At 71.1% G+C, this 228,005-nt stretch carries 223 protein-coding genes and 1 riboswitch (2 of these 224 only partly in view); of the genes, 147 read left to right on the top strand and 76 right to left on the bottom strand.

Going from position 1 to position 228,005, the window contains the following annotated elements; genetic code table 11:
• The 3 genes in view from BM204_RS01360 to BM204_RS01350 are tightly spaced (at most 46 nt apart) and all read right to left on the bottom strand, a layout consistent with a single transcriptional unit that may run on beyond the window.
• On the bottom strand, positions 1-45 hold the 5' end (the start) of the coding sequence (locus BM204_RS01360) for a DNA repair helicase XPB (protein ID WP_091109779.1). Its footprint begins 1,617 nt before the window's first position; the window shows 45 of its 1,662 coding nt (coding positions 1-45); the start codon lies at positions 43-45; its stop codon lies off the left edge, out of view.
• A 46-nt stretch (positions 46-91) separates the two neighbouring features.
• Complete coding sequence (locus tag BM204_RS23100; RefSeq protein WP_091109777.1) at positions 92-622, bottom strand: CGNR zinc finger domain-containing protein; 531 nt, start codon at positions 620-622, stop codon at positions 92-94.
• A gap of 10 nt (positions 623-632) precedes the next feature.
• Complete coding sequence (locus BM204_RS01350; RefSeq protein WP_091110039.1) at positions 633-2,897, bottom strand: helicase-associated domain-containing protein; 2,265 nt, start codon at positions 2,895-2,897, stop codon at positions 633-635.
• Positions 2,898-2,939: 42 nt separating this feature from the next.
• On the opposite strand from BM204_RS01350, the gene BM204_RS01345 reads away from it, so the two are divergent.
• The 4 genes from BM204_RS01345 to BM204_RS01330 are packed head-to-tail and all read left to right on the top strand — an operon-like array spanning position 2,940 to position 6,502.
• A complete protein-coding gene (locus BM204_RS01345) occupies positions 2,940-3,761 on the top strand; it encodes a PP2C family protein-serine/threonine phosphatase (protein WP_246165762.1) in 822 nt (273 codons plus the stop codon).
• Positions 3,758-4,996, top strand: a complete 1,239-nt coding sequence (locus BM204_RS01340) for an FHA domain-containing protein (RefSeq protein ID WP_091109775.1) — start codon at positions 3,758-3,760, stop codon at positions 4,994-4,996. The genes BM204_RS01345 and BM204_RS01340 overlap by 4 nt, the downstream gene beginning before the upstream one ends.
• A 19-nt stretch (positions 4,997-5,015) precedes the next feature.
• Positions 5,016-6,095: an RDD family protein gene (locus BM204_RS01335; RefSeq protein WP_091109773.1), complete on the top strand. Its 1,080-nt coding sequence runs from the start codon at positions 5,016-5,018 to the stop codon at positions 6,093-6,095.
• Positions 6,092-6,502 carry an SRPBCC family protein gene (locus tag BM204_RS01330; protein WP_091109771.1) on the top strand — a complete coding sequence of 137 codons (411 nt, stop codon included), beginning with the start codon at positions 6,092-6,094 and terminating at the stop codon, positions 6,500-6,502. Before BM204_RS01335 ends, BM204_RS01330 begins: the two co-directional genes overlap by 4 nt.
• Before the next feature lie 74 nt (positions 6,503-6,576).
• On the opposite strand, the gene lepB is transcribed toward BM204_RS01330, so the two are convergent.
• Entirely contained in the window at positions 6,577-7,323 is a 747-nt protein-coding gene (gene lepB, locus BM204_RS01325) for a signal peptidase I (RefSeq protein WP_246165764.1), read from the bottom strand.
• An 86-nt stretch (positions 7,324-7,409) separates the two neighbouring features.
• Here lepB and BM204_RS01320 point away from each other — a divergent pair, with 86 nt between their 5' ends.
• On the top strand, positions 7,410-9,029 hold the full coding sequence (locus BM204_RS01320; protein ID WP_091109769.1) for an AMP-binding protein: 1,620 nt from the start codon (positions 7,410-7,412) through the stop codon (positions 9,027-9,029).
• Here BM204_RS01320 and BM204_RS01315 read toward each other — a convergent pair.
• Entirely contained in the window at positions 9,019-11,184 is a 2,166-nt protein-coding gene (locus BM204_RS01315; RefSeq protein ID WP_143099615.1) for a S8 family serine peptidase, read from the bottom strand. The two genes, BM204_RS01320 and BM204_RS01315, sit on opposite strands and share 11 nt — an antisense overlap.
• A gap of 98 nt (positions 11,185-11,282) precedes the next feature.
• On the opposite strand from BM204_RS01315, the gene BM204_RS01310 reads away from it, so the two are divergent.
• Both BM204_RS01310 and BM204_RS23400 read left to right on the top strand, forming a co-directional pair.
• A complete protein-coding gene (locus tag BM204_RS01310) occupies positions 11,283-11,906 on the top strand; it encodes an HAD family hydrolase (RefSeq protein ID WP_218031109.1) in 624 nt (207 codons plus the stop codon).
• Positions 11,907-12,014: 108 nt separating this feature from the next.
• Complete coding sequence (locus BM204_RS23400; RefSeq protein ID WP_091109766.1) at positions 12,015-12,410, top strand: cold-shock protein; 396 nt, start codon at positions 12,015-12,017, stop codon at positions 12,408-12,410.
• Between the two features lie 47 nt (positions 12,411-12,457).
• Here BM204_RS23400 and BM204_RS01300 read toward each other — a convergent pair whose 3' ends face one another.
• Positions 12,458-13,831 carry an MFS transporter gene (locus BM204_RS01300; protein ID WP_246165766.1) on the bottom strand — a complete coding sequence of 458 codons (1,374 nt, stop codon included), beginning with the start codon at positions 13,829-13,831 and terminating at the stop codon, positions 12,458-12,460.
• Between the two features lie 137 nt (positions 13,832-13,968).
• Between BM204_RS01300 and BM204_RS01295 the strand changes: the two genes are divergently transcribed.
• Positions 13,969-14,757: a DUF3027 domain-containing protein gene (locus BM204_RS01295; RefSeq protein WP_091109760.1), complete on the top strand. Its 789-nt coding sequence runs from the start codon at positions 13,969-13,971 to the stop codon at positions 14,755-14,757.
• A gap of 90 nt (positions 14,758-14,847) precedes the next feature.
• Here BM204_RS01295 and BM204_RS01290 read toward each other — a convergent pair whose 3' ends face one another.
• Together BM204_RS01290 and BM204_RS01285 are read right to left on the bottom strand one after the other, a co-directional pair.
• Complete coding sequence (locus BM204_RS01290) at positions 14,848-15,402, bottom strand: Dps family protein (protein WP_091109759.1); 555 nt, start codon at positions 15,400-15,402, stop codon at positions 14,848-14,850.
• A gap of 71 nt (positions 15,403-15,473) precedes the next feature.
• Entirely contained in the window at positions 15,474-15,761 is a 288-nt protein-coding gene (locus BM204_RS01285) for a DUF2530 domain-containing protein (protein ID WP_091110033.1), read from the bottom strand.
• A 96-nt stretch (positions 15,762-15,857) separates the two neighbouring features.
• Here BM204_RS01285 and BM204_RS01280 point away from each other — a divergent pair, with 96 nt between their 5' ends.
• The 8 genes from BM204_RS01280 to trmB all read left to right on the top strand — a co-directional run bounded on the left by BM204_RS01280 (position 15,858) and on the right by trmB (position 23,835).
• Complete coding sequence (locus tag BM204_RS01280) at positions 15,858-16,664, top strand: acyl-CoA thioester hydrolase/BAAT C-terminal domain-containing protein (protein WP_218031110.1); 807 nt, start codon at positions 15,858-15,860, stop codon at positions 16,662-16,664.
• Between the two features lie 56 nt (positions 16,665-16,720).
• The gene (locus tag BM204_RS01275) at positions 16,721-17,170 is read left to right on the top strand and encodes a MarR family winged helix-turn-helix transcriptional regulator (protein WP_246165768.1); all 450 of its coding nucleotides are present in this window, start codon (positions 16,721-16,723) and stop codon (positions 17,168-17,170) included.
• Between the two features lie 7 nt (positions 17,171-17,177).
• Positions 17,178-18,431: an MFS transporter gene (locus tag BM204_RS01270; protein ID WP_091109756.1), complete on the top strand. Its 1,254-nt coding sequence runs from the start codon at positions 17,178-17,180 to the stop codon at positions 18,429-18,431.
• Between the two features lie 162 nt (positions 18,432-18,593).
• Positions 18,594-18,968 carry a 30S ribosomal protein S12 gene (rpsL, locus tag BM204_RS01265; RefSeq protein WP_028644777.1) on the top strand — a complete coding sequence of 125 codons (375 nt, stop codon included), beginning with the start codon at positions 18,594-18,596 and terminating at the stop codon, positions 18,966-18,968.
• Entirely contained in the window at positions 18,968-19,438 is a 471-nt protein-coding gene (gene rpsG / locus BM204_RS01260) for a 30S ribosomal protein S7 (RefSeq protein WP_091109754.1), read from the top strand. Before rpsL ends, rpsG begins: the two co-directional genes overlap by 1 nt.
• Before the next feature lie 74 nt (positions 19,439-19,512).
• On the top strand, positions 19,513-21,624 hold the full coding sequence (gene fusA, locus BM204_RS01255) for an elongation factor G (RefSeq protein ID WP_091109751.1): 2,112 nt from the start codon (positions 19,513-19,515) through the stop codon (positions 21,622-21,624).
• 82 nt (positions 21,625-21,706) lie between these two features.
• Positions 21,707-22,900, top strand: coding sequence for an elongation factor Tu (gene tuf, locus BM204_RS01250; protein ID WP_091109749.1), 1,194 nt, complete (start codon positions 21,707-21,709; stop codon positions 22,898-22,900).
• Positions 22,901-23,109: 209 nt separating this feature from the next.
• Complete coding sequence (gene trmB, locus BM204_RS01245) at positions 23,110-23,835, top strand: tRNA (guanosine(46)-N7)-methyltransferase TrmB (RefSeq protein ID WP_091109748.1); 726 nt, start codon at positions 23,110-23,112, stop codon at positions 23,833-23,835.
• A 4-nt stretch (positions 23,836-23,839) separates the two neighbouring features.
• On the opposite strand, the gene BM204_RS01240 is transcribed toward trmB, so the two are convergent.
• Both BM204_RS01240 and BM204_RS01235 read right to left on the bottom strand, forming a co-directional pair.
• Positions 23,840-24,565 carry a tetratricopeptide repeat protein gene (locus BM204_RS01240; protein WP_091109746.1) on the bottom strand — a complete coding sequence of 242 codons (726 nt, stop codon included), beginning with the start codon at positions 24,563-24,565 and terminating at the stop codon, positions 23,840-23,842.
• 102 nt (positions 24,566-24,667) lie between these two features.
• Positions 24,668-25,474 carry an RDD family protein gene (locus BM204_RS01235; RefSeq protein WP_091109745.1) on the bottom strand — a complete coding sequence of 269 codons (807 nt, stop codon included), beginning with the start codon at positions 25,472-25,474 and terminating at the stop codon, positions 24,668-24,670.
• A gap of 52 nt (positions 25,475-25,526) precedes the next feature.
• Here BM204_RS01235 and BM204_RS01230 point away from each other — a divergent pair, with 52 nt between their 5' ends.
• On the top strand, positions 25,527-26,522 hold the full coding sequence (locus BM204_RS01230; RefSeq protein WP_091109743.1) for a stage II sporulation protein M: 996 nt from the start codon (positions 25,527-25,529) through the stop codon (positions 26,520-26,522).
• 30 nt (positions 26,523-26,552) lie between these two features.
• Here the strand turns inward: BM204_RS01230 and BM204_RS01225 are convergent, their stop codons facing one another.
• The 3 genes from BM204_RS01225 to BM204_RS01215 are packed head-to-tail and all read right to left on the bottom strand — an operon-like array spanning position 26,553 to position 29,154.
• Positions 26,553-26,960 carry a hypothetical protein gene (locus tag BM204_RS01225; RefSeq protein ID WP_091109741.1) on the bottom strand — a complete coding sequence of 136 codons (408 nt, stop codon included), beginning with the start codon at positions 26,958-26,960 and terminating at the stop codon, positions 26,553-26,555.
• Between the two features lie 18 nt (positions 26,961-26,978).
• A complete protein-coding gene (locus BM204_RS01220) occupies positions 26,979-28,262 on the bottom strand; it encodes an NAD(P)/FAD-dependent oxidoreductase (RefSeq protein ID WP_091109739.1) in 1,284 nt (427 codons plus the stop codon).
• Position 28,263: 1 nt separating this feature from the next.
• Complete coding sequence (locus BM204_RS01215) at positions 28,264-29,154, bottom strand: DICT sensory domain-containing protein (protein ID WP_170259044.1); 891 nt, start codon at positions 29,152-29,154, stop codon at positions 28,264-28,266.
• 70 nt (positions 29,155-29,224) lie between these two features.
• Between BM204_RS01215 and BM204_RS01210 the strand changes: the two genes are divergently transcribed.
• Together BM204_RS01210 and BM204_RS01205 are read left to right on the top strand one after the other, a co-directional pair.
• Complete coding sequence (locus BM204_RS01210; RefSeq protein WP_091110030.1) at positions 29,225-29,473, top strand: hypothetical protein; 249 nt, start codon at positions 29,225-29,227, stop codon at positions 29,471-29,473.
• On the top strand, positions 29,470-30,333 hold the full coding sequence (locus BM204_RS01205; protein ID WP_091109736.1) for an FHA domain-containing protein: 864 nt from the start codon (positions 29,470-29,472) through the stop codon (positions 30,331-30,333). The genes BM204_RS01210 and BM204_RS01205 overlap by 4 nt, the downstream gene beginning before the upstream one ends.
• A gap of 9 nt (positions 30,334-30,342) precedes the next feature.
• Here the strand turns inward: BM204_RS01205 and BM204_RS01200 are convergent, their stop codons facing one another.
• The 7 genes from BM204_RS01200 to BM204_RS22470 all read right to left on the bottom strand — a co-directional run bounded on the left by BM204_RS01200 (position 30,343) and on the right by BM204_RS22470 (position 36,231).
• Complete coding sequence (locus BM204_RS01200; protein ID WP_246165770.1) at positions 30,343-31,617, bottom strand: DUF58 domain-containing protein; 1,275 nt, start codon at positions 31,615-31,617, stop codon at positions 30,343-30,345.
• 73 nt (positions 31,618-31,690) lie between these two features.
• Positions 31,691-32,692, bottom strand: coding sequence for an AAA family ATPase (locus BM204_RS01195; protein WP_091109733.1), 1,002 nt, complete (start codon positions 32,690-32,692; stop codon positions 31,691-31,693).
• Positions 32,689-33,801: a DUF4350 domain-containing protein gene (locus BM204_RS01190; protein ID WP_091109731.1), complete on the bottom strand. Its 1,113-nt coding sequence runs from the start codon at positions 33,799-33,801 to the stop codon at positions 32,689-32,691. Before BM204_RS01190 ends, BM204_RS01195 begins: the two co-directional genes overlap by 4 nt.
• Entirely contained in the window at positions 33,798-34,430 is a 633-nt protein-coding gene (locus tag BM204_RS01185) for a DUF4129 domain-containing protein (RefSeq protein WP_091109729.1), read from the bottom strand. The genes BM204_RS01190 and BM204_RS01185 overlap by 4 nt, the downstream gene beginning before the upstream one ends.
• Positions 34,427-35,377: a DUF7847 domain-containing protein gene (locus tag BM204_RS22475; protein ID WP_091109728.1), complete on the bottom strand. Its 951-nt coding sequence runs from the start codon at positions 35,375-35,377 to the stop codon at positions 34,427-34,429. The genes BM204_RS01185 and BM204_RS22475 overlap by 4 nt, the downstream gene beginning before the upstream one ends.
• A gap of 186 nt (positions 35,378-35,563) precedes the next feature.
• Entirely contained in the window at positions 35,564-36,076 is a 513-nt protein-coding gene (locus BM204_RS01175; RefSeq protein ID WP_091109726.1) for a carboxymuconolactone decarboxylase family protein, read from the bottom strand.
• On the bottom strand, positions 36,073-36,231 hold the full coding sequence (locus BM204_RS22470; protein ID WP_170259045.1) for a hypothetical protein: 159 nt from the start codon (positions 36,229-36,231) through the stop codon (positions 36,073-36,075). The genes BM204_RS01175 and BM204_RS22470 overlap by 4 nt, the downstream gene beginning before the upstream one ends.
• Positions 36,232-36,617: 386 nt before the next feature.
• Here BM204_RS22470 and rpsJ point away from each other — a divergent pair, with 386 nt between their 5' ends.
• The 25 genes from rpsJ (at position 36,618) to BM204_RS01050 (ending at position 50,412) form a co-directional block, all read left to right on the top strand.
• Positions 36,618-36,926, top strand: coding sequence for a 30S ribosomal protein S10 (gene rpsJ / locus BM204_RS01170; protein ID WP_008360994.1), 309 nt, complete (start codon positions 36,618-36,620; stop codon positions 36,924-36,926).
• A 16-nt stretch (positions 36,927-36,942) separates the two neighbouring features.
• Entirely contained in the window at positions 36,943-37,602 is a 660-nt protein-coding gene (gene rplC / locus BM204_RS01165; RefSeq protein WP_091109724.1) for a 50S ribosomal protein L3, read from the top strand.
• A gap of 4 nt (positions 37,603-37,606) precedes the next feature.
• Complete coding sequence (gene rplD, locus BM204_RS01160; RefSeq protein ID WP_091109723.1) at positions 37,607-38,230, top strand: 50S ribosomal protein L4; 624 nt, start codon at positions 37,607-37,609, stop codon at positions 38,228-38,230.
• Positions 38,227-38,532: a 50S ribosomal protein L23 gene (gene rplW / locus BM204_RS01155; RefSeq protein WP_091109721.1), complete on the top strand. Its 306-nt coding sequence runs from the start codon at positions 38,227-38,229 to the stop codon at positions 38,530-38,532. Before rplD ends, rplW begins: the two co-directional genes overlap by 4 nt.
• A gap of 29 nt (positions 38,533-38,561) precedes the next feature.
• On the top strand, positions 38,562-39,398 hold the full coding sequence (rplB, locus tag BM204_RS01150) for a 50S ribosomal protein L2 (protein ID WP_091109720.1): 837 nt from the start codon (positions 38,562-38,564) through the stop codon (positions 39,396-39,398).
• 5 nt (positions 39,399-39,403) lie between these two features.
• Complete coding sequence (gene rpsS, locus BM204_RS01145; RefSeq protein WP_091109718.1) at positions 39,404-39,685, top strand: 30S ribosomal protein S19; 282 nt, start codon at positions 39,404-39,406, stop codon at positions 39,683-39,685.
• Positions 39,682-40,128, top strand: coding sequence for a 50S ribosomal protein L22 (rplV, locus tag BM204_RS01140; protein WP_091109715.1), 447 nt, complete (start codon positions 39,682-39,684; stop codon positions 40,126-40,128). Before rpsS ends, rplV begins: the two co-directional genes overlap by 4 nt.
• Positions 40,128-40,958, top strand: coding sequence for a 30S ribosomal protein S3 (gene rpsC / locus BM204_RS01135; protein ID WP_091109713.1), 831 nt, complete (start codon positions 40,128-40,130; stop codon positions 40,956-40,958). Before rplV ends, rpsC begins: the two co-directional genes overlap by 1 nt.
• 3 nt (positions 40,959-40,961) lie before the next feature.
• On the top strand, positions 40,962-41,381 hold the full coding sequence (gene rplP / locus BM204_RS01130) for a 50S ribosomal protein L16 (RefSeq protein WP_091109711.1): 420 nt from the start codon (positions 40,962-40,964) through the stop codon (positions 41,379-41,381).
• A complete protein-coding gene (gene rpmC / locus BM204_RS01125; protein WP_091109710.1) occupies positions 41,381-41,626 on the top strand; it encodes a 50S ribosomal protein L29 in 246 nt (81 codons plus the stop codon). Before rplP ends, rpmC begins: the two co-directional genes overlap by 1 nt.
• Positions 41,623-41,910, top strand: a complete 288-nt coding sequence (gene rpsQ / locus BM204_RS01120) for a 30S ribosomal protein S17 (RefSeq protein WP_091109708.1) — start codon at positions 41,623-41,625, stop codon at positions 41,908-41,910. The genes rpmC and rpsQ overlap by 4 nt, the downstream gene beginning before the upstream one ends.
• An 89-nt stretch (positions 41,911-41,999) precedes the next feature.
• Positions 42,000-42,368 carry a 50S ribosomal protein L14 gene (gene rplN, locus BM204_RS01115; RefSeq protein WP_091109706.1) on the top strand — a complete coding sequence of 123 codons (369 nt, stop codon included), beginning with the start codon at positions 42,000-42,002 and terminating at the stop codon, positions 42,366-42,368.
• 2 nt (positions 42,369-42,370) lie between these two features.
• Positions 42,371-42,742: a 50S ribosomal protein L24 gene (gene rplX / locus BM204_RS01110; RefSeq protein ID WP_091109705.1), complete on the top strand. Its 372-nt coding sequence runs from the start codon at positions 42,371-42,373 to the stop codon at positions 42,740-42,742.
• Positions 42,742-43,332 (top strand): 50S ribosomal protein L5, encoded by a 591-nt coding sequence (gene rplE, locus BM204_RS01105; protein WP_091109703.1) that lies wholly within the window; start codon positions 42,742-42,744, stop codon positions 43,330-43,332. Before rplX ends, rplE begins: the two co-directional genes overlap by 1 nt.
• Position 43,333: 1 nt before the next feature.
• Complete coding sequence (locus BM204_RS01100; protein ID WP_011757321.1) at positions 43,334-43,519, top strand: type Z 30S ribosomal protein S14; 186 nt, start codon at positions 43,334-43,336, stop codon at positions 43,517-43,519.
• A 73-nt stretch (positions 43,520-43,592) separates the two neighbouring features.
• A complete protein-coding gene (gene rpsH / locus BM204_RS01095; RefSeq protein ID WP_091109702.1) occupies positions 43,593-44,000 on the top strand; it encodes a 30S ribosomal protein S8 in 408 nt (135 codons plus the stop codon).
• Between the two features lie 28 nt (positions 44,001-44,028).
• A complete protein-coding gene (rplF, locus tag BM204_RS01090) occupies positions 44,029-44,568 on the top strand; it encodes a 50S ribosomal protein L6 (RefSeq protein WP_091109700.1) in 540 nt (179 codons plus the stop codon).
• A 1-nt stretch (position 44,569) separates the two neighbouring features.
• On the top strand, positions 44,570-44,953 hold the full coding sequence (gene rplR, locus BM204_RS01085; RefSeq protein WP_091109698.1) for a 50S ribosomal protein L18: 384 nt from the start codon (positions 44,570-44,572) through the stop codon (positions 44,951-44,953).
• Positions 44,954-44,987: 34 nt separating this feature from the next.
• The gene (gene rpsE, locus BM204_RS01080; RefSeq protein WP_091109697.1) at positions 44,988-45,620 is read left to right on the top strand and encodes a 30S ribosomal protein S5; all 633 of its coding nucleotides are present in this window, start codon (positions 44,988-44,990) and stop codon (positions 45,618-45,620) included.
• Complete coding sequence (gene rpmD / locus BM204_RS01075; RefSeq protein WP_091109695.1) at positions 45,620-45,811, top strand: 50S ribosomal protein L30; 192 nt, start codon at positions 45,620-45,622, stop codon at positions 45,809-45,811. Before rpsE ends, rpmD begins: the two co-directional genes overlap by 1 nt.
• 4 nt (positions 45,812-45,815) lie before the next feature.
• Positions 45,816-46,256 carry a 50S ribosomal protein L15 gene (gene rplO, locus BM204_RS01070; protein WP_091109693.1) on the top strand — a complete coding sequence of 147 codons (441 nt, stop codon included), beginning with the start codon at positions 45,816-45,818 and terminating at the stop codon, positions 46,254-46,256.
• A 180-nt stretch (positions 46,257-46,436) separates the two neighbouring features.
• Entirely contained in the window at positions 46,437-47,735 is a 1,299-nt protein-coding gene (gene secY, locus BM204_RS01065; RefSeq protein WP_091109691.1) for a preprotein translocase subunit SecY, read from the top strand.
• Between the two features lie 87 nt (positions 47,736-47,822).
• Positions 47,823-48,398, top strand: coding sequence for an adenylate kinase (locus tag BM204_RS01060; RefSeq protein WP_091109689.1), 576 nt, complete (start codon positions 47,823-47,825; stop codon positions 48,396-48,398).
• A 22-nt stretch (positions 48,399-48,420) separates the two neighbouring features.
• Complete coding sequence (gene map / locus BM204_RS01055; RefSeq protein WP_091109687.1) at positions 48,421-49,239, top strand: type I methionyl aminopeptidase; 819 nt, start codon at positions 48,421-48,423, stop codon at positions 49,237-49,239.
• A gap of 186 nt (positions 49,240-49,425) precedes the next feature.
• Entirely contained in the window at positions 49,426-50,412 is a 987-nt protein-coding gene (locus tag BM204_RS01050; protein ID WP_091109686.1) for a TerC family protein, read from the top strand.
• 29 nt (positions 50,413-50,441) lie between these two features.
• Here the strand turns inward: BM204_RS01050 and BM204_RS01045 are convergent, their stop codons facing one another.
• Both BM204_RS01045 and BM204_RS01040 read right to left on the bottom strand, forming a co-directional pair.
• Positions 50,442-51,842: a serine/threonine-protein kinase gene (locus BM204_RS01045; protein WP_170259046.1), complete on the bottom strand. Its 1,401-nt coding sequence runs from the start codon at positions 51,840-51,842 to the stop codon at positions 50,442-50,444.
• Positions 51,839-53,011: an FHA domain-containing protein gene (locus BM204_RS01040; RefSeq protein WP_091109683.1), complete on the bottom strand. Its 1,173-nt coding sequence runs from the start codon at positions 53,009-53,011 to the stop codon at positions 51,839-51,841. Before BM204_RS01040 ends, BM204_RS01045 begins: the two co-directional genes overlap by 4 nt.
• Positions 53,012-53,149: 138 nt before the next feature.
• Between BM204_RS01040 and BM204_RS22465 the strand changes: the two genes are divergently transcribed.
• The 13 genes from BM204_RS22465 (at position 53,150) to BM204_RS00975 (ending at position 70,554) form a co-directional block, all read left to right on the top strand.
• Positions 53,150-59,329: an Ig-like domain-containing protein gene (locus BM204_RS22465; protein WP_091109681.1), complete on the top strand. Its 6,180-nt coding sequence runs from the start codon at positions 53,150-53,152 to the stop codon at positions 59,327-59,329.
• Between the two features lie 8 nt (positions 59,330-59,337).
• Complete coding sequence (locus BM204_RS01030; RefSeq protein WP_091109679.1) at positions 59,338-60,306, top strand: AAA family ATPase; 969 nt, start codon at positions 59,338-59,340, stop codon at positions 60,304-60,306.
• 7 nt (positions 60,307-60,313) lie between these two features.
• Entirely contained in the window at positions 60,314-61,513 is a 1,200-nt protein-coding gene (locus BM204_RS01025) for a DUF58 domain-containing protein (RefSeq protein WP_091109678.1), read from the top strand.
• Positions 61,510-63,762 (top strand): transglutaminase-like domain-containing protein, encoded by a 2,253-nt coding sequence (locus BM204_RS01020; RefSeq protein WP_091109676.1) that lies wholly within the window; start codon positions 61,510-61,512, stop codon positions 63,760-63,762. The genes BM204_RS01025 and BM204_RS01020 overlap by 4 nt, the downstream gene beginning before the upstream one ends.
• 94 nt (positions 63,763-63,856) lie before the next feature.
• Entirely contained in the window at positions 63,857-64,903 is a 1,047-nt protein-coding gene (locus BM204_RS01015; protein ID WP_091110028.1) for an LLM class flavin-dependent oxidoreductase, read from the top strand.
• Positions 64,904-65,155: 252 nt separating this feature from the next.
• Positions 65,156-65,377 carry a translation initiation factor IF-1 gene (infA, locus tag BM204_RS01010; RefSeq protein ID WP_026145687.1) on the top strand — a complete coding sequence of 74 codons (222 nt, stop codon included), beginning with the start codon at positions 65,156-65,158 and terminating at the stop codon, positions 65,375-65,377.
• A 29-nt stretch (positions 65,378-65,406) separates the two neighbouring features.
• Entirely contained in the window at positions 65,407-65,520 is a 114-nt protein-coding gene (gene rpmJ / locus BM204_RS01005; RefSeq protein ID WP_091109674.1) for a 50S ribosomal protein L36, read from the top strand.
• 191 nt (positions 65,521-65,711) lie between these two features.
• Positions 65,712-66,086 carry a 30S ribosomal protein S13 gene (rpsM, locus tag BM204_RS01000; protein ID WP_091109673.1) on the top strand — a complete coding sequence of 125 codons (375 nt, stop codon included), beginning with the start codon at positions 65,712-65,714 and terminating at the stop codon, positions 66,084-66,086.
• 64 nt (positions 66,087-66,150) lie between these two features.
• Positions 66,151-66,555 (top strand): 30S ribosomal protein S11, encoded by a 405-nt coding sequence (gene rpsK / locus BM204_RS00995; protein ID WP_091025736.1) that lies wholly within the window; start codon positions 66,151-66,153, stop codon positions 66,553-66,555.
• A 26-nt stretch (positions 66,556-66,581) separates the two neighbouring features.
• Positions 66,582-67,190 carry a 30S ribosomal protein S4 gene (gene rpsD, locus BM204_RS00990; RefSeq protein ID WP_091109671.1) on the top strand — a complete coding sequence of 203 codons (609 nt, stop codon included), beginning with the start codon at positions 66,582-66,584 and terminating at the stop codon, positions 67,188-67,190.
• Positions 67,191-67,313: 123 nt separating this feature from the next.
• Positions 67,314-68,330 carry a DNA-directed RNA polymerase subunit alpha gene (locus BM204_RS00985; protein WP_091109670.1) on the top strand — a complete coding sequence of 339 codons (1,017 nt, stop codon included), beginning with the start codon at positions 67,314-67,316 and terminating at the stop codon, positions 68,328-68,330.
• 101 nt (positions 68,331-68,431) lie between these two features.
• The gene (gene rplQ / locus BM204_RS00980) at positions 68,432-69,001 is read left to right on the top strand and encodes a 50S ribosomal protein L17 (RefSeq protein ID WP_091109668.1); all 570 of its coding nucleotides are present in this window, start codon (positions 68,432-68,434) and stop codon (positions 68,999-69,001) included.
• Positions 69,002-69,264: 263 nt separating this feature from the next.
• Positions 69,265-70,554 (top strand): HNH endonuclease signature motif containing protein, encoded by a 1,290-nt coding sequence (locus BM204_RS00975; protein WP_091109666.1) that lies wholly within the window; start codon positions 69,265-69,267, stop codon positions 70,552-70,554.
• A 134-nt stretch (positions 70,555-70,688) separates the two neighbouring features.
• Here the strand turns inward: BM204_RS00975 and BM204_RS00970 are convergent, their stop codons facing one another.
• A complete protein-coding gene (locus tag BM204_RS00970) occupies positions 70,689-71,654 on the bottom strand; it encodes a ketopantoate reductase family protein (RefSeq protein WP_091110027.1) in 966 nt (321 codons plus the stop codon).
• A gap of 119 nt (positions 71,655-71,773) precedes the next feature.
• Positions 71,774-72,154 (bottom strand): GntR family transcriptional regulator, encoded by a 381-nt coding sequence (locus tag BM204_RS00965; protein WP_091109664.1) that lies wholly within the window; start codon positions 72,152-72,154, stop codon positions 71,774-71,776.
• A gap of 51 nt (positions 72,155-72,205) precedes the next feature.
• Here BM204_RS00965 and BM204_RS00960 point away from each other — a divergent pair, with 51 nt between their 5' ends.
• From BM204_RS00960 to BM204_RS00950, 3 genes are all read left to right on the top strand, one after another.
• On the top strand, positions 72,206-73,081 hold the full coding sequence (locus BM204_RS00960) for a carbohydrate kinase family protein (RefSeq protein WP_091109663.1): 876 nt from the start codon (positions 72,206-72,208) through the stop codon (positions 73,079-73,081).
• 182 nt (positions 73,082-73,263) lie between these two features.
• Positions 73,264-74,052, top strand: a complete 789-nt coding sequence (truA, locus tag BM204_RS00955) for a tRNA pseudouridine(38-40) synthase TruA (RefSeq protein ID WP_091109661.1) — start codon at positions 73,264-73,266, stop codon at positions 74,050-74,052.
• Positions 74,045-74,641 carry a class I SAM-dependent methyltransferase gene (locus tag BM204_RS00950; protein WP_091109659.1) on the top strand — a complete coding sequence of 199 codons (597 nt, stop codon included), beginning with the start codon at positions 74,045-74,047 and terminating at the stop codon, positions 74,639-74,641. The genes truA and BM204_RS00950 overlap by 8 nt, the downstream gene beginning before the upstream one ends.
• A gap of 194 nt (positions 74,642-74,835) precedes the next feature.
• On the opposite strand, the gene BM204_RS00945 is transcribed toward BM204_RS00950, so the two are convergent.
• Together BM204_RS00945 and BM204_RS00940 are read right to left on the bottom strand one after the other, a co-directional pair.
• Entirely contained in the window at positions 74,836-75,984 is a 1,149-nt protein-coding gene (locus BM204_RS00945) for an acyl-CoA dehydrogenase family protein (RefSeq protein ID WP_091109658.1), read from the bottom strand.
• 16 nt (positions 75,985-76,000) lie between these two features.
• Positions 76,001-77,200 (bottom strand): acyl-CoA dehydrogenase family protein, encoded by a 1,200-nt coding sequence (locus BM204_RS00940; protein ID WP_246165772.1) that lies wholly within the window; start codon positions 77,198-77,200, stop codon positions 76,001-76,003.
• A 116-nt stretch (positions 77,201-77,316) separates the two neighbouring features.
• Here BM204_RS00940 and BM204_RS00935 point away from each other — a divergent pair, with 116 nt between their 5' ends.
• The 5 genes from BM204_RS00935 to BM204_RS00915 all read left to right on the top strand — a co-directional run bounded on the left by BM204_RS00935 (position 77,317) and on the right by BM204_RS00915 (position 81,962).
• Positions 77,317-78,186 carry a DUF559 domain-containing protein gene (locus BM204_RS00935; RefSeq protein ID WP_091109656.1) on the top strand — a complete coding sequence of 290 codons (870 nt, stop codon included), beginning with the start codon at positions 77,317-77,319 and terminating at the stop codon, positions 78,184-78,186.
• Between the two features lie 92 nt (positions 78,187-78,278).
• Positions 78,279-79,979 (top strand): ABC-F family ATP-binding cassette domain-containing protein, encoded by a 1,701-nt coding sequence (locus BM204_RS00930; protein WP_091109655.1) that lies wholly within the window; start codon positions 78,279-78,281, stop codon positions 79,977-79,979.
• On the top strand, positions 79,976-81,001 hold the full coding sequence (locus BM204_RS00925; protein WP_091109653.1) for a GNAT family N-acetyltransferase: 1,026 nt from the start codon (positions 79,976-79,978) through the stop codon (positions 80,999-81,001). Before BM204_RS00930 ends, BM204_RS00925 begins: the two co-directional genes overlap by 4 nt.
• An 86-nt stretch (positions 81,002-81,087) precedes the next feature.
• Positions 81,088-81,300 (top strand): hypothetical protein, encoded by a 213-nt coding sequence (locus BM204_RS00920; RefSeq protein WP_143099614.1) that lies wholly within the window; start codon positions 81,088-81,090, stop codon positions 81,298-81,300.
• Positions 81,297-81,962: a hypothetical protein gene (locus BM204_RS00915; RefSeq protein ID WP_091109651.1), complete on the top strand. Its 666-nt coding sequence runs from the start codon at positions 81,297-81,299 to the stop codon at positions 81,960-81,962. The genes BM204_RS00920 and BM204_RS00915 overlap by 4 nt, the downstream gene beginning before the upstream one ends.
• Before the next feature lie 53 nt (positions 81,963-82,015).
• On the opposite strand, the gene BM204_RS00910 is transcribed toward BM204_RS00915, so the two are convergent.
• A complete protein-coding gene (locus tag BM204_RS00910; protein WP_091109650.1) occupies positions 82,016-83,281 on the bottom strand; it encodes a S1C family serine protease in 1,266 nt (421 codons plus the stop codon).
• A gap of 145 nt (positions 83,282-83,426) precedes the next feature.
• On the opposite strand from BM204_RS00910, the gene BM204_RS00905 reads away from it, so the two are divergent.
• Genes BM204_RS00905 through BM204_RS00890 form a run of 4 tightly spaced genes read left to right on the top strand, consistent with a single transcriptional unit; the run spans position 83,427 to position 90,156 of the window.
• Positions 83,427-84,392: a YihY/virulence factor BrkB family protein gene (locus BM204_RS00905; RefSeq protein WP_091109648.1), complete on the top strand. Its 966-nt coding sequence runs from the start codon at positions 83,427-83,429 to the stop codon at positions 84,390-84,392.
• A gap of 39 nt (positions 84,393-84,431) precedes the next feature.
• Positions 84,432-84,884 carry an EVE domain-containing protein gene (locus BM204_RS00900; RefSeq protein WP_091109646.1) on the top strand — a complete coding sequence of 151 codons (453 nt, stop codon included), beginning with the start codon at positions 84,432-84,434 and terminating at the stop codon, positions 84,882-84,884.
• Between the two features lie 53 nt (positions 84,885-84,937).
• Positions 84,938-88,795, top strand: a complete 3,858-nt coding sequence (locus tag BM204_RS00895) for a Pls/PosA family non-ribosomal peptide synthetase (protein WP_246165774.1) — start codon at positions 84,938-84,940, stop codon at positions 88,793-88,795.
• Entirely contained in the window at positions 88,792-90,156 is a 1,365-nt protein-coding gene (locus BM204_RS00890) for a M1 family metallopeptidase (protein ID WP_246165776.1), read from the top strand. The genes BM204_RS00895 and BM204_RS00890 overlap by 4 nt, the downstream gene beginning before the upstream one ends.
• Here BM204_RS00890 and BM204_RS00885 read toward each other — a convergent pair.
• Together BM204_RS00885 and BM204_RS00880 are read right to left on the bottom strand one after the other, a co-directional pair.
• Entirely contained in the window at positions 90,098-90,601 is a 504-nt protein-coding gene (locus BM204_RS00885; RefSeq protein ID WP_143099613.1) for a 4'-phosphopantetheinyl transferase family protein, read from the bottom strand. The genes BM204_RS00890 and BM204_RS00885 overlap by 59 nt on opposite strands.
• A 126-nt stretch (positions 90,602-90,727) precedes the next feature.
• Positions 90,728-92,017, bottom strand: a complete 1,290-nt coding sequence (locus BM204_RS00880) for a citrate synthase (protein WP_091109643.1) — start codon at positions 92,015-92,017, stop codon at positions 90,728-90,730.
• 280 nt (positions 92,018-92,297) lie between these two features.
• On the opposite strand from BM204_RS00880, the gene rplM reads away from it, so the two are divergent.
• The 4 genes from rplM (at position 92,298) to BM204_RS22460 (ending at position 95,495) form a co-directional block, all read left to right on the top strand.
• The gene (gene rplM, locus BM204_RS00875) at positions 92,298-92,741 is read left to right on the top strand and encodes a 50S ribosomal protein L13 (RefSeq protein WP_091109642.1); all 444 of its coding nucleotides are present in this window, start codon (positions 92,298-92,300) and stop codon (positions 92,739-92,741) included.
• A 33-nt stretch (positions 92,742-92,774) separates the two neighbouring features.
• Positions 92,775-93,275, top strand: a complete 501-nt coding sequence (gene rpsI, locus BM204_RS00870; RefSeq protein ID WP_091109640.1) for a 30S ribosomal protein S9 — start codon at positions 92,775-92,777, stop codon at positions 93,273-93,275.
• Between the two features lie 15 nt (positions 93,276-93,290).
• A complete protein-coding gene (gene glmM / locus BM204_RS00865) occupies positions 93,291-94,637 on the top strand; it encodes a phosphoglucosamine mutase (RefSeq protein WP_091109639.1) in 1,347 nt (448 codons plus the stop codon).
• A gap of 171 nt (positions 94,638-94,808) precedes the next feature.
• Positions 94,809-95,495 (top strand): DUF8017 domain-containing protein, encoded by a 687-nt coding sequence (locus tag BM204_RS22460; protein ID WP_091109637.1) that lies wholly within the window; start codon positions 94,809-94,811, stop codon positions 95,493-95,495.
• Between the two features lie 45 nt (positions 95,496-95,540).
• Here BM204_RS22460 and coaA read toward each other — a convergent pair whose 3' ends face one another.
• The gene (coaA, locus tag BM204_RS00855; protein WP_091109636.1) at positions 95,541-96,527 is read right to left on the bottom strand and encodes a type I pantothenate kinase; all 987 of its coding nucleotides are present in this window, start codon (positions 96,525-96,527) and stop codon (positions 95,541-95,543) included.
• Between the two features lie 66 nt (positions 96,528-96,593).
• On the opposite strand from coaA, the gene glmS reads away from it, so the two are divergent.
• The 9 genes from glmS (at position 96,594) to tsaD (ending at position 105,802) form a co-directional block, all read left to right on the top strand.
• On the top strand, positions 96,594-98,438 hold the full coding sequence (glmS, locus tag BM204_RS00850; protein ID WP_091109634.1) for a glutamine--fructose-6-phosphate transaminase (isomerizing): 1,845 nt from the start codon (positions 96,594-96,596) through the stop codon (positions 98,436-98,438).
• 19 nt (positions 98,439-98,457) lie between these two features.
• The gene (locus tag BM204_RS00845) at positions 98,458-98,811 is read left to right on the top strand and encodes a holo-ACP synthase (protein WP_091109632.1); all 354 of its coding nucleotides are present in this window, start codon (positions 98,458-98,460) and stop codon (positions 98,809-98,811) included.
• 230 nt (positions 98,812-99,041) lie between these two features.
• A complete protein-coding gene (locus BM204_RS00840; protein WP_091109630.1) occupies positions 99,042-100,445 on the top strand; it encodes an NAD(P)H-hydrate dehydratase in 1,404 nt (467 codons plus the stop codon).
• A 36-nt stretch (positions 100,446-100,481) separates the two neighbouring features.
• Positions 100,482-101,663: an alanine racemase gene (alr, locus tag BM204_RS00835; protein WP_218031111.1), complete on the top strand. Its 1,182-nt coding sequence runs from the start codon at positions 100,482-100,484 to the stop codon at positions 101,661-101,663.
• Positions 101,660-102,748: an alpha/beta fold hydrolase gene (locus BM204_RS00830; RefSeq protein WP_091109627.1), complete on the top strand. Its 1,089-nt coding sequence runs from the start codon at positions 101,660-101,662 to the stop codon at positions 102,746-102,748. The genes alr and BM204_RS00830 overlap by 4 nt, the downstream gene beginning before the upstream one ends.
• Entirely contained in the window at positions 102,745-103,638 is an 894-nt protein-coding gene (tsaE, locus tag BM204_RS00825; protein WP_091109625.1) for a tRNA (adenosine(37)-N6)-threonylcarbamoyltransferase complex ATPase subunit type 1 TsaE, read from the top strand. Before BM204_RS00830 ends, tsaE begins: the two co-directional genes overlap by 4 nt.
• Before the next feature lie 22 nt (positions 103,639-103,660).
• Positions 103,661-104,296 (top strand): tRNA (adenosine(37)-N6)-threonylcarbamoyltransferase complex dimerization subunit type 1 TsaB, encoded by a 636-nt coding sequence (gene tsaB, locus BM204_RS00820; protein ID WP_091109624.1) that lies wholly within the window; start codon positions 103,661-103,663, stop codon positions 104,294-104,296.
• Positions 104,293-104,751, top strand: a complete 459-nt coding sequence (locus BM204_RS00815; RefSeq protein ID WP_246165778.1) for a GNAT family N-acetyltransferase — start codon at positions 104,293-104,295, stop codon at positions 104,749-104,751. Before tsaB ends, BM204_RS00815 begins: the two co-directional genes overlap by 4 nt.
• A gap of 4 nt (positions 104,752-104,755) precedes the next feature.
• Entirely contained in the window at positions 104,756-105,802 is a 1,047-nt protein-coding gene (gene tsaD / locus BM204_RS00810) for a tRNA (adenosine(37)-N6)-threonylcarbamoyltransferase complex transferase subunit TsaD (protein ID WP_091109620.1), read from the top strand.
• 75 nt (positions 105,803-105,877) lie between these two features.
• Here the strand turns inward: tsaD and BM204_RS23395 are convergent, their stop codons facing one another.
• On the bottom strand, positions 105,878-107,179 hold the full coding sequence (locus BM204_RS23395) for a hypothetical protein (RefSeq protein WP_091109618.1): 1,302 nt from the start codon (positions 107,177-107,179) through the stop codon (positions 105,878-105,880).
• Positions 107,176-107,655: a hypothetical protein gene (locus BM204_RS00800; RefSeq protein ID WP_091109616.1), complete on the bottom strand. Its 480-nt coding sequence runs from the start codon at positions 107,653-107,655 to the stop codon at positions 107,176-107,178. The genes BM204_RS23395 and BM204_RS00800 overlap by 4 nt, the downstream gene beginning before the upstream one ends.
• A gap of 150 nt (positions 107,656-107,805) precedes the next feature.
• Between BM204_RS00800 and BM204_RS00795 the strand changes: the two genes are divergently transcribed.
• Positions 107,806-108,417 carry a hypothetical protein gene (locus BM204_RS00795; RefSeq protein ID WP_091109615.1) on the top strand — a complete coding sequence of 204 codons (612 nt, stop codon included), beginning with the start codon at positions 107,806-107,808 and terminating at the stop codon, positions 108,415-108,417.
• Between the two features lie 49 nt (positions 108,418-108,466).
• Here BM204_RS00795 and BM204_RS00790 read toward each other — a convergent pair whose 3' ends face one another.
• Together BM204_RS00790 and BM204_RS00785 are read right to left on the bottom strand one after the other, a co-directional pair.
• Complete coding sequence (locus BM204_RS00790) at positions 108,467-109,720, bottom strand: hypothetical protein (RefSeq protein WP_091109612.1); 1,254 nt, start codon at positions 109,718-109,720, stop codon at positions 108,467-108,469.
• Positions 109,717-110,244, bottom strand: a complete 528-nt coding sequence (locus BM204_RS00785; protein WP_091109610.1) for a SigE family RNA polymerase sigma factor — start codon at positions 110,242-110,244, stop codon at positions 109,717-109,719. Before BM204_RS00785 ends, BM204_RS00790 begins: the two co-directional genes overlap by 4 nt.
• Positions 110,245-110,417: 173 nt before the next feature.
• Here BM204_RS00785 and BM204_RS00780 point away from each other — a divergent pair, with 173 nt between their 5' ends.
• Together BM204_RS00780 and BM204_RS00775 are read left to right on the top strand one after the other, a co-directional pair.
• On the top strand, positions 110,418-111,518 hold the full coding sequence (locus BM204_RS00780) for an S-(hydroxymethyl)mycothiol dehydrogenase (protein WP_091109609.1): 1,101 nt from the start codon (positions 110,418-110,420) through the stop codon (positions 111,516-111,518).
• Positions 111,518-112,144 carry an MBL fold metallo-hydrolase gene (locus BM204_RS00775; RefSeq protein ID WP_091109607.1) on the top strand — a complete coding sequence of 209 codons (627 nt, stop codon included), beginning with the start codon at positions 111,518-111,520 and terminating at the stop codon, positions 112,142-112,144. Before BM204_RS00780 ends, BM204_RS00775 begins: the two co-directional genes overlap by 1 nt.
• 7 nt (positions 112,145-112,151) lie before the next feature.
• Here the strand turns inward: BM204_RS00775 and BM204_RS00770 are convergent, their stop codons facing one another.
• Positions 112,152-113,312 carry a class I SAM-dependent methyltransferase gene (locus tag BM204_RS00770; RefSeq protein ID WP_091109605.1) on the bottom strand — a complete coding sequence of 387 codons (1,161 nt, stop codon included), beginning with the start codon at positions 113,310-113,312 and terminating at the stop codon, positions 112,152-112,154.
• A gap of 257 nt (positions 113,313-113,569) precedes the next feature.
• Between BM204_RS00770 and groES the strand changes: the two genes are divergently transcribed.
• The 12 genes from groES to BM204_RS00710 all read left to right on the top strand — a co-directional run bounded on the left by groES (position 113,570) and on the right by BM204_RS00710 (position 126,956).
• Entirely contained in the window at positions 113,570-113,863 is a 294-nt protein-coding gene (gene groES, locus BM204_RS00765) for a co-chaperone GroES (RefSeq protein WP_091110020.1), read from the top strand.
• Positions 113,864-113,941: 78 nt separating this feature from the next.
• Positions 113,942-115,564 (top strand): chaperonin GroEL, encoded by a 1,623-nt coding sequence (gene groL / locus BM204_RS00760; RefSeq protein ID WP_091109604.1) that lies wholly within the window; start codon positions 113,942-113,944, stop codon positions 115,562-115,564.
• Positions 115,565-115,742: 178 nt separating this feature from the next.
• A complete protein-coding gene (locus BM204_RS00755) occupies positions 115,743-116,681 on the top strand; it encodes a GNAT family N-acetyltransferase (protein ID WP_091109602.1) in 939 nt (312 codons plus the stop codon).
• A 103-nt stretch (positions 116,682-116,784) separates the two neighbouring features.
• Entirely contained in the window at positions 116,785-118,290 is a 1,506-nt protein-coding gene (guaB, locus tag BM204_RS00750) for an IMP dehydrogenase (RefSeq protein ID WP_091109600.1), read from the top strand.
• 10 nt (positions 118,291-118,300) lie between these two features.
• The gene (locus tag BM204_RS00745) at positions 118,301-118,981 is read left to right on the top strand and encodes a TetR/AcrR family transcriptional regulator (protein ID WP_091109599.1); all 681 of its coding nucleotides are present in this window, start codon (positions 118,301-118,303) and stop codon (positions 118,979-118,981) included.
• A 12-nt stretch (positions 118,982-118,993) separates the two neighbouring features.
• The gene (locus BM204_RS00740) at positions 118,994-120,100 is read left to right on the top strand and encodes a GuaB3 family IMP dehydrogenase-related protein (RefSeq protein ID WP_091109597.1); all 1,107 of its coding nucleotides are present in this window, start codon (positions 118,994-118,996) and stop codon (positions 120,098-120,100) included.
• Positions 120,100-120,609 (top strand): ribonuclease HI, encoded by a 510-nt coding sequence (gene rnhA, locus BM204_RS00735; protein ID WP_091109596.1) that lies wholly within the window; start codon positions 120,100-120,102, stop codon positions 120,607-120,609. The genes BM204_RS00740 and rnhA overlap by 1 nt, the downstream gene beginning before the upstream one ends.
• Before the next feature lie 26 nt (positions 120,610-120,635).
• Positions 120,636-122,378 carry a glycerol-3-phosphate dehydrogenase/oxidase gene (locus tag BM204_RS00730; RefSeq protein WP_091109594.1) on the top strand — a complete coding sequence of 581 codons (1,743 nt, stop codon included), beginning with the start codon at positions 120,636-120,638 and terminating at the stop codon, positions 122,376-122,378.
• Between the two features lie 113 nt (positions 122,379-122,491).
• A complete protein-coding gene (locus tag BM204_RS00725) occupies positions 122,492-123,625 on the top strand; it encodes a phosphotransferase family protein (RefSeq protein ID WP_091109592.1) in 1,134 nt (377 codons plus the stop codon).
• A gap of 3 nt (positions 123,626-123,628) precedes the next feature.
• Positions 123,629-124,750 (top strand): Rv3169 family protein, encoded by a 1,122-nt coding sequence (locus BM204_RS00720; RefSeq protein ID WP_091109591.1) that lies wholly within the window; start codon positions 123,629-123,631, stop codon positions 124,748-124,750.
• Positions 124,751-124,819: 69 nt separating this feature from the next.
• Positions 124,820-126,265: an aldehyde dehydrogenase gene (locus BM204_RS00715; protein ID WP_091109589.1), complete on the top strand. Its 1,446-nt coding sequence runs from the start codon at positions 124,820-124,822 to the stop codon at positions 126,263-126,265.
• 19 nt (positions 126,266-126,284) lie between these two features.
• Positions 126,285-126,956 (top strand): hypothetical protein, encoded by a 672-nt coding sequence (locus tag BM204_RS00710; protein ID WP_091109587.1) that lies wholly within the window; start codon positions 126,285-126,287, stop codon positions 126,954-126,956.
• 15 nt (positions 126,957-126,971) lie between these two features.
• Here the strand turns inward: BM204_RS00710 and BM204_RS00705 are convergent, their stop codons facing one another.
• Positions 126,972-127,487 (bottom strand): hypothetical protein, encoded by a 516-nt coding sequence (locus BM204_RS00705; protein WP_091109586.1) that lies wholly within the window; start codon positions 127,485-127,487, stop codon positions 126,972-126,974.
• Between the two features lie 119 nt (positions 127,488-127,606).
• Here BM204_RS00705 and BM204_RS00700 point away from each other — a divergent pair, with 119 nt between their 5' ends.
• The 5 genes from BM204_RS00700 to BM204_RS00680 all read left to right on the top strand — a co-directional run bounded on the left by BM204_RS00700 (position 127,607) and on the right by BM204_RS00680 (position 134,364).
• Complete coding sequence (locus tag BM204_RS00700) at positions 127,607-129,235, top strand: succinic semialdehyde dehydrogenase (RefSeq protein WP_091109584.1); 1,629 nt, start codon at positions 127,607-127,609, stop codon at positions 129,233-129,235.
• A complete protein-coding gene (locus tag BM204_RS00695) occupies positions 129,232-130,959 on the top strand; it encodes a GMC oxidoreductase (RefSeq protein ID WP_091109582.1) in 1,728 nt (575 codons plus the stop codon). The genes BM204_RS00700 and BM204_RS00695 overlap by 4 nt, the downstream gene beginning before the upstream one ends.
• A 289-nt stretch (positions 130,960-131,248) precedes the next feature.
• Positions 131,249-132,832 (top strand): glutamine-hydrolyzing GMP synthase, encoded by a 1,584-nt coding sequence (gene guaA / locus BM204_RS00690; RefSeq protein ID WP_091109581.1) that lies wholly within the window; start codon positions 131,249-131,251, stop codon positions 132,830-132,832.
• A 70-nt stretch (positions 132,833-132,902) separates the two neighbouring features.
• Positions 132,903-134,108, top strand: coding sequence for a calcium-binding protein (locus BM204_RS00685; protein WP_091109579.1), 1,206 nt, complete (start codon positions 132,903-132,905; stop codon positions 134,106-134,108).
• A gap of 52 nt (positions 134,109-134,160) precedes the next feature.
• The gene (locus tag BM204_RS00680; RefSeq protein WP_091109578.1) at positions 134,161-134,364 is read left to right on the top strand and encodes a hypothetical protein; all 204 of its coding nucleotides are present in this window, start codon (positions 134,161-134,163) and stop codon (positions 134,362-134,364) included.
• Positions 134,365-134,427: 63 nt separating this feature from the next.
• Here the strand turns inward: BM204_RS00680 and BM204_RS00675 are convergent, their stop codons facing one another.
• Positions 134,428-135,288, bottom strand: coding sequence for a TIGR03619 family F420-dependent LLM class oxidoreductase (locus tag BM204_RS00675; RefSeq protein ID WP_091109576.1), 861 nt, complete (start codon positions 135,286-135,288; stop codon positions 134,428-134,430).
• Between the two features lie 78 nt (positions 135,289-135,366).
• Here BM204_RS00675 and BM204_RS00670 point away from each other — a divergent pair, with 78 nt between their 5' ends.
• On the top strand, positions 135,367-135,753 hold the full coding sequence (locus BM204_RS00670; RefSeq protein ID WP_091109574.1) for a VOC family protein: 387 nt from the start codon (positions 135,367-135,369) through the stop codon (positions 135,751-135,753).
• A gap of 34 nt (positions 135,754-135,787) precedes the next feature.
• On the opposite strand, the gene BM204_RS22455 is transcribed toward BM204_RS00670, so the two are convergent.
• Both BM204_RS22455 and BM204_RS00665 read right to left on the bottom strand, forming a co-directional pair.
• On the bottom strand, positions 135,788-135,931 hold the full coding sequence (locus BM204_RS22455) for a GPGG-motif small membrane protein (protein ID WP_170259047.1): 144 nt from the start codon (positions 135,929-135,931) through the stop codon (positions 135,788-135,790).
• 83 nt (positions 135,932-136,014) lie between these two features.
• On the bottom strand, positions 136,015-136,479 hold the full coding sequence (locus tag BM204_RS00665) for a DUF5709 domain-containing protein (protein WP_091109573.1): 465 nt from the start codon (positions 136,477-136,479) through the stop codon (positions 136,015-136,017).
• Between the two features lie 127 nt (positions 136,480-136,606).
• Between BM204_RS00665 and BM204_RS00660 the strand changes: the two genes are divergently transcribed.
• The 3 genes from BM204_RS00660 to BM204_RS00650 all read left to right on the top strand — a co-directional run bounded on the left by BM204_RS00660 (position 136,607) and on the right by BM204_RS00650 (position 140,465).
• Positions 136,607-138,001, top strand: coding sequence for an FGGY family carbohydrate kinase (locus BM204_RS00660; protein ID WP_091109571.1), 1,395 nt, complete (start codon positions 136,607-136,609; stop codon positions 137,999-138,001).
• Between the two features lie 62 nt (positions 138,002-138,063).
• On the top strand, positions 138,064-139,236 hold the full coding sequence (xylA, locus tag BM204_RS00655; RefSeq protein ID WP_091109570.1) for a xylose isomerase: 1,173 nt from the start codon (positions 138,064-138,066) through the stop codon (positions 139,234-139,236).
• Positions 139,237-139,238: 2 nt separating this feature from the next.
• Positions 139,239-140,465 carry an ROK family protein gene (locus BM204_RS00650; RefSeq protein WP_091109568.1) on the top strand — a complete coding sequence of 409 codons (1,227 nt, stop codon included), beginning with the start codon at positions 139,239-139,241 and terminating at the stop codon, positions 140,463-140,465.
• A gap of 62 nt (positions 140,466-140,527) precedes the next feature.
• On the opposite strand, the gene BM204_RS00645 is transcribed toward BM204_RS00650, so the two are convergent.
• The 8 genes from BM204_RS00645 to BM204_RS00610 form a co-directional block, all read right to left on the bottom strand.
• Positions 140,528-141,751: an ROK family protein gene (locus BM204_RS00645; protein WP_091109567.1), complete on the bottom strand. Its 1,224-nt coding sequence runs from the start codon at positions 141,749-141,751 to the stop codon at positions 140,528-140,530.
• A 9-nt stretch (positions 141,752-141,760) separates the two neighbouring features.
• Positions 141,761-143,035, bottom strand: coding sequence for a sugar ABC transporter permease (locus BM204_RS00640; RefSeq protein WP_091109565.1), 1,275 nt, complete (start codon positions 143,033-143,035; stop codon positions 141,761-141,763).
• 18 nt (positions 143,036-143,053) lie between these two features.
• Positions 143,054-143,830, bottom strand: a complete 777-nt coding sequence (locus BM204_RS00635) for an ATP-binding cassette domain-containing protein (RefSeq protein ID WP_091109564.1) — start codon at positions 143,828-143,830, stop codon at positions 143,054-143,056.
• A 132-nt stretch (positions 143,831-143,962) separates the two neighbouring features.
• Positions 143,963-145,051: a sugar ABC transporter substrate-binding protein gene (locus BM204_RS00630; protein ID WP_091109562.1), complete on the bottom strand. Its 1,089-nt coding sequence runs from the start codon at positions 145,049-145,051 to the stop codon at positions 143,963-143,965.
• A gap of 290 nt (positions 145,052-145,341) precedes the next feature.
• On the bottom strand, positions 145,342-147,876 hold the full coding sequence (locus tag BM204_RS00625) for a bifunctional FO biosynthesis protein CofGH (RefSeq protein ID WP_091109560.1): 2,535 nt from the start codon (positions 147,874-147,876) through the stop codon (positions 145,342-145,344).
• Between the two features lie 76 nt (positions 147,877-147,952).
• The gene (locus tag BM204_RS00620; RefSeq protein ID WP_091109559.1) at positions 147,953-150,160 is read right to left on the bottom strand and encodes an MMPL family transporter; all 2,208 of its coding nucleotides are present in this window, start codon (positions 150,158-150,160) and stop codon (positions 147,953-147,955) included.
• Between the two features lie 145 nt (positions 150,161-150,305).
• The gene (locus tag BM204_RS00615; protein WP_170259048.1) at positions 150,306-152,174 is read right to left on the bottom strand and encodes an AMP-dependent synthetase/ligase; all 1,869 of its coding nucleotides are present in this window, start codon (positions 152,172-152,174) and stop codon (positions 150,306-150,308) included.
• A gap of 124 nt (positions 152,175-152,298) precedes the next feature.
• A complete protein-coding gene (locus tag BM204_RS00610; protein WP_091109557.1) occupies positions 152,299-153,453 on the bottom strand; it encodes an acyl-CoA dehydrogenase family protein in 1,155 nt (384 codons plus the stop codon).
• Between the two features lie 118 nt (positions 153,454-153,571).
• Between BM204_RS00610 and BM204_RS00605 the strand changes: the two genes are divergently transcribed.
• Positions 153,572-154,309 (top strand): MerR family transcriptional regulator, encoded by a 738-nt coding sequence (locus tag BM204_RS00605; RefSeq protein ID WP_091109555.1) that lies wholly within the window; start codon positions 153,572-153,574, stop codon positions 154,307-154,309.
• Between the two features lie 579 nt (positions 154,310-154,888).
• Here the strand turns inward: BM204_RS00605 and BM204_RS00600 are convergent.
• Together BM204_RS00600 and BM204_RS00595 are read right to left on the bottom strand one after the other, a co-directional pair.
• A complete protein-coding gene (locus BM204_RS00600; RefSeq protein WP_091109554.1) occupies positions 154,889-155,917 on the bottom strand; it encodes an LLM class F420-dependent oxidoreductase in 1,029 nt (342 codons plus the stop codon).
• Between the two features lie 120 nt (positions 155,918-156,037).
• Entirely contained in the window at positions 156,038-158,125 is a 2,088-nt protein-coding gene (locus BM204_RS00595) for an acyltransferase family protein (RefSeq protein WP_091109552.1), read from the bottom strand.
• A 111-nt stretch (positions 158,126-158,236) separates the two neighbouring features.
• Between BM204_RS00595 and npdG the strand changes: the two genes are divergently transcribed.
• Positions 158,237-158,917 (top strand): NADPH-dependent F420 reductase, encoded by a 681-nt coding sequence (gene npdG, locus BM204_RS00590; protein WP_091109550.1) that lies wholly within the window; start codon positions 158,237-158,239, stop codon positions 158,915-158,917.
• 27 nt (positions 158,918-158,944) lie between these two features.
• Here the strand turns inward: npdG and BM204_RS00585 are convergent, their stop codons facing one another.
• From BM204_RS00585 to BM204_RS00555, 7 genes are all read right to left on the bottom strand, one after another.
• Positions 158,945-161,056 (bottom strand): acyltransferase family protein, encoded by a 2,112-nt coding sequence (locus BM204_RS00585; RefSeq protein WP_091109549.1) that lies wholly within the window; start codon positions 161,054-161,056, stop codon positions 158,945-158,947.
• Between the two features lie 92 nt (positions 161,057-161,148).
• Positions 161,149-162,894 carry an ABC transporter ATP-binding protein gene (locus BM204_RS00580; protein WP_091109547.1) on the bottom strand — a complete coding sequence of 582 codons (1,746 nt, stop codon included), beginning with the start codon at positions 162,892-162,894 and terminating at the stop codon, positions 161,149-161,151.
• Entirely contained in the window at positions 162,891-164,630 is a 1,740-nt protein-coding gene (locus BM204_RS00575) for an ABC transporter ATP-binding protein (protein WP_246165781.1), read from the bottom strand. The genes BM204_RS00580 and BM204_RS00575 overlap by 4 nt, the downstream gene beginning before the upstream one ends.
• Before the next feature lie 74 nt (positions 164,631-164,704).
• Positions 164,705-165,265 (bottom strand): YbaK/EbsC family protein, encoded by a 561-nt coding sequence (locus tag BM204_RS00570; RefSeq protein WP_091109543.1) that lies wholly within the window; start codon positions 165,263-165,265, stop codon positions 164,705-164,707.
• Positions 165,266-165,281: 16 nt separating this feature from the next.
• Positions 165,282-165,536, bottom strand: a complete 255-nt coding sequence (locus BM204_RS00565; RefSeq protein WP_091109542.1) for a PspC domain-containing protein — start codon at positions 165,534-165,536, stop codon at positions 165,282-165,284.
• The gene (locus BM204_RS00560) at positions 165,533-165,877 is read right to left on the bottom strand and encodes a hypothetical protein (protein WP_091109539.1); all 345 of its coding nucleotides are present in this window, start codon (positions 165,875-165,877) and stop codon (positions 165,533-165,535) included. The genes BM204_RS00565 and BM204_RS00560 overlap by 4 nt, the downstream gene beginning before the upstream one ends.
• On the bottom strand, positions 165,874-167,139 hold the full coding sequence (locus BM204_RS00555) for a PspC domain-containing protein (protein ID WP_091109538.1): 1,266 nt from the start codon (positions 167,137-167,139) through the stop codon (positions 165,874-165,876). The genes BM204_RS00560 and BM204_RS00555 overlap by 4 nt, the downstream gene beginning before the upstream one ends.
• A 144-nt stretch (positions 167,140-167,283) precedes the next feature.
• Here BM204_RS00555 and BM204_RS00550 point away from each other — a divergent pair, with 144 nt between their 5' ends.
• The 5 genes from BM204_RS00550 (at position 167,284) to BM204_RS00530 (ending at position 171,788) form a co-directional block, all read left to right on the top strand.
• Positions 167,284-168,561 carry an ATP-binding protein gene (locus BM204_RS00550; RefSeq protein WP_091109536.1) on the top strand — a complete coding sequence of 426 codons (1,278 nt, stop codon included), beginning with the start codon at positions 167,284-167,286 and terminating at the stop codon, positions 168,559-168,561.
• On the top strand, positions 168,558-169,229 hold the full coding sequence (locus tag BM204_RS00545; protein WP_091109534.1) for a LuxR C-terminal-related transcriptional regulator: 672 nt from the start codon (positions 168,558-168,560) through the stop codon (positions 169,227-169,229). Before BM204_RS00550 ends, BM204_RS00545 begins: the two co-directional genes overlap by 4 nt.
• Positions 169,230-169,311: 82 nt before the next feature.
• On the top strand, positions 169,312-170,742 hold the full coding sequence (locus tag BM204_RS00540) for an APC family permease (RefSeq protein WP_091109533.1): 1,431 nt from the start codon (positions 169,312-169,314) through the stop codon (positions 170,740-170,742).
• Positions 170,743-170,745: 3 nt separating this feature from the next.
• Complete coding sequence (locus BM204_RS00535) at positions 170,746-171,231, top strand: universal stress protein (protein ID WP_091109531.1); 486 nt, start codon at positions 170,746-170,748, stop codon at positions 171,229-171,231.
• A 200-nt stretch (positions 171,232-171,431) separates the two neighbouring features.
• Positions 171,432-171,788 (top strand): hypothetical protein, encoded by a 357-nt coding sequence (locus BM204_RS00530; RefSeq protein WP_091109529.1) that lies wholly within the window; start codon positions 171,432-171,434, stop codon positions 171,786-171,788.
• A 78-nt stretch (positions 171,789-171,866) separates the two neighbouring features.
• Here the strand turns inward: BM204_RS00530 and BM204_RS00525 are convergent, their stop codons facing one another.
• Together BM204_RS00525 and BM204_RS00520 are read right to left on the bottom strand one after the other, a co-directional pair.
• Entirely contained in the window at positions 171,867-172,592 is a 726-nt protein-coding gene (locus BM204_RS00525) for a hypothetical protein (protein ID WP_091109527.1), read from the bottom strand.
• A 5-nt stretch (positions 172,593-172,597) separates the two neighbouring features.
• Entirely contained in the window at positions 172,598-172,882 is a 285-nt protein-coding gene (locus BM204_RS00520) for a type IV toxin-antitoxin system AbiEi family antitoxin domain-containing protein (RefSeq protein WP_256215516.1), read from the bottom strand.
• 253 nt (positions 172,883-173,135) lie between these two features.
• On the opposite strand from BM204_RS00520, the gene pcrA reads away from it, so the two are divergent.
• Positions 173,136-175,559 (top strand): DNA helicase PcrA, encoded by a 2,424-nt coding sequence (gene pcrA / locus BM204_RS00515; protein WP_218031112.1) that lies wholly within the window; start codon positions 173,136-173,138, stop codon positions 175,557-175,559.
• Positions 175,560-175,599: 40 nt separating this feature from the next.
• Here pcrA and BM204_RS00510 read toward each other — a convergent pair whose 3' ends face one another.
• The gene (locus BM204_RS00510) at positions 175,600-176,478 is read right to left on the bottom strand and encodes a M23 family metallopeptidase (RefSeq protein ID WP_218031113.1); all 879 of its coding nucleotides are present in this window, start codon (positions 176,476-176,478) and stop codon (positions 175,600-175,602) included.
• Positions 176,479-176,841: 363 nt separating this feature from the next.
• On the opposite strand from BM204_RS00510, the gene BM204_RS00505 reads away from it, so the two are divergent.
• The 3 genes from BM204_RS00505 to sucD all read left to right on the top strand — a co-directional run bounded on the left by BM204_RS00505 (position 176,842) and on the right by sucD (position 179,399).
• Complete coding sequence (locus BM204_RS00505; protein ID WP_091109521.1) at positions 176,842-177,183, top strand: hypothetical protein; 342 nt, start codon at positions 176,842-176,844, stop codon at positions 177,181-177,183.
• A 150-nt stretch (positions 177,184-177,333) separates the two neighbouring features.
• Positions 177,334-178,494 carry an ADP-forming succinate--CoA ligase subunit beta gene (gene sucC / locus BM204_RS00500; RefSeq protein ID WP_091109519.1) on the top strand — a complete coding sequence of 387 codons (1,161 nt, stop codon included), beginning with the start codon at positions 177,334-177,336 and terminating at the stop codon, positions 178,492-178,494.
• 11 nt (positions 178,495-178,505) lie between these two features.
• A complete protein-coding gene (gene sucD, locus BM204_RS00495; protein WP_091109517.1) occupies positions 178,506-179,399 on the top strand; it encodes a succinate--CoA ligase subunit alpha in 894 nt (297 codons plus the stop codon).
• A gap of 88 nt (positions 179,400-179,487) precedes the next feature.
• Here sucD and BM204_RS00490 read toward each other — a convergent pair whose 3' ends face one another.
• From BM204_RS00490 to BM204_RS00475, 5 genes are all read right to left on the bottom strand, one after another.
• Complete coding sequence (locus tag BM204_RS00490; RefSeq protein WP_091109516.1) at positions 179,488-179,712, bottom strand: hypothetical protein; 225 nt, start codon at positions 179,710-179,712, stop codon at positions 179,488-179,490.
• Positions 179,702-180,715 carry a hypothetical protein gene (locus BM204_RS00485; RefSeq protein WP_091109514.1) on the bottom strand — a complete coding sequence of 338 codons (1,014 nt, stop codon included), beginning with the start codon at positions 180,713-180,715 and terminating at the stop codon, positions 179,702-179,704. The genes BM204_RS00490 and BM204_RS00485 overlap by 11 nt, the downstream gene beginning before the upstream one ends.
• Positions 180,716-180,807: 92 nt before the next feature.
• On the bottom strand, positions 180,808-181,155 hold the full coding sequence (locus BM204_RS00480) for an RNA polymerase sigma factor (RefSeq protein ID WP_246165785.1): 348 nt from the start codon (positions 181,153-181,155) through the stop codon (positions 180,808-180,810).
• 36 nt (positions 181,156-181,191) lie between these two features.
• Positions 181,192-181,329 (bottom strand): SigE family RNA polymerase sigma factor, encoded by a 138-nt coding sequence (locus tag BM204_RS23085; RefSeq protein WP_246165787.1) that lies wholly within the window; start codon positions 181,327-181,329, stop codon positions 181,192-181,194.
• Positions 181,330-181,463: 134 nt separating this feature from the next.
• Positions 181,464-183,329, bottom strand: a complete 1,866-nt coding sequence (locus BM204_RS00475; RefSeq protein ID WP_091109513.1) for a SigE family RNA polymerase sigma factor — start codon at positions 183,327-183,329, stop codon at positions 181,464-181,466.
• Positions 183,330-183,465: 136 nt separating this feature from the next.
• On the opposite strand from BM204_RS00475, the gene BM204_RS00470 reads away from it, so the two are divergent.
• From BM204_RS00470 to BM204_RS00450, 5 genes are all read left to right on the top strand, one after another.
• Entirely contained in the window at positions 183,466-184,746 is a 1,281-nt protein-coding gene (locus BM204_RS00470; protein WP_091109511.1) for a cell division protein PerM, read from the top strand.
• An 87-nt stretch (positions 184,747-184,833) separates the two neighbouring features.
• Complete coding sequence (gene purN / locus BM204_RS00465; RefSeq protein ID WP_091109508.1) at positions 184,834-185,454, top strand: phosphoribosylglycinamide formyltransferase; 621 nt, start codon at positions 184,834-184,836, stop codon at positions 185,452-185,454.
• 18 nt (positions 185,455-185,472) lie between these two features.
• Positions 185,473-185,564: riboswitch (ZMP/ZTP riboswitch) on the top strand.
• Positions 185,565-185,589: 25 nt separating this feature from the next.
• Positions 185,590-187,146, top strand: coding sequence for a bifunctional phosphoribosylaminoimidazolecarboxamide formyltransferase/IMP cyclohydrolase (gene purH / locus BM204_RS00460; protein WP_091109506.1), 1,557 nt, complete (start codon positions 185,590-185,592; stop codon positions 187,144-187,146).
• A gap of 133 nt (positions 187,147-187,279) precedes the next feature.
• The gene (locus tag BM204_RS00455) at positions 187,280-188,128 is read left to right on the top strand and encodes a bifunctional methylenetetrahydrofolate dehydrogenase/methenyltetrahydrofolate cyclohydrolase (RefSeq protein WP_091109505.1); all 849 of its coding nucleotides are present in this window, start codon (positions 187,280-187,282) and stop codon (positions 188,126-188,128) included.
• On the top strand, positions 188,125-188,487 hold the full coding sequence (locus tag BM204_RS00450) for a DUF3017 domain-containing protein (protein WP_246165790.1): 363 nt from the start codon (positions 188,125-188,127) through the stop codon (positions 188,485-188,487). Before BM204_RS00455 ends, BM204_RS00450 begins: the two co-directional genes overlap by 4 nt.
• A gap of 138 nt (positions 188,488-188,625) precedes the next feature.
• Here the strand turns inward: BM204_RS00450 and BM204_RS00445 are convergent, their stop codons facing one another.
• The gene (locus BM204_RS00445) at positions 188,626-189,612 is read right to left on the bottom strand and encodes a malate dehydrogenase (protein ID WP_091109503.1); all 987 of its coding nucleotides are present in this window, start codon (positions 189,610-189,612) and stop codon (positions 188,626-188,628) included.
• A gap of 135 nt (positions 189,613-189,747) precedes the next feature.
• Between BM204_RS00445 and BM204_RS00440 the strand changes: the two genes are divergently transcribed.
• On the top strand, positions 189,748-190,494 hold the full coding sequence (locus BM204_RS00440) for a hypothetical protein (protein WP_091109501.1): 747 nt from the start codon (positions 189,748-189,750) through the stop codon (positions 190,492-190,494).
• Positions 190,495-190,498: 4 nt separating this feature from the next.
• Here the strand turns inward: BM204_RS00440 and BM204_RS00435 are convergent, their stop codons facing one another.
• Positions 190,499-191,581, bottom strand: coding sequence for an MIP family channel protein (locus BM204_RS00435; RefSeq protein ID WP_091109500.1), 1,083 nt, complete (start codon positions 191,579-191,581; stop codon positions 190,499-190,501).
• Between the two features lie 236 nt (positions 191,582-191,817).
• Between BM204_RS00435 and BM204_RS00430 the strand changes: the two genes are divergently transcribed.
• The 3 genes from BM204_RS00430 (at position 191,818) to BM204_RS00420 (ending at position 195,896) form a co-directional block, all read left to right on the top strand.
• Entirely contained in the window at positions 191,818-194,040 is a 2,223-nt protein-coding gene (locus BM204_RS00430) for an NADP-dependent isocitrate dehydrogenase (protein WP_091109498.1), read from the top strand.
• 77 nt (positions 194,041-194,117) lie between these two features.
• On the top strand, positions 194,118-194,525 hold the full coding sequence (locus BM204_RS00425) for a hypothetical protein (RefSeq protein WP_091109496.1): 408 nt from the start codon (positions 194,118-194,120) through the stop codon (positions 194,523-194,525).
• A 150-nt stretch (positions 194,526-194,675) separates the two neighbouring features.
• Positions 194,676-195,896, top strand: coding sequence for an MFS transporter (locus BM204_RS00420; protein ID WP_091109494.1), 1,221 nt, complete (start codon positions 194,676-194,678; stop codon positions 195,894-195,896).
• Here BM204_RS00420 and BM204_RS00415 read toward each other — a convergent pair.
• The gene (locus BM204_RS00415; RefSeq protein WP_091109493.1) at positions 195,886-196,986 is read right to left on the bottom strand and encodes a GNAT family N-acetyltransferase; all 1,101 of its coding nucleotides are present in this window, start codon (positions 196,984-196,986) and stop codon (positions 195,886-195,888) included. The genes BM204_RS00420 and BM204_RS00415 overlap by 11 nt on opposite strands.
• Positions 196,987-197,087: 101 nt before the next feature.
• On the opposite strand from BM204_RS00415, the gene trpS reads away from it, so the two are divergent.
• Genes trpS through BM204_RS00395 form a run of 4 tightly spaced genes read left to right on the top strand, consistent with a single transcriptional unit; the run spans position 197,088 to position 199,986 of the window.
• On the top strand, positions 197,088-198,149 hold the full coding sequence (trpS, locus tag BM204_RS00410) for a tryptophan--tRNA ligase (protein ID WP_091110015.1): 1,062 nt from the start codon (positions 197,088-197,090) through the stop codon (positions 198,147-198,149).
• A 10-nt stretch (positions 198,150-198,159) separates the two neighbouring features.
• Positions 198,160-198,678, top strand: coding sequence for a 2'-5' RNA ligase family protein (locus BM204_RS00405; RefSeq protein WP_091109491.1), 519 nt, complete (start codon positions 198,160-198,162; stop codon positions 198,676-198,678).
• Positions 198,679-198,685: 7 nt separating this feature from the next.
• Positions 198,686-199,768 carry a YihY/virulence factor BrkB family protein gene (locus BM204_RS00400; protein WP_091109490.1) on the top strand — a complete coding sequence of 361 codons (1,083 nt, stop codon included), beginning with the start codon at positions 198,686-198,688 and terminating at the stop codon, positions 199,766-199,768.
• Entirely contained in the window at positions 199,765-199,986 is a 222-nt protein-coding gene (locus BM204_RS00395) for an SCO4848 family membrane protein (RefSeq protein ID WP_091109488.1), read from the top strand. The genes BM204_RS00400 and BM204_RS00395 overlap by 4 nt, the downstream gene beginning before the upstream one ends.
• On the opposite strand, the gene BM204_RS00390 is transcribed toward BM204_RS00395, so the two are convergent.
• From BM204_RS00390 to BM204_RS00355, 8 genes are all read right to left on the bottom strand, one after another.
• Positions 199,970-200,896 carry a lysylphosphatidylglycerol synthase domain-containing protein gene (locus BM204_RS00390; RefSeq protein WP_091109486.1) on the bottom strand — a complete coding sequence of 309 codons (927 nt, stop codon included), beginning with the start codon at positions 200,894-200,896 and terminating at the stop codon, positions 199,970-199,972. The genes BM204_RS00395 and BM204_RS00390 overlap by 17 nt on opposite strands.
• Positions 200,893-201,606 carry an O-methyltransferase gene (locus BM204_RS00385; protein ID WP_091109484.1) on the bottom strand — a complete coding sequence of 238 codons (714 nt, stop codon included), beginning with the start codon at positions 201,604-201,606 and terminating at the stop codon, positions 200,893-200,895. The genes BM204_RS00390 and BM204_RS00385 overlap by 4 nt, the downstream gene beginning before the upstream one ends.
• Positions 201,603-203,591 carry a hypothetical protein gene (locus tag BM204_RS00380; RefSeq protein ID WP_143099610.1) on the bottom strand — a complete coding sequence of 663 codons (1,989 nt, stop codon included), beginning with the start codon at positions 203,589-203,591 and terminating at the stop codon, positions 201,603-201,605. Before BM204_RS00380 ends, BM204_RS00385 begins: the two co-directional genes overlap by 4 nt.
• 14 nt (positions 203,592-203,605) lie before the next feature.
• Positions 203,606-204,526 carry a glycosyltransferase family 2 protein gene (locus tag BM204_RS00375; protein WP_170259049.1) on the bottom strand — a complete coding sequence of 307 codons (921 nt, stop codon included), beginning with the start codon at positions 204,524-204,526 and terminating at the stop codon, positions 203,606-203,608.
• 169 nt (positions 204,527-204,695) lie between these two features.
• On the bottom strand, positions 204,696-205,439 hold the full coding sequence (locus BM204_RS00370; RefSeq protein ID WP_091109480.1) for a succinate dehydrogenase/fumarate reductase iron-sulfur subunit: 744 nt from the start codon (positions 205,437-205,439) through the stop codon (positions 204,696-204,698).
• Positions 205,436-207,460: a fumarate reductase/succinate dehydrogenase flavoprotein subunit gene (locus BM204_RS00365; RefSeq protein WP_091109478.1), complete on the bottom strand. Its 2,025-nt coding sequence runs from the start codon at positions 207,458-207,460 to the stop codon at positions 205,436-205,438. The genes BM204_RS00370 and BM204_RS00365 overlap by 4 nt, the downstream gene beginning before the upstream one ends.
• Before the next feature lie 13 nt (positions 207,461-207,473).
• A complete protein-coding gene (locus BM204_RS00360; RefSeq protein ID WP_091109476.1) occupies positions 207,474-208,187 on the bottom strand; it encodes a succinate dehydrogenase cytochrome b subunit in 714 nt (237 codons plus the stop codon).
• 83 nt (positions 208,188-208,270) lie between these two features.
• Complete coding sequence (locus BM204_RS00355; RefSeq protein WP_091109474.1) at positions 208,271-209,335, bottom strand: glycosyltransferase; 1,065 nt, start codon at positions 209,333-209,335, stop codon at positions 208,271-208,273.
• A gap of 126 nt (positions 209,336-209,461) precedes the next feature.
• Between BM204_RS00355 and BM204_RS00350 the strand changes: the two genes are divergently transcribed.
• The 16 genes from BM204_RS00350 to BM204_RS00275 all read left to right on the top strand — a co-directional run bounded on the left by BM204_RS00350 (position 209,462) and on the right by BM204_RS00275 (position 227,379).
• Positions 209,462-209,812 carry a hypothetical protein gene (locus BM204_RS00350; RefSeq protein ID WP_091109472.1) on the top strand — a complete coding sequence of 117 codons (351 nt, stop codon included), beginning with the start codon at positions 209,462-209,464 and terminating at the stop codon, positions 209,810-209,812.
• Positions 209,809-210,630: a hypothetical protein gene (locus BM204_RS00345; RefSeq protein ID WP_091109470.1), complete on the top strand. Its 822-nt coding sequence runs from the start codon at positions 209,809-209,811 to the stop codon at positions 210,628-210,630. Before BM204_RS00350 ends, BM204_RS00345 begins: the two co-directional genes overlap by 4 nt.
• A gap of 1 nt (position 210,631) precedes the next feature.
• On the top strand, positions 210,632-211,135 hold the full coding sequence (locus BM204_RS00340; protein ID WP_091109469.1) for a hypothetical protein: 504 nt from the start codon (positions 210,632-210,634) through the stop codon (positions 211,133-211,135).
• Positions 211,128-212,075, top strand: a complete 948-nt coding sequence (locus BM204_RS00335; protein ID WP_091109467.1) for a hypothetical protein — start codon at positions 211,128-211,130, stop codon at positions 212,073-212,075. The genes BM204_RS00340 and BM204_RS00335 overlap by 8 nt, the downstream gene beginning before the upstream one ends.
• A 37-nt stretch (positions 212,076-212,112) precedes the next feature.
• Entirely contained in the window at positions 212,113-212,850 is a 738-nt protein-coding gene (locus BM204_RS00330) for a ribbon-helix-helix domain-containing protein (protein ID WP_091109465.1), read from the top strand.
• Positions 212,851-212,910: 60 nt separating this feature from the next.
• Positions 212,911-214,677, top strand: coding sequence for a methylmalonyl-CoA mutase family protein (locus BM204_RS00325; RefSeq protein WP_091109464.1), 1,767 nt, complete (start codon positions 212,911-212,913; stop codon positions 214,675-214,677).
• Positions 214,674-216,872, top strand: a complete 2,199-nt coding sequence (gene scpA, locus BM204_RS00320; RefSeq protein WP_091109462.1) for a methylmalonyl-CoA mutase — start codon at positions 214,674-214,676, stop codon at positions 216,870-216,872. The genes BM204_RS00325 and scpA overlap by 4 nt, the downstream gene beginning before the upstream one ends.
• Before the next feature lie 39 nt (positions 216,873-216,911).
• Complete coding sequence (meaB, locus tag BM204_RS00315) at positions 216,912-217,913, top strand: methylmalonyl Co-A mutase-associated GTPase MeaB (RefSeq protein ID WP_091109461.1); 1,002 nt, start codon at positions 216,912-216,914, stop codon at positions 217,911-217,913.
• Between the two features lie 55 nt (positions 217,914-217,968).
• Entirely contained in the window at positions 217,969-219,159 is a 1,191-nt protein-coding gene (locus BM204_RS00310; RefSeq protein ID WP_091109459.1) for an amidohydrolase, read from the top strand.
• A gap of 103 nt (positions 219,160-219,262) precedes the next feature.
• Positions 219,263-220,312: a BMP family lipoprotein gene (locus BM204_RS00305; protein WP_091109458.1), complete on the top strand. Its 1,050-nt coding sequence runs from the start codon at positions 219,263-219,265 to the stop codon at positions 220,310-220,312.
• Positions 220,313-220,444: 132 nt separating this feature from the next.
• A complete protein-coding gene (locus BM204_RS00300) occupies positions 220,445-222,013 on the top strand; it encodes an ABC transporter ATP-binding protein (protein WP_091109456.1) in 1,569 nt (522 codons plus the stop codon).
• Positions 222,010-223,149 (top strand): ABC transporter permease, encoded by a 1,140-nt coding sequence (locus tag BM204_RS00295; protein WP_091109454.1) that lies wholly within the window; start codon positions 222,010-222,012, stop codon positions 223,147-223,149. The genes BM204_RS00300 and BM204_RS00295 overlap by 4 nt, the downstream gene beginning before the upstream one ends.
• On the top strand, positions 223,146-224,411 hold the full coding sequence (locus BM204_RS00290) for an ABC transporter permease (protein WP_091109453.1): 1,266 nt from the start codon (positions 223,146-223,148) through the stop codon (positions 224,409-224,411). The genes BM204_RS00295 and BM204_RS00290 overlap by 4 nt, the downstream gene beginning before the upstream one ends.
• 12 nt (positions 224,412-224,423) lie before the next feature.
• A complete protein-coding gene (locus BM204_RS00285) occupies positions 224,424-224,828 on the top strand; it encodes a cytidine deaminase (RefSeq protein ID WP_091109451.1) in 405 nt (134 codons plus the stop codon).
• Positions 224,800-225,957: a cytochrome P450 gene (locus BM204_RS00280; RefSeq protein WP_091109450.1), complete on the top strand. Its 1,158-nt coding sequence runs from the start codon at positions 224,800-224,802 to the stop codon at positions 225,955-225,957. Before BM204_RS00285 ends, BM204_RS00280 begins: the two co-directional genes overlap by 29 nt.
• Positions 225,958-226,092: 135 nt before the next feature.
• Positions 226,093-227,379: a thymidine phosphorylase gene (locus BM204_RS00275; protein WP_091109449.1), complete on the top strand. Its 1,287-nt coding sequence runs from the start codon at positions 226,093-226,095 to the stop codon at positions 227,377-227,379.
• An 85-nt stretch (positions 227,380-227,464) separates the two neighbouring features.
• Here BM204_RS00275 and BM204_RS00270 read toward each other — a convergent pair whose 3' ends face one another.
• A complete protein-coding gene (locus tag BM204_RS00270; RefSeq protein ID WP_091109447.1) occupies positions 227,465-227,920 on the bottom strand; it encodes a MaoC family dehydratase in 456 nt (151 codons plus the stop codon).
• Positions 227,921-227,998: 78 nt separating this feature from the next.
• On the opposite strand from BM204_RS00270, the gene BM204_RS00265 reads away from it, so the two are divergent.
• On the top strand, positions 227,999-228,005 hold the 5' portion of the coding sequence (locus BM204_RS00265) for an adenosine deaminase (protein ID WP_091109445.1). The gene runs 1,088 nt beyond the window's last position; only the first 7 of its 1,095 coding nucleotides appear in the window; the start codon lies at positions 227,999-228,001; the stop codon falls past the right edge of the window.

Raw genomic sequence — 228,005 nt, 5'->3', positions numbered from 1 at the left:
CAGGAGGGTCTTGTCCGACTGGACGATGAGGGGGCCGTCGTTCACCTGGCGAGTCTACGGACCCGGTGCCCGGGCGCGCGGGCGGCCGCGATCACACGCTGGCGGACTCGGCCTTCTGCCGTGCGCGGTAGGCAGCGACGTTCGCCCGCGAGGAGCAGCGGTCCGAGCAGTAGCGCCGCGACTGGTTGGGCGAGGTGTCCACGAAGACGTGGGTGCAGGGCGCCGACGAGCAGACACCGAGCCGCGTCGGACCGAGGTCGCAGACCAGCGTGGCCAGTCCGAGCAGCGCCTCGCCGACGAGCAGGTCGGCGACCGACGCGGTCTTGGTCGCGACGTGCAGGTGCAGGTCGCCGGGGGCGTGATCGGAGATCCGTGGCGTGATCGGGTGGCGCACCATCAGCGCGTTGAGGCCCTCGATGACCCCGTGGTGGTCGTCGGCCGCGGAGGCCTCGAAGACCGGGCGCAGCTCGCGCTGGAAGCGCCGCAGCGTCACCAGGTCGCGCCCGGTGCACTGCTCGTGGAGCCAGTCGCGCCCCTCGAGGTGGCCCACCAACGCCTCGACGTCGGCCAGCTCGGTGTTGAGGAGACCGGCCGACCGTTCGGCGTACCTGACGAAGTCCACGGGCCTGAGTCTACGAAGCCGGGTCCAGCGGCCTGACGGCAGTGATGCGGTGGACGGCGAAGGTGCGCACGTCGTCGGAGCGGTGGTCGCGCGCGGTGAGCTGTCCGCCCTCGACGGAGAGGGGGTCGATGATGCGGTCGGAGGCGCTGCCGTGGTTGTCGACATAGCTGATCAGGACGGCGCCGCCGAGCTCGATCGCCTCCCGCAGCGCGGTCAGGGACCCGCTGGGCGACAGGGCAGCGCCCGACGCCGGCCGTGACGAGGCAGCGCGGTCACCGGAGCGGATCGCGGTGATGACCGCCGCGGCCCGGGCGGTCTCGCGCACCTGCGCTGCCGCCGTACGGCGCTCCCGTGGCGGGCGGGCCCGCAGCTGGTCCGGGCGGGTCACCCGCACGGTGCCGTCGGCCGCCTCCACCACGGGCGCGGCGCCGAGGTCGCGCAGCCGGGGGAGCAGCACCTCGATCGGGGTGTCGCTGATCAGCACGGTCGGGGCCAGCCGCCGCAGCCCGAGCGGGCCGGCCTTGGGGTGGTGCAGCAGCTCGGTCAGCGCGGCCTCGTCGTCGGCGCGCAGGAAGGACTCCGCATGCCCGACGCGGACCACGCCGAAGGTGCGCACGGTGTCGTCGACCAGGTAGGTCAGGGGCTGCGGGACCGGGGTGCGCGAGACCGTGCCGAGGAACTCGTGGACCTCGGCGGCGGTCCAGCCGACGTCGAGCGCGCGCCGCACGGACCCGGGGGTGAAGCGGTAGACCGTCGCGCCGCCGCGCGACTCCACGTCGGCCACCAGCTGGAGGCGCCGGGCGAGCGCCGACTCCAGCGGACCGGGGGCGACCGCGGTCAGGTCGGCCTGGATGAGCACGTGGTCGACCGGCTCGGGCAGCAGCGGGGCGATGACGTCGGCAGGGTCCTGGCCCTCGAGCAGCAGCCGGGTGTAGGTGGCGACGCCGCCGAGTCCGGTGAGCCCCAGGACCGCGGCCTCCTCGACGGTCCAGGCGACCTGCTCGGCGCGCGAGCGCGGCCGGCGGGGACGAAGCCAACCGAGCCGGGCGACCAGCGACGGCAGCCCCGTGCCGGTGGCGAGCACCGCTCCGGGGGGCAGCTCGGCCAGCACCCGCAGCGACATCTGGCGGGTCTCGGGCATGCTGCGCGTCGCCAGCTCGGCGGTGAGGGCGTTCCACGGCTTGCCCGCAGCGTCGCGGGTGCCGACCAGCCCCGGCGTCCGCGTGCTCTCGAGCCACGACCGCGCCGCGAGCGCCCAGCGCTGCGGCACGTCCTTGGCCGACCAGTTGTCGAAGACGTCGGTCGGCACCCACACCGGGTTGCCGTCGGCGTCGGCGCGCGACGCCAGCAGGCCCGCGGTCGACGCGGTCTCGATGATCAGCGCCGCGGTCGGCTCGTCGACGTGCAGGAACAGCGCCGCCGCCTTGAGCTCTCGTACGCCGAGCCCGCCGCTGCGCAGTGCGGCCGGCGGGTGGGAGCCCCAGTGGTCGAGCAGCAGCTCGAGGCGTCGTACGAGCTCGAAGGCGGCGCCGGCCGCCACCCGGTCGACGAGGCGCTGCTCGCGGGCGCTGGTGGCCATCGGCGGGATCTCATCGACGGGCTCGGCGGTGGTGTGGCCACCGCGCAGCTCGATGCCGACCTCACCGGGCAGCACGACGGTCCCGCCGCCGCGAGGGACGAGCAGGCGGCGCGAGAGCAGCTCCTCGGCGGGGGTGGCCGCGTCGGCGGGGGAGATCGTGTGCCGGGCGGCGGCGGTGGTCGCCTGGCCGCCCTCGGACAGGACGTGGTCGAGCAGGGCGCGGGCAGCCGGGGACAGCTCGGCCAGACGCCGCGTCACCTCGGCGCGCGTGAGCGGGTCGCCGCTGCGGGGCTGGAGGCCGCTGACGCCGGCCGCTGTGCTTCCGCTCAGCGCCTCGCCGACCCCGCTCAGCGGGCGCAGGCCCGACGTCGACTCCCACACCAGCGCGGTGTCGAGGAGGCGCTCCAGGGCGGCCTCGACCCCTGCCTGGTCGGCGTGGACGGACCGGCAGAGTTCGGACGGTGTGGTTTGACCGCTGACGACCAGGGCATCTAGGACAGAGAGCTCGAGGCGGGTGAGACCGTCGAGCGCACGGACGACCGACGTACGGACTGCTGCTCGCGAGGCGAGCTGGCCGAAATCATGAGGGGCGGGAGTGGCGAGATCGAGACGCTCGGCGAGCAGACGGGACAGCCGTTCGTCCGACCAGCTGCGCAGCTGGTCGGCGAGGGACCGGAACCCAACCGTCGCTGCCATCCTTCCTACGCTATCGGCCCCCTCCACGCCGCGGGTCCCCGCGTGACAGGGGTGGAGCTGCACCACGGCGCCGCGACCGACGTCGGGCTGGTCCGTGAGGTCAACGAGGATGCCTTCCTGGTCGCTCCTCCGGTCTTCGTCGTCGCCGACGGCATGGGCGGTCACGACCGCGGTGACATCGCCTCGGCGATCGTCGTCGAGGAGTTCCGCCGCCTGGCCGACGCGGGCTACGACCCGGCCCGCGGCCCGGCCGTCGTCGCCGCCACCCTCCTGGGCGCCCAGGCCCGGATCGCTGCCTACGACGCCGCTCAGCGCGCCCAGGGAGCCCGCGACTTCCACGCCGGCACGACCGCCGTCGTGGCACTCCTGATCGAGCAGTCCGGCGAGCCCAAGTGGCTGCTGGCCAACCTCGGCGACTCCCGCGTCTACAAGTACAACCACGGCCGGCTCGAGCAGGTCAGCGTCGACCACAGCCTCGTGCAGGATCTGGTCGACGCCGGCACCATCATCGCCTCCGACGCCCTGGTCCACCCCGAGCGCCACGTCATCACCCGGGCGCTCGGTGGCTCGGGCAGCACCGACGCCGACTATTTCGTGCTGCCGCTGTCGGCCGCCGAGCGGTTGGTGCTGTGCTCCGACGGGGTCAGCGGGATGATCGACGACCAGCACATCGAGGGCATCCTGGCCGCCGCGGAGGACCCACGCGACGCGGCCGACCAGATGGTCGCGGCCGCGGTGGCGGCCGGCGGGAAGGACAACGCGACCGCGGTGGTCGTGGATGTGGTGGGATTGGCCGCGGAGACGCCGTACGACTCCGAGCGCCAGCGGGTAAGTCTCGAAGAGAAGCTAGGAGCCCTGCCATGAGCCGGTCCGTCAGCACGTGGTCCTACCGGCCGGGTGAGTGGGTCGCGATCTTCGGAGCCGCGACGACCCTGCTTCTCCCGGACAGCGAGAAGCAGCGGGCCGCCCAGCTCTGGGAGCTCGTCGATGGCGGGGCCGGCTTCGACGCCACCCTCGACCAGGTCCTCGCGCCCGGCCTCAGCGTCCTGCCCGCCTTCGTCCTGATCGGCACCGGCGAGGGCCCGACCAAGGTGATCGTGCGTGGCGCCGGCGTCCGGGCGACCCTCACCACCAACGACGAGAGCGTGGAGCTCGACGGGTCGACGGTCACCACCTGGGTCGAGCGCACCCTCGAGGGCGTCACCGCGCTCACGGTCTCGGTCGGCGGCGCCGGTGCCGACGGCCCCGACTACCTCATCGACGGCGGCCTGGTGCGCGTCGCCCGCATCGACCTCCCGCCCCACGCCGCTCCCGGCGCGGCCGAGGCCGCTCCCGGCGCGGCCGAGGCCGCTCCTGTGGTTGCCGTGGTCGAAGCGGTGCCCGAAGCGGTGCCCGAAGCGGTGCCCGAAGCGGTGACCGGCGCTGACGCCGAGGGGCCGGCCACCGAGGTCTTCTCGATCGACGAGCCCTCGCCGTTGGACGACGAGGCCGACACCAGCAGCGTCTCCCCCCCGGGCTTCGACCCGATGCCGGAGGACGGGCCGGCCCAGGACGCCTCCGGCATGGTCTGGGCGTCCGACGCCCCGCCCGCGCCGCCGATGGCGCCCCCGCTCGCGCCACCATTCCCGGGCGCCGTCGCGGTTCCCGACGACCACGACGGCATGACGCGGGCCGGCGCAGCGGGCGACGACGTCGGGCCGACGCCGCCCGGCATCCCCGGCCAGCCGCCGGCGCCCAGCGTGACCCGACCGGTGGCGACGCTGGTGATCTCCAACGGCGAGAGCGTCGAGGTCGACCGGGTCGTGCTGATCGGTCGCGCCCCCGAGGCCCGCCGCTTCACCGCCACCGAGCAGCCCCGGCTGGTCACAGTGCCCAGCGCGCTGCACGAGATCTCCTCGACCCACATCGAGGTGCGCCCGGGCTCCGGCGCCGACCACGGCAGCGCCGTGGTCACCGACATGGGCTCCACCAACGGCACCGTGCTGGTGCAGCCGGGCCTCGAGCCCGAGGAGCTCCAGCCCGGGATCGCGGTCCAGCTGATCCCGGGGGCGATCATCAACCTCGGTGACGGCGTGACCATCCAGGTCATGAACCCCTGATCCGGAAGACCGCACACCGATGACCCAGCTCGCGACATCCGAGGCGACGACGTATCCACCCGCGGAGCTCGACCGACGCTTCTATGCCTTCGTCGTCGACCGGTTGGTCGCCTGGGGCCTCTACGCCGCAGCGGTCTACGCCGCCTACCGCTACCTGATCGAGCCCGGCAACCTCGGCGGCGGCATCGGGCTGGTCGTGGGATCGGTGCTCGTGGTCGGCCTCGGGTTCTCGTTGCTGCTGGGCCTGGCCGGTGCGTCGCCCGGCAAGGCGCTGCTCGGCCTGCGGGTCGTCGCCGTCGAGACCGGGGCGCCGATCGGGGTCGGTCGTGCGGTGCTGCGCTCGCTCATCCTCGGGGTGGCTGCCCTGCCGACGTTCGGCATCGGGGTCGCCTCCCTGGCCTGGACGGCCGTGATGGACCGTGGTGAGCAGCGACGTGGCTGGCACGACCTGGTCACGCATGCCGTCGTGGTCGACGTCCGGCCAGCGCCCGAGGTCGACGATGTCGTCGAGGACCGGCCCCGACAGGTCGTCAACCTCACCGCCATGCGGCTCGTGCCCGCGGCGGCGGCACCGGCGCCGGCGGCACCGGTGCCGGCGGCACCGACCCCGCGTCGTGCCGCGCCCGTCGACGCGCCCCGCCCGACCGCACCCCCGACCGCCCCGTACGCACAGCTCGGCCCGCCGCTGGTCGCCGCACCCCGCCGCTCCGCCCCACCGACGTCCCCACCGACAGCGCCGCCGACAGCGCCGCCCGCGGAGAGCGCGGTGCCCAGCTGGCGCGTCGCGTTCGACACCGGGGAGGAGTTCGTCGTGGCGGGGCTGGCCCTCGTCGGACGGCGCCCCGAGGCGCGGTCGGGGGAGAGCGTGAGCCACCTGGTGCCGCTGCGCTCGAGCGACATGTCGCTGTCCAAGACACACGCCCAGTTCCAGGTCACGCCGGCCGGCGCGCTGGTGGTCATGGACCGGGGATCCACCAACGGCTCGGTCGTCATCCGGCAGGGTGTCTCCAAGGCACTCACGGCCGGGCGTCCCACGACGCTGCTCGCGGGCGACTCGGTGTGCTTCGGTGATCGACGGATGACGGTGGAGCGCGCATGACCTTCAGCTACGAACGCACGGTGAGCACCACGGCCGCCCCGGCCGCGATCTGGGAGCTGTGGAGCGACCCGGCCACGTGGCCGGTCTGGGACCCCGCGGTGCAGGACGTCCGGCTCGACGGGCCCTTCGAGCAGGGCACGACCGGCACGATGACCCTGACCGGTCCGATCGAGGTGCCGGTCAGCCTGGAGGTCGTCGTCCCCGGCAGCCGCTACCTCGACCAGCTGACGATGGGGGAGCTGGTGATCCGCATCGACCACGTCGTGCGACCGGTCGACGGGGGTGGCTCCGAGGTCACGGTCAGCACCACGATCGAGGGGCCAGGCGCCGACGCCATCGGGCCGATGGTCACCGCCGACGCGCCGGTCGCGCTAGAGGCCCTCGTCACCGCGGCCGAGAAGGCCTGACGCCCGGCGGACCCGGCTCCCCTCGGTGCGGCGTCGGGAGCGGGGACGCCACTGGACCGCTACCGACGCGCCACTCAGGGCGCGTCGTCGACCTGGGCGAAGACGTCGGGGCGGCCGATGAAAGTGGCCCGACCCAGCGGCCACACGAGCGCGAACACCTTGCCCACGACGAGGTCGACAGGCACGAACGCGTCGGCCGGGTCGCAGGCGGGTCCGGCGTCGATGCACAGGCGGGCCGAGGAGTCGGCCGACTGGTTGCGGTTGTCGCCCATGACGAAGAGCTCGCCGTCGGGCACCGGGCCGGCGGTCCAGTCGCAGGCAGGTCCGGGCATCGGCCCGTCGCAGCGCGGCTGGGGCTTGATGAAGTCGTCCTCGTCCAGCGCGACGCCGTTGACCTCGAGCCGTCCCTGTTCGTCGCAGCAGACGATGGTGTCGCCCTCGACGCCGATCACCCGCTTCACCAGGTGGCCGCCGCTGGGGTAGAGGCCGATCTTGCCCAGCCCCTTCACCAGCGGGCTGGTCGGCTCGGGCTGGATCCCGGTCAGCCAGTCGCCCGGGTCCTCGAAGACGACGACGTCGCCGCGCTCGGGGCCACCGCCGAACCAGTAGGAGACCTTCTGCACCAGGATCCGGTCGTTCTCGATCAGCCCGGGCTTCATCGAGGCCGACGGGATGTAGAACGCCTGCACGAACAGCGTCTTGATGAGCAGGGCGAGCGCGACGGCGACGGTGAGCAGCACGATCGTCTCGAGCCACAGCGGCATCTTGCGCGACTTCTTCTCCGTGACGGAGGAGTCGGCGGAGGCATCGGCGTCGGACACGTGTGGACCCTACGTCAGCGGCCCACAGCGACGTGGCCCGACGTGGCCCGGCGTGGCCCGGCGTGGTTCGGCGTAGGTTCGTCGCCATGGAGTCCTACGCCAGAGGAGAGCTCGGGCCGGCGTTGCTCGAGGAGACCATCGGAGCCAACCTGGAGCGAACGGTGCGCGAGCACCCCGACGGCGAGGCGCTCGTGGAGATGGCCAGCGGTCGTCGGTGGAGTTGGGCCGAGCTCGACCGCGACGTCGGTGCCGTCGCCCGCGGGCTGATCGCCGCGGGCCTGCAGCAGGGCGACCGGGTCGGGATCTGGGCGCCCAACTGCGCCGAGTGGACCCTGGTCCAGTTCGGTGCGGCCAAGGCCGGTGTGATCCTGGTCAACCTCAATCCGAGCTACCGCACCCACGAGCTCGGCTACGCGCTCAACCAGTCGGGGCTGCGCCTGCTCTTCGCCGCGACATCGTTCAAGACCAGCGACTACCGCTCGATGGTCGAGGAGGTCCGTCCGCAGTGCCCGGACCTGGAGCGCGTGGTCTTCGTCGACAGCGAGGACTGGACGGTGTTCGTGGACGGCGGGGCCGACCTGCCCGACGATGCACTGGCGGAGCGCTCCGCGGCCCTGCGCCCCGAGGACCCGATCAACATCCAGTACACCTCCGGCACCACCGGCTTCCCCAAGGGCGCCACCCTGAGCCACCGCAACATCCTCAACAACGGCTACCTCACGACCGAGCTGATCAACCTCACCGCGCAGGACCGGCTCTGCATCCCGGTGCCCTTCTACCACTGCTTCGGCATGGTCATGGCCAACCTCGGCTGCACCAGCCACGGCACGACGATGGTGATCCCGGGCCCCGGCTTCGACCCCGAGATCACCCTGCGCACGATCGCCGAGGAGCGCTGCACCGGCGTCTACGGCGTCCCCACGATGTTCATCGCGATGCAGCACCACCCGACCTTCGGCGACCACGACCTCTCGAGCCTGCGCACGGGCATCATGGCCGGCTCCATCTGCCCGGTCGAGGTCATGAAGCGCTGTGTCAACGACATGCACATGGCCGAGGTCTCTATCGCCTACGGCATGACCGAGACCTCGCCGGTGTCCTGCCAGACGCGCGCCGACGACGACCTCGAGCGTCGTACGGCGACGATCGGGCGGGTGCACCCGCACGTCGAGATCAAGGTTGTCGACCCGGTCACGGGCGCGACCGTGGAGCGCGGTGAGACCGGCGAGCTCTGCACCCGCGGCTACTCGGTGATGGTCGGCTACTGGGACGACCCGGACAAGACCGCCGAGGCGATCGACGCCGACGGCTGGATGCACACCGGCGACCTCGCGGTGATGCGCGAGGACGGCTACTGCACGATCGTCGGCCGGATCAAGGACATGGTGATCCGCGGCGGGGAGAACATCTATCCTCGCGAGATCGAGGAGTTCCTCTACGCCCACCCCGACATCGAGGACGTGCAGGTGGTCGGCGTCCCCGACGAGCGCTACGGAGAGGAGCTGTGCGCGTGGGTCCGGCTGCGGCCGGGCGCAGACCAGCTGGACGCAGACGGGGTGCGGGCCTTCGCGGCGGGCAGGCTGTCGCACTACAAGATCCCGCGCTACGTGATGGTGGTCGAGGAGTTCCCGATGACCGTCACGGGCAAGATCCGCAAGGTCGAGATGCGCGAGGAATCGGCGCGAGCCCTGGGCCTCAGCGGCTGATCACGGCTGTCACCCGGGTGACGGTGCCGGTGGCGCCGCGCCAGACGACCCAGCCGTCGTCGAGGCGGGGACCGCGTCCGGTGACCGTCATCGTCCAGGTCGCGCTCTCGCCGGGGCCAAGACGCAGGGCCTCGGGCATCACGCGCACGCGATGCTCGAAGCCCCGGGCCTGCGAGGAGAAGTAGAGCCGGCGTCCGGTGGTGTTGGTGAGTGTCCGCGTCGCGACCGCGGCTCCCGCGCCGAGGGTCACCGACGGGGTGTTGAGGGAGCGCTGGTCGCCCTCCCACCAGGCGCGGTAGGCGCCCGGGTCGAGCAGGTAGGCCAGCCCGGGGCGGGTGGCGCCCCGCGGGCGCAGCAGCCCCGAGCCGACGCGGTTCGCGGGGGCGCGACGCAGCCGGTCGGTCGACGTAACGAGGGCCGAGCGGGTCTCGACCGCGGACCAGTCGTGCCGGGAGAGCAGGACCGCTGCGGCGCCGCTCGTGGTCGCGGCGGCCGCCGAGGTGCCGGTCACGAAGTCCCAGCGCACCCCGCTGGGACGGGGCGGGACCGCCCCCAGCACCCCGACGGCCGGGGCGACGAGGTCGGGCTTCAGCACACCGGAGGCGGTGTCGCCGGAGCCGGAGAAGCCGGTGACAGCCCGGGACACGCGGTCGGAGGCGGCCGGTCGCAGCGTCACCCTGGCCCCGGGACGGGTCGCGAGCCAGCGCTTGACCGCGCGACCTGATGTGCGGTCGAGGTGGACGGTCGGCACCCGGTGGAAGTCGGCGTCGACGGAGCCGGGCCGCGTGTTGGTGAGGATCATGCCGACCCCGTCGGCCAGGGCCACGGCCTCGGACTTGTCGACCCGGCCGACCCCACCGCGGTCGCACACGACGATCCGGCCGTCGACGGTCGCGGCGTCCAGGCTGCCGGGCGTGCACACGCGGGCTGCCCCGACGCTCGCCCCCGGGGCCTTGGCGCGGGCGGCCAGCACCAGACGAGCCGGCCCCACCCGACGCGAGGCGACCATGGCGCCCTGCACGTCCGGCGCACCGGGCAGGACCACCTCGCCGCGACGCTGGGAGCCGACGGTGCCGCCCACGGTCGTGACCCAGGGGGCCGGGTGGGCTGCTCCACCGCCGTCGTTGCCCGCGGCGGCCACCACGACGACGTCGGCCTCTGCGGCGCCCAGCAGCGCAAGGTCGACGGTGTCGATGCGGGCGGGACCACCGACCGAGAGGTTGAGGACGTCGACCCCGTCGCGGGTGGCGTCGTCGACGGCCGTGACCAGGTCGGCCGTGGCGCAACCGTCGTCGCCCGGCTCGGGTGCGCTCCAGCAGGCCTTGTAGACCGCCAGCCTCGCCCGGGGCGCCACGCCGGAGAACCCACCGAGGTGCTGGTCGTGGACGCGCACGTCGACCCCGGCGTTGCCGGCCGCGATCGAGGCCATCTGGGTGCCGTGGCCGTCATCGTCGTGGGCCGAGAGTCGCGTGGTCACGCGCAGGTCGTCGGCGCCGAACCCCTCGACGTACCAGCGGGCGCCCAAGACCTTGCCGTTGCAGACCGGGGGGCCCTCGCCGTCCTCGCAGACACCCGTGAAGTCGCGCGGTCGTTGGCCGAGCCGGGGGGAGTGGGCGAAGAGCGGGCCCTCGGGGTCGAGGCCGGAGTCGACGACGCCGATCACCACGCCGACGCCTCCGCGAGCGGTGCCGGCGCCGCGGACCCGTGCGGCCGCGCCGGTGGCCGCACCCGCCGGGAGGGAGGCGAGCGGGCGCACGCTGTTGCGCTCGACCAGTGCCACCGTGGGGTCCTCGGCGAGGGTCGCGGCCTGCGCCGAGGTGAGACGTACGGCGAACCCGTTGAGCGCGGTCGTCCAGCGGTAGACAGGGGCGGGGTCGCCCACGGCGGCGAGCGCACGCCCCTGCTGCGCGAGGAGCCGCACGCTGCCCTGGACGCCCGTGGTGCCACCGACCAGCGCAGCCCCGGACAGCCCCGGCCCGCGGAGCGTGACCAGGTAGAGCGAGGTGTCCTCGGCGGTCTCCCCGGCCGTCACCGCCTGGGTCGCCGGCGCGGCGACGAGGCCAAGGGCTGCGCCCGCGAGCGCGACCAGGGCGACCACGGCGCGCGAGGCGCTGCGGCCGAGTGGTCGTCCTGCTGGTCGTCCTGCTGGGGTCACGATGTCCTCGACGTGGATGGAAGTCGTCCATTCTCTCTCACCGACCCCAATGGTGACCGGCGAACCTGGACTCGGCGGCCCCCGCCTACCCTGGCGTGGTGCCTGCCAGCCCCCTCGTCGTCGGCTTCGACCTCGACATGACGCTCATCGACACCGTCCCCGGATTCGCTGCGGTCCTCGCCGCGCTGGGTGGGGAGCTGGGCGTCGACTTCCCGATCGCGGAGATGACCGCGCGGCTGGGTCCGCCCCTCGAGAGCCTGCTGGCCGGCCACCTCGACGAGGACGCGATCGGCCCGGCCGGCGACCGGTTCCGCGAGCTCTACCCGACCCACGCCATCGACTCCGTGCCCACCTTGCCGGGCGCGCACGCCGCCCTCGCCGCCGTACGACGCCACGGTGGGCGGGTCATCGTGGTGACGGGCAAGTTCCCCCGCAACGCCGAGCTGCACGTGACCCACCTCGGGCTCGACGTCGACGTCCTCGAGGGCTGGGTGTGGGGGCTCGGCAAGGCAGACGCGCTGGTGCGCGAGGGCGCGGGCGTCTACGTCGGCGATCATGTCCACGACGTCGAGGGTGCGCTCGCGGCGGGGGTGCTGAGCGTCTCGGTGCTCACCGGTGGGTGCACCCGCGAGGAGCTCTTCAACGCCGGGACCCACGTCGTCCTCGACGACCTGCGCGCCTTCCCCGCGTGGCTCGACGACCACGTGGCGTCGCTCGGCTGACCAAGGGCCCGGTGACCGGCGGACAAACCGGTCGGAACGCCCGGGTCCGATGGCCTAGTCTGTGCCGTCGCGCTCGGATCGGCCGGGCGGTGGTGGAGAGGTCTGACCGTGCCCAGTGGCAAGGTGAAGTGGTTCGACGCGGACAAGGGGTTCGGGTTCTTGTCCCAGGAGGACGGACCCGACGTCTATGTGCACACGGACGCGCTGCCCGAGGGCATGACCGCCCTCAAGCCCGGCGCGCGCGTGGAGTTCGGCATCGCCCAGGGCCGGCGCGGTGACCAGGCGCTGCAGGTGCGCGTGCTGGACGCGCAGGCCTCCGTCGCGCGCAACCAGAAGCAGGCCAAGCGTCGCGCACCCGAGGAGATGACGCCGATCGTGGAGGACCTGATCCGGCTACTCGACGACGTCGGTGAGACCTACCGCCACGGCCGCCATCCCGACACCCGCACCGCCCAGCCGGCCGCCAAGCTGCTCCGCGCGCTGGCCGACGAGCTCGAGCTCTGAGGCTGCCCTGAGGGCTGCGCGGGTGGCTGGCAGCGGCCCCCGTCGCGTCAGGCGGTCGCGACGCTCCCCGTCGTACGACGACGCGGACGGCTGGCGAGAACGGACACGGTCCACGCGGCCAGCACGACGGCCGCGACCCCGAGGCCCAACCGGGGGTAGAGCGGCAGCGCGATGCCGACGAAGCCGCCGATGACCCACGCCAGCTGCAGGGTCGTGTCGCTGCGGGCGAACGCGCTGGCCTGCACCTGGGGGCGCACGCCGGACTGGATGGTCGCGTCCAGCGAGACCTTGGCCAGGGACTGGGCGAGCCCTGCCGTGAGACCGATCAGGGCCAGCATCAGGATCCCGTAGAAGAGGCCGGCGACCGCGATGACCGCCGCGTCGGCGACCAGCGCGAGCACCACCATCACCGCGGGGTTGATCTTCTTCAACAGCGAGGCCAGCAAGATGCCGAGGGTGTTGCCGAGGCCGGCGCCGCCGATCACGATCCCGAGCGTGATCTCGGGGGCGTAGTCGCCGATCGGGTTGTCGCGGAAGAGGAACGCCATGAACATCGTGAGGAACCCCGACAGCCAACGCGGTCCGCAGTTGGCCCGCAGCGCGAAGGCCACCTCCGGGGGGATGCGCGTGCCGCGCCGTCCCTCGGAGTTCGTAGGGCGCAAGGTCATGGCTTGCTCGCCGGCGCTCGCGTCGACCTTGTCGGGCAGCCGGATCGCGGCGATCGTGCCGAGCACGAAGACCAGGAACGCGAAGCGCAGCGACCACTCCGCACCGACGGTCGCGGCCAGCCCGGCGATCGGGGCGGCGATGGCGGCGCCGACGATGCCGGCCAGGGAGACCCGCCCGTTGGCCTTGACCAGGGTCAGGTCGTCGGGGAGCAGGCGGGGGACCGCGGCGGCCCGCGTGACGCCGTAGGCCTTGGAGGAGACGAGCACGCCCAGGGTCGCGGGGAAGAGCCACGCCGAGTCGTTGGCGACCGCGTCGGCCAGGACCCAGCACAAGAAGGCGCGCAGCGCGAAGGTGCCGCCCATCGCCCAGCGCCGACCGTGGCTGAACTTGTCGAGGAACGGGCCGATCAGGGGCGCCACGATGGCGAACGGCAGCATCGTGAGCGCCAGGAACAGGGCGACCTGGCTGCGCGCCTCGCTGGTCGCGCCGGCGAAGAAGAGGGTGCCGGCCAGCGAGATGACCACCGCAGCGTCGGCGGCGGCGTTGCACGCGTGCAGCTGGATGAGCCGGGCCAGCCCGGACTGGTCGGCGCCCTGGGCGTTGGCCGCCCTTCGCGCCTGCCGCACGGTGTAGGACCCTGCGGCGCCCGCACCCCGCGCGGCGCCCCGCACGCCCTTGGCCGTGACCTTCGCGCCGGTGCCCAGACCGTGGCCCAGACCGTGGCCGAGCCCCTTGCCGAGTCCCCTACCCACGCCTCTCGCCCGATCACCCGAGGGGGGCGTCGGCGGCGGTTCGTGGGACGACGACGTCATGGCCCCATCCTGCCCCGTGCGCCCCCGGGACCCACCCGACACCCCGCCCGACCTGACAGCGGCACCACGCATGAGTCATGCTTTCCTCCGTGGCGATCATCGTGCGCACCAAATCCGACTCCGTGGCAGCGTCCGCGGTAGACGAGGCGCGCTCCGCGCTGCTCCTCGACGTGGACCCCGTCGACGTGGGCGAGCACCTCGGCTCGCAGACCGAGGGCGAGCGGGTCGTGACCCACCTCTTCGCCTGCGAGCGCAAGGGTTATGTGGGGTGGCGCTGGTCCGTGACCGTCGCGCGCGCCTCGCGCCAGAAGCAGGTCACCGTCGACGAGGTCGTCCTGATCCCCGGCGACGAGGCGATCATCGCGCCCGAGTGGGTGCCCTACCGCGAGCGCCTCCAGCCCGGCGACATGTCCCCGGGTGACCTGCTGCCCGTCGACGACGACGACGCACGCCTCGTCCCGACCTACTCCTTCGGCGACGACCCGCTCGACGCCGACGAGTTGGCGCAGGTCCGCGAGGTCGCCAAGGACCTCGGTCTCGGGCGTGTGCGCACCCTCTCGCCCGAGGGTCGCGAGATGGCCGCCCAGCGCTGGTACGACGGCGACGGCGGCCCCGAGTCGGCCCTCGCACAGGCGGCTCCCGACACCTGCCACGGCTGTGGCTTCCTGGTCCGCCTCGCCGGTCCGCTCTCTGAGATGTTCGGCGTCTGCGCCAACGGTGATGCCAACGACGACGGCCGGGTCGTGGCGCTCGCGCACGGCTGCGGCGCCCACTCCGAGGTCCGGCTGGCCAAGAAGCACGAGCCCCAGCCGATGCCGGAGCACGTCTTCGACACGCTGTCCTCCGACGGCTACGACATCGTCTGAGCCGCACCTGACCACCCGGACATGACGAAGGGGCCCGACCAGCAGTGCCGGTCGGGCCCCTTCGTCGTGCTCGAGGTGCCGGGGGTGGGCTCAGCCCTGCCCGGCGGCCGCAGCGGCGGCCTGCTCCGAGCCGGCGCCCTCGGTGGAGAGGCGGCCGCCCTTGTCCTCGAGGTGCGCGCGGATGAACCAGTGGAACAGCTCGAGCTGCTCTGTCTGGCCGATGAACATGTCCTCGGTGACCGGGTCGAGCTCGCCGAGCACCTTGATGCCGTCGCGGTAGCTGGTGATGACACCCTGGTAGACGAGGTCCAGGGCGCCGAGGTGCTCCTGGGTGGTCGCCCGACCGATGCTGTACTCGTCCCACGTGCGGGCGGCGACGATCGAGCCGGGGGTGCCCTGGGGCGAGCCGCCCAACGTGGCCATCCGCTCGGCCAGGTCGTCGGCGAAGCCGCGCACGGCGTCGACCTGGGGGTCGATCATCTCGTGGACGGAGATGAAGTGCGGGCCGACGACGTTCCAGTGGACGTGCTTGAGGGTCAGGTGAAGGTCGTTGGCGGCGTGCAGGCGCTCCTGCAGCAGCTCGACGACGCGCTCGGCGTCAGCGTCGGACATGCCGGGGACCGTGTAGTGCAGCTTGGGAGTCATGACAGGTGTGTACCCGTCGGCCACACCACCGAAACGCGGGCGCAGGACACGTCTCGCGACCCGGTGGACGTTCAGCCCGGGGGCGTCGGGGGTGTCGGCTCCGCAGCCTCGACCACGGTGCGGAAGTCGCGGCGGCGCTTGCAGTACTCCAGCCCCAGCAGGCCCAGACCGACCCCGGTCAGGCAGGCCCAGAGCCACCAGGTGGTGCCGTCCTCGGAGAGCCGCCCGTAGAACGGCAGCAGGGCCACGAACCCGAGGAAGAAGATCGCCGTCCCGACCTGCACCGTGCGCACGCCGTCGACGTCGAGCGGCTCCACGTCGGCCAGGAGGTAGGTCTTGTTCCTGAACTCGTGCTGCATCGGTTGGTCGTCACGGAGCTCCACATCCGCCACGCTAGTCGAAACCCCGGTCCCGTGTGAGGCGTGCCGTGACGTGGCGCCCGCCATGATGGAGGGGTGAGCGACCCCCTGGAGCACCTCGTCCGTCCGAGCGTCGACCACGGGACGGCGGTGCTGGTGCTCGCGGGGTCCAGCGGCGCGCTGGAGACCGACCGCTGCCGGGTGCTCGCGGCCCACGGCGCGACGGCACTGACCATCCGGTGGTTCGGCGGTCGTGGGCAGCAGCCCGGCACCTTCGAGGTGCCGGTCGAGTCGTTCACCGCTGCGCTCGACCGGTTGGCGGGCGATGCCGACCGGCTCGCGATCGTGGGCTCCTCCTTCGGCGCCGAGGCGGCGCTGCTCACGGCGTCCCTGGACGCCCGGGTCGACGCGGTGGTCGCGCTCGCGCCGTCGTCGGTCGTGTGGGCCGGCGTCGACGAGCAGGGGCGGCAGACGTCGCACTGGACGTGGGGCGGGCGACCGGTCTCCTTCGCCCCGTTCGACGACTCGTGGTCGGCCGACACCGACCCGCCCTCCTACCGCCGGCTCTACGAGCAGAGCCTGCGTCGTCACGCCGAGGAGGCGGCCGCCGCCGCGATCCCGGTCGAGCGGATCGTCGGGGACGTCGTCCTCGTCGCGGGGGAGGACGACCAGGTGTGGCCGGCGGCCGACTTCGCCCGCGCGATCGCCGCCCGTCGTACGTCGCACGGGCGCGAGACCGTCGTCGTCACGCACCCGGACGCGGGGCACCGCGTGGTGCTGCCGGGCGAGGTGCCGGTGGAGCGGGGGAGGGCGATGGCCGGCGGCGGGACCGCCGGGGCCGACGCCGCCCTCGGCCGCCTGGCCTGGCCGCACCTGCTCCGGAGCCTGCGCCTCGCCGAGTAGCCCCGCGGAACGTGCCCGCGGAATAGTTAGCACGGGTAATGACTTATGCTAATGACATGCCAACTGTGGAGAAGGTCGCCCGCACCGACGCCGGACTCGCCTCCGAGCTCCGGCTCTCGGTCATGCGCCTGCGTCGTCGCCTCGCTGTCGAGCGCCACCCCGACAACGAGCTGAGCATGAACGCGATGGCCGTGCTGGGTGCCCTCCATCGCTTCGGCGACCTGACGGTGGGCGACCTCGCCGCGCGCGAGAAGGTCCAGCCGCCGAGCATGACCCGCACCGTCAACTGTCTGGTCGACGGTGGCCACGCCACGCGCCGCCGTCACGAGACCGACGGCCGGCAGGTGGTGGTGGTCCTCACCGACTCCGGCCGCGCGACCGTCCTGTCCGACCGGGCCCGCCGAGACGAGTGGCTCGCCACCCGCCTGCGCGAGCTGACCCCTGCCGAACGTGCCGTGCTCCGCAGTGCGGCCCCGATCCTGGAGAGACTGGCCTCCCACGAGTGAGCACCCCGTGAGTCCCACCTTCCGTTCCCTGCACAACCAGAACTACCGGCGCTACGCCGCCGGCAACCTGGTGTCCAACACCGGCACCTGGATGCAGCGCGTCGCGCAGGACTGGCTGGTCCTGCTGCTGACCGGCAACAGTGCCGCCGCGATCGGCATCACCACCGGCCTGCAGTTCCTGCCCTTCCTCCTGCTCTCGCCGGTCGCCGGCCTGCTCGCCGACCGGATCCCCAAGCGTCGCCTGCTCCAGATGACCAACATCGGCATGGCCGCCCCCGCGTTCGTGCTCGGCGTCCTGGCGGTCACCGGGACCGTGCAGATCTGGCACGTCTACGTGCTCGCCCTCGTGCTGGGCGTCGCCTCCGCCTTCGACGCCCCGGCCCGGCAGTCGTTCGTCTCGGAGATCGTCGACGCCGAGGACCTCACCAACGCCGTCGGCCTCAACTCGGCCGGCTTCAACTCCGCGCGGATCCTCGGACCGGCCATCGCGGGCGTCTCGATCGCGCTGCTCGGCTCCGGTGTCGGCGCCACCGGGTGGGTGATCCTGGTCAACGGGCTCAGCTACGTCGCCCCGATCCTGATGCTCGCCTCGCTGGACGGCACGCGGCTGCACGTCGCCGCGCTGGTCGAGCGCGAGCCCGGCCAGATCCGCGCCGGCGTCTCCTACGTGCGGGCCCGTCCCGACCTGATGCTGATCCTCGGGATCGTCTTCTTCACCGGCACCTTCGGCCTCAACTTTCAGATGACCTCCGCGCTGATGGCCACCCAGGTCTTCGACAAGGGGCCGGCAGAGTTCGGGCTGCTCGGCACGTTCATGGCGGTGGGCTCCCTCGCCGGATCGCTGCTCGCGGCCAGTCGGGAGGGTGTCCGGCACCGGCTCGTCGTCGGAGCGGCCGTGGCCTTCGGTCTGCTCGAGATCGTCGCCGGCCTGGCCCCGTCGTACCTGCTCTTCGCCTTGATGTGCCCCCTGCTCGGCATCACCGCGCTGACGATGATCACCAGCGCCAACGCGTTCATGCAGCTCAACACCGACGCCGGCATGCGCGGGCGGGTGATGGCGCTCTACATGATGATCTTCATCGGCGGGACGCCCCTGGGCGCACCCCTCGTCGGGTGGGTGGGGGAGGTCTACGGAGCCCGTTGGACCCTCATCTTCGGGGGAGCCATGACCGTCGCGGGGGTGCTCCTGGCCAGTGCGCTCTACCTGCGGACCAAGGCCCGTCAGGAGACCCCGGCCCAGGTCTCTCAAGCCGCGTTTTGACCCTCACCCAGGCGGCCGGTAATCTCGGTCCTCGTGTCTGGGACGACCAGATGCGTTGCGCGTGCCCAAATCCGGGTGCTCACCACTGGCACATCGATCAAGCGTCACGTCGTGCTGGCAAAGTGCCGAGCACAGAGAGCTTCTCAGAGAGGGAACCACCAGGTGCCCACGATTAACCAACTGGTCCGCAAGGGCCGCCAGGACAAGGTGTCCAAGAGCAAGACGCCTGCCCTGAAGGGTTCGCCCCAGCGACGCGGTGTCTGCACCCGCGTCTACACCACCACCCCGAAGAAGCCGAACTCCGCCCTCCGCAAGGTCGCCCGTGTGCGCCTGTCGAGCGGCGTCGAGGTCACGGCCTACATCCCGGGCGTCGGTCATAACCTCCAGGAGCACTCCATCGTGCTCGTCCGCGGCGGCCGGGTGAAGGACCTCCCCGGTGTCCGTTACAAGATCATTCGCGGCACGCTCGACACCCAGGGTGTCAAGAACCGCAAGCAGGCCCGCAGCCGTTACGGCGCGAAGAAGGAGAAGAGCTAATGCCCCGCAAGGGTCCGGCCCCGAAGCGGCCGATCGACATCGACCCGGTCTACGGCTCGCAGCTGGTCTCCCAGCTCGTCTCGAAGGTCCTCCAGGACGGCAAGAAGCAGGTTGCCCAGCGCATCGTCTACGGCGCTCTCGAAGGTTGCCGCGAGAAGAACGGCACCGACCCCGTCGTCACGCTCAAGCGTGCGATGGACAACGTCAAGCCGTCCATCGAGGTCAAGTCCCGCCGTGTCGGTGGCGCGACCTACCAGGTCCCGATCGAGGTCAAGGGCACGCGCAGCACCACGCTGGCGCTGCGCTGGCTCGTCGGCTACGCCGCGGACCGTCGTGAGAAGACGATGTCCGAGCGCCTGATGAACGAGATCCTCGACGCGTCCAACGGCCTCGGTGCCGCTGTGAAGAAGCGTGAGGACACGCACAAGATGGCCGAGTCCAACAAGGCCTTCGCCCACTACCGCTGGTGATCCATGCGTGAGGAGTGCGCCGCACTCCTCACGCCACCTGCATTCCAACCACTTCCGAGGGACTGAGACTTTCAGTGGCTGTCGACATCACCACGGACCTCAACCAGGTTCGCAACATCGGCATCATGGCGCACATCGACGCCGGCAAGACCACCACCACCGAGCGCATCCTCTTCTACACCGGCATCACCTACAAGATCGGTGAGGTCCACGAGGGCGCGGCCACGATGGACTGGATGGAGCAGGAGCAGGAGCGTGGCATCACGATCACCTCCGCTGCGACCACCTGCTGGTGGAAGAACCACCAGATCAACATCATCGACACCCCGGGCCACGTCGACTTCACCGCCGAGGTTGAGCGCTCGCTGCGCGTCCTCGACGGCGCCGTCGCCGTCTTCGACGGTGTCGCCGGTGTCGAGCCCCAGACGATGACCGTGTGGCGTCAGGCCAACAAGTACTCCGTGCCTCGCATGTGCTTCGTCAACAAGCTCGACCGCACCGGTGCCGACTTCTTCCGCTGCGTCGACATGATGGTGGAGCGTCTCAACTCCACCCCGCTGGTCCTCCAGCTGCCGATCGGCGCCGAGGGCGACTTCATCGGTGTCGTCGACCTGGTGGGCATGCGCGCGCTGGTCTGGCGCGGCGAGACCACGATCGGCGAGGACTACGTCGTCGAGGAGATCCCGGCCGAGCTGGCCGAGCAGGCTGCCGAATACCGCGAGAAGCTGCTCGAGACGCTGTCGGACGCCGACGACGTCATCATGGAGAAGTTCCTCGACGAGGGCGAGTTCACGGTCGAGGAGCTCGAGGCCGCGATCCGTCGCGCGACCCTGGCCGACAAGATCAACCCGGTCCTGTGCGGCACCGCGTTCAAGAACAAGGGCGTCCAGCCCCTGCTCGACGCCGTCGTCAAGTACCTCCCCTCCCCTCTCGACATCGACGCGATCATCGGTCACTCCGTCAAGGACGAGACCGTCGAGGTCAAGCGACTGCCCTCCGACGACGAGCCGTTCTCGGGCCTGGCCTACAAGATCGCGACCGACCCGCACCTCGGCAAGCTGATCTACGTCCGCGTCTACTCCGGCAAGCTCGCCGCCGGAGCGACCGTGGTCAACTCGGTGAACGGCCGCAAGGAGCGGATCGGCAAGGTCTACCAGATGCACGCCAACAAGCGTGAGGAGATCGCGTCGGTCGGCGCCGGTCAGATCGTGGCCGTCATGGGTCTCAAGGACACGAAGACCGGTCACACCCTGTGCGACCCCCAGCACCCGGTCATCCTCGAGTCGATGACGTTCCCGGCCCCGGTCATCGAGGTCGCGATCGAGCCCAAGACCAAGAGCGACCAGGAGAAGCTCGGCACCGCGATCCAGCGGTTGTCCGACGAGGACCCCACGTTCACCGTCAAGGCGGACGAGGAGACCGGTCAGACGATCATCGCCGGCATGGGCGAGCTCCACCTCGAGATCCTCGTCGACCGCATGAAGCGCGAGTTCCGCGTCGAGGCCACCGTCGGCAAGCCGCAGGTGGCCTACCGCGAGACGCTCCGCAAGGTCGTCACCAAGCACAGCTACACCCACAAGAAGCAGACCGGTGGGTCCGGCCAGTTCGCCAAGGTCGTCGTCTCGCTCGGCCCCAACATCGACCCCGAGACGGGCGTCGGTGCTGGCTACCTGTTCGTCAACGCCACGTCCGGTGGTCGTGTGCCGAAGGAGTACATCCCTTCGGTGGACCAGGGCGGCCAGGACGCCCTCGAGTTCGGCATCCTCGCCGGCTACCCGATGGTCGACGTGAAGTTCACCCTGGAGGACGGCGCCTACCACGACGTCGACTCCTCGGAGCTCGCGTTCAAGATCGCCGGGAACCAGGCCTTCAAGGAGGCCGCCCGCATGGCGAAGCCGGTCCTGCTCGAGCCGATGTTCGCGGTCGAGGTGATCACGCCGGAGACATTCCTCGGCACGGTCATCGGTGACATCAACAGCCGGCGCGGCCAGATCCGCGCGCAGGAGGAGAGGCACGGCGACATCGTCGTTGCTGCCCTCGTGCCGCTCTCCGAGATGTTCGGGTACGTTGGCGACCTGAGGTCCAAGACCTCCGGTCAGGCGTCGTACTCGATGGAGTTCGACTCGTACGCCGAGGTTCCCACGAACATCGCCGACGAGATCATCAAGAAGGTGCGTGGGGAGTAACCCTCACCGGGCACCACCACGCAGCGCGCACCACCCCCGTCAAGCACGAGTCAAGTATCAACCCAACCAGGAGGAGCCCCCAGTGGCTAAGGCGAAGTTCGAGCGGACCAAGCCGCACGTCAACATCGGCACCATCGGTCACATCGACCACGGCAAGACGACGTTGACCGCTGCAATCACCAAGGTGCTGCACGACGCGTACCCGACCCTCAACGAGGCGTCGGCGTTCGACCAGATCGACAAGGCGCCCGAAGAGCGTCAGCGCGGGATCACGATCTCGATCTCGCACGTCGAGTACCAGACCGAGTCGCGCCACTACGCGCACGTCGACTGCCCTGGTCACGCTGACTACATCAAGAACATGATCACCGGTGCGGCCCAGATGGACGGCGCGATCCTCGTGGTCGCCGCCACCGACGGTCCCATGCCGCAGACGCGTGAGCACGTGCTGCTCGCCCGCCAGGTCGGCGTGCCGTCCCTGGTCGTGGCGCTCAACAAGTGCGACATGGTCGACGACGAGGAGCTCATCGAGCTCGTCGAGATGGAGGTGCGCGAGCTCCTCTCCGAGTACGAGTTCGACGGCGACGAGATCCCCGTCATTCGCGTTGCCGCTTTCCCGGCCCTCCAGGGCGACGAGAAGTGGGGCAAGTCGATCCTTGAGCTCATGGCCGCGGTGGACGAGTCCATCCCGACCCCCGAGCGCGAGACGGACAAGCCCTTCCTCATGCCCGTCGAGGACGTCTTCACGATCACCGGTCGCGGCACGGTCATCACCGGTCGCATCGAGCGCGGCATCGTCAAGGTCAACGAGGAGGTCGAGATCATCGGCATCCGCACGACTTCCCAGAAGTCGACCGTGACCGGTGTCGAGATGTTCCGCAAGCTGCTCGACGAGGGCCAGGCCGGCGAGAACGTCGGTCTCCTGCTGCGCGGCACCAAGCGCGAGGACATCGAGCGCGGCATGGTCGTCATCAAGCCGGGCACCACGACCCCGCACACCAACTTCGAGGCCTCGGTCTACATCCTCTCGAAGGAGGAGGGCGGGCGTCACACGCCGTTCTTCAACAACTACCGCCCGCAGTTCTACTTCCGCACCACGGACGTGACCGGCGTCGTGACCCTCCCCGAGGGCACCGAGATGGTCATGCCGGGCGACAACACGGAGATGCTCGTCGAGCTGATCCAGCCGATCGCCATGGACGAGGGCCTGCGTTTCGCGATCCGTGAGGGTGGCCGCACCGTCGGCGCCGGCCGGGTCACCAAGATCACCAAGTGATCACTGCGCCCTAGGCGCAGCAGCACCTGCACCACCAGGACGGCCCCGGACCTCGTGTCCGGGGTCGTCCTGCGTCTGGCGAGTCGGCGCAATGTTGCAGACCCACACGCCGAGTCGGCGCAATGTTGCAGCGGAACCGCCGCACGGGTGCAACATCGCGCCGACTCGGCGAATCGCTTCCCTCGTAGGGCGTCCAGGAGGATGGGACCATGAACGACCGTGTGACCCCGACCCGCCCCCACCGCAAGCTGACCGACGACGGTCGCCGGATGCGGGAGGTGCTGAGCTACTCCCGTCGGGGGAGCCGGTTCACGCCCAGCCAGCAGCAGGCGTGGGACGCCCACCACGAGGGCTGGGTCATCCCCGACGTCGCCGTCGACGAGCCCGGCTTCGCCTGGTCGCAGTGGTTCGGGCGCGAGGCGCCGCTGATCATCGAGATCGGCAGCGGCGTCGGCGAGGCGACCGGTGTGCTCGCGGCTGCTCGCCCGGAGTGCAACGTGTTGGCGCTCGAGGTCTGGCTGCCGGGCGTGGCGGCCGGGCTCAACGAGGTGGCCGCGGCGGAGGCGAGCAACGTGCGCTTCTGCTCGGTCGACGCGGTCTGGGCGATCGAGAACCTCGTGGCACCTGGAGCCGTCCGTGAGCTCTGGACGTTCTTCCCCGATCCGTGGCCCAAGACCCGCCACCACAAGCGGCGCATCGTCTCGCCGGACTTCGCTCGCACCGTCGCCTCCCGCCTCGAGGCGGGGGGGCTGTGGCGGCTGGCGACCGACTGGGCGCAGTACGCCGAGCAGATGCTCGCCGTTCTGGACGCAGAGCCTGGTCTCGAGGGCGGGGCCGTCGAGCGCTGGTCGGAGCGTCCCGTGACGAAGTTCGAGCGCAAGGGGTTGGCGGTCGACCGCGACATCGTCGACGTCGCCTACCACCGCGTGGGTTGAGGCCCTAACGGGAGTGGCCGCGTCGCGCCACCTCGAGGAGGGCGAGCTCCTCGTCGACATGGGGGTCCTCTTCGCCGATCGCCTCCAGCTCGACCTTGATGCTGCGCTGCATGGCGAGAGCGTCCTCGGTGCGTCCGAGGTGTCGCAGTGCCCGCGCCACCATCCAGCGGGCGATCCTGGTGCGTCCCGCGTCCCCCTGGCGTTCGCGGGCACCCCACGCGTTCTCGAAGGCCGCCAGGGCGTCGTGCCACTCACCGGCGTCCGCGTGGGCCATGCCGATGTTGTTGAGCAGCGAGGCGTCCCAGTCGCGCGCCCGCAGGTCCGCACTCGCGCGGGCGATCCGTAGTGCCTCCTCGTGCAGGGCGCCCTGCACCTCGGGTGGAGCATCGAGCGCGATCATGTGCAGCGCGTCGACGTGCACCTCGTCGCAGCCGATCGCAGCGGCCGCGGCCGCCTCGAACTCCGGTCGCGCCGCGTCCAGCAATCCACGGGTGCGCAGGATGCGTCCGCGCTCGAGATGGATCCGCGCCGCCACCTCGGCGTCGACCGCGGTGGTGGCTGCCAGCAGGCCCAGCCCGTCGTCGTAGCGACCCTGGAGGCCGACGGCCCGAGCCAGCTGCGTCATCAGGATGTGCTGGTCGCGCGCGCCTGCGCCGCGGATGGCGCGACGCAAGCGGTTCTCGGAAGCGGCCGGGTCGTCGAAGTCCCAGAGGGAGGTCAGGTCGAGCACGACCCCATCCTGCCGCCTTGCGCTGCTGGGTGACAGCCTCCCTCGTCGACGCACCGCAGCCGCGGACCGGTGAGGGCGGCCTGACCGAGTGAGGCGCGGACGTCACGGTCGGGAGGTGAGCCGCCGCCGCAGCTCGGCCTCGCGGCGCAGCCGGGCCTGGTCGCGCTCGCGCCGCGAGGCCATGACCGCGGCCAGGAAGTCCTCGGGGCGGGCGTGGGGCGGGGGAGCGGGCGCCACGTGGTGGCGGACCTCGTCGGCGAGACGGGCGCCGATGGATGCCCGGGCCTCGGGGGCGATGCTGGCCGAGCGGCCGAGGAACTGGCGGACCGCCAGAGCCAGGCCGGTCGGCAGCGAGGTCATGTCGGCGCTGCGGGCCCAGCCCGCGAGGTGGGGCGGCATGATCGCCGGCGGGGCGAGCTGCAGGCGCACCCGGTCGCGGACGACGTACGTCCCCGCCGCGTAGTCGCCTAGCCGCTTTCCGCGGCTGCTCAGCAGCGCGGAGAAGAACGCCGGCACCCCGCTGAAGGCGTAGATCTCGACGAAACCGATCAGGGCACGGATGAACGCGTGCTGGACGGTGATCGGCCCGGCGTCGTCACGGACCGTGCGCAGGCCGAGTGCGAGCTTGCCGAGGCTGCGCCCGCCGGTCAGCGTCTCGACGACGGTCGGGAAGACCAGGAACACCGTGACCAGCGTGCCGATCAGGGCCACGTGCGCCAGCGCGGCGTCCGTGTCGATGGCGGCGACGAGGGCGACCAGGATGACGCCGACCAGCAGGACGCCGGTCGTGAGCAGGTCGATGAGGCCGGAGGCGATGCGGGCGCCGAGGCTCGCGGCCGGCAGGTCGAGCGCGACGGCCTCGCCGGTGACGAGGTCGTCGGTCGTCAGGGTCGCGAACTCTGGGGACATCGCGGTCAGTCTAGGTCGGCCCCGGCCGGGACGACGTGCCTAGAGTGGGCGCGTGGACCTCGACGCCTACGTGCTCGCGCACGCCCACGAGTGGGAGCGCCTCGACACCCTGGTCCGCACCCGCCGGCTCAGCGGCGCGGAGAGCGACGAGCTGGTCGAGCGCTACCAGCAGGTGGCCACGCATCTCTCGGTCGTGCGTACGTCGGCCCCCGACGCCTCCCTCGTCGCGCATCTCTCCTCGTTGCTCGCCCGGGCCCGCAACCGCGCCGTCGGCACCCGCGTGGCCTCGTGGCGCGGCGTCCGAACCTTCTTCCTGGAGCGCTTCCCAGCCGCGCTCTACCGGCTGCGCTGGTGGTGGTTGGGCTGCGTCGCAGCCAACGTGGTCGTCGCGGCGGCGATGATGTGGTGGCTCCTCGACCACCCGACCGTCGAGCAGACCCTGCTCTCGCCGGCCGAGGTCGACCAGCTGGTCAACGAGGACTTCGAGGGCTACTACAGCGAGTACGCCGCCAGCCACTTCGCCGCGCAGGTCTGGATCAACAACGCCTGGGTCTCGGCCCTCTGCATCGCGCTCGGGATCCTGGGCTTCCCGGTCGTGCAGCTGCTCTTCAGCAACATCCTGAACCTGGCGATCATCGGCTCGGTGATGATGCGCGCCGACCGCGGTGAGCTGTTCTGGGGCCTGATCCTCCCGCACGGGCTGCTCGAGCTCACGGCCGTCTTCGTGGCCGGCGGGGTGGGGCTACGCCTGTTCTGGTCGTGGATCGAGCCCGGTGGCCTCACCCGCCCCCAGTCCGTGGCGCGGGAGGGCCGCACCGCCGCCACGGTGGCCCTCGGGCTGGTGGTGGTGCTCGCGGTCAGCGGCGTGATCGAAGCGTTCGTGACGCCCTCGGGGCTCCCCACGTGGGCGCGGATCTCGATCGGTGTGCTCGCCGAGCTGGTCTTCCTCGCCTACGTGTTCGTGCTCGGCCGCAACGCCGCCCAGCGCGGCTTCACCGGCGATCTCGACGCGGCGCTGCTCGAGGACCGGGTCGCGACGCAGGCCTGAGGCGCGGTCCGACGCCGAGCTGGCCGGCCCTCAGCCGAGCGCAGCGACCGCGAGCACCAACGCCAGCACGGCGAACAGCCCGCGCAACCGGTCGGCACGCAGCAGCCGGCGCAGCAGCGCCGGGTCGGGCGTGACCAGGCGGCCGTGGGTGGGTGCCGCGGCGACCGCGGTGACGACCACAGAACCCGCGGCGGCGAGGACCGCGGCGACACCGAGCGTGCTCGGCGAGGACGCGAGCAGCCAGGCACCCGTTGGCACCAGCGCGCCGTACGTCATCCCCACGAGGGGGACGATCAGGCGGCTGTGACGGGCGTGCGCGTCGCGCCACAGCGACGCCGGGACCCGCGCGAGCACGGGATAGACGAGCGCCGTGACGGTGAGCTGGAAGCCGGCATGCAGCGCGGCAGCGAGGGCGAAGGCGACCCCGGCCGTGATCATCGGTCGTTCACCGGTCGATCACCGGTCCACGAGTCGGGACGCGAGCACGGCGCGGGCGGCCCGCTCACCGCTGACCATCGCGCCCTGGATCGAGCCGGTGTCGCGGTGGTCTCCGCACATCACGATGCCGCGGTCGATGACCACCGGGCGCCGCTCGGAGAAGGGCGCGAGCTGCACGGGCAGCGCGTGCGGGATCTCCTGGCGCGCGATCGAGCGCCAGCGGGTGGTGGCCGAGCCGAGCAGCTCGCCGGCGTGGCGGGCGATCTGCTCCTCGGTCGGCGCGGGCGTGCCGGGGTGCATCAGAGCCGAGGCCTGGACGAGGTGCAGCCCCGCCGGGGCGTACGACGGCGCGGCGGTCGAGACGACGGCCGTGTTCAGCACGGGCCCGGAGGCGCGGGTGCGGGCGTCGACGTGGAGCAGGCCGCGGTGGGTGGGCAGCTCGTCGGTCGCGAACCAGTGCGTCACGACCCCCTTCATCACTGGCGTGTAGGCCTGCGTCAGCCGGGCCGCCTCGGGGGCAGCGGTCGCGACGACGACGTGGCGCGCGCGGAGCCTCTCGCCCGACACCGAGAGCGTGTAGTCACCCGAGGAGCCCGCCAACGACTCGACCTCGCGGCCCAGCGAGATCCGACCGGTGAGCGACGCGGCGAGCTGCTCCGGCAGCGCCTGCATGCCGGCGGCGGGAAGGCCCGGCACGCCGGTGGCGAAGGCGCGGGTCAGCACCAGGGCGTAGGCGGCCGACGTCGACTGGTCGTCCTCGAGCAGGACGCCGGCGAGGAAGCGCTCCAGCACCGTGCGCAGCTCGCCGTCCATGCCGACGCGGTCCAGCGACTGACGCAGGCTCCCGTCGAACGATCGTGGCAGGCGCGTCGCGAGTCTCCCGCGGCCCACGCTGGCCCTGGCCAGGGGCGCGAGCCACCGGGCCATCGCGACACCTTCGCGGGGTCTGGTGATGACCGAGCGCAGCGTCGTGGGCGCCAGGCGGGGCTCCCGCAGCGGGTGGCCGAGCTCCTGGAGGCCGTCGTCGAGGAGCGCAGCGACGCCCGCCGGGAACGACTGGAGCTGGAGCGCCGCGACGTCGACGGACCGCTTGACGGCCGGGTAGCCCGGGTTGAGCAGCTGGAAGCCCCGGTCGACGAGGAAGCCGTCGACCACGTCGGTGCGGATCCGTCCGCCGACGGCGTCGGCGGACTCCAGGACCCGCACCTCGAGGCCGGCGCGGGTCAGCGCCCGCGCCGCCTGGAGGCCGGCCATGCCGGCTCCGACGACGGCGACGTCGATGTCGAGGTCGAGACCGGCCATCTCAGCGGCCGCCGAACCGGTCGACGTAGGCCACGACGCGGTTGAACATCGAGGTCACCGACGCCAGGTCGGCCATGCCGGGGGCGGGCCGCTCGGCGAGGTCGTAGAGGACCGGCGCTGCGTCGTGCGGCAGAGCAGCGGCAACGACCTGGGTGCAGATGCGCGAGGCGTCGCGCACGGCGGCCGGCTCGACGGTCCAGATCGACTCGAAGACGCGGTCGCGGTCGCGCACGTCGCGCTGACCGGGCAGCTCCCAGGCGGTGAGGGCCACCGGCAGGTCGACGGCGTCGCAGATGACGGCCCACTCGCGACGCATGGGGGCGTCCAGCGCCAGCGGCACCTTGACCGGCGAGCTGCCCGGCTCCTCGGTGTCCCAGTCGGCGAAGACGAAGGCCGACTTCGCCACACGGGCGAGCTCGACCCAGCGGTCGTGGGCGGGGTCGTAGTTCTTGGCTGCCTGGAAGGCGCCGAAGATGTGCGCCCGGTCGGCCTTCGCGCAGAACTCGTCCTCGATCGCCCAGGAGAGCGCGAGCAGGGTCGACTTCTTCAGCCGGTGGGTGGCCAGGTGCGGGTGCAGGCGCCGCAGGCCGGCGAAGACCGAGGGTGCCGGGGGAGCGACGTCGAGGAGGGCCGCGCTGGTCGTCTCACCGATGGCGACGTCGAGGCGTACGCCGGCATCCCGACGTCGCAGCACGGCCAGCACCGCCCCTACGTCGGACTCCGCGTAGCGTCGGTGCCCGCTGTCGAGCCGGCGCGGGCTCGGGAACCCGTGGCGCTGCTCCCACATCCGCAGGGTGGCCGTGCTCAGACCGGTGCGTTCGGCGAGGTCCCCGATCGTGAGTGACGAATTAGTGGGCCCAGCCCCTTGCGCAAACCTCAACGTCGTGTTCATGCTGTCACTGTACATCCTCAACAGGTTGTTGAGGAAGTTGTGGAATACCACCACAGAAAGCGTGACGACGATGAGCAGTCAACCAATGGACAGCACGAGCAACGAGGTCGTCGACTGGACGGACCTCGGTGCCAGGATGTGGAGCTTCCTCACGGGACGCGAGGCAGCGATCCACTACCGGTTCGAGGACATGGCCGTCGAGGTCCCGCGCGACACGGGCCCGAGCTCGCCGCGGGCCACGTGGAAGGTCAACGGCACCCTGACGATCACCACCAGTGACCAGGGCCAGCCCGTGCAGCCGGTCCGGGACCGGCCGTGACGCTGACCCTCGTCGCCGACCTCGAGTTCGAGATCGAGCGTCCAGGCAGCAACCCGGTCCGGGGCCGGCTCCGCGGGTCCGGCGACCGGATGACGCTGGAGGTCGACGACCCCGGCGCCTTCGCCGGTGCCGGCGACGCGGTCTCGGTGCGCTCCATCGCGGAGGCGCTGGCCACCCAGGGGCTGGTGGTCCGCGTCATGCACCGCGGTGACCACCTCGTGTCGCTGGGCGACGTCTCGGCACCCTGGTGGCAGCGCCGGGTGACCGGCACCCGCCGGATCCGGCTGGGCAGCCTGCGGGGTGCCTGGACGTCGGCCCGCTCGCGCGCCCGCGGCACCGCTCCGGTGCTGCCCGGCCCCGGTCTCGTGCCACCGGGCACGGTGCTGCCGCTCTTCCCCACGATGCACCGCCTCGCCCGCCGGGGTGTCGGCACCACCCACGACCCGGCCCGTGGTGGGGGTGCCCGGCTGGTGCGCGCGGCCGAGACGGTGGGTCCCGGTGAGCGGCAGCCGATCTTCTGGCTCGAGGACGGGATGCTGATCGGGTCCGACCCCGGGTGCGACCTGGTGCTCGCCGGTCTCGAGCCGGTGCACGCCCGGATCGTCCACGATGTCCGCGACGAGTGGGTCATCAAGGCGATCGAGGGGGTCACCCGGGTCCACGGTGCTCCCGTGCTGGCCCAGATCCTGCGCACCGGCGCCCGCGTCGATCTCGGCAGCCACCGGTTGGCTTACTTCCGCGAGGAGTTCGCCGACCACGGCCGACCCTTCGGTGGTCGCATCGGCGGGGAGGCCGGGCACCAGCTCCCGCAGGAGCCACGCGAGACGCACCCGCCCGAGCACCGCGACACCACGGGCTGACCGCGCGGCTCAGAGAAGTCCCTGCGCCTTGAGGTGGAGGTAGTGGTCGGCGAGGGCCGGCGGCAGCTGCTCGGCGTCCGCGTCGACGACGTCGACGCCGAGTGCGGCCAGCAGCTCCGCCGTACGACGTCGTCGCGCCAGCACCTGCTCGGCCGCGGCGGCGTCGTAGACCTCGTCGATCGACCCGCGTGCCGCGGCGAGCCGGTCGAGCGCGGGATCCTTGACGGAGGCCAGCACGACCCGGTGGTGCCGGGTGAGGGCGGGCAGCACGGTCAGCAGGCCCTCCTCGATCGCGGACGGCTCGAGCGGTGTCAGCAGCACCACGAGCGCCCGCTGTCGACCCATCGCCTGGACCGCGCCGGCCAGCGAGTCCCAGTCGGCCTCGGCGATGACCGGTTCGAGGTCTGCCATCGTGTCCTGGAGACGCGCCACGATGTCGCGGGCGCCGGCCGAGCGCACGCGGGCCCGCACCCGTCGGTCGCCGGCCACCACGTCGACCCGGTCGCCGGCCCGTGCCACGAGCGCGGCGAGGAGCAGGGCCGCGTCCATGGCGGAGTCGAGGCGTGGCACGTCGTCGACGCGGCCCGCCGAGGTGCGGGAGGTGTCGAGGACCAGCACCACGCGCCGGTCGCGCTCGGGCTGCCAGGTGCGCACGACGACGTTGCGGTTGCGCGCCGAGGCGCGCCAGTCGATGGAGCGCACGTCGTCGCCGCGGACGTACTCACGCAGGGAGTCGAACTCGGTGCCCTGGCCCCGCACCCGCACGGCTGATCGGCCGTCCAGCTCGCGCAGCCGGGCCAGGCGCGAGGGCAGGTGCTTGCGCGACTCGAACGGCGGCAGCGACCGCACCGACCCCGGGACGACGAGCGTGCGTTGTCGTGCCGCCAGCCGCAGCGGTCCCGGCAGGCGCACGGTCACCCCGGTGGCACGGAGGTCGCCCCGCCGGCGGGGGAGCAGCGGGGTGCGCAGCACCGCCCGGTCACCCGGGGCCAGCGACACCCGGTGGCGGTTGTCGCTCGCACCGGCCGAGGGCTGCCACGCGTCACGCAACAGGGCACGGACGCGGCGACGCGAGGTGTTGCGCACGACGATCAGCGTCTCGGTGGGGTAGCCCAGCCGCGTCGCACCGACCGGTCGCCGCTCGAGGGACAACGCAGCAGGACGGGGCGCCACCAGCCAGTCGAGCAGCGTCAGCGTCGTCACCACGAGCAGCCACAGCAACACGGTGCTCGCCGACGGCCGGAGCAGGACGGCCACCAGGCCGGCCAGAAGGAGCAGGGGCACCCGCCCCGAGATAGCCATCAGCGACCCGACGCGGCGGGGGAGATGACGGGGGAGATGACGGGGGAGACGACGCTCATCGCGGGACGGGCACCGAGCCCAGCGCCGAGGCGAGCACCCGGGCCACGTCCACGCCCTCGAGCTCGGCCTCGGGCCGCAGGCCCAACCGGTGCACCAGGGTCGCGTGGGCCAGCGACTTCACGTCGTCGGGAGTCACGAAGTCGCGGCCGACCAACCAGGCCCACGCGCGGGCCGCCCGCAGCAGCGCGGTCGCCCCGCGCGGGCTCACCCCGAGGCTCAGCGAGGGCGAGTCACGGGTGGCCCGGGCGATGTCGACGATGTAGCCCGCGACCTCGGGCGAGACCTGCACGGTCTTGACCGCGGCCTGCCCGGCGACGATGTCGGCAGCACCGGCCACCGCCCTCACCCCGGCCCCGGCGACGTCGCGCGGGTCGAATCCGGCAGCGTGGCGGCGCAGGATCTCCAGCTCCGCGGCCCGCTCGGGGATCGGCAGCACCACCTTGACCAGGAAGCGGTCGAGCTGCGCCTCGGGCAACGGGTAGGTGCCTTCGTACTCCACGGGGTTCTGCGTCGCGGCCACCAGGAAGGGCCTCGGCAACGGGCGCGAGACCCCGTCCACGGAGACCTGCCCCTCCTCCATCGCCTCGAGCAGCGCCGACTGCGTCTTGGGGGGCGTGCGGTTGATCTCGTCGGCGAGCAGCAGGTTGGTGAAGACCGGCCCCTCGCGGAAGCTGAGCTCGCCCTGGGAGCTGTCGATGACCATCGAGCCGGTGATGTCGCCGGGCATCAGGTCGGGGGTGAACTGCACCCGGCGGGTCTCCACCGCCAGCGCAGCGGCCAGCGTGCGCACGAGCAGCGTCTTGGCCGTGCCCGGCACGCCCTCCATGAGCACGTGCCCGCCGCACAGGAGCGCGACCAGCAGCCCGGAGACGGCGGCGTCCTGGCCGACGACGGCCTTCGCCACCTCGGTCCGTACGGCGGTCAGTCGCTCGCGCGCCTCGGCTGCGCCGTGCGCGGTGGGCACCGCGCCCGCAGGGTCGGGGGGATTCTCGGTCATGTGCGGCGTACCTCTCTGTCGAGCTCGGCCAGCTGGTCGGCCAGGGTGATCAGGGCAGCGTCGGACGCGGGCGTCGGTGCATCGGGGGCGAGGAGGGCCGCGACCTCCTCAATGGGCCGCCCGAGGTGCTGGGCCACGTCGCGCACGAGGACCTGGTCGTCGGTGACCGTGCCGAGGCGCAGCCGCTCGGCGGCCCGCGTGCGGGCGGCGCGGCGCAGTGCGCCGGCAGCGTGCGCCCGGTCGCCGGCCCGGCGGTAGAGCCGCCCCCGGCTCAGGGTGGTCTCGATGGCCTTGACGACGACAGGCAGCGGCTCGGTGGAGAGCGGGCCGAGGCGACGCACCCGCCACAGCACCAGGGCGACGGCGCTGAGCCCGACCAGCCACAGACCGGGTGCGAGCCAGTCGGGCAGGAGGCTCGCGAGGCTGACCCCGTCGTCCCCGACCAGGTCCGCGACGCTCGGGACATACCAGACCAGGCGCTCGTCCTGGCCCAGCAGCCGCAGGGCCACGGCGGCGTTGTCGCCGCGCAGGATCTGGTCGTTCGTCAGCGCGTCGCCGGCCCCGAAGGAGACGACGCCGTCGCGCTCGACCAGCACGGCGTCGCCGTCGTCGGTGCGGAAGCAGCCGTCGGCCGCGGGATAGGCGAGGGTCGCGTCGACCTCCAGCACCAGCGCGTCGTACGCCGGATCGGCGCACGCGCCCCGCGTGCCCTGGCCGAGCGTGCTGCTGCTCGGCTGTCCGCCGAGACCCATGGCGTCGGTGACGCCGGGGCCGGGGGCCACGAGGACCAGCCGTGCGTCGCCGACGGTCGAGAGCAGGCGCTCGACGGTGCTCCGGCCCAGCGAGTCGGTGGAGGTCACCACCACGGTCGTGGCGGTGTCGATGTCCGCGGCGTCGAGCTCGTCGGCGCCGCGGGCCACGCTGACGTCGACCCCGTGGTCGTCGAGCACGCGGGCGAGGGCCCGGGCTCCGGCGGGCCCGGGGTTGGCCGGGTCGAGGTCCTCGGCCGTGCGGCCGCCCTGTCCCGACCACACCACGACCGCGACCGCCGCGAGCAGCCCGAGGGTGATCAGCAGCGTGGTCCGGTGGCCGCGCAGGCGCCCGGTCATCGCACACCCGCCAGGTCGTCGTCCAGGGTCAGCACGGCGTGCGCCTGCTCGTGGGTCGCGCGGCGGTCGCCGTAGAGCACGGAGTCGAAGAGGTCGGCACCGGTGTCGATGCGGGCGCGCTGGTGCGGGTGCTGGGCGGCCAGGGCGAGCGCGACCTCGTGCGCGGTGGCGCCGGGGGTGTCGTCGAGACGTCCGCGCTCGAGCTGGCGCAACGCGAGGGCCCGGAAGGCGTCGACGAGGGCGTCCTCGGGCCGCCCGTCGGCCAGGGCGACCTCGGCCCGCGCGCGCAGCTGGTCGGCGGTGACGGACTCCTCGGTCAGCACGGCGCGGCGCTCCCCGGCCGCACGGGCCGTGCGGCGGGCCCGCGAGAGCAGCAGCACCAGCCCGGCGACCAGCGCGACCGCGACCACCATCACCGCGAGGGTCTGCAGGGGAGGGGCGCCGCTGGCACTGGCGACGCCGCGGTCGATCAACCGCTCGAGCCACGTGATGAGCCGCTGCACCAGGTCCTGGTCGTGGTAGTCCGGCGCGAGCAGCTCTCGTCGCAGCAACGACCTGGCCTCCTCGGGCGTCGGGTCCAGCGGCGGGTCGGCCCGCGGAGGGACCAGGAGCAGTGCGCGCAGGATCACCGGCGCAGGACCCCCGCCTGCGTCATCAGCTCGACGTCGTAGGCCTCCTTGCGCATGCGCTGGTCGAGATACTGCAGGGAGGCGACGCTGGCGGTGAACGGGGCGACGAACGCCGACGAGATGACCGACGACAGCGCCTGGCTCAGGACCAGCCCGAGGGCGGCGTACTCCGGCCCGGCGGCGACCGCGCCCAGCTCACCGGCGATGGTCACGGGCACGGCGAGCATGTTGCCCGCGATCGAGGCCACGACCACGGTGAGCAGCGCGATGCCGAAGGTGCGCCAGAACGCGCCGCGCGTGAGCGTCCAGCCGCGTCCGATCGCGCCGAGCACGCCGACGTCCTCCAGCATCAGGGCCGGGGCCGGCAAGTAGTAGACGCGCACCCAGAACCAGCACATGAGGGCGATGTAGGCCGGCACGCTGATGACGCCCCAGACCACCAGCACGAGCACGTCGGTCGTGGTGAGCGCCAGCACGAACCACACCAGCACGTAGACGACCAGGCCCATGATCCAGACCAGGTTGATCAGCAGCGTGAGGCCGAGGAGCCGCCAGCGCTTGCCGCGGGTGGCGGCCCACGCCTCCCCGAGGCTGAGTCGTCGCCCGACGGCCGCCGCGTGGGTGACGTGGGCGACCATCCCGGTCACGAAGATCAGCCCGACCTGGAGCAGCGCCAGCCCGACGAACAGGGAGCCGAAGGAGCCGATGCCCCCGATCAGCTCGCTGCCGGCACCACCGCCGGTCTCGTCGAGCACCGCACCGACAGTGAAGGTGAGCAGCGCGGTGACGAGCACGGGGATCGCCATGGTGACCGCGGCGACCAGCACCGCGGAGCCCACCGTGGCCCGGGGGTTGAAACGGATGATCCGGAACGCGCCGTCGTAGATGTCGCCCAGCCCGAGGGGCCGCAGCGCGATTGCCCCGGGCTTGTGCGCCGCGCCGAGCATGCCGGGAGCCGGGGCCCAGCCACCCTGTCCGGCGGGACCCGGCGGGGGAGGAGGCGCCCACCCGGGCGGCGGCGCACCGGCCCCGGGCGGCAGTGGCGGTGGTGGCGGCTGTGGTGCGCCCGGCGGCGGATAGGAGTCGTAACCCGACATGGCTCCCCTTCGTCGGCTTCGTCGACCGCCATCTTGTCAGGTCAGGTGGCTGGGCCCACGTGACTGGCGCACGTGACTGGGCAGGACGCACGCGGTGTCGAGCCCGAGCACCCGGTTGAGCCTGCCGAAGGCGATCCAGGAGCCGAGGCACATCGACAGCTCCACGACCTCCTGGTCGGAGTAGTGCATCTTCATCCGGGTCCAGAAGGAGTCGTCGAGGCCGTGGTGGTCCAGGGCGTAGCGCTCGGCGTACTCGGCCGCGAGGCGGGTCCGGTCGTCGAAGGCGGTGGTCGTGCGCCACGAGGTGACGGCGTCGGCAAAGCCTTCCTCGACCTTCGCCCCGTCCTTCTCGGTGCGCCAGTCCTGGCAGAACAGGCAGCCGTTGAGCTGCGCGATGCGCAGCCGGGCCGCTTCGAACTCGCGCAGGCCCAGCGTGCCGTGCTCGTAGACGCTGGTGGCGAACCTGGACGCGGCCGGTCCGATGCCCGGGACCATCTCTCCCCACACGTAGAGGATCGGGTCCTTGCCCGGGGGGACGTCGATGATCATGAACCGCCCTTTCCGTTGTCGTTGGCGCTGAGGGTGGGGAGCGCACGGCCGAGGCGACCGACCGCGGGGGAGAGGGGGACGTCGAGGACGTCGTAGATGCCGGGCGAGGCCTCGTGACGGTCCGGGGCGGAGTAGAACGTGTTCTCGTCTGCCATGGTGGGAGGCTAGTGCGGAGGGCGCCGGCGGGGTAGGGCCGAAGCGATTTGGCGCAGTCGCGGACATCTGCCAAGATAGTCCGGTTGCTCCGGCGGGTTGCCGGGGCGCAGCACATCTTGACTTCTGAATCGCGTCTCCTGCTTCTTCACGGAGTGTCGTTTCGGTGGTCGGCTGTGCCCGCGCCGCACCAGGAGACCCGATCAGCCTGACGAACCGTCAGGCGCCACCAACACCTTGGCTCGACGGACGTGCTGTGTTGCGAGGAAATCTCGCGACACGCCCAACCGCGGGGGTCGGGGAGGGTGGTGGGCGCAGGGCGGGACAGACTCAAACCCGAGGACGTTCCGGACAGGCACGTGGACCAGTAGAAGGACGAGAGAGACCTATGGCGGGACAGAAGATCCGCATCAGGCTCAAGGCCTATGACCACGAGGTGATCGACACCTCGGCTCGCAAGATCGTGGACACCGTCACCCGCACGGGTGCGAAGGTAGCCGGCCCCGTGCCGCTCCCGACCGAGAAGAACGTCTACTGCGTCATTCGGTCGCCGCACAAGTACAAGGACTCCCGCGAGCACTTCGAGATGCGCACGCACAAGCGGCTCATCGACATCATCGACCCCACGCCGAAGACCGTTGACTCCCTGATGCGACTCGACCTCCCGGCCGGTGTCGACATCGAGATCAAGCTCTGAGGTCGAGGAACTAGCCATGACTGTTGAGAAGAACGTGAAGGGGCTGCTGGGCACCAAGCTCGGCATGACCCAGGTCTGGGACGAGAACAACCGCATCGTTCCCGTCACCGTGATCGCTGCGACGACCAACGTGATCACCCAGGTCCGCCAGCCCGAGACCGATGGCTACAACGCCATCCAGGTCGGCTTCGGCGAGATCGAGGGTCGCAAGATCACCAAGCCGCAGGCTGGTCACTTCGCCAAGGCGGGCACCACGCCCCGTCGCCACGTGGTCGAGATCCGCACCTCCGACGCTGCGTCCTACGCGATCGGCCAGGAGTTGCCCGTCGACACGTTCGCGGCCGGCGAGGTCATCGACGTCACGGGCACGAGCAAGGGCAAGGGCTTCGCCGGTGTCATGAAGCGTCACGGCTTCCACGGCGTCGGTGCCTCCCACGGTGCCCACCGCAACCACCGCAAGCCCGGTTCGATCGGCGCCTGCGCCACGCCGGGCCGCGTTTTCAAGGGCGTCCGCATGGCCGGCCGGATGGGCAGTGACACCGTCACCACCCAGAACGTCACCGTGCACGCCATCGACGCCGACAAGGGCCTGATCCTCCTCAAGGGTGCCGTTCCCGGTCCCAAGGGTGGGGTCATCATCCTGCGCTCGGCTGCGAAGAAGAGCCAGGAGGTCTGAGCACATGGCTACCAAGACCCTCAAGGTCGAGCTCCCCGCCGAGATCTTCGACGTCGCGGTCAACATCCCGTTGATCCACCAGGTCGTCGTCGCGCAGCAGGCTGCCGCTCGCCAGGGAACGCACTCCACCAAGCGTCGCGGCGAGGTCCGCGGTGGTGGACGCAAGCCCTACAAGCAGAAGGGCACCGGCCGCGCCCGTCAGGGCTCGACCCGCGCTCCCCAGTTCGTCGGTGGTGGCGTCGTGCATGGCCCCAAGCCGCGCGACTACGACCAACGCACCCCCAAGAAGATGAAGGCAGCCGCCCTGCGCGGTGCCCTCTCCGACCGGGCCCGCAACGAGCGCATCCACGTCGTGGAGTCGCTCGTCGTCGGAGACAAGCCCTCGACCAAGGCTGCTCTCGCTGCCCTGGTCGACCTGTCGCCGCGCACCCGCTTCCTGGTCGTGCTCGAGCGCACTGACTCGATCACCTGGCTGTCGCTGCGCAACGCGGCCCAGGTGCACATCGTGGCCGTCGACCAGCTCAACACCTATGACGTGCTGGCCTCCGACGACGTCGTCATCACCAAGGGCGCCTACGACGTCCTGGTGAACGGCAAGCCCGAGACCGCCGAGGAGGGCGACAAGTGAGCACCCTGCACAAGGACCACCGCGACGTCTTGATCTCGCCGGTCGTCTCCGAGAAGAGCTACGGCCTCCTCGACGCCAACAAATACACGTTCCTGGTGCGCCCTGACGCCAACAAGACCGAGATCAAGATCGCGGTCGAGAAGGTCTTCAGCGTCAAGGTGACCTCGGTCAACACGATCAACCGCAAGGGCAAGACGCGCCGAACCAAGAACGGGCTCGGCAAGCGCAAGGACACCAAGCGCGCCATCGTCAGCCTGGCCGAGGGCCACCGCATCGACATCTTCGGAGGTCCGGTCTCCTGACCGGGCAGCTGGATAACGAGGACTGAGAAATGGCAATCCGTAAGTACAAGCCGACAACGCCGGGCCGTCGCGGCTCGTCCGTCGCCGACTTCGCCGAGGTCACCCGGACCACGCCGGAGAAGTCGCTGACGCGTCCGCTTCCCAAAAAGGGCGGCCGCAACAACCAGGGCCGCATCACCACGCGGCACCAGGGTGGCGGTCACAAGCGTGCCTACCGCATCATCGACTTCCGTCGCTACGACAAGGACGGCGTGCCGGCCAAGGTCGCTCACATCGAGTACGACCCCAACCGCACGGCTCGCATCGCGCTGCTGCACTACGCCGACGGCGAGAAGCGCTACATCATCGCGCCGAAGGACCTGACGCAGGGCACCGTCGTGGAGTCGGGCGTCACCGCCGACATCAAGCCGGGCAACAACCTGCCGCTGCGCAACATCCCCGTCGGCTCGACGATCCACTGCGTGGAGCTTCGTCCCGGTGGCGGTGCCAAGATGGCGCGCTCCGCCGGCAACTCGGCCCAGCTCGTCGCCCGTGAGGGCTCGCGCGCCACGCTGCGTCTGCCCTCGGGCGAGATGCGCTTCGTCGACGTGCGCTGCCGCGCCACGATCGGTGAGGTCGGCAACGCCGAGCAGTCCAACATCAACTGGGGCAAGGCCGGCCGGATGCGGTGGAAGGGCAAGCGCCCGACCGTCCGCGGTGTCGTCATGAACCCGGTCGACCACCCGCACGGTGGTGGCGAGGGCAAGACGTCCGGTGGACGTCACCCCGTCTCGCCCTGGGGCAAGGCCGAGGGTCGCACGCGCAAGCGCAAGGCCAGCGACTCCCAGATCATCCGTCGTCGCAAGTCCGGCAAGGGTAGGAAGTAACCGACATGCCTCGCAGCCTGAAGAAGGGCCCCTTCATCGACGACCACCTTCAGAAGAAGGTGGACGCCGAGAACGCGAAGGGCAGCCACAACGTCATCAAGACCTGGTCGCGCCGGTCGATGATCGTGCCCGACATGATCGGTCACACCATCGCGGTGCACGACGGTCGCAAGCACGTCCCGGTCTTCGTCACCGACTCCATGGTCGGTCACAAGCTGGGCGAGTTCGCCCCCACCCGCACCTACCGCGGACACGTCAAGGAAGACCGGAAGGGACGCCGTCGATGAGCACCACCGAACGCCACCGCACCAGCGCGCGTCGTGACTCGCTCCTGGGCGACCAGCCGGGCGCATTCGCGAGCGCTCGCTTCGTGCGGATCACTCCCATGAAGGCTCGCCGTGTCGTCGACATGGTCCGTGGACTTCCCGTCGGCGACGCCCTGTCGCTGCTCCAGTTCGCGCCGCAGGCCGCCTCCGAGACCGTCTACAAGGTGCTCGAGAGCGCGATTGCCAACGCCTCGACCACGGAGGGTCTGGACTCGGGCGACCTGGTCGTCTCGATCTGCCAGGTCGACGAGGGCCCGACGATGAAGCGCTGGCGCCCCCGCGCCCAGGGCCGCGCGACGCGGATCAACAAGCGCACCAGCCACATCACCCTGGCGGTCCAGCCTGCCGGCGTGGTGGCTGACGCCAAGAAGAAGCGGACCCACAAGAACGGAAAGGGTGCCTGATGGGCCAGAAAATCAACCCGAACGGCTTCCGGCTCGGTATCAGCACGGACCACAAGTCCCGCTGGTACGCCGACAAGCTCTACAAGGCCTACGTCGGCGAGGACGTCGCCATCCGCAGGCTGCTCTCCAAGGGCATGGAGCGGGCCGGCATCTCCAAGGTCGAGATCGAGCGCACCCGTGACCGTGTCCGCGTGGACATCCACACGGCTCGTCCGGGCATCGTCATCGGCCGCCGCGGCGCCGAGGCCGACCGCATCCGCGGCGAGCTCGAGAAGCTCACCGGCAAGCAGGTGCAGCTGAACATCCTCGAGGTCAAGAACCCCGAGGTCGACGCTCAGCTGGTCGCCCAGGGTGTCGCCGAGCAGCTCTCCGGACGCGTGCAGTTCCGTCGTGCCATGAAGAAGGCCATGCAGACCTCGATGCGGTCCGGTGCCAAGGGCATCCGCATCCAGTGCTCGGGTCGTCTCAACGGCGCTGAGATGTCGCGCACCGAGTTCTACCGCGAGGGTCGCGTTCCGCTGCACACGCTGCGTGCCGACATCGACTACGGCTTCTACGAGGCCAAGACGACCTTCGGCCGCATCGGCGTGAAGGTCTGGATCTACAAGGGCGAGGTCGCCGGCACCCGTGCCGAGCGTCAGGCCCAGGCCGCTGCCCGCGCCGGTGTCCCCGGTCGCGGCGGCAGCGGTGCTCGTCCCGCCCGCGGTGGCGAGCGTCCGAGCCGTGGCTCGCGCCCCACCCGTGCGGACCGCGAGGCGCCCGCAGCGACCGAGGCTCCGGCCGAGGCTGCTGCTCCGGCTGCCACCGAGAATGCCGGATCGGAGAGCTGACCCATGTTGATGCCCCGTCGCGTCAAGCACCGCAAGCAGCACCACCCCAACCGCCGGGGAAAGGCGAAGGGTGGCACCACGCTCGCGTTCGGTGACTTCGGGATCCAGGCGATCGAGGGTCACTACGTGACCAACCGACAGATCGAGTCGGCCCGTATCGCCATGACCCGTCACATCAAGCGTGGTGGGAAGGTGTGGATCAACATCTACCCCGACCGCCCGCTGACCAAGAAGCCTGCCGAGACCCGCATGGGTTCCGGCAAGGGTTCCCCGGAGTGGTGGATCGCCAACGTGAAGCCCGGCCGTGTCATGTTCGAACTTTCCGGCATCGACGAAGAGACTGCCCGTGAGGCCATGCGCCGCGCGATGCACAAGCTCCCGATGAAGTGCCGGTTCATCTCGCGAGAGGCGGGTGAATTCTGATGGCTCAGGGCATCAAGGCCCACGAGCTCGACGAGCTCAACGGCGTCGACCTCGAGGCAAGGCTTCGGGAGTGCAAGGAAGAGCTGTTCAACCTGCGCTTCCAGGCAGCCACCGGCCAGCTGGAGAGCCACGGTCGGCTCAACACGGTCAAGAAGGACATCGCCCGGATCTACACCGTGGTGCGTGAGCGCGAGCTCGGCATCCGGACGGCTCCCGGAACCGAGAAGGAAGAGGCGTCCGCATGAGCGAGCAGCCCACCACTGACACTGCGACCAACGAGCGCAACGCCCGTAAGGTCCGCGAGGGCCTGGTCGTCAGCGACAAGATGGACAAGACCGTGGTCGTGTCCGTCGAGGACCGTGTCAAGCACGCGCTCTACGGCAAGGTCCTGCGCCGCACGAGCAAGCTCAAGGCGCACGACGAGAAGAACGAGTGCGGCATCGGCGACCGGGTCCTCCTGATGGAGACCCGTCCGCTGTCGGCCACCAAGCGTTGGCGCGTCGTGCAGATCCTCGAGAAGGCCAAGTAACCACGGGCCCAGCCCGCAACTGACTAAAAGTTCGGCAAGGCTCGTCGCTCCCAGATAGCGGCGAGAACCAGCTCGACAAGGAGAAACTGATGATCCAGCAGGAGTCGCGACTCAAGGTCGCCGACAACACCGGTGCGAAGGAGATCCTTTGCATCCGTGTTCTCGGAGGCTCTGGTCGACGCTACGCCGGTATCGGCGACGTCATCGTCGCCACCGTGAAGGACGCGATCCCCGGTGGCAACGTGAAGAAGGGTGACGTCGTCAAGGCCGTCATCGTTCGTACCGTCAAGGAGCGTCGCCGCGCCGATGGTTCCTACATCCGCTTCGACGAGAACGCCGCCGTGATCCTCAAGGCGGACGGCGAGCCCCGAGGCACCCGCATCTTCGGCCCCGTGGGCCGCGAGCTGCGCGAGAAGAAGTTCATGAAGATCATCTCGCTCGCGCCGGAGGTGCTCTGACCATGGCGAAGGACAAGACCACTGTGAACCTGAAGAAGGGCGACACCGTCAAGGTGATCGCCGGCAAGGACAAGGGCGCCGAAGGCAAGATCATCAAGGTGCTCCGCGAGGAGCAGCGGGTGATCGTCGAGGGTGTCAACCGCATCAAGAAGCACACGAAGGTCGTCAACCAGGGCGGCCGCGCAGGCACGACCGGCGGCATCATCACGACCGAGGCCCCGATCCACGTCTCCAACGTGATGCTCGTCGAGGGTGACGGCGTCACCCGCATCGGCTTCCGCCGCGACGAGGTCACGAAGCGTCGTCCCGACGGCTCGACGTACCCCTCGACGCGCAGCGTGCGCATCTCGCGCAAGACCGGCAAGGACATCTGATGACGACTGAGACCCCCGAGGCCACCACGGCTCCGGCCGAGAAGGTCACTCCACGACTCAAGACCCGCTACCGCGAGGAGATCCTTCCCTCGCTCAAGTCGGAGTTCGAGATCGCCAACGTCATGCAGGTCCCCGGTCTGACCAAGATCGTGGTCAACATGGGTGTCGGCGAGGCTGCTCGTGACTCCAAGCTGATCGAGGGTGCCATCAAGGACCTCACCGCCATCACCGGCCAGAAGCCGTCGGTGACCAAGGCGCGCAAGTCCATCGCCCAGTTCAAGCTGCGCGAGGGCATGCCGATCGGCTGCCACGTCACCATGCGTGGTGACCGCATGTGGGAGTTCCTGGACCGTCTGCTGTCCGTGTCGCTTCCTCGTATCCGCGACTTCCGCGGCCTCTCGCCGAAGCAGTTCGACGGCAACGGCAACTACACCTTCGGCCTGACCGAGCAGGTCATGTTCCACGAGATCGACCAGGACAAGGTCGACCGCACGCGGGGCATGGACATCACGGTCGTCACCACCGCCACCAACGACGAGGAAGGCCGCGCGCTGCTCAAGCAGCTCGGCTTCCCCTTCAAGGAGAACTGACATGGCAAAGACCGCGCTCAAGGTCAAGGCTGCTCGCAAGCCGAAGTTCGCGGTGCGCGGCTACACCCGCTGCCAGCGCTGCGGGCGTCCCAAGGCCGTCTACCGCAAGTTCGGCCTCTGCCGTATCTGCCTGCGCGAGATGGCCCACCGGGGCGAGCTGCCCGGCGTCACCAAGTCCTCCTGGTAACACTCACCACAACCGCTGAAGGTCGCGCCCACGAGATGGACGCGAAACCACAGACAGAAAGGGCCACCCGGCCATGACGATGACTGACCCGATCGCAGACATGCTGACTCGTCTGCGTAACGCCAACCAGGCGTACCACGATGCGGTGACCATGCCGTACAGCAAGCTCAAGCAGGGCGTTGCCGAGATCCTCCAGCAGCAGGGCTACATCACGTCGTTCGACGTGAGGGAGCCCGCCGAGGGGGAGGTCGGCCGCACGCTGACCATCACTCTGAAGTACGGCCGCAACCGCGAGCGTTCGATCGCAGGTGTTCGCCGCATCAGCAAGCCCGGTCTCCGGGTCTACGCCAAGCACACGGGTCTCCCGAAGGTGCTCGGCGGCTTGGGCGTCGCGATCATCTCGACGAGCCAGGGCCTGCTGACCGACCGCCAGGCAAACCAGAAGGGCGTGGGTGGGGAAGTCCTCGCCTACGTCTGGTAACCCCGAGACCGAGAAGGAGAACACCAACATGTCGCGCATTGGCAAGCTCCCCATCCCGGTCCCGTCCGGGGTCGATGTGGCCATCGATGCCGCTCACGTGACCGTCAAGGGCCCCAAGGGCACCCTGTCGCACACCGTCGCGGCGCCGATCACCATCGAGCGCAACGACGACGTCCTGGACGTCAAGCGTCCCGACGACGAGCGTCAGAGCCGGGCCCTGCACGGCCTCACCCGCACCCTCATCAGCAACATGGTGGTCGGTGTGACCGAGGGTTACGAGAAGAAGCTCGAGATCGTGGGCGTGGGTTACCGCGTCCTGTCCAAGGGCCCGACCCAGCTGGAGTTCCAGCTCGGTTACTCCCACACGATCGTGTTCGACGCGCCCGAAGGCATCACGTTCAACGTGGAGAGCCAGACCAAGCTGGGCGTCGCCGGCATCGACAAGCAGCTCGTCGGAGAGGTTGCGGCCAACATCCGCAAGCTCCGCAAGCCCGAGCCCTACAAGGGCAAGGGTGTCCGTTATGCCGGCGAGCAGGTCCGCCGCAAGGTCGGAAAGGCCGGTAAGTGACATGGCGATCTCGCTGAAGCAGAACAAGCACACAGCTGCTCGAACCAAGTCGCGTCTGCGTCGCCAGGTCCGTGGCCGCAAGCGCATCTCCGGGACCACCGAGCGTCCGCGCCTGGTCGTCACCCGCTCGACGAAGCACATCACCGTCCAGGTGGTCGACGACCTGGTGGGCAAGACGCTCGCCTACGCCTCGACCATGGAGGGCGACCTGCGCTCCTTCGACGGGGACAAGACTGCCAAGGCCAAGAAGGTGGGCGAGCTCGTTGCCGAGCGCGCCAAGGCTGCCGGTGTCGACGGCGTGGTCTTCGACCGCGCCGGCAACAAGTACCACGGCCGCATCGCGGCCCTAGCTGATGGCGCCCGCGAGGGCGGCCTCACCTTCTGATCGCCATGGACAAGCAAGAGAAGAGGAAAGACTCATGAGCGGAGCCCAGCGCGGACAGCGCAGTGGCGAGCGCCAGTCGGGGGGCCGTGGTCGCGACGATCGTCGTGGTCAGGCCGCCGACAAGACCGCCTACATCGAGCGCGTCGTTGCGATCAACCGAGTTGCCAAGGTCGTGAAGGGTGGTCGTCGCTTCAGCTTCACCGCCCTCGTGATCGTCGGTGACGGTGAGGGCATGGTCGGCGTCGGTTACGGCAAGGCCAAGGAAGTCCCGGCAGCGATCGCCAAGGGTGTCGAGGAGGCGAAGAAGGCATTCTTCCGCGTCCCTCGCATCCAGGGCACGATCCCGCACCCGGTCCAGGGCGAGAAGGCGGCTGGCGTCGTCTTCCTGCGTCCCGCGGCCCCCGGCACCGGCGTCATCGCCGGTGGTCCGGTGCGTGCGGTGCTCGAGTGCGCCGGAATCCACGACGTCCTCAGCAAGTCGCTGGGCTCGTCCAACCAGATCAACATCGTCCACGCGACGGTCGAGGCCCTGCGCATGCTCGAGGAGCCCGAGGCAGTTGCTGCCCGTCGTGGCCTCCGGGTCGAGGACGTCGCTCCGGCGGCGCTCCTCCGTGCCAAGGCCCTGGGCATCGCCGAGGCTGCTGACGCTGCGGCGGTGAGGTCCTGATGGCACAGCTGAAGGTCAAGCAACTGAAGGGCACGGTCGGCTGCAAGGCCAACCAGCGCAACACCTTGCGCTCGCTGGGCCTGAAGCGGATCGGCGACGTTGTCATCAAGGAGGACCGCCCGGAGATCCGGGGCATGGTCCACACCGTCCGTCACCTCGTGGCGGTCGAGCGCATCGACGGAGGGGAGTGAAGCCATGACGCTCAAGCTTCATCACCTGCGCCCGGCTCCCGGAGCCAAGACCGCCAAGACCCGTGTTGGTCGTGGTGAGGGCTCCAAGGGAAAGACATCCGGTCGCGGCACCAAGGGCACCAAGGCCCGTTACCAGGTTCCGGTCGCCTTCGAAGGTGGCCAGATGCCGATCCACATGCGGCTCCCGAAGCTCAAGGGCTTCCGGAACCCGTTCAAGGTGGAGTTCCAGGTCGTCAACCTCGACCGCATCAGCGAGCTGTTCCCCGAGGGTGGCGCTGTCACCGTCGAGGAGCTCGTGGCCCGCGGAGCGGTCCGCAAGGGCCAGCTGGTCAAGGTCCTCGGGCAGGGCGACATCTCGGTCAAGGTCGAGGTGAGCGTCAACGCGTTCTCCGGTTCGGCCAAGGACAAGATCGAGGCCGCCGGCGGTTCCGCCACGCTGGTCTGACCAGCACACGCACGGTCAGGGGCGCTGCCCCCACTCCTCACGGGGAGTTGGGGCCGCGCCCCTCGTGCGCCCTGTGATCGCCCGAACACTGCCTGTTAGGCTTCCACGGGCCCTTGTCCACGGCTGTGGACTCGCTTGTCCTGACCAGGGCCCGTTACTTGCTTGGAGAAAGAGGATCTCGTGCTCAGCGCGTTCGTGAACGCTTTCCGGACTCCCGACCTGCGGCGCAAGCTGCTGTTCGTCCTGCTGGTCATTGTGATCTTCCGGGCGGGGTCCCAGATTCCAGCCCCGGGCGTCAACGTCGCCAACGTCCAGAGCTGTCTCAGCAACGACGCCAACAACGAGGGCGTCTACAACCTGATCAACCTGTTCTCCGGCGGTGCGCTGCTACAGCTCACCATCTTCGCGCTGGGGATCATGCCCTACATCACCGCCAGCATCATCCTTCAGCTGCTCGTCGTGGTCATCCCGCGGCTCGAAGCGCTGAAGAAGGAGGGCCAGTCCGGGCAGACCAAGATCACCCAATACACCCGCTACCTGACGCTCGGCCTCGCGCTGCTCCAGGCGACCGGCATCGTGGCGCTGGCCCGCTCGGGCAACCTCCTCCAGGGCTGCACCGAGCCGCTCCTGCACAGCCAGAGCACCTCGACCTTCCTCGTCATGGTCATGACCATGACCGCCGGCACGGCCGTCATCATGTGGCTCGGTGAGCTCATCACCGACCGCGGCGTCGGCAACGGCATGTCGATCCTGATCTTCACGCAGGTCGTCGCGACGTTCCCGGCGGCTCTCTGGGACGTCCAGAAGAGCCAGGGCTGGTGGATCTTCTCCATCGTCATCGCCGTCGGCCTCGTCGTCGTCGCGGCGGTCATCTTCATCGAGCAGGCGCAACGCCGGATCCCGGTCCAGTACGCCCGCCGCATGGTGGGTCGCAAGATGTTCGGCGGGAGCTCGACCTACATCCCCTTGAAGGTCAACCAGGCCGGCATCATCCCGGTCATCTTCGCCTCATCGCTGCTCTACCTCCCGGCCATGGCGGTGCAGTTCAACCAGAACAGCCCGTCGCCGTGGGTCGACTTCATCTCGAAGTACTTCGTCTCCGGCGGGCACCCGGTCTACATGGCGACGTTCTTCGCCCTCATCGTCTTCTTCACCTACTTCTACGTGTCGATCACCTTCAACCCCCAGGAGGTGGCCGACAACATGAAGAAGTACGGCGGCTTCATCCCGGGGATCCGGGCCGGCAAGCCGACCGAGGACTACCTGTCCTACGTCCTCTCGCGGATCACCTTCCCGGGTGCGCTCTACCTCGGCCTGATCTCGCTGATCCCGCTCATCGCGCTGGTCCTCATCGACGCCAACCAGAACTTCCCGTTCGGTGGCACCTCGATCCTGATCATGGTCGGCGTCGCGCTGGACACCGTGAAGCAGATCGAGAGCCAGCTCCAGCAGCGCAACTACGAGGGCTTCCTGCGCTGACGGTTCCCTGCGTGGGACCGGGCGCCGACGCGTCCAGGGCCATGCGAGACTGTGCTCACCAGCCACGACAAGGAGACTCCCTCGCACATGCGCCTCATCATGATGGGCCCGCCCGGAGCCGGGAAGGGCACGCAGGCGAAGTTCATCGCCGGGCACTTCAAGATCCCCGCAATCTCGACCGGCGACATCTTCCGGGCCAACGTCTCCCGGGGCAGCGAGCTCGGCGTGGAGGCCAAGCGCTTCATGGACGCCGGTGACTACGTCCCCGACGAGGTCACCAATGCGATGGTGCGCAACCGCATCGACGAGAGTGACGCGGTCTCGGGCTTCCTCCTCGACGGTTACCCCCGCACCGTTGCGCAGGTCGAGGAGCTCGACGGGATGATCACGTTCACCGGACACAAGCTCGACGCCGTCGTGGTGCTCACGGTCGATGAGGAGGAGATCGTGCAGCGGCTGCTCCAACGCGCGCAGACCGAGGGGCGAGCCGACGACACCGAGGACGTCATCCGCCGTCGCCAGGAGGTCTACGCCGAGCAGACCGAGCCGTTGATCGAGGTCTACCGCAACCGCGGGCTCCTCGTCGAGGTCGATGGGATGGGCGAGGTCGCCGACGTGACCATGCGCATCTTCGAAGCTCTCGACGAAGTGCCCGAAAGCTGACCGCGCGGAGCTGACAGCGGCGATGGGACTCCTCGACCGTGGGATCCAGATCAAGACTCCCGAGCAGATCGGGTTGATGCGTCGCGCCGGTCTGCTGGTGGGGGAGACGCTCGAGCTGCTGCGCTCCAGCGTGCGTGCCGGCATGACGACCGGCGAGCTCGACGCCATCGCTGAGGACAACATCCGCTCGGCCGGCGGGGTGCCGTCGTTCAAGGGCTACCACGGGTTCACCGGGACGATCTGTTCCTCTGTCAACGACGAGGTCGTCCACGGCATGCCGGGCAGTCGGGTGCTCGCCGACGGCGATGTGGTCTCGATCGACTGCGGCGCGATCGTCGACGGCTGGCACGGCGACGCTGCCATCACCGTCGCGCTCGGCGAGGTTCACGGCGACGTACGGCATCTGATGACGGTGACCGAGGAGGCCATGTGGCGCGGCATCGCCGCTGCCCGCCTCGGGGGCCGCGTCACGGACATCTCCTTCGCCGTGGAGCAGCACGTGCGTTCCCGGGGCAGCTTCGGCATCCTCGAGGACTACACCGGGCACGGCATCGGCACCGAGATGCACCAGCCTCCCAACGTGCCCAACTACGGCCGGGCCGGTCGCGGCCCGAAGCTGGTCGAGGGCCTGGCCCTGGCGGTCGAGCCGATGATCACGCTGGGCAGCAAGGAGACGGTCGTCCTTGAGGACGACTGGACGGTCGTCACCGAGGACGGCTCCTGGGCAGCCCACTTCGAGCACACCTTCACCCTCACCCCGCAGGGAGCCTGGGTGCTCACCGCGCTCGACGGGGGAGAGGCCGCCCTGCGGGAGCTGGGCGTCCCGTACGGCGGACGCTGACGGCTCTCAATTCCCTTCCCCCCTTGCGTGCGTGGAAGGATGTCGGTCGCAGGGGGGAGTATTCCTTTCGCTGCGGTCTCGTCAGCACGATCGTCGCCATGCGCCGGTCCGGGGCCGTGGGTCGTCCCAGGGCGGCGGAAGAGACCTCTGGAGCCCTGACGTCCCCTCATCTCATCGGAGTTCCCTGTGGAAGTTTCGACCCTCGAATGGGCCATCACGATCGGTGTCACGGTCGCCGTGCTGCTCTTCGACGTCGTGGTCATCGCCCGTGACCCGCACGAGCCGACGATGCGTGAGTGCGCCATTGCGCTCTCCGTCTACATCAGCGCGGCGGTCGTGTTCGGCGTCTGGGTGTGGTTGTTCCACGGGCACGACTACGGCATCGAGTTCTTCGCCGGTTGGTTGACCGAGTACAGCCTCTCGATCGACAACCTCTTCGTCTTCATCATCTTGATGGCCGCCCTGAAGGTGCCGCGGCAGTACCAGCAGGAAGCGTTGATGGTCGGCATCATCCTGGCCCTCATCTTCCGCGCGATCTTCATCGCGCTGGGCTACCAGCTGATCGAGAACTTCTCTTTCGTCTTCTACATCTTCGGCGCGTTCCTGGTCTACACGGCCTACACCCTCGTCAAGAGCTACCGCTCCCACGACGAGGAACATCCCGAGGACAACGCGGTCGTGAAGTTCGCCCAGTCCCACATGAACGTCGGCGAGGAGTTCCGGGGCCTCAAGCTCTGGTACAAGGAGAACGGCGCTCGCGTCGTCTCGCCGATGCTGATCGTCGTCATCGCCCTGGGCACGACCGACATCCTCTTCGCGCTGGACTCGATCCCCGCGATCTTCGGGATCACCCAGGAGCCCTACCTGGTTTTCACGGCCAACGTGTTCGCCCTCATGGGTCTTCGGCAGCTCTACTTCCTGCTCGGTGGCCTGCTCAAGCGTCTGGTCTACCTCTCGCTGGGCCTCTCGTTCATCCTTGCCTTCATCGGCGTCAAGCTCGTCCTGCACGCGCTCCACGAGAACGAGCTGGGCTTCATCAACGGTGGCGAGAACGTCCCCGTGCCGGAGATCACCTCCCTGGTCAGCCTGGGCGTCATCATCGTGACCCTCATCCTCACCGCGGTGCTGAGCCTGCAGAAGGACAAGCGCGACCGGGAGAGGGCGGCGGCCTGACCGTCCGGTGAGTCGGGGGCTGCGGCGACTCAGTCGACGCAGTCCTCGGCCCACGGGGACGCATAGCTGCCCCGGATCAGGCGCACCTGGAGGCAGGTCCGCCCCGACGAGGCGACCGCCAGCGTCGTGTCCGACGTGCGGCGGCTCTCGCCGGTGTCGGTGCGCTTCCACTCCCAGGTGTCCCCGGCCTGTCCGGCATCGGGTGACCGCCAGGTGAAGGTGACCCGGTCCTCGGACCGGGCGCCCGTGACCGTCGGCGCCCGGGTGGGGGCCTCGGGCGCGACGCCCAACGGGGTGGAGGACGTGGTCGGCCGGGTGATGGGCTCCTCCGCGTCGTTGCCGCCGGCCAGGTTGACCGCGAGCAGCACACCGACGACGGCGAGCACCGCGGTTCCGGCGACGGCCCACACGACGCTGGAGCGTCGGGTCGGGCCCGCTTCCGTCGCCGGCCCGGTCTCGATGCTGGCCCCGCGGGGACCCGACGACGAGATGACCGTCATCGGCCTGACGTGGGTCGTGTCAGGGTCGTCGGAAACCGGGGGCAAGACGCCGGGGGCCGGACGGTCGCCCTCGACGGCGATCGGCGTGCGGGCATAGCCCGCCTCCGTCTCGATCCGTTGCAGGGCCCGGGCCAGCTCCAGGGCCGACTGCGGGCGGTGCTCGGGCTGCTTGGCCAGGCACTGCTGGAGCAGTCGTTCGAGCGAGGCGGGGACGTCCGGACGTCGGGTCAACGGCGGCGGGGCGTGCAGGATGCGGGCGCTCAATCCCCGGGGCGAGTTGTCCCCGCCCGGGATCGCGAAGGGCGACCGCCCGGTCAGCAGGTTCCAGATGGTGGCACCCAGCGAGTAGACGTCGGAGGTGACCGAGCCGTTGGAGCGACCGTCGAGCAGCTCGGGCGGGGACCACGGGAAGGAGATCCGGACCTCGCTCTCGCCCGCGATGTCCGCGACGCGACCGGCGATGCCGAAGTCGCTGAGCGCCGGCTCGGAGTAGGTCGTGACCAGCACGTTGCTGGGCTTGATGTCGCGGTGGATGATCCCCGAGCGGTGGGCGGTCTCGACGGCGCTCGCCAGCTTGACCGCGGTGGAGATCGTGTCGGCGACCTGCATCGGCGCGGTCCGCACCCGCACGCCGAGGTCGGGCGGCGGGCAGTAGCGCATGACGAGGTAGGGACGTCCGCCCGAGCTCGCCTCGGTGACCCCCGCCGTGATCACGCTGACGATGTAGGGGTGGTCGGACAGCTGCGCCATCGCGTTGGCCTCGGCGGTGAACAGCGACTTCTCACGGTCGGTCAGTGGGACGTCGGACCGCACCACCTTGACGGCGACGCGCTGCCGCGGCCACTCCTGCTCGTAGAGGTAGACGTCGGCGAACCCACCCCGACCTAGGTGCTCGAGGTAGGTGTAGCCGGGGATCTGAGGACCGCTCACGGGGTGCCTCCGGGGTCGGTGGTCGTCTCGTAGAGGATCTCGTAGCTGTCGGCGAGGTCGAGCACCTGCCCCGGCTCCCACACGTAGGTCTCGTGCGCGCGGATCCGCTCGGGCGTCCGCCCGGGCACCCGCAGCGTGGTGCCGCCGCGGGAGCCGAGGTCGGTGGCGAGCACCAGCCAGCCGTCGAGCTCGAGCTTGAGGTGCGTCCTCGAGACGTACGACGAGCCCTGGGGCAGGCGCACCAGGTGCGGCCAGGCGGTGCTCTCCGCATCAGCGGTGGGCCGGCGACCGAACACCACGCCCCGGTCCAGGGGCACGGTGTCGCCGTGGGGCAGGCGGACCAGGCCGAGCTGGGGTCGGGGGAGCCGTTGTGGCTCCTGGGGCGGCACCGCAGCGCCGCACACCCGACAGGTCGGGGTGAAGGCGGCGGTCACGTGGCCGACCGGGCAGCGGACCGCGAGCACCGTCTCGTGGGTGTGCTGGTGGAGGTGGTGCCCGGCGGGATCGCCGGGTGGACCGGTGGGCGGGCCCGTCGGTGGGCCTGTCGGTGGGCCGGTCGGCGCAGGGCCGGCGGGCCGGAACGTGGTGTGCCCGTCGTGGTCGGCGTTCCCGGGGTCTGCGGCGGGTTCGCGGCGCACGGTGTGCTGCTCCGATGGGGGTGCGGCCGGGGCGGCCGTTGCGACGGGTCGCGGTGCGGGCTCGGGGACTCGGCCGGCGAGGATCTCGGCCGGGATGCCGTCGATGAGGCCGGGCACGGGGGGAGCAGCCGGGACAGCCGGGGCAGCCTGGACCACGGACACCGGCGAGCCGACTGCGGGGAGCAGGTCGGCCGCGTCGGCCGGCACCACGCCCGACACCAGCCGCAGGCTCCCGGCGGCATGTCCTGCTCGCAGCGCGAGCGAGCGGACACCGTCGGCTGAGGTCACCCGGGCAGCACCTCGGCTCACGACACCGGGGCTCCCGGGCGTCGCGTCCACCATCGCGAACGAGGCGTCGTCGCCCAGGGTCTCGAGCAGCACCTCGGTGACCCGTTCGAGCGCCGGGGCGGGCGCGGTGAGCAGGTCCCACAGCCGGTCGACGAGCGCGGGGGTCGACGAAGCGTCGACCAGCAGCCACCGCTGCCCGGCGGCCAGGAGCAGACCTGTGCCCGGCGCATACCGCACCTCCACCGCTGTGGCCCCTTTCCCGAGTCGACCCCATTGTCGCGAATCAGGAACGGTGTCGGTCAGCAGGCGGCAAATAGTGCCCCGGTGAGGCACCATCTAGGGTGAAAGTTCTTGGGGAATCTTCATGGGGAGAAAACGATCGTGCCGCTCTCGGGGACGATCCGGCGACACCGGATCGCCATCGCCTCCAACCTCGCGCTGCTCATGGTGGTCGCCGGGGTGGTCGCGGCTGCCGTGCAGGCCGACGGCTATCGCACGCACGAGGCGCAGCTCAACGACGGCGGCATCTGGGTCACCAACTCCCGCGACGGGTTCTACGGCCGTGTCAACAAGCCGATCGGACAGATCGACGGGGCGCTCTTCGCCGAGCTCGACGCCCAGCTCGACATCGTCCAGGACGGCGCCTCCGTCGTGGCGGTCAACATCTCGTCGGGCGCGCTCGCGGCGATCGACCCGGCCAGCGTGGAGCACCCCGACGGCGACGGCGCCACGATCCCGGGCGGCGCCCAGGTGCAGCTGGCCGGCGGGACGATCGCCGTCCTCGACCCGGCAACCGGCTCGCTGTGGGCCGAGCTGGCCGACGCCGACCTCGGCGTGCCCGTGGTGGGCAACCTCGACTCCCAGGCTCCACCGCTCGCCACGACCGGCGTCGACGGCGCGCTGACGGTCACCGAGGACGGTGAGATCGTCACCGTCTCGGCCGAGGACGACACCGTCACCCGCATCGCGCAGACCGACGCCGGCTTCGCCAAGCCCCGCACGAGCGACCTGCCCGGCGCCGTCGAGGCGTCGGTGACCGTCACCGCCGTGGGCGACACCCCGGTCGTGCTCGACACCCAGTCCGGCTCCCTGACCGTCATCGGCGGCGCGGGGACCGACGTACCGGTCGGGTCGGTGCTGCAGCAGCCCGGCCCCGACGCCTCGTCGGTGCTGGTGGCGACCTCCGACCGGCTGCTCGCGATCGACCTGGAGTCGGGCGAGGAGACCACGCTGGCCGACGGCGTCGGCGGACGGCCGACCGCCCCGGTGCGCCTCGGGGCCTGCCACTACGGCGCGTGGTCGGGCGGGGTGGGCGCAGTCGCCACCGTCTGCGGCGACGAGGAGCCGGTGGTCAACCCGCTCGGCACCGACTCCAGCGACCTGGTCTTCCGCGTCAACCGCGGCGAGATCCTGCTCAACGACCGCTCGTCGGGCGCGGTGTGGAACATCGACTCCGACGAGCCGACCCGGCTCGACAACTGGGACGCCTTCAAGAACAAGGTGAAGGACGACGACGAGAACGAGGAGAACGAGGAGGAGGCCGAGGGTGACCGGCGTCCGCCCGAGGCCAAGCCCGACGACCTCGGCGCCCGGCTGGGCCGCACGACCGTCCTGCACCCACTCGACAACGACACCGCCCCCGAGGGGCGTCTGCTCTCGATCCGCTCCGTGCAGGACATCACCGGCTCCGATTCGGACGTGACGATCAGCCCCGACGGTCAGACGGTGCAGGTCACGATGCCGGACCAGGCGGGCGTGACGACCTTCGACTACTACATCGACGACGGTCGCCAGGACGTCGCCGCGCACGCCACGGTCACCGTGCGGCCGCGCGGCCCACAGGTCGACGGTGCGCCCCAGCTGCGCGAGGGCTTCGAACCGCGGGTGTGGAACGTGCCTGCCGGCGGCACGCTCGACGTGCCGGTGCTGCCCGACTGGCGCGACAAGTCCGACGGCGACCCGCTGTCGGTGTCGGCGGCCAAGGCCGAGGGGGGCGAGCGCAGCGGCGCCACGGCCCGGGTGACGTCCGGTGGGCGGATCCGCTTCACCGCCCCGATCAAGGCGGGTGTCGTGACGGTTGCCTACGACGTCACCGATGACATCGGCGACCCCGTCACCGACGAGCTGACGTTCCAGGTGCAGGGCATCAAGGACCGCCAGGCCTTCCCGGCGGTCGCTGAGCCCGACGTGATCGCCGGCGAGGCCGGCAAGCCGATCACCATCCGCCCGTTGGGCAACGACCTCCCGGGCTCCGACCCGGTGACGCCCGACGCGGTGCTCGAGCTCGCCGGCAAGGTGGCCGCGACCAGCGGCGCCGACGTCCGCACCGACCTCGTCGGGGGCACGATCACCTTCCGCTCCGCGCAGCCCCAGACCTACTTCCTCGACTACGACGCCAAGTACGGCAACGCCCCCTTCGCCCGCGGGCGCATCCGGGTCGACGTGCGGGCCGCCGAGAAGCCGCCCCAGGCGCCGGTCGCGATGCCGGACAGCATCACCGTCTACGGCCAGGCCGCGACCCTGGTCGACGTGCTCGCCAACGACGTCGACCCCACCGGCGGTCTGCTCGTCGTCCAGTCCGGGGAGGCCGAGACCGACAACCAGCTCGACGTCGCCGTGGTCGAGGGTCGGTGGCTGAGGCTCTCCGCCCGCCAGGGCACCCTGGCGCCGCGCACCCAGCTGGTCCGCTACCGCATCAGCAACGGCACCCGGTCGGGCATCGAGGGCGAGGTCGTCGTCACGCAGCGCCCTGCTCCCCAGGACAACTCGCCGGTCACGGAGGTCGACCGGGTGATCGTGCGCGAGGGCACGGGTGCGTCGATCCCGGTCCTGGACAACGACTTCAGCCCCGCCGGCGACGAGCTCAGCCTGGTCGGCGACGTGGCCGGAGAGACCGCCGGCTCGCTCACGGTGCTGCCTCCTGGTGACGACGACGTGCCGACCGGCTCGGCGTACGTCGCCGGGCGGTTCCTGCGCTACGTCGCCCCGCGCGGGATCGACGACGCGCAGACCTTCACGGTGCGCTACCTGGCGACCAACACGGCGGGGGAGACCGCGCCCGGCAAGGCAGAGATCACCGTGGTCCCCGGCAGCCGCGCCAACCAGCCTCCCGAGCCGCCGGCGCTCGAGGGACGCGCGGTCTCGGGTGACGCCATCACCTTGAAGGTCCCCGGCGCGGGCGTCGACCCCGATGGCGACCCCGTGACCCTCACCGGCATCTCGAGCGCCCCCGCGCTGGGCCGGCTGGTCTCCTACGGCGCCAACTCGCTGCGATACCAGGCCTACCCCGGCAGCGTCGGCACCGACGAGTTCACCTACACCGTCACCGACCCCCAGGGCGCCGAGGCGACCGGCACCGTGCGGATCGCGATCGTGCAGCCGGCGACCCCCCAGCCGCCGCTGGCCGTCGCCGACACGATCACGGTCGAGCCCGGCCGCGTCGCCACCGTCGACGTGCTCGCCAACGACCTGGTCGCCGACGGCGACCGCGTCACGGTCGAGCTGCTCGACGCCCCGGCCGGCGTCAGCCTCGAGAGCCCCCAGGGCCCTGTCGTGCTCGAGGCCCCCACCGACGGGTCCGGCCGCAACGTCGAGGTGGTCTACCGCCTCGGCAACGGTCTCGCCGCTTCGCAGGCGACGGTCACGCTGCGCACCAGCGAGCCCTTCAACAACCCGCCGGTGGTCTTCGACGCGTTCGGTGAGTCCGGTGACAGCGACGGCGACGGCGACGGCGTCGTCGTCGACGTCCTCGACACCGCCTACGACCCCGACGGCCCGGCCTCGGCCCTGCGCGTCACCGAGGTCGTCGCGCCGTCGGGGATCGCGGCCTCGGCCGAGGGCGGCACGATCACCGTCGACCGCGCCGAGCAGCCGATCGTCGTGCCGTTCCGCGTCCGAGACGGCGACGGCGGCGTGGCCACCGGCTCGCTCTTCGTGCCGGCCCTGCGCGCCGACGCGCCCTATGTCGACGCCGGGGCCCTGATCGAGCTCGCCTCGGGCGACACCGACTCCTTCGACCCCAACGACTACGTCGTCAACCCGGCCGGCGGCCCGGTCCAGCTGACCCTCAAGAACCGCATCTGGTCCTCGCCCAGCGCCAACCTGGTCGCTGGCGTCACCGGAGACCGCGCCTTCGAGCTCACCGCCGCCGAGTCGTACGTCGGTCCCGGCGCCGTGGTCCTCGAGGTCACCACGGGCACCTCGGTCGACGACCCCGACGGCATCCGCGCGGTGCTGTCGGTGCCGGTCCAGGTGGGGGGCGAGACCCCGATCCTGCGCTGCCCCGACGAGGCGGTGCGCATTGCCCAGGGCCAGTCGCTCGACCTCGACATCGCCTCGCTGTGCCACGTGTGGACGCCCGACCCCGACGACGCGGGTGGGCTCGACTTCGACGCCGACTGGGAGACCTCCAGCGACGGGCTCGCGATCATCACCCCGAGCGGCCCGGCGATCGAGGTCGCCGCCGAGTCGACCGCCGAGCCCGGCAGCCGCGGCACCCTGCTCGTGACCACCGGCGACAGCAGGCCCGGGCGCCTCCAGCTGCTCGTGGCCAAGTCGCCGCCGCCCTCGCTCACCCCGATCCGGGTCGACGACATGCGCGCCGGGGAGACCCGGACCATCGACCTCGCGGCCTACCTGCGCCCCGGCGTCAGCAACCCCGAGCCCACCGTCGTCGAAGCCACCCAGATCACCGGTCTCGACGTCGACATCACCGCCGAGGGCTCCCGGGTCACGCTGACCACGGGGGAGCGCGTCGACGGGCAGGCGCAGTTCCGGGTCGTCATGAGCGACGTGGCGGGCGACCCCGGACCGGAGCGGCTGGTCGAGGGCCGCATCTCCCTCGACGTCCTCGACGTGCCCGACACCCCGACGGCGCCGGTGCCCGGACGCACCGTGCGTGACGAGGAGGTCGCCCTGTCCTGGCGCGCACCCGACGCGAACGGTGCCCCGGTCGACCGCTACGAGGTCCGCAGCGCGCGAGGCGGTGCCACGCAGCAGTGCGGCACCACCACCTGCGAGATCCGCGGCCTCACCAACGGCACGGCGTACTCCTTCCAGGTGCGCGCGCACAACCGCGTCGGTTGGTCGGAGTGGAGCACCGGGTCGGCCCAGGCGACGCCGGACCGCAAGCCCGGCCTGGTCGGGCCGATCAGGCTGGTGCGCGAGGGTGACCGGGTGCTGGTGATCGCGTGGACCCCGCCGACCACCCAGACCTCCGACATCCGGCGCTACCTCGTCTCGTGGCCCGGTGGGTCCAAGAGCTCGACGCGGCCCAACATCACGATCACCGGTCTCGACAACAACGTGGAATACACGTTCTCGGTGGCCGCGGAGAACGCTCTCGACATCGGGCCGGCCCGACGCTCCGCAGCCTTCCAGTCGGTCGGCACCCCCGGCGCGCCCGCGGCGCCTACGATCACCGACCAGCGCACGCCGGGTGACAGCGGCGCGGTGACGCTCACCTGGCCAGATGTCGACCCCAACGGACCCGACCCGGTGCGCTACACCGTGCTGCGCGACCAGAAGGCGCTGCCCAACTGCACCGACATCGTCGCGACCCGTTGCGACAACGCCGGCATGGTCTACGACGGGCGGACCTACTCCTACGCCGTGCGAGCGACCAACAAGAATGGCAAGGGCCGCACCGCGACCGGGCCGGCAGCGCCGTGGAGCGCCGTCGGCCAGCCGGCGGAGTGGGGCGACTTCACCCTGCGACCCACGGGCAGCGACAACACCGGCATCGTGCAGTTCACCGTGCCGGCCTCGCGGGGAGCGCAGTCCGACGTGACCATCTACTCCGACGGGGCGGTGGTGGACCAGCTCAGCGCCACGGGGCCCCAGGAGCGGCAGATCCTGGTGGGTTCCAACGACCACCCCTACACGATCGAGCTCGAGGTCTGCAACGAGGCGGGCGCCTGCTCGCGATCGACCGGCAAGCCGCTGCAGACCTACGGTCCGCTGACCCGTGAGGACGTCCTGCGGATGGAGCCGATCGTCAACGGCAGGAAAGTGTCGTGGGAGATCACCGTCGACGCCGACGGCGACCCGGCCGCGATGAGCGTCGACAGCGACAAGCGCAGCAAGGAGACGTTCACCCTCGACGGGGTCGACGTCCACACCTTCCGCACCGCCGCGGTCGACATCGGCAACAGCGCCAACGAGCAGCTGACGGTCACGCTCACCGACTCCAGCCCCAAGCGCGGCCCCGGCTCGCGCCAGGCCAGGAGCCCGACGACCGAGGACGCGCCCAAGCCGTCGATCGCCATCCAGCGCGGCGACCGGTGCAACGACGGCACCGACGACCCGTCGTGCAACACCGGCGGCACGGGCACCGACTGCCTGCACCCCTCCTGCGGGAAGATCCTCTTCACCAGCGAGAACTGGGACTACAACCCGATGAACTGCACCTTCTACGACAGCGTGGACGGCGCCTACGCCACGCGCCCCATCGCGACCAACCGCATCGTGCAGCCCGGCCCCTACTTCGGCTACCCCGACCGCAGTGTCTGGGTGGTCTGCGACGGCGTCGAGTCCAACCACTACAACTGGCCCAACTCCTGAGGACCCCTGTGACGATCACCCACGACCAGGCCGCCTGGTTCAAGCAGACCTTCGACCAGCTCACCGACAACATGGAGAAGGCCGTCCTCGGCAAGCGCCACGTCGTACGGCTGGCGCTGACCTGCCTGCTGTCCGAGGGCCACCTGCTGCTCGAGGACGTCCCCGGAACGGGCAAGACGATGCTCGCGCGGGCGCTGGCCAACACCGTCCAGGGCAGCCACGCCCGGATCCAGTTCACCCCCGACCTACTGCCCTCCGACGTCACTGGCGTCACCGTCTACGACCAGCACAAGGGCACCTTCGAGTTCCACCCCGGACCGATCTTCCACACCATCGTCCTGGCCGACGAGATCAACCGCGCCTCGCCGAAGACCCAGTCGGCGCTGCTCGAGGTCATGGAGGAGGGCCGGGTCACCGTCGACGGCCGACCCCACGAGGTCGGCCGCCCGTTCATGGTCATCGCCACGCAGAACCCGATCGAGCAGGCCGGCACCTACCGGCTGCCCGAGGCCCAGCTCGACCGGTTCCTGATGAAGAGCTCGGTCGGCTACCCCGACAAGGCCGCGACGATCGAGCTGCTCGTCAACGCCAAGGTGCGGGACCGGGCGGCGCTCGTCACCCCCGTCATCACGTCAGCCACGATCGCCCAGATGAGCGGCCTGGCCGACGAGGTCTACGTCGACCCGGCGGTCATCGGCTACGTCGCGGAGATCGCCGAGGAGTCGAGGCGCCAGCCCCACGTCAAGCTCGGCCTTTCCGCGCGCGGCTGCCTGGCCTTCATCCGGGTCGCCAAGACCTGGGCGGCCGCCGACGGCAGGGACCACGTCGTGCCCGACGACGTCAAGGATCTCGCCGTCCCGGTGCTGTGCCACCGGCTGCTGCTCGACGCCGAGGCCCAGTTCAGCGGGGTCTCGATCGACACCGTCATCACCCGCCTGCTCGACTCCGTCGCCCCGCCGACCGACCGGGTGGCGTGAGCGTCGGATGAGGGTGAAGCAGCGCTGGGACGAGGTCCGGGGGGTGGTCAAGCCCCTCGGGTGGCTGGTGCTCGCCCTCGGGGTGCTCGCCCTCGCCGCTGGCGCGACGGCCGGTTGGCGTGAGCTCACCGTCATCGGCGTGGCGTGCCTGCTGCTGCTCGGGGTGTCCCTGCCGTTCTTGGTCGGGCGCACGCGCGTGCGGGTCGACCTGGTGCTCGAGCCGGCGCGGGTCGCTGCCGGGGCGACGGTGGCCGCGAGCATCGACGTCACCAACCTCGCGGCCGGCCGGATGCTGCCGACGGTCTTCGACCTGCCGGTCGGCGACGCCGTCCACCGCTACGGCATCCCCGCCCTCGCGGCCGGCGCCACCCACCAGGAGACCTTCACCGTCCGCACCGAGCGACGCGGCGTCATCGGCGTAGGCCCGGCGACCACCCGCCGCGGCGACCCGCTCGGCCTGGTCTCGCGCGACACCGAGTGGACCGACCTGCAGGAGATCCTGGTCCGCCCGGCGATGATCCCGCTCGACGCGCTCGGAGCCGGTCTGCTCCGCGACCTCGAGGGCGTCGAGACCGAGTCGATCTCGCAGAGCGACCTGGCCTTCCACACCCTGCGCGAGTACGTCGCCGGCGACGACCTGCGCCACGTCCACTGGCGGTCCTCGGCCAAGGTGATGGCCTCGGGCGGCGTGAGCCAGCTCCTCGTGCGGCAATACCTCGACACCCGCCGCAGCCACGCGACGATCGTGGTCGACGACCAGCCGTCCAGCTGGGCGCCGGGGGAGCGCGGCGCCGACGAGTTCGAGACCGCGATGTCGGCGACCGCCTCGATCATCGTGCGTGCGGTGCTCGACGACTTCGAGGCATCCTTCGTCTGTGGCCACCACGCGTCCTCGGGCGTCGACGGCCACCTCGCGCTCGATGCCGTGTGTCGCGCCGTGACGGGCCGGGTCGGGCTGATCCCGGCCGCCCGCAGGGCCGCCGACATCGCCCACGACACCAGCCTGCTCTTCCTCGTCACCGGTGGCGCGGCGCCCTTCGAGGACGTCCTGCGCGCCTCGGCCGCGTTCCCGCCCGAGGTCCGGCGCATCGCGATCGTCGTCGAGGCCACCGCGACCGCCACGGTCACCGAGACCGGCGGGCTCACGGTGCTGCGCGTCGGGACCTTGGAGGACCTGCCCGGGTTGCTCCACTGGAGCGCGCGATGAACCGTCTCCTCCCCACCCGTGCCCACCTGGTCGACGCCGTGCTGCTGACCGCCACGTGCGCCGCGGCGCTGGCCGGGCTGGGCACGACCTTCACCGGGATCGGCTTCCTCGTGGTCGGCCTCCTCGGGGTTCTCCTCGCGATCACGATCGCCCACGTCACCTCGAGCCTCGGCTGGCCGACCGTCTCGGCGGTCGTCCTGACCATCGTCGTCTTCGTCCTGGTGGGTGGCCCGCTGGCGCTGCGGTCGCCGCCGGGTCCCGGCACGGTCGCCGAGCTGGGCGACCAGGTGCTCTTCGGGTGGAAGGACCTGCTCACCACGCTGCCGCCCGTCGACGGCGACGGCCCGCTGCTCGTGCTGCCCTGGCTGCTCGGCCTGGTCGCGGGTCTCCTCGGGACCCTCACGGCCCGGCTCCGCTCGGGGCCGGCCTGGCTCCGCTCGATGCTGCCCCTCGTGGCACCCATCGCGCTGCTGGTCGCGGTCATCCTGCTCGGCGTACGACGTCCGTCGTCGCTGTGGCTCCAGGGCGTCGTCCTGGCGGTGCTGGCGCTGGGATGGCTCGTCGTGCGCATGCAGCGCAGCACGGGACCGGTCCGCGGCGGCGCCGGACGTGCCCGTCGGGTGCTCGTCGGCTCGGCGATGCTCGGTCTGGCCGGTGCCGCGGCCCTGCCGGTCACCACCTGGGTCGCGGGCGCCGACGACGAGCGGGTGGTCCTGCGCACCTACGTCCAGCCGCCGTTCGACATCGGCCAGTACCCCTCGCCGCTCTCCTCCTTCCGTCGCTACGTCGCCATGCCCGAGCCCGACGCGGTCAACCTGCACGACGTCACCCTGATGACCATCGACGGGGCGCCCGAGGGGTCGCGGGTGCGGATCGCGACGCTCGACGACTACGACGGGGTGGTGTGGGGCGCCGCTGAGGACACCGTCCCGGGCAGCACCCTCGACACCTTCCAGCGGGTCTCCTCGACGATCGACAACCCCGTCGACGGCGAGCGCGCCGACGTCACGGTGACCCTGGGCGAGGGCTACTCCGGCGTGTGGCTGCCCACCGTCGGGTCGCTCCAGTCGATGCACTTCGACGAAGGCGCCTCGGACGACGCCGTGCAGGACATGGCCGAGTCGTTCCGCTACAACCTCGCCACCTCGACCGGGGTCGTGCCCTCCGGCCTCGCCCCCGGCGACGTCTACCACTTCACCGCCGTCCGGCCCGCCGAGGAGGTCGGTGAGACCTCGGCCCCCAGCGGCGACCTGACCGACGCGGCCCTCGCGGCCGGCTTCCTGCACACGCAGGCCGTGCAGTGGACCGCCGGCGCCTCGGAGCTGATGGAGCGGGTGTTCGCGGCCGCCGAGCACCTCAAGAGCGAGGGCAAGTACTCCGACGGCGTCTTGTCGAGCGAGAAGATCTACCACGCCGGCCACTACGTGCGGCGGCTGTCGGAGGAGTTCGTCAACGCCCCGATCATGGTCGGCAACGACGAGCAGTACGCCGCGGTGATGGCGCTGGTCGCCAACAAGATCGGCGTCCCCGCGCGGGTCGTCCTCGGCGCGGTCGTCCCCGACGACGGCGTCGTCGAAGGCAAGGATGTCCAGGCCTGGGTCGAGCTGCGCGTCGCCGACGGCTCCTGGCGGGTGCTGCCGACCGAGTCGTTCATGGACACCGACCGCCCTGCGGAGCAACCGCCGATCGCCGAGCAGGAGATGAGCGGCACCGTCGTGCCACCCCCCGCCCCGATCCCGCCGCCGTCCACCCTGGCCGAGCAGAACGACGCCGAGCTCAACGCGCGCAAGGGCGACCGCGAGGAGGACGCCGGTGGCGGGTTCCCCGCGTGGCTGCGCGCCGTCCTGCTCTACGTCGGGTTGCCGCTGGTGGCGGTCGTCCTCGTGCTGTCGTCGGTCGTGCTCGCCAAGGCACTGCGTCGACGCCGGCGTCGCTCGGCCGAGCGGGTCACGGCCCGCATCGTCGGTGGCTGGCGCGAGCTGGTCGACCACGCCCGCGACCTGGGGCAGCCGGTCCCGGTGGGCGCCGGCTGGACGCGGCGCGAGCAGTCCTTCCGCGTCTCCTCCCCGCAGGCGCCCGGGCTCGCCGCGCTCGCCGACCGCCACGTGTTCGGCCCCAGCCAGCCCCTTGAGGGCGTTGCGTCGTCGTACTGGCAGGAGGTGGACGCGGAGCGCCGCCGGATGTCGCAGGGCGTCACCCGCCGTCGCCGGGTCCGCGCGGCCCTCAGCCTGCGCACCTGGTGGAAGTGACGTCGTCACTTCCAGGGGGAGTTCTCGCTGACCCTCGAACTTCCGTCACGCGCGAGGTCGGAATTCCGGACGCCGACCCGGCGTTGTGAAGCTGATGTCTTCCTCCGCGCCCGCCCTGTCCGTCCTCGACCTCGTGCCCGTCCGCAGCGACCAGTCGACCAGCGACGCGCTTGCCGCGATGCTGGACCTGGCCCGGGCCGCCGACGACCTCGGCTACCGCCGCTTCTGGGTCGCCGAGCACCACAACATGGCGGCCATCGCGTCGACCAACCCGCCGGTGCTGATCGCGATGATCGCCGCCGCGACCCAGCGGATCCGGGTGGGCTCCGGTGGCGTGATGCTGCCCAACCACGCGCCGTTGGTGATTGCCGAGCAGTTCGCCCTGCTCGAGGCGGCCTACCCTGACCGCGTCGACCTCGGCATCGGCCGCGCGCCGGGCACCGATCCGGTGACCAGCTGGGCGCTGCGGCACGGCGCCGGTGGCGTGAGTGACGAGGCCGTCAGCCGCTTCCCGGAGTACGTCGAGAACGTGCTGGCGATGATGGAGCCGACCGGGGTCGGCCTGGCGCTCCAGGGCCGCCAGCACCTGCTGCGCGCCACGCCCGAGGCCCGGTCGGTGCCGCAGATCTGGCTGCTCGGCTCATCCGACTACTCGGCCCGTCTCGCTGCCGAGAAGGGGCTGCCCTATGTCTTCGCCCACCACTTCTCCGGTCAGGGCACCGCGGAGGCGCTCGAGCTCTACCGCTCGCAGTTCCGCCCCTCGCCCGAGCTGGCCGAGCCGCGGACCTTCCTGACCGTCAACGCCGCGGTGGCCGAGACGACCGAGGAGGCCGAGCGGCTCGCGTTGCCGCAGCTGCTGCAGATGGTCGCCCTGCGCACGGGTCAGCCGCTGACTGCCCAGCTCACCGTCGAGGAGGCGCTCGCCGCGGAGGTGCCGGAGGCGCACCGGGGGATGATCGACGCGATGCGCACCCGGTGGGTGATCGGCGACGCCGAGCAGGGGCGCGCGCAGCTCGCCGACCTCGCGTCGTCGTACGGCGTCGACGAGGTGATGGTCAACCCGGTGGCCGGCGCGACCGCGGGCACGGCGACCGACGCGTCACCTGCGCGCATCGAAACGCTGCGCCTGCTTGCTGCGTGAGGGGCCGCGGGGGCCGTTCGCCTGCCCGATTCGTGTTTCCCAGCCGATATCTCGTAAACTGGCGTGTCGGCCCAACGTGGGTCTGTTCCGTGGTGCCTCGCGGCTGCCCGGATCGCCTCTGATCGTCTCCTCGGAGCAGGTCAGGTGCGTCCGGAAAGAGGTGCCCTGAGCGGCCTAACGAGGTCCACCGGTCACCTGACCGGAGGTTCCCGGGCCACCGGTAGACACCCGTTTCAACAGATTGTGGAGGACATGCCGAAGAAAGAAGGCGTGATCGAGCTCGAGGGCACCATCACGGAGGCCCTGCCCAATGCGATGTTCCGTGTGGAGCTGAGCAATGGACACAAGGTGCTCGCCCACATCAGCGGCAAGATGCGCCAGCACTACATCCGGATCCTCCCCGAGGACCGCGTGGTGGTGGAGCTGTCGCCCTACGACCTCACCCGGGGTCGCATCGTCTACCGCTACAAGTAAGCAGCCGACTAGCCAGAAAGGGTCGACTCATGAAGGTCAGCCCGAGCGTCAAGAAGATCTGTGACAAGTGCAAGACGATCCGTCGTCACGGCGTTGTCATGGTCATCTGCGAGAACCCGCGTCACAAGCAGCGCCAGGGCTGAGTCCCTGCCTCGCACGCACCACCACAACTGAACACCCACTCAACGTGATCGCTAGGTCTGGGTCTCTCACGAGCACAGTCCGAAACCACCTCCGGAGCAGAAGGCCGGAGCCTGGTCACCACCAGGACGCGTCACGCAGGAAACCTCTGTGAACCACCGAAGAGCCAAGCTCTTCAAGAAAGGGCCATCACATGGCACGCCTTGTTGGTGTCGACCTCCCGCGCGACAAGCGCATCGAGATCGCACTCACCTACATCTACGGCATCGGCCGTACCCGCTCGCAGCAGCTGCTGGCCGCAACCGGGGTCAACCCCGACCTGCGCGTCCACCAGCTGGGCGACGAAGAGCTGGTCAAGCTCCGCGACGAGATCGAAGCCAACTTCAAGATCGAGGGTGACCTCCGTCGCGAGGTCCAGGCAGACATCCGCCGCAAGATCGAGATCGGCAGCTACCAGGGTCGCCGCCACCGTCAGGGCCTCCCGGTCCGCGGTCAGCGCACCAAGACCAACGCTCGCACCCGCAAGGGCCCGAAGCGCACGGTTGCCGGCAAGAAGAAGGCCAAGTGACCGATCGCGTTCGCGCGACGCACTGCCTTCCTAACTCACAGACCAGCTAACACAGGAGAACCGTATGCCTCCCAAGGCACGCGCGGCCGGCGCCAAGAAGGTCCGCCGCAAGGAGAAGAAGAACATCGCTCAGGGCGAAGCCCACATCAAGAGCACGTTCAACAACACCATCGTCACCATCACCGACCCCACCGGGGCGGTCATCTCGTGGGCCTCTGCCGGCACCGTCGGCTTCAAGGGCTCGCGCAAGTCCACGCCCTACGCCGCGCAGATGGCTGCGGAGGCCGCTGGCCGTCGCGCCATGGACCACGGCATGAAGAAGATCGACGTCTTCGTCAAGGGCCCCGGCTCCGGCCGCGAGACCGCGATCCGATCGCTCGGTGCGATCGGCCTCGAGGTCGGCACCATCCAGGACGTCACCCCCACCCCCCACAACGGATGCCGCCCGCCCAAGCGCCGGCGCGTCTGACCCGAGACAGAACAGGAGACTGACCCATGGCTCGTTATACCGGACCCATGACCAGGAAGTCGCGCCGTCTCGGTGTCGACCTCGTCGGCGGAGACGCAGCGTTCGAGAAGCGTCCCTACCCTCCCGGCCAGCACGGCCGCGCCCGCATCAAGGAGGGCGAGTACCGCTCCCAGCTGCAGGAGAAGCAGAAGGCTCGCTTCACCTACGGCGTGATGGAGAAGCAGTTCCTGAACTACTACAAGGAGGCCTCGCGTCGCACCGGCAAGACCGGTGACAACCTCCTGCAGCTGCTCGAGTGCCGTCTCGACAACGTGGTCTACCGCGCCGGCTTCGCCCGCACGCGTCGCCACGCGCGTCAGCTCGTCAACCACGGTCACTTCCAGGTCAACGGCCGCAAGGTCGACATCCCGTCCTTCCAGGTCTCGGCCTACGACGTGATCGACGTGCGCGAGAAGTCACTCGAGATGACCCCGTTCATCGTGGCTCGCGAGACCTTCGGCGAGCGGATCGTCCCGGCGTGGCTCGAGGCCCTGCCGAACCGCATGCGGGTCCTGGTCCACCAGGTCCCCATCCGCGGGCAGATCGACATGCCGATCCAGGAGCAGCTGATCGTCGAGTTCTACTCCAAGAAGTAGCCGGTCGGGGGCCTCGCCCCCGACTACCCCCACCGGGGGCCTCGGCCCCCGGTGGACCTTCCTTTTCACCGTCGTAGTTCGGATCCGTCAAATAGCGGGTGGGTCCGGAAAGGAAAAAATTCAGTGCTCATTGCACAGCGTCCCTCACTGTCGGAAGAGATCGTTGACGAGTTCCGCTCGCGGTTCGTCATCGAGCCCCTGGAGCCCGGCTTCGGCTACACGCTCGGCAACTCCCTCCGCCGCACCCTCCTGTCGTCGATCCCTGGCGCCTCGGTCACGAGCATCAAGGTGGACACCGTCCTCCACGAGTTCTCGACCATCGAGGGCGTGAAGGAGGACCTCACCGAGATCATCCTCAACCTCAAGGGCCTGGTCGTCTCCTCCGAGCACGACGAGCCCGTCACCATGTACCTCCGCAAGTCCGGCTCCGGCGCCGTGACCGCTGCCGACATCGCGCCCCCGGCCGGTGTCGAGGTACACAACCCCGAGCTGAAGATCGCCACGCTGTCCGACAAGGGCAAGCTGGAGATGGAGCTCGTCGTGGAGCGTGGCCGCGGCTACGTCTCCGCCGTCCAGAACAAGGGCGCCGACAACGAGATCGGCCGCATGCCGGTCGACTCGATCTACAGCCCCGTGCTGAAGGTGACCTACAAGGTCGAGGCCACCCGTGTCGAGCAGCGCACCGACTTCGACAAGCTCGTCATCGACGTCGAGACCAAGCCGTCCATCCTGCCCCGCGACGCCATCGCGTCGGCCGGCAAGACGTTGGTCGAGCTCTTCGGCCTGGCGCGCGAGCTCAACGTCGAGGCCGAGGGCATCGACATCGGCCCGTCGCCCGTCGACGAGCAGCTGGCTGCCGACCTCGCCCTCCCGGTCGAGGACCTGCAGCTGACGGTCCGTTCCTACAACTGCCTCAAGCGCGAGGGCATCCACACCGTGGGTGAGCTCATCTCGCGCTCGGAGCAGGACCTGCTCGACATCCGCAACTTCGGTGCGAAGTCGATCGACGAGGTCAAGGCCAAGCTCGTCGAGATGGGTCTGTCCCTCAAGGACAGCGCCCCCGGCTTCGACCCCGCCACGGCGCTCGCCGCCTACGGCGAAGAGGACGACGACGCCTACGTCGAGGACGAGCAGTACTGAGCACCACCCACTGACCCGTCGCCTTCGCGGCGGGTCGGTGGACCTGCACCACATCCATCTGTCCCGGTACCTCGCACGGCCGGGAAGAATCGAGAGAAGACATGCCCAAGCCCACGAAGGGTCCCCGCCTCGGCGGCAGCCCGGCCCACCAGCGCCTGATCCTGGCCAACTTGGCCACCCAGCTCTTCGAGCACGGTCGCATCACGACGACCGAGGCCAAGGCCCGGGCCCTGCGCCCGCACGCCGAGAAGCTGATCACCAAGGCCAAGAAGGGCGACCTGCACAACCGTCGCATGGTCCTCAAGACCATCCGTGACAAGGGCGTCGTGCACATGCTCTTCACCGAGATCGGCCCCACCTTCGCTGAGCGTCCCGGCGGTTACACCCGCATCACGAAGATCGGCCCCCGCAAGGGCGACAACGCCCCCATGGCCGTCATCGAGCTCGTGACCGAGGCCTACTCGCCGAAGGCCCCGTCCTCGAAGAAGACCTCTGCTGCCGCCGCCCCGGCCGCCCCCGTCGAGGAGGCTCCCGCCGAGGAGACCGCCACCGACGAGGCGCCGACCGAGATGGTTGACGAGGCGTCGCCCGAGTCGAGCGTCGTCGCCGAGGAGCAGCCGACCGAGGACGAGGCGCCTGCTGCCGACTCCGAGGACGACGCCAAGGCCTGAGCTCCACCTGCTCCACTGCTTCAACCCACGACCCGCCCGGGTGCTCCCGGGCGGGTCGCGGGCATTGCGGACAGCACGCGGATCGCCATGGTGCCGAGGCGACCAGCACCGCGGAGCCCACCGTGGCCGGGGGAGGACGGTCGTCATCGCTCGAGCGGCCGCGGGAAAGTGATTCGAAAGAAGTTTCGTTTGTCGTCTCATCAGACGAGATCCGGGCCTCCGGAACGGGGTCTATTGTCGGTGGCCACGGCTTCAATAGATCTATGACCGAGCAGCCCGGACGCGACGACAGCACCAACGTCCTGACCGCTGTCCGCGCTGCGCGCACCGACCAGCTCGCAGCCGAGATTCGAGCCGTCCTGGCGATCATCGACTGGTGTGTGATCCATCAGACCGACGACGAGGGCGCCGCGTCCTTCGGTGACCACGGGATCCCGCTCGCCGGCGACGGTGCACCGTGGGTCCTCGAGTTCGCGGTCATGGAGCTCTGCGCCGCCCTCGGCCTCTCGACCGATGCCGGGAAGCGTCAGGTCGGGTCCGTCCTCGAGACCCGTTACCGGCTCCCCCGGCTTTGGGGGCGCGTCATCGCCGGCGACCTCCCGTTCTGGAGGGCCCGGTCGGTCGCGGAGCAGACGATGTGTCTGCCCGCAGCGGGTGCCAGGTTTGTGGACCGCCACGTCGCCCACGTGGCGCACAAGGTGTCCTACCTCCAGCTCAAGCGCCTCGTCGAGGAAGCCCGCACCCGGTTCGACCCCGCCGAGGCAGAGAAGAAGGCCAGGGAAGCAGCCGATGGCCGCCACGTGTCGATCCACACCCAGGACATCGGTGTGAACGGCACCGTCGACCTCACCGGCACCCTGGACCTGCGTGACGCGCTCGACCTCGACGATGCGCTGAACCGTGGTGCCGCCCTGCTCGGGGTGGCGGGGTGCGAGGAGTCCCACGACGTACGCCGCTCCATCGCCGCCGGCGACCTCGCCCGCGGCACCCAGTCCCTCCCCTTCGACCAGGACGAGCCGTCGACGACCGGGACGCCTCCGCGGAGCCGGGTCGTGCTCCACGTCCACCTGACCGAGGCAGCCCTGGACGGCGACGTCGGCGGGTGCCTGGGCCGGGTGGCGAACACCAGGTCGCCGATCTGGGTCGATCGCGTCCGCGACTGGTGCACCAGCCCCGATGTCCAGGTGACCGTGAAGCCAGTGATCGACCTCGCCGAGCATGTCCACGTCGAGGCCTGCGAGATCCCCGAGCGCCTCCGGGTCCAGCGTGAGCTGATCGATCACCACTGCGTGTTCCCGTGGTGCAAGAGACCCGCCAGGTCCTGTGACATCGACCATGTCACCCCCCACGACCAGGGCGGCACCACGTGTTCGTGCAACACCGCACCCCTGTGTCGAGGGCACCACCGCGCCAAGACCCACTCCGGATGGACCTACGACACGATCGACCAAGGCGCCTACGTGTGGCGATCACCCAACCGGCTCTACTTCCGCGTCGACGGCACCGGCACCACCCCCGTCACGACGCCCAGCGCACCACCGGGCGAGACCTGAGTCCATCGCCCCACACCCCGCCGTCGGCGGGGCCACAGGCACGTCCAGACCTGCGCCTGGTGGCAGTTCGGGGCCAGCTCCGCTCGCACCTCGCACCACAGAGCTGACGTCTCGCACGTCGATCCGGGGCAGCGTCAGCCGCTGGGGGACGCGAGGAGGGCGGCTGCATCGAGGGGGTGCGGCGGCGAGTCGGAGCCGGCCAGGTCGCGCGCGGCGCGGAGCATGGCCTCGTTGGCGGGGGTGGGGACGTCGTGCAGCCGGCCGAGCAGGACGATCTCGCCGGCGCGGTAGTCGATCTCCGAGTCGAGCCCGCGGCTCAGGCTCTGCCACAGTGAGTTGCCCCGGTGGAGGAGGTCTGCGTCGGTGCGGTCACGGAGCAGGTCGCCGCGTCGCTCGTCGTCCTGGGCCCTGGTCACGACCGGGATGCGTGCGGCAGAGAGCACGGCCTCACCCTCGGCGAGCACCCTGGCGGCAAGGACGTCGCGCTCGGGGGCGGGACCGCAGAGGGCACGCACGTCGCCGACGGTGTTGACCAGGAGCTTGCGGTGCTTCCAGGCGGCGATGTCGGGGCGCGGCACCGACGCGAAGCCGCCGCGGTGCAGGTCAGCGCTGACTGCCTCCGTCACGTCGTCGACGCCGCCGGGCACCCGGCCGATGTCCAGGATGCCGGGGGCGCCCCGGGAGTGCTGGACGACGACGCCGGGCTCGAGGTGGGTGGAGGGGAGCATGACGCAGACCGAGTACGTCGCGGGGAAGCGCCGCAGAACCGTACGCTCGTTGGCGACACCGTTCTGCACACAGACGACGGGCACGTCGGGCGGTGCGTGGGCGACCAGGTCGTCGAGCGCCGCGTCGGTCTGGTGGCTCTTGACGCACAGCAGCACGACCGTGTGGGGCGCCCAGTCGACGGCTGCCGCGCTGTCGACCGCGGCCGCCCGGACCACGTGGCGCCCGTCGTGGCGGTCCAGGACCAGGCCATCGGTGCGGATGCGCGCGAGGTGCTCGCCGCGGGCCACCAGCGTGACCGGCACCCCGCCGAGGTGCAGGTTGGCACCGATCACGCCGCCGACCGCACCTGCCCCGTAGATCACGTGTCGCATGTCCTCCATCCTGCCCGGGGCAACCTTGGGCAGGGTCCACCGGGTGGTGACAGGCATGAGAGCAACACCCGCCGGGTCGAGGGTCCCGCGTCGGCCGACGCCGAGCTGGCGATCGCGCTCTACGTGCGGGCCGATTGAGGCCCCGCCCAGGCCGCGTCGAGGAGTCGCTGGGTCTGGGCGAGGGTGAGACCGGACCTGCGGGCGGCCGTCGCGAGCTCCGCGGCGGCCGCTGCCACGTCGGCCGGGGTGCCGTCACCGGCGGCTGCTGCCACGAAGGTGCCGCGGCGTCCCTCGGTCACGACGACCCCGTCGGCCTCGAGCTCCTTGTAGGCGCGGGCCACGGTGTTGGGGGCGAGACCCAGCTGCTCGGCCAGCGCCCGGACCGTGGGCAGCTTGGTGCCGGCCGGGAGGTCCCCGTCGGACGCCCGCCCCGCGATCTGGGTGCGCAGCTGCTCGAACGGTGGCTCCGGCAGCGCCGGGTCGAGCGGCAGGACGGTCATGCCAGGACGATAGCGAGCCCACGCCTTCCCTGACGTGGTAGAGATTCGGGCATGGAGCCCTACGCCCTCGTCGTCGGTGAGTCGCTCGTCGACATCGTGGTCGAGCCCGACGGCCGCGACAACGAACGCCCCGGCGGCAGCGCAGCCAACGTGGCGGTGGCGCTCGCCCGGCTCGGGCGCCGCGTGCGCTTCGTGACGTCGTACGCCGACGACGACCGTGGCCGCGCCATCGCGGCGCACCTCGGCGGGTCGGGTGTGGAGCTCGCCGTGGACCCCCACGCACTCGAGCGCACGTCGACGGCACGGGCCACGATCGCGGCCGACGGGTCGGCCTCCTACGAGTTCGACCTCGACTGGCGCTTCCACCCGGTCGGTGAGGTCGCGCCCGTCACGGTCCACGTCTGCTCGATCGGGGCGGTGCTGCAGCCCGGTGCCGCGGACGTCTTGAGGCTGCTCGAGCGGCTGCGCGCCACCGCCACGATCAGCTATGACGTCAACGCGCGGCCCGCCATCACCGGCACGGGCGGCGACGTGGTGGGGCAGGTGGAGCGGGTCGCTGCCCTGGCCCACCTGGTCAAGGCCAGCGACGAGGACCTCGAGGCGCTCTATCCGTCGTGGTCGGTCACTGACGCGGCGCGGCACCTGCTGTCCCTCGGTCCGCGCGCCGTGGCCGTGACGCGCGGGGAGTCCGGCTCGACGTGGTTCACCGATGAGCGCGAGGTGACCGTCCCCGCCGTCCGCACCCACGTCGTCGACACGATCGGTGCCGGCGACACGTTCTCGGCCGGCCTCATCGACGCCCTGTGGGGCGACCAGTGGGACGACCTCGCGGTGGCGCCGGAGAAGGCGTTGGCGCACGCAGCGGCCGCCGCAGCGGTGACCGTCTCGCGACGTGGCGCCGACCCGCCGTACCGCCACGAGCTCTAGGGCGCTGGCTCAGCCTTCCGGCGCGAGGTAGGCGTGCACGAGGGGCACCACCGAGGAGCCCTCGCCGGTCGCGGCCGCGACCCGCTTCATCGATCCTGCGCGGATGTCGCCCGAGGCTGTGCCTCCACCCTGCGGTTCCTCCCGAAGCGCTGACCACCGACGTCACCCACTAGGCTCTGCGGGTGCGCCTGCGGATCGATCTCGCCTACGACGGCGGGGCCTTCCACGGCTGGGCGACGCAGCCGGGCCTGCGGACCGTGCAGGGCCACCTCGAGGCAGCGCTCACCACCGTTCTCCGCCTCGACCGCATCGACACCGTCTGCGCGGGCCGCACCGACACCGGGGTCCACGCCCGCGGGCAGGTCGTCCATTGCGACGTCGCCGAGCTCCACCCGCAGCTGCAGCGCCGGCTCAACGGGGTGCTGCCGTCGGAGATCCGGGTGCACCGGGTCGTCGAGGCCCCGCCCGGCTTCGACGCCCGCTTCTCGGCGCTGTGGCGGCGCTACGCCTACCGGATCGCCGACCGCGTGGATCTCGTCGACCCGCTCGTGCGCTCGCACGTGCTGGTCTGGGAGCGCGAGCTCGACCTCGACGCGATGAACGATGCGGCCCAGCACCTCCTGGGGCAGCAGGACTTCGCTGCCTTCTGCCGCCGCCGCGTGGGTGCCACCACGATCCGCACGCTGCTCGACCTGCACTGGTCGCGCTCGCCCGAGGGGCTGGCGGTCGCCGACGTGCGCGCCGACGCGTTCTGCCACGGCATGGTGCGCTCGCTGGTCGGCTGCCTGCTGGCGGTCGGGGAGGGGCGTCGGGAGATCGCCTGGCCGGCTGCGATCCTGGCGGTGACCGAGCGCGACGCGAGCGTAGTAGTCGCAGAAGCCCAGGGGCTGACGCTCGAGGAGGTCGCCTACCCTCCCGACGACGAGCTGGCGTCACGTGCCGTCACGACGAGAGCGAGACGCGATGGATGAGCACTACTTCTCGGCCGACCCGAGCGTGGCCTTCAAGCGCGCGCCCGTGGTGGCTCAGGTGTGGGGCCACGAGCTGCGCCTGACCAGCGGGTCGGGCGTCTTCGCCCAGGGCCGCGTCGACATCGGCACCGCCATCCTCTTCCGAGAGACCGCGCCGCCCGCCGGTGGGCGGATCCTCGACCTCGGCTGCGGCTGGGGCGTGATCGGCCTGGCCATCGCCACGGCGGTGCCTGACGCGGTCGTGACCGCGGTCGACGTCAACGAACGGGCGGTCCTCCTCGCCACCGAGAACGCCGCTGCGTTGGGGCTTGCGGACCGGTTCACCGCGACGACCCCGGACGGCGTCGCCGCCGACGCGTCGTACGACGAGATCTGGAGCAACCCGCCGATCCGCATCGGCAAGGAGGCGCTGCACGCGCTGCTGCTCACCTGGCTGCCGCGGCTCGCGCCCGGTGGTCGCGCGGTCATGGTCGTCGGCAAGTTCCTCGGCGCCGACTCGCTGCAGCGCTGGCTGGGCGAGCAGGGCTACCCCACCACGCGGCTGGCCAGCGCCAAGGCCTTCCGGGTGCTGGAGACGCGCCGGGCCTGACCCGCCGAGTCGGCGCGATGTTGCAGGCCGGCGTGCAACATCGCGCCGACTCGGCCCCTGGTCAGTCGGAGGTGCCGCCGCCGTCGAGGAACATCTCGAGCCGCGCGGTGGCGTGGTCGGCCTTGAATCACGCCGCGCCGGCGGCGGTCACAGGATGAGTCTGCTGCTCCCGTGACCGCCGCGTCGAGGCGATTTCAGACGTCGAGCGGGTCGATCAGCTCGTAGTCGCCGACCTTGGTGGAGAGCACGCCGACCTGGTGGTTGCCGTCGCCGAGCAGGTGGTCGAGCGCGGTGAGGTGGGCGACGAACATGCCCACGTTGTATTCCGCCGTCATCGCGATCCCGCCGTGGAGCTGGATCGCCTCCTGGCCGACGTGACGCCCGCCCCGGCTGACCTGCAGGCTGGCGCGGGCCGCGGCAGCCGCGACCTCTTCGGGAGACCCGGCCGCGATGACCATGGTCGACCAGTCGACGAGGCTGTGGGTCAGCTCGAGCGAGGTGTACATGTCGGCGGCCCGGAACGTCAGCGCCTGGAAGGTGTTGAGCGTGACGCCGAACTGCTTGCGGCTCTTGAGGTAGTCGGTGGTCGCCTTGAGCAGCGTCTGCATCGCGCCGAGCGACTGGTTGCCGGCCATGATCCGGGTGATGTCCTGGACGGTCGCGATCGTGGCCGTGAGATCCGCTCCGGCCTCGCCGAGCGGGGTCGCCGCGGTGCCGTCGAGGGCGACGCGAGCGGCCCGCCCGCCGTCGTACGTCGAGTAGCCCTCGCGCGCGAGCCCGTCGGCGTCGCCGGCGACCAGGAAGAGGCCGGTGCCACCGTCGGGCAGCGCGGCGCTCACGACCAGCACGTCGGCGCGGGCGCCGTGGAGGACCGGCTCCTTGACACCGGTGAGCGCCCAGGAGTCGCCGTCCTGCGTGGCCGTGACCTTCTGGGCCGTGGGGCCCCAGCGGCGGCCGGGCTCGTCGTGGGCGAAGGCCAGCACGCTGTCGCCGGCGGACAGGGCGCCGAGCACCTCGCCGCGCTGCTCGGCGGTGCCGGCCGCGGAGACCAGACCGCCGGCCAGCACGACCGAGGCCAGGAACGGCTCCGGGGCGATGGTGCGGCCGAGCTCCTGACACACGATGCCGATCTCGACCGGGCCTGCGCCGACGCCGCCGTCGTCCTCGCAGAAGGGCAGCCCGAGGACGCCCATCTCGGCCAGGCGTGACCACTGCTCCTCGTCGAAGCCCGGGTCCTCACCGACGATCTGGCGCCGGTGCTCGTAGTCGTTGTAGGCCTTGCCCACCAGGCCGCGCACCGCGTCGCGGAGGGCAACCTGCTCGTCGTCGTACGTGAAGTCCATGTCTGTCCCCTTCGGCTCAGAGTCCGAGGATCGAGCGGGAGATGATCTGCCGCTGGATCTCGTTGGAGCCGCCGTAGATGGAGGCCTTGCGCAGGTTGAGGTAGTTGGGCGTGACGGTGCGCGCCCACGAGGCGAGGTCGGAGCCGTCGCCGGCGCCCGAGGCCACCGACGCCGGACCTGCGAGGTCGACGAGCAGCTCGCTGACGGCCTGCTGGAGCTCGGTGCCCCTGAGCTTGAGCACCGACGAGGCCGGGTGCGGCTCCCCGCCCGCTGAGTGCGCGACGACGCGCAGCGCGGTCAGCTCGAGGGCGAGCAGCTCGTTCTCGAGCTCGACGATGCGGGCGCGGACCAGCGGGTCGTCCAGGAGGGTGCCGTCGTTGCCGTCGGAGGTCTCCTTGGCCAGGTCCTTGGCGCGGGACAGGTTGCGCTTGGTCGCGCCGACCGGTGCGACGCCGACCCGCTCGTTGCCGAGCAGGAACTTGGCCTGGGTCCAGCCGGAGTTGATCTCGCCCAGCATGTTCTCGGCGGGGACGCGGACGTCCTCGAACCACACCTCGTTGACCTCGTGACCGCCGTCGATCAGCTGGATCGGGCGGACCTCGAGACCGGGGCTGGTCATGTCGATGAGCAGCATCGAGATGCCGGCCTGCTTCTTCACCTCGGGGTCGGTGCGGACCAGGGTGAAGATCCAGTCGCCGTACTGGCCGAGCGTGGTCCACGTCTTCTGGCCGTTGACGACCCAGTCGTCACCGTCGCGGACCGCGGTCGTGCGCAGGCTCGCGAGGTCGGAGCCGGCGTCGGGCTCGGAGAAGCCCTGGCTCCACCAGATGTCGAGGCTGGCGGTCTGGGGGAGGAAGCGCGCCTTCTGCTCCTCGGTGCCGAACTGCGCGATCACCGGGCCGATCATCGAGGCGTTGAACGCCAGCGGGGTCGGGACCCCGGCGCGCTGCATCTCCTCGTGCCAGATGTGGCGCTGCAGCTCGCTCCAGCCGCGCCCGCCCCACTCCTCGGGCCAGTGAGGCACGGCGAGGCCGGCCTTGTTGAGCGTCTGCTGGCTCTCGACGATCTGCTCCTTGCTGAGCTCACGTCCCTCGATCACCGCCTGACGGATCTCCTCGGAGACCTCGGTGGTGAAGAACTTCCGCATCTCCTCGCGGAACTCCTGGTCCTCGGCGGTCAGCTCGAGCTGCATGGATCGGCCCCTCTCGTCGGTCACGTCGACCTCGTCCGGGCCCATCATGGCGCGGACCAGGCCTCCAAACTACTGACAGGTAGAAGTAGCCCTGTGGAGGGGCTCCGACGGCAGGCCCCGATCCGGATCAGGATCTTGGTATGGACGTCGAGACCGCGCTGCGTCGGCTCGGAGGCGTGGCGAGCGCTCGGGAGATCGGGGCAGCCACCCGACGACGTGACCTCCGAGCCGCGCTGGACCGAGGCGCGGTGCTGAAGCTGGCTCGTGGGCGCTACGCGCTCCCGCAGGCCCGGGGCCAGCTGCGCATCGCGGGTGAGGTGTCCGGGGTGCTCTCCCACCTGAGCGCGGCCCAGCACTGGGGCTGGGCCGTCAAGGACGTGCCGGACCGGGCCTGGGTCACGGTCCGCCGCAGCCGCGCGTTGAGCCCTGAGGTCCGGGTCCGGGTGCATGCGGTCTACGCCGACCTCGAGGCGAGCGAGGTGGTCGCCGGGGTCACGAGCAAGCGGCGCACGGTGCTCGACTGCGCTCGGCGACTGCCCTTCGACGAGGCTCTGGCGGTGGCCGACTCGGCGCTCCGCTCGGGGGACGTCACGCGTGCGGACCTGGTGTCAGGCGCCGCGCTCCTGCGAGGACGAGGTGCACCGGGGGCGCGCCGGGTGGCGGGTGAGGCGAGCGCCGAAGCGGCCAACCCGTTCGAGTCGGTGCTGCGCGCGATCATCCTCGACCACGGCGCGCTCTCGGTGCGGCCCCAGGTCGCTGTCGTCGCTCGGGGCCAGACCTTCCACCCGGACCTCGTGGACGAGGGGCGCCGCGTGGTCATCGAGGCCGACTCGTGGAGCTTCCACTCCGACCACCGGACCCACGGGCGCGACTGCGTCCGCGACACCGCCCTGACCGTGTGCGGATGGATCGTGCTGCGCTTCTCATGGGAGCAGGTCATGCGCTCACCTGCCTACGTCCGGGCGGTGCTGGACGACCTGGTGGCGGCTCTCGCCGCAGCCGAGCGCTGACGACGAGGGCCGGCGTACGCCGGCCCTCCCGCCGGACACCCCACGGCATATCGACGTGACCCAGGGCAGCGGATAGCGGACAATCGTCCGACGTGGGACACGTCGAGGTCAGTGGAGTCCGGTTCGAGCTGCCCGACGGGCGGGTGCTGCTCGACGACGTCTCGTTCCGGGTCGGCGAAGGTGCCAAGGTCGCGCTGGTCGGGGCCAACGGGGCGGGGAAGACGACGCTGCTCAGGATCATCACCGGTGATTTGGTGCCGCACGCCGGCGCGGTGACGCGCACGGGCGGCCTGGGGGTCATGCGGCAGATGGTCAACGCCGGGCTCGGCGAGGAGCCGACCGTCGCCGACCTGCTGCTGAGCGTCAGCCCGGTGCGGGTGCGCGAGACGGCGGCGCTGGTCGACCGGTGCGAGCTGACGCTGATGGAGACCGACGACGAGGTGGCCCAGATGGCCTACGCCGAGGCGCTCTCGGACTACGCCGATGCCGGTGGCTACGACATCGAGGTCACCTGGGACGTCTGCACGATCAAGGCGCTGGCGGTGGCCTACGACAAGGCGAAGTATCGCGAGCTGCGCACGCTGTCGGGCGGCGAGCAGAAACGGCTGGTGCTGGAGTACCTCCTGGCCGGCCCCGACGAGGTCCTGCTCCTCGACGAGCCCGACAACTACCTCGACGTCCCCGGCAAGATCTGGCTCGAGCAGCGCATCCGGGAGTCCGGCAAGACGATCCTGTTCATCAGCCACGACCGCGAGCTGCTCGACAACACCGCCACGCGCGTCGTGACCGTGGAGCTCGGTCACGCGGGCAACCTGGTGTGGACCCATCCCGGCGGGTTCGCGAGCTATCACGAGGCCCGCAAGGACCGCTTCGCGCGCTTCGAGGAGATGCGCAGGCGGTGGGACGAGGAGCACGCCAAGATCAAGGCGCTGGTGCTGCGGTTGAAGATCAAGTCCGAGTACAACGACGGCATGTCCAGCCAGTACCGCGCCTCCCAGACCCGGCTGCGCAAGTTCGAGGAGGCCGGGCCGCCGACCGAGCAGCCGCGCGAGCAGCAGGTGACGATGCGCCTCAAGGGCGGGCGCACCGGCAAGCGCGCGGTCGTCTGCGAGGACCTCGAGCTGTCCGGGCTGATGCGGCCCTTCGACCTCGAGGTCTGGTACGGCGAGCGGGTCGCCGTCCTCGGGTCCAACGGCTCGGGCAAGTCGCACTTCCTGCGACTGCTCGCCTCGGGCGGCTCGGACCCGGACATCGAGCACCAGCCGGTCGGCGACGTCGAGATCAAGCCGGTGATCCACCAGGGCAAGGCCAAGCTCGGCGCGCGCGTGCGCCCGGGGTGGTTCGTGCAGACTCACGAGCACCCCGAGCTGGTCGGCCGCACGCTGATCGAGATCCTGCACCGAGGCGACGGCGAGGCGGACGGGCGCGGCCGCTCGGGCATGGGCCGCGAGCAGGCGGCGCGGGTGCTCGACCGCTACGAGCTCGCCCACGCTGCCGACCAGCGCTTCGAGTCGCTGTCGGGTGGTCAGCAGGCGCGCTTCCAGATCCTGCTGCTCGAGCTGTCGGGCGCCACGCTGCTGCTGCTCGACGAGCCCACCGACAACCTCGACGTGCAGTCCGCCGAGGCGCTCGAGGAGGGCCTCGAGGCCTTCGACGGCACGGTCGTAGCGGTCACCCACGACCGCTGGTTCGCGCGCGGCTTCGACCGGTTCCTGGTCTACGGCGCCGACGGCGACGTCTATGAGTCCGACGGCCCCGTGTGGGACGAAGGAAGGGTGCAACGCCTCCGATGAGCGATCTCCAGATCCGTCCGGTCGACCCGTTCGACGACCCAGCGCTCGATGCCTGGCACGGGGTCTACCTCGCGGCCGAGCGGCACGGCCGCGAGGATCTCGCGACGCCGTGGGCGCTCGAGGAGCTGCGGGTGCAGCTCCAGGCACCCACGCGCTCGCGCCGCTCGCTGCTCTTCCTCGGCGAGGTCGCGGGGGAGGCCGTCGTCGCCGGCAACGTCCAGCTGCGGCTGCTCGACAACCTCAGCCAGGCCGAGGTGCTGGTGCACACCGCCCCCGAGCACCAACGCCGCGGCCACGGCTCGGCCCTCCTCCCCGTCCTGGAGCAGGCGGCGCGCGAGCATGGCCGCACGGTGCTGGCCTCGGACACCGCCTGGCCCCACGAGCTCGGTCCGACCGGTGACGGTGCGCCGGGCATCGAGTTCGCCCGGACCCACGGCTACTCCTTCGCGCTCGGCGACGTCATGCGCGTGCTCCGGCTCCCCGTCGCCGACACGCTGCTCGCCGACCTGGCCGCCCAGGCGGCGCCGCGCCACACGGCGTACTCCCTGCGCTCGTGGGTCGGGCCTGTGCCCGACGACCTCGTGCAGGGCTGGGCCGAGCTCGCCACGACCCTGATGACCGAGGCGCCGCTGGGGGAGATGGAGCGCGAGCCGGAGGCCGTCGACATCGCCGCCCTGCGTGAGGGCGAGGAGCTCGGACGTCGGCAGGGCCGCACCAAGCTCAACACCGTCGCGCTGGACGCCGAGGGCACGGTCGTCGCCTACACCGACATCGCCACCACCGTCCACGAGCCGACGCGCGCCTACCAGTGGGGCACGCTCGTACGACGTGCCGATCGCGGGCACCGCCTCGGCATGGCCGTCAAGGTGGCCAACCTGGCGCTGCTCCAGCGCGAGACCCAGGGCCTGGAGTCCGTGGTGACGTGGAACGCCGAGGTCAACGACCACATGATCGGCGTCAACGAGCAGCTCGGCTTCCGGGCGGCTGAGCGTCTCGGGGAGCTCCAGAAGCGGCTGGACTGAGCGACCCGCACCGGCTCCTTGTGCGGGGCATCGCCGGCTGTCACCATCGACTCTGCCATCCGCCCCTGGCAGGAAGAATGCCCGCGATGCCTCGCCAACCGTCCCTCGCGCACGTCCTCGATGCCGAGCCGCCCGCCACCGTCCTGGCCCTGCCCGACGACGTCCAGCTGAGGCTGGTCGGACACGTCGACACCGCGCGCCGGCGTCAGTCCGACCTCATCTCGTCATCGGTCGACGCCGCGATCCGCGGGGTTCCACTGCCGGTGCGCGGCATCGTCAAGAAGGCGCTGCTCGGATGAGCCACCCCAGCCACCGTCCGGCGCTCGCCCGGCTGGCCCACCTGCTCGGTGTCGATGCCACGGACCTGCACGAGCTGGCGGGTGTCCCGGACCCGGACCTGCGCGCCCTGCACGCCCAGGTCAGTCATCGACTCTTCGCCGAGGGGCAGCACCAGTTCACCCGGATCGCGGGCCTCGCCTCGAGCCTGCCCGGTCCGATGGCCGGGAAGATCGCCGAGAAGTTCCTGCCGGCGCCGGTCGCGGCGCGGGTGGCCGAGCTCCTCGAGCCCGCTCGCGCGCGCGACCTGGTGGGACGGCTCTCGCTGTCCTACCTCTGCGACGTCGCCCTGGCCCTGGACCCCGAGCGCTCACGAGGGGTGGTGAGGGCGATCGCGCCCGAGCGCGTCGGGCAGGTGGCGTGCGAGCTCTTCCGCCGTGGTCACCACGCGCTGCTCGTGGACTTCCTCGGGGCCGTCACGGTCGAGGCGTTCGTCGTGGTGCTCGAGATGGCCAGCCCCGAGGACCTCGCCGAGGTGCTGCCCCTGGTGGAGTGCGACGACGAGACGACGGAGGCGTTCGCGGCCCTGGACCCGCAGGTCCGGGCCGTGGTCGTGGCCCGACTGGCGCAGCTGCCGGCCGGGTCGGCGCCCGGGCTGCAGGCTGCCCTCGGGCTGCCGGCCTGAGCCCGGACCCCGGCTCAGGACCCCGGCCCGGGACCCCGGCCCGGGACCCCGGCTCAGGAGCTGCTGGTGTCGGCGTCCGAGTCGAGGGTGAGGGTCGTGGTCTGCGACTGCCCGTCGCGCTGGAACGTCACCTCGACCTCGTCGCCCGGACGGTAGGTGCGGATCGTCGCGACGAGGGAGTCGGATCCGGTGACGACCTGGTCGTCGATCTGCGTCACCACGTCGCCGGCCTGGAGCCCGGCGGACTTGGCGGCTGAGCCGTCGGTGATCTCGCCGATCTGGGCGCCCTCGGTCACCTCGGCGCCGGTCGCGTTCGCCACGTCACCGACGGTGACACCCAGCTTGGCGTGGGTCGGGGTCTCGCCCGCGGCCATCTGCTCGATGATCGGCAGCACCGAGTCGATCGGGATCGCGAAGCCGAGACCGATCGAGCCGGACTCCTCGGTGAGCCCGCTCGACGCGGTACGGATGGAGGAGTTGATGCCGATCACGCTGCCGTCCATGTCGACCAGCGGACCTCCGCTGTTGCCCGGGTTGATGGCGGCGTCGGTCTGGACGGCGGGGTACGTCGTGGAGTTGCCGTTGCCGTCGGAGCCCACGTCGACCGGTCGGTTCAGCGCGCTGACGATGCCGCTGGTCACCGTGGACTCGAGGCCGAACGGCGAGCCGATGGCCACGACCTGCTCGCCGACGTCGAGGTTGCCGGACTCACCGATCGTGGCGGGGGTCAGTCCGCTCACGCCCTCGGCCTGGATCACGGCGGTGTCGGTCAGCGGGTCGGTGCCCAGCACGGTGGCCGACGCCTTGGTGCCGTCGTTGAACGACACTGTGATCTCGCCGCCCTCGCCGGCGACCTCGACCACGTGGTCGTTGGTGAGGATCTGGCCGTCGGAGCTCAAGATGATGCCCGAGCCCGACCCGGCTCCGTCCGCCCCGCTCACGTCGAGCTTCACCACCGACGGCAGCACGGAGGAGGCGACCTGCTCGACGCTGCCCTCGGGCGCATCGGAGTCGGGGGTGCTGACGACCTGCGAGGTGGTGCGCTCGCTCGCTGCTGCCGACGAGCTGCCCGCGCCCGTGTCGTCGTAGGCGTTCCAGGACGCCGCGCCGCCGACGCCGGCCGCCCCGCCCACGAGGAGCGAGGCGCCGACGACAGCGGCGGCGAAGCCGACCCGACCGCGACGCGGTGGCGCCGGTGGGGGTGTCGGGGTGGGCGGGGTTCCCGCTGCCGGAAAGGCCGGGACGGGCGGCAGCTGGGGCGACCGGGTGGGCTCGTAGGGGTTCGAGGCCGGGGGCGGAGTGGTCGGGTAGTCGCTCATGTCCTCGACTGTGTCCGCTGACCCTGTGACGAGTCTGAGACCGGGCTGGGGAGTCCACAAGAAGCGCGGAGCCGGCGCGAGGAGCGGCGCGGGAGCGGCGCGGGACCGGCGACATGGCGCGGGACCGGCGACATAGGGTTCCGTCATGACGACGGCGCGGACGGTCCCCGTCACGACCGAGATGGACGGCGAGGAGCTCGACGCCGAGGACGCCTGGCACCTGGCACGGCACCACGGGATGAAGGCGGTCCTGGTCGGGAGCTTCGTGCGCTTCCGCTACGGCGACGGCTTCACCAACAGCCGGGCGCTGGCGCTGCAGACCTGCCTGGCGGTCGTCCCGTTCATGCTCGCCGTCACCGGCCTTGCCGCCGACATCGACGAGGACCGGCCGGCGCGCGTCGTCGCGGCGACCGTCAACGCAGTCTCCCCGGGCGCCAACGGTGACGACGCCCTGGTCGACGCGATCTCGGGCGGCTCTGAGGGCGCCGGCGAGCTCGCGCTGGTGCTCGGCCTGCTCTTCGCCCTGGTCTCCATGACGACGGCGATGGCGCAGGTCGAGCGGGGCAGCAACCGGATCTACGGCATCCGCCGCGACCGGCCGGCGGTCGCCAAGTACGGCCGGGCCGCGGTGCTCACCGGCGTCCTGGCCCTCCCGGTCGGGCTCGGCTTCCTGCTACTGGTGGCAGGTGGTGCGTTCGGCGACGCGATGGTGGAGGAGTACGGCTGGTCCGACGGGCACCACACCGCCTGGCAGGTCGCGCGGTGGCCGGTCGGGCTCCTCCTGCTGGTCGTCACGATCGCCGTCCTCTTCGACCACGCGCCCCGGCGTCGTCAGCCCGCCCTGTCCTGGCTGGCCCTGGGCTCGGGGGTGACGGTCGCGCTCAGCATGCTCGCCGCTGCCGGCCTCGCGCTCTACGTCAACCTCAGCGGCTCCTTCGGCAGCACCTACGGCCCCCTCGCCGGCATCGTGGCACTCCTGCTGTGGAGCCTGCTGTCGTCGATCTCGCTGTTCTTCGGGGTCGCGATCTGCGCCCAGCTCGAGGCCCTGCGCAGCCACCAGGGCGAGCCGGCGTACGACGACCCGGGACGCCCTCACCGGCACCAGGTCTGAGCGGGCCCGACCGTCGGTGCCTGCTGCGAGCCTGGGGTCATGACGCACCTCGACACCCGCCGCTACTGGGTCAGCACGATCAACCTCGAGCACGTCCTGCTCGGCGTCGAGGGCGGGTTCACCCAGGCCGACCACGGGCGTGACACGCGCCTGCGGGCGCTGGGTCGCGGCGACCTGATCGCGTTCTACTCGCCCCGCCCCTCGATGGGCTCCCAGGTCACCCTCCAGCAGCTCACGGCGCTCGGGGAGATCGCCGACGACGAGCCTTACCAGGTGCAGATGGGCGACGACTTCCACCCGTGGCGCCGCCGCGTCGCCTTCGAGGAGGTGGGCCGGGTGCCGATCCGCCCGCTCATCCCCATGCTCGGGTTCGTCACCGACGAGCAGAGGTGGGGCCTGCCGTTCCGCCGTGGGCTCCTCGAGGTCACGGCCGGCGACTTCGGCGTCCTTGCCGGCGCCCTGCGGGACGGGGTGACGCATGCCCCGACGTGACCAGTCCGTGGCCGCGACACCTGCTGTTCACCTGCGACCGACAACGTTCCCAGGTGACTGAGGCCCTGATCGCCCCCTTGCTGCGCGGCGACCTGGCCCCCGCGGCCCGCACGCTGGTGGACATCTTCCGTGAGACGGTCGCCCAGGCCTCCGACGACAGCGCGGTCGACGCCGGTGCGGGCGTCCTCACCTATGCCGAGCTGGAGGAGGCCGCCGACGAGCTGGCCGCCGAGCTCAACTCCCTCGGGGTCGGGCGAGGTGACAACGTCGGGGTGCGGGTCAGCTCCGGGACGAGCGACCTCTACGTCGCCGTCCTGGGCATCCTCCTCGCCGGCGCCGCCTACGTCCCCGTCGACGCCGACGACCCCGACGAGCGGGCCCGCCTCGTCTTCAAAGAGGCCGACGTGGCCGCGGTCGTCGGCAACGACCTCATCCTCGCCGTGCGCCGTCCCGGCCCCGCTCGCGAGACCGAGGAGCCAGGCCTCGAGGACGACGCCTGGGTCATCTTCACCTCCGGCTCGACGGGTACCCCCAAGGGCGTCGCCGTCACCCACCGCAGCGCCGCGGCCTTCGTGGACGCGGAGTCGCGGATGTTCCTCCAGGCTGAGCCACTCGGCGTCGGCGACCGGGTCATGGCCGGCCTGTCGGTCGCCTTCGACGCCTCCTGCGAGGAGATGTGGTTGGCCTGGCGCTACGGCGCCTGCCTGGTGCCGGCGCCGCGCGCCCTGGTGCGCAGCGGGATCGACGTGGGGCCGTGGCTGGTCGCCAACCGGGTCACGGTCGTCTCCACGGTCCCGACCCTGGTCGCCCTGTGGCCCGCCGAGGCGCTCGAGCGGGTGCGTCTGCTGATCATGGGCGGCGAGGCCTGCCCGGCCGAGCTCGTCGCCCGCTTGGTCGCCCCGGGTCGCGAGGTGTGGAACACCTACGGACCCACCGAGGCCACCGTCGTCGCCTGCGGGGCGCTGCTCACCGGCGAGGGCCCCGTGCGCATCGGCCTGCCGCTCGACGGCTGGGACCTCGCGGTCGTCGACGCCGCCGGCGTGCCGGTCGAGCCCGGGCAGACCGGCGAGCTGATCATCGGGGGAGTGGGCCTGGCGCGCTACCTCGATCCCGCCAAAGACGCGGAGAAGTACGCCGCGATGCCCAGCCTGGGCTGGGACCGGGCCTACCGCTCGGGCGACCTCGTGGTGCTCGACCACGAGGGGCTGCTCTTCGGCGGCCGCGCCGACGACCAGGTCAAGCTCGGCGGCCGACGCATCGAGCTCGGCGAGATCGACAGCGCGCTCCTCGGCCTGCCGGGCGTCGGCGCGGCCGCCGCCGCCGTACGACGCTCGGCCGCCGGCAACCAGCTCCTCGTCGGCTACCTCGCTATCGACCCGACCGCCGACCCTCCCTTCGACCAGGCCGCCTCGCTGGAGCGACTACGCCGCGACCTGCCGGCCGCCCTCGTGCCACGCCTCGCCGTCGTCGATGCCCTCCCGACGCGCACCTCCGGCAAGGTCGACCGCGACGCGCTGCCGTGGCCGCTGGGTGCCCCCGACCAGGCGCCGGCCGGGCTCGAGGGCACCGCCGCTTGGATCGCCACCCTGTGGCACGACGTCCTCGGCGCCAGCGTGAGCGGGCCGGAGGCCGACTTCTTCGACGAGGGCGGCGGCAGCCTCACCGCGGCCCAGATGGTGTCGCGGTTGCGCGCGCGCTTCCCCGACGTCGCGGTGGGCGACGTCTACGAGAAGCCGACGCTCGGTGCCATGGCGGCCTACCTCGACCAGATGAAGGAGGCCGGCCCGGTCTCCGAGCGCACCGTCTCGCCGATCCCGGTCAAGACCCAGGCCGGCCAGGTCGTCGCCACGCTGGCGCTGCGCGCCGTGGCCGGGCCGCGCTGGCTGACCTGGATCGCCCTCGGTTGCCACGCCTCGTCCCTCCTCGGCGTCGACTGGCTGCCTCGGCTCCCGTGGGCGCTGGTCGCCGTGTCGTGGGTGCTGTTCGTCAGCTCCCCGGGCCGCATGCTTCTCGCGGCGGCAGGTTGTCGCCTCCTGCTGCGGCCGGTCACGCCCGGGGACCACCCGCGCGGTGGCAAGGCCCACCTGCGCCTCTGGCTGGCCAACCGGCTCGTCGACGAGCTCGGCGCGACCGGACTGGCCGGAGCACCCTTCGTCAAGCTCTACGCACGACTCCTCGGCGCCGCTGTCGGTCCCGACGTCGACCTGCACAGCCTGCCGCCGGTCACCGGTTGGCTGACCCTGGGCGAGGGCTGCTCGATCGAGCCCGAGGTCGACCTGAGCGGCTACTGGATCGACGGTGACGTCCTCCACGTCGGGCACATCCGGGTCGGGGCCCGGGCCCGCCTCGGCGCCCGCTCGATGATGTGCCCGGGGGCCGACATCGGCGACGACGCCGAGGTCGCCCCGGGCTCGTCGGTCTTCGGTCCGGTCCCCGCCGGCGAATACTGGTCCGGCTCGCCCGCCGTCCGCGTCGCCGGCGCGGCCCGCGGCCCGTGGGCGGGTCAGCCGGCCGACCACCCGGCGTGGCTCCTGGCCTACGGCGCGGTCGCGACGCTGCTCGCCCTGCTGCCGGTGCTCGCTGTCGTGGCAGTCGTGGCACCGCTGCTCGCCCTCACCCGCCCCACGTCCTACGACGAGGCGCTGGGGCTGGTCGTGTGGCTCCCGCTCGCGACGGTGCTGGGGCTCGCGGTGCTGGCGCTGCTGGTGTGGGCCGTCGTGCGGGTCGCCGCACGCGCGATCACCACCGGCGTCCACCCGGTCCGCAGCCGCCAGGGTCTCGCGGTGTGGGCCACCGTCCGCGTGCTCGACGACGCTCGCACGTGGCTCTTCCCGCTCTACTCCTCCCAGCTGACCCCCTGGTGGCTGCGCCGGCTCGGGGCCCGCATCGGCCACGGGGTGGAGGCTTCGACGGTGCTGATGGTGCCGTCGCTGACGACCGTCAACGACCAGGCGTTCCTGGCCGACGACACCCTCATCGGCGGCTACGAGCTGGGCGGGGGCTGGCTGCGGGTCGAGCGGGTCAAGGTCGGCAAGCGCGCGTTCGTCGGCAACTCCGGGATGGCCGCACCCGGTCGTAAGGTGCCCAAGGCATCCCTGGTGGCGGTGCTCTCGGCTGCACCCCGCCGCAAGTCGGCCAAGGCGGGGGAGTCCTGGCTGGGCAGCCCGCCGGCGCCCCTGCGTCGCGCTCCCGAGACCGCAGACGCCGGCCGCACCTACGACCCACCGACGCGACTGAAGGTGCTGCGCGCCGCGGTCGAGCTCTGCCGGCTGCTGCCCGTGATGCTCGCGATGGGCCTCACCGCCGTCACGGCCCTCGTGCTCGTCGCCCTGCTGGACGGCTCCGGGGTCGTCGTCGCGGTGCTCCTGGCAGGTCCCGTCCTCGCCGTCGGCGGCCTGCTCGCCGCGACCGTCACGGTGGCCGCCAAGTGGCTGCTCGTCGGCCGCGTGCGCCCGGGCGCCCACCCGCTGTGGAGCTCGTTCGTGTGGCGCAACGAGCTGGCGGACACGTTCGTGGAGGTCCTCGCGGCACCGTGGTTCGCCCGGGCCGTCGCCGGCACCCCCCTGATCAACGTCTGGTTCCGCGCGATGGGGGCGCGGATCGGGCGCGGCGTGTGGTGCGAGACCTACTGGCTGCCCGAGACCGACCTGGTGGAGCTCGGTGACGGGGTGACGGTCAACCAGGGCAGCGTCCTGCAGACCCACCTGTTCCACGACCGGATGCTCAGCATGGACACCGTGACGCTGCGGCGCGGCTCCACGCTGGGGCCCAACAGCGTCATCCTCCCAGCGGCGACGCTCGGGCGGCACGCTACGGTCGGTCCCGTGTCACTGGTGATGAGGGGCGAGTCGTTGCCCGACAAGACGACCTGGATCGGCAACCCCATCGGCCCCTGGGTGATCGGCCGGTGAAGGTGCCCGGACTCAGCTCCGACCTGCCCACCGCCGACCCCTACCTGCCCGGCCACGGCGACCCCGCCTGGAGCGCCACCCACTACGCCCTCGACCTCGTCTACGACATCGACGGCAACCGCCTCCGCGCCACCTCGACCATCGACGCCGTCGCCGTCGACGACCTCACCCGCGTGGTCCTCGACCTCGCCCACCTCGACGTCACCAAGGTCAAGGTCGACGGCCGTGCGCCGGCGAAGTTCCGCACCCGCGAGGGCCGGCTGGTCGTCACGCTGGCCACGCCCCTCAAGCAGGGCGCGGCCTTCTCGATGGTCGTCACCTACGCCGGCAACCCGCGCCCGCTGATCGAGAAGCACCACGGCGACGCCGGCTGGGAGGAGCTGACCGACGGTGTCATCGTCGCGGGTCAGCCGCACGGCGCCCCGACCTGGTTCCCCTGCAACGACCGGCCCGACGACAAGGCCTCCTACGCCATCTCGGTGACCGCCCACCCCGACTACCACGTCGTCGCCAACGGCATCCTCGGCAGCCGCAGGCGCCACGGCAGCTCGGTCACCTGGACCTACCTCCAGGACGAGCCGATGGCGACCTACCTCGCCACCGTCCAGATCGGGCGCTACGACGTCCGTGAGCTCGACGCGATCGTCCCGATGTACGCCGTCGTCCCCCACGACGCGGGCAGCGGCGTCGAGGACGCGTTCGGCCGCCAACCCGAGATGCTGGCCGCCTTCGCCGAGCTCTTCGGCGACTACCCGTTCCCGCTCTACTCGGTCGTTGTCACCGCCGACGACCTCGAGATCCCCCTGGAGTCGCAGAGCCTCTCGACCTTCGGTCGCAACTTCCTCACCTCGGAGTGGGAGTCGGTGCGGCTGGTCGCCCACGAGCTGGCGCACCAGTGGTTCGGCAACACCGTGACGCTCGGCGCCTGGCGCGACATCTGGCTGCACGAGGGCTTCGCCTGCTACGCAGAGTGGCTGTGGTCGGAGCGGTCGGGCGGCGACACCGCGGACGTGCACGCCCGCGTCCACCACCAGCGCCTGGCCGGGCTCGACCAGGACCTGCTGCTCTCCGATCCCGGGCCGGCGCTGATGTTCGACGACCGTGTCTACAAGCGCGGTGCCCTCACCCTCCACGCGCTGCGGCTCACTGTCGGCGACGACGACGCCTTCTTCGGGCTGCTGCGGGCCTGGGTAGCCGATCACCGTGGCGGCACGGTCAGCACCGCCGACTTCGTGGCCCACGTCGCGGCCCACGTCCCGGCCCGCACGGGCGAGGCCGTCGACGCCCTCTTCGCGCAGTGGCTCAACGAGGAGGAGCTGCCGGACCTCCCCGATGCGCCGGATGCCCTGAACGCCAGCTGAGCTCGGCCGGCACGGCGCACGCGACGGTGCCGACCCAGCCCTCGGGCAGCGGGAGCGGGGAGGTCCACAGCTCCGGCAGGTCGACCGGCTCGCGAGACAGGCCCTCGCCGCTGGTCTTCACGATGGCCTCGATGCGCGTCCAGACCCGCAGGTCGCCGTAGTCGCCCGCGCCGCGTCCGGGCGCGTCTCGCTCCACGTCGACCCCGACCGGCGCGCTGCTCCAGGCGACCAGCACGACGTCCTCGGCGTAGGCCAGGCTCAGGTGAACCGCGTCGCTCGCGCCGAGGGGGACCGGCCGGCCGTGGCCAGGGCTGGCGCAGCGCACGCACAGGCGCGCCACCCGGGACAGGCACAGCTCGTCGGCGAGGTAGGCCTCCGCCCGGGCCCGCTGGAACGCCCGGTGCCCCGACCCCCAGAGCGCGGCGACGTGCACCGTGGGTGTCATGCGTCAGGGCCGGTCGAACGGGTCGGGCGCGAACGCCCCGGGGCCTGGGCCCGACGCGAACGCGGCCGCCGTCAGCGCCCGGACGGGCGCGACGTCGGCCGCGTTGCTACGGCTCAGGCGCAGGGCTCAGGCCCAGCGCTCGGAGGCGGGCACGAAGTCGAGCGTGCGGTCGCCGGTGTAGATCTGCTTGGGTCGCGCGATCTTCTGCTCCTTGTCCTGGACGAGCTCGACCCACTGCGCCAGCCAGCCCGGGGTGCGGCCGATGGCGAAGAGGACCGTGAACATCTCGGGCGGGAACTGGAAGGCCTCATAGATCAGGCCGGAGTAGAAGTCGACGTTGGGGTAAAGCTTGCGCTTGATGAAGTACTCGTCCTCGAGCGCGATCTTCTCCAGCTCCTGGGCGATCGCCAGCAGCGGGTTGACGCCGGTGACCTCGAAGACGTCCTCGCAGGCCTTCTTGATGATCGTGGCGCGCGGGTCGAAGTTCTTGTAGACCCGGTGACCGAAGCCCATCAGCTTCTCGTTGCCGTTCTTGACGCCCTCGATGAAGGCCGGGATGTTCTCCTTGGACCCGATCCGGCGCAGCATCCGCAGGACGGCCTCGTTGGCGCCACCGTGCAGCGGCCCGAAGAGGGCGCCCACGCCCGCCGAGACCGCCGAGTAGGGGTCGACCTGCGAGGAGCCGACCGAGCGGACCGCGTTGGTCGAGCAGTTCTGCTCGTGGTCGGCGTGCAGGATGAAGAGCACGTCGAGGGCCTTGACCAGGCGCGGGTCGGCCTCGAACTTCGACTCGCTCATCTTGAAGAGCATCGAGAGGAAGTTGGCGGTGTAGCTCAGGTCGTTGTCGGGGTAGACGTAGGGCTTGCCCTGGGCATGGCGGTAGGCCCAGGCGCCCAGCGTCGGCATCTTGGCGATCATCCGCACGATCTGCATGTGCCGGTTGTCGGCGTCGCTGATGTTGCGGGCGTCGGGGTAGAACGTCGACAGCGCCCCGACCGACGCCATCAGCATGCCCATGGGGTGCGCGTCGTAGCGGAAGCCCTGCATGAACGTCTTGACGTTCTCGTGGACGAACGTGTGGTAGGTGATCTCGTGCACCCAGGCCTCGTGCTCGGCCTGGGTCGGCAGGGTGCCGTGGACGAGCAGGTAGGCCACCTCGAGGAAGTTGGACTTCTCGGCCAGCTGCTCGATGGGATAGCCGCGGTACTCCAGGATGCCCTTGTCGCCATCGATGAAGGTCACGGCACTGCGGCAGGAGGCGGTGTTGACGAAACCCGGGTCGTAGACGGCCAGGCCTGGCTCGCCCTCGGCTGTGCGGATCTTCCCGACATCGGCGGCCTTGATGGTGCCGTCGAGGATCGGTACGTCGTACTCCTGTCCGGTGCGGTTGTCGCGGACGGTGAGAGAGTCAGTCACGCGCTCCAACCTAAACCGCTGTCCCACGCGCGCGCTAACCCGTGTCCATCAGCGTCCACCGACGTGTGCTCCGGCCCACGTCGTTTTGACCCGCCACGCGCGAGAGCCGTAGTCTTGCCGGTCGCGACTCCTGCCGCGTCCCGACCTCGCCTGCGAGACCGTGATGCAGTGCCGGACCCCACCTCGGTGGCAAGCCGGCCCGTGTTCGTCAGAAGCTGCGGCACCACCACCCCCGGGATCGATCCTGGCGGGTCCACGAACGAAGGAAAGTAGAAGCGTCTTGCGCACGTACAGCCCCAAGCCCGGCGACATCCAGCGCGACTGGCACGTCATCGACGCCGAGGACATCGTCCTGGGTCGCCTCGCCGTCGAGGTCGCCACACTCCTCCGCGGCAAGCACAAGCCGATCTTCGCCCCGCACATGGACGTCGGCGACTTCGTCATCGTCGTCAACGCGGAGAAGGTCCACCTGTCCGGCACCAAGCGCACGACGAAGATGGCCTACCGCCACTCCGGTTACCCGGGCGGCCTGACTTCCACCCCGATCGGCGAGATCCTCGACAAGGACGCTCGCAAGGCGATCGAGAAGGCCGTGTGGGGCATGCTCCCCAAGAACAAGCTCGGTCGCGCGCTGATGAAGAAGCTCAAGGTCTACAGCGGCCCGACCCACCCCCACTCGGCCCAGCAGGCCGTCCCCTTCGAGATCTCGCAGATCTCCCAGTAATCATCGACGTCGAAAGCAAGGTTGAGGAACACAGTGGCTGACACCAGCACCGAGGTCGAGGAGACCTACGAGACCGACGAGCAGGGCGTTGCCTACAGCTCCGAGAGCGCTCCGTCCGCGGACGCCCCCGCCCGCCCGGCGACCATCATCCCCGCGGCGGCCACCGGCCGTCGCAAGGAGGCCGTGGCCCGGGTGCGCATCGTCCCCGGCACCGGCGTCTGGACGGTCAACGGCCGCACGCTCGACTCCTACTTCCCCAACAAGCTGCACCAGCAGGTGGTGAACGAGCCGTTCGCCGAGCTGCAGCTCGAGGGTCGGTTCGACGTCATCGCCCGCATCCACGGCGGCGGCATCACCGGTCAGGCCGGCGCGCTTCGCCTCGGCGTGGCCCGGTGCCTGAACTGGATCGACACCGACGCCAACCGCCCGGCCCTCAAGAAGGCCGGACTGCTCACGCGTGACGCCCGCGTCATCGAGCGCAAGAAGGCCGGTCTCAAGAAGGCGCGCAAGGCGCCTCAGTTCAGCAAGCGCTGATCGCCTAGGGGCGCAATGCCGCGCATCTTCGGCACGGACGGGGTCCGGGGCCTGGCCAACGGTGAGCTCACCGCTGAGCTGGCCCTGGACCTTTCCGTTGCAGCCGCGCGTGTCCTCGTCGACCGGGGAGACTACGAGGGGGAGCGTCCCCTCGCGGTCGTCGGTCGTGACACCCGGATCTCGGGGCAGTTCCTCGAGCACGCGGTCGTCGCCGGGCTCGCCTCGGCCGGGGTCGACGTGCTGCGCCTGCGGGTCCTGCCGACTCCCGGCGTCGCCTACCTGACCCAGTCGCTGGGGGCGGACCTCGGGGTGGTTATCAGCGCCTCGCACAACCCGATGCCCGACAACGGCATCAAGTTCTTGGCGCGCGGCGGGGTCAAGCTCGGCGACGCCGTCGAGCGTGACATCGAGGCCCACCTCGAACGGCCCTGGGTCCGCCCGACGGCCGGCGACGTCGGCCGCGTCTCGCCCTACGGCACTCCCGTCGAGGAGTACGTCGACCACCTGGTCTCCACCCTCGACCGGCCGCTCGCAGGCCTCAAGGTCGTCCTCGACTGCGCCCACGGCGCCGCCTACGAGTCGGGTCCGCTGGCGCTGCGTCAGGCCGGTGCCGAGGTCATCGCCATCGCCGACGCGCCCGACGGGCTCAACATCAACGACGGCTGCGGCTCCACACACCTCGGCCCGCTCCGTGCTGCCGTCCTCGCGCACGGAGCCGACGCAGGCTTCGCCCTCGATGGCGACGCCGACCGCTGCTTGGCCGTCGACGCCGCAGGTGAGACCGTCGACGGTGACCAGATCCTCGCGATCCTCGCCCTCGCGATGGCCGAGACCGGGCGGCTGGTCAAGGACACCGTCGTCGCGACCGTGATGAGCAACCTCGGCTTCGTGCAGGCCATGAAGGCCGCCGGGCTCGGGGTGCGCCAGACCAAGGTCGGCGACCGCTACGTCCTCGAGGCCATGCGGGTCTCCGGCTACTCCCTCGGAGGCGAGCAGTCCGGCCACGTGATCATGAGCGAGCACGCCACCACCGGCGACGGCGCCCTGACCGCCCTCCACGTGCTCCAGCGCATGGCCACGACCGGCCAGTCGCTGGCCTCCCTCGCGGGCGTGATGACCCGGCTGCCGCAGGTCCTCATCAACGTCCCCGGCGTCGACAAGGCCCGCACCGACGAGGACGCCGTGCTCGCCGCGGCGGTCGCCGAGGAGGAGTACGCGCTGGGCGACACCGGCCGGATCCTCCTGCGCCCGTCGGGCACCGAGGCCCTCGTGCGCGTCATGGTCGAGGCGCCGACCCCCGAGCTCGCCCGGGATGTCGCTGAGCGCCTCGCCGGGGTCGTGCGGCGGCAGCTCGCTCTCTGAGGGCTGCCGGCTGCCCGTTGCATGAGTCCCCGGATGTCCGGGGACTCGGTTGCTTGAGGGGTGTTGCAACACCCCTCAAGCAACCGACTCGCCCGCCCAGTCCACGTCCCGCTCCCGGCAGCCTGTGGAGGAGCGGTCGCGCTCCCTGTCGGCGAGCGGTAGACGTGGAGGATGACCAGCCTCGTCGCGCACCTCGCAGGCCGAGTGGCGGCACGCCTGGTCGTGCCGCTGGGGATCGCGGCGACGCTGGTCGTGATCGGGTGCGCGGCGGTGGTGCTCGCAGCACGCCCGGACGCGCCCGCCCGGGTGATGACCGCAGCGCCGGAGGCGACCTGGGAGGTCCTGCGATCGTCGTACGCCGAGATCAGCGTGCCGCCGCGGTCGGAAGGCTGGACCGTTCCTGGTGGCACCTTGTTCTACGCCGACGGCCACGGCCGGCCGGTCGTCGGCGTGACGGGGCCGGCGGTGCTGGACGACGGCTACTGCCCGGGCGTCGGGAGCGCGGCGCCGTCCAACCGCGCGTTCGTCGGGCTCACCCCACCGCTCGCCGGCACCGGTCTGCGACCGGCCCATCGGCGACTCGTGATGCGGTGGACGGCCGGGATCGCGGGCGACCCGCTCCGCTCCCGTCGTACGACGACCCGTCTCGCCGACGGCGCCCCGGCCGCGGTCTCGCGCACGACGATCCGGTTGGGCGACCGCGACCCGTGCACCCCGTCACGGGTGGAGCTCCACGTCGTCAGCACCGTGACCCGGGCCGGCGTCGTCAGTGCGGTGCTGGTGCGCGACCTGGGTCCGCGCTCGGCCACCGACCCGACCGTCCGGCGGATCCTGGCGAGCCTGCGCGTGCTGCGGTAGCCGAGCACTGCCTCGAGGTCCAGCGGAGCCTCTGAACGGGACCTGTCAGAGCTTGCGCAGCCGCACGTAGCGCACCGAGTGGTCGCGGTCCTTGCGCAGCACGAGCGTGGCGCGTGAGCGCGTGGGCAGGACGTTCTCGGCCAGGTTGGGCCCGTTGATCGCGTCCCAGATCCGGGTCGCCTCGGCCACGGCCTCCTCGTGCGTGAGGTCGCCGTACTTCGCGAAGTAGGAGCCCGGATCGCGGAACGACGTCTCGCGCAGCCGCAGGAACCGCTCGACGTACCAGTCACGGATGTGGCTGGTCCCCGCGTCGACGTAGACGGAGAAGTCGAAGAAGTCGCTGACGCTGAGCCCGGCACGGCCGTCGTCATGCACCCGGGCGGGCTGGAGCACGTTGAGGCCCTCGATGATCACGATGTCGGGCCGCTTGATGACGACCTTCTGGTCGTCGACGACGTCATAGACCAGGTGCGAGTACGTCGGCGCCTCGACCTCGTCCTTGCCCGACTTGATGTCCACGACGAAGCGCAGCAGCGCGCGGCGGTCGTAGGACTCGGGGAAGCCCTTGCGCTGCATGATGCCGCGTCGCTCGAGCTCGGCGTTGGGGTAGAGGAAGCCGTCGGTGGTGATCAGCGCGACGTTGGGGTGCTCGGGCCAGTGGGCCAGCATCTGCTGGAGCACCCGCGCCGTGGTCGACTTGCCGACGGCCACCGACCCGGCCAGACCGATCACGAACGGAGTTCGTGGGGGAGTGCGCTGGTGCAGGAACGACTCCTGCTCGCGGTGCAGCTTGCCGGCCGACTCGACGTAGAGGCTCAGCAGGCGGCTCAGCGGCAGGTAGACCTCCTGCACCTCGTCGAGATCGAGGGAGTCGCCGAGCCCGCGCAGGCTGCGGATCTCGCCGGTCGTCAGCGGGTTGGTCGTCTCATGGGCCAGCGCGGCCCAGGCGGAGCGGTCGAGCTCGATGTAGGGGGAGAACTCGCGGTGGGAGTCCTCGGGGCCACCGTTGCGATGGCCCCCGCCTGTCGACATGGCGGCGATTGTTGCAGGCCACCCGCCTGGCCGGAGTGGCGGCGTCTCACCTCTAGAGTGGAAGCCATGTGCGGAATCGTCGGGTACGTCGGCCCCCAGCAGGCCCAGGGTGTCGTGATCGAGGGGCTGCGCCGCCTCGAGTACCGCGGCTACGACTCGGCCGGGATCGCCCTCGTCGTCGACGGGGAGCTGGCCTCGGACAAGCGGGCCGGAAAGCTCGCCAACCTCGAGAAGGCGGTCGCGGCCTCGCCGCTGCCCCCGTCGACAACGGGGATCGGCCACACCCGGTGGGCCACCCACGGTGCTCCCAACGACGTGAACGCCCACCCCCACACCGGTGGTGCGCGCCGGGTCGCCCTCGTGCACAACGGGATCATCGAGAACTTCGCCGAGCTGCGCGACCGCATCGAGGCCGACGACCACGTGATGCTCTCGGAGACCGACACCGAGGTCGCCGCCCAGCTGCTCGAGCTGCAGGTGGAGTCGGGCATCGACCTGACGACCGCCATGCAGCGCGTCTGCCGGCAGCTCGAGGGCGCCTTCACGCTCGTCGCGATCGACAGCCACGACCCTTCGCGCGTCGTGGCCGCCCGTCGCAACTCCCCGCTCGTCGTGGGCATCGGTGAGGGGGAGAACTTCCTGGGCTCCGACGTCGCCGCGTTCATCGAGCACACCCGTGAGGCGATGGAGCTCGGCCAGGACCAGGTCGTCACCATCACCCGCGACGGCGTCGAGGTCACCGACTTCGACGGCAACCCCTCGGAGGGCAAGCGCTACCACGTCACCTGGGACCTCTCGGCCGCCGAGAAGGATGGTCACGACTGGTTCATGCGCAAGGAGATCTTCGAGCAGCCGCGCGCCGTCGCCGACTCGCTGCTGGGCCGTCGTACGCCGGCGGGGCTGCTGCACCTCGACGAGATGCGCCTCTCCGACGACGAGCTGCGTGACGTCACCAAGATCATCATCATCGCCTGCGGCACGTCGTTCTACGCCGGCATGGTCGCCAAGTACGCCATCGAGCACTGGACCCGCACGCCCGTCGAGGTCGAGCTGGCCTCGGAGTTCCGCTACCGCGACCCGATCCTCGACTACTCCACGCTGGTCGTCGCGATCAGCCAGTCGGGGGAGACCGCCGACACCCTCCAGGCGATCCGGCACGCGCGCACGCAGCGTTCCAAGGTGCTGGCGATCTGCAACACCAACGGCTCGACGATCCCGCGCGAGTCCGACGCGGTCATCTACACCCACGCTGGTCCGGAGATCGGGGTCGCCTCGACCAAGGGCTTCCTCACCCAGCTCGTGGCCTGCTACCTGCTGGCGCTCTACGTCGCGCAGGTCAAGGGCACCCGCTACGGCGACGAGATCACCGAGATCGTCCACCAGCTCGAGGAGATGCCCGACCACATCGCGACGGTGCTGGAGTCGGCCGAGCAGGTCTACGAGCTGGCGCGGTCCCACCTCGACACCCGCTCGGTGCTCTTCCTCGGCCGCCACGCCGGCTACCCCGTCGCGCTCGAGGGCGCGCTGAAGCTCAAGGAGCTCGCCTACATCCACGCCGAGGGCTTCGCCGCCGGGGAGCTCAAGCACGGCCCGATCGCGCTGATCGAGGAGGGCATGCCGGTGCTGTGCGTCGTCCCACCCCAGGGTCGCGACCAGCTCCACGAGAAGATGATCAGCGGCATCCAGGAGGTCCGCGCCCGGGGGGCCCGCACGATCTGCCTCGCCGAGGAGGGCGACACCAAGATCGAGCCCTACGCCGACGTCCTCATCCGGCTGCCGAAGGTCCCCGTCCTGCTCCAGCCGCTCGTCGCGATCGTGCCGCTCCAGCTCTTCGCCTGCGAGCTCGCCACCGCCATGGGCCACGACGTCGACCAGCCGCGCAACCTGGCCAAGTCCGTGACGGTCGAGTGAGTCGCGAGGTGGAGTCGTCGTGCCCGTGATCGGCGTCGGCATCGACGTGGTCGACATCGAGCGGTTCGGCGAGTCGCTGGCACGCACCCCCGGGCTCTCGGCGCGGCTGTTCACCCCGGCCGAGGCCACCCGCCCCCTCGCGTCGCTGGCCGCCCGCTTCGCGGCCAAGGAGGCACTGGCCAAGGCCCTCGGCGCCCCGGGCGGGATGCACTGGCACGACGCCGAGGTCGTCTCCCAGGACTCCGGTCGCCCCCTCCTGGAGATCCGCGGCTCCGTCGCCGCGCGCGCCGCCCAGCTCGGCGTCGCCCACCTGCACCTCTCGCTCTCCCACGATGCTGGCATCGCCTCCGCCGTCGTGGTGCTGGAGTCCTGACGCGGGTTGCGGGTCGCCAGGCGGCAGGGCAGGGCAGGGGCGGGCGCGTCCGGCGCCGGCGGAATGTCGGCAGTTCGCCGAGCGTGGCCGCCTGCTGAGCGTGAGAGGACCGACGTACGCGCCGAACTGCCCGGTTGAAGTGGCGGACAAGCGCCAAGGTCCCCGGATGTCCGGGTAGTCATGCACCGGGCCCGGCTCGCCCGGAAGCCGACCCCACTAGCGTGGCCGCCATGAGGCACGCACACACCGTCGAGCAGGTCAGGGCGGCAGAGGACGTGCTGCTGGCGCGGATGCCGGAGGGTGCGCTGATGGCCAGGGCCGCGCACGGCTTGGCGCAGGCGATCATCGACCTCCTCGGCTCGCCGTACGGCGGCCGCGTGCTGCTGCTGGTCGGCCCCGGCAACAACGGGGGCGATGCGCTGTTCGCGGGGGCGGTGCTCGCGCGACGTGGCTGCCAGGTCGAGGCCTGGACGTTCGCCGACCGGGTGCACGAGGAGGGGGAGCGGGCGCTGCGCGCCGCAGGCGGCCGGTCGAGCCGCTTCGACGCGGCGACCAGCCGGCCCGCACCCGGCACCGACCTGGTCGTCGACGGCATCGTCGGGATCGGTGGACGCCCGGGGCTGAAGCCCGATGCCATCGCGGCGCGCGACCAGGTCACCGGCCTCCCTGTCGTCGCGGTCGACGTCCCGTCCGGCGTCGACGTCGACAGCGGCGAGACGCCCGGACCTCACGTGACTGCCGACGTCACGGTCACCTTCGGCACCCACAAGGTGGCCCACCTCGTCGACCCGGCCGCAGCGGCCTGTGGCGCGGTCCACCTCGTCGACCTCGGGCTCGCCCTGCCACCCGCCGATGTCGAGGCGCTCCAGCCCGTCGACGTGGCCGCGCTGCTGCCGCGCCCGGGCACCCAGGCCCACAAGTACACCCGGGGCGTCGTCGGCATCCGTGCCGGCTCCAGCGACTACCCAGGTGCAGGACTCCTCAGCGTCGCGGGTGCCTCGACCGGGCTGTGCGGGATGGTCCGCTACGTCGGTGACGCCGCCGTCGCGACCCGCGTGCGCGACGTCCACCCGGAGGTCGTCGGCGACGGCCGGGTCCAGGCGTGGGTGGTCGGCTCGGGCACTGGCCCGCACGCCGCGGCCGAGCTGGCCGCGGTCCTCCGCGACGGCGAAAGCGGTGTCCCGTGCGTCATCGACGCCGACGCGCTCGCCCACGTGACCGCACCCCTGACGAGTCCCGCCGTCCTGACCCCGCACGCCGGCGAGCTCGCCGCGATGACCGGCGTCGACCGTGCCGACATCGAGGCCGCGCCGCTCGCGCACGCCCGCAGGGCGGCCATGACGTACGACGCCGTGGTGCTGCTCAAGGGCCGCCACACCCTCGTCGCGGCACCTGACGGACGGGTCCGCGTGACCACCACCGGCACCCCCTGGCTGGCGACTGCCGGGGCCGGCGACGTGCTGGGCGGCTTGATCGGTGCCCTGCTGGCCGCCGGGCTGGACCCCTTCGACGCCGCCTCGGTCGGCTCCTGGGTCCACGGCGCCGCCGCCACCCTGGCCTCCGACGGTGGCCCGATCGTGGCCGTTGACGTCGCCAGCGCGGTGCCTGCCGTGGTGCGGCGGCTCCTCGCCTGACGGGTGCCGGCACCCGTGATGGAAGAATCGTCGACCATGACCCCCGCCCGCGCCGAGATCGTCGTCGACCTGGCCGCGATCCGGCACAACGTGCGGGTCCTGCGCGCGACCACGGGGGTCGAGGTGATCGTGGTGGTCAAGGCCGACGGCTACGGCCACGGCATGGCCGAGGTCGCGGGTGCAGCCCGTGCTGCCGGCGCCACCTGGCTCGCTGTCGCGACGCTCGACGAGGCGCTCCGGCTGCGCGCCGCCGGCGACACGGGCCGGCTGCTGTGCTGGCTGACCGTCCCGGGAGAGCCCTACGCCGATGCCCTGCGCGCCGGCATCGACGTCACCGCCTACTCTGTCGCCGAGCTCGACGAGATCGCCGCCGCCAGCGCCCATGCGGGCGCCGGCCTCACGGCACGCGTCCAGCTCAAGGTCGACACCGGTCTGTCCCGCGGCGGCGCGCCCCGCGAGGCCTGGGGCGAGCTCTTCGCGCGAGCCCGTGCCGGCGAGGAAGCAGGGCTGTGGCAGGTCACCGGCCTGTGGTCGCACTTCGCCTGCAGCGACGAGCCCGCCCATCCGGCCAACGACCAGCAGGAGCAGGCCTTCCGCGACGCGCTGGCCCTGGCCGACGGGGCCGGGCTACACCCGGAGCTGCGGCACCTGGCCAACTCCGCTGCGGCGATCCTGCGCCCCAGCGCGCGCTTCGACGCCGTCCGCTGCGGCATCGCCTCCTACGGCCTCGACCCTGCGCCAGGACACACGCCCGACCTCGGCCTGGTCCCCGCGATGACGGTCCGGGCCCGCATCGCTCTCGTCAAGGCACTGGTCCCCGGCGACAGCGTCTCCTACGGCCACACCTGGACGGCCCCGACGCCCACGACCGTCGGCCTGGTGCCCGCCGGCTACGGCGAGGGGGTGCCGCGCCACGCGAGCGGCGTCGCCTCGGTCGGTGTGGGCGGCGCGCAACGGCCGATCCGCGGTCGGGTCTGCATGGACCAGTTCCTCGTCGACCTGGGCCCCGGGGACGACAGCACCCCCCAGGCCGGCGACGAGGTCCTGCTCTTCGGCCCCGGCCACCACGGCGAGCCCACGGCGCAGGATTGGGCCGAGGCGTGCGACACCATCAGCTACGAGATCGTCACCAGGATCGGAGGCCGCATGACGCGCACCCACGTCGACACCGACCCCGCGACCAGGGGCGAGCCCGCGACCAGGGGCAAGCCCCGATGAGCATCGCCGGCCGCCTCGCCGGCGCGGCCGCCGGTGCCCTCGGCCTGGCCGCCGCCGGCACGGTGTTCGGGGTCGTCCGCCGCAGCAGGGCGATGGGAGGGCGCTCGGTCACCGACGCGGCCTTCGGCTCGCTGCGCTCCACCCCGGTGACGGTTGTCGCCGAGGACGGTGTGCCCCTCCATGTCGAGGTCGACGAGGCCACCCAGCTCGAGACGGAGCCGAAGCGTCGCTGGCGGCGCGGCCAGCCCGACCCCGAGGTGACCGTCGTGTTCGCCCACGGCTACTGCCTCAACCTGGACTCCTGGCACTTCCAGCGCGCGGCCTACCGCGGCCTGGTGCGCACGGTCTTCTACGACCATCGCTCGCACGGCCGCTCGGGCCGCTCGCCGCGGCACAACGCCACCATCGAGCAGCTCGCCCGCGACCTCAAGCAGATCCTCGAGGAGGTCGTGCCCGACGGCCCGGTGGTCCTCGTGGGCCATTCCATGGGGGGCATGACGGTCGTGGCCCTGGCCGAGCAGTTCCCCGAGCTGGTCGGCGACCGGGTCGTGGGCGTCGCCCTGGTGTCGACGACGGCGGGCGGGCTGGACGTCGGTCGGATCCTGCTGCCGATGGTCCCCGGCCGCCTCGGCGGCCGCGTCACCCACCAGGCCGTCAGGACGCTGCACCGTGGCCACCTCGCCGTCGACGGGTTGCGTCGCGCAGGCCGGGCGATCGCGATGGTCGCGACCGACCTCTTCGCCTTCGGCGACGAGGTGCCTACCGCCTACGTGGAGTTCGTCGACGAGATGCTCTCCGAGACGCCGTTCGAGGTCGTGGCCGAGTTCTTCCCGAGCTTCAGCCGCCTCGACAAGTTCCACGCCGTCGAGGTCCTCTCCCGGGTGCCCACCGCGATCCTCTGCGGCACCGCCGACAAGCTGACCTCGATCGGCCACAGCCGCAAGCTCCACCAGCGCATCGCGGGCTCGCGCCTGCTCGAGTGCGAGGGTGCGGGACACATGCTCCCCATCGAGAGGCACGACCAGGTGACTGCCGAGCTCGACCAGCTGATCACGGCGGCCACCGCACGGGCGGCGCAGCGGTGAGCCTCAGCGTCCGCCGCGTCGGTCACGAGTCGGCCGAGGCGGTCCACCACATCATCCGCGAGGCCTTCAGCAACCGGCCGGCCCTCGACCCGCCCGCCGACGCGCTGCTCGAGACCGTCTCCTCGATCGCCACCCGGCTCGCCCTCAACGGCGGCCTGGTGGCGCGCGTCGACGGCGAGGCCGTCGGCACGCTGCTCTTCGACCCCGTCGGCGACACCGTCTACCTGCGTCGCTTCGGCGTGCTCCCCGCCGCGCAGGGCCACGGCGTCGCCGCCGCGATGGTCGACACCGCTGTCGAGGCGTGGATCGGCCGCGCCCGGCTCACGGTCTTGGCCCGGGAGGAGCTGCCCGGCAACATCGCCTTCTGGGAGCGCCGCGGCTTCGCCCAGGCCGACCGCCGCACCCCCTACGTCGAGCTCTCGCGCCCGCTCCCGCGCCTCTACGACGTGCCCACCGCCGACGACATGCGTGCGCTGGGTGCCCGCATCGGCGCCGACCTCCGCGCCGGTGACCTGCTGGTGCTCTCGGGCGGCCTGGGTGCCGGCAAGACCACGTTCGCCCAGGGGCTCGGCGAGGGTCTCGGGGTCCGTGGAGGGGTCACGTCGCCCACGTTCGTCATCGCCCGCGTCCACCCGTCCCTGCGAGGTGGGCCCGACCTCGTCCACGTCGACGCCTACCGTCTCGGCGGCATGGCCGAGCTCGACGACCTCGACCTCGACACCTCCCTGGACCAGGTCGTCACCGTCGTCGAGTGGGGGGAGGGGATGGCCGAGACACTGGCCGACTCCCGCCTCGAGGTGCGCATCAGCCGCTCCGAGGAGGAGGCCGAGGGTGAGCTCGACCCGCGCCACGTCGAGGTCGTCGGCATCGGCACCCGCTGGGTCTCCTGAGCCGCGCGGCTACCCTCGTCCCGTGCTCCTCACGTTCGACACTGCCTCGCCCACCGTCAGCGTCGCGCTGCACGACGGGGAGGACGTGGTCGTCGAGCTCGTCTCCGGCCTCGCGATGAAGCACGGCGAGCAGCTGGCCCCCCTCATCGAGCAGGCCATGGTGCAGGCCGGCATCGTCCGCCAGGACCTGACCGCGATCGGGGTCGGTGTCGGACCCGGCCCGTTCACCGGTCTGCGCGTCGGCCTGGTCACCGCCCGCACGCTCGGCTTCGTCCTCGAGATCCCCGTCTACGGCGTCTGCTCGCTCGACGTCCTCGCCGCCGAGGCAGCCGTGAGGCTGGAGGGGCGCGACTTCGTCGTGGCCACCGATGCCCGCCGCAAGGAGGTCTACCTCGCGTCGTACGACGCCGAGGGCGCCCGCCTCGCGGGGCCGGTGGTCGACAAGCCGGCCACGCTGGCCACCGACCTGCCCGTGATCGGTGAGGGCGGCACGCTCTACCCCAGCGACTTCCCCGGTCACACCGGGGCGACGCGGCCGAGCGCCGGCTGGCTGGCCCGCGTGGTGACCGACGAGCTCGCCGAGCTCTGCGACCCCGAGCCGATGTACCTCCGCCGCCCCGACGCCGAACCGCCGCGCGCGCCCAAGAAGGTCTCGTGATCCGCAACGCCACCCCCGACGACGTCACGGCGATCGCGGACCTCGAGGACGAGGCCCTGGGCATCGACGCATGGTCGGAGGGGCTCGTCCGCGAAGGGGTCCTCGGCGCCCTCCCGACCATCAGCTACGTGGTGGCGGAGCAGGACGGTGCGCTGGCCGGCTACGCCGTCGCCAGCGTCGTGGCCGACATCGCCGAGCTCCAGCGGATCGCTGTCCGACCCGGGCTGCGCCGCGGTGGCCTCGCCTCGGCGCTGCTGGACCAGGTGGTGGCCCTCGCCCGCGACGGGGGAGCGGACCGGGTGCTGCTCGAGGTGCGCGAGACCAACGCCCCGGCCCTGGCGTTCTACGCCGCCCGCTCGTTCGTCGAGGTCTCCCGTCGCCCGCGCTACTACCGTGACGGGGCGACCGCCGTGGTGATGCGACGTGCGCTCGGTCCCGCCTGCGGGGGAGGATGAGCCCGTGAAGCACGAACCCCTCGTCCTCGGCATCGAGACCTCGTGCGACGAGACCGGTGTCGGGATCGTCCGCGGTCACACGCTCCTGGCCGACGCCGTCGCGAGCAGCGTTGAGGAGCACGCCCGCTTCGGCGGGGTCGTGCCCGAGGTCGCCAGCCGCGCCCACCTCGAGGCCATGGTGCCGACGATCGAGCGCGCCTGCGACACCGCGGGAATCGCGCTGCGTGACGTCGACGCGATCGCCGTGACCAGCGGGCCGGGCCTCGCGGGCGCCCTGCTCGTCGGGGTCGCCGCCGCCAAGGCACTCGCCCTCGGGCTCGGCAAGCCGATCTACGGCGTCAACCACCTCGCCGCCCACGTCGCCGTCGACCAGCTCGAGCACGGGCCGCTGCCCGAGCCGTGCCTGGCGCTGCTCGTGAGCGGTGGCCACTCCAGCCTGCTCCGGATCACCGACGTGACCGTCGGCGTCGATCCGATGGGCGCCACCATCGACGACGCAGCGGGGGAGGCCTTCGACAAGGTCGCCCGGCTCCTCGGGCTGCCGTTCCCGGGAGGTCCCCACATCGACCGGGCAGCCCGCGACGGTGACAGCGTCGCCATCGACTTCCCGCGCGGCCTCTCGAGCCGCCGCGACCTGGAGCGGCACCGCTTCGACTTCTCGTTCTCCGGCCTCAAGACCGCGGTCGCCCGCTGGGTCGAGGCCCGCGAGCGCTCCGGCGAGCCTGTGCCGGTGAACGACGTGGCCGCCAGCTTCCAGGAGGCCGTGTGCGACGTGCTGGTGCGCAAGGCGCTCGACGCCGCGTCCAGCGAGGGCATCGAGGACCTGCTCATCGGGGGCGGCGTGGCCGCCAACTCGCGTCTCCGGGCGATGGCCGAGGAGCGGGCCTCCCGGCTGGGGATCCGCGTGCGGGTGCCGAGGCCCGGCCTGTGCACCGACAACGGGGCCATGGTGGCCGCACTGGGGGCCGAGATGGTGGCGCGTGGCCGCACCCCCTCGGCGCTCGACCTGCCTGCCGACTCGAGCCTTCCGGTCACCACGGTCCTGGTCTGACGCGCCAGGCCCTGCCGACGGGCAGGGCCTCCTCGCGTGGTCCGGCCCGACCGGCCCGACCACGGGACCGGTGCGTCAGTCGATGACGCCCGGAGCCGCGTCGGCGTCGTCGATCCAGTCCTGACCTTCGTCGAACAGGTCGCGGTCCCCGGCGCGCCCGTCCTCGTCCTTTCCGCCTCGGCGGCCAGCAGCAGCGCCGGCGCCCGCGGCGGCCTTGCCGCCACGACGCCCTCCGGCGCCACCACCGGCACCTGCCGCGCTGCGACCGCCGACCCCACGACCACCGGACGCACCGCGCCCAGCGCCACCACCCGGCGTACGGGCGGCGGAGCCGCGTCCCGTTGCGCCTCCGGGGCTGGCGGCGTTGCGGCCCAGGGCACCCGGAGCTCCGGCGCGAGCGCTGCTGCCGATCGGCCGGGCAGGAGACGCGCCGGCGCTGATCGGGGAGAAGAGTCCGCCACGGATGCCCTGGAGGGCCGCACCGGCCAGCCCGCCGCCGGCGATCGCGCCGATCGAGGGGCCGACGAGACCTCCGTGGACCGGCATGGTCGTCGTGGCGCCGGTCGGGTCGAGCGTCGGGACCTCGGCGACCGGGGACAGCGGCTGCGGCTGGGGGGTCGGCGGCGGGGGTGGGACGGGAGTGGGCGTCTCCACCACCGGTGTGATGGTGGGAATGACGGGGGGCTGCCCGATGGTGCCGATGGGGACCGGGATCTCGGGGTGTCCGGGGCCGTGCGGGTCGCGCTCCACCGAGCCCCCACTGGGCGGACGACCCGTGCCCGGCGGCGTCGACGTGCCCGGGGGCGTGGCGCCGCCGGGGCCGCCGGTGTCGTCCGGCTCGTCGAAGCTCTCGCCATGGATCTGCTGCATGGTCTTCGTGGACTCGGCGAAGTCGGTGTCGATGCGGTCGGCCCACTGGCGCGCGATGTTCTCGCGGGACTCATAGGAACCGGCGTAGGCGTCGACCAGACCCTGGTGGTCGGACGCGGCGGTGACGTCCTGGTGGTCCTGGGGACCCGGCTGCGGGTGGTAGGGACCGGGGTCTGGCGCCTGCGGGAAGTAGCGGTTCATCTCCGACTGCCCGACCCGGGCCGCCATGATCGCGTTGGACGCGACACCGAGCGCCTCGCTGCCGCGCAGGAGCTCCTGGGACTTGCCCTTCATGCCCTCGGCGGACGTGCGGAACGCCTTGCCCATGGCGGGCCCGGTCTGCCCGCCGATCGTCTTCTCCGCGGCGGCGGCCTTCTCCAGGGCCTCGGCCACGTTGCCGAGCAGGTCGGCGCAGCGCATCCACTCGATCGAACCGTCGCCGACGGCCTCGTCGGAGGCGCCGCCCAGCGCCTTGTCCAGTCGTTGCTGCTGGGGACCGGTGATCATCGGTTGCCTCCCACGGGCACGTCGCAGGTGGGATTCGTGGTGACGTCGGGTTGGGCTAGGCACGGGACGAACGTGTCGACGACCGTCTGGATCCCGCGCGAGTCGTCCCCGGAGACGACGTCGGCGGTTTGGACGCCCGTGACGAAGGTGTCGATGCCCTGACGGAAGCCGCTGAGGCCCGTGACCATGTTGGTCATGGCGTCACGCACCTTGCCGTGGGCGACATCGGTGTGGAAGGCGAGCGTTCTGCCCCACTCGGAGCCCCCGAACGCCGTCTGACGGACCGGCTCCAGGGGGAGCTCGAGCCCGTCGATGCTGCTGTCGAGGATGCTGACGATGGCCTTGATCGTGGCCTCGTCGACCTCGATGCCCTGCAGCATGCCTTGGATGGCGTCGACGGTGATGGCGACCGTCGCCCCCTCCGATGCGCTGGTGATGGCCGTCGTGGCCGTCGTGTAGTCCTGCTCGTCCGCCATGAGACGCTCCACTCCTGCGGGCTCGATCTTTACCTTGCCTCAGCGGCTTACCCGCACCCCCGCAGGCCCAAACATCCGTCGGCGGGGGTTCGGGAGGGCCGTTATCGTGGCCGCGCACCACCCGCCCCACCACCTGTCGAGGAGCACGTCGTGAAGCGCAGTCTCGGGTCCCTGGCCGTGTGTGCCGTCCTGGTCCTCACCTCCGCTTGCTCCGGGGAGGAGGACGAACCCGGCCCGAGCGCCGGCGGCAGCGAGTCCGTCAGTGGCGAGAGCGCCTCGGCCTCCGGCGAGCCGACGACCGAGCCGTCCCCGTCGCAACCTGCGACCCCGGAGGTCGAGGCGGCCTCGGGCCCGGACCTCACGCAGACCCACCTGACGCTCCGCGCGCCCGAGGGCTGGGAGCTGACCCGGGAGGGCGACCCCTTCTCGGGCCAGGCCAGTGACGGTCTGTCGGCGATCTTCGTGACGGAGATCGAGGACTTCGGCGACGGGATCCTGTCCCTCCGCAAGCAGGCGGAGATCGCGCGTGACACGGGGGCCTACCTGCAGAAGCCCACGATCCTCGACCCTGTGGAGATCGACGGGCGCGAGTGGTACCACCTCGCAGGACCGACCGACCGGATCCGCCATGTCGACGCCTTCGGGACCTCCGAGGACGGCCTCTCCTACTCGGTCGACATCTCCCTCAACCGGGCCACCTTCACCCCCGCCCAACGGCAGCAGCTCGTCGACTCGGTGCTCGCCTCGATCAGCATCGGCTGAACCAGCCGCCGGGCCAGCCGCCGGGCCGGCAGCCGGGCCGGCAGCCGGGTCAGTAGCCCACGAGCAGGACGTGCGTGGGGCTCGTGTCGTAGCCACCCCCGGTGGAGCGTGAGGTCACTCGCTCGGAGCTGCCGTCGGTGCCGAACCGCCAGATGCTCGATCCGCGACCGTCGAGGACGAGGGCGAGCAGCGTCTCGTCGTCGAGCCAGGTCTGGGTGACGACCACGCCGTCGGAGGGGTCGAAGCGTGCCACCTCCTCCTGGCTCGCCGCGTCCACCAGGGCGACGTAGCCGTTGCCCGGGCCGTCGAGGTAGGCGTGGGTGGTGGCCACGACCGACCCGGCCGGGTTGAGGTCGAGCAGGAAGCGGTCGCAGGTGGTCCAGAGGTACGCCGCCGAGGTGATGTCGTAGAGCCCGTTGCACGAGCCCTGGTCCTGGGAGGTCTGCTGCACCGTGACCAGGCCGGCGTCCGAGGCGTCGCTCACCGCGACCGCGGGCACGTCACCCGGGACCACGAGCACGTCGGTGCCGTCCGAGGACGCGACCCTGGGTGGGGACACGCCGTCGCCGGCGTTGTAGAACACCCGGCACTCGTCCTCGGGGCCGCACGTCGGGCCACCGACGACCGCGATCGGGTCGACCGTGAAGGTCCCGACGGTCAGGCCCGACGCGATCGCCACGCGGCCGCCCTCACCCGCGGCGGGGTCCCACATCGTCATCAGGTCGCCGTTGGGCTCGACGAAGGCGACCACGCTCCGGTCGTCGCTGACCGCGAGACCGCTGGTGATCTCGATCGACTCCCCGACCGCGCCGTCGGGGGAGACGACGTCGATGAAGTGGCGGTTGGTGTCGGTGTTGTCGCGGACGCCGAGCAGGGTCTCGCCAAGGACCGCGCCGCCTCGGTAGGCGATGTCGAGCGGGACGGCGGTGCCGTCGGGGCGCACCCAGGTGCTGCCGTCGAGGTAGTCGACGCCGATCGCGTCGGCCGTCGGTGCGGGGGCGGGGGTGACACCGTCGGTGGCCCGCGTCGGGGTCGCCGAGGAGGTCGTCGGGGAGGTCGTCGGGGAGGTGGCCGGCCCGGGGGCCGAGTCGGTGTCGCCGAGCCCCTGACCGGAGACGACGGCGATCGGGACGACTACTGCGGCGCTGGCGAGGACGGCGCCGGCGACGGCAAGCCGCCGCGTGCGCCGGATCGAGCCGGCGCGACCCTTCACCTGGTCCAGCGAGAACGGCGTCTCGTCGAGGCCCTGGGCACGCTGGCCCAGCTCCCGGCTCACGCGGGACTCCCACTCGTGGTCGCTCATCGTTCCTCCTCCTGCTCACGGGGGTCTAGGTCTGCGGGGAAGCGGTCGCGCATCGTGGCGATCGCGCGGCTGCACTGGGACTTGACGGTGCCGACCGAGATGCCGAGCAGGTCGGCGGTCTCGGCCTCGGTCAGCTGCTCGTAGTAGCGGAGCACCACGACGGCGCGGGCCTTCGGCGGCAGGGACTGCACGACGGACCAGAGCGCAGCGCCCAGCCCCTCGTCGTAGGTGTCGGTGACGGGGGCCTCGGGGAGCACCTCGGTGGTGAACTCTCGTTTGCGCCAGCCGCGGCGCCACAGCGAGTTGTTCTCGTTGACCATGATCCGGCGGACGTAGGCGTCGACCGAGTCGCGGTCGCGCACCTTGTCCCAGGCGAGGTAGAGCTTGGCGAGCGAGGTCTGCAGGACGTCCTCGGCCTGGTGCTTGTCGCCCGTCAGGAGGTAGGCCGTGCGGAGCAGGCGGGCCTGACGGGCCTGCAGGTAGGCCGTGAACTCGGCGTCGCGCGCTGCGGTCCTGGCACTCACCTGCCCAGTGTGGGGTGCGCGCCGTCCAGGGCGCTGCGCGGTGGTCGTGGAATGGTTCACGTGTCCAAGACGCAGGTCGGGCGCGGATGGTTGCAGTCCCGCGCGGGCACGGTGACCACGCGATCAATACGGTGGGGCTCAACGAACTCGAGAGTCACGAAGAAGGGGACACCATGCAGCAGGTCAAGGCGGTCGTCGCGCTGTCCAAGGGAGCACCGGTCGAGGTGGTGACCATCAACGTCCCCGACCCCGGTCCGGGCGAGGCGGTCGTGAAGGTGCAGGCGTGCGGCGTGTGCCACACCGACCTGCACTACCGCGAGGGCGGGATCAACGACGACTTCCCGTTCCTCCTGGGCCACGAGGCGGCCGGGATCGTCGAGGCCGTCGGCGAGGGGGTCACCTCGGTCATGGCCGGCGACTTCGTGATCCTCAACTGGCGGGCGGTCTGCGGCGAGTGTCGTGCGTGCAACCGAGGCGAGCCGCAGTACTGCTTCGCCACGCACAACGCGACCCAGAAGATGACGCTCGAGGACGGCACTGAGCTCTCACCTGCGCTGGGGATCGGCGCGTTCGCCGAGAAGACCCTGGTCGCGGCGGGTCAGTGCACCAAGGTCGACCCCTCGGCCCGTCCGGCTGCCGTCGGTCTCCTCGGCTGCGGCGTCATGGCCGGCCTCGGGGCCGCCATCAACACCGGCAACGTCACCCGCGGCAAGTCCGTCGCGGTCATCGGGTGCGGCGGCGTCGGCGTCGCAGCGATCGCCGGCTCTGCGCTGGCCGGTGCCTCGCCGATCATCGCGGTCGACATCGACCCCCAGAAGCTCGAGCAGGCGACCAAGATGGGCGCGACCCACGTCATCAACTCCTCCGAGACCGACCCGGTCGAGGAGATCAAGCGGATCTGCGCGCAGACCTACGCCGGGGCCGAGGGTGCCGACGTCGTCGTCGAGGCCGTCGGACACCCCGAGACCTGGAAGCAGGCGTTCTACGCCCGCGACCTCGCCGGCACCGTCGTCCTCGTCGGCGTGCCCACCCCGGAGATGAAGGTGCCGGAGCTGCCCCTGATCGACGTCTTCGGTCGCGGTGGGTCGCTCAAGTCCAGCTGGTACGGCGACTGCCTGCCCTCGCGCGACTTCCCGATGCTCGTCGACCTCTACCAGCAGGGTCGCCTCGACCTCGACGCGTTCGTGACCGAGGAGATCGGGATCGGCGACGTCGAAGCCGCTTTCGAACGGATGCACCACGGCGACGTGCTGCGCTCGGTCGTGGTCATCTGATGACCGCACGTATCGACCACGCGGTCTCGAGCGGCACGTTCAGCCTGGACGGCCAGACGTTCGACGTCGACAACAACATCTGGGTGATCGGCGACGACACCGAGTGCGTCGTCATCGACGCCCCGCACGACGTGGACGACATCATGGCGCTCGTGGGGGAGCGCACGGTCAAGGCAATTCTGTGCACGCATGCCCACGACGACCACGTGCGGGTCGCGCCTGAGCTGCGCCAGCGGGTCAACGGCGGGTCGGGTGCGCCGATCATGCTGCACCCGGCCGAGAAGCCGGTCTGGGAGCTGACCCACACCGACGAGCTCTGGGACCTCGACCTGGCCGACGGGTTCGAGCTCACCATCGGCGGCACGACCCTGCGGGTGCTGCACACGCCGGGCCACGCCCCGGGAGCCGTGTGCTTCTACGCACCCGGCCTGGGTTGCGTCTTCACCGGCGACACCCTCTTCAACGGTGGTCCGGGAGCCACAGGCCGGTCGTTCAGCGACGCGGACCTCATCGTGGAGTCCATCCGGGCGAAGCTGTTCGGGCTCCCCGACGACACGGTCGTGCACACCGGCCACGGGGACGACACGACGATCGCGGCGGAGAAGGCCACCATCGGCCTCGGCTGAGCGCAGGTTAGAACGGCTGGACCAGCAGGCAGGTGCCCTGGCCGGCGACGCGGGTGAGCACGATGGTGCCCTCGTCGTCACCGGCCAGGGCAAGCCGTTTGCGCAGCTGCTCGGGCACGATGTCCACACCCCGCTTCTTGATCGTGAGTCGACCGATGCCGCGCTCGCGCAGCGCTGCCCGCAACGGCTTCTCGCGGTAGGGCAGCTGCTCGAGGACCCGGTAGCCCCGGGCGAAGGGCGTCTGGAACGACGCCTCGGACGTCACGTAGGCGATGTGCTCGTCGACCAGCCCGCCGCCGACACCCGCGGCGACGGCGGTGACCAGGCCTGCGCGGATCACCGCGCCGTCGGGCTCGTAGAGGAACCCACCCACAGCACGAACGTCCGCGCCGGGATCGTCCTCGTCGGTCAGCGTGGCGAGCCCGCCGTCGCCGATGACGGTCGCGCGTCGCCGCGTCGTCGCGAGGCGGCCCGACCAGAGCGCGGCCTCCTTCACTTCGCCGTGGTCGCTGACCCACTCCGCCTCCACACCGTCGGGCACCAGGTCGTGCGGGATGCCGGGCGCGACCTTGACGCAGGAGTCGCGCCGCAGCAGTCCCTCCACGAAGGGCCACGGCGGGGTCCAGTCGTCGACGTCGAAGGACCGGCCGCGTGCCGAGCGCCGCGCCGGGTCGGCGAAGGCGACGTCGAAGGGCGAGGTGTCGAGCTGGGTCGCGTCGGCGACCCCGACCGCCCCGGAGAGCTCGAGGGCAGCCAGGTTGGCCTCGGCCACCGCGACCCGGACCGGGTCGAGGTCGACGCCGGCGACCACGATGCCGACCTTGGAGGCGGCCAGGAGGTCTCCGCCGATGCCGCAGCCCAGGTCGATGAGGGACGCGGTGCGGAAGGCCGCGAGGCGTCCGGCGCGGTGGTTGGCCACGACGGCGCGGGTGGCCTGCTCGAGGCCGTCGGGCGTGAAGTACATCAGCGCGGCCTCGTCGCCGAACTTGGTCCGCGCACGTCGGCGCAGCCGCACCTGGGTCAGGGCCGCGGCGGCGTGCTCGGCGCCCGCCGTACGGCGTAGCGAGGTCTGGGCGCGGAGCGGATCCTCGTCGGCGAGCGGAGTGGCCTTCGCCAGCAGGCGCTGCCCGTCGTCGGTGAGCAGCCATCGGAAGGCATCGAGGTCCACGTGGTGATCCTGTCAGGACCCCGCACAGGCGCGTCCGTGCCCGCGCCCTCGAGACCCGATCCGGGGACTGCCGCTGGCACTCCTCTGGGGAGAGTGCTAGTTTCTGACTGGCACTCTCACCACGAGGGTGCCAGAGCTTGCAGGTGTAGTGCGACCCCCGCGACGGCGTACCGCTCCGAGCAAGCCCCAACGTGGGGAGGACGCCGTCCTCCCGGTCAGTTCAACCCCAGATTCGACAGAAAGTGGAGGTCGACATCGTGTCGGTCAACATCAAGCCTCTCGAGGACCGGATCGTCGTCAAGCCCCTCGAGGCCGAGCAGACCACGGCCTCGGGCCTGGTCATTCCGGACACCGCCAAGGAGAAGCCCCAGGAGGGCGAGGTCCAGGCGATCGGTCCCGGCCGCATCGACGACAACGGCAACCGCGTCCCGCTCGACGTCGCCGTGGGTGACAAGGTCATCTACAGCAAGTACGGCGGCACCGAGGTCAAGTACGCCGGCCAGGAGCTCCTCATCCTGTCCGCCCGCGACGTCCTCGCCGTCGTTTCCTGATTTTCACCGGGTCGTGTGCCTGAGACCGTGCTGACGCGCGCTCTCGGGCACACGACCCGAACTCATTGAAGGAGCACCATGCCCAAGATCCTGGAGTTCGACGAGAACGCCCGACGCAGCCTCGAGCGCGGCGTCGACGCTCTCGCCAACGCCGTCAAGGTGACACTCGGCCCCAAGGGCCGCTATGTCGTCCTCGACAAGAAGTGGGGCGCCCCGACGATCACCAACGACGGCGTGACCGTCGCGCGTGAGATCGAGCTGGACGACCCGTTCGAGAACCTCGGCGCCCAGCTGGCGAAGGAGGTCGCCACCAAGACCAACGACGTCGCGGGTGACGGCACCACCACCGCCACCGTGCTGGCGCAGGCAATGGTCCACGAGGGCCTGCGCGCCGTCGCGGCCGGCGCCAACCCGATGAGCCTCAAGCGAGGCATGGACAAGGCCACCGCCGCTGTCGGCGAGGCCCTCGGCGAAGCCGCCCGCGACGTCGACTCGGTCGAGGACATGGCCTCCGTGGCCACGATCTCGAGCCGCGACGCCCACATCGGCGACCTGCTCTCGCAGGCCTTCGACAAGGTCGGCAAGGACGGTGTCATCACCGTCGAGGAGTCCAACACCATGGGCACCGAGCTGGAATTCACCGAGGGGATGCAGTTCGACAAGGGCTACATCTCGGCCTACTTCGTGACCGACACCGAGCGGATGGAGGCCGTCCTCGACGACCCCTACATCCTCCTGCACCAGGGCAAGATCTCGGCGATCGCCGACCTGCTGCCGCTGCTCGAGAAGGTCATCCAGGCCGGCAAGCCGCTGTTCATCCTCGCCGAGGACGTCGACGGCGAGGCCCTGTCCACGTTGGTCGTCAACAAGATCCGCGGCACGTTCAACGCCGTCGCGGTCAAGGCGCCTGCTTTCGGCGACCGCCGCAAGTCGATGATGCAGGACATCGCGACCCTGACCGGTGGTCAGGTCATCTCGCCCGAGGTCGGCCTCAAGCTCGACCAGGTGGGCCTCGAGGTGCTCGGCACCGCGCGTCGCGTCGTCATCACCAAGGACGACACCACGATCGTCGACGGCGCCGGTGACTCTGCCGAGGTCGAGGGCCGCGTCAACCAGATCAAGGCCGAGATCGAGAACACCGACTCCGACTGGGACCGCGAGAAGCTCCAGGAGCGTCTCGCCAAGCTCGCCGGCGGCGTGTGCGTGATCAAGGTCGGCGCGCACACCGAGGTCGAGCTCAAGGAGAAGAAGCACCGCATCGAGGACGCCGTCTCCGCGACGCGCGCCGCGATCGAGGAGGGCATCGTCGCCGGAGGCGGCTCCGCCCTCATCCACGCGGTGAAGGTCCTCGAGGGCGACCTCGGCCTCACCGGTGACGAGGCCGTCGGCGTGCGCATCGTGCGCAAGGCCGCCGACGAGCCGCTGCGCTGGATCGCCGAGAACGGCGGGGTCAACGGCTACGTCGTGACCACGAAGGTCCGCGAGCTCGGTGTCGGCAACGGCTACAACGCCGCGACCGACTCCTACGGCGACCTGGTCGCCCAGGGCGTCCTGGACCCGGTCAAGGTCACCCGCTCGGCGCTCGTCAACGCCAGCTCGATCGCGGGCATGCTGCTCACGACCGAGACGCTGATCGTCGAGAAGCCCGAGGCGCAGGACGACGCCCCGGCCGGCGGCCACGGGCACGGCCACGGCCACTGATCCATCCGCTCCACACGCCGACCCGTCACAGACCCTGTGGCGGGTCGGCGACATTTCGGGGGATATGTCGCTCACCCTTCGCGCACCCTTCGTTGACCCGGACTGTCACGGGCGATCTGTTGCACGCAGGAAACACAGGCGAGGTGGATCCGCAACGCCCGCGGGAGACGCTGGAGCCATGTTGTGGAGAGTGCGTGCGACCCTGCCCGAGCGACCCGGTGCGCTGGCGGCGCTGGCGGCCGAGTGCGGTGCCGCGGGCGTCAACATCCTCGGTGTCCAGGTGTTCCCCGGCGTCGAGGCCGTGACGGACGAGCTGGTCCTGAGCACGCCCGACGCCTGGGGTGAGCCCGACATCAGGGTCCTGGTCGGGCGGTCGGGAGGCGAGTCGGTGAGCGCCGCCGTGTGCACGGAGGCTGCGTTGTCCGACCAGCCCACCCGCTACGTCCAGGCGGCCCGGGCCATCCTCGAGCGGCCCTCGTCTTTCCCCGAGGTGGTCGCGGCGCTCTTCGACGCCGACGTCGAGGCGACGGGCACCACCCAGGACGTCATGGACATGACCGTCGGCGAGGTCCAGGTGCAGATCCGGCGCAGCGCGCCCTTCACCGCCACCGAGCACACACGCGGCATGGCGATGGCCGAGCTCGTCAGCGACGTGCTGGGTCGTGAGCCCCACCCGCACCCGGCGGTCGCGATCTCCGAGAGTCGACGCCTGGGGACTGGCGGCAGCACCCCCGAGTACGGCGTCGAGGGTCACTCGGTCATCGCGACGATCGACGACGTGACGGTCGGGGTCGCCACCGTGCTCCCGACCGACGCTGTTGAGCCGGGGCTGCACGCGGTCGAGCTCGAGGTCGATCCCGCCTGGCAGCGTCGCGGGATCGGCACGCGGCTGCTCAGCGACTCGGCCCGGCTGGCCACGGCCCTGGGAGCCGACGCCGTCCTGCTCACCACGCGCTCGGACAACCAGGCGGTCATGCCGATGGTCATGGCGTCAGGGCTGCGCGGGCGTATCCGCATGGCCGGCGACGTGCTGACGGTGCGGATCGGCGTACGCGACCTCAAGCCGCTGGCGCTCACCGGTCGTAGAAGTCGGGGAGCTGCCCGCCAGGGGCAGTGAAGACCCGGAGGGTCACCTGCGCGCGGGCGTGGTCGACGCGCACCGTGTCGATGTCGCCGGTCGGCCGGTGCGGCCAGGTCAGACCCGAAACCTCTACACTTCGATGGTGGAACTCCCTGACAAGTTCGCCGCTCTGGGCCTGACGTACGACGACGTCCTCCTGCTGCCAGGACACTCCGATCTGGCGCCCGACGAGATCGACACGACCTCGAGGCTCACCCGCGAGCTGTCCTTGAAGGTCCCCCTCATCAGCGCCGCCATGGACACCGTCACCGAGTCGCGCATGGCCATCGCCATGGCGCGGGAGGGCGGCATCGGGGTGCTGCACCGCAACCTGTCGATCGAGGACCAGGCCTACCAGGTCGACCTCGTCAAGCGCACCCAGACCGGGATCATCTCCAACCCGGTCACGATCGGCCCCGACGCCACGTTGGAGGACCTCGACCAGCGCTGCGGCGAGTACCGCGTCTCCGGCCTGCCCGTCGTCGACACCGACGAGCGGCTGCTCGGCATCGTCACCAACCGCGACCTGCGCTTCACCCCCGTCGCGGAGTGGGCGACCACCAAGGTCGACGAGGTGATGACTGCGATGCCCCTGATCACCGGCCCGGTCGGGATCTCGCGTGACGAGGCCACCCTGCTCCTGCGCAAGCACAAGCGCGAGCGGTTGCCGCTCATCGACGACCAGGGCCGCCTCGCTGGGCTCATCACCGTCAAGGACTTCGTGAAGTCCGAGCAGTTCCCTCACGCGTCCTACGACGGCGACGGGCGCCTGCTCGTCGGTGCCGCCATCGGCTACTTCGGCGACGCCTGGCAGCGCGTCACCACCCTGATCGAGGCCGGGGTCGACGTGCTCGTCGCCGACACCGCCCACGGCTACGTCCGGATGCTCCTCGAGATGGTCGAGCGGCTCAAGAAGGACCCGGCCACCCGTCACGTGCAGGTCATCGGCGGCAACGTCGCGACCCGTGAGGGCGCCCAGGCGTTCGTCGACGCGGGCGCCGACGCCATCAAGGTCGGGGTCGGGCCCGGCTCGATCTGCACGACCCGTGTCGTGACCGGGGTCGGTGCCCCGCAGGTGACCGCGGTCTACGAGGCGTCGCTGGCTGCCAAGCCCGCCGGGGTGCCGGTCATCGCCGACGGCGGCATGAAGCACTCCGGCGAGATCGCCAAGGCGCTCGTCGCCGGTGCCGACACGGTGATGCTCGGCTCGCTGCTGGCTGGCTGCGACGAGAGCCCGGGCGAGCTGGTGTTCGTCAACGGCAAGCAGTTCAAGTCCTACCGCGGCATGGGTTCGCTGGGTGCGATGTCGAGCCGTGGCAAGAAGTCCTACTCCAAGGACCGCTACTTCCAGGCCGAGGTCGCCAGCGACGACAAGATCGTGCCCGAGGGCATCGAGGGCCAGGTCGCCTACCGCGGACCCCTCGGCGCCGTGGCCCACCAGCTCATCGGCGGGCTCAACCAGTCCATGTTCTACGTCGGCGCCCGCACGATCCCCGAGCTCCAGGAGAAGGGCCGCTTCATCCGCATCACGTCCGCGTCGTTGACCGAGAGCCACCCGCACGGGGTCCAGATGACCGTCGAAGCCCCCAACTACTCAGGCAGATGAGTTGGGGCAGATGAGCTCACCCCGGGTACGCCGCCCCTACGACAACACCAAGCGGCAGCAGGCAGCCGAGGAGCGCCAGCAGCGCATCCTCGACGTCGCCACGCGCCGCTTCGTCGAGCTCGGGTGGACCCGGGCGACCATCGCCGACATCGCGGCCGGTGCCGAGGTCTCCGAGGAGCTCGTCCTCAAGCGCTTCGGCAGCAAGGTCCGCCTGCTGCTGACCGCCTTCCGTCGCGCCGGCTTCGGCCCGGCGCCGGACCTCGACGCCGCGGTAGCCACGCTCGGCCTGGAGGACCTTGGCTCGGTCGAGGAGCGCATCGAGGCCCTCACGGCCTTCGGCACGGCTGCCCTGGCGGGTCTCGCACCCCTGGTGCCCGCGCTCAAGCACGCCGCGGACGCCGACCAGGAGGCCGCCGAGGTCATGCGAGGGCTCCAGCAGGGCCGACTCGCCACGTCACGCCGCATGGCCGGGCTGCTGCTCGGGGTCGACGAGGAGACCGTCGACACCCACGAGGGCCTGGCGGAGACGATCTACGCGCTGACCACGGGTGAGTGCTACCTCGCCTTCACCGTCGAGCTGGGCCGTCCCCCCTCGGCGTACTCCGTCTGGTTGCGCAACGGCCTGCAGGACCTGGTCCGGCGCTACGGCGTGGACGGATCGCTCGAAGAGGGCTCAGCGGGGCCGCTCTAGTAGCCTGCGCCGGTGACCGAGATCGAGATCGGGCGCGCCAAGCGTGCCCGCCGTGCCTTTTCCTTCGACGACATCGCCATCGTGCCATCGCGCCGCACGCGTGACCCCGAAGAGGTCAGCATCGACTGGCAGATCGATGCCTACCGCTTCTCGCTGCCGGTCCTCGCGGCCCCCATGGACTCGGTCATGTCACCCGGCACCGCGATCGCCCTGGGGCGCTTCGGTGGGCTCGGGGTGCTCAACCTCGAGGGCCTGTGGACCCGCTACGAGGACCCGCTCTCGTTGCTCGAGGAGGTCTCCGGGCTGCGCGGCATCGACGCGACCGCGCGGATGCAGGAGATCTACACCGAGCCGGTCAAGGCCGAGTTAATCACCGAGCGGCTGCGCGAGGTGCGCGAGGCCGGCGTCACGGTCGCCGGGTCGCTGTCTCCGCAGCGCACCAAGGAGTTCGCGAAGGTCGTCGTCGACGCCGGCGTGGACATGTTCGTCATCCGGGGCACCACGGTCAGTGCCGAGCACGTCTCCTCGCAGGCAGAGCCGCTCAACCTCAAGGAGTTCATCTACGAGCTCGACGTGCCTGTCATCGTGGGCGGGTGTGCCACTTACCAGGCGGCGCTCCACCTGATGCGCACCGGCGCTGCCGGCGTGCTCGTGGGCTTCGGCGGGGGAGCGGCCCACACCACCCGCACGGTGCTCGGCGTCGCGGTCCCGATGGCGTCCGCGGTCGCCGACGTGGCGGCCGCCCGCCGCGACTACCTCGACGAGTCGGGCGGACGTTACGTCCACGTCATCGCCGACGGCTCCATCGGCAAGTCCGGTGACATCGCCAAGGCGATCGCCTGCGGCGCCGACGCCGTCATGGTGGGCTCGCCGCTCGCCCGCGCCACCGATGCTCCGGGCCGCGGATTCCACTGGGGTGCCGAGGCCCACCACGCCGACCTCCCGCGCGGCGAGCGCGTCGAGTTCGAGCAGGTCGGCAGCCTCGAGGAGATCCTCTTCGGTCCGTCCCGCGTCGCCGACGGCACGATGAACCTCATCGGCGCGCTCAAGCGCTCGATGGCCACCACCGGCTACACCGACCTCAAGGAGTTCCAGCGGGTCGAGGTCGTCGTCGAGTAGTGAGTGACGTCCCCGCAGCAGCAGCACCGCCCGCGGGCGGGCCGCCCGTCGTGATCCACACCGACGGCGCCTGCATCCCCAACCCCGGCCCGGGCGGTTGGGGCGCGATCTTGCGACAGGGCAGCCACGAGCTGGAGATCTGCGGTGGCGAGGCCGGCGAGACGACCAACAACCGCATGGAGCTCATGGCGCCGATCCGGGCGCTGGGCATGCTCAAGCGTCGCTCGGTCGTGGAGATCCACACCGACAGCACCTACGTCCGCAACGGCATCATGAAGTGGGTCCAGGGCTGGTCACGCAACGGCTGGAAGACCTCTGCCAAGCAGCCGGTGAAGAATGTCGACCTGTGGCAGCTGCTGGTGGCGGCGTGCGAGCAGCACGACGTCGATTGGCACTGGGTCAAGGGTCACGCCGGTCACCCCGACAACGAGCTGGCCGACCGGTTGGCCGCTCGCGGCCTCACCGAGGCAGTCGAGGTGGCGCGCGGCGCCGGCGGGAAACCCGCCTGAGACACGCACCCGGTCACAATGGGTCCATGAGCTCTCCCCTGGCATCGCCCCCGTCGGCCCTCAGCCCGGACGCACGCACGGTCGCCCTCTCGACGATGCGCGGCCTGGCCGGGGAGACCGAGCTCGACGTGCTGGTCGTGGGCGGTGGCGTGGTCGGCGCCGGCACCGCGCTCGATGCCGTGACGCGTGGGCTCAACACCGGGTTGGTCGAGCAGCGTGACCTCGCCAGCGGAACCAGCAGCCGCAGCAGCAAGCTGATCCACGGTGGCCTGCGCTACCTCGAGATGCTCGACTTCGGCCTGGTCCGTGAGGCGCTCCAGGAGCGCGGCCTGCTGCTGACCCGGCTGGCGCCGCACCTGGTCAGGCCCGTGTCGTTCCTCTACCCACTGACCCATCGGGGCTGGGAGCGGCCCTACGTCGGCGCCGGCCTCGCGCTCTACGACGCCATGGCCATGCTCGGCAAATACGACATGGGCGTCCCACGGCACCGTCATCTCTTCCGGCGCCAGGTCGCGCGGATCGCACCCGACTTCAAGTCCGACGCGATCGCCGGTGCGATCCAGTACTACGACGCGCAGGTCGACGACGCCCGGCTGGTGCTCGCGCTCGCCCGCACCGCGGCTGGTCACGGAGCGCACGTCGCCACGCGGGTGAAGGTCACCGGCTTCCTGCGCGAAGGGGAGCGGGTGGTCGGCGTGACGGCTGTGGACCTCGAGAGCGGCAGCGAGCTGGAGATCCGCGCCCGGGTCGTTGTCAACGCGGCCGGGGTCTGGACCGACGAGATCCAGGAGATGGTCGGTGGTCGGGGGTCGCTGCACGTCCAGGCGAGCAAGGGTGTCCACATCGTCGTGCCGCGCGACCGGATCCGGTCCGAGGCCGGCTTCATCGTGCGCACCGAGACGTCCGTGCTGTTCGTCATCCCGTGGGGTCGACACTGGATCATCGGCACGACCGACACCCCCTGGAGCCTCGACAAGGCCCACCCGGCGGCCAGCCGGGCCGACATCGACTACATCCTCGACCACGTCAACCCGATCCTGCGCGAGCCGCTCGACCACAACGACGTCTCGGGGGTCTGGGCCGGGCTGCGCCCGCTGCTGTCGGGGGAGTCCGAGCCGACCTCGAGGATCTCGCGCGAGCACACCGTCGTCACGCCCGTGCCAGGTCTGGTGATGATCGCCGGTGGCAAGCTCACGACCTACCGCGTCATGGCCCGGGACGCGATCGACGCGGCGGCCCACTCGCTCAAGACCACGGTCAACTTGACCATCCGTGACTCGATCACCGACCGGGTGCCGCTGCTGGGCGCCGACGGTTTCGAGACCCGGTCCAACCAGCGGGTGTTGCTGGCGCGTCGCTCCGGCCTCCACGTGGCGCGCATCGACCACCTGCTCTCGCGCTACGGCGGGCAGATCGACGACCTGCTGGCCCTGATCGCCGACCATCGGCTGCTCGCGCTGCCGTTGACCGGGGCGGAGGACTACCTCGCGGCCGAGGTGGTCTACGCGGTGACGCACGAGGGCGCGCGCCACCTCGACGACGTCCTCACCCGGCGTACTCGGATCTCGATCGAGACCTTCGACCGCGGCGTGGCAGCTGCTCCTGCCGCGGCGCGGCTCATGGCCGGCGAGCTCGGCTGGGACGAGGCACGCACGGCCGAGGAGGTCGACCACTACCTGCGCCGGGTCGAGGCGGAGCGGCAGAGCCAGCTGATGCTGACCGACCAGGAGGCGGACGAGGCTCGGGTGAAGGTCCCCGACATCGTCTGAGCCGGCGGGACCCGTCCCGGCCGGTGCGCGGTCTGGCCTCCGTTGACAACTAGAACACGTTCCAGTGATGCTGACACCTGTCAGATTGAGACCCACGTCACAGGAGTCAGCGCGTGACCCAGGCACCCCCGCCCGCAGACATGAAGCTCCAACGCTCGAGCCGGGACGCCGCCACGGTCCCTGCCCAGCTGGCCGACTGGCTGGCCACCCTGCTCCCGGCCGGGGCCGACCCGCACGTGGTCCTCCACTCCGGGATCGACGCCAACGGCATGTCGTCGGAGACGATGATCCTCGACGCGAGCTGGACCGAGGAGGGCGAGCTGCGTCGTGGCGAGTACGTCGCCCGTGTCGCGCCGGCCGCCGCAGACTTTCCGGTGTTCCCGTCCTACGCCCTCCAGGAGCAGCACGACGCCATGCGGCTCGTCGGCGAGCTCACCGACGTGCCGGTCCCCCAGGTGCGGTGGATGGAGCCGACCGGGACCGTGCTCGGGACGCCCTTCTTCCTGATGGACCGCGTCGACGGCGTGATCCCGCAGGACGTGCTGCCCTACAACTTCGGCGACAACTGGCTCCACGACGCCGACCCCACCGACCAGCGACGGCTCCAGGACCGCACCGTCGAGGTGATCGCCGCGCTCCACGCGATCCCGGACGCGTCCTCGCGGTTCGCCTTCCTCGACCCGCACCAGGCGGGCGAGACCCCGCTCGCGCGCAACCTGGCCCGGACGCGGGCGTGGTACGACTTCGCGGTCACCGACATCGGCCGCTCGCCGCTGGCCGAGCGGGGCCTGGCCTGGCTCGAGGAGCACCTGGCCGACGCCGAGACCGGGGAGACGGTGCTGTGCTGGGGCGACTCGCGCGTGGGCAACGTGATCTACCGCGACTTCACCCCCGTGGCCGTCCTCGACTGGGAGATGGCCGCGATCGGTCCGCGCGAGCTCGACCTGTCGTGGATCGTCTTCGCCCACCGGGTCTTCGAGTCGATTACCGGCATGCTCGAGCTGCCCGGGATGCCGCACTTCCTGCGGGAGGAGGACATCGTCGCGACCTACGAGCAGGCCAGCGGCACCACCGTCGGTGACCTCACCTGGTACCACGTCTACAACGCTGTCCAGTGGTGCATCGTCTTCATGCGCACCGGCGCCCGGTCCATCCACTTCGGCGAGATCGAGCGCCCCGACGACATCGAGACCCTGATGCACCACAAGCCGTTGATGGAGTCGATCCTCGACGGGGCGGGTGCCTGAGCCATGGTCGGTCCTCTCGACGAGTACCCCATCCACCAGCTGCCGCTCCCGGTCACCTGGGCCGGGTCCAGCGACCGCAACTTCTACGACCGCTGCTACTTCAACGCCCACGACCGCACCGGCGACATCTTCGTCATCACCGGCGCCGGTTTCTACCCCAACCTCGGCACCAAGGACGCCTTCGTGCTCGTGCGCCGCGGCGACGTGCAGACCGCGGTCCACCTCTCCGACGCGCTCGACCCCCAGGGCAACGACCGGCTCGACCAGCACGTCGGCGCCTACCGGATCGAGGTCGTCGAGCCGCTGCAGAAGCTGCGCCTGGTGCTCGAGGAGACCGACGGCATCGCCATGGACCTGACGTGGGAGGGCCTGTTCCCCGTGCTCCAGGAGGAGCGGCACGTCATGCGTGCGGAGTCCCGCGTGACGCTCGACGCGCAGCGCTTCGCCCAGGTCGGCACGTGGGAGGGCACGCTCAGCATCGACGGCACCGACATCGCGGTCACGCCCGACACCTGGATCGGGACCCGCGACCGCTCCTGGGGCATCCGCCCCGTCGGCGAGGCGGTGCCGGCAGGGGCGCCCCTGGTGCCGGAGTTCGGGGGCATGTGGTGGCTCTACGTCCCGATGGCCTTCGAGGACTTCGCGATCATCCTGATCCTCCAGGAGGACCCGTCCGGCTACCGCGGGCTCAACGACTGCACCCGGGTGTGGAAGGACGGGCGGGTCGAGCAGCTCGGCTGGCCGCACGTGAGGATCCACTACGCCTCCGGCACCCGTGTCCCCACGGGCGCGACGATCACCTGCACCACGCCGGACGGGTCGACGCTGCTGCTCGAGGTCGAGTCCAGGCTCGCCGTGCCCCTACACGTCGGCGGTGGCTACGGCGGCGACTCCGACTGGACCCACGGCATGTGGAAGGGCCCGGCGTTCACCGAGCGGCTGACCTACGACGTGACCGCCCCCGAGGTCGCCGGGCGGGTGATGTTCGGCGTGATCGACCACGTCGGCCGTGCCACGTGCGAGGGTCCCGACGGCACCGCCGAGGGCTGGGGCCTCTTCGAGCACGGAGCCCTGGGCCGGCACGACCCCAGCGGCTTCGCCGACTGGTTCGACCTCGCGCCCTGACCCACCCCTGACCCGCTCCTGACCCACCCATGACCCACCCATGACCCTGCCCCACCTGAGGAGACACCCGTGACTCTCGACCGCGACGCGTTCTACATCGACGGCGGCTGGGCCGCCCCGGTCGGCAGCAACCTGCTCCAGGTCGTCTCGCCGCACAGCGAGGAGGTGGTGGCGACCGTCCCCGAGGGCAGCGCCGGCGACATCGACGCGGCCGTGGCCGCCGCTCGCCGGGCGTTCGACGAGGGCCCGTGGCCCCGGATGTCACCGGCCGAGCGGATCGCGGTGATCGAGGCCTTCTCCGGCTTGTACGCCGCGCGGCTGGGGGAGATGGCCGACCTGATCACCCTCGAGATGGGCTCGCCGACCTCGTTCTCCAACCTGGCGCAGGCGCCCGCGCCCTGGATGCAGATCGAGGCGTTCCTGACGATCGCGCGCGAGTTTCCCTGGGAGTCGACCCGGGTCGGCAACCTCGGCACCCCGGTGATGGTGCGCCACGAGCCGGTCGGCGTCGTCGCGGCCATCCCGCCGTGGAACGTCCCGCAGTTCACGATCATGTCGAAGGTGGTCCCGGCGCTGCTGGCCGGTTGCACGGTCGTGGTCAAGCCCGCCCCCGAGACCCCGCTCGACACCTACCTGATGGCCGAGCTGCTCCAGGAGGCCGGTGTCCCGGCCGGCGTCGTCAACATCGTCACCGCCGGGCGCGAGGTCGGCGAGCACCTCGTCAGCCACCCGGGCGTCGACAAGGTGGCCTTCACCGGCTCGACTGCCGCCGGTCGCAAGATCGCCGCCATCTGCGGTCAGCAGCTCAAGCGCGTCAGCCTCGAGCTGGGTGGCAAGTCGGCGGCGATCGTGCTCGACGACGCCGACCTGGCCAAGACCATCGAAGGCCTGAAGTTCACCGCCCTGATGAACTCCGGGCAGGCCTGCGTCGCCCAGACCCGCATCCTGGCCAGTCGCGCCAACTACGCCACCGTCGTCGACGCGCTGGCGCAGGCGGTGGGGGCGATGGTCGTGGGCGACCCCGCCGACCCCGCGACCGAGATCGGCCCCATGGTGGCCCAGCGGCAGCAGGAGCGGGTCGAGAAATACATCGCGCTCGGCCAGGAGGAGGGTGCCCGGATCGTCACGGGCGGCAACGGCATGCCCGAGGGTCTCGACACAGGGTGGTACGTCCGCCCCACCGTCTTCGCCGACGTCGACAACTCCATGCGCATCGCGCAGGAGGAGATCTTCGGGCCGGTCCTCTCGGTCATCCCCTACGACGACGTCGACGACGCGGTGCGGATCGCCAACGACTCCGACTACGGGCTCGCTGGCACGGTGTGGACCGGCGACCAGGAGGCCGGGCTCGATGTCGCGCGTCGCGTGCGCGCCGGCACCTACGGCGTCAACACCTACACGATGGACTTCGCCGCGCCCTTCGGCGGCTTCAAGGCCTCGGGCATCGGCCGCGAGTTCGGCGCCGAGGGGCTGGGTCAGTACACCGAGCTGAAGTCGGTGTACCTCGAGGGGTGAGCCGGGCGATCATGGTGGCATGGAGGAGCTCTCGGGAGTGCCCGGCGCCGACCTGACGTCGCGGTTGTGGTGGATCGGCCTGGACTCCTGGGTGATCCAGGACGGCAACTACACCGACGTCGCCGTCGGGGAGCGGCGCCAGTTCGCCCTCGAGCTCGGCTACCGCCGCGCGGCCCGCCTCGCGGTCCCGCCGGACCACGAGCGCACGCCGCGCTGTGTCCACACCGGCCGGGGCACGTCGTACGACGTGGTGGGCGAGCTGCTGCGCAGCTTCCCCGAGCCTCGCGGAGGCGCCTTCGTGCTCGACGTGGGGCTGCTGGCCTACACGCAGTGGATGGTGCTCGACGACCTCGCGCCGCCGGTCGCCGGCACCTGGCTCACGGGGGAGATCCACCTCTCCGTGGACCCGTTCTTCTACAAGGACGACCTCCACGCGCTGCCCGGCATGCCCCCGCTGATCTACACCTGGACGGTCGAGGAGGTGCAGGTCGACGAGACGCCCGTGGTGCTGGTGCATCCCGGGGACCCCCGCCACGAGATCCCGGCGAGAGAGGGCCCGGTGCGCGTGCGCGACGTAACGCGGGAGGCGTGGTGCAGCGTCGAGCGCACGCAGGCGTGGGACGAGGACGGCAGCTACCGGCTGGGCTGCCGCCTCGACGCCGTCGCGCCGACGCACACGATCGACGACTGACGCGACGCCAGCGGGTCAGAGGCGATGGATCGGCCCGGCCTGCTGCGGCGGGGCGCCGAGCTTCTCGCGCAGGTAGGACGCCGCGCCCTCACGCTCCAGGCTGGCCTGGACCTTGCTGATCGTGCGCTCGCGCGGGAACGCGTGGAAGGCGAGCAGCACGAGCGCGAGCAGCGCGCCGGTGAGGTAGGCGACGTACTCGCCCTGGGTGACGATGAAGGCGGCGGCGACGGAGACGATGGCGATCGACTCCGAGAGCACCATCCGCAGGATGGTGGTGCTGGAGAACGCAGCTGCCGAGCGAGTGGCCGCCTGGTCCGGGGGAGTGCCCGGCTCGATGGCCGGGGTGCGGTAGCCGACTGCGCTCAGCAGCAGGTGGATCGCGAGCGCGCCGACCACCTGGCCGCCGATCAGCCAGGCCGGGGGCACGTCGTAGGCGGTCTCGCTCGTGCCGAGCACGAAGTAGAGCGCCAGGGCGAAGAAGAACAACGTGGAGGCGACGGAGAGGACGACCGTGCGCAGGGTGATCAGCATGGGAGTGGTCTACCCCAGGCATCCTGTCGGCACGCTTGACAGGTCGGGCCGGTGTGTAAAGGCCCACATTTCCCTACCTTTCGGTAGGCAGCGAGACGCTGCTCACATACTCTCGGTACATGAGCGACCAGAGCCCCACTCCCTCCGGCGGGGTCAACCCGCTCACCGAGGGGCCGGCCGACCCCGAGCACGACCCGACTGCCTCCTACGCCCTCGAGCCTGAGTACGTCGCTGCGCTCACGTCCCGGCTGCTCGCGACGACCGGCACGACCGCTGCGGTCTTCTCGCCGCTCAACGGGTCGCCCCTGGCCAACATCGCGCAGTCGAGCGATGCCGACGTGGCCGAGGCCTTCGTGCGCGCGCGCCGGGCGCAGGCGCTCTGGGCCCGCACGACCATCGACGAGCGCGCGGCGATGCTCATGCGCCTGCACGACCTGGTGCTGAGTCGCCAGGACGAGATCATCGACCTGATCGTGTGGGAGTCGGGCAAGGCCCGCAAGCACGCCTTCGACGAGCCGCTCCACATCGCGCTCACCGCGCGCTACTACGGCCGCACCGCCCACCAGCACCTGGACACCCAGCGCAAGCTCGGCGTCGTCCCCGGTCTGACCCGGGTCGAGGTCAACCGCGTGCCCAAGGGTGTCGTCGGCATCATCTCGCCGTGGAACTACCCCTTCACCATGGCACTGTGCGACGGGCTGCCTGCCCTGCTCGCCGGCAACGCGGTGGTCGCCAAGCCCGACGCCCAGACGATGCTCTCGGCCCTCCTGGCCGCCGAGCTGCTCGAGGACGCGGGCTTCCCGAAGGACCTGTGGCAGGTCGTGGCAGGTCCGGGCTCCAGCATCGGACCCTCGATCATCAGCCGAGCCGACTACATCTGCTTCACGGGCTCGACCGCGACCGGCAGGCGGGTCGCGGCCGGGTGTGCCGAGCGGCTCATCGGCTGCTCGCTCGAGCTGGGCGGCAAGAACCCCCTCCTCGTGCTGCGTGACGCCGACCTCGAGAAGGCCGCCGAGGGAGCCGTGCGCGCGTCGTTCTCCAACGCCGGCCAGCTCTGCGTCTCCATGGAGCGGATGTTCGTCGCCGACCAGGTCTACGACCGGTTCGTCGAGCGCTTCGTGGCCCGCACCGAGGCGATGACCCTCGGCGCCACGCTCGACTGGGGCAACGACATGGGTTCGCTGATCTCCCAGGACCAGCTCGACACCGTGGTCGCGCACGTCGAGGACGCCGTCGCCAAGGGCGCGCGCGTGCTCGCCGGTGGTCGGGCCCGACCCGACCTGGGTCCCTTCTTCTTCGAGCCGACGATCCTCGAGGGCGTCACCCCCGGCATGACCTGCTTCGGGCACGAGACGTTCGGGCCCGTGATCGCGCTCTACCGCTTCCACGACGAGGCCGACGCGGTCGCGCGCGCCAACGAGGGCGACTACGGCCTCAACGCCTCCATCTACAGCCAGGACGGCGCCCGCGCGCGGGCGATCGCCCGCCACATCAAGTGCGGCACCGTCAACATCAACGAGGCCTTCGGTGCCACCTTCGCGAGCATCGACTCGCCGATGGGTGGCATGCGCGAGTCCGGCATGGGCCGCCGGCAGGGCAGCGAGGGCATCCACCGCTACACCGAGAGCCAGGCCGTGGCGACGCAGCGGCTGATCCGCTTCGCGCCGATGCTCGGGATGTCCGACGAGTCCTACGCCAAGGTGATGACCGCCAACCTCCGACTGATGAAGAAGCTGGGACGAGCATGAGCAGCGACAAGACCTACGACTACGACGTCCTAGTGATCGGGTCCGGCTTCGGCGGGTCCGTCTCCGCCCTGCGACTGACCGAGAAGGGCTACAAGGTCGGCGTCATCGAGGCCGGCCCGCGGTTCGAGGACAAGGACTTCTCCTCCGGCACGCTCGACATCAAGAGCTACCTCTGGGCGCCGGCCCTGGGTTGCTACGGAATCCAGCGCATCGACGCCCTGCGCGACACCCTGATCGTCGCGGGCGCCGGCGTCGGCGGCGGGTCGCTCGTCTACGCCAACACGCTCTACGAGCCGCTCGAGCAGTTCTACGCCGACCCGCAGTGGTCGGGCATCACGGACTGGAAGGACGAGCTGGCGCCCTACTACGACCAGGCCAAGCGGATGCTCGGCGTCGTGGAGAACCCCGTCCGCACCCCGGCCGATGACGTGATGGAGCAGGTCGCCAACGACATGGGCGTGGGCGACACGTTCCACCCGACCCCGGTCGGCGTCTTCTTCGGCGGGCCCGGCCAGCAGCCCGGCGAGACGTCCGCCGACCCGTTCTTCGGCGGTGAGGGTCCCGAGCGCAACGCCTGCATCAACTGCGGTGAGTGCATGTCGGGCTGTCGCCACAACGCCAAGAACACTTTGGTCAAGAACTACCTCTACCTCGCCGAGAAGCGTGGTGCACGGGTGATGCCGCTGAGCACCGTGACGCGCGTCCGGCCACGCCCGGGTGGTGGCTACGAGGTGACGATCAAGTACACCAAGGCCAAGCGCGCCACGGCCGCGACCACGCGCAAGCTCACCGCCGAGCACGTCGTCTTCGCTGCTGCCTCGCTCGGCACGCAGAAGCTGCTCCACCGGATGAAGGACGAGGGATGGCTGCCGGCTCTCTCCGACCGTCTCGGCTACCTCTCGCGCACCAACTCCGAGTCGATCCTCGGCGCCATCGCACCCTCCAAGGACACGACCGACTACTCCTTCGGCGTCGCGATCACCTCGAGCTTCCACCCCGACGAGCACACGCACATCGAGCCCTGCCGCTACGGCAAGGGCTTCAACACGATGGCGTTGATGCAGACGGTCCTCACCGACGGTGACGGCGACGGGCCGCGCTGGAAGACCTGGGCCAAGACGATGTGGACCGAGAAGAGGAACCTCCTCGAGCTCTACGACCTCAAGCACTGGTCGGAGCGCACCGTCATCGCACTGGTGATGCAGAGCCTCGACAACTCGATCACGACCTACGGCAAGCGCAACAAGCTCACCGGTCGCTGGCACATGACCTCCAAGCAGGGCCACGGTGCCCCCAACCCCACATGGATCCCGGTCGCCAACGAGGCCGTACGCCGGATCGCGGGCATCCTGGGCGGCACCGCCGGGGGCAACGTCGGCGAGCCGTTCAACATGCCGCTCACCGCCCACTTCATCGGCGGCTGCGCGATCGGCACGGACGCCGACAACGGCGTGGTCGACCCCTACCAGCGGGTGTTCAACTACCCGGGACTGCATGTGGCGGACGGATCGGCGATCTCGGCCAACCTCGGGGTCAACCCCTCGCTCACGATCACCGCGCAGGCGGAGCGGGCGATGGCCTTGTGGCCCAACAAGGGCGAGCCCGACAACCGTCCGCTGCTCGGCGACGACTACGAGCGGATCGCGCCGGTCGCGCCGGTCGCGCCGGTCGTGCCGACCAGCGCCCCCGGTGCCCTGCGGCTGCCGATCGTGCAGGTCACCTGATCGACCCAGTCCCGGTCTAGACCATTGGTCGATTGGTCGGGGCGGGGCCGTAACGGGGGCTGCGACGGCTCGTTGAACGTCCTGGAACCGGCACCCATGCTCCCTCCCAATCGCCGGTTCCATCGGTCCAGGCGCTGTCCAACAGTCTGCGTGGACGATCAGGGCCCGGCCACCCTCCCTCCCCGGCCGGGCCCTGGTGCATTTTCTGAGGGTTTCCGGCGGTGACGGGCGTCGTACCACGCCCGAACCGGTGTCAGGAGCACCCGGCCGCCGCCGATAGGATCGCCGCATGACGCAGGCTGCGGAGCACGATCTGGTCCTGGTGGTCGACTTCGGGGCGCAGTACGCCCAGCTGATCGCCCGCCGCGTTCGCGAGGCCCGGGTCTACTCCGAGATCGTCCCGCACCACCTCCCCGTCGAGGAGATGCTGGCGCGCAAGCCGAAGGCGATCATCCTGTCCGGCGGCCCGTCCTCGGTCTACGCCGATGGGGCGCCGAGCATCGACACCGCGATCTTCACCTCCGGGACTCCCGTCTTCGGCATGTGCTACGGCTTCCAGCTGATGGCTCAGGGGCTCGGCGGGACCGTCGCCCACTCCGGTGACCGCGAGTACGGACGGACCGCGGTCTCCGTCGGCGCGTCCGGCACCCTGCTGGCCGGCATGCCCGCCGAGCACGTCGTCTGGATGTCGCACGGCGACTCCGTCACCGAGGCACCCGAGGGTTTCTCGGTGCTCGCCTCCACTGCGGCCACCCCGGTCGCGGCCTTCGAGCACGTTGACCGCGGGCTGGCCGGGGTGCAGTGGCACCCCGAGGTGCTGCACTCCGAGCACGGCCAGCAGGTCCTCGAGCACTTCCTCCACGACATCGCCGGCTGCCGGCAGACGTGGACGATGGTCAACATCGTCGAGGAGGAGATCGCCAAGATCCAGGCGCAGATCGGCGAGCGCGGCCAGGCGATCTGTGGCCTGTCCGGCGGGGTCGACTCCGCGGTGGCCGCCGCCATCGTGCAGCGCGCGATCGGTGACCGGCTCACCTGCGTCTACGTCGACCACGGCCTGATGCGCCAGGGCGAGACCGAGCAGGTCGAGCGCGACTTCGTCGCCGCCACGGGTGTCGACCTGGTCGTGGTCGACGCCGAGAAGCAGTTCCTCGACGCGCTGGCCGGGGTCGTCGACCCCGAGGAGAAGCGCAAGGTCATCGGCCGCGAGTTCATCCGCACCTTCGAGGCCGCCGAGGCCGAGATCCTGGCCGATGCGGTCGCGGGCGACGACGGCGACAAGGTCGCCTTCCTCGTGCAGGGCACGCTCTACCCCGACGTCGTCGAGTCCGGCGGGGGAGCGGGCACCTCCACCATCAAGTCCCACCACAACGTCGGCGGCCTGCCCGACGACCTCGAGTTCGAGCTCGTCGAGCCGCTGCGCACGCTCTTCAAGGACGAGGTGCGCCTGGTCGGAGAGCAGCTGGGCCTGCCCGCCGAGATCGTGCACCGCCAGCCGTTCCCCGGTCCCGGCCTGGGCATCCGGATCATCGGTGAAGTCACCCGCGAGCGTCTCGACATCCTGCGCCAGGCCGACGCGATCGCCCGCGAGGAGCTGACCCGCGCGGGGCTCGACCGCGACATCTGGCAGATGCCGGTCGTGCTGCTGGCCGACGTACGCTCCGTCGGCGTGCAGGGCGACGGCCGCACCTACGGCCACCCGGTCGTCCTGCGTCCGGTCACCTCCGAGGACGCCATGACCGCCGACTGGGCGCGACTGCCGTTCGACCTGCTCGAGCGGATCTCCACGCGCATCACCAACGAGGTCAGCGAGATCAACCGCGTCACGGTCGACATCACCTCCAAGCCGCCGGGCACCATCGAGTGGGAGTGAGCTCCGACGTCGTCTGAGCACCTGTCGCAAAGCACCCGCCCAGGGGTGCGTGCAGGACTAGCGTGACCCCATGGTCGCGCTGGCGCTCTCCTCCCGACGCCTACGGCTCCTCGTTGCCGGCTCAGCCCTCGCACTCCTGCCCTCGCTGGCAGCGGCCGCGACGATCGCCGGAACCAGCGGCAACGACACGCTCTACGGCACCAACAACTCCGACACGATCAACGCGCGGCTGGGCAACGACAAGGTTTACGCCAAGGGTGGCAACGACAAGGTCTCCGGTGCCGAGGGCAACGACCGCCTCGACGGTGGCTCCGGCAACGATAACCTCGGGGGTGCCGCTGGTGCCGACGTCGGCATCGGGGGACCCGGCGCCGACCTGTTCAGCGGGGGTGACGGCAACGACCTCGGCCAGGGCGGCGGAGGCGACGACAACCTCAACCTCGGGCTCGGGGACGACCGAGGCGAGGGCGGTGACGGCAACGACCTCGTCAGCGGTGGTCCGGGCACCGACGAGGCGCTCGGCGGACCCGGCAACGACCGGATCAACACCGGCCCCGGCGACGACAGCGCCGACGGAGGTCCCGGCGTCGACCAGCTCCAGGGACTCGACGGCGTGGACGTCTTCCACGGCGGTGACGGCGACGACCGCGGCCCCAAGCCGAGCGCGACGGCCGACTACCTGCCTTACGTGCAGGGCGGCGCGGGCGACGACGCGCTCCACGGCGACGGCGGCGACGACGCGCTGAGCGGTGGCGACGGCGCCGACACCCTCTGGGGCGGGTCGGGCGACGACGCGGCGTCGGGGGGCTCGGACGACGACACCGTCAACGGTGAGGAGGGCAGCGACGAGCTCGACGGGGGTCTCGGCGCGGACGTCCTCGACGCGGGTCCGGGCGACGACTCCTGCCCGGGCTTCGGTCCCGACTACCAGGCCGACGTCACGACCGAGTGCGACCTCGGGGTGACCGGCGACGAGGGCGACGACACGATCTATCCCGGGACGGGGATCGACATCGTCTTCGGCGAGCAGGGCTTCGACACCATCATCGCCACCGACGACGGGGTCTACGACCGGCTCTTCTGCGCAGATTCAAAGTCTGAGAGCCCACCCCCCGCGATCGGAGGGAAGGTCATCTACATGGGAGCGCAGGATGCCGAGGATGACGTGGTTCGCTGCACCGTCGAGGTCGTGCAGGACCGCGAGGCCGCCGAGCGCCTGGGCCTCGGCGCGCAGTGGCGTCGGGTGATGCTGGGGAGCCTGCCGACCCTGTGGTGAGCGCCGCTAGGGTGACGGGCGTGTCCCGCCACGCCACTCGTCGTACGCCGTCGTGAAGCGCGTCAAGGGTTTCCTGAAGCGGCGCGTGGCCGACGCCGTGCTGGTGGTGGTGTGGCTGGTCGTCCTCTTCAACTGCGTGCAGCTGGGTCGGCTCGAGGGCGAGACCGCGACCCGGATGGCCGTGTCCTACGGCGCGATGGTCCTGATCGGGCTCGTGGCGACCTTCCTGTGGTGGCGAAGCCGGCGGCGGGCCTGAGGGTCAACCGCAGCGGTGGCCCTGGGGCCGCGGGAGGGCCGCCCACGACCTCGCAGGCGCACCTCAGAGCGCCCCGATGATGTCAACGGCGAAGCGCTCCATGCCGTCGAGCTTCTGCTCCAGGCTGGCGTCCATGCCGTGGTAGTAGACCCACGGCATGGTCCAGACCTCGGTGATGCCACCGGCCTCGGCCGTGGCGAAGTGCTCGGGGAGGAACGCGTCGGACAGGGCAGTGATCACCGAGAAGTCACCGGTGGCGCCCTGCTCCGCGCGGATCTCCTGGAGCCGGGCGGCGTGGCCGACGGCCTCCTCGATCGTGTAGATGTCGCCGACCCAGCCGTCGTGGCGCGCGGCCCGCTGGAAGGCGATCTCGGACAGGCCGCCGACCAGGATCGGGACCTGCGCACCGGGCGAAGGGTTCATCATCATCTTCGGCGCGGTGTAGAACTGCCCCTCGAACTCCGTCCACCCGGGCTCCCAGAGCGCCTTCATCAACGACAGGCCCTCGTCGGTGCGCTTGCCGCGGGTGCCGAAGCTCGCCCCGAGCAGCTCGAACTCCTCGCGGCACCAGCCGATGCCGACGCCGAGCGAGACCCGGTCGCCGGACAGCACCGCCGCGGTGCCGACCGTCTTGGCGACCTGGTAGGGGTTGCGCATCGCGGCGACGTAGATGCTGGTGAAGAAGCGCACCCGCGTGGTGACCGCGGACAGGGCGCCGACCAGCACCCACGGGTCGGGCCACTCGGCCTCGATGTCCCAGCGACGCTTGCCGTCGGGCGTGTAGGGGTAGGGCGTCTCGAGCTCCTCGAGGTCCACGACGTGGTCGGGGACGGAGATCGCGTGGTAGCCCAGTTCGTCGGCGGCCTTCGCGAGCGGGATCAGGTGGTCGCACGGCTGGAACGCCGTGACGATGGAGAAGCGCATGAGCCACAGCGTAGCGGCGAACTAGAACGTGTTCCTGTTGCTCGCCCCGGGAGGAGCGGATGGGCCTAGGGTGGACACATGGCGCGTGCGATCCACCATCTCGACCTCTGGGTGAGCGACGTCGGCCTCGCGGTCGACGAGTGGGGCTGGCTGCTCGGTGAGCTGGAGTGGGAGGTCGACATTGAGGGCGCCTCGTGGGTGCACCCCGACGGGACCTACCTCTTCCTCGAGCGCTCGACCGACCAGGTCGACGAGCCGCACGACCGGCACCGCCCCGGGGTCAACCACCTGGCGCTGCACGTCGAGAGCAGGGCCCGGCTCGACCGGCTGCGGGCGGAGTCGTCGGCCCACGGGTGGCACGAGATGTTCGCCGACCGCTATCCCCATGCCGGTGGCGAGCAGCACGTCGCGCTCTACGTGGAGAACTCCGAGGGCTTCGAGGTCGAGGTCGTCGTCGCCGACTGACCCCGACCCCGCCGCCGTTCTCGGGGTGAGGGGACTACTTGAAGATGCTGTAGCCGCCGGGGCCGACCGCGAAGCCGACGATGATCAGGACGATGCCCCACAGGGTCTCGCCCTTGAAGAGCTGCACGATGCCGGCGATCACGAGGATGACGGCGAGGATCCAGAGGATGAAGACCATGGTGTTGTTCTCCTGATGTGGATGGGGATGCGACGGGGTCTGCCCCGTCGCTCGGGGGTGCTGGTGGTGCGTGAGGTGAGTGGTCAGCGCAGGTCGATGTCCGGCGCCCACTCCTCCTCGACGATGTGCACGGCGGCCTCCTCGGCCGACGCTGCGGCGCCGTCGATCCCGACGTCGGTGCCGACGAGGTGCTTCTCGGTGTCCTCGCCGGAGCCCTGGTCGATGTCGACGAGGCGACCGGCACGTGCGGTGCCGACCTCGCCGTCGTCGACGTCCTCGACGGGCGTCGGCGCGTAGGGATCGGGGTCGGGGATCTCCTGGCCGATCCGCTGGTCGATCGTCTCGCGGTGCTCCTCCTCCCAGGGCGTGTTGCCGTAGCCCTGGCCGGCGGAGTAGCGCTCGGGCGGCGAGTAGCCACGCTCGAGCTCGTCGTCGACGTCGGCCGCCTCGAGGGTGTCCTCGGGGGTGAGCTGGTCCTCGTCGTCGACGCTGTAGCCGTCGTAGATCTCCTGGTCCCCGTCTGCGGGACCGTTGTCCGGCGCTGTCATGTCTGACCTCCTGGTGTGCGTCCAACGTACGCCGACCGGGGATGTTCCCCGGAGGCGCCGGTACCCCACATGACGACCCTCATGCGCGGCCCTTGACTTAAGTTCGAGTCTCGTACTTAATGGGGGCGTGAGCTTGGTACTGGGCGTCGACTCCTCGACGCAGTCGACGAAGGCCGTCCTCGTGGACGCGAGCGACGGCACCGTCGTCGCCGAGGGCAGCGCGCCGCACCCGTCCGGCACCGCGGTCGACCCGCGGGCGTGGCTGACCGCCTTCGACGAGGCCACGTCCGGGCTCCTCGAGCGGGCCGACGCGGTGGCCGTCGCGGGCCAGCAGCACGGCATGGTCGCGCTGGACGCAGATGGCGTGCCCGTGCACGACGCCCTGCTGTGGAACGACACCCGCTCCGCCGACGCCGCCCGGGACCTGGTCGCGGAGATGGGGGGAGCCGACGCCTGTGCCGCGGCGCTCGGCAGCGTCCTGGTCGCCTCATTCACCGTCACCAAGCTCCGCTGGCTGCGTGACCACGAGCCGGCCGCCGCTCGTCGGGTCGCGTCGGTCCTCCTGCCGCACGACTACGTCTCGAGACACGCGTGTGCTCCCGGCACCGATGCCTTCACCGACCGGGGTGACGCCTCCGGAACCGGCTACTTCTCCACCGCCCAGGGCACCTGGAGCCCCGACCTCGTCACGGCCGCCCTCGGCCACGAGGTCGCGCTGCCCCGGATCGTCGGGGCGGGAGCGGTCGCCGGGCGCACCGTCTCGGGCCAGGTCGTCGCGGCCGGCACCGGCGACAACATGGGGGCCGCCCTGGGCCTGGGCCTCGGCGCCGGCGACGTGCTCGTCTCCGTGGGCACCTCCGGTGTCGCCTCGTGCGTCAGCGCCACCTCGGTGGCCGACGGCACCGGCACGGTCACCGGCTTCGCCGACGCCCAGGGCGGCTACCTGCCGATGGTCACGACGATGAACGCCGCGCGGATCCTGGATCACCAGGCCCGCTGGCTCGGGGTCGACCTCGCCACGCTCTCCGACCTCGCCCTCGCCTCCGAGCCCGGAGCCCGGGGCGCCACGTTCCTGCCCTACTACGGCGGCGAGCGCACGCCCGACCGACCCGACGCCGTGGGCACGTGGACCGGCCTCACCGACGCCACGACGCGCGAGGACCTCGCCCGCGCCGCCTTCGAGGCCCTGCTCTGCTCGCTCGCCGACGCCGTCGACCACCTCGCCGGAGCCACCGGCCAGGAGCCGCGGCGCATCCTCATGGTCGGCGGTGCCACGCGCAGCCCGGCCCTGCAGGCGCTGGCGCCGGCCATCCTCGGTCGGCCCATCACGTTGCCCCCGCCGGGGGAGTACGTCGCCCGCGGTGCGGCGCGCCAGGCAGCGTGGGCGCTCGCCGGCACCACCGCCCCGCCCACGTGGCACCTCGCCGACACCGTCGAGCTGAGGGCTGGGCTGACGGCCGACCCCACGGCGTACGTCCGTGAGGGCTACGCGCGTCTGCGCGACCGCACCGCCACCTGGTGACCTGCACCCCGCCGCGACCACACGATCCCACTCCAGCGCAGCACCTCCACGAAAGGCACCTGATGAGCCAGCTCCAGATCCCCGCACCCCGCCCGGAGGACAAGTTCTCGTTCGGCCTCTGGACCGTCGGCTGGACCGCGCGCGACCCCTTCGGCGACGCGACGCGTGCCCCGATGGACCCGGTCTACGCGCTGGAGCGCCTGGCCGGTCTGGGCGCCTACGGCGTCAACTTCCACGACGACGACCTGATCCCCTTCGGCAGTGACGACGGCGCGCGCGACGCGATCATCGAGCGCTTCAAGAAGGGCCTGGCAGAGACCGGCCTGGCCGTCACTACCGCGACGACCAACCTCTTCACGCACCCGGTGTTCAAGGATGGTGGCTTCACCTCCAACGTGCGCGACGTGCGTCGCTTCGCGATCCGCAAGGTGATGCGCAACATCGACCTCGCGGCCGAGCTCGGCGCGCAGACCTACGTCTGCTGGGGCGGTCGTGAGGGCGCCGAGTCGGGTGCGGCCAAGGACGTTGCGGCCGCGCTCGACCGCTACAAGGAGGCCTTCGACGTGCTGGGTCAGTACGTCGCGGACAAGGGCTACGACATGCGCTTCGCGATCGAGCCGAAGCCCAACGAGCCCCGCGGCGACATCCTGCTCCCGACCATCGGTCACGCGCTGGCCTTCATCGAGACCCTCGAGCGGCCGGAGAGCGTCGGGGTCAACCCCGAGGTCGGCCACGAGGAGATGGCCGGGCTCAACGCTGCACACGGCTACGCGCAGGCGATGTGGCAGGGCAAGCTCTTCCACATCGATCTCAACGGGCAGGGTGGCCCCAAGTTCGACCAGGACCTGCGCTTCGGCGCCGGCAACGTGCGCGGCGCCTTCTGGGTGGTCGACACGCTGATCGCCGGCGGCTACGACGGCCCGGTCCACTTCGACTTCAAGCCCTTCCGCACCGAGGACGACGCCGGCGTGTGGGTCTCGGCCGAGGCCTGCATGACCAACTACCTCGTCCTGCGCGAGAAGGCCAAGGCCTTCCGCGCGGACCCCGAGGTCCAGGCCGCACTCGTGGCGGCCCGCGTGGCCGAGCTGTCCGAGCCGACCCTGGCGCCCGGCGAGACCTGGGCCCAGCTGCAGGAGTGGGAGCTGCCCGACCCCGATGCCCTCGCGGCCCGTGGTGCCGGCTTCGAGAAGCTCGACCAGCTCGCGCTCGAGCACCTCTACGGCGTGCGCGGCTGAGCATGGCCGACCAGCCCGTGGGCACCGCTGCGAGCCTGCCCGCGAGCCTGCCCGCGAGCCTGCCCGCGGGCACCGAGGGCCTGCGGCGGCTCAACACGTCCCTGGTGCTGAGGACCCTGCGTCAGCAGGGTCCCGCGACCCGGGCCGAGCTCGCCAAGCGGACCGGACTGGCGAAGGCGACGGTCGGGGTGATCGTCGCAGCGCTCGCCGAGGCGGCCGCGGTGTCGGAGAACGACACCGTGGTCGCCCCGGGTGCGCGGGGGCGGCCGGGCCGGCCGGTGTCGCTGACGGGGGAGGGGCTGCTCGGTCTCGGGCTCGAGCTCAACGTCGACTACGTGTCGGCGGTCCTGCTCGACCTGGGTGGCCGGGTCCGGCTCAGTGAGACGAGGCCGGTGACCGACGACCCCCTCCCGGCGCTCCTCGCGCTCGCACGAGACGTCGTACGACGGGGGCCGCAGGGCCGCCTGCTCGGCGCGATGGTCGCCGTTCCCGGTCTGGTGCGTGGCGATGACCGCTCCGTCGCGTGGGCGCCCAACCTGCACGTGGCCGACGACGTGGTGGCGGCCGCCGTCGATGAGGCGCTCAACGGCCGCTGCCCGGTGTCGGTCGGCAACGACGCCAACTGCGCGGCCTTCGCCGAGTCGCACCACGGGGCGGCGGTGGGAGCCGACCACGCGCTCTACCTCACCGGAACGGTCGGGATCGGTGCCGGCATCGTCAGCGACGGGCGGTTGCTGCGCGGCTCGACGGGCTTCGCGGGCGAGGTCGGGCACATGCCCATCGGCGACTCCGCCGCCCGGTGCGGCTGCGGACGGCAAGGCTGCTGGGAGGCCTCGATCGGCCTCCACGCGATGCTTGCGAGCGCTGGCATGGCGGAGCTCGAGACACCGATGCGCTCCGCTGAGGCGGTCGCTGCCCGGGCGGCGGGCGACCCGCGGGTGAGCGAGGCGCTGACCCGTCTCGGCCGCGACGTGGGCCTGGGCCTGGCGATCCTCGCCAACGTGCTCGACCCCGAGGTGATCGTCCTGGGTGGCTACTTCGTGGCGCTGGGGGAGCGGGTGCTGCAGCCGGCCCGAGAGGCCCTGGACCAGCGGCTGCCCTCACCGGCCCAGCGTCGCCCGGACCTGCGGCTCTCCACGCTCGGAATGGAGGCCGCCGCCCTCGGTGCGGCCGAGCGGTCGCTCGAGGCGGTGTTCTCGGGTGAGGTGGCGGTGGCCGGCGTCGAGTGACGCAAGGAGCACGTCCGGGAGGCCGTGGAGCATGCAGGACGCGTCACTCGACGAGACCCAGGTCAGCCCGCGAGCTTGGTGCCGACCCCGGTGATGGCGGTGCCGAGGCTGGCGACGGGGTCCACGAAGAGCGGCTCCAGGGCGTTCTCGGCCGCGCCGAGCAGGACCGAGTCAGCGCCGAGGCCGGGCAGCGCCAGGGTGACCGACTCCAGGGGAGCAGGCAGGGCGCGGTCGGCGAGGGCGGCCTGGACGTCGACGCGCACCAGGCGGAAGAGCGCCCTGAAGTAGCCGCCGAGAACGACGACCTGGGGGTTGAAGGCGTTGACGAGCCCGGCCAGCCCGTGACCGAGGTGGCTGCCGATGAGACGGAGCTCGGGGGTCGGCTCCCGGTAGCCTTCCAGCAGCTCGCCCAGCGACGCGGCCTGCTCCTCGGGGATGCCGATGGCGCGCGCGATCGCGTGGGCGCCGACCTCGGTCTCCCAGCAGCCGCGGTTGCCGCAGTGGCACAGCCGGCCTTCGGGGTTGTAGCGCAGGTGACCGATCTCGCCGGCGTAGCCCCCGGCGCCCTCGAGCCGCATCCCCCCGGCGATGACGCCCGCGCCGACGCCGACGTTGCCCGAGACGTAGATCAGGTCGTCGATGTCGATGCCCGCGCCGCGGTGGTGTTCTGCGAGTGCTCCGAGGTCGGCGTCGTTGGCGATCGAGACCGGCACGTCGACGCCGAGCGCAGCCAGGACGATCGAGCCGAACGAGACGTCGTGCCACTCCAGGTTGGGAGCGAGCCGGATCAACCCGTCGGTACGCCGTACGAGGCCCGGGACGCTGATCCCGATGCCGACGAGGGGAGCGGACATTGGGGCGTCCTCGACGACCTGGCGCACCAGGGCCGCCACCGAGCCTGCGACCTGCCAGGCCTCGCTCCCCCCGACGATGGGGGCTGCTGCCCGCTCGTGGATCACACCGCCGAGGCCGACGCGGGCGACGTCCATCCGGTCGACGCCGAGGTCGACGGCGATGACGAACGGACCGCTCCCCGAGAGCCCGACCCCGGACGACGGGCGTCCTGCCCCACCACGTGCCTGGGAGGGGAGGGCTTGCTCGGTGATGCCGAGCGACTCCAGCTCCCCGACCAGGCCTGCGATGGTGCTGCGGTTGAGGCCCATGATGCTGGTGAGCTCGGCCCGTGAGCTGTGCCCGGCTCGGTGGACGTGCTGCAGCAGGGTCCCGAGGTTGTGGCGCCGGACGGACTCCTGGTTCGTGCCGAGGCCGGTGCGCTGGCGACTCATGAGGTTGGCCTAGACGCCTGCTGCGGAGCGCCGGCGCCGGGAGATGGCGTCGACGCTCGCGGCGAGCAGGAGCACGCCGCCGGTGACCAGGAAGTTGATGTAGCTCGCCTGGTTGAGCAGGCCGAGGCCGTTGGGGATGGTCGCGATGACCAGGCCACCGACGATGGCATCGATCGCGCGGCCGCGACCGCCGAAGAGGCTGGTGCCGCCGATGACCGCGGCGCCCACGGCGTAGAGCAGCTCGTTGCCGCCACCGGAGCCGGGGGACACCTTGCCGGTGTAGGACGCCGCCAGGAGTCCGCTGACTGCGGCCATCGAGGAGCAGATCACGAAGGCGGTGACCTTGATCCGTGTGACGTTGATGCCGGCGCGACGCGCGGCCTCGGCGTTGCCGCCCACCGCGTAGAGGTGCCGGCCGAAACGGGTGCGGGTCAGCACGAAGGTCCAGAAGAGCAGCAGCGCGACCACGACCGGCAGGACCCACGGGATGCCGCTGATCACGAAGATGTCGGGGTTGGGTGCACGGTTGCTGCTGAGCAGGGCGGTCAGGCCCAGGACGATGACGGCGAGCGCCGCGATCTGGAGGCCGACCAGCGCGAGGGGCGCGTGGACCAGGCCCCGGGCCGAGAGCGAGCGGTAGCGCCACAGCGACAGGGCCGCGAACCCTGCGACGATCGCCACGGCGGCCACCCATCCGGCCGTGACCGGGACGTTCTTGATCGACAGCCCTCGCAGCACCTCGTCGTTGAAGCGCAGCGAGCCGCCGGAGCCGATCAGCTTGAGCGGGACCGCCTGCAGCGCGAGGAAGAAGGCGAGGGTGACGACGAAGGACGGGATGCCGAGGGTCGAGACCAGTGCGCCGATGATCACGCCGATCACTGCGCCGACGGCGATGCCGGCCAGTGTCGCGATCCACCACGACAGGTCGTAGTCGATGAGGAACAGCGCGGTGATGGTGGCCGCGGCGCCGCCCGCGACACCGGCGGAGAGGTCGATCTCGCCGAGCAGCAGCACGAAGACCAGACCCATCGCCAGCACGCAGATGGAGCCGGCCTGCACGACCAGGTTGGCCATGTTGTAGGTCGTCAGGAACCGGTCGTGGAGCGACGAGAAGACGACGAAGAGGAAGATGAGCCCGAGGATCGCGGGCAAGGAGCCCATGTCGCCGCCACGCAGGCGGTTGAGGTAGTCGCGCGCCGAGTCGCCGATGGTCGTCGACTGGTGGCTGTCGCCGGAGAAGTCGCCGTCGGCGACCTTCGCGGGGGTGTCGGATCCGACGGTCATGAGGGGTCTCCGGTCCTGTCAGACGGTCGCGGTCGCGGGGTTCTCGGCGATGCCGAGGTCCCCGGAGCGGCCGGCGGTGATGAGCTCGACGATCTGGCCGTGGGTCACGTCCTCGACGTGTACGTCGGCGGCGACCCGGCCGAGGTACAGCGCGGTGATGCGGTCGGCGACCTCCAGCACGTCGCCCATGTTGTGCGAGATGAGCACGACGCCCAACCCGCGGTCCGCGAGACGGCGCACCAGGTCGAGGACCTGGCGGGTCTGGGCGACACCGAGGGCGGCGGTCGGCTCGTCGAGGAGCACGACCTTGGAGTTCCACAGGACGGCCTTGGCGATGGCCACGGTCTGGCGCTGCCCGCCGGACAGGCTCGAGACGCTCTGGCGCACCGACTTGACGGTGCGGACCGAGAGCGAGGCGAGGGTCTCGCGGGCGCGGGACTCCATGCTCACCTCGTCGAGGCCGATGCCCTTGGTCTCCTCGCGACCCAGGAACATGTTCTCGACGATGTCGAGGTTGTCGCACAGCGCGAGGTCCTGGTAGACGACCTCGACGCCGAGGGCCGCGACGTCGCGGGGTCCGTGTACGTGGACCGGCTGGCCATCGAAGAGGTAGTCACCGGTGTCGCGGCCGTAGATGCCGGCGATGATCTTGACCAGGGTGGACTTGCCGGCGCCATTGTCGCCGACGAGGGCAGTGACCTGGCCTGGGTAGACGGCAAAGTCGACGTCGTGGAGGACGTGGACCACGCCGAAGCTCTTGTTGACACCGCGGAGCTCGAGGAGCGGCTCGGTCATGGGACCTACCTCCGGTCAGGGGATGGCTGTGGGGATGTGCAGGAACGAGGGTGGGACAGAGGGCAGGCCACGGCCTGCCGGCCGGTCCCCCGGGGCGGGATCGCCACCCCGGGGGACCAGGTCAGGGGCCGGTCAGGAGATGCCGGCCTCGGCGCACAGGTCGGCGAACTCGCCGGCGCACACGTCAGCCGCCGACTGGCCGCCATCGGCGATCACGTCACCGACGGTGTCCAGCGTGATGGACTGCGGCTCGAGCAGGATCGAGGGGACCTCGCGGCCGCTCTCGGAGTCCTTGGTCGTGCCGGTGGTCTCGGCCTCCTCGCCGTTGACCAGCGCGATGGCGGTGTCGGCCAGCGCACCCGCCTCGAGCGTGGCGGACTTGTAGACCGTCATGCACTGGGTGCCCGCGAGGATGTTCTGCAGACCCTCGACGGTCGCGTCCTGACCGGTGACCGGGACCTTGCCCGCCAGGCCCGCGCCCTCGAGGATGCTGATGGCGGCGCCACCGAGACCGTCGTTGGCAGCGAGGACGCCGTCGACGTCACCGTCGGCAGCGGTGTAGAGCTGCTGGAAGATCGTGGCGGCCTCCTCGTTGTCCCATTCGGGGACGGCCTGCTCGCCGACGACCGAGTAGTTGCCCATGCCGTCGAGGACGCTGTGGGCACCCTCGGCGAAGAGCGTGGCGTTGTTGTCGGTCGGGGATCCGTTGAGGTAGACGATGTTGGCGTCCTCCTCGCCCAGGCAGTCGGCCAGGCCCTGGCCCTGGAGCTCGCCCACGACGACGTTGTCGAACGACACGTAGTACTCGGCGGTGCCGCCCAGGGTCAGGCGGTCGTAGTCGATGGTGGCGACGCCCGAGGACGCGGCCTTCTCCTGGATCGCGGCGCCCGACTCGGAGTCGAGGTTCACGATGGCCAAGACGGTGACGCCGTTGCCGATCATGGTGTCGGCGATCTGGGTCATGCGCTCTACGTCGCCCTCGGCGTTCTGGATGTCGTACTCGACACCGGCAGCCTCGAAGGCGGCCTCGAGGGCCGGTCGGTCCGCGCTCTCCCAGCGGACGGAGGACTCGGTGTCGGGCAGGATCACGCCGACCTTGCCCTCGGCGGCGGCGCTCTCGCCGCCCTCGGACGCCGACCCGCCGTCGTCGCTCCCACACCCGCTGAGTGCCAGGGCGGCACCCATGAGTCCGGCTACTACCAAAGTGTGCTGTCGCTTCATGCGACCCGCCTCCTCGCGGTGATGGTGCGACCAGCCCGCTCCGGTCTCACCTGTTTGTTGTCTCGCACAACATAATGAGTGACTGCCGTCACGTCCAGACCTTGATGCCAGATTGTTACCGGGAGATGTCGGAGGCATGCGTAGCGACCGGTTCGCCCTGAGAGCACCAGATCGTACGTCGAGCGGTGCGGACGAGGCCGCCGCCTCCGGATGTCCGGTCCCTGCCCCCGCAGCCCGCACCTTTTGTTGTTCGGGACGGCGAATGACGTGCGGGCGACCGCGCCGGCGGATCAGCGCAGCTGGTAGGTGGTGGTGCGCTCGCGGACGGGCCGCCCGATGCCGGCGCCCATCTCGTGCAGCTCCGCGACGGTCTTGGCCGAGCCGTGCTCGGAACCGGCCATGCGGGAGATGGTCTCCTCCATGAGGGTGCCGCCGAGGTCGTTGCAGCCGGCGTTGAGCATGGCCTGGGTGCCCTCGACGCCGAGCTTGACCCAGCTGGTCTGGATGTTGTCGATGCGGCCGTGGAGCAGGATGCGGGCCATCGCGTGCACGGCGAGGTTGTCACGCAGGGTGGGGCCGGGGCGGGCGACGCCGGCGAGGTAGATCGGTGAGGAGGTGTGCACGAAGGGCAGCGGCACGAACTCGGTGAAGCCGCCCGTGTCGTCCTGGATGCGCGACAGGACGCGCAGGTGGCCGACCCAGTGGCGGGGGTTGTCGACGTGGCCGTACATCATCGTCGAGGTCGTGGGGATGCCGACGCGGTGAGCCGTGGAGACGATCTCGATCCAGGTGCGGGCGGGGAGCTTGCCCTTGGTGAGGACCCAGCGGACCTCGTCGTCGAGGATCTCCGCGGCGGTGCCGGGCAGGGACCCGAGGCCGGCCTCGCGGGCCTTGATCAGGAAGTCCTCGATCGAGAGACCGGTGCGGGCGGTGCCGTTGACGATCTCCATGGGGGAGAAGGCGTGCACGTGCATGTCGGGCACGCGTTGCTTGACCGCGGAGGCGAGGTCGAAGTAGGCCGTGGCGGGCAGCTCGGGGTCGATGCCACCCTGCATGCAGACCTCGGTCGCGCCGAGCTCCCAGGCCTCGGCGGCGCGGTCGGAGACCTCGTCGAGGGAGAGGGTGTAGGCGTCGGCGTCGGTGCGGCGCTGGGCGAAGGCGCAGAAGCGGCACCCGACGTAGCAGACGTTGGTGAAGTTGATGTTGCGGTTGACGACGTAGGTCACGGTGTCACCCACGGCCTGCTGACGCAGGTCGTCGGCCAGGCCGGTGACCTGGCGCAACAGGTCGCCCTCCGCGGTCATGAGGGTCAGGGCGTGCTCGTCGGAGAGGTTGCCGGGGTCGGCCTCGGCGGCGCGCAGGGCGTCGGCGCCCTCGGCGTGCAGCACGGCCGGAGCGCCGTCGATCAGGGATGTCGAGCCGGCCGCGTCCTTGACCGAGGCCCAGTCGCCGTAAACGTCGCCGAAGTCGGAGCGGCGGTCCTCGCTGCGCCCCTCGCTGTCGATGGCCGCGTGCAGGTCGGTGCGCCCGATGGAGGTGAAGCCGCCGTCGGGCTCCTGCCACGGCAGCCCGGTCGGTCGTACGCCGGGGCGCGCGAGGCCGGCGTCCGGCCCGTCGTGGACGGCGAGCGCGGCGACGTGGGCGCTGATGCGGGGGTCGAGCCACGGCTCGCCCTGGCGGACGTATTCCGGGTGGACCGTCAGGCGCGCCTTGAGCTCGAAGCCGCACTCCGTCGTGATCGTGCGCAGTCGCTCCAGGCTGGGCCAGGGGCGCTCAGGGTTGACGTGGTCCGGCGTCAGCGGGGAGACCCCGCCCCAGTCATCGACCCCGGCCTCGAGGAGGAGGCGGCACTCGGAGGACCCCTCAGAGCTGTCGACCAGGTTGGGCGGAGCCTGGATGCGGGCCTTGGGGCCGAGGACGAGCCGGGACACGGCGATTGCCGCGCGGTAGTCGTCGAGATCGAGGTCATCGGTGTGGCGCATCGCGGTGTCGGGCTTGGCACGGAAGTTCTGCACGATGACTTCCTGCACGGCACCGAACTGGGTCGAGACCTGGCGCAGCGCGAAGATCGTCTCGGCGCGTTCTGTCAGGGTCTCGCCGATCCCGACCAGAAGCCCTGTGGTGAAGGGGATCGAGAGGCGTCCGGCGTCCTCGAGGACCCGCAGTCGGACGGCAGGGTCCTTGTCGGGGGAGCCGAAGTGGGCCTCGCCCTTGGTCTCGAAGAGCCGGCGGCTGGTGGTCTCGAGCATCATCCCCATCGAGGGGGAGACCGGCTTGAGGCGGTTCATCTCCTCCCACGACATGACGCCGGGATTGAGGTGGGGCAGCAGCCCGGTCTCCTCGAGGACCCGGATCGCCATGGCCCGCACGTAGGCCAGCGTGGAGTCGTAGCCGGACTCGTCGAGCCATGCCTGCGCCTCGGGCCAGCGGTCCTCGGGCCGGTCGCCCAGGGTGAAGAGAGCCTCCAGGCAGCCGAGCTCGGCGCCCTGACGGGCGATCTCGAGGATCTCGTCGGGGGACAGGAACATCGCGTGCCCCGCACGACGCAGCTCGCCCGGCGACTCGACGAACGTGCAGTAGTGACACCGGTCGCGACACAGCTTGGTGACCGGGATGAACACCTTGGGTGAGTAGGTCACGACACCCGGACGCCCTGCGGCCACGAGGCCCGCGTCGCGCACGCGCGCCGCGGCGCTGGCCAGCCGCTCGAGGTCGGCTCCCGTGGCGGCCAGGAGTGCCGCTGCCTCGCTCACGTCGAGCGCAGCGCCCCGCTCCGCTCGCGCGAGCGCGCGGCGGATCTGCTGGGGTGTGGGCTGGTCGGTCACTTCCCTCAGGTTAGCCAGCGGTGGCCGGGGTCATTCCCCCGGCCCACCCAGTGGAACGTGTTCTAGAAGTGCCCTCTCACACGCTGACCCGTTCGGACTCGCTGCCGGGCTCGCCGGTGGGGTCGGTGAGGGGCTCGGCGTAGGTCTCGGGGGGTGTGACCTCGTGCCCGGCCCGGTCCAGCGTGCTCGGCCACCAGATGCGGCCACCGAGGTCGAGGTTGATGGCCGTGACCAGCACGGAGCGCACGATCATCGTGTCCAGCAGCACGCCGAGGGCGACCGCGACCCCCAGCTGTGCCAAGAAGACCAGCGGCAGCGAGCCGAGGACGAGGAACGTCGCCGCCAGCACCAGCCCGGCAGAGGTGATCACACCCCCGGTGGAGGACAGGGCGATCAGGGAGCCCTTGCGGGTGCCGTGCTGGGCGGCCTCCTCGCGCACCCTGGTCATCAGGAAGATGTTGTAGTCGATCCCGAGCGCCACGAGGAAGACGAAGGCGAACAGGGGGAACCCCGGATCGGTGTGGGCGAAACCGTCGTTGACCTCGAAGAGCCCGATCCTGGTGAACACCTCGGTGAAGAGCACGGCCGAGATGCCCAGCGCTGCGCCGAAGGACAAGATCACCGTGCCGATCAGGATCAGCGGCGCGACGAGGGCCCGCAGCAGGATCATCAGGATCAGCAGGACCACGACCAGGACGATCGGGATGATCACCTTGTTGTCCCGCTCGGAGGCGATCTTCGTGTCGAGGTAGAACGCCGACGCGCCCCCGACGAGCGCATCGGCCCCGTCGAGGTCGTGCACGGCGTCGCGGGCCGCCCCGACCGCGTCGAAGGAGGCTGTCGAGGACATGTCGGTGCCCAGGGTCGCGGTCAGGAAGCTCCGGCCGTCGCCGATCTCGATCGGCTCGCTCGGCTGCCCCAGCCCGGACACGCCGGACAGAGCGTCCATCACCGCCGGTGCCTGGTCGGTGTCGGTCACCACCTGGACGGTGTTGGACGTGTCGGCGAGGCCGTGGTCGGCCAGCAGGCTCTGGCCCTTGATGGAGTCGAACTCCTTCGTGTACTGCTCGTCCTGCGCCAGGCCCGACGGGTCGAGCTTGAAGAGGCCGAGGCACGCGAGGAGCAGGAGCCCGGTCGTCACGACCCAGACGCGGCGCGGGCGAGGGGCGATGGCCGAGCCGACCTTGGCCCACATGCCCCTGCCCGTGGGCTCCTCCGAGCCGAACGCCGGACGCTGGGGCCAGAAGATCCAGCGGCCGCAGATGACCAGCAGCGCCGGGAGGAGCGTCACCATGACCAGGAACGTGACCGTGACCCCGACGGCCAGCACAGGGCCCAAGCCCGCGGTCGAGTTGAGGTCGGAGAACACCAGGCAGAGCAGGCCGATCACGACGGTCGCGGCGCTGGCGAGGATCGCCGGCGTGGCCCGGTGGAGGGCGAACGCCATCGCCTCGTGACGGTCCTCGTGGCGGCGCAGCTCCTCGCGGTAGCGCGCCACGAGCAGGAGGGCGTAGTCGGTGCCCGCCCCGATCACCAGGATGCCCAGGATGGACTGGCTCTGCCCGTTGACCGTGAGGCCGGCGTACTTCGCCAGCAGGTAGACCACCCCGCCGGAGATCATGTAGGCGAACACCGCCGAGATGATCGGGAGCAGCCAGAGGACGGGGCTGCGGTAGGTGAACAGCAGGATCAGGATCACCACGAGCAGCGTCGCGAGGATCAGGTTCGTGTCGATGCCCTCGAAGGCCGCGGAGGCGTCCGCTGCCTGCCCGCCGTAGCCCGCCAGGTGCACCGTGACTCCGTCGATCCGGGCGATGTCGCGGACCTCCTCGGCGGCGTCCGGGATGCTCAACCAGCCGTCGGCGCCGAAGTTGAAGGTGAAGGCCAGGTTGGCGACCTCGCCGTCCTCGGAGACCAGCGGGAAGGGGATCCCGGCCTGCTGGGCGGCGTTGGGTGACAGGACGCCCTCGTCCGTGACCCCGCCGATCTTCGCGATCTCGGCGGCGTGGGCGTCCATCGTCGCCAGGTCCTCGGCGGTCAGGCCCCCCTCGCGGTAGTAGACGACCAGGGTGTCGATGTCGTTGGGGTCGACCGTGCCGGTCAGCTCCTCGAGCACCTGGGTCGACTCGGCGGACTCGGGCAGCCAGGAGGAGGCCTCGTTGTTCTGGACGTCGATGAGCTGGGCGTTGAGGGGAGCCATGAGGCCCACGACCACGACCGCGCCGAGGAGCACGATCCACTTGGTGACTCTGCCGGTGAGCTTGCCGGCGATCTGTCGGTGCATGACTGGAGCCTCTCAGGGGGCGGGGACGGTCCGCATCAGGGATTCCCCTGATCAGACTCCGGCTCCGCCCAGGACTCATCGCCCAGGCGTGCGGCACCCCGGCGTACGACGACTGATGGTCCAGACCGCCGACTCGGCCTGGGGCTCAGCCGTAGAGGCGGTCCAGCACGTCGGAGTACTTCTGGTTGACGACGCGGCGCTTGAGCTTCAGCGTCGGGGTGAGCTCCTCGGACTCGGCGGTCCACTCGACGGGGAGCAGCTCGAAGGCCTTGACCTGCTCGGGGCGCGAGAGCCGCTCGTTGGCCGCGTCGACCGCAGCCTGGGCCATGGCCTGGATCTCGGGCTTCTGCGCCAGGTCGGCCAGGTCGGTGAACTCGACGCCCATGCGCTCGGCGAGCACGGGTGCCACCTCGCCGTCGAGGGTCAGGATCGCGACGACGTAGGGACGGTTGTCGCCGATCGCCATCGCGTGGCCGACGATCGGCGACTCCTTGAGGTAGTTCTCGATGTTGGAGGGCGCGATGTTCTTGCCCGCGGAGGTGATGATCAGCTCCTTCTTGCGATCGACGATCGCGAAGAAGCCGTCGTCGTCGAGGGTGCCGATGTCGCCGGTGTGCACCCAGCCGTCCTCGTCGATGAGGGCGCGCGTGGCCTCCTCCTGGCGGTAGTAGCCGGGGGTGTTGACGGGCCCGCGCACCAGCACCTCGCCGTCCTCGGCGAGCCGGATCTCCATGCCCGGGTTGGGGCGCCCGACGGTGCCGAGCCTGAAGCCGCCCGGACCGTTGGAGGTGACGGCGCCACAGGTCTCGGTCATGCCGTAGACGTCGAAGACCTTGAGGCCGAGCCCGGCCATGAACTTCGCGACCTCGATCGGCATGGGCGCCGCGGCGGAGCCGGCCCAGGTCACCTGGTCGAGGCCGAGCAGCAGCTTCAGGAAGCCCAGGATCCGGGCGTCGGCCGCGGCGTAGGCCTCCTCGATCTCGGGCGTCATCGTGCCACCGACCTCCTGCGCCTGCACCCACGCGAGGGCCGCGGCCATGGAGTCCTGGACCATGGTCACGTTGTCGGGGTCGGGGTCGGCAGCGAGCTTGGCGGACAGGCCGGTCTTGATCTTCTCCCAGACGCGCGGCACGCCGAAGAAGGCCGTCGGGTGCACCTCGCCGAGGGTGGCCAGCAGCTGGGCCGGGTCGCCGATGCAGTGGCTGTGGCCGCCCAGCAGCTGCGGGCCGTAGATGCCCAGGACACGCTCGGCGATGTGCGCGAAGGGGAGGTAGCTGACCTGGCGCTGGGCGCCCTCGAGGCCGGCGGACTCCAGCGTGCTGATGGCTTCGTAGATCACGTTGTGGTGGGTGAGCACCACGCCCTTGGGGTTGCCGGTGGTGCCGGACGTGTAGAGGATCGTCGCCGGCGACTCGGGGGTCAGGGCGGTGTGGCGGCTCTCGACGTCGGCGGCGTTGGCCGCGTGGAACGCGGCTCCTGCGTCGAGGAACGCGGCCCAGGTCATGAAGCGGTCGCCCGCGGGGCAGGCGTCGGCGTCGAGGACCACCACCCGCCGTACGCTCGCGGTCGCATCGAGTGCCTGCGACCAGCGGGCCAGGTGGTCGGCGTTCTCGAGGATGACGACCGTGGGCTCGGCGTGCGCCGAGACGTAGGAGACCTGCTCGACGGAGAGCGTGTTGTAGATCGACATCGGCGTCGCCGCGGCGTGCACGGCACCGATGTCGGCGAGCACGTGCTCGATCCGGTTGGTCGCCATGATCGCCACCGTGTCGCCCGGAGCCACCCCGAGCTCGATGAGCCCGCCCGCCACGTCGAGGCTGCGCTCGCGCACCTCGGTCCAGGTCAGGGTGCGCCACGCGGCATCACCCTGGAGGTGGTGCTTGTCGGAGTACGCCGGCTCGTCGGCGTGCTGCGCCACCGTCCCGGCGAGCACGTCGGCGAGGGTCTGGCCCGCGATGCGCTCCTCGATCTCGGCTCTCTTGGTGAGCACCTCGGTGGGCACGTCACTGGTCATCGGCAGATCTCCTCGGCAGGCGGTGCGGACGTCGTGGGCAAAGTGTGGCGGCTGTCACACCACCCCACAAGGGAGACGGCGTGACAGCCGCGGGTGCTGCCGGGTGCTGACAGGTGCGAGGGGCCTAGATGCCCAGGCTGCGCCCGATGATCTCCTTCTGGATCTCGGTCGTGCCGCCGTAGATCGTCTGGATCCGGCTGTCCACGAACGCCTTCGCGATCGGGTACTCCATCATGTAGCCGTAGCCGCCGTGGAGCTGGACACCTCGGTCGACCAGCTTGGTCTGGAGCTCGGTGGTCCACCACTTCGCCATGGAGGCGAGCGCAGTGTCGACCTCGCCGGCGTTGAGCTTGAGGATGCAATCGTTGACGAACACCCGGGCGATGTGGACCTCGGTGGCCATCTCGGCCAGCAGGAAACGGTTGTGCTGGAACTTGCCGATCGGCTTGCCGAACGCCTCACGCTGCTTGGCGTAGTCGAGGCACATCGCGAGAACCTGCTCGCAGGCGGCGACCGCGATCGCGGCGATCGAGATGCGCTCCTGGGGCAGGTTGACCATGAGCGAGATGAAGCCGGAGCCCTCCTCGCCCAGGAGGTTCTCCTTGGGCACAATGACGTTGTCGAAGAACAGCTCGGAGGTGTCCTGGGCTTTGAGGCCCATCTTGTCGAGGTTGCGGCCGCGCTCGAAGCCCTCCATGCCGCGTTCGACGACCAGCAGGCTGATGCCCTGGTGGCCGGCGTCGGGATCGGTGCGGCACACGACGATCACCAGGTCGGACATGATGCCGTTGCTGATGAAGGTCTTGGAGCCGTTGAGGACGTAGCAGCCCGTGTCGGCTTGGTACGTGGCCGAGGTGCGGATGCCCTGGAGGTCGGAGCCGGCGGCCGGCTCGGTCATCGCGACGGCCGAGATGATCTCGCCGCTGACCAGGCCGGGGAGCCACCGCTGCTTCTGCTCCTCGGTCCCGAGTTGGCTGATGTAGGGGACGATGATGTCGGTGTGCACCGGGAAGCCCAGGCCGCTGGCGCCGATCCGAGAGATCTCCTCGGAGACGATCGCGTTGTAGCGGAAGTCGTGGACGCCCATCCCGCCGTACTGCTCCTCGACGTCGAAGCAGAGCAGCCCGGCCGCGCCGGCCTTGGTCCAGACCTCGCGGCTGACCTGTCCGTCCTTCTCCCACTGGGCGTGGAAGGGGGCGACCTCCTTGTCCATGAAGGCGCGGGCCATCGCGCGGAAGTCGTCGTGCTCCTGCTCGTAGATGGACGGGGTCTCGGGCATGCGGGGCCTCCGGTCGAGGAACGGGTATGTCAGCGCAACTGTGACAGCATCACTGTCAGCATTCAAGGGCGGTCTCAGAACCTGCCACAGATGCTGTGACAGCGATACTGTGACAGTCATGGGTGCTTCCACCGTCGACGCTGCCGCAGACCCGTCCGGCGACCGGCTGACCATCGACGAGCTGTCCGCGGCCGTCGGACTGACCGTCCGGACCACCCGCTACTACGCCAGCCTGGGCCTCCTGCCCCCGCCGGTCCGCCGCGGCCGCGTCGCCTACTACGACGACCTCCACCGCGCGCGCCTCGAGATGGTCCGGGCCCTGCAGGAGCACGGCTTCACGCTCCAGGCGATCGAGGGGTTCCTGGCCGGCCTGCCCATCGACGCCACGGTCGAGGACCTCGTGCTCCAGCGCGCCATGCTCACCTCGTGGACCGGCAAGCCGCCCGAGCAGCTCACGCTGCGCCAGCTCGAGAAGCGGGCAGGCCGCAAGCTCACCGGCTCCGACCTGCGCCTGCTCACCAACCTCGGCTGCATCGAGCAGGGCAGTGATGGGTGGGTCGTGATGTCCCACCTGGAGGTCGGTCTCGACCTCCTCGACCTCGACATCCCTGAGGCCGGCATCTCCCGCGCGGACGAGGCGATCCGCCGGCACATGGGTGCGCTGGCCGAGGAGCTCACCGACATCCTGCGCGACGAGCTCCTCGAGCCCTACCGCCGCGATCCCCACTCGCCCGAGGACGCCGCCCGCCTCGAGCAGACCCTCCCGCGCCTGCGCCAGCTCACCCTCGAGGCCGTCGTCGCCGGCTTCCAGCGCGCCGCCAACCAGGTCATCACCCGCTCGCTCGCCCGCGACTGAGGCGACAGCTCCGACGCTGGCGCGTCGGGGTTGATGAGGGACTCGTGGGAGTGCTCCACGGGAGGGCGCCTGTGGCAGGCCCGGGTCTGCGGGGGGGCAGGCTCGCCGTCTCGCCGGGGACGGCATGGGTGGGTGGTTGCGCGCCGTCGCCCCGGCGCCACGCCTCACTTTTAGCCCCCCGCAGACCCGACCTGCCTCCGGCGCCCTCCCGCGCGGACACCCACCCCTCGCCCTTGCCGGTGGTGAGGGGGGAGATGTTCCACGCACCAGCACGCCGTTCGTGACGGTCCACGTGCGCGGCCCGCTCGCGTCGGCGCACCGGCCCCGTGCCTTACCTCCACGACCTATGAGTCGAGACAGGGTGCTGTCCTGCGTGGGCGTGGCGGCCGGGCAGGGGTGGTCTGCGGGGGCTAAAAGGGCTTGGCCGCGGCGCCGGTAGACCTGCGCAAGCACACAACCACGTCTCCCGGCGACGCGCCGCCCCTGTCCGCCGCTGGCCATCCCTGCCAGGCGGTCGCGCCCACCCAGCGCACCAGGGCGATGGCGCTCATCAACCCCGACGCGCCAGCGTCAGAATGCTCAGGACACCCACTCCTTGATCTGGGCGATGGTGCCCGCGGGGTCGTCGGAGGCGGGAGAGAGGGCGAGGTTGGTGACGCCGGCGGCCTTGAAGGCCTCGATGCGCTCCTTGACGTACGACGCGGGGCCGACGAGGTTGCCCGCCTCCAGCCACTCGGTGGGCACCAGGGCCTCGGCGTCGCGCTTGTGGCCGTCGAGGTAGAGGTCCTGGATCTTGGCGGCCTCCTCCTCGTAGCCGTAGTGGCAGGCGAGCTCGTTGTAGAAGTTCTTGCCGCGGGCGCCCATGCCGCCGACGTAGAGCGCATACATCGGGCGCATGAAGTCGAGCATGCCCTTGACGTCCTCGCCGATCGCGACCATGCCGCCGGCGCTGATCTCGAGGGGGCCGAGGTCGGGGGAGCGCTTGGCCTGACCGGCAGCGAGGGCCTCGCCCCAGACCTGGTGAGCCTTCTCGGGGTGGAAGAGGAAGGGCAGCCAGCCGTCGGCGACCTCGGCGGTCATCTTCACGTTGTTGTCGCCGAGGGCAGCGACCCAGAGGGGGATGACGGATCGTTCTGGCTTGTTGAGGAGCTTGAGCGGCTTGCCGAGGCCGAGGCCCTGGCCCTCGGGGAGCGGGAGCTTGAAGATGCCGTCGCTGACGAGAGCCTCGCGGCGAAGACCCATGCGGATGATCTCGATGATCTCGCGGGTGCGACCCAGCGGCTTGTCGTAGGGGAGGCCGTGGAAGCCCTCGATGACCTGCGGTCCCGAGGCGCCGAGGCCGATGACGGCGCGACCGCCGGAGACATTGTCGAGGCCGGCGGCGGTCTGCAGGAGCGCGCCAGGCGTGCGGGAGTAGACGTTGAGGATGCCGGCGCCGATCTCGACGGTCTCGGTCTTGGCGGCGAGGTAACCCATGAGCGTGGGCGCGTCGAAGCCATAGGGCTCGGCGACCCAGATGGTGTCCAGCCCTGCCTTCTCCAGCGTGGCCACCTGGTCGGCGGACTCGCGCGGGTTGCCGGCGTAGACGAGCGGCATGGACAGCTTCATGGAGGGTCCCTCGGGATCGGTGGGTGTGGGCCGTCACTGTGACAAGCCCGCTGTCATCGTGGCAAGTGCGGTGGGGTGTGACGTGATCGCGTCAGGTCGGTGCCATGGCGCGGCGTGGCGTCAGAGCATGTCGAGCGCGCGGCCGAGCGCGCCGGCGAGGGACGCGGCGTACTCGGTGGTGATGTGGTCGGTGTCGCGGTAGGACAGCGTGCCGCCGATGACGACGGGGCAGTCGCCCTCGTAGCAGAGCCACGGAGTCGGGTCGACGACCTCGGCGCCGGTCAGGATGGCGGACTGGACGGCGACGTCGGCGAGGATCTCGGAGCGCTCGACGGGGCTGAACATGCAGTCGCCGAGGCTCGGGTCGCCCTGGGTGAGGCAGGTGCCGGGGTCGTCGGGCGACTTGGGTACGTCGCGCAGCAGGGCCACGCGCTCGGCGTTGCCGAGCAGCTCGCCGAAGAGCTCGTCGTAGCCGTCGGCGAGCAGGGGTGCCACCTTGTCGGTGGCCTCGTAGCGGGCGGTCCCGTCGTAGACGCCGTTGACGGGTGGGGACGACGCGACGACGACCAGGTCGGGCTCGAGGCCGCTGACCATGTCGATGACCCAGTCCTGGAAGGCGACGCACTCGGTGAAGGGCCGGGCCTCGTTGACGGGGGCGACGAGCACGTGCGCGGCAGTGCACTGCGGCTTGACGAGGTAGTAGGCCGTCCAGTCGCCCTCGACGGCGATGCGGTCGAAGGCCGGGATCCAGGCGCGGGCGTGGGAGTCGCCGACCACGACCAGCGTGCGCTCACCGTTGGTGGCCCCACGCGGGCAGAGCGCGCGCACGTCCTCGGCGTAGTCGCAGTCCCCGACGTCGGCGATGCTGTCGCGCAGCTCGAGCAGGTCGGGGGTGAGGTCGCTGGGGACGGCGACCTCGTCGCGGGCGGCGTCGACGGAGGCCCGCACGAGCGCTACCGCGTCGTCGTGGCTGCCGGCCACGGTGATGGGCGGGTTGTCACCGGTCTCACCACCCTGGACCGCGGTCCACTGCCAGCCGACCAGGCAGGTGGCGCCGACGAGCACCAGGCTCGCGGGGTAGAGAGCGAGGGCGCGCGGGACCCGCAGTGCGCGGGCGGGACGGCCGGTGCGGAAGGGGCTCTCGACGAGGTGGAAGGTCAGGCTGGACAGGCCGAGGACCGCGAGGACGACGAGGCCGGTCTCCCCGGCGGCCAGTGGCCGGCCGAGCAGGCCCTCGCTCAGGATCAGCGCCGGCCAGTGCCACAGGTAGATCGAGAAGGACCAGTCGCCGAGCGTGCGCATCGGCGCGTTGTCCAGCAGGTGCGACGTCGCAGGGCTCCTAGCGCCGGCTCCGGCGACAAGCAGCAGGGCGGTGCCGAGCACCGGCAGGGCGGCGGAGTAGCCCGGGAACGCCGTGTCGGGGGTGAACGCCATGCAGGCGACGACGATCGCGGCGACACCCATGATGCCGAGGACGGTGAGCAGGTGGCGGTGCAGGACTCGGGCGAGCGGGACGGCGACGAGGGCGGCGAGGCCACCGACGCCGAGCTCCCAGGCGCGGGTGAAGGTCGAGAAGTAGGCCGACCCCGGCTGCTCGGCGGTCTGGTGGAGCGACCAGCCGAACGAGGTCGCGGTGATCAGCACCAGCGCGACGGCGATCGTCGTGCGAGGGAGGTGGGCGTGCGTCGTCCCCTTGCGCCCGATGCGGCTCAGGCCCACCAGGGCGAGCAGTAGCAGTGGCCACACGACGTAGAACTGCTCCTCGACTGCCAAGGACCAGTAGTGCTGGAGCGGGGACGTGCCGCTGCCGGAGGCGAAGTAGTAGATGTCCTGCTGGGCGAAGTGGACGTTGGCCGCGAACAGGCTCGACCAGATCGCGTCCACGACGACCTGGCGCGCGTCGATCAGGCTGAGGCCGACGACCGCGACCGCGACCGTGACCAACGTGACGACCGTGGCGGCCGGCAGGATGCGGCGGGCCCGTCGCGACCAGAAGGAGGCCAGGGAGACCCGGCCCGCCTCCGACACCTCGCGGAACAGCAGACCGGAGATCAGGAACCCGGAGATGACGAAGAAGACGTCGACGCCGACGAAGCCGCCGGGCAGGAAGGGCACCCCCGCGTGGGCGGCGACGACCGCCAGGACAGCGACTGCGCGCAGGCCCTGGATGTCACCTCGGAAGCGTGTCCCCACAGATCGCCACCCCATGCGTTCGGATCCTCCGCCGAAGGTACCAAAGGGTGACCGGCCGCACCCGGACGACACGGGCCGATGAGATAGTGCTGCACCGCAGCAGCCCCCACTTCGAAGGAGCCCAGAGTGACGTCGTACCGCATTGCCGTGATCGGTGGGACCGGCCCGCAGGGCAAGGGGCTGGGCTACCGCTTCGCTCGTCACGGTCACACGGTGGTCCTCGGGTCGCGGGCGGCGGAGAAGGCCGTGCCGGTGGCCGAGGAGGTCACGACGCGGCTCGCCGGTGTCGCCGATGCCGGAGCGGTGACGGGCGCATCCAACGTCGATGCCTGCGCCGACGCCGACGTGGTCCTGCTGGCAGTGCCGTACGACGGCCACGACGAGCTGGTCGCCACGCTGCCGCTGGACGGCAAGGTCGTCATCTCCTGCGTCAACCCGCTGGCATTCGACAAGCGTGGCCCCCACGGTCGCGTCGTCGACGCCGGCGAGGGCTCCGCTGCGGAGTCCGCCCAGCGCATCGCACCCGAGTCGTCGGTCGTCGGTGCCTTCCACCACGTCTCCGCGGTGACGCTGTGGGGCGACCACGACTACCTCGACGACGAGGATGTCCTCGTCTGCGGTGACTCGCCCGAGGCCAAGGCGGTCGCGATCGAGCTGGCCCGCAGCGTGACGAGCCGTGACGGGATCGACGCCGGCGCGCTTCGTCTCGCGCGTCAGCTCGAGCCCCTGACCGCGGTCCTGATCTCGATCAACAAGAAGTACAAGGCGCACTCGGGCGTGCGGATCTCAGGGCTGTCGACTCACTGAGCCGACCGAGGCTCAGGTGTTGGGGAGCTACCAGATCCCCAGCGCGGTGCCGAGGGGCTCGGCCAGCTCGGCGGCCCGGGTCGAGGTGATGTGGCCGCGGTCGCGGTAGGCGATCGTCGAGCCCACGACGGTGGGGCACAGGCCATCGGCGCAGAACCAGGTCTCCGGGTCGATGACCTCGATGCCGGCGTCGGTGGCGACGTCGACCGTCAGGTCCCGCATGCGGGCGCCGGTCGCGTCGGGTGGGAGGGCACAGTCACCGAGGTCGGATCCGAAGGTGGACAGGCACACGCCGGGTTCGAGGGAGAGCCGGGGCACGTCGACCAGCATCACCAGGCGTTCGGTGAGCGGGGCATAGGCTCGGAACATGTCGGCCAGGCCGACGCCGAGCTCGCCGGCGATGTCGTCCATGCTGCGCAGCCGCCGGCCCTCGGAGTAGAGGCCGGTGATCGGTGCCGAGGAGGTCATGACGACCAGTTCGGGGTCGAGCTCACCGATCTGCTCCTCGCTCCAGCGGTGGAACTCCTCGCACTCGGGCCACGGGTCGCCGGTGAAGGCCTCGGAGGGGTCCACGAGGGCGGCGCTGCACTGGGCCTTGACGAGGTAGAAGGCGCGGTAGCCCGACCGTGCGGCGATCTGGTCGAAGGCCGGGATCCAGGCCCGCGCGTGGGAGTCGCCGATGACGACCAGGGTCTTGTCGCCGTTGTCGTCACCCTGCGGGCACAGCTCCCAGGCGGTGCCGCCCTCGTAGAGACAGTCGCCGACGTCGGCGAGGTCGTCCTCGAGGTCGACCAGGTCGGGGGTCAGGTCGCTGGGCGTTGCCTGGCGTGACTGGGCGGCGAGGACCGAGGCCTGCACGAGGGCTTCGGGACCGTCGTCGGTGATCCCGAACTGGCTGGTCGTGATGGCCGGGGTGTCGCCGTGCTCGCTGACGCGGTAGTCGGACCACGCCCAGCCGGCGCCGGCCGTGGAGCCCACGAGACCGAGGAAGACGGGGTAGAGGATCAGCGCGCGGCGCGGTCGCGCGGAGATGCGGCGCGTGCGGAAGGGCTGCTCGACGAAGCGGTGAGTGAGGTAGGCCAGCTCGAAGGCGAGCGCCACGAGCAGCACGACCTCGAGGGGACGCAGGTCGCGCCCGAGGGCGGTCGGCGGGACGATCAGCAGCGGCCAGTGCCACAGGTAGAGCGAGTAGGACCAGTCGCCCACGACGCGCATCGGGCGCACGGACAGCAGCCGCCCGGCGCTCGTGGTCACGTCGGCGTGAGCGCCAGCGTAGAGGACCGCGGCGGTGCCGAGCACGGGCAGCGCGGCGGCATAGCCCGGGAACGCCAGGGTCTCGTCGAAGGCCAGGCAGGCCGCCAGGATCGCCGCCAGGCCACCCCACACGAGGACCTCGGCGCCGCGGCGGTGGCGCAGGGTGCGACCGGCGTGCACGGCCAGCGCGACGCCCGCGCCGACGGCGAGCTCCCAGGCGCGGGTGAAGGTGGAGAAGTAGGCCGACTGCGGCTCGGCGCCGGTGCGCACCAACGACCACACGAAGCTCGCCGATCCGATCACGGCGATGGTCACGACGAGGGCACGGAGGACGCGGGAGGACCGGCCCTCCGTCGTACGACGGCGGGCGACGACCCAGACGACGGCACCGACGAGCAGGGGCCAGACGAGGTAGAACTGCTCCTCGACGGCCAGCGACCAGTAGTGCTGGAGCGGAGATGGCGCGGCCTCGGCCGAGAAGTAGTCGACGCCCTGCTGGGCGAACCTCACGTTGGCAGCGAAGACCGCCGACCAGAGCGCGTCCTTGGCGAGGTCGATCGCCTCGAGCACGCTCATCCAGAGCACCGAGGCGGCGACGGTCGCGACGAGCACGACGCTGGCGGCAGGCAGGATCCGTCGGGCCCGGCGCGCGTAGAAGCCGCTCAGCGAGACCCGACCCGAGCGCGAGGCCTCGGTGACCAGCAGCTGGGTGATCAGGAAGCCGGAGATCACGAAGAAGACGTCGACCCCGACGTAGCCGCCGGGGAAGAACGCGACGCCGGCGTGGGCGGCGATGACGGTGAGGACCGCGACGGCGCGCAGGCCCTGGACGTCCTCGCGGAACCCCGGCTTGCGCGGCTGGAGGGGCGCGCTCGTCTGGTCCATGATCGCGACGAATTTAACAAGCGCACCCCAGGACGACGAAACGACGAGGCCGTTTCCTCAGAACTGGGGACGCTCAGGCGGGGGTACGGCGGTCAGCGGCCACCGTTCCAGCTGTCCCAGAGCGCGGCGTAGGACCCACCGGCGGCGACCAGCTCGTCGTGCGAGCCGAGCTCGGCGATGACGCCGTCCTCGACGACGGCGACCCGGTCGGCGTCGTGCGCCGAGAACAGGCGGTGCGCGATGGCGATCACCGTGCGGCCCTCGAGCACGGCGGCGAGCGAGCGCTCGAGGTGCCGGGCCGCGCGGGGGTCGATCAGCGACGTCGCCTCGTCGAGCACCAACGTGTGGGGGTCGGCGAGGACCAGGCGGGCCAGCGCGATCTGCTGCGCCTGGGCGGCCGTGACCGCGCGGCCCCCGGAGCCGACGACCGTCTCGAGGCCCTCGGGCAGGCCGTCGACCCAGTCGAGCGCGTCGACGGCGTCCAACGACGCGCGGATGTCGTCGTCGGTGGCACCGGGAGGCGCGGCGAGCGCGAGATTCTCCCGGAGGGTGCCGACGAAGACGTGGTGCTCCTGGGTCACGAGCGCGACGTGGCCGCGCAGGTCCTGCAGCGGCAGGTCCACGAGACCGACCCCGCCGACGGTCACGGCACCGGTGCGGGGCGGGTGGATGCCGGCCAGCAGCCGGCCGAGCGTCGACTTGCCCGCGCCCGACGGGCCGACCATCGCGATCCGCTCGCCCACCCCCACCGAGAGGTCGACGCCGTGCAGCACGTCGCGTCCCTCGACGTAGGAGAACCGCACGTCGTGCGCGTCGATCGCCTCGCCGTCGGGCACCTCGCCGGTCGCGGTCCGGTCGTCGGGCACCTGCGCGACGCCGAGCAGCCGCGACAGCGACGCGGCACCCATCTGCAGCTCGTCGAGGATCGACACGATGCGGTCCACCGGGTCGATGAGCATCTGGACGTAGAGCACCGCGGTCGTGACGTCGCCCAGCGACACCTGCCCCTGGGTGTAGAGGTAACCGCCGAAGAGCAGCGTCGCAACCGTTGGGATGAGGTAGCTGAGCTCCATGCTCGGGAAGAACACCGTGCGCAGCCACAGCGTGTAGCGCTCGGCGGTGTAGGACCCGCGGATGTCGTCGTCGATCGCCTCGATCCGCTGTTGCCCCAGCCCGAGCGCCTCGACCGAGCGGGCGCCCTCGACGGTCTCGGTGAGCGAGGCGTTGATGGCGGAGTACGACGCACTCTCGCGCAGGTAGCCGTCCTTGGCGCGGGCGAGGTACCACCGCAGGCCGACGACCAGCGGTGGGATGCCGAGCAGGCACGGCAGCCCGACCCACCAGCCGACGCTCAGGGCGGCGGCGAAGGTCAGGATCGCGGTGATGACCGCGATGGTCCACTCCGGCAGGGCCCAGCGCACCGACCAGCCGAGCTGCTCCACGTCGCGGCTCGTGCGGGTCAGCAGGTCACCGGAGCCGGCGGACTCCACGACACCCACGGGCAGCGCCAGCGCGTTGCCGACGAAGTCCTCGCGGAGCTCGGCCAGGACCTGCTCGCCGAGCACCTGGCTGACGTAGCGCGCGTAGCGGGTGACGACCGTCTGGAGGATCAGGAAGAGCGCGAGCAGGCCGATGATCGAGTCGACGTGGTCGGTGGTCGTGCCGTTCTCGACACTCTCCACGAGCCCGCCGAGCAGCCGCGGGGCGGCCAGCCCGGCGAGGGCGGCGAGCACGTGGAGGGCGAGGGCGCCCCAGACGAGCCGGGGGTGGCGTCGTACGAGCACGCCGACGTAGGCGCGCATGGCGCCGGGCCCGGCGATCGGCAGCGTCGTGCTCATGCGTCACCGCCCGCGGGAACGAGCTCGGTCTCACGGGTCACGACCGCGCGGTAGCGCGCGTGGGTGTCGAGCAGCTCGCGGTGGGTGCCGGTGGCGACGACCACGCCGCCCTCGAGGAAGGCCACCTCGTCGACGGCGTCCAGCATCAGCGGGCTGGAGGTGGCCACGAGCGTCGTGCGTCCCGAGCGGTGCGCGCGCAACCGGGAGGCGATCCGGGCCTCGGTGTGCGCGTCGACGGCTGAGGTGGGCTCGACCAGCACCAGGATCTCGGGGTCGACCGTGAGCACGCGCGCGAGCACGAGGCGCTGGCGCTGGCCACCGGAGAAGCTGCGACCGCGCTCGGTGACGACGGTGTCGAGGCCGTCGGGCAGTGCGTCCATGATGTCGTCGGAGGAAGCGGTGAAGAGGGCACGCTCGAGGTCCCCGGTGGTGCGGGCGCGACCGGTGACGTCGAGCCGGTCGGCGAGGCGCCCGGAGAAGAGCGCCGCGCTCGTGTCGGAGACGACGATGCGGCGGCGTACGTCGGCACGCGGCAGCTGCGTCAGCGGGACCCCGCCGAGCGTGACGTCGTCGTCGACCTCGGCGGCGCACAGGCCGAGCCGGTCAGCCAGGTCGGCGGTGTCGTCGGGCTGCTCGCTGACCAGGGCGGTGATCGTGCCCGAGCGGACCCGCAGGCCCGAGCGGGCGTCGCGCAGCTCGGCCAGGGGCGCGGGAGCAGCAGCCGGGTCGAGGGGCTCGGTCACGTCGGGGGTCAACGACAGCACCTTGCACACGCGCCGGGCGGACACCCGGGCCCGGATGACCTTGTTGGCGAACTCGGTGGCGGTGCGCAGCGGGATCATCAGGAACGCGGAGTAGCCGTAGAAGGCGACCAGCTCACCCGGCGTGATGCGACCGCTCACGGCGTAGCGGGCGCCGAGCCACACGATCACCACGACGAAGAGGCCCGGGAGGAAGACCTGGAGCGCGTCGAGCAACGACTGGATCTTGGCGACCTGCACACCGGCTCGTCGGGTGGTCTGGCTCTCGCGGCGGTAGCGGTCGTGGAAGACCTGCTCCCCACCGATCCCGCGCAGCACCCGCAGCCCGCCGACGATGTCGGTGGCGGTGTTGGAGAGCTCGCCCATGAGCTGGCGCTGGCGCGCGCTGCGGGTCTGCAGCGGCGAGAGGAGCGGGCCGACCAGGAGCATCAGGAGCGGCACGCCGAGCAGCACGACGAGCCCGAGCGTCACCGAGGTCTGGAGCAGGATCGCCGCGACCAGGAAGAACGAGACGACCGCGCCGGCGAAGCGGGCGGAGACGTCCATGACTTGGCCCAGGTGGGAGATGTCGCTGGTCCCGATCGCGACGACCTCACCGGTCGAGACCTTGCGGGGCAGCGCGCCGCCGAGGTGCACCGTGTGACGGGCGACCAGCTGGACTGTGCGGTAGGCCGCGATCAGCCAGTTGGTGACCGCGAAACGGTGGCGGATGATCCCGCTGGCCGCCTGCACCAGGCCGATCAGCAGCATCAGCCCGGCGAGCTGCATCAGTGCCGTGCCGTCCTTGTCGGCGACGCCGCGGTCGATCGCGCGACCGATGACCGCGGGCATCACGGCCTGGGCGCTCATCCAGACGATGCCGAAGAACATGCCGCCCGCGAGGGTCTTCGACTGGCCACGCGCGAGCCACCACAGGAAGCGTCCCGGCGACCGGTGGTCGGCGGTCCCGGGGTGGTCGAGAGGGAGGAGGCGCACTCGTCCCAGGGTACGGAGCATCGAGGGGTCGGCGCGAACGGTTTACGAAAGCCCGCGCCGGCCCGGGGGGAGCCTCAGCCGGCGAGGCCCTCCACGACCTCCGCGCCGGGGAGCGAGGCGACGGTGGAGCCGGGCAGCAGCAGCTTGGACCGTCGTACGCCGGAGCCGACGAGGACCACGTCGACCTCGGTCACCCGCGCGTCGACGAGCAGGCGCCAGGTGGGCGGGAGGCCGACAGGGTTGATGCCACCGTGCTCCATGCCGGACTCCTCGACCGCGCGGTCCATCGGGAGGAAGGAGGCCTTGCGCACGTCGAGGAGCCGCTTGACGAGGCCGTTGACGTCGGCCCGGGTGTCGGCCCGGACCAGGCAGGCGGCGATGCGTTCCTGGCCGTCACGGCGACCCGCGACGAGCACGCAGTTGGCGCTGGCCCCGAGCGGGACCTCATAGGCCTCGGAGAAGGCCGCCGTGTCGGCGAGGTCCGGGTCGATCTCGGCGACCGCCACGCGGTCGCCGTGGAGCCAGGACGCCAACGCCGCCGCCACGCTCGGAGCGAGGAGCTCCGGGTGGTCGGCGGCGGGCAGGGTCCGGAGGGTGCCGAGGCTGGGAAGGTCCACGGCCCCATCCTGCGGCATCGGCCCAGGACGCGCCTCAGCGATCGGGGACCAGGATCCACGCCACCAGGTAGGCGAGCGCGACCGAGCCGACGCTGAAGATCGCGCCCAGCACGGTGAGGAGACGGACCAGGGTGACGTCGACGCCGAGGTAGTGCGCGAGGCCGGCGCAGACGCCACCGAGCATCCGGTCGTCGCGGTCGCGGACGAGCCGGCGCGGGCCCGGGCCGACCTGTTGTGCGGGGTGTGCGGGGTGTGCGGGGTGGGCCTGTGGAGCGGTGGGGTCGGTCATGACTGCTCCTCCTGGGAGTCGGACGGGACGGGTGGCCGTGCGGCGGTGGGGGTCGCCGGCTGGCCGACCCAGCCCGCGTGGTGCTTCTGGTGCCGGCGGGTGCCGGTCACCGCGCTGGCCGCCAGGCCCGCGGCGCCGGCGAGCACCCAGGGGACGGGCAGCAGCCAGCGGATGTCGCGACCCTCCACCACGTCGTACTGCACGAGGGCCCAGACGAAGGCCAGGCCCACGAAGGCGATGCCCATGACCAGGTGGCCGACGTTGACCGGGTGGCGGCCGGACTCGGGCTCGGGTGCCGGCGCGGGCACGGTCGACAGGGCGGTGTTGCCGGTGTCACTCATCGGGTGAGCCTTTCCTCGGTGTCGACGACGATCTCGCCGAAGACGACCTGGGTGTCGAGCACGAGGACGGGGGCGTCGTCGCCGCCGTCGTGGAAGCGGGAGTCGGAGCCGTCGGTGTCGCCGCCGAACAGCTCGCTGTGACCACCGCCGTCGATGGCCGACCGGACGTCGACGTCGAGGCCGTCGGGCACGATCACCTCGATCCTGCCGAAGACGCTCTCCACCCGGACGGTGCGTCCGTCCAGGGCCTCCAGGTCCTCCACGTCACTGAGGTCGAGCACGATCTCGCCGGCGAAGAGCTGGTAGGTGCCCTCGAGCTGCGAGGCGTTGCGAGGTACGACGTCGATCTGGGCGGCATCGACCTCCTGTGCTGCCGTGGCGCCCAGCGTTGCGACGGCCGCCATGAGGCCCACGAGGATCAGGCCTCCGGCCCGGCCGTAGAACGCGCCGACCAGCAGCATGATGCCGGTCGTCGCCAGCACCAGCGCCGGATAGGCGGCGCCGTGGATCGGCGCGCCGGCCAGGTCGAGGATGCCGAGCACCCCGATGCCGAGCGCGCTCAACGCCATCGTGAACCAGAAGAGGATCGGCCCGCGGCGCCTGGGGTTGCGGGGGCGCGGGGGCAGCGGCGCGGGTGCGACGGGGGTGAAGGCTTGCGGCACGGCGGCGTACGACGGGTGGCCGTAGGCGACCGGCTGCGGCGCGGCGTAGGTCGGCTGGGCCGCGAAGGCCTGCCGGCGGGAGTCCTGGCCACGGTTGGACACGATGAGCAGCACGACCAGCCCGATGATGGCGAGCGGCCACGGGAAGCCGAAGCCGCCGAGGGAGTCGCCGAGCAGGGCCAGCGTCGCGAGCGCCCCGACGATGATCAGGGCCACTGAGCGGCTGCGCTCATCCAGTCGCACCGTTGCGTCACCGCTGCCCTCGTCGGGCACGAGCAGCCAGCAGGCGCCGTAGAGCAGGATCCCGGCGCCGCCGAAGAAGGCGAGCACCACGAAACCGACGCGCAGGATGATGGGGTCGACATCGAGGTGCCGGGCGAGACCCCCGGCGACGCCGGCGACCTTGCGGTCGTAGGCCGAGCGGCGCAGGCGGCCGAGGTCGCGGACCTGGTCACGGCTGACACGGGGTCCCTCGTGGGGTCCGTCCTGGTGTCCGTCCGGGGGGCCCTGGTGCGGGGGGCCCTGCGGCGGGCCGTCGCCCGGGCCCGGTGGGGATCCGGGCGGTGGGCCGGTGGGTGCGTCTGGCGGGGTCGTGGTCATGCCTCAACTCTGGTGCCCGGGGGCGTCGCGCACCATCGGGGACGACCCTGGTCCTGGCGCCGCCGACCGCTCAGGGACTCAGGGTGGAGCCGGGGTTCGCCCTCATGGGTCGGGGGCCTCCCGTGTGTGACGATTGACCCTGACATGAGCACCGCCGCCGCACCGACGCCTCCCGAGGCGCGCCGCGCCCACCGCGACCTTCACGAGCCGATCATCGGTGGCGTGGCCGGCGGTCTGGCGCGGCACCTGGGCCTCCCCGTCCTCTGGGTCCGCGCCTTCTTCGTGGCCACCTCGGCGCTGGGCGGACTGGGGGTCGGCCTCTACTCCGGACTGTGGCTGATGCTTCCCGCCGAGCCGCAGTTCACGGCGCAGGCGCCCGGTCTCGAGAGCGCGTCCCGCGGCGGGCGCCGCCCCAGCCGGATGCGCCGGCTCACCGACCTCGGTCCGGTCATCGCGCTGCTCGCCCTCGGCGTCGGTGCGGTGCTGCTCTTCGAGGCGGTCGTCGGTCGCGGTGGCTGGCTGTGGCCGCTGGTGATCGGCGCCGTCGGTGTCGCACTGCTCTGGCGGCAGGCCGACGAGGCGCAGCGTGAGCGCTGGCTCGACTCGACCGGACGCATCGACCCCGTGCGCGTGGTGCTCGGTGACGGGAGCTGGGCTGCCTACGCGCGCCTGCTCGCCGGTGGCGGCCTGATCGTGCTGGCGGTCCTGCTCTTCTCGGTGCGCGGCGGCTCGTTGTCGATCGCGCGCGACGTCACCGTGGCGGCGCTCCTCGGGGTCGTCGGTCTGGGCATCGTCATCGGGCCCTGGGTCTTCCGACTGGCCTCCGAGCTCACCGCCGAGCGCTCGGAGCGGGTGCGCACCCAGGAGCGCGCCGATGTCGCCGCACACCTGCACGACTCGGTCCTGCAGACCCTCGCGCTCATCCAGAAGAACCCCGGTGACGCCGCCACCGTCGCCCGCCTCGCCCGCTCGCAGGAGCGGGACCTCCGCGCCTGGCTCTACTCCGGGGAGTCCCTCGACGAGAGCAGCGTCGCCAGCGCCCTGCGCGGCGTCGCGGCCGCGGTGGAGGACGTCCACGGCATCTCCGTCGACGTCGTCACGGTGGGCGACTGCGCCATGGACGAGTCGTTGCGCCCCGCAGTGGCAGCGACGCGCGAGGCGATCACCAACGCTGCCAAGCACGCCGGGGTCGGCCGCGTCGACGTCTACGCCGAGGTGACGGCCGCGGCCGTCGACGTCTTCGTCCGTGACCGTGGGCCCGGCTTCGACCTCGACCAGGTGCCGGGCGACCGTCACGGCGTACGGCACAGCATCATGGACCGGATGCAGCGCCACGGCGGCTCGGCCGACGTCCGATCGGACGCCGAGGGCACCGAGGTGCGCCTGCACCTGCCGCGACCCACCCAGGAGGAGCACTCATGACCGAGCCCAGGACGACACCGGTCCGGGTCGTGATCGTCGACGACCACGCGATGTTCCGCAGCGGCGTGCGCGGCGAGCTGGCGACCGTAGGAGCAGGGCACATCGAGGTGCTGGCGGAGGCCGCCGACGTCGACGAGGCACTTGCGGCGGTCCTCGCGCACCACCCCGACGTCGTGCTCCTCGACGTGCACCTGCCGGGTGGTGGGGGAGTCGAGGTCATGCGCCGCCTGCCGCCCGCCCTGCGGGGCACCACGTCGTTCCTGGCGCTGTCGGTCAGCGACGCTGCCGAGGACGTGATCGGCACGATCCGCGGCGGTGCCCGCGGCTACGTCACCAAGACCATCACCGGTCCCGAGCTGGTCTCCGCGATCCAGCGGGTCGCCGACGGTGACGCGGTGTTCTCGCCACGCCTGGCCGGCTTCGTGCTCGACGCTTTCGCCGGGTCGATCGACGTGTCGGCCGTGGACGAGGACCTCGACCGGCTCACCGAGCGCGAGCGGGAGGTGATGCGGCTGATCGCCCGAGGCTACGCCTACAAGGAGGTGGCCAAGGAGCTCTTCATCTCGATCAAGACCGTCGAGACGCACATGTCGTCGGTGCTGCGCAAGCTCCAGCTCTCCTCGCGCCACGAGCTCACCAGGTGGGCCTCCGACCGTCGCCTGCTCTGAGCGCGCGGGTCCACAGCGTGTTTGCGACCTCACCCTTGTGGGTAGGCGAGCCCGGACCGTTCAGACGACCCAGGAGGCTCTTGTGAGCACAGCGACCCCCGACACGACGGCAGAGCCTGAAGAGGACGGGGAGCTCAAGCGGTCGATCACCGGCCGCCTGCTTTTCTTCTACACACTCGGCGACGTGCTCGGCTCCGGCATCTACGTCCTCATCGGACTGGTCGCCGCGGCCGTGGGCGGCGCCTTCTGGATCGCCTTCGCCCTCGGTGTGACCGTCGCGGCGATCACCGGGTCGGCGTACGCCGAGCTGGTGACGAAGTATCCGAGGGCCGCAGGCGCCTCGCTCTACGTCAACAAGGCGTTCGGCAGCCGGCCGCTCACCTTCCTCATCACCGTGTCCTTCCTGGCCGCGAGCATGGCGGCGTCGGGCTCGCTGGCGGTCGGGTTCGCCTCCTACTTCGACACGCTCTGGTCCGGCCCTCCGGCCCTGCTGGTCTCCATCGTCTTCGTCGCCTTGTTGGTGGTCGTCAACTTCATCGGCATCACGGAGTCGGTGTGGATGAACATGGTGATGACCTTCGTCGAGGTCGGCGGGCTGGTGATCGTGCTCGTCATCGGCATCGTCTACATCGGCCAGGGCGACGCCGACTTCGGGGTCCTGACCCAGATTGACACCTCGGGCGACTACGGCAGCCCCGCACTGGCGGTCCTGGCCGGCATCTCCTTCTCCTTCTTCGCCATGACGGGCTTCGAGAACACCGCCAACGTCGCCGAGGAGACGATCGATCCCTTCAAGGCGTTCCCGCGCTCACTGGTCGGCGGCATGATCGTGGCCGGTGTGGTCTACGTCCTCGTCTCCATGGCCGCCGCGCTGACGGTGCCGACCGAGACGCTGGCCAACTCCGACGCAGCCCTGCTCGAGGTGGTGGAGGCAGGCATCCTGCCCTTCTCCACGGAGTTCATGAGCACGCTGTTCTCGATCATCGCGCTGATCGCGATCACCAACACCACCCTGGTCACGATCGTCACCCAGCCCCGCGTCCTCTACGGCATGGCCCGCGAGGACGTCGTGCCCGCGGTGTTCGCCAAGGTCCACCCGACCCGCCGCAGCCCCTGGGTCGGCCTGATCTTCTCCGGTGCCGTCGTCGGGTCACTGCTGGTCATCGGCACCCTGGTCACGGAGGCAGGCGGCGGCATCGACCTCGTCGGTCGTCTCGCCACGGTCACCGTCGTGCTGCTGCTGGCGATCTACGCCCTGGTCATCGTCGCCTGCCTCAAGCTGCGCGGACAGGACGAGGACCAGCCGTTCTTCCGTGCCAACACCCCGCTGCTCTTCGTGGGGCTGGTCGGCAACGTGGCGATCCTCTTCTTCACGGTCTACGACGACCCCCACTCCCTCATCTGGTGCGCAGGCCTTCTGGGTGTTGGCTTCGTGCTCTTCCTCGCCGAATACCTGTTCGGCAGCAAGGGCACCGGCGCACGGACCCCCGACCCCACGACAACGGAGATCTGAGCCATGCACGTCATCGTCGCCACCGACGGCTCGCGCCAGTCGCTCGCCGCCGCCCGCCAGCTCAAGTCCTTCGCGGACCCGGCCAAGATCACCACGGTCTCCGTCGTCGCCGTCATCCGGCCGCTGGCGGCCGTGGCGTTCGCCAACGACCTGGCCCCGAAGGACAAACCCCGCGCCGACCTCGACTCCTTGTCCTTCCGCGACGCCGCCGAGAGCGCTGTGGCCGTGGTCGCCCAGGAGTTCGACGGGTGGGGCCCCAAGGTGCAGACCAGGATCCGCAGCGGCTCGCCGGCCAGCGAGATCATCAAGGCCGCCAAGCTGTACGACGCCGGGCTGGTCGTCGTCGCCGCGGGTGGCCGCGGCCTCAGCGACACGGTCCTGCTCGGCAGCACCGCCCAGCGGGTCCAGCACTCCGCCCCATGCCCGGTGCTGGTCGTGCGTCCTGCGCCCCGACCCCCCAAGGCGCCCCGGGCCCGCAGGAAGAGCTAGCCGCCACTGGCCTGGTGCTCCGTCGACTCCTGCCTCTCGTGCTGACCGTGGCGCTGCCGGGCTGCTCCACCACGGACCGCACGGGGTAGTACGAGCGCGGCGACGTGGGGTGGCGACTTCCAGAGCCTCGCGGACCACCACCACTGCACGGCGACGGGTCGTTGACGCGCGGGCCGTGCGGAGCGCACTAGTCTGCGCGCATGGAGACCGTGCGCCTCGTCCTGCTGATCATCCACATCCTCGGCTTCGCCGCACTCTTCGGCGGTCTCGTCGTGCAGGCAGGAACGCCCGAGAGGTCGGTCAACTCCGCCATGCGCGACGGCGCCGGCACCGCCTTCCTCGCAGGGCTCGCCCTTGTCGGGGTCCTGGAGGCAGGTGACGACCCGGTCAACCACGCCAAGATCGGCGTCAAGTTCGCCATCGGCCTGGTCCTGCTCGTGCTGGTCATGGCCAACATGCGCAAGGAGCGGATCCCCCCGGGCCTCTGGGTGGGCCTGATCGCGCTGTCGGTGATCAACATCGCGGTGGCAGTGCTCTGGTCGCCGGCCCACACCTGAGGCCGGACGCCGACATGTAGCACGTCGTCACCTCATCTACGAGACCGGGCTTCGTCAAGGGGTCTAGGCAACGGGTGGTCACGCGGCTCGATGAGGGTCCTGGCCGGGGCGGGAAACTCGGGCTCGGAAGGGCGTGAGGTCGTCGGTGGCCGAGCCGAAACGAGCGACCGTGTCCGTGACCTCACGTCGCATCCGGACCAAGGCCTGCTCCCGGCGCGTCCCCCAGAGGTCGTCCCACACGATCCGCGACATGCCCAGCTTGAAGCCGCAGATGAAGTCCTGCCGCTGCTTCTCGCGCCAGACCACGTCGTCTGCCGAGACCAGCGCGACACCGCCGTCCTCGACCCGGTGGTACTTCAGCCGCCCGTCGAACTCGAAGACGTGCCGACCGATCCGCAGGTCGCAGAAGACCGTGCGGAGCCCGTCGGTCAGTCCGAACTGCGCCTCCGGCCTGCCGAAGCCGAGCTCGCTGACCAGCAACCGCGCCAGCGTCTCGCCGGGGTTGTCCGCGCCGACCGCAGCCAGGTCGAGGGCCACCCGGACCCGCTTGACGTGTGGCCAGCACCGCATGTGCGGCTCGACGGCGGCCTCGAGCGCACCCCTCGTCACGCCGAGACGCAACGCGGAGTCGAAGGCGACCACGCCGTGTGCGAGCGGGTGCTCGCGCGCCACGTCGGCCGCCGTCCGTGCTGCGTCGAGGACCCAGCGGTCGTGGACCACGACGAGCTGCGAGGCGTCGTACGGCGCCAGGTGGTGCTTGACGTCATGTCGGACGTGGGAGCCGACGAGGCCCGGTCTCGTCACGTGCGTCATCCGCTTCGGCGGCTCAGCGTCGCCAGCCCCAGCAGGAGTGCAGCCGAGTCGTGGCTCATCACGTAGGACCGGATCATCTTCAGGCTCGCTGCCCGGTCAGCGAGCACCTGACGCTCCCGCCACCCCGCCTCCTCCGCAGCTGCGACGACGGCCGCCTCGGCATAGGCGCCACGGCGTACGGCAATCCACGTGCCGGCCCTGACGAGCCGGTCGACCTGGACCTCGTCCATCCCGGCGGCCAGCGCCTGTCGACGGGTCACGAGTCTCTGTTGGAGAGCCATGTGGGCCTTGACGTCGGGGTTCATCTGACCCGCCTGCCCGAGCCCTGCGTCCGCCAACCCGCCCGCTCGGCGGCCTGTGGAAACAGGCGGTGCGAGCGGGCCGGTTGGCCGGAGGCGGGGTCGGTCGAGAACGTGTAACACGTCGTGACCCCATCCTCGAGACCGTCGCAACGGCCGGGTAGTTACGGAGACGACGTGTTACATGCCTCCGACGCCGCCTCCGTCGGCGGCCGCACGTAGGCTGGGACCCAGCATGAGCACCCCGTCTTCAGCCCCCCAGTTCGCGTTTCCCGGCATGGACGGGCACGACCCCGACGAGCCCCGCACCACGCGGCGCGGTCCGACACGTGAAGAGCTCCTCGAAGGGCTCAACGAGCCGCAGGCGGCGGCCGTGCAGCATGCCGGGACGCCGTTGCTGGTGGTGGCCGGGGCAGGGTCGGGCAAGACGCGGGTGCTGACCCGACGCATCGCCTGGCTGATCTCCGAGCGCAAGGCACACCCCGGCTCGATCCTGGCGATCACCTTCACCAACAAGGCCGCGGGCGAGATGAAGGAACGCGTCGAGGAGCTCGTCGGCAAGCGCGCCCGGATCATGTGGGTGAGCACGTTCCACTCCGCGTGCGTCCGGATCCTCCGCAAGGAGATCGACAAGATCGGCTACAAGTCAAACTTCTCGATCTACGACTCCGCCGACCAGAAGCGGCTCATGGGCCTGGTCATCAAGGACCTCGACCTCGACGCCAAGAAGTTCCAGCCCGGGCCGGTCCTGCACTGGGTGTCCAACCACAAGAACGAGCTGCGCGACCCCGAGGAGGTCGCCGGCGACACCCACAACCAGGTCGAGGAGCACTACGCCGCCGCCTACACGCTCTACCAACGTCGGCTGCGCGAGGCCAACGCCCTCGACTTCGACGACCTGATCATGATGGCCGTGCACCTGCTCCAGGCGTTCCCCGAGGTGCGCGAGACCTACCGGCGACGCTTCCGGCACGTCCTGGTCGACGAGTACCAGGACACCAACCATGCGCAGTACGCCCTCGTCCACCAGCTCTGCGCGGACGACCCCGAGCTCGCGCAGGACGCGGAGCGGGTCGAGCCCGCCGAGCTCATGGTCGTGGGTGACGCCGACCAGTCGATCTACGCGTTCCGGGGCGCCAACATCCGCAACATCATGGACTTCGAGCAGGACTTCCCCAACGCGACCTCGATCCTGCTCGAGCAGAACTACCGCTCGACCCAGACCATCCTGACCGCCGCCAACTCGGTCATCGGTCACAACAAGGGCCGCAAGGCCAAGCGACTGTGGTCCGATGCCGGCGACGGGGAGCGCATCGTCGGCTACGTCGCCGACGACGAGCGCGACGAGGCCCGCTTCGTCTCCGAGGAGATCGACACCCTGGTCGACGGTGGTGGGCGGGCCGGCGACGTCGCGGTGTTCTACCGCACCAACGCGCAGTCCCGGGTCTTCGAGGAGGTGTTCATCCGCACCGGTCAGCCCTACAAGGTGGTCGGGGGCGTGCGCTTCTACGAACGCCGCGAGGTGCGCGACGCGCTCGCCTATCTGCGGATGCTCAGCAACCCCGACGACCAGGTCTCGCTGCGCCGCATCCTCAACACGCCCAAGCGTGGCATCGGTGACCGTGCCGTCGCCTGTGTCGGTCTCCTCGGCGAGCGCGACGGGTTGACGTTCTGGGAGGCGCTGCGTCGTGCTGACCAGGCGCCAGGCCTGGCGACCCGTTCGCTCACCAACATCCGCGGCTTCGTCGCGATGGTGGAGGAGCTCCAGTCCATGGTCGAGGCCGACGAGCGCGCCGACGTCATCCTCGAGTCGGTGCTCGCCCGCTCGGGCTACCTCACCGAGCTCGAGGCCTCCGACGACCCGCAGGACGCCACCCGGCTGGAGAACCTCGCCGAGCTCGTCGCCGTCGCCCGCGAGTTCTCCGACGACCCGGTGGCGGGTCCCAGCGCCGACCCGGCCGACGTCGACGCCGGCCTGGTCGCCCCCGGCCTCGGAGACTTCCTGGAGCGGGTGGCGCTGGTGGCCGACTCCGACCAGATCCCCGACGACGACGACGACCAGGGTGTCGTCACCCTGATGACCCTCCACACGGCCAAGGGGCTGGAGTTTCCCGTCGTCTTCCTGACCGGCCTCGAGGACGGTGTCTTCCCGCACTCACGATCCCTGGGCGATCAGACCGAGCTCGAGGAGGAGCGTCGCCTCGCCTACGTCGGCGTCACCCGCGCGCGCACCCGGCTCTACATCTCCCGTGCCGTCGTCCGCTCGGCCTGGGGTGCGCCCTCGCACAACCCGGCGTCGCGCTTCCTCGACGAGCTGCCGATCGACCTCGTCGACTGGCGTCGCACCGAGGCGGCACAGACCCGGTGGGGGCGCCCCGATCTGGCCAGCGGCTCACCGGCCAGCATGGGCACCCCGACCGCGGCGGGCCGTCGCAACTTCTCCACCGCGGCGGCGCGCGCCGACGCGGCGGCGAAGGCGAAGCCCGCGCGCGAGATCCCCTCCCTGGAGCCGGGGGACCGCGTCATCCACGACTCGTTCGGGATGGGCACGGTGGTCGCGCTCGAGGGGGTGGCCGACAAGACCGTCGCCTCGATCGACTTCGGCTCCGAGGGCGTCAAGCGGCTGCTGCTGCGTTACGCGCCGGTGGAGAAGCTCTGAGCGGAGCGGACGCCGTGGGCGTCCGCCGCCAGATGGTGGGTCAGAAGACCGCGCCGTGGACCAGCATCGCCTGATAGGGGTCAACCGGGTCGCCACCACCGGGGCGGACCTCGAGGTGCAGGTGCGACCCGGTGACGTTCCCGGTGGCGCCGACGGTGCCGATGACCTCGCCGGCCTGCACCACCTCACCCACGGAGACCGACTGGGTGGTCTGGTGGGCGTACCAGATCTCGGTGCCGTCTTCGAGCGTCACCACGGTCTTGTTGCCGTAGGAGCCGTCGTAGCCGACGAAGGTGACGACGCCGTTGGCGACCGACATGATCGGATCGCCGGTGTTGCCGTTGAAGTCGAGGCCGGTGTGATAGCTGGCCCAGAGGCCGTACTCGCCGTAGCGGGCGGTGAGCACCACGGGCGTCAGCGGCATGACCCACTGGTTGAGGGCGATCTTGTCGGCCTGCACCTGCGCCTGCTCGGCGAACTGCGCCAGGGCGGCGTTGCGCTGCTTCGCCTGCGCCTCGGCGGCCTCGACCAGCTCGGGGTCGGTGGACTCGGCGAGGGCCTGCTGGCGCGAGTCACGGCTCACCGTCACCTCGCGCTCCAGCGTGCTGACGCTGCCGGTGCCGCTGGCCCCGCTGAGGGCGCTGGCGGCGCTGAGCTGGGCCGGCACGTTGCTGGCCAGGTCGGGTCCGCCGGCGGAGCTGACCGCGCCGCCGACCGCAACGGCGAGCGTGGCGATGCCGAGCAGGACCGGCGCGGACGGGACACCCTTGAGCAAGGGGTTGCGGCGGCCGGCTGCGTGTCTGACGGCCCGGCGCTTGCCAGCCGCGGTGACGGCAGGGGCCGGTCGGTCCGAGCTGTCCACGACGTCGAGCAGGATCGGCAGCGGCGCGGTCACGGCGACGGCGGGGGCCACGGTCACGGGCCTCATCGCGATGCGACGGCCCAGGTAGGGGGTGACCTCGGGGTTTGCCGCGTCAGCGCGGCGGGTACCGGCCGTCACCGAGGGTCGGCGTCCTGAGGGGCGTCGATCCGCTCGGTGGTTGCCCATGAATGGTGTCTCCGCTGCTGTCGTAGGGACGTTGGCTCTGACATTGACGCGCGCCCAACCCGTGGGGTCGAGCGCAGGAACAAAGAACTGTAACGGATAGGTCACGCCTCCGAAAATCCCCGTCCGGGTCCCTGTGCACCACCCAGGCGTGGCCGTACGTCGTTCCGCCGCCGGCCGGTGCTGTGGTCCTGGTCACCCTGACGCTGCGTCCCAGGCGTGATCTAGCCTGCCAGCATGATCCGCGTCGTCGTCGTCGAGCACGGGATCGGCGACCTGGGCGTGGCACCCGGCCGGGCGCTGCGCGACGCCGGTCACGAGGTGGTCCACGCCGGTCCCGAGGAACGTCCGGACCGGGTCGTCGCGTGCGTCGTGCAGGAGGACGCCGACGTCCTCCTGGTGGCACTGGGCGCGGAGGACCCCGGCGGGCGCGCGGCCGTGTTCCTCGACGCGCTCCGGATGCTCCTGGACCGGGCAGGCGCCGGCGACGTGCTGGTCGTGGAGACCCGCGGCGCGGCCGGCGTGGCCGCCCGGGTGGCGGCCGCCCTGGCCGCCCCGCCACGCGACGTACCGGGCTGAAGCTTGTTACCCGTCAGTCGTATGCCTTGCATCACGTCGGGCTGGTCTCGTCCTGAGCGGCACCGCGGGACTAGGGTGCCCGGGATACCCCAAAGCACGGCGCGCGGCCGTTCACGGCTGCCCGCTCAAATACGAGGACACGGTGGATCAGTGGATCTGATGGAATTCCAGGCGAAGGAGCTCTTCGCCAAGCACGACGTCCCGGGTGCCCCCGGCATCGTCGCCACGACGCCTGCCGAGGCTCGCGCCGCGGCGGAGAAGCTCGGGGTGTGCGTGGTCAAGGCCCAGGTCAAGGCCGGCGGTCGCGGCAAGGCCGGCGGCGTCAAGCTGGCCAAGACCCCCGACGAGGCCGAGGAGCACGCCACCGCGATCCTCGGCATGGAGATCAAGGGCCTCACCGTCCACCGTGTGCTGATCGCGCCGGCAGCCAGCATCCTCGAGGAGTACTACTTCTCCTTCCTGCTGGACCGTGCCAACCGTCAGTACCTCTGCATCGCCAGCATCGAGGGTGGTGTCGAGATCGAGGAGGTCGCGAAGACCAACCCCGACGCCGTCAAGCAGATCGCGATCGACCCCGGCACGGGCGTCGACGAGGCCAAGGCCCGCGAGATCGTCGCCGAGGCCGGCTTCCCCGAGGTGCTGGTCGAGCAGGCCGTCACCCTCGTGCTGAACCTGTGGAAGGTCTTCGTCGAGGAGGACGCCACCCTCGTCGAGGTCAATCCGCTGGCCCGCCTCGAGGGCGACGTCCTCGAGGCGCTCGACGGCAAGGTCTCCCTCGACGAGAACGCCGAGTTCCGTCACGAGGACCACGCGCAGTTCGAGGACAAGGACGCCGCTGACCCGCTCGAGGCCAAGGCGAAGGCCAAGGGCCTCAACTACGTCAAGCTCGACGGTGCCGTCGGCGTCATCGGCAACGGCGCGGGCCTGGTCATGTCGACGCTCGACGTCGTCGCCTACGCCGGTGAGGCCCACGGCGGCGTGAAGCCCGCCAACTTCCTGGACATCGGCGGCGGCGCCAACGCGCAGGTCATGGCCGACGGTCTCGACGTCATCCTCCACGACGCGCAGGTGAAGAGCGTGTTCGTCAACGTCTTCGGTGGCATCACGGCCTGCGACGAGGTCGCCAACGGCATCAAGGGTGCGCTGGAGATCCTCGGCGCCGAGGCCACCAAGCCGCTCGTCGTCCGCCTCGACGGGAACAACGTGGAGGAGGGCCGTCGGATCCTCGACGAGCTCAACCACCCGCTGATCACCCTGGTCGACACGATGGACGGAGCGGCCGACAAGGCCGCCGAGCTCGCGAACGCGTAAGGACTCTAGACATGTCTATCTACCTCAACAAGGACTCCAAGATCATCGTCCAGGGCATGACGGGCGGCATGGGCTCCAAGCACACCACCCTGATGGTCCAGGCCGGGTCCACCATCGTCGGCGGCGTCAACGCCCGCAAGGCCGGTACGTCGGTCGAGCTCGCCGGCAAGGACCTCCCCGTCTTCGGCAACGTCGCTGAGGCGATGAAGGAGACCGGCGCCGACGTGTCGGTCGTCTTCGTGCCGCCGGCCTTCACCAAGGACGCCTGCATCGAGGCCATCGACGCCGGCATCGGCCTGCTCGTGGTCATCACCGAGGGTGTGCCCGTCCAGGACACCGCCGAGGTCTGGGCCTACCTCAACGGCCCCAGCAACCACGGCAGCACCCGAATGATCGGTCCCAACTGCCCCGGCATCATCACGCCGGGTGAGTCGCTGGCCGGCATCACCCCGCACACCATCGCGGGCACCGGTCCGGTCGGCCTGGTGTCGAAGTCCGGCACCCTGACCTACCAGATGATGTACGAGCTGCGGGACTACGGTTTCTCGACCGCCATCGGCATCGGCGGCGACCCGATCGTCGGCACTACGCACATCGACGCCCTCGCGGCGTTCGAGGCGGACCCGGACACCAAGGCGATCGTGATGATCGGCGAGATCGGCGGCGACGCCGAGGAGCGTGCGGCGGCCTACATCAAGGACCACGTCACCAAGCCGGTCGTCGGCTACGTCGCGGGCTTCACCGCCCCCGAGGGCAAGACGATGGGCCACGCCGGCGCGATCGTGTCGGGCTCGTCCGGCACCGCGCAGGCCAAGAAGGAGGCCCTCGAGGCCGTCGGCGTCAAGGTCGGCAAGACGCCGTCCGAGACCGCGCAGCTGATGCGGGACATCCTCCAGAACATGTGACCCACCGACGCCCCACGGCGTCATGCACGACGGCCCGCCCGGTCTGACCGGGCGGGCCGTCGTGCATCTCAGGTCGTACGACGAGGCGTCAGCAGCCCGCCTCCGTGAAGGCGCACATCGCGGCGACCACATCCGCGGCCGCGTCGGTCTGAGACGCGACCTGCTCCTCGGAGCCCTCCTCCATGTCCTCGCCGCTGGTGATGTCGATGAGCACTGCCGAGCCGACCCGGATCACGTGGAGGATCTCCAGACCGATCGCGGGGGACCCCCGGAGCTCAGAGGTCCGCACGACCGCCCAGGACTCACCGCCCACCGCCGTGCGGCGTACGTCGTGGATCGAGACGTAGCCGTCCGAGCCGGGGTCGCGAGGGCAGACGCGGTAGGTCTCGAGGAACGCGCCCTGGTAGGCGATGGCGGCGTCGGCGTCGGCGAAGGCCAGGAGCACCCGCGAGCGGTAGTCCTCGGGGTTGGCCCACCGCGCGGAGAGCCGATCGGCGGCGGCTGCCGGGCCGCCGGAACCCGCACACGCTCGGTCCCTCGAGGACCTCCACGCGGGGGCCGGGGCCGGTCAGCCCGTTGTCGGGGCCGGGCTCGCTGTCGGTGGGCCAACCGGCGGCCAGCGGGAAGTCCGCCGGGACCGGCGTGGTGATGTCCGGGAGGTCCTCGGGAGGGAGTGGCCCCTCCACCGAGCAGGTCACGCCCGAGAAGACGCACATCTGCTCGACGATCGGCGCGATGTCGGAGGCGTACTGGGCTCGCACGGGGTCCAGCGCCTGCGGGTCCCACTCGCTGTAACCGGAGGTGGCCAGGAGGGCGTTGCCGACCCGCACGAACTGCAGGATCTCGGCGCCAAGACCGACCGACCCGTCGGTCTCGTAGGTGGCGGACACGACGACGGAGTCGTCCCCGACGTCGGACCTCGTCACCTCGTGCAACGTCGTGCTGCCGGGCCCGGGCTCCTCCCGCGGGCAGCCCGTCGCCGCATCGACCAGCGCGTCCAGGACACGGGCGGCGCCCTCGACGTCGGGGTAGACGACCAGCTCGCGGGCGTCGGAGTACTCCGGTCCTGAGGACGCGACCGACATCGAGTCCGAGCGGCCGTCGTCGTTCAGCGGCTGCCCGGTGTCGCAGAAGCCGACGTCGGAGAGACCGACCCCGCCGCGGGCCTGCACGACCGGCTGTCCGTCGTCGTCGTCCGGCATGTTGACGGAGATGTCGATGGCGTCGAGCGACGAGCTGCCGGTCTGCGTGGTCGTGACCGAGGGGGTCGGATCGGCGGGGTCGACCGAGCGGGCGCCCCGGTCGCTGCCGATCACCGCGGTGGCGGTCGCCGAGGCGGCGCACCTCGGACGGTGGCAGGGGGTCCATGGGGCCTCCGGGGTCGAAGTTCTGGAGTGCGTCGATGGGGTCACGCATGGCTTGCTCCCTCCTGGAGTCCGCCTCGGGGTCGGTCGTCGGGGTCCGCGAGCAGCACGGCGAGCGCAGTGCGACCGCGGCTGAGCCGGGCCTTGATGGTGCCCTCGGGCACCCCCACCTCGGCGGCGACGGCGTGCACCGACAGGTCGGCGATGTGGTGGAGCACCAGCGCCCGGCGCTGGGCCTCCGGCAGCTGACGCAGCGCCTCGACGAGCGCGACGTGCGACTCGTCGACGGCGGGCGACACGGTGGGCCTGCCGACGGCTCGGTCAGGCGGCCGCCGGCCCTTCGTCGCACGACGCCAGCGGCTCACCGCGATCCGGTAGGCGGTGGTGCGCACCCAGGCTTCCGGATGCTCCGACCGGTCGAGCCGTCGTCAGTGGGCCCAGGCCCGCACGAAGGCCTCCTGCACGCACTCCTGCGCCTCGTCCCGGTCGCCGATCATCGCGTGGAGCTGGTGCGTGAGCCGGCTGAAGGAGGCGGTGTAGAAGTCGTCGAACTCCTGTTCTTCCATCGACTCGCCCGTCTGTCTGTGGCTGTGTCTGTGGCTGTCAGGAGGGATACGCCACGACGGGCTCCACGGTTGCACGGCAGATCGGGAAACTTCCTGGCCCGGACGAGGGACGGGGGCGAGGGACGGGGACGGGGTCAGGGACGGGGCAGGCGGGCGAGGCGCTGGAGGGCGCGCTCGGCGACGGCCCCGAAGGTCCCGTCGGCCAGGGTGGCCGAGCCGTCGGGGACGAAGGTCAGCTGGGCGACCGACGTGCCGTTGCGCAGGATCGCCATCGAGTAGCTCACCGACTCGTTGTCGGAGATCTCGGTCGTCAGGTCCCACACCGTGATGTCGGTCTGCGCCTCGTCGACGTGCGAGACCCGCACGACGTCGGTGCCGAGGTCCTTGTCGGAGCAGTCGGCGAGCCGGGTGCGGATCTGCTCGACGAACTTCTCCGCGCGCGCCCGGGGCAGCGAGGCGACGGTCTCGGTGATGCCGAAGCGCACGGGCAGGCGGGCCTCGGGGATCAGGAAGGTGCGGGTGAGGTTGTTGGTGAAGGGCTTGCCCTCGAAGCGGCCCTGGAAGCTCGCGTCGTCGCAGCGGGTCGCGGCGACGTTGGTCAGGGCTCGACGTGGCTCGGTGCCGACCCAGGGACGCTCCACGCCGGTCACCGGCGGGAGGTCCAGCTCGCTGAGCATCGCGGGCGCGGCGCCGACGGGCAGCGGGTCGGCGTCCGTGGGTCGCGGCGCCCCGGCACAGGTCCCGCCGTCGGGCAGCGTGCAGAGGCCGTCGACGGCGTCGGCGAGCAGCCCGGCAGCGCCGTCGACGTCCGGGCGCTCCTCGTCGCGCACGTTGGCGATGGTCGTGGTGACGTAGGCGCCGGTGCGGGCGATGCCCACGCTCATCGTCTGCACGGGAGCGTCGAAGGAGCGCAGGGTCATCAGCATCGCCTGGTCGCCGACGAAACCGATCGTGCGGGTGCCGAGGAGCTGGACGCGCTCGGCCAGGCACGCGCCGTACCACTCGAGAGCGGTCGTGTAGGCGCGGCGGGCGGCCCGGGGGCTCGAGGACTCCTCGGTGAGCTGGAGGACCGTCGCCTGAGGCTCCTTCCCGGAGGGGGCAGCGGCGAAGGTGCGCACGAGCGCCGCGGTGCCGCGTGGGTCGGCGTAGCGCGCCTGCTGGCAGGGCGCGAGCAGTCCGCTTCCCTCGGAGTTGTCACCCGTGCGGCGGATCGACCAGGTGCGGGAGGGGGCGCTTCGTCGCACCTGCGCCTCGGTGAGCAGCGTCGACTCGTCGAGCACGACCTCGGGCGTCGCGGCGACCGATCCACTCGCGGTGGGGGAAGAGGTGGGGGAGGAGGTGGTCTGGCCGACTCTGAAGTCGAGGTCGGGGCGCACCCCGGTCACGTCCGTGACCAGTGAGCCGGTCAGCAGGAAGGCGGCGACGGCACCGACGACCCCCACGGTGGTGTGCGTACGACGGCGCGCGGCGCCCGCACGGCGCACGATCGGGGCTCGGGGGAAGCGCACCGCGCTGGTGACCTGCGCCAGTCCCTCGAACTGGATCGGGATGTCGGCGGCGGCGATGTCGAGGGCCAGGGCGAACTGGGAGGCCGCGGTCTGGAGCTCCCGCTCGGCATCCTCGAGCGGCAGGCCCACCTCGCGCGCCATCTGCGGCATGGTCACGGTGGCCAGCTGCGTGAGCAGGAGGACCTTGCGCTGGGTGACGCTGAGCGTCGCGAGCGCGTCGAGGGTCGCCTTGACGTCGGCGCCGATGCCGCTCTCCTTGTGCCACAGCCGGGCGGTGTGGCGGCGCTGCGCGTGACGCCACGCGTGGGGACGCACCGAGGACTCGGGATCGTCGAGCCGCGAGACCTTGCGCCAGTGGTGCCAGGCGACGATGAAGGAGTCACGAACGGCGCTGCGAGCCGCCGTCAGGTCGCCCGTCAGGGCATAGGTCTGCACCAGCAGCCGCTCACCTGCGTCGCGGTAGAACGCGTCGAACTCCTGGGGGTCCCTCATGGCCGTTCCACGGTACGCGAGACGCCGTGGCGACCCCAATGCCCGCCCGGGCGTCGGTGTCACACCGCTCCGGGGCGCCGACGTATCGGCGTGGGAGCGCCGGAGGTCCCGGACCGCGCGTGATGATGACACGGCCATGACTTCACTGCTCCCACCGTCGGCCCCGGCGCGGAGTCGCTCGGCGGCCGAGGTCTCCCGCGACCTGACCGCGCGACGTCCGCTGGTCCTGCTCGCCACGTTCGCCGGAGCGGTGGCCGCGACCAGCACGCTGGTGGTGTGCCTCGCGGTCGGCGTCGTGGGCTGGTTCCTCACCGATGCCGGCGCCCACGGCACCCCGCGTGACGGGCTCCGCACGGGCGCCCTCGGGTGGCTGATGGCCCACGGGTCGGGCGTGACGGTGCAGGGCGTCGCGGTCACCGTCGTGCCCCTCGGCATCACGGCGTTCTGCGCCTGGGCCCTGTGGCGCGTCGGCCACGGCCTCGGCGAGGCGGTCTCGGGCCATGGCCCCGACGCCGACCGGATCGCCGACGGCGAGCGTGACCTCACCGTGCCGCTCGCGGCCGGGCTGTTCACTGCCGCCTACGTCGTCGTCGCCGTGCTGACCTCCAACCTCGCCGGCACGACCGCCACGGCCCCCGACACCGGTCGCGTGGTTCTCTGGTCGCTGGTGCTGGCCGGAGGCCTGGGGGGCTCGGCGATCGCGATCGGCTCCGGTCGGGCCGCGATCTGGGCCTCCTTCGTGCCGATGTCGCTGCGGGCCGGGCTGACCGCCTGCCGACGGATCCTCGTCGCCTGGCTCGCGGTCACCCTCCTGGCCTTCGTGGTCGCGCTGCTCCTCGACGGCAGCACGGCGATCAACGTGATGTCGCAGCTCCACACCGATGCCGGCGACGCCACCCTCTTCACCGCGCTCAGCGCCACCGTGGTGCCCAACGCGGCGGTCTTCTCCGGCTCCTACCTGCTCGGGCCCGGCTTCTCGGTCGGCGTCGGCACCCTGGTCAGCCCGGGCGCCGTGCTGATCGGCCCGCTGCCGATGTTCCCCCTGCTCGCGGCCCTCCCCGAGACCGGGCCGACCGCCGCGTGGACCGGCCTGCTGGTCGCCGTGCCGTTCCTCGTCGCAGCGTGGGGTGCGGTGCGCGCCCAGCGGCTCAGCCCGACCCTGCGCTGGGAGGAGGGTGCGGCGCGTGGCTGCATCGGTGGTGTCCTCGCCGGCGCCGTCTTCGGAGTCCTCGCCTCGGTCGCCGGTGGTGCCGTCGGCCCCGGTCGCATGCGCGACGTGGGGCCGTTGGTCTTCGACGTGCTGCTGCACGCCATCACGGCCTTCGGGATCGGCGGGCTGGTCGGCGGCCTCCTGATCACCTGGTGGCAGCGTCGGGCCGCGCGGACCGACGCGACGCTCGAGGGCGCAGACTCCTAGGGGCGCGACTCCCCGCTTCCAGCCTGCTGCGCGCCGCCCCCGCTCGCGACGGCCAGGAACAGGGAGACACGCCCTAGACTCCCGACCGTGCCCGAGCCCCTTCCCGCCCGCCTCGTCGTGCTCGTCTCCGGGTCGGGCACCAACCTGCAGGCCCTGCTCGACGCCTGCACCGATCCGTCGTACGGCGCCTCGGTGGTCGCGGTCGGCGCGGACCGCGACGACATCGAGGGGCTCGCGCGTGCCGACGCCGCGGGCGTCCCGACCTTCGTCAAGCGGGTCAAGGACTTCACGACCCGGGAGCACTGGGACAGGGCGATGGCAGAGACGGTCGCCAACTTCGATCCCGACCTGCTCGTGCTCGCCGGCTTCATGAAGCTCGTGGGCGAGGAGTTCCACAGCCGCTTCGAGGGCCGGATCGTCAACACCCACCCGGCCCTGTCGCCGTCGTTCCCCGGGATGCACGGGCCGGCCGAGGCGCTGGAGCATGGCGTCAAGATCAGCGGGTGCACGCTCTTCGTCGTCGACGACGGGGTCGACACGGGGCCCATCGTGGCCCAGCGGGCGGTGCCCGTCGAGGACGACGACACGACCGCCACGCTTCACGACCGGATCAAGGTGGTGGAGCGCGAAATGCTCGTCGACGCGGTCGGCCGGATGGCCCGCGAAGGGTTCGCGATCACCGGGCGGAAGGTCCGGTTCGGTCAATGACCCCCCTCGCGCCCTATGCTGGGACCACACGACTGGCGCAGGTGGGTGGACCACCAGGGAGTGCCCCGTTCCGGGGATCGGCGAGAGCATCGAACGCCTGGGTGCCCTCATCACCACCGATGAGGAGACCCCACCATGACTGACCAGATCCCGATCCGACGCGCGCTCGTCTCGGTCTTCGACAAGACCGGGCTCGAGGATCTCGTCTGCGGCCTGCACGACGCCGGCGTCGCGCTCGTCTCGACCGGCGGCTCTGCGGCGCTCATCGAGAGCCTCGGCCTGCCGGTGACCAAGGTCGAGGACCTCACGGGCTTCCCCGAGTGCCTCGACGGCCGCGTCAAGACCCTGCACCCGCGGGTGCACGCCGGCATCCTGGCCGACCGGCGCCTCGACTCCCACGTCCAGCAGCTCGCCGACCTCGAGGTCGAGCCGTTCGACCTGGTCGTCTGCAACCTCTACCCCTTCGTCAAGACCGTTGCCTCGGGCGCCAGCCCCGACGAGTGCGTCGAGCAGATCGACATCGGCGGTCCCTCGATGGTCCGCGCTGCGGCGAAGAACCACCCGTCGGTCGGGATCGTCACCTCGCCGGCCCGCTACGCAGCCGTGCTCGCCGCGGTCGCTGCGGGCGGCTTCACCTACGACCAGCGCAAGGCCCTCGCCGCCGAGGCGTTCGTGCACACCGCGTCCTACGACGTGGCCGTCGCATCGTGGATGGGCAACGTGCTCACCGACACCTCCGAGGGCCAGGGCTTCCCGGCCTGGGTCGGCGCGACCTGGGACAAGTCGGCCGTGCTGCGCTACGGCGAGAACCCGCACCAGGCTGCGGCGCTCTACCTCAACGCCCACGGCGCCGGTCTTGCCCAGGCCACGCAGCTGCATGGCAAGGAGATGTCCTACAACAACTACCTCGACGCCGACGCGGCCCGTCGCGCTGCCTACACCTTCGAGGAGCCGACCGTCGCGATCATCAAGCACGCCAACCCGTGCGGCATCGCCGTCGGCAGCGACCTGGCCGCCGCCCATCGCAAGGCGCACGCCTGCGACCCGGTCTCGGCCTTCGGCGGTGTCATCGCCACCAACGCGCCGGTCTCCGTGGAGATGGCCCACCAGGTCGCCGAGGTCTTCACCGAGGTCGTCGTGGCCCCGGCCTACGAGGAAGGCGCCGTCGAGGTGCTGGCCGCGAAGAAGAACATCCGACTCCTCCAGTGCGAGCCGCTGGGCCGCGGCGAGGTCGAGATGCGCGCGATCTCCGGTGGCCTGCTGATGCAGCAGCGCGACTACGTCGATGCCGACGGCGATGACCCGACCACCTGGACCCTGGCGTGCGGCGAGCCTGCCTCCGCCGAGCTGCTCGCTGACCTCGCTTTCGCCTGGAAGGCCTGCCGCTCGGTCAAGTCCAACGCGATCCTGCTCGCCAAGGACGGCGCGTCCGTCGGAGTCGGCATGGGTCAGGTCAACCGGGTCGACTCCTGCAAGCTCGCCGTCGAGCGAGCGGGGGACCGCTCCCGGGGCGCCGCGGCCGCCTCCGATGCGTTCTTCCCCTTCGAGGACGGCCCGCAGGTCCTCCTCGACGCCGGGGTGGCCGCGATCGTCCAGCCCGGAGGCTCCAAGCGCGACGAGCTCACCATCGAGGCGGCCCGCGCCGCGGGCGTCACGATGTATTTCACCGGCACCCGGCACTTCGCGCACTGATGACCGGGCTCACGTCTGCATGTGCCTCAATGGGTCTCGACACGACGGTCGCGGCATCGTCCCTCGGTCGCCTGTCTCGCTCGACCACCACTACCGGATCCGCTGTCGCGGGTCCGCTGACAGGATGTGACCGATGACCGCACAGCGACTGGACGGCTCGGCCACCCTCAAGGTGATCAAGGCCGAGCTCACCGCACGCGTCCGCGTGCTCAACGAGCACGGCGTCTTCCCGGGGCTCGGCACGGTGCTCGTGGGCAACGACCCGGGCTCCCACTGGTATGTCGGCGCCAAGCACAAGGACTGCGCCGAGATCGGCATCGAGTCGATCCGCCGCGACCTGCCCGCCACCGCAACCCAGGCCGAGGTGGAAGCGGTGATCGACGAGCTCAATGCAGACCCGGCCTGCACCGGCTTCCTGGTCCAGCAGCCCACCGGGCTCGACGAGTTCGCCCTGCTCTCGCGCGTCGACCCCGACAAGGACGTCGACGGTCTGCACCCGACCAACCTCGGCAAGCTGGTGCTGGGGGAGCAGGGCCCGCTGCCCTGCACCCCGATCGGCTGCATCGAGCTCCTGCGTCGCCACGGTGTCGAGCTCAACGGGGCCGAGGTGGTCGTCGTGGGGCGTGGGCTCACCGTCGGTCGGCCACTGGGGCTGCTGCTCACGCGGCGATCCGAGAACGCCACCACCACCCTGTGCCACACCGGGACTCGCGACCTGGCGGCCCACGTGCGCACCGCCGACGTGGTCGTGGCCGCAGCCGGCGTGCCCGGCATCATCAGGGCCGCGATGGTCAAGCCCGGCGCGGCCGTCCTCGACGTCGGCGTCTCTCGCGTCGACAACAAGATCGCCGGTGACGTCGCAGCCGATGTGTGGGACGTCGCCGGCTGGGTCTCGCCCAACCCCGGTGGGGTCGGACCCATGACCCGCGCGATGCTGCTCTCCAACATCGTCGCCTCCGCAGAGCGGTCCCTGGGGCTGTGACCGAGGGCGCGCTCCCGGCGGACCGGTTCCCCGAGGAGCCGGTCGAGGAGGGTGTGCCCGAGGCGGAGCCGGCGCCCGTCGAGCGCCGCTATCCCTCGACCATCGGCGGCGCGTGCTACCTCGGGGTGCTGATCACCACGTCGGTCGGCTTCGCGATCGTCCTGGGGGGCAACTGGCGCCTGGGCATCCGGTGGCTCGCCTCCGCTCTGCTCGCGGCGGCCACCCTGCGGCTCGTCCTTCCGCAGCGTGACGCCGGCATGCTCGCCGTGCGCCACCGGCTCGTCGACGTCGGCCTCCTCGCGGGGGTAGGCGGGTTGCTGCTGTTCCTCGTCGAGACGATCCCCGACCAGCCGCTCTGAGACCAGGCGGCCCGGTCTCGCCGGTCGAGCGGCATCGCTTCCCGGGCCCCCACCACCCCCAACCCACCCCCACCGACGCCGACGACCCGCCCCGAGCCAGGCTCGGAGCGGGTCGTCGTAGGTCGAGCGGGTCGACGCTCAGATCAGACCGAGCTCCGTGACAGCAGCACGCTCGTCGGCGAGCTCGGCCGTGGAGGCGTCGATGCGGCCGCGAGAGAAGTCATCGATCTCGAGGCCCTGGACGATCTCCCAGTCGCCGCCCTTGGTGATGACGGGGAAGGAGGAGATGAGGCCCTCGGGGACGCCGTAGGAGCCGTCGGAGACGACCGCCATGGAGACCCAGTCGTCGGCTGCGGAGCCGAGGAGCCAGTCACGGGCGGCATCGACGGTGGCGGACGCCGCCGAGGCGGCCGAGGACGAGCCACGGGCCTCGATGATCGCCGCGCCGCGCTTGGCGACGGTCGGGATGAAGTCGTTCTCGATCCAGGCCTGGTCACCCACGACCTCGGCGGCGTTCTTGCCGCCAACCTCGGCGTGGAAGAGGTCGGGGTACTGGGTGGCGGAGTGGTTACCCCAGATCGTCATCTTCTTGATGTCGGTGACCGAGGCGCCCGTCTTGGCCGCAAGCTGCGAGATCGCGCGGTTGTGGTCCAGTCGAGTCAGCGCCGAGAAGCGCTCACGCGGGATGTCGGGGGCGTTGGTCATCGCGATCAGCGCGTTGGTGTTGGCCGGGTTGCCAGTGACACCGATGCGGACGTCGTCGGCGGCGGCGGCGTTGAGCGCCTTGCCCTGCGCGGTGAAGATCGCGCCGTTGGCGGACAGCAGGTCACCGCGCTCCATGCCGGGACCGCGCGGGCGCGCGCCGACGAGGAGGGCGAGGTTGACGCCGTCGAAGATCTTCTCGGCGTCGTCGCCGATCTCGACACCGGCGAGGTTCGGGAACGCACAGTCGTCGAGCTCCATCACGACTCCCTCGAGCGCCTTCAGTGCGGGCGTGATCTCGAGCAGTCGCAGCTCGATGGGACGGTCTCCGAGCAGCGAGCCGCTCGCGAGACGGAACAGCAGGCTGTAGCCGATCTGGCCGGCGGCACCGGTGACGGCGACCTTCAACGGGGTTGAGCTCACGAGGACTCCTCAGGGCATGACGGGCATGACGGGCATGACGGGCGTGACGGGTCGGTGGATCGATCTCCGGGCGACGCTAGCAGCGCGCCGACGCCCCGGGTGAGCGGGGTCGCGGGCGTGGGAGACGATGACGTCATGACCCACCATGCTCCCGACGTCGTACGACGAGCGGTCGCGGCGGTCGCCCTGCTCACCCTGGGTGCGGGGTGCGGCACCGCCTCGGATCCGAGCCCGCCCTCCGGGGTGGACGAGCTGACGGTGCCGACGCCGAGCCCGGACCCGGCCGACTACGTCGACGGGATCGACAACCCGTGGCTGCCGCTGACCCCCGGGTCCAGCTGGGCCTACGCGGTGACCGGCGGCGCTGGTGGAGGGGTCGTCGTGACCGTGGCCGACGACCCGGTCACCATCGCCGGGGTCAGCGCCATCGCCGTGCAGACCGTCGCGACCTTCACCGCCCCCGAGCCGGGCGAGGTCAACGTCGAAGGCTGGAGCACGACGCCGAGGACCGACTACTACGCCCAGGACACCCGCGGCAACGTGTGGTGGCTCGGTCGCGAGGGACGTTGGCAGGTCGGTGAGGACGGCGCCGAGGCCGGCATCGCGATGCTCGCGACGCCGCGGGTCGGCGACGGCTACCGCGAGGCGCTCGTCCCGGGCAGTGAAGGCCCCACCGCCGAGGTCGCGGCCCTGGACGGGACCGCGGACACCGTGCTCGGGGAGCTCGAGGACATGGTCGTGATCGACGTGAGCACCCCGGACGGCCTGGTGCAGCGGGGCTTCTACGCACGAGGCGCCGGCCTGGTCCACCGAGAGACCCTGACCGGCGCCTCCGAGGAGACGCTCGAGCTGTCGGCCACGACGATCGAGGCCGACGACTGATGCGCTAGTGCCCTTCGGGTGGCCGGATTTGGGTCTGGCCGCCGCCCTGGTCGGTCGGCCACTGGGCCTGGGGGGCCTGCTGCTGGGCCGGGATCCACTGCTGCGCCTGCGGGTCCCACTGCCAGCCGTCCTGGATGATCGGCTGCTCGCCCCACCCCTGTTGGCCGCCCTGTTGGCCGCCCTGCTGGGCCGCCTGCTGGGCCATGGGCGTGGGCGTCGAGGCCTGGGTGACGGGCGCCTGGGTGACCGGCGCCTGGGTGGCGGCCGGGTAGGCAGGGTTCTGCTGGTTCCACTGCTGCTGGTACTGGTCGGGCATGCCATAGCCGGGCACGGCCGCCGCGGCCGGACGCGCGCCGAAGCTGAAGCCCGAGCCGGGCACCGGGTCGGTGGCGCGACCGAAGACCGCGGGGTAGAGGAAGCCGCCGGCGAGACCGCCGAGGAGCGGCGCCAGGATGAACACCCAGACCTGGATGAGCGAGTCGGAACCGCTGAAGGCGGCGGCGCCGATCGAACGGGCCGGGTTGACCGAGGTGCCCGTGGCGTTGATCGCGACGAAGTGGATGACGGTCAGCGTCAGGCCGATGACCAGCGGGGCCATGGCGGGGTGCTCGTTGCGCTCGTCGGTGACGGCGAGGATGACGAAGACGAAGATGGCGGTGAGGACGAGCTCGATGAGCAGGGCCGCCCAGAGGGCGTAGCCGGTGCCGTCGTCGCCCCACCCGTTGGCGCCGATGGAGTCGTCGAAGGCGGAGAACCCGTCGACGCCCAGGAGCAGGACGAGCAGGACGCCGCCGCCCAGCAGACCGCCGAGGACCTGGGCCCCCATGTAGAGGCCGGCCTGGCTCCACGGCAGCCGGCCACCGACGATGGCGCCCAGGGTGACTGCGGGGTTGAAGTGCCCGCCCGAGACGCGGCCCACGGCGTAGGCCATGAGCATCACGGCGAGGCCGAAGGCGAGACCGGTGGCGACCAGGTCGACACCGGTGAAGACCGCGGTGCCGCAGCCGAAGAGCACCAGGACGAAGGTGCCGATCACCTCGGCGCTGAACTTCTGGGCCGAGGTGGGTGGGGTGGGAGTTTCAGTCATGGGCGTGCCTTCCCCTGGGACGAGTGGGTCGAAACCTCGAGACGCGAGCACTCTAGACCCGGCGGAGCCTCCCGCGGGAGGACGCGACGATGCGCCGCGGTCGACCGTCGTAGGCTCCGTTGCCGCACCGCGGCCCGGGGTGCGAGGCTGGCCGGGTCGGACCTGGACACCATGGTCAGGTATCTTGACGTCAAGGAACTTTTCGTCCACTCGCACCCGTTCAGGAGCCGCAGGACATGGCCAAGATCATCTACACCCACACCGACGAGGCGCCGCTGCTCGCGACGTACTCCTTCCTCCCGATCATCGCTGCCTACGCCGCGAAGGCCGGCGTCGAGGTCGAGACGCGCGACATCTCCCTCGCCGGTCGCATCCTCGCGCAGTTCCCGGACCGACTGACCGACGAGCAGCGCGTCGACGACGCCCTCGCCGAGCTCGGCGACCTGGCCAAGACGCCCGAGGCCAACATCATCAAGCTGCCCAACGTCTCCGCCTCCGTGCCGCAGCTCAAGACGGCGATCAAGGAGCTGCAGGAGAAGGGCTACGACATCCCCGACTTCCCTGAGAGCGCCGACACCGACGAGGACAAGGCCGCGCGTGCCGCCTACGACAAGGTCAAGGGCTCTGCGGTCAACCCGGTCCTGCGCGAGGGCAACTCCGACCGCCGCGCGCCGCTGGCCGTCAAGAACTACGCCAAGGCCCACCCGCACCGCATGGGTGCCTGGTCGTCGGCGTCGAAGACCAACGTCGCGACGATGGACCACGGCGACTTCTTCGCCAACGAGCTGAGCGTCGTCATCCCCGCCGACGACACGCTGCGCATCGAGCACGTCGGCACCGACGACACCATCACCGTGCTGAAGGAGTCGCTCCCGGTCCTGGCCGGCGAGGTCATCGACGGCACCTTCATGAACGTCGCGGCCCTGCGCCGCTTCCTCACCGAGCAGATCGCCCGCGCCAAGGCCGAGGACGTCTTGTTCTCGGTGCACCTCAAGGCCACGATGATGAAGGTCTCGGACCCGATCATCTTCGGCCATGTCGTGCAGGCGTTCTTCCCGACCCTCTTCGAGCAGTACGGCGAGCAGCTGGCCGCCGCGGGCATCTCGCCCAACGACGGCCTCGGCGCCCTGCTCAACGCGGTCGCCCAGCTCCCCGACGGCGACGCCATCAAGGCCGCCATCGACCAGGGCCTGGCCGACGGCCCGACCATGGCGATGGTCGACTCCGACAAGGGCGTCACCAACCTGCACGTGCCCTCCGACGTCATCATCGACGCCTCGATGCCCGCCATGATCCGCTCCTCGGGTCACATGTGGGGCCCCGACGGCGAGGAGGCCGACACCCTCGCGGTGATCCCGGACTCCTCCTACGCCGGGATCTACCAGACGACGATCGACGACTGCCGCGCCCACGGCGCCTTCGACCCGGCCACCATGGGCTCGGTCCCCAACGTCGGCCTGATGGCCAAGGCAGCCGAGGAGTACGGCTCCCACGACAAGACCTTCGAGGTGCCCGCCGCCGGCACCGTGCGGGTCCTCAACGGTGCCGGCGAGGCGCTCATCGAGCACACCGTCGAGCCCGGTGACATCTGGCGCGCCTGCCAGACCAAGGACGCCCCGATCCGCGACTGGGTCAAGCTGGCCGTGACCCGTGCCCGCGCCTCCGGCGTGCCCGCGATCTTCTGGCTCGACGAGGCCCGCGCCCACGACGCCCAGCTGATCGCCAAGATCAACGAATATCTCGCGGTGCACGACGCCGCCGGTGATCTGGAGGGCCTCACGATCGAGATCATGAAGCCGGCCGACGCCACGGCGTACTCCCTCGAGCGGATCCGCAAGGGCGAGGACACCATCTCGGTGACCGGCAACGTGCTGCGCGACTACAACACCGACCTGTTCCCGATCCTCGAGCTCGGCACGTCGGCCAAGATGCTCTCCGTCGTCCCGCTGATGAACGGTGGCGGCCTCTTCGAGACCGGTGCCGGCGGGTCCGCCCCCAAGCACGTGCAGCAGCTGGTCAAGGAGAACTACCTGCGCTGGGACAGCCTCGGTGAGTTCTTCGCGCTCGCCGCGAGCCTGGACCACCTCGCCGACTTCGCGGACAACAAGGGCGCCAAGGTGCTCGCGGAGACGCTCGACAAGGCGACCGAGACGTTCCTCAACGAGGACAAGTCGCCCACCCGCAAGATCGGTGGCATCGACAACCGTGGCTCGCACTTCTTCCTGGCGCTCTACTGGGCCCAGGAGATCGCCGCGCAGACCGAGGACACCGACCTCGCGGGCGTCTTCAAGCCCTTCGCCGAGTCGCTCGCGGCCGACGCGGAGAAGATCGTCGCCGAGCTCAACGCCGTCCAGGGCCACCCGGTCGACATCGGTGGCTACTACCAGCCTGACGACGCCAAGGCGGAGGCCGTGATGCGCCCGTCAACGACGCTCAACGAGGCGCTCGCCGCACTCTGAGCCTCACCGCCGTCGCCGAGTCGGCGCGATGTCGCAGCCGCACTGTCACATTGCGCCGACTCGGCTAGCGTGCCCCCATGAAGAGCCTCGCCGTCTCCACCGCCCTGCTGTTGTCCCTCACCCTCGTCGGCTGCTCCGACGTGGAGGACCTCGCCCGCGACACCGCCAGCGACGCGGCCTGTTCCGTGGCGCGCACGGCGATGGAGGAGGCCAGCGACCAGGCCAAGCAGGCCGTCGAGGAGCTCAACGCCGACCCGCAGGCCGCCCGACGTGAGCTCTCGGCCCTGCGCGACACGTTGCAGGCGCTCGAGGGTCGCGTCGACGGCGAGACCGGCGGCAAGATCACGGAGGCCCGCGAGGCTCTCGACAAGCTCGTCGAGCAGGCCGATGCGGCCCGCGATGGCACACCGGTCGACGACCAGGCCGTGGCCGACGCCGAGGCCGAGCTCGACACCGCCGTCGAGGACTTCGCCAACCTCTGCTGAGCCGCTGGCCGGGTCGGCCCAGCGAGGGCAGCGGTCCGGGTCCAGATCCGCGGTCCCGGGCTGCCAGCAGTCGTCTGCACGTCACCACGGTCGACAGCTCTGCCCTGAGGAATAGGAGCACGCGTCTCGGCGGTTGGAGGATGGGTGACGATGTCGACGACCCTCGGGACCACCTCGCCCACGCCCACTCGGGCGCCACACTTCGCCCTGGCGGTGCTGGCGCTGGCCATGGGCGGCTTCGCCATCGGCACGACCGAGTTCGTCACGATGGGCCTGATCCGCGAGATCGCCACCGGGGTCGACGTCTCGATCCCCACCGCCGGGCACGTCATCTCCGCCTACGCGCTCGGCGTCGTCGTGGGTGCACCGGTCCTCGCGTTCTTCGGCGCCAAGTGGCCGCGCCGGGGCCTCCTGGTGGCCCTCATGGCGGCGTACGCGGTGTTCAACGCGCTGAGCGCGCTGGCGACGAGCTTCGAGCTGCTCGCCCTCGCCCGCTTCTTCGACGGCCTTCCGCACGGGGCCTACTTCGGGGTCGCGTCCCTGGTCGCGGCCAGCCTCGCCCCGCCCGAGCGCAAGGGGCGCGCGGTCGCCATGGTCATGCTCGGCCTCTCGGTCGCCAACGTCCTCGGCGTGCCCGCGACCACGTGGCTGGGCCAGCACCTCGGCTGGCGCGCGGCGTTCTGGGCGGTCTCGGTCCTCGCGCTGGTGACGGTCGCGATGATCCTGGCGTTCGTGCCCTCGGTGCCCGGCGACAGCGAGGCGACGGGCCGTCGCGAGCTGGCGGCGTTCTCCAAGCCGCAGGTGTGGCTGACGCTGCTCGTGGGTGCCGTCGGCTTCGGCGGCATGTTCGCGGTCTTCTCCTACATCGCGCCGACCGTCACCGAGCTCGGTGGCCTCGGCGACGGTGCCGTGCCCGTCTTCCTGCTGGTCTTCGGCCTCGGCATGGTCGCCGGCACCTGGCTCGCCGGCGAGCTCGCCGACTGGTCGATCATGAAGTCCCTGCTGGGCTCCTCGGTCGGCATGGGCGTGCTCCTCGTGCTGTTCTTCTTCGCCGCGCCCCACGGCTGGCTGCTGCTGCCGGTGGCGTTCGGCATCACGACGCTCGGCTCGGTGCTGGTCGTCAACCTCCAGCTGCGGCTGATGGACGTCGCGGGGGACGCGCAGACCCTCGGCGCTGCGATGAACCACGCGGCCCTCAACGTCGCCAACGCGCTCGGTGCCTGGCTGGGTGGTCTCGTGATCGCGGCCGGCTACGGCTATCGCGCGCCGGCCCTCGTCGGGGTCGGTCTCTCGGTGGCCGGCTTCGTGGTGCTCGTCGTCTCGGCCCGTGCGCAGCTGCGCTCCAACCGGCGCGAGCCCGTCAGCGCGTGAGCGGCGGGACCTCGCCGGCCAGCACGTCGTAGAGCGCCATGTCGGCGCGAGCGTCGCGCAGCTGGATGCCGAGGCGCTCCACGCCGTACTGGGTGAAGCCGTTGGCCTCGATGACCCGACGCGAGGCGGTGTTGTCGACAGCGGCGAAGGCCGTGACACGGGCAACGCCGAGCGTGTCGACGACGTGCCGGGTGACCACGCCCGTCGCCCGGGTCATCAGCCCCCGCCCCCGGGCGTCCGGGTGGGTCCAGTAGCCGATCTCGCACTCGACGTCGGCCGTCCGGTTGAACCACCCGATCGTCGCGAGCAGGACGTCGTCGTGCGGAGCGGTGACGGCCCACGTGACCCCCGTGGCCTCGGCGAGCTGCTGGGTGCGGGTCTCGACGTAGGCCAGCGCGTCGTCCACCGCGTAGGGGCTCGGCAACTGGCCCAGCCAGTGCTGCGTGCGGGCCTCCGAGCACGCCTCCTGGATCCGGGTTGCGTCGGCGGCGACGATCGGGCGCAGCCGCACCCCGTCCTCGACCAGGACCGGGCAGTCGAGCCAGGCTGACCGCGGTTCTCGGGTGTCCTCGCGCAGGAGCGTCCCCACCCACGACGGGTAGGACTCACCGCGCTGCGTCACCCACCGTCGTACGGCGCCCTCGACCTCGATGCCCACCTTCCAGGCCAGCTTCCTCGAGGCCCAGTTGCCCTGGCGGGTCCACCAGACGACCGTCGTGAGGTCGTGCTCGGTGAAGCCGTAGTCCAGGAGCAGGCGCACCGCACGCTCCAGGTGGCCGGTGCCACGCGCCCACGGGTGGGCGCCGTAGGCGAGCTCGGCGCGGCGGTGGCCCTCGTTGCGCAGCGAGACGGTGCCGGCGAAGCGACCCTCGGCCTCGACCGCGAAGGCCCACTCGGTCTCAGAGAGCCACCCCACAGGGCAGACCTCGCTGACGTAGGTCTCGGCGTCCCGCTGGGTGTAGGGCACCGGGACGGCCGTCCACCGCTGCGAGAGCGGGTCCCGGCACTGCTCCACGACTCCTGCGGCGTCCGCGGGGAGGTGGGCCCGGAGGGTGACGACGCCGTCGGTGAGGGTGGGAGGGAGTGACATGGCAGCACCCTGTCAACCGGCGTCGTGCCGGGCAAACCGTCAACCCTCCGGTCACCGCCCCCGATGTCGGTCGGGGCCCCAAACCTGACAGAATGCGTGACATGTCCGCACCGACCACCGACTCGCAGGTCGAGGTCCCCTCGACGGTGTCGGGTGGCGCCCGCCCCCGCGTGCTCTCGGGGATCCAGCCCACGGCCGACTCCTTCCACTTCGGCAACTACCTCGGTGCGCTGCGTCAGTGGGTCGACCTGCAGCGCGACCACCAGCCGTTCTTCTTCATCGCCGACCAGCACGCGATCACCGTCGAGCAGGACCCCAAGGTGCTGCGTGAGCGCACCCTGCGGGCGGCCGCACAGCTGCTCGCGATGGGCATCGACCCCGCGCGCTCGGCGATCTTCGTGCAGAGCCAGGTCCCGGCTCATGCCCAGCTCGGCTGGGTGCTCAACTGCCTGACCGGCGTCGGCGAGGCGCGCCGGATGACGCAGTTCAAGGACAAGTCGTCCAAGCAGGGGGAGGGGGCGGCCTCGGTCGGACTGTTCACCTACCCGATCCTCCAGGCCGCCGACATCCTGCTCTACCGGCCTCACTACGTCCCTGTCGGCGAGGACCAGCGCCAGCACCTCGAGCTGACCCGTGACCTCGCGCAGCGGTTCAACCACCGCTACAAGAAGACCTTCCGGCTCCCCGAGCCCTACATCCTCAAGGCCACCGCCAAGATCGGCGACCTGCAGAACCCCACGGCCAAGATGTCCAAGTCGGCGTCCTCGCCCGCGGGGATCATCGAGATGCTCGACGAGCCGAAGGTGAGCGCCAAGAAGATCCGGTCGGCGGTCACCGACTCCGACGCCGAGATCCGCTTCGACCCCGAGACCAAGCCGGGCGTGAGCAACCTGCTCACGATCTTCTCCGCGCTCACCGGCCACGCGCCGACCGCGATCCAGGAGCACTACGACGGCAAGGGCTACGGCGACCTCAAGGACGACCTCGCCGACGTCGTGGTCGACTTCGTGACGCCGTTCCGCGAGCGCACCCTCGAGCTCCTCGACGACCAGGCCCACCTCACCGAGGTGCTCCGGCAGGGCGCGGAGCAGGCCGGCGCGGTCGCCGAGGCGACCCTGCGCGACGTCTACCAGCGCGTCGGCTTCGTAGCGGCCGCCCGCTAGAGTCGCCACGATGCCGACAATCGGAGTGGCCGTAGCCATCCCGGAGCCCTGGGCCACGGAGCTGCAGGACTACCGGACGGCCGTCGGGGACACCACCGCGACGATGATCCCCACCCACATCACCCTGGTCCCGCCCTCGGAGATCGCCGACGGCACGGTCGAGGAGATCGAGGCCCACCTGGAGCGGGTGGCCGACCAGGTGGAGAGCTTCTGCGTCCACCTGCGCGGCACGGGGACCTTCCGTCCGGTCTCCCCGGTGGTGTTCGTGACCCTGGTCGAGGGCATCTCCCAGTGCGAGCAGCTCGCCAACGCGGTGCGCCGCGGACCACTGCGCACCGACCTGAGGTTCCCTTACCACCCGCACGTCACCATCGCCCACCATCTCGACGACGACCGCCTCGACCAGGCCTTCGGCGAGCTCGCCGACTTCGAGTGCGAGTTCCCCGTGACGTCCTTCCACCTCTATGTGCACGACGAGCAGCAGGGGTGGCAGCAGACCCGCGACTTCCCGCTGCGACCGGCAGACTGACCCCCGCATGGCCTCCTTCAAGCAACGGCTCACCGCACGCCTCGCCGCGCTGCGAGAGCGGCGTCCGGCGATCGACCACGTCGTGCGCATGCAGCAGCACTACGGCGCGGTGAAGTCCGGCCAGCAGGCCGGGGCCGTCACCTACTTCGGTTTCCTGTCCTTCTTCCCGATCCTCGCCCTCTCGTTCGCGGTCATCGGCTGGCTCACCTACCTCTATCCCGACGCGCGCGTCTCGACGATCGAGGCGATCGACCAGGTCTTCCCGGGGATGATCGGCAACAAGGAGGGGCAGATCTCCCTGTCGCAGATCGAGGACGCGGCGGGCGCGGCCGTCGGCTTCGGTCTCCTGGGCGTCCTCTACGCCGGGCTGGGCTGGCTCTCGAGCATGCGCGACGCCCTGCTCGTCGCCTTCGAGATGCCGTCCTTCGAGCAGCCCACCTTCGTCGTCGGCAAGCTGCGCGACCTGATGACCCTCGCGGCCGTCGGCGTGACGCTGATCCTCAGCGTCGGCATCTCGGGTCTGGTCTCCGGCTTCTCGGGGCAGATCCTGGAGTGGGTCGGTCTCGGCCTCGCCCTCGAGCCCCTGCTGTGGGTCATCGGCACCGCCTTCGGTCTGGCGGCGTCCACCGTGCTGTTCCTCGCGCTCTTCCGGCTGCTCGCCGACCCCCACACGCCCCGCCGCTCGCTGGTGTCCGGTGCGCTGCTGGGTGCGGTCGGCTTCGAGCTGCTCAAGCTGCTGTCCGGGAGCCTGCTCAGCGCCACGCGGGGCCAGCCCGCGTTCCAGGCCTTCGGCACCGCCCTGATCCTGGTCGTGTGGATCAGCTACTTCTCCCGGGTCGTGCTCTACGCCGCCGCGTGGGCCCACACCTCCCCCGAGGCCCGCGCGGCCAGGGTCGAGGAGCCGGCCATGATGCAGGGCCCCCAGGTGCCGTCGCTGGCCGACCTACCGGCCGTCACCGCCGGAGCGCGCGCCTCAGGCGCCTCCGGGGCCGTCCAGACCGGTGCGGGGTCCTGGAAGGCACCGTTCGTCGGTGGCGCCGCGGCGATGCTCGCCGTGACCGCCGTGCTGAGGAAGAAGGACCACCGATGAGGGTCGAGCGCAAGCACGCCGTCCTGCTGCTCGCCGTCGCGGCCTGGAACGTCATCACCTTCGGGCAGTTCGCCCGGACCCTGTGGTCGGCCTACGAGTCGGGGGAGGACCGTGCCACCGGCTACTGGGTCGCCCACACCATCCTGATCGTGGTCAACATCGCCATCGCCGCGCTCCTCGGCTCCTGGGGCTGGAGGGCCTTCAAGCAGACCCGGTGAGGTCCCTGCGAGGGACCCCACCGCGTGGGCGGTCGTGCAGCCAGGCCAGCAGCGCGAGCAGCAGGTCACCCCCGCTGTGCAGCACCCGGGTCAGCAGCGCGACACCGGTGGCGCCGGCGACCCCGAGGACCGGCGCGAGCAGGGCGATCAGGGTGACCTCGCGGGCCCCGACCCCCGCCGGTGCGACGACGACGAGCACGCCCACGGCGTAGGCGAGGGCGAACGCGCCGGCGGCCAACGGGAAGAGGCCGGCGTCGGGCTGGGGCGCGACGGCGACGATGAGCCCGGCGTAGCAGCTCCACGTGAAGGCCATCAGCGCCACCAGGAGCACGACGTCGCGACCGCGCAGGCGCAGCTCACCGGCGCCTAGGCTCAACAGGCTGCCCACCCGGTTGATCACGGGCGGGGTCAGCCCGACCAGGCAGGCACCGACCCCCACGAGCACCGCCCACCGGGGCAGCACCGACTCCCAGGTGCCGGCGAGGACAGCGGCGCCGACGACCAGTCCCGAGGTCGCGAGGTTGAGCGCCAGGAACACCAGCGAGGTGCTGACGGTGACCCGCCGCGGGACGTCGTGGCTGCGGGCCAGCTGGGCATGGGCGCCCATCGACCAGACCGACCCGGGGATGTACTTGCCGAGCTGGCCGACGAAGAACACCGCTCGTCCCGAGGTGCCCGGCAGCCGGTGCCCGAAGCCCTGGAGGAGGCGCAGCCACGCCGTGCTGGTGGCCAGGAGGCCCAGGAGCACGAGGACCGCAGCGATCGCCACCCCGACGGGCGAGGTCGTCGTGACCGCGGCCATCACCTCGTCGCCACGGTCGTGCAGGCTCCACCACGCGCCCACCAGCACCAGCGCGAGGAAGACCCACCGGGCCACGTCGAGGCCGTGGCGCCGCAGCCAGGGCCTCATGAGGCGACCTGCGCTTCCCGCCGGGACACCAGGGCCGTGCGGGTCGGGTAGGGCAGCGTCGGGGTCCGTCCGCGGGTCCAGCGCACGTCGACGTCGTCGCGCCGGGCGAGGGCCTCGCGGTAGCGGGCGCGCTCGACGTTGTCCAGGACGATCAGGCCGCCGGGGGAGAGCCGGTGCACCGCACGCTCGAGACAGTGTTCGCGGGCCCGTCCGTCGATGATGATCAGGTCCAGCAGGCCCGGCACGTCGTCGATCGCGGCGACGTAGTCGGTGAAGTCGAGGTGGTCGAAGCCGGGCTTGGCAGAGCCGAAGGTCGCCCGTCCGTCGACGCGTACGGCGGGTGCGAGCCGCAGGTGGGCGCCCGGCGGGAGCACCGGGGTCATCCGGGTCGCCCAGTCGGCGTCGTGCTCGACGCTGTGGACGGTCCCGCTGCGCCGCCCCAGCCAGACCGTGGAGGCGCCGGAGCCCCACTCGAAGACCGTCGCGCCCGGTCGCCCGCGCAGGAAGGCCTCGACGGCCTCGACGGCCTCGAAGGTCCACCACGGCAGGTCGAGCGCCACCAGGTCGTCGAGGTCGTAGACGGCGAACCACGACCGGACCCACAGGGCCGTGGGCCAGCGGCGCGCGGCCCGGTCGAGCAGTCCGAGCAGGCCGGTCACCCTCAGGAGCAGCCGCAGGCCGCGCAGCAGGGCGACATAGCCGCGCCTCACGACACGGCCCCGGTCAGCCGCAGGGTCAGCAGCCTCAGCCCGTCGCCCGAGAGGCGCAGCACGAGCCGCCCCTCGCCGTAGGCCCGGACGACCGCGGCGTCGATCCGCGCGGTGAGGGCCTGGCCGGAGGTGGTCGCCGGGACCGGAGTGCCGTTGGCCGTCAGGGAGACGTCGGTGGTCCCGGTCGTGGTGGCCCGGAACACGACCGTGCCGCCGGCGAGCTCGTCGGGCAGCGTGAGGCCCAGGCTCGCGGTCCCGGCGCCGGGGAGGATCCCGATGCCGGGGTCGGCGCGGTGCAGCGACCAGCCGTCGAGCAGCACCTGGCTGCCGGCGCCCTCCCCGGAGAACACCAGTCCGGCCTGGGGATAGGGTTCCAGCACGAGGTCGCACGTGGCGACGTAGGACATCGTCACCGTGCGCCAGTGCAGCCTCCGGGTCACCTCCGCCAGGGTGCGGCAGTTGTCGCCGGTGAACTCCGTGCCCGTGTCGATCGCGAGGAACTGCGTGGGCGAGTCCGGCCAGCTGGCGGCGCGCCGGTCGTCGTAGGGCGCCAGCGGTCCGACGGGGTCGCTCGCACAGTTCTGGTGGCTCTCGTGCGAGTAGGGCACCGAGCGACCTTCCTCGTCGTACGACGGGGAGCAGGTGACCAGTCCGCCGACGGGTACGAGGGGCGCCAGCTCGCGGACACTGGTGCGCCAGTAGTCGGTGGGGATCTCCCACTCCCGGTCGTGGGCGGCTGCCATCGGGCCGACGATCGTGGCCGGCTCGCTGGAGTAGGCGTAGTTGTAGGGGAACAGCTGTGCCTGGGCCACCAACGGGCTGACCACGGCGAGCGCGACCAGCGCCGGCGCTGCTCGTCGCAGGACGACCCCCCGGCCCCGGCCCGCGCGCAGCACGGCCTGGATGCCCAGGGTGGCGAGCACAGCGAGGGCGGGTGCGGCGAAGAGGAGCTGGCGCAGGCCGGTGTAGAGGTTCGACTCCCGGGCGACGGCGATCGCCGGGAGGGCCAGGGCCTGCAGCAGGACCAGGACCAGCACGAGGCGCAGCCGACCCGCAGGCACGTCCTCCCGGGCGAGGAGCCGGACGCACACCACGACGCCGATCGTCCCGAGCAGGAGGTGGAGCGTCGGCAGCTCGATGAGCAGGAACAGCGGGAGGTACCACCAGTCGCCCTGGCGTCCGTCGTAGCGCGAGGACTCCAGGGCGCTGCCCAGCAGAGCGTCGACGGGGGCGCCGAAGGCCTCGGGATAGACCAGGACCAGCACGAGTGCCGCGGCGCCCAGGGCGGTGACGAGGAGGGAGAGCCGGACCCGGTCGCGCTGACGCAGCGCGAGCAGCAGCACCGGCGTGCCGGCCAGCACCAGGCCCGGCCAGATGCCCGGCCGGGTCCCTACGGCCAGCACGATGCCGGCTGCGATCGTGGCGCAGCCGGCGGCCTGGTAGCGCAGCCGTGAGGACACCCACAGCACGGCCAGCCCGAGCGTCGTGAGCGTGTAGCCGGTGGCCACCGGGACGTCCTTGACGTTGAACATCGCGTGCCCGGTCCAGGTCGGGACCGACACCAGCAGGGCGGCGCTCACCAAGGCCCAGGTCCAGCGCCCGGTGACGACCCGCGTGAGCACGGCGGCGGCGGCCACCCCGACGAACGAGAGGAGTGCGACGACCAGGTGCCGGGCGGCGAACGCCTCCGGGCTGGCCGAGACCTGGCCGGGACCTTCCAGGCCCCACGCCATGGACCACAGGTGGGCCAGCCCCATGGTGACGGGTCCGTAGACGTAGCGCTGGTCCTCCCACGGTCCGGGCTGACCGGCGAGCAGGTCGCCGTCGAGGAGGTACCACCCGGACGCGAGGTAGTTGCGCATCCGCATCACGTGGTAGGTCTCGTCCCAGGAGACACCGGTGCGCCAGGCGCCGACCACGGTCATGGCGACGCCCACCGCGACGGCGACACCGGCGAGCAGCACCAACGGGCGAGGGGCCGGCACGGCCGAGGGCATCCTCACGTACGCCGCTCGGTCCCGCGGTTGCGCGCGTTGACGACCAGCTCGGCGAGCAGCCCGAAGAGCACCAGCTGCACCCCGACGACCACGAACAGCACCCCGGCCAGCAGCAGCGGCCGCTCGCCGATCGACTGCCCGGTCAGCTTGACGACCGTGAGGTAGCCCAACGTCAGCACGCCCAGGAGCAGGCTGACGGCGCCGACGGCGCTGAACAGGTGGGAGGGCCGGTGCTCGTAGCTGAGCAGGAAGCGCACGGTCAGGAGGTCCACGAAGCCACGCCAGAAGCGGGCCAGGCCGTACTTGCTCGAGCCCGACATGCGCGGATGGTGCGCCACGGGCACCTCGGTCACCCGGTAGCCGAGGCCGTGCGCGATCACGGTGAGGTAGCGGTGCATCTCGCCGTAGAGCATCGGCGAGACGTCGGCGGCCACGCCGGCTCGCATCATCTTGAAGCCCGAGTTGAAGTCTCGTCCCGGCGCGCCGGACAACATCGCGGTGGCGCGGTTGTAGAGCCGCGAGGTGTGGCGCTTCACCAGTCGATCCTGGCGCTTCAGACGTGCGCCGGTGACCAGGTCGGCCCCCTGCTCGACGGCCTCCAGCAGCCGACCGAGCTCACGCGGGTCGTCCTGCCCGTCGGCGTCCATCATCGCGACCACCTGGGCGCCGTCCTCGAGCGCGGCCTCGAAGCCGCGCTGGAGCGCGGCGGCCTTGCCGAGGTTGTGGCGCAGGGTGATCAGCTCCACCGAGGGCAGGTCGGCCATCAGCTCGGCCATCACCTTGCCGGTGTCGTCGCTCGAGCCGTCGTCGACGACCAGGACGCCACCTCCGGGGGCGAACAGCTCGATCTCGCTCACGATGCGTGGCACCAGGACACGCAGGTTCTCGGCCTCGTTCAGGGCAGGTACGACGACTCGCAGCACGACGGGAGCTCCTCGGAGGGGGGCGGGGTCATGCGGCAGGATCGCGAGGCGACGTGAACCGGGCGTGAGCGAGGAGTGACCTGGTCGTGCAGGTGCGCCGTCGGTCCGGGGCAGCACGAGGGCCTGCCCGGATGATCCGGGCAGGCCCTCGAGGTGGAGCTGGGTGGGACTACCTGCCCTGGCGCAGCGCGGTCCGGAGGTCCGCGTTGAGCTGGGAGATCACGTCGAGCGGGATCTCCTTGGGGCAGGCGCTGGAGCACTCGCCGATGTTGGTGCAGCCGCCGAAGCCCTCGTGGTCGTGCTGGGCGACCATGTCGACGACGCGGGTGTAGCGCTCCGGCTGGCCCTGCGGCAGCTCACCGAGGTGGGTGATCTTGGCGCCGAGGAACAGCGAGGCCGAGCCGTTGGGGCACGCGGCGACGCAAGCCCCGCAGCCGATGCAGGTGGCGACGTTGAAGGCGCGCATGGCCTTGTCCCGCGGTGCCGGCACCGAGTTGGCCTCCGGGGCCGAGCCGGTGTTGGCCGAGACGTAACCGCCGGCCTGGATGATCCGGTCGAAGGCCGAGCGGTCCACGATCAGGTCCTTGATGACCGGGAACGCGTTGGCGCGCCACGGCTCGATGGTGATCTCCTGGCCGTCGGTGAACGAGCGCATGTGCAGCTGGCAGGTCGTGGTGACCTCCGGGCCGTGCGCCTGGCCGTCGATCATCAGGTCGCACGAGCCGCAGATGCCCTCGCGACAGTCGTGGTCGAAGGCGACCGGGTCCTCGCCCTTCACGTTGAGGTCCTCGTTGAGGACGTCGAGCATCTCCAGGAAGCTCATGTCCTCGGAGATGTCCGTGACGTGATATCGGTGCATGGCACCGGCCGCGTCCTGGTGGGCCTGACGCCAGATGTTGAGGGTGAGGTTCACTTGTAGCTCCGCTGCTTCATCTCGATGGCCGTGTAGATCAGGTCTTCCTTGTGCAGGACCGGTTGGCCCTCGTCGCCACCGAACTCCCAGGCCGCCACGTAGGCGAACTCCTCGTCGTGTCGCAGCGCCTCGCCCTCGTCGGTCTGGGACTCGGCACGGAAGTGGCCACCGCAGGACTCGCGCCGGTTGAGGGCGTCGATGCACATCAGCTCACCGAGCTCGATGAAGTCGGCGACGCGGCCGGCCTTCTCGAGGCTCTGGTTGAGGCTCTCGGCGGTGCCGAGGACCTTGAGGTTGGTCCAGAAGTCGATCTTGAGCTGCTGGATCATGTCGATGGCCTTGCGCAGACCGGGCTCGGAACGCTCCATGCCGCAGTACTCCCACATGATCTGGCCCAGCTCCTTGTGGTAGCTGTCCGCGGAGCGCGTGCCGTTGATGGAGAGGAACCTCGCGATGCGCGACTCGACCTGCTCGCGCGCCGCCACGACAGCCTCGTGCTCCTCGGTGACGGCCGGGAACGGGCCGTCGGCGAGGTAGTCGCGGATCGTGTTGGGCAGCACGAAGTAGCCGTCGGCCAGGCCCTGCATCAGCGCCGAGGCGCCGAGGCGGTTGGCGCCGTGGTCGGAGAAGTTGGCCTCGCCGGTCACGAAGAGCCCGGTGATGTTGGACTGCAGGTGGTAGTCGACCCAGAGGCCGCCCATCACGTAGTGCACGGCGGGGTAGATCCGCATGGGGACCTCGTAGGGGTTCTCGCCCGTGATGCGCGCGTACATGTCGAAGAGGTTGTCGTACTTCTCGCGGATGCCGTCGTCGCCGAAGCGGGCGATGGCGTCGGTGAAGTCGAGGTAGACGCCGCGGCGGAAGTCGCCGACCGTCGGGCCGACGCCGCGGCCCTCGTCGCAGACGTTCTTGGCCTGGCGCGACGCGATGTCGCGGGGCACCAGGTTTCCGAACGCGGGGTAGATCCGCTCCAGGTAGTAGTCGCGGTCCTCCTCGGGGATGTCGCGCGGGTCCTTCTCGCAGTCCTCAGCCTTCTTGGGCACCCAGATGCGGCCGTCGTTGCGCAGCGACTCGCTCATCAGGGTCAGCTTGGACTGGTGCTCGCCCGAGACCGGGATGCAGGTCGGGTGGATCTGGGTGTAGCACGGGTTGGCCATGTAGGCGCCCTTGCGGTGCGCGCGCCACGTCGCGGTGACGTTGGAGCCCATCGCGTTGGTGGAGAGGAAGAAGACATTGCCGTAGCCGCCGGAGGCGAGCACGACGGCGTCGGCGAGGTGGGTCTCGATCTCGCCGGAGACCAGGTCGCGGGCGATGATGCCGCGGGCCTTGCCGTCCACGACGATCAGCTCGAGCATCTCGTGGCGGGTGAACTGCTGGACCGTGCCGGCCGCCACCTGGCGCTCCATGGCCTGGTAGGCGCCCAGGAGCAGCTGCTGGCCGGTTTGGCCGCGGGCGTAGAAGGTGCGGGAGACCTGGACGCCGCCGAAGGAGCGGTTGTCGAGAAGACCGCCGTAGTCGCGCGCGAACGGGACGCCCTGGGCGACGCACTGGTCGATGATGTTGACGCTGACCTCGGCCAGTCGGTAGACGTTCGACTCACGCGAGCGGTAGTCGCCGCCCTTGACCGTGTCGTAGAAGAGACGGAACGTCGAGTCGCCGTCCTCCTTGTAGTTCTTGGCCGCGTTGATGCCGCCCTGGGCGGCGATCGAGTGCGCCCGTCGAGGGGAGTCCTGGTAGCAGAAGGACTTCACGTTGTAGCCGGCCTCGCCCATCGTCGCGGCGGCGGCGCCACCGGCCAGGCCGGTGCCGACGATGATCACGTCGAGCTTGCGGCGGTTGGCCGGGTTGACCAGGCGGTTCTCGAACTTGCGCGTCGTCCAGCGGTCCGCGATGGGACCGGTCGGAGCGGCGGCGTCGACGATGTTCTCGCCGGGCGTGTAGTAGCCGTGGGCGTCGTCGGAGGTCTGCACCGAAGCGCTGTTGAGCGGCGTGGTGCCGTCGTGGAGGGTGGATCCAGCCATGTCGAGGACTCCCTTACTTCTCGATGATGCCGAGCAGGACGGACAGGGGCACGAGCGAGAAGCCGCCAGCAACGACGACCGCCAGGACCCATCCGGCGAGCTTGGCGCGCGTGCGGGACGCGGCGGTGTTGGTGAGGCCGAGCGTCTGCGCGGCGCTCCAGGTGCCGTGGTGCAGGTGGAGAGCGAGCGCCGTCATCGCCACGAGGTAGATGATCGTCATCCACCACAGGTCGAAGGTGTCGACCATGAGGGTGTAGGGGTTGTCGGTCTCGCCACCTGCGGGGTTGACCTTGCCGATGGAGAAGTTGAGCAGGTGCCAGACCAGGAAGACCAGGATCGTCACACCACCCCAGCGCATGGTGCGCGAGGAGATCGACGAGTGCCGGTTCTTCTTCACGGCGTACTTCACAGGGCGGGCCGCGCGGGCGCGACGGGCCAGGATCAGCGCGCTGGTCACGTGGACCACCAGCGAGACGATCAGGCCCAGTCGCAGGATCCACAGCAGTCCCGACTCGGGGAGCAACGGCTCACCGATGGTGCGCAGGTGCTCGGCGTAGTCGTTGAACTTCTCCTCGCCCCCGAACGCCTTGAGGTTCCCGTACATGTGCGAGAGGACGAAGCCGATGAACACGAGGCCGGAGACGGCCATCATGAGCTTCAGTGAGATGGTCGAGCGCGATGCGCGCGAGCCCTTGACGAGGGTCGGTCGTGAGTCCGTGGTTGCCACGAGAACCCACTTTACGTCCGTGGTGGACACGTGCGTGCCGCGGGGCGTGTGACAAACACCCCAGCCGGGGTCGTTGCCACGGATCAGCGCGGTGCAGTGGTGCGCGGTGCGGCCGTCATCTCGACCATGGTCGTCGCCAGCTCGTCGACGGCCTCGGTCCAGGTGCGCTCCAGCGCGAGCTCGCGGGCCCGGGCCCCGAGCAGCGCTCGGTGGCGGTCGGAGACGACGGACTCGACGGCCTGCAGGAAGGAACGACCTTCACCGGGGGCGTGCAGCAGCCCGGTCTCGAGGCTGCGCACCACGTCGGTCGCGCCGCCCGAGCGGGGGGCCACGACCGGGACGCCGCTGGCCGCGGCCTCGCGCAGGACGTGCGAGCAGGTCTCGTGCTCGCCCGGGTGCACCAGCACGTCGAGCGAGGGCAGGGCGACGGTGAGGTCGCCGGTGGTGAGGGTCCCGGTGAGCTTGGCGTCGGGCAGCCGCTCCTCGAGCCAGCCACGCTGCGGGCCGTCGCCGATGACCACCGGACGGATCCCCGGCAGGGAGGCGAGCTCCGCCAGGCGTCGTACGCCGTGGCGCTTGTGGAGGCTCCCGACGAAGCCGACCACCACCAGTGGGACGGCGCGGGAGCGGGAGCGTGACCAGGAGCCGTGCAGCCACTCGTCGCGCAGGGAGGGGGTAAACGCCGTGGAGTCGACCCCGGGACGCCACAGGTCGACGTCGACGCCGAACTCGGTCATCCGCTCGACCATCCAGGAGGAGGTGACCAGCACGCGATCGGCACGGGCCGCCACCTTGGCGCGCCAGTAGTCCGCGGTCTGGTCGAGGACCGGCGACTGCTCGACCACGAGCGACGCCACTGTGGTGCGGTGCGTGTGCTTCAAGGCCTTGCGACCGAGCGGGCCGGGCGAGGTGACGTGGACCAGGTCCGGGGCGAAGTCGTCGAGCGCGGCGCGCACCTGCGCGCCGACCGGTTCCAGCGGTCGGACCCGGACCACGTCACAGCCGCGGTAGGAGGTCAGGCCAGGAGCCGGCGCGATGATCCGGACCGAGTGCCCGGTGTCGACGAGGCGGTCGACCACGGCCTTGAGCGTGGTCGTCGTGCCATCGACGGCGGGATAGAACGTCTCGGTCACCAGGGCGATCCGCATGGCCAGATCATGGACCGACCGAGCGACCACGCCCCTGCCTTCGGATGGCCGCGCCGTGAACAGTTTGGCCGCGTCGTCACCGGGTAGGTACCCGGTCGTCTCGACCGTCATCCGAAGGGCAGGGCCATGAACCAACCACACGGGCCGCAGGTCGGCGCCGAGCTGGCCGAGCTCTACCTGAAGGGCAAGAGCACCCTGCCGCTGGTGGCCGGGGAGGTCAACGGTGCCGCCGACAACGTGCAGGGGGCCACGATCTACTCCGCGATGAGCCGCTCCGCGGCACTCGGCCTCGGCGCGTCCGGCTGCTACGACTCGTTCTCGGCCGCGCGCAGCTCGCTCTCGATGCGCCTGGAGACCCTGGGCCAGCAGCTCGACACCGCGGGCATCAACATCATGAAGACCGCGCGCGACCTGGCCGACGTCGACGCGGCGACGTCGACCGCGTTCCGCAACCACGGTGGAGAATTCCCGCAGTGAGCATCATGGGCAAGGCCGCCGGGATCCAGGAGGCGTTGCGCAACGGGTGCGGCCACCCGTCGCACGACGAGGCCATCAACTCGATCCCCGGTCTCTTCGAGCCGTGGGACGACATGCCCGAGCCGAGCCAGTTCGACACCGCCATGACCAGTCTCGCCGCTGCGATGACGAACTTGTCCTCGGGTGAGGTCGACAGCGACCCGATCAGCAACACTCCGGTGTCGGTGAACATGAACCTGCTCGAGATCAACAGCGTGGCAGGCGAGCTGACGGAGTGGGAGGGCGAGGCGATGGAGTCGTTCCGCGACCACGTCCAGACCCCGTTCCCCGGTGTCACCAAGAACCTCTACAACGCCGCGGCCGTGCTCTACGGCGCCGCCGAGGCCGAGAAGGCCATGTGGGAGGCCGCCACCAACGACCTGAACGAGATCGCCGACAAGGCGATCAGCGCGGCCGACAAGATGTGCGAGACCGGCAGCGGGCAGGCGTCGTTCTGGATCACCGTCACCGCCTCCGTGGTCGGCGTGGTGCTCGCGGTGCCCACGGCCGGCGCCAGCGTCGCCGCCGTGGCCGGGGTCTTCGCGGTGGTCGGCTCGGGCGTGGCGACCGACTGGAACATCGACACTCCCGAGGAGGCCGTCGAGAAGATGGCATCGGCCCTGCAGACGTTGCAGGAGAAGCTCCACGAGACCGAGTCCAAGATCCAGGCCGCGCTCGACGGCGTCAACGAGGCGCTCGCCGAGGGCGGCAACGGCTACCAGCTCCTCAGCTCCGTCTCGCTCTTCGACGGCCCCGGTGGCATCGAAGGGAGGGGCTGACATGACGACCTACCCCGAGGCGGCGGCCCGCATCGACCTCGAGGTCATGACGCCCAACGAGCAGCTGTTCGGACGACTCCGAGGCAAGTACGACGTCACGATCACCATCGCGCCGGGCTATGCCGCACGAGCCGGAGACCGGGAGACAGCCGTCCAGCTCGGCCGCCTCTGCCGGTTGATCTTCGTGCACCGGGCCGAGCGACTCCAGCGCATCGAGGAGCAGACCATGCAGCCCGGTGCGCCCGAGCCCGAGACCGAGAAGGATCACGAGTTCGCGCGCCGCTACGAGCAGCTGAGCGTGAGCGAGACCTCGTCGGACGCCACGATGACGCTCACCGTCGTCGGGCTCTCCACCTGGTCGTGGGAGATCGCCCCCGGCACCGCCGACCGCCGTGGGAGCGACGGCGTTGCCGCGTCCGCGACCGAGGTCGCCAACGCCGTGGCGCTGCGGCTCGCCGACGAAGTGCGTCTGCTCAACATCCGCGTCTACCACGACCATGAGTGAGGCACGACGTGTCGCCGGGGCGCTCGTCGCGTGCCTGGCCGGCCTCGCGCTGGTCTCGTGCGGCGACGAGGAAGACGACGTGGTCGTGGGTGCCGCCGGTGCGAGCATCGAGGGTGAGCAGAGCCTCGTCCAGCTGCCGCACGGCCGGCTGACCTTCGAGGTCACCGACGCCGAGGAGATCCCCGACGGGGCAGCCTCCGACGCGCCGAGCGACGGTCGGTTCGTGGGCGTCGACTGGACCTGGGAGCCCGGGGCGGGAGTTCCCTCCCTGGTGTCCGGCTTCCTCATCGCCGACGAGGTGCCCGCGGACGTGCGGGTGCAGGTCGACGGTGCCTGGCACGACCTCGGCTCGGCCTACGACACCTCGGCCGGAGGGGTGGCGGGCGCCACCTTCTTCGTGCCGGCGGGGGACGACGTCATCGCCGCCGACGTGACGCTCGCCGTGGACTTCGACGGCGTCGAGCAGACCGTCCAGGGCGACGGGTCGGGCCTCGAGGCCGGTGTCGCGGCACCCATGTACGAGATCACGGACGAGCCCACGAGGCCGGAGTGCCCTGCGGTGCTGTCGCCGGCCACAGTGGTGGGCGAGGCGACCTGCGAGGCCGCCTTCGTCGAGCTCCCCTACGTCACCGACCTCGGGTGGGCTGCGTCAGGCACGACCTGGGTCGTGGCGGACCTCAGTGTCACCGTCGCCGAGGTGACGGTCGAGGGCGAGGACCAGCCCGTCGTCGAGCAGAAGGAGACCATCAGCCTCGACGGGGCGGAGCCCACGGCCGTCCTGCTGGACGAGAACGGCTCCGGTGGCGTCCTGCGGACCCAGTCGGTGTTCGCGAGCGAGGTCGGTGCTGCCCGGAGGCTGAGCTACTCGCGCAGCCTCACCACCTCGCAGGGTCCCGGCGTCGCCGAGGTGACCGGAGAGCTCACTGCTCCTGCCCCGTGACCACGCCGGCGCCGGCGCCGGCGTGGCACCATGCCGCATGACCACAGCCCGCCCGGCCCCGGGGGCAACGCCCGCGCGCCGCGTCATCGTCATCGTCACGATCGCGTCTTTCTCGGTCGCCGCCCTGCTGGGGGTGCTGGCGCTGCTCGGCGGCGGGGAGTTCGGCGAGACCCAGGTGCAGGTGCTGCTCACGACCCTGGTCGTGGGGGTCGTGAGCGTCGCGGTCCTCTGCTACCTCGCCACCGCCGGCACGTCGTACCAGGCCGTGGGCGCGTTCGGAGGCCTCGCCGCCGTGGTCCCCCTCGCGACCTCGCTGCTGATGATCTGGGGCGGGGACGACCGGTTCGCGGACGGGCTCGTGGAGGCCTTCGGCGTGGGGACCATCGCCGCCGCGACGTTGGCGCAGGCCTGCCTGCTGCTGGTGCTCGTGGCCGGACGGGGTCCCGGCCTGCGCGTCCTCCTCGCCCTCACCCTTCTCCTCGCGACGCTGCTGGCCGCGATCCTGAGCGCCCTGGTGCTCGGCGCGGACGCCGACGACGACGTCACGGCGCGCTTGATCGGGGTGATCGCGATCCTCGACGTGCTGGGCACGGTGGTGGTCGCGGCGTTGGCGAAGTTCGGGCCCGAGGAGCGCGGTGACGGGGTGCGCGCGAGCGTCGCGGTGCCGCCCGACCTGCTCGATGCCGTGGACCGGCGGGCCGCGGAGCAGGGCCGGACCCGTCAGCAGGTCGTGGAGGACGCGCTCCGCTCCCACATCGGGTCACCGACGTCGTGACCTGTCCACAACGTCACACTCCCTGGAACAGGTTCTCGGGTTGCTCCTATGGTTCGCACCATGACTGTTGAGGGGACTCCCGCCGCACGGGTCGACGGCGGCCTGGACGAGCCCACGGAGCTGGAGCCCGAGCAGGGGACCCTCGACCTGGCCTCGCCGGAGGACCGGCACACGCTGGCGGACTGGGAGGCCGCGACCGCGGCCGTGCTGCGCAAGTCGCGCCGGATGAAGGATGACGACCCGGACTCGCTGGTCTGGAAGAAGCTGACGCGCACCACGCTCGACGGCATCGACGTCACGCCCCTCGGCACCGCCTCCCTCCTCGACGACCTCAGCACCAGCGGTCGCCCGACCCGCTCGGGCGACTGGGACATCCGTGCTCACCTCCGTGCCCACGACGGCCAGGACGCCAAGGCGCTCAACGAGACCGCGCTGGTCGACCTCAACGGCGGCGTCACGTCGCTGTGGCTCCAGGTCGCCGCCGACGCCGACCTCGCGAGCCTCCTCCACGACGTGCTCCTCGACCTCGCGCCCGTGGTGCTCGACGCCACCGACGACCAGCTCGCGCTGGCCCGGGTGTTCCTCGACGTCCTCGGCGACACGACGCCGGCTCCCGGCACCAACCTCGGCGGCTCGGGCGACAGCCTGGTCGAGGTGGCGCAGCTCGCCCACGAGCGCGGCGTCCTCGGAGTCGTGGTCGACGCCACCGCCGTGCACGACCGGGGCGCCTCGGACGCCCAGGAGCTCGGCTGGTCGGTAGCGGCCGGGGCCGACGCGTTGCGCCGGCTGACCGGGGCCGGTCTGTCGGTCGACGAGGCGGCCGGGCTCATCGAGTTCCGCTACGCCGCCACCGACGACCAGTTCGCCACCATCGCCAAGCTCCGGGCCGCGCGTCGCCTCTGGGCGCGCGTGGTCGAGCTCAGCGAGGGCACGACGACCACGCAGCGCCAGCACGTCGTCACGAGCCGGCCGATGATGAGCACCTACGACCCCTACGTCAACATGCTGCGCACCACGGTGGCCGCGTTCGCCGCCGGCGTCGGTGGTGCCGACGCCGTGACCGTGCTGCCCTTCGACAGCCCGCTGGGCGCGCCCGAGGTGCTCGGGCGCCGGATCGCGCGCAACACCTCCGCGCTGCTCATCTCCGAGTCCCACGTCGCCAAGGTCGCCGACCCGGCCGGCGGCTCCTACGCCGTCGAGAAGCTCACCGACGACCTCGCCGTCGCAGGCTGGGCCGAGCTCGGTCGCATCGAGGAGGACGGACCTGCCGCCCTCGAGGAGCGCATCGCCGAGGCGGCGGGCAAGCGCGAGGTTCTGGTCGCCAAACGCCGGATGCCCATCACCGGGCTCACCGAGTTCCCCCACCTCGCCGAGACGCGGCCCGAGCGCCGGGCCGACGGCGCCTTCGACGGTGTACGTCGCTACGGCGCGAGCTTCGAGGCCCTCCGCGACGACCCGGCCATGACCCCGGTCTTCCTGTCCACGCTCGGCACCATCGCCGCACACACGGCTCGGGCCACGTTCGCCGCGAACCTCCTCGCCGCAGGAGGCATCGCGGTCGAGGTCGCCGGTGCCACGTCAGGCGTGGACGACCTGCTCGCGGCCTACGCCGACCAGCCGGTCGTGTGCCTGGCCGGCAGCGACACGACGTACGCCGAGTGGGGCCAGGAGGCCATCACCGCGCTCCGCGGGGCGGGCGCGAGGCATGTCGTGCTCGCGGGGGTCTCGACGGGCTCCGCCAGCGAGGCGTACGGCGCTGACGACGGGTTCGTCCTCGGTGTGGACGCGCTCGACTTCCTGACCAGGACGAGGGAGAAGCTGGCATGAGCGTTCCGAAGAGCTTCGCTGCGCTGCCGCTCAAGGGGGTCTCGACGCGGGCTCCTGCGTCGCCCGGCTCGATCGGCGCGCTCGGCGCAACGCCGTGGACGAGCCCCGAGGGGATCGACATCCTCCCGGTCTACGGCCCCGAGCACCTCGAGGGCCTCGACGCGCTCGACACCCTGCCGGGCCTGAGCCCGTTCCTGCGCGGGCCCTACCCGACGATGTACACCACGCAGCCGTGGACGATCCGTCAGTACGCCGGGTTCTCCACCGCGGAGGAGTCCAACGCGTTCTACCGCCGCAACCTCGCGGCCGGCCAGAAGGGCCTCAGCGTCGCCTTCGACCTCGCGACGCACCGGGGCTACGACTCCGACCACCCGCGCGTGCGCGGCGACGTCGGCATGGCCGGCGTGGCGATCGACTCGATCTACGACACCCGCACCCTCTTCGACGGCATCCCGCTCGACGAGATGTCGGTGTCGATGACGATGAACGGTGCGGTCCTGCCCGTCCTGGCGCTCTACATCGCCGCGGCCGAGGAGCAGGGGGTGAAGCCGGAGCAGCTCGCGGGGACGATCCAGAACGACATCCTCAAGGAGTTCATGGTCCGCAACACCTACATCTACCCGCCGGCGCCGTCGATGCGGATCATCTCCGACATCTTCAGCTACACCGCGGCGAAGATGCCGCGCTTCAACTCGATCTCGATCTCCGGCTACCACATCCAGGAGGCCGGGGCGACGGCCGACCTGGAGCTGGCCTACACGCTGGCCGACGGCGTGGAGTACATCCGCGCCGGCCTCGCCACAGGAATGGGCATAGACGACTTCGCGCCACGGCTCTCGTTCTTCTGGGCCATCGGGATGAACTTCTACATGGAGATCGCCAAGATGCGGGCGGCTCGTGCCCTGTGGGCCCGGCTGGTGCGCGACTTCGAGCCGCAGAACCCCAAGTCGCTCAGCCTGCGCACGCACAGCCAGACCTCCGGCTGGTCGCTGACCGCCCAGGACGTCTTCAACAACGTGGGCCGCACCTGCATCGAGGCGATGGCCGCGACGCAGGGCCACACCCAGTCGTTGCACACCAACGCCCTCGACGAGGCGATCGCGCTGCCGACCGACTTCTCGGCCCGCATCGCGCGCAACACCCAGCTGCTGCTCCAGCAGGAGAGCGGCACGACCGGCACGATCGACCCGTGGGCCGGCAGCTACTACGTCGAGCGCCTGACCCACGACCTGGCCGAGCGCGCCTGGGCACACATCCAGGAGGCCGAGGCAGCCGGCGGCATGGCCAAGGCGATCGAGCAGGGCATCCCGAAGATGCGCATCGAGGAGGCGGCCGCCCGCACCCAGGCGCGCATCGACTCGGGCACCCAGAAGGTCATCGGCGTCAACACCTACCGCCTCGCGGCGGAGGACAAGCTCGACGTGCTCCGCGTCGACAACGACGACGTCTACCGCCAGCAGATCGCCAAGCTCGAGCGCCTGCGCGCCGAGCGCGACGACGACGACGTACGACGCACGCTCGAGGCGTTGACGAACAGTGCCGAGCGCGGCGCGTCGGCCGGCTCGACCAGCGGGGCCTCGCTCGACGGCAACCTGCTCGCGCTCGCGGTCGACGCGGCGCGCGCGAAGGCCACCGTCGGTGAGATCTCCGACGCGCTGGAGAAGGTCTACGGGCGCCACCAGGCGGTGATCCGTACGATCAGCGGCGTGTTCAGGGACGAGGCCGGCAGCGCCGCAGGAACGCTCGTGAAGCAGGTGCTCGACGCCACCGCGGAGTTCGAGGAGGCCGAGGGGCGCCGACCGCGCATCCTGGTCGCCAAGATGGGCCAGGACGGCCACGACCGCGGCCAGAAGGTCGTCGTCTCCGCCTTCGCCGACATGGGCTTCGACGTCGACGTGGGCCCGCTGTTCTCCACCCCCGAGGAGGTCGCGCAGCAGGCGGTCGACGCCGACGTGCACGTCGTCGGGGTCTCGTCCTTGGCTGCCGGCCACCTCGCGCTGCTCCCCGCGCTGAAGAACGCGTTGGCCGAGCAGGGGCGCCCTGACATCATGATCACGATCGGTGGCGTCATCCCGCCCGACGACGTGCCCGTGCTCAAGGAGATGGGCGCCGTCGCGGTGTTCCTGCCCGGCACGGTCATCGCCGAGTCGGCCCTCGACCTGCTGGCCCGGCTGCGGGAGCAGCTGGACCACTAGTCGGGTGTGCCCGATGGTGTGCCCGATGGTGTGCCCGGCATGAGGGAGACGGCCGAGGACAAGGTCGCGCGACTCGTCGCGGGCATCCGCGCCGGCCGGCGTGCTGCGGTCTCGCAGGCCATCACGCTGGTCGAGTCGTCCAGGCGCGAGCACCGGGTCGAGGCGCGGGCGCTGCTGACCGAGCTCGCCGGTCTCGACACCGGCGACCGGGCCCCGGCAGTCCGCGTCGGGATCTCCGGCGTGCCCGGCGTCGGGAAGTCCACCTTCATCGAGGCGCTCGGCTCGCGACTCACCGCCGCAGGTCATCGCGTCGGCGTGCTCGCGGTCGACCCCAGCTCGGTGCGCACCGGCGGGTCGGTGCTCGGCGACAAGACCCGCATGGCGCGTCTGGCGGCCGACCCGCAGGCGTTCATCCGCCCGTCCCCGTCCGCCGGCACGCTCGGCGGCGTCGCGCGGGCGACGGTCCAGGCGATGGCGGTCCTCGAGGCGGCGTCGTACGACGTCGTGCTGGTCGAGACGGTCGGCGTCGGGCAGTCCGAGGTCACCGTGGCCGGCATGGTCGACACGTTCCTGTTCCTGACCCTCGCGCGCACCGGCGACCAGCTGCAAGGCATCAAGAAGGGCATCCTCGAGATCGCCGACGTCGTGGCGGTCAACAAGGCGGACGGTGACCGCGAGCAGGAGGCCCGCGGGGCCGCCCGTGAGCTCGCTGGCGCCCTGCGTCTGGTGCGCGGCAAGGGGGAGTGGGCGCCACCGGTCGTCACCTGCTCAGGGCTCACCGACGTCGGTGTCGGCGACCTGTGGGAGCGGGTCCTCGCGCACCGGGCGCACCTCGGGGCGGAGGGCCTGAGCGCCAAGCGCGCCGAGCAGCAGCTCGACTTCACCTGGGCGCTGGTGCGCGACGAGCTCGAGCAGCGGTTGCGGCACTCGCCCGGGGTGCGCGAGATCCGCGACGACGTGCGCGCCCGGGTGCTGGCGGGGGAGCTGCCGGCGACCGTCGCCGCCGACCGCATCCTGGCCGCCTACGACCAGGACGCCTGAGCGTCATCCGAGCCGCACCTCGCTGCTGCTCGCCGGTGAACTAACGTATCGGCTGATGACCGAGACTGCCGCCCAGACCATCGCCTCCGTCGTCGACGAGCACGACGCCGAGCTGGTCGGGCTGCGTCGGGACCTGCACCTGCATCCCGAGCTGTCGTGGTCGGAGCACCGCACCACCGACCTCGTCGCTGCCCGGCTCGAGGCCGCCGGCTGGCGGGTCACGCGCACGCCCGAGACCGGGCTGGTCGCGGAGCTCGGGACCGGTCGGCGCGTGGTCGCCCTGCGCGCCGACATGGACGCACTGCCCGTGCAGGACGTGACGGGGGAGCCGTGGGCCAGCTCGGTGGCCGGCCTGGCCCATGCCTGCGGCCACGACGTGCACGTCGCCGCGCTGGTGGGTGCGGCGCTCGCCCTGGCCCAGGTGGTTCACGAGCACCCGCTCGACGGCCGGGTGCGGCTGCTGCTCCAGCCGGCTGAGGAGGTCATGCCCGGGGGTGCGCTCCACCTGATCGCGCAGGGCGTCCTCGACGACGTCGAGCAGATCTTCGCGCTGCACTGCGACCCGGCGATCGACGTTGGGAGCATCGGCCTGCGCACCGGATCGCTCACCAGTGCAGCCGACCGGATCGAGGTCCGCCTCGCCGGCACCGGCGGGCACACCTCGCGGCCGCACCTCACCGGCGACCTGACCTTCGCGCTGGCGAAGGTCACCACCGAGCTGCCGGCGGTGCTCAGCCGGCGCATGGATCCCCGGGCCGGGGTCAGCGTCGTCTGGGGGATCATCCAGGCCGGGTCCGCGGCCAACGTCATCCCCGACCGGGGCCTGGCCGCCGGCACCGTGCGCATCCTCGACGCGGTCGCCTGGCACGAGTGCGAGCAGATCGTCCGCGATGCCATCCACGACCTGGTGCGCCCCTACGGCGTGACCGCCACGGTCGACTACCAGCGTGGTGTTCCACCGGTGGTCAACGACGCCGGCTCCATCGCGGTGCTCGCTGCGGCCGTGCGCGAGGGACTGGGGCCCGAGGCGCAGGTGGGCGTGCTGCAGAGCCTCGGGGGTGAGGACTTCGGCTGGTACCTCGACACGGTTCCCGGAGCGATGTTCCGCCTCGGCACACGGGCACGGGGCGGACCGACCTACGAGCTGCACCAGGGCAACCTGCGGGTGGACGAACGGGCCATCGGGATCGGGGCCAGGATCCTCGCCGGAGCGGCCGTGACGGCCCTCGGCCTCGCGGGTAGGTAACAACTTCGTCACAGGCCGCACCGCAGCCACCGGAGGGCCTAGGGTGCTGAACTGATTCAACCCCCGAACTTCCTGGGGATCCCCTTAGAACCAAGGAGGCGTCTTGCGACGCACTACGAAGCTCGCGGCCCTGCTCACGGCCGGAATCCTCTCGCTCGCTGCCTGCGGCGGCGACGACACCGAGGCCAGCGACACCCCCACGGGCGGGGACGCCCCCACCTCTGACGTCAAGGTCGGCATGGCCTACGACGTCGGTGGCCGAGGCGACCAGTCCTTCAACGACTCCGCAGCCGCCGGTCTCGACCAGGCGGTCGAGGAGTTCGGTGTCGAGACCCAGGAGTCCGAGGCCGAGGACGGCGAGGCCGAGACCGCTCGCGAAGAGCGCCTGCGCACCTTCGCCGACGCCGGCTACAACCCGATCATCGCGGTGGGCTTCGCCTACGCCGCCTCGGTCGGCAAGGTCGCCGCCGAATACCCCGAGGTCGACTTCGCCATCATCGACGACGAGAGCCTGGTCGACGTGCCCAACGTCGCCAGCCTGGTCTTCGCCGAGGAGCAGGGCTCCTTCCTCGTCGGTGCCGCGGCCGCTCTCAAGAGCGAGTCGGGCAACGTCGGCTTCATCGGTGGCGTCGAGACGCCGCTGATCCAGAAGTTCGAGGCCGGCTACATCGCGGGTGCCCAGGCGGTCAACCCCGACATCGAGATCCAGTCGACCTACCTGACCCAGATCCCGGACTTCTCCGGCTTCGGTGACCCGGCCAAGGGCAAGACGGCCGCACAGGGCATGTACGACAACGGTGCCGACATCGTCTACCACGCTGCCGGCGGCTCCGGCGGCGGTGTCTTCGAGGCGGCCTCCGAGTCCGGCGCACTCGCCATCGGAGTCGACGCCGACCAGTACAACACCGCCGACCCGTCGCTCCAGGGCGTCATCATGACCTCGATGCTCAAGAACGTGAACGTCGCGGTCTACGAGTACCTCGCGGGCGTCGTCGACGGCTCCACCCCGGCCGGCGTGACCCGCTACGACCTCGCGGTCGACGGCGTGGGCTACTCCACCAGCGGTGGCCAGATCGACGACATCGTCGGCGACCTGGACGCGTTCAAGCAGCAGATCATCGACGGCGAGATCGAGGTCCCGACCACTCCGTGATCGGTTCCAGTCGCTTGAGGTAACACCTCGACGGGGCCGCAGGAAGCGCCACGGTGCTCCTGCGGTCCCCTCGTCATTTCAGGTCCTGAGGCGTGCCGGTAGCCTCGGCCGCAATCCCGAGGAGGTCTCCCCGTGTCCACCCCAGCTCCAGCTCCGGCAGCGCCGCCGGCAGGCGAGGCACCACTCGCCGTACGCCTGCGTGGCATCGGCAAGCGCTTCCCCGGCGTCATCGCCAACGACGACGTCAACATCGACGTGCGTCGCGGCACCATCCACGCGATCGTGGGGGAGAACGGCGCCGGCAAGTCGACGTTGGTGAAGATCCTCTACGGGGTCCAGGCGCCCGACTCGGGCACGATCGAGATCAGTGGCGAGCTGGTCTCGTTGGGCTCGCCCGCCGACGCGATCAAGCAGGGCGTCGGCATGGTCTTCCAGCACTTCATGCTGGCCGACAACCTCACCGTCCTCGAGAACGTCGTCCTGGGGGCCGAGAAGCTCCACGGCATCGGCGGCGCCGCGCGGGCCGAGATCAAGCGGATCTCGGACGCCTACGGTCTCGGCATCGAGCCCGACCACCTCGTGGAGGACCTCGGCGTCGGTGCGCGTCAGCGCGTCGAGATCCTCAAGGTCCTCTACCGCGGCGCCCGCGTCATCATCCTCGACGAGCCGACCGCCGTCCTGGTGCCGCAGGAGGTCGACGAGCTCTTCCACAACCTGCGCGGGCTGAAGGCCGAGGGCCTCGCGGTCATCTTCATCTCCCACAAGCTCGACGAGGTGCTCTCCGTCGCCGACGAGATCACCGTGATCCGCCGCGGCACCACCGTGCGCACGGTCGACCCCGTCGGCGTCACTGCCCGCCAGCTGGCCGAGCTGATGGTGGGCTCCGAGCTGCCGTCGCCGAGCACGGAGGCCTCCACGGTCACCGACAAGGTGCTGCTGCACATCGCGCACCTGTCCCTGCCGAGCCCCGAGGGACGCCCGCTGCTCGACGACATCTCCTTCGACATCCACAAGGGCGAGGTCCTCGGCATCGCCGGTGTCGAGGGCAACGGCCAGGCCGAGCTCGTGGAGTCCATCATGGGCATGCGCAAGGGCGCCACGGGAGATGTCGTCCTGCACGGGCGTGACCTGTCGACGACCTCCACGCGCGGTCGCCGCGAGGGTGGCATCGGCTACATCCCCGCGGACCGTCACCGTCACGGCCTGCTGCTCGACGCCCCCCTCTGGGAGAACCGCGTCCTGGGTCACCAGACCCGCGAGCCCAGCGCCAGCAGGGGCCTGATCGACAAGCGCGCCGCGCGCGCCGACACCCAGCGCATCATCGACGAGTACGACGTCCGCACGCCCGGCGTCGACACGCTGGCCCGCGCCCTCTCGGGCGGCAACCAGCAGAAGCTGATCGTCGGGCGCGAGATGGCCGGCGCCCCCATCCTGCTGGTGGCAGCGCACCCGACCCGTGGCGTCGACGTCGGCGCCCAGGGCGCCATCTGGGCCCACATCAAGAAGGCACGCCGGGAGGGCCTCGCGGTGCTGCTGATCTCCGCCGACCTCGACGAGCTGATCGGTCTCTCCGACCGGATCGAGGTGATCCTGCGAGGTCGCCTCGTGGGCTCCTTCGACCCCAGCGACGTCACCCCCCAGCAGCTCGGCTCGGCGATGACCGGTGCCGGCGACGACACGACGAGCAGGGAGACCGCATGAGCCCCCGTGTGACGAGGCTGGTCCTCGGTCTCGCAGCACCTCTGCTGGCCCTCGTGGCGGCGTTCGCGATCACCAGCCTGGTGCTGATCATCGCCGGCGACCCCGTCGGGGGCGTGTGGAGCACGATCTTGCAGGTGCCGGCCGAGCGCAACATGGCCAACATCATCAACAACGCCACCGTGCTCTACCTCTCCGGGCTCGCGGTCGCGGTCGGGTTCAGGATGAACCTCTTCAACATCGGTGTCGACGGGCAATATCGCGTCGCGGCCTTCACCGCAGCCGTGGTGGCGGGTGAGGCCTGGCTCCCGGGCTACCTCAACACCGCCCTGGCCATCGTGTGCGCGATGGCGGTCGGCGCCGCGTGGGCGGGCATCGCCGGTGTCCTGCGCGCGACGCGGGGCGTCAGCGAGGTCATCTCGACAATCATGCTCAACTTCATCGCCACGGGCCTGGTCGCCTACTTGCTGCGCAAGGTCGCGGTCCGTGAGGCGGGCAGCAACGAGATCGGCACCAAGGAGATCCCCGAGGGGAGCCGGATCCCCTCGATCCCGTTCAGCGACAACCCGGCGATCTCGCTCTACGGCTTCCTGGTGATCGCCGCCTTCTTCGGCTTCCTCTTCTGGTTCGTGCTGAACAAGACCCGCTTCGGCTTCGACCTGCGCGCCACCGGCCAGTCCACGACGGCGGCCGTCGCGAGCGGCATCAACGTCACCCGCATGACGATCGGTGCGCTGCTGATCTCCGGGGCGATCGCGGGCTTGGTGGGCCTGCCGATCCTCTTCGGTGATGCCTACGCCTACGGCTCGACCTTCCAGTCGGGCCTGGGCTTCGCCGGCATCGCCATCGCGCTGCTCGGTCGCAACAACCCGGTCGGGATCGCGGTCGGTGCGCTGCTCTTCGCGTTCCTCGACGAGCAGTCCAACCCCCTCCAGATCATCATCGGGGTCTCGCCCGACATCGTCGCGATCACCCAGGGAGTCATCGTGCTCACCGTGGTCGTCAGCTATGAGGTCGTCCGTCGCTACGGCGTCCGGCTCGAGCAGCGCCACGTGGCGCGGGCACTGGAGCAGTCCGACGAGCCTCCGGCCCCGACCGCAGGCACGGGCCACGACGAGAGCAAGGGAGTCACGGCATGAGCGACAACGTGAGCGTGGTCGCTGACGCGGCCGCCCCGACCAAGAAACCCCGCCGCAAGCTCGGCATCTGGTGGGTGCTCATCGGCCTGGGCGCCGCACTGTTCCTGCTCTCGGTCCTGCGGGTCGTCACCGGCGCCGACGACCTGACGTCGTCGGGCACCATCGCGGCGACGTTGATCGCCACCATGCCGATCATGCTGGCCGGCCTCGGCGGGCTCTGGTCCGAACGCGCCGGTGTGGTCAACATCGGCCTGGAGGGGATGATGATCCTCGGCACGTGGGGGGCCGGTTACTGCGGCTACCACTACGGCGCCTGGGCAGCCGTCATCGGTGCGATCCTGATGGGCATGCTCGGCGGCCTGATCCACGCGATCGCCACCGTGATCTTCGGCGTCGACCACATCATCTCGGGTGTCGCGATCAACATCATCGCGCTCGGTGCCGTCCAGTACCTCGCGTCGCTGACCTTCGTCGGACTGCCCGGCGGCGGCCAGACCCAGTCACCCAAGATCCCCGACGTCCCGACGATCACGATCGGGCCGCTGAGTGACGGGTTGAAGGAGATCGAGGACCAGGGCACCTTCCTGGTCTCCGATCTGGCCTCCGTGCTGCGCGCGCTCGTGACGAACCTGTCCTCGCTCGTGCTGATCTCGTTGCTGCTGCTCGTCGTGACCTACTACGTCCTGTGGCGCTCGTCGTTCGGTCTGCGGCTGCGCTCGGTCGGTGAGAGCCCCGCGGCGGCCGAGTCGCTCGGCGTCAAGGTCCTGCGCTACAAGTTCGCCGCCGTGCTCATCTCCGGTGGTCTCGCCGGACTGGCCGGCGGTTTCCTGGCCATGGTCGCCTCGAGCAACTACCGCGACGGCCAGACCGGCGGTCGGGGCTACATCGGCCTCGCCGCCATGATCTTCGGCAACTGGCGACCCGGCGGGCTGCTCGGCGGCTCCGCGCTCTTCGGATACACCGAGACGCTCGGGCTGCGTCAGGGCGGCACGTCGGTCCATGCGTTGCTGCTCGCGATCGCGGTGCTGGCGCTGGCCTTCGGCGTGTGGCAGGTCCGCAGGGGCGAGGCTGTCGCAGGTGCCGTCGTCGTGGGGCTGGGGGCCCTGCTCGGGGCGCTCTACCTCTCGATCGACGAGGTGCCGGGTGACTTCACCCGCATGACGCCCTACGTCATCACGCTGCTGGTGCTTGCCTTCGCCTCCCAGCGACTACGCATGCCGGCAGCCGATGGCCAGATCTATCGCAAGGGGAGTGCGGGCTAGCGCCCGGCCGCGATGGTGACGACGACGCACGACGACTTCGACTGGGCCGCACTGCAGGCTGAGGCGGTCACCGCGATGGAACGCGCCTACGCGCCCTACTCGCACTACCCCGTGGGTGCTGCGGCGCTGGTCGACGACGGCCGCCTGGTGACGGGCTGCAACGTCGAGAACGCTGCCTACGGCGTGGCCCTGTGTGCCGAGTGCGGTCTGGTGAGCCAGCTGCACATCACCGGTGGCGGCCGGTTGACCCACTTCGCCTGCGTGGACGGGCAGGGTGCGGTGCTGATGCCGTGCGGCCGCTGCCGGCAACTGCTCTTTGAGAACGGCGGCCCCGAGCTGCTGCTGCTGACGGTCTCGGGCGTGAAGCGGATGGATGAGGTGCTGCCGGATGCGTTCGGTCCCGACAACCTCGCTTGACCTGAGCGACCCCGAGGTCGTCGCCGACCCCTATCCGCACTTCGCGCGCGAGCGCGAGCAGCACGCGGTGGCCTGGCACGAGCCGACGCAGCGCTTCCTTACCTTCGCCCACGCAGCGGTGAGCACCGTGCAGCGCGACCGGCGTCTGGGTCGCCTCTGGCAGGACAAGGAGCCGCTCGAGCAGCTGGAGCCCTTCAACCTGCTGCACCGCAACCAGATGATGGAGAACGAGCCCCCCGAGCACACCCGGCTGCGGCGTCCGGTCGCTCGCGCGTTCGCGCGCGGTCACATCGAGCGGCTGCGGCCGCGGGTGCGCGAGCTGGCCGCTCAGCTGTTGGCCGACGTGGATCCGGCCGGCTTCGACGTCATCGCCGACTACGCCGAGCCCCTGCCGGTGCTGGTGATCGCCGACCTCCTCGGGGTGCCGCGCTCGTACGCCCCCGACCTGAGGGACTGGTCGCAGTCGATCGTCCACATGTATGAGGCCGCGCCGTCCCCGTCGACCGTCGAGGCGGCTGTTCGCGCGGCCACCGACTTCGCCGGGCTGGTGCGCGAGCTCGCGTCGGAGCGTCGCCGTGTGCCGGCCGAGGACCTGATCACCGACCTCGTGGCGACCGAGCTCACCGAGGACGAGGTCGTGGCCGCGGTCGTGCTGCTGCTCAACGCGGGCCACGAAGCCTCGGTCAACGTCTTCGGCAACGGTCTGGTCGCGATGCTGCGCCGCGGGTTGCGCCCGGGGGTCGACGTACCAGCTTGTGTGGAGGAGATGCTGCGCTTCGACTCCGCACTCCAGCTCTTCGAACGCACCGCCACCGAGCCGGTCGACGTGGCCGGGGTCGTGGTCGAGGAGGGGCAGCGGATCGCCGCCCTGCTCGGCGCGGCCAACCGCGACCCGGCGGTCTTCGAGCGGCCCGACGACTTCGAGGTGGCGCGCGAGGTCAACCCGCACCTGGCCTTCGGCGTCGGCGTGCACTTCTGCCTCGGGGCGCCCCTGGCACGCATGGAGCTGGCCGAGTCGGTGGCGGCGCTGTGGGAGACCCACCCCGGCCTCGTGCTGGCGGGCGAGCCCGAGAGCCGCGGCACCTTCGTGCTGCGCGGGCACCGATCGGTGCCGGTGCGGGCCATCTGACCGCTGGTCCTGTCCCTGTCCGGATGTCGCGTCCGGCCGAGCGAGTCCATGGCTGATCGATCCACCACCCGGGGTGGGGTGCCCTGCCGAGAGGCTCCCCACGGCAGTGGGGACACACCCGGTTAGGGTCAGGGCATGTCTCAGCACGACGCCGTCGAGGTCATCATCGCCAAGCGCGAGGGGGGCTCCCTCTCCGACAGCCAGATCGACTGGGTGATCGACGCCTACACGCGCGGTGAGGTCGCCGACGAGCAGATGTCGTCGCTCGCGATGGCCATCCTGCTCAACGGCATGGAGCGTCGCGAGATCGCCCGATGGACCGCGGCGATGATCGCGTCGGGGGAGCGGATGGACTTCTCCACGCTCTCGCGCCCGACCGCCGACAAGCACTCGACCGGTGGCGTCGGCGACAAGATCACCCTGCCGCTAGCGCCCCTCGTGGCCGCCTGCGGCGTGGCCGTGCCCCAGCTCTCCGGCCGCGGTCTCGGGCACACCGGCGGCACCCTCGACAAGCTCGAGGCGATCCCGGGCTGGCGCGCGGCCCTGTCCAACGAGGAGATGTTCGCCCAGCTCGAGTCGGTCGGCGCCGTGATCTGTGCGGCCGGCGACGGCCTCGCGCCCGCCGACAAGAAGCTCTACGCCCTGCGCGACGTCACCGGCACCGTCGAGGCCATCCCGCTCATCGCCTCCTCGATCATGAGCAAGAAGATCGCGGAGGGCACCGGGTCGCTGGTGCTCGACGTCAAGGTCGGCACCGGTGCGTTCATGAAGGACCTCGCGAAGGCCCGCGAGCTGGCCGAGGTCATGGTCGACCTCGGCAAGGACGCCGGCGTCCACACCGTCGCGCTGCTCACCGACATGAGCACGCCGCTCGGCCTCACGGCCGGCAACGGCATCGAGGTCGCCGAGTCCGTCGAGGTGCTCGCTGGTGGCGGGCCGGCCGACGTGGTCGAGCTGACCCTGGCCCTGGCTCGCGAGATGCTCGCCGGTGCCGGCCGCTCCGACGTCGACCCTGCCGAGAAGCTGGCCGACGGCTCGGCGATGGACGCCTGGAAGGCGATGATCCACGCCCAGGGCGGCGACCCCGATGCCTCCTTGCCGAAGGCTCGCGAGTCCCACGTCGTCACGGCGCCGTCGTCCGGCGTGCTGACCCGGCTCGACGCCATGGCCGTGGGCCTGGCCGCCTGGCGCCTCGGCGCCGGCCGCGCGCGCAAGGAGGACCCGGTGCAGGCCGGTGCGGGTGTCGTCTGGCACGCACGCCCGGGGGACCGGGTCGTCGAGGGCTCGCCGCTCTTCACGCTGCTCACCGACGAGCCCGCCCGGTTCGACCGGGCGCTGGCCTCGCTCGAAGGTGGCTATGACATCGAGGCCGACGCGGCGTCGTACGAGCCGCAGGCGCTGGTCATCGACCGCGTCTCCTGAGGCCCAGCCGCGGGTCTGTGGCGGCGGACGGACTGCCTGACGGCGTTGGTGGGCGCGAGTCGGCGCAACATCGCGCCCAGGGGGCTCAGCCCTCGAGCAGCAGGACGACCGACTCCGCGACGCAAGCCGGCTTGGCGACGCCGTCGATCTCGATGACGTGCTTGAGGGTGACCTGCTTGCCGGCCGGGACGTCGGTGACTTCACCGAGCGTGACTGTGACGCGGACCTGCTGGCCCACCAGGACCGGGTGGGGGAAGCGGACCTTGTTGACGCCGTAGTTGAGCTTGGCGCCGGGGGTGTTCATCGCGAACACCGTGCTGCCGAGGAGGGGGAGCAACGAGAGGGTGAGGTAGCCGTGGGCGATGGTGCCGCCGAAGGGGCCGCCCTTCGAGCGCTCGACGTCGACGTGGATCCACTGGTGGTCGCCGGTCGCGTCGGCGAAGGTGTTGACCCGCTCCTGGTCGATGGTCAACCACTCGCTGCTGCCGAGCTCCTCGCCGACTGCGGCGCTGATCTCGTCGAAGGTGGTGAACTCACGCATCGGGGCCTCCTGCGGCTGGTCCTGGGTCCGGGTCCGGGGGGTCGGGTCCGGTGATCTGGGTGGTGGTTGGATGACGACATGACCG

The organism is Nocardioides psychrotolerans (genome assembly GCF_900113685.1).
GTDB lineage: Bacteria > Actinomycetota > Actinomycetes > Propionibacteriales > Nocardioidaceae > Nocardioides > Nocardioides psychrotolerans.
The sequence above is the reverse complement of the archived record's forward strand: the minus strand, read 5'-3'. Positions and strand labels throughout refer to the sequence as shown.

Coding starts and splice junctions, on each gene's coding strand:
- BM204_RS01350 (WP_091110039.1), bottom strand. CDS start 2,897: ATGGCAGCGACGGTTGGGTTCCGGTCCCTCGCCGACCAGCTGCGCAGC.
- BM204_RS01340 (WP_091109775.1), top strand. CDS start 3,758: ATGAGCCGGTCCGTCAGCACGTGGTCCTACCGGCCGGGTGAGTGGGTC.
- BM204_RS01335 (WP_091109773.1), top strand. CDS start 5,016: ATGACCCAGCTCGCGACATCCGAGGCGACGACGTATCCACCCGCGGAG.
- BM204_RS01330 (WP_091109771.1), top strand. CDS start 6,092: ATGACCTTCAGCTACGAACGCACGGTGAGCACCACGGCCGCCCCGGCC.
- BM204_RS01320 (WP_091109769.1), top strand. CDS start 7,410: ATGGAGTCCTACGCCAGAGGAGAGCTCGGGCCGGCGTTGCTCGAGGAG.
- BM204_RS01295 (WP_091109760.1), top strand. CDS start 13,969: ATGCTTTCCTCCGTGGCGATCATCGTGCGCACCAAATCCGACTCCGTG.
- BM204_RS01290 (WP_091109759.1), bottom strand. CDS start 15,402: ATGACTCCCAAGCTGCACTACACGGTCCCCGGCATGTCCGACGCTGAC.
- BM204_RS01285 (WP_091110033.1), bottom strand. CDS start 15,761: ATGCAGCACGAGTTCAGGAACAAGACCTACCTCCTGGCCGACGTGGAG.
- BM204_RS01275 (WP_246165768.1), top strand. CDS start 16,721: ATGCCAACTGTGGAGAAGGTCGCCCGCACCGACGCCGGACTCGCCTCC.
- rpsG (WP_091109754.1), top strand. CDS start 18,968: ATGCCCCGCAAGGGTCCGGCCCCGAAGCGGCCGATCGACATCGACCCG.
- trmB (WP_091109748.1), top strand. CDS start 23,110: ATGAACGACCGTGTGACCCCGACCCGCCCCCACCGCAAGCTGACCGAC.
- BM204_RS01235 (WP_091109745.1), bottom strand. CDS start 25,474: ATGTCCCCAGAGTTCGCGACCCTGACGACCGACGACCTCGTCACCGGC.
- BM204_RS01225 (WP_091109741.1), bottom strand. CDS start 26,960: ATGATCACGGCCGGGGTCGCCTTCGCCCTCGCTGCCGCGCTGCATGCC.
- BM204_RS01220 (WP_091109739.1), bottom strand. CDS start 28,262: ATGGCCGGTCTCGACCTCGACATCGACGTCGCCGTCGTCGGAGCCGGC.
- BM204_RS01215 (WP_170259044.1), bottom strand. CDS start 29,154: ATGAACACGACGTTGAGGTTTGCGCAAGGGGCTGGGCCCACTAATTCG.
- BM204_RS01210 (WP_091110030.1), top strand. CDS start 29,225: ATGAGCAGTCAACCAATGGACAGCACGAGCAACGAGGTCGTCGACTGG.
- BM204_RS01195 (WP_091109733.1), bottom strand. CDS start 32,692: ATGACCGAGAATCCCCCCGACCCTGCGGGCGCGGTGCCCACCGCGCAC.
- BM204_RS01190 (WP_091109731.1), bottom strand. CDS start 33,801: ATGACCGGGCGCCTGCGCGGCCACCGGACCACGCTGCTGATCACCCTC.
- BM204_RS22475 (WP_091109728.1), bottom strand. CDS start 35,377: ATGCTCGGCGCGGCGCACAAGCCCGGGGCAATCGCGCTGCGGCCCCTC.
- BM204_RS01175 (WP_091109726.1), bottom strand. CDS start 36,076: ATGATCATCGACGTCCCCCCGGGCAAGGACCCGATCCTCTACGTGTGG.
- BM204_RS22470 (WP_170259045.1), bottom strand. CDS start 36,231: ATGGCAGACGAGAACACGTTCTACTCCGCCCCGGACCGTCACGAGGCC.
- rpsJ (WP_008360994.1), top strand. CDS start 36,618: ATGGCGGGACAGAAGATCCGCATCAGGCTCAAGGCCTATGACCACGAG.
- rplC (WP_091109724.1), top strand. CDS start 36,943: ATGACTGTTGAGAAGAACGTGAAGGGGCTGCTGGGCACCAAGCTCGGC.
- rplD (WP_091109723.1), top strand. CDS start 37,607: ATGGCTACCAAGACCCTCAAGGTCGAGCTCCCCGCCGAGATCTTCGAC.
- rplB (WP_091109720.1), top strand. CDS start 38,562: ATGGCAATCCGTAAGTACAAGCCGACAACGCCGGGCCGTCGCGGCTCG.
- rpsS (WP_091109718.1), top strand. CDS start 39,404: ATGCCTCGCAGCCTGAAGAAGGGCCCCTTCATCGACGACCACCTTCAG.
- rplV (WP_091109715.1), top strand. CDS start 39,682: ATGAGCACCACCGAACGCCACCGCACCAGCGCGCGTCGTGACTCGCTC.
- rpsC (WP_091109713.1), top strand. CDS start 40,128: ATGGGCCAGAAAATCAACCCGAACGGCTTCCGGCTCGGTATCAGCACG.
- rplP (WP_091109711.1), top strand. CDS start 40,962: ATGTTGATGCCCCGTCGCGTCAAGCACCGCAAGCAGCACCACCCCAAC.
- rpmC (WP_091109710.1), top strand. CDS start 41,381: ATGGCTCAGGGCATCAAGGCCCACGAGCTCGACGAGCTCAACGGCGTC.
- rpsQ (WP_091109708.1), top strand. CDS start 41,623: ATGAGCGAGCAGCCCACCACTGACACTGCGACCAACGAGCGCAACGCC.
- rplN (WP_091109706.1), top strand. CDS start 42,000: ATGATCCAGCAGGAGTCGCGACTCAAGGTCGCCGACAACACCGGTGCG.
- rplX (WP_091109705.1), top strand. CDS start 42,371: ATGGCGAAGGACAAGACCACTGTGAACCTGAAGAAGGGCGACACCGTC.
- rplE (WP_091109703.1), top strand. CDS start 42,742: ATGACGACTGAGACCCCCGAGGCCACCACGGCTCCGGCCGAGAAGGTC.
- BM204_RS01100 (WP_011757321.1), top strand. CDS start 43,334: ATGGCAAAGACCGCGCTCAAGGTCAAGGCTGCTCGCAAGCCGAAGTTC.
- rpsH (WP_091109702.1), top strand. CDS start 43,593: ATGACGATGACTGACCCGATCGCAGACATGCTGACTCGTCTGCGTAAC.
- rplF (WP_091109700.1), top strand. CDS start 44,029: ATGTCGCGCATTGGCAAGCTCCCCATCCCGGTCCCGTCCGGGGTCGAT.
- rplR (WP_091109698.1), top strand. CDS start 44,570: ATGGCGATCTCGCTGAAGCAGAACAAGCACACAGCTGCTCGAACCAAG.
- rpsE (WP_091109697.1), top strand. CDS start 44,988: ATGAGCGGAGCCCAGCGCGGACAGCGCAGTGGCGAGCGCCAGTCGGGG.
- rpmD (WP_091109695.1), top strand. CDS start 45,620: ATGGCACAGCTGAAGGTCAAGCAACTGAAGGGCACGGTCGGCTGCAAG.
- rplO (WP_091109693.1), top strand. CDS start 45,816: ATGACGCTCAAGCTTCATCACCTGCGCCCGGCTCCCGGAGCCAAGACC.
- BM204_RS01060 (WP_091109689.1), top strand. CDS start 47,823: ATGCGCCTCATCATGATGGGCCCGCCCGGAGCCGGGAAGGGCACGCAG.
- map (WP_091109687.1), top strand. CDS start 48,421: ATGGGACTCCTCGACCGTGGGATCCAGATCAAGACTCCCGAGCAGATC.
- BM204_RS01025 (WP_091109678.1), top strand. CDS start 60,314: ATGAGGGTGAAGCAGCGCTGGGACGAGGTCCGGGGGGTGGTCAAGCCC.
- BM204_RS01020 (WP_091109676.1), top strand. CDS start 61,510: ATGAACCGTCTCCTCCCCACCCGTGCCCACCTGGTCGACGCCGTGCTG.
- BM204_RS01015 (WP_091110028.1), top strand. CDS start 63,857: ATGTCTTCCTCCGCGCCCGCCCTGTCCGTCCTCGACCTCGTGCCCGTC.
- infA (WP_026145687.1), top strand. CDS start 65,156: ATGCCGAAGAAAGAAGGCGTGATCGAGCTCGAGGGCACCATCACGGAG.
- rpmJ (WP_091109674.1), top strand. CDS start 65,407: ATGAAGGTCAGCCCGAGCGTCAAGAAGATCTGTGACAAGTGCAAGACG.
- rpsM (WP_091109673.1), top strand. CDS start 65,712: ATGGCACGCCTTGTTGGTGTCGACCTCCCGCGCGACAAGCGCATCGAG.
- rpsK (WP_091025736.1), top strand. CDS start 66,151: ATGCCTCCCAAGGCACGCGCGGCCGGCGCCAAGAAGGTCCGCCGCAAG.
- rpsD (WP_091109671.1), top strand. CDS start 66,582: ATGGCTCGTTATACCGGACCCATGACCAGGAAGTCGCGCCGTCTCGGT.
- rplQ (WP_091109668.1), top strand. CDS start 68,432: ATGCCCAAGCCCACGAAGGGTCCCCGCCTCGGCGGCAGCCCGGCCCAC.
- BM204_RS00975 (WP_091109666.1), top strand. CDS start 69,265: ATGACCGAGCAGCCCGGACGCGACGACAGCACCAACGTCCTGACCGCT.
- BM204_RS00970 (WP_091110027.1), bottom strand. CDS start 71,654: ATGCGACACGTGATCTACGGGGCAGGTGCGGTCGGCGGCGTGATCGGT.
- BM204_RS00965 (WP_091109664.1), bottom strand. CDS start 72,154: ATGACCGTCCTGCCGCTCGACCCGGCGCTGCCGGAGCCACCGTTCGAG.
- BM204_RS00960 (WP_091109663.1), top strand. CDS start 72,206: ATGGAGCCCTACGCCCTCGTCGTCGGTGAGTCGCTCGTCGACATCGTG.
- BM204_RS00950 (WP_091109659.1), top strand. CDS start 74,045: ATGGATGAGCACTACTTCTCGGCCGACCCGAGCGTGGCCTTCAAGCGC.
- BM204_RS00945 (WP_091109658.1), bottom strand. CDS start 75,984: ATGGACTTCACGTACGACGACGAGCAGGTTGCCCTCCGCGACGCGGTG.
- BM204_RS00935 (WP_091109656.1), top strand. CDS start 77,317: ATGGACGTCGAGACCGCGCTGCGTCGGCTCGGAGGCGTGGCGAGCGCT.
- BM204_RS00925 (WP_091109653.1), top strand. CDS start 79,976: ATGAGCGATCTCCAGATCCGTCCGGTCGACCCGTTCGACGACCCAGCG.
- BM204_RS00920 (WP_143099614.1), top strand. CDS start 81,088: ATGCCTCGCCAACCGTCCCTCGCGCACGTCCTCGATGCCGAGCCGCCC.
- BM204_RS00915 (WP_091109651.1), top strand. CDS start 81,297: ATGAGCCACCCCAGCCACCGTCCGGCGCTCGCCCGGCTGGCCCACCTG.
- BM204_RS00910 (WP_091109650.1), bottom strand. CDS start 83,281: ATGAGCGACTACCCGACCACTCCGCCCCCGGCCTCGAACCCCTACGAG.
- BM204_RS00905 (WP_091109648.1), top strand. CDS start 83,427: ATGACGACGGCGCGGACGGTCCCCGTCACGACCGAGATGGACGGCGAG.
- BM204_RS00900 (WP_091109646.1), top strand. CDS start 84,432: ATGACGCACCTCGACACCCGCCGCTACTGGGTCAGCACGATCAACCTC.
- BM204_RS00885 (WP_143099613.1), bottom strand. CDS start 90,601: ATGACACCCACGGTGCACGTCGCCGCGCTCTGGGGGTCGGGGCACCGG.
- glmM (WP_091109639.1), top strand. CDS start 93,291: ATGCCGCGCATCTTCGGCACGGACGGGGTCCGGGGCCTGGCCAACGGT.
- BM204_RS22460 (WP_091109637.1), top strand. CDS start 94,809: ATGACCAGCCTCGTCGCGCACCTCGCAGGCCGAGTGGCGGCACGCCTG.
- coaA (WP_091109636.1), bottom strand. CDS start 96,527: ATGTCGACAGGCGGGGGCCATCGCAACGGTGGCCCCGAGGACTCCCAC.
- glmS (WP_091109634.1), top strand. CDS start 96,594: ATGTGCGGAATCGTCGGGTACGTCGGCCCCCAGCAGGCCCAGGGTGTC.
- BM204_RS00840 (WP_091109630.1), top strand. CDS start 99,042: ATGAGGCACGCACACACCGTCGAGCAGGTCAGGGCGGCAGAGGACGTG.
- alr (WP_218031111.1), top strand. CDS start 100,482: ATGACCCCCGCCCGCGCCGAGATCGTCGTCGACCTGGCCGCGATCCGG.
- BM204_RS00830 (WP_091109627.1), top strand. CDS start 101,660: ATGAGCATCGCCGGCCGCCTCGCCGGCGCGGCCGCCGGTGCCCTCGGC.
- BM204_RS23395 (WP_091109618.1), bottom strand. CDS start 107,179: ATGATCACCGGTCCCCAGCAGCAACGACTGGACAAGGCGCTGGGCGGC.
- BM204_RS00800 (WP_091109616.1), bottom strand. CDS start 107,655: ATGGCGGACGAGCAGGACTACACGACGGCCACGACGGCCATCACCAGC.
- BM204_RS00790 (WP_091109612.1), bottom strand. CDS start 109,720: ATGAGCGACCACGAGTGGGAGTCCCGCGTGAGCCGGGAGCTGGGCCAG.
- BM204_RS00780 (WP_091109609.1), top strand. CDS start 110,418: ATGCAGCAGGTCAAGGCGGTCGTCGCGCTGTCCAAGGGAGCACCGGTC.
- BM204_RS00775 (WP_091109607.1), top strand. CDS start 111,518: ATGACCGCACGTATCGACCACGCGGTCTCGAGCGGCACGTTCAGCCTG.
- groL (WP_091109604.1), top strand. CDS start 113,942: ATGCCCAAGATCCTGGAGTTCGACGAGAACGCCCGACGCAGCCTCGAG.
- BM204_RS00755 (WP_091109602.1), top strand. CDS start 115,743: ATGTTGTGGAGAGTGCGTGCGACCCTGCCCGAGCGACCCGGTGCGCTG.
- guaB (WP_091109600.1), top strand. CDS start 116,785: ATGGTGGAACTCCCTGACAAGTTCGCCGCTCTGGGCCTGACGTACGAC.
- BM204_RS00745 (WP_091109599.1), top strand. CDS start 118,301: ATGAGCTCACCCCGGGTACGCCGCCCCTACGACAACACCAAGCGGCAG.
- BM204_RS00730 (WP_091109594.1), top strand. CDS start 120,636: ATGAGCTCTCCCCTGGCATCGCCCCCGTCGGCCCTCAGCCCGGACGCA.
- BM204_RS00720 (WP_091109591.1), top strand. CDS start 123,629: ATGGTCGGTCCTCTCGACGAGTACCCCATCCACCAGCTGCCGCTCCCG.
- BM204_RS00710 (WP_091109587.1), top strand. CDS start 126,285: ATGGAGGAGCTCTCGGGAGTGCCCGGCGCCGACCTGACGTCGCGGTTG.
- BM204_RS00705 (WP_091109586.1), bottom strand. CDS start 127,487: ATGCTGATCACCCTGCGCACGGTCGTCCTCTCCGTCGCCTCCACGTTG.
- BM204_RS00700 (WP_091109584.1), top strand. CDS start 127,607: ATGAGCGACCAGAGCCCCACTCCCTCCGGCGGGGTCAACCCGCTCACC.
- BM204_RS00695 (WP_091109582.1), top strand. CDS start 129,232: ATGAGCAGCGACAAGACCTACGACTACGACGTCCTAGTGATCGGGTCC.
- guaA (WP_091109581.1), top strand. CDS start 131,249: ATGACGCAGGCTGCGGAGCACGATCTGGTCCTGGTGGTCGACTTCGGG.
- BM204_RS00685 (WP_091109579.1), top strand. CDS start 132,903: ATGGTCGCGCTGGCGCTCTCCTCCCGACGCCTACGGCTCCTCGTTGCC.
- BM204_RS00675 (WP_091109576.1), bottom strand. CDS start 135,288: ATGCGCTTCTCCATCGTCACGGCGTTCCAGCCGTGCGACCACCTGATC.
- BM204_RS00670 (WP_091109574.1), top strand. CDS start 135,367: ATGGCGCGTGCGATCCACCATCTCGACCTCTGGGTGAGCGACGTCGGC.
- BM204_RS22455 (WP_170259047.1), bottom strand. CDS start 135,931: ATGGTCTTCATCCTCTGGATCCTCGCCGTCATCCTCGTGATCGCCGGC.
- BM204_RS00665 (WP_091109573.1), bottom strand. CDS start 136,479: ATGACAGCGCCGGACAACGGTCCCGCAGACGGGGACCAGGAGATCTAC.
- xylA (WP_091109570.1), top strand. CDS start 138,064: ATGAGCCAGCTCCAGATCCCCGCACCCCGCCCGGAGGACAAGTTCTCG.
- BM204_RS00650 (WP_091109568.1), top strand. CDS start 139,239: ATGGCCGACCAGCCCGTGGGCACCGCTGCGAGCCTGCCCGCGAGCCTG.
- BM204_RS00645 (WP_091109567.1), bottom strand. CDS start 141,751: ATGAGTCGCCAGCGCACCGGCCTCGGCACGAACCAGGAGTCCGTCCGG.
- BM204_RS00640 (WP_091109565.1), bottom strand. CDS start 143,035: ATGACCGTCGGATCCGACACCCCCGCGAAGGTCGCCGACGGCGACTTC.
- BM204_RS00635 (WP_091109564.1), bottom strand. CDS start 143,830: ATGACCGAGCCGCTCCTCGAGCTCCGCGGTGTCAACAAGAGCTTCGGC.
- BM204_RS00630 (WP_091109562.1), bottom strand. CDS start 145,051: ATGAAGCGACAGCACACTTTGGTAGTAGCCGGACTCATGGGTGCCGCC.
- BM204_RS00620 (WP_091109559.1), bottom strand. CDS start 150,160: ATGCACCGACAGATCGCCGGCAAGCTCACCGGCAGAGTCACCAAGTGG.
- BM204_RS00615 (WP_170259048.1), bottom strand. CDS start 152,174: ATGACCAGTGACGTGCCCACCGAGGTGCTCACCAAGAGAGCCGAGATC.
- BM204_RS00610 (WP_091109557.1), bottom strand. CDS start 153,453: ATGCCCGAGACCCCGTCCATCTACGAGCAGGAGCACGACGACTTCCGC.
- BM204_RS00605 (WP_091109555.1), top strand. CDS start 153,572: ATGGGTGCTTCCACCGTCGACGCTGCCGCAGACCCGTCCGGCGACCGG.
- BM204_RS00600 (WP_091109554.1), bottom strand. CDS start 155,917: ATGAAGCTGTCCATGCCGCTCGTCTACGCCGGCAACCCGCGCGAGTCC.
- BM204_RS00595 (WP_091109552.1), bottom strand. CDS start 158,125: ATGGGGTGGCGATCTGTGGGGACACGCTTCCGAGGTGACATCCAGGGC.
- BM204_RS00585 (WP_091109549.1), bottom strand. CDS start 161,056: ATGGACCAGACGAGCGCGCCCCTCCAGCCGCGCAAGCCGGGGTTCCGC.
- BM204_RS00580 (WP_091109547.1), bottom strand. CDS start 162,894: ATGAGCACGACGCTGCCGATCGCCGGGCCCGGCGCCATGCGCGCCTAC.
- BM204_RS00570 (WP_091109543.1), bottom strand. CDS start 165,265: ATGCCGCAGGATGGGGCCGTGGACCTTCCCAGCCTCGGCACCCTCCGG.
- BM204_RS00565 (WP_091109542.1), bottom strand. CDS start 165,536: ATGACCGACCCCACCGCTCCACAGGCCCACCCCGCACACCCCGCACAC.
- BM204_RS00560 (WP_091109539.1), bottom strand. CDS start 165,877: ATGAGTGACACCGGCAACACCGCCCTGTCGACCGTGCCCGCGCCGGCA.
- BM204_RS00555 (WP_091109538.1), bottom strand. CDS start 167,139: ATGACCACGACCCCGCCAGACGCACCCACCGGCCCACCGCCCGGATCC.
- BM204_RS00550 (WP_091109536.1), top strand. CDS start 167,284: ATGAGCACCGCCGCCGCACCGACGCCTCCCGAGGCGCGCCGCGCCCAC.
- BM204_RS00545 (WP_091109534.1), top strand. CDS start 168,558: ATGACCGAGCCCAGGACGACACCGGTCCGGGTCGTGATCGTCGACGAC.
- BM204_RS00535 (WP_091109531.1), top strand. CDS start 170,746: ATGCACGTCATCGTCGCCACCGACGGCTCGCGCCAGTCGCTCGCCGCC.
- BM204_RS00530 (WP_091109529.1), top strand. CDS start 171,432: ATGGAGACCGTGCGCCTCGTCCTGCTGATCATCCACATCCTCGGCTTC.
- BM204_RS00520 (WP_256215516.1), bottom strand. CDS start 172,882: ATGGCTCTCCAACAGAGACTCGTGACCCGTCGACAGGCGCTGGCCGCC.
- pcrA (WP_218031112.1), top strand. CDS start 173,136: ATGAGCACCCCGTCTTCAGCCCCCCAGTTCGCGTTTCCCGGCATGGAC.
- BM204_RS00505 (WP_091109521.1), top strand. CDS start 176,842: ATGATCCGCGTCGTCGTCGTCGAGCACGGGATCGGCGACCTGGGCGTG.
- sucD (WP_091109517.1), top strand. CDS start 178,506: ATGTCTATCTACCTCAACAAGGACTCCAAGATCATCGTCCAGGGCATG.
- BM204_RS23085 (WP_246165787.1), bottom strand. CDS start 181,329: ATGGAAGAACAGGAGTTCGACGACTTCTACACCGCCTCCTTCAGCCGG.
- BM204_RS00475 (WP_091109513.1), bottom strand. CDS start 183,329: ATGAGGGACCCCCAGGAGTTCGACGCGTTCTACCGCGACGCAGGTGAG.
- BM204_RS00470 (WP_091109511.1), top strand. CDS start 183,466: ATGACTTCACTGCTCCCACCGTCGGCCCCGGCGCGGAGTCGCTCGGCG.
- purH (WP_091109506.1), top strand. CDS start 185,590: ATGACTGACCAGATCCCGATCCGACGCGCGCTCGTCTCGGTCTTCGAC.
- BM204_RS00455 (WP_091109505.1), top strand. CDS start 187,280: ATGACCGCACAGCGACTGGACGGCTCGGCCACCCTCAAGGTGATCAAG.
- BM204_RS00440 (WP_091109501.1), top strand. CDS start 189,748: ATGACCCACCATGCTCCCGACGTCGTACGACGAGCGGTCGCGGCGGTC.
- BM204_RS00435 (WP_091109500.1), bottom strand. CDS start 191,581: ATGACTGAAACTCCCACCCCACCCACCTCGGCCCAGAAGTTCAGCGCC.
- BM204_RS00430 (WP_091109498.1), top strand. CDS start 191,818: ATGGCCAAGATCATCTACACCCACACCGACGAGGCGCCGCTGCTCGCG.
- BM204_RS00425 (WP_091109496.1), top strand. CDS start 194,118: ATGAAGAGCCTCGCCGTCTCCACCGCCCTGCTGTTGTCCCTCACCCTC.
- BM204_RS00420 (WP_091109494.1), top strand. CDS start 194,676: ATGTCGACGACCCTCGGGACCACCTCGCCCACGCCCACTCGGGCGCCA.
- BM204_RS00415 (WP_091109493.1), bottom strand. CDS start 196,986: ATGTCACTCCCTCCCACCCTCACCGACGGCGTCGTCACCCTCCGGGCC.
- trpS (WP_091110015.1), top strand. CDS start 197,088: ATGTCCGCACCGACCACCGACTCGCAGGTCGAGGTCCCCTCGACGGTG.
- BM204_RS00405 (WP_091109491.1), top strand. CDS start 198,160: ATGCCGACAATCGGAGTGGCCGTAGCCATCCCGGAGCCCTGGGCCACG.
- BM204_RS00400 (WP_091109490.1), top strand. CDS start 198,686: ATGGCCTCCTTCAAGCAACGGCTCACCGCACGCCTCGCCGCGCTGCGA.
- BM204_RS00395 (WP_091109488.1), top strand. CDS start 199,765: ATGAGGGTCGAGCGCAAGCACGCCGTCCTGCTGCTCGCCGTCGCGGCC.
- BM204_RS00390 (WP_091109486.1), bottom strand. CDS start 200,896: ATGAGGCCCTGGCTGCGGCGCCACGGCCTCGACGTGGCCCGGTGGGTC.
- BM204_RS00365 (WP_091109478.1), bottom strand. CDS start 207,460: ATGGCTGGATCCACCCTCCACGACGGCACCACGCCGCTCAACAGCGCT.
- BM204_RS00355 (WP_091109474.1), bottom strand. CDS start 209,335: ATGCGGATCGCCCTGGTGACCGAGACGTTCTATCCCGCCGTCGATGGC.
- BM204_RS00350 (WP_091109472.1), top strand. CDS start 209,462: ATGAACCAACCACACGGGCCGCAGGTCGGCGCCGAGCTGGCCGAGCTC.
- BM204_RS00340 (WP_091109469.1), top strand. CDS start 210,632: ATGACGACCTACCCCGAGGCGGCGGCCCGCATCGACCTCGAGGTCATG.
- BM204_RS00335 (WP_091109467.1), top strand. CDS start 211,128: ATGAGTGAGGCACGACGTGTCGCCGGGGCGCTCGTCGCGTGCCTGGCC.
- BM204_RS00330 (WP_091109465.1), top strand. CDS start 212,113: ATGACCACAGCCCGCCCGGCCCCGGGGGCAACGCCCGCGCGCCGCGTC.
- BM204_RS00325 (WP_091109464.1), top strand. CDS start 212,911: ATGACTGTTGAGGGGACTCCCGCCGCACGGGTCGACGGCGGCCTGGAC.
- scpA (WP_091109462.1), top strand. CDS start 214,674: ATGAGCGTTCCGAAGAGCTTCGCTGCGCTGCCGCTCAAGGGGGTCTCG.
- meaB (WP_091109461.1), top strand. CDS start 216,912: ATGAGGGAGACGGCCGAGGACAAGGTCGCGCGACTCGTCGCGGGCATC.
- BM204_RS00310 (WP_091109459.1), top strand. CDS start 217,969: ATGACCGAGACTGCCGCCCAGACCATCGCCTCCGTCGTCGACGAGCAC.
- BM204_RS00295 (WP_091109454.1), top strand. CDS start 222,010: ATGAGCCCCCGTGTGACGAGGCTGGTCCTCGGTCTCGCAGCACCTCTG.
- BM204_RS00290 (WP_091109453.1), top strand. CDS start 223,146: ATGAGCGACAACGTGAGCGTGGTCGCTGACGCGGCCGCCCCGACCAAG.
- BM204_RS00285 (WP_091109451.1), top strand. CDS start 224,424: ATGGTGACGACGACGCACGACGACTTCGACTGGGCCGCACTGCAGGCT.
- BM204_RS00280 (WP_091109450.1), top strand. CDS start 224,800: ATGCGTTCGGTCCCGACAACCTCGCTTGACCTGAGCGACCCCGAGGTC.
- BM204_RS00275 (WP_091109449.1), top strand. CDS start 226,093: ATGTCTCAGCACGACGCCGTCGAGGTCATCATCGCCAAGCGCGAGGGG.
- BM204_RS00270 (WP_091109447.1), bottom strand. CDS start 227,920: ATGCGTGAGTTCACCACCTTCGACGAGATCAGCGCCGCAGTCGGCGAG.